This is a genomic window from Streptomyces sp. GDS52, from assembly GCF_052246875.1.
In the GTDB taxonomy this organism is placed as follows: domain Bacteria; phylum Actinomycetota; class Actinomycetes; order Streptomycetales; family Streptomycetaceae; genus Streptomyces; species Streptomyces cathayae.
The window spans coordinates 4,554,427-4,783,195 of the sequence record NZ_CM125966.1; the positions used below are offsets into that span (position 1 = coordinate 4,554,427).

183 protein-coding genes, 4 tRNA genes and 11 pseudogenes (3 of these 198 only partly in view) are annotated in these 228,769 nt (G+C 70.6%); 88 read left to right on the plus strand and 110 right to left on the minus strand.

Annotated features, from left to right (window positions below; translation table 11 throughout):
• The 5 genes from ACTWJ9_RS20855 to ACTWJ9_RS20875 form a co-directional block, all read left to right on the plus strand.
• Positions 1-150: the final stretch of an alpha/beta hydrolase gene (locus ACTWJ9_RS20855; RefSeq protein WP_443294574.1), read on the plus strand. 1,647 nt of this gene lie to the left of the window's left edge; the window shows 150 of its 1,797 coding nt (coding positions 1,648-1,797); the start codon falls outside the window, past its left edge; the stop codon is at positions 148-150.
• Positions 151-228: 78 nt separating this feature from the next.
• Positions 229-690 (plus strand): hypothetical protein, encoded by a 462-nt coding sequence (locus ACTWJ9_RS20860; RefSeq protein ID WP_443294575.1) that lies wholly within the window; start codon positions 229-231, stop codon positions 688-690.
• A 536-nt stretch (positions 691-1,226) separates the two neighbouring features.
• The gene (locus tag ACTWJ9_RS20865) at positions 1,227-1,832 is read left to right on the plus strand and encodes a hypothetical protein (protein WP_279335757.1); all 606 of its coding nucleotides are present in this window, start codon (positions 1,227-1,229) and stop codon (positions 1,830-1,832) included.
• A gap of 195 nt (positions 1,833-2,027) precedes the next feature.
• The gene (locus ACTWJ9_RS20870) at positions 2,028-2,513 is read left to right on the plus strand and encodes a hypothetical protein (protein ID WP_279335758.1); all 486 of its coding nucleotides are present in this window, start codon (positions 2,028-2,030) and stop codon (positions 2,511-2,513) included.
• A 38-nt stretch (positions 2,514-2,551) separates the two neighbouring features.
• Positions 2,552-3,547, plus strand: a complete 996-nt coding sequence (locus ACTWJ9_RS20875; protein WP_443295905.1) for a phosphotransferase — start codon at positions 2,552-2,554, stop codon at positions 3,545-3,547.
• A gap of 47 nt (positions 3,548-3,594) precedes the next feature.
• On the opposite strand, the gene ACTWJ9_RS20880 is transcribed toward ACTWJ9_RS20875, so the two are convergent.
• A complete protein-coding gene (locus ACTWJ9_RS20880) occupies positions 3,595-4,287 on the minus strand; it encodes a TOPRIM nucleotidyl transferase/hydrolase domain-containing protein (RefSeq protein WP_443294576.1) in 693 nt (230 codons plus the stop codon).
• Positions 4,288-4,451: 164 nt separating this feature from the next.
• On the opposite strand from ACTWJ9_RS20880, the gene bla reads away from it, so the two are divergent.
• Positions 4,452-5,423, plus strand: coding sequence for a class A beta-lactamase (bla, locus tag ACTWJ9_RS20885; RefSeq protein ID WP_443294577.1), 972 nt, complete (start codon positions 4,452-4,454; stop codon positions 5,421-5,423).
• A 118-nt stretch (positions 5,424-5,541) separates the two neighbouring features.
• Here the strand turns inward: bla and ACTWJ9_RS20890 are convergent, their stop codons facing one another.
• The 7 genes from ACTWJ9_RS20890 to ACTWJ9_RS20920 all read right to left on the minus strand — a co-directional run bounded on the left by ACTWJ9_RS20890 (position 5,542) and on the right by ACTWJ9_RS20920 (position 12,328).
• Entirely contained in the window at positions 5,542-7,716 is a 2,175-nt protein-coding gene (locus ACTWJ9_RS20890) for a hypothetical protein (RefSeq protein ID WP_443294578.1), read from the minus strand.
• Positions 7,717-7,781: 65 nt separating this feature from the next.
• A complete protein-coding gene (locus ACTWJ9_RS20895; protein ID WP_279335763.1) occupies positions 7,782-8,102 on the minus strand; it encodes a DUF6191 domain-containing protein in 321 nt (106 codons plus the stop codon).
• A gap of 395 nt (positions 8,103-8,497) precedes the next feature.
• The gene (locus ACTWJ9_RS20900) at positions 8,498-9,163 is read right to left on the minus strand and encodes a DUF4232 domain-containing protein (protein WP_443294579.1); all 666 of its coding nucleotides are present in this window, start codon (positions 9,161-9,163) and stop codon (positions 8,498-8,500) included.
• A 324-nt stretch (positions 9,164-9,487) separates the two neighbouring features.
• A complete protein-coding gene (locus tag ACTWJ9_RS20905) occupies positions 9,488-10,411 on the minus strand; it encodes a hypothetical protein (protein ID WP_443294580.1) in 924 nt (307 codons plus the stop codon).
• Positions 10,412-10,541: 130 nt separating this feature from the next.
• The gene (locus ACTWJ9_RS20910; protein WP_279335766.1) at positions 10,542-10,751 is read right to left on the minus strand and encodes a hypothetical protein; all 210 of its coding nucleotides are present in this window, start codon (positions 10,749-10,751) and stop codon (positions 10,542-10,544) included.
• 93 nt (positions 10,752-10,844) lie between these two features.
• Positions 10,845-11,783, minus strand: a complete 939-nt coding sequence (locus ACTWJ9_RS20915; protein WP_443294581.1) for a hypothetical protein — start codon at positions 11,781-11,783, stop codon at positions 10,845-10,847.
• Positions 11,780-12,328: a SigE family RNA polymerase sigma factor gene (locus ACTWJ9_RS20920; protein WP_388702383.1), complete on the minus strand. Its 549-nt coding sequence runs from the start codon at positions 12,326-12,328 to the stop codon at positions 11,780-11,782. Before ACTWJ9_RS20920 ends, ACTWJ9_RS20915 begins: the two co-directional genes overlap by 4 nt.
• 176 nt (positions 12,329-12,504) lie before the next feature.
• On the opposite strand from ACTWJ9_RS20920, the gene ACTWJ9_RS20925 reads away from it, so the two are divergent.
• Positions 12,505-12,840 (plus strand): MmpS family transport accessory protein, encoded by a 336-nt coding sequence (locus ACTWJ9_RS20925; protein WP_443295906.1) that lies wholly within the window; start codon positions 12,505-12,507, stop codon positions 12,838-12,840.
• A gap of 222 nt (positions 12,841-13,062) precedes the next feature.
• On the plus strand, positions 13,063-14,175 hold the full coding sequence (locus tag ACTWJ9_RS20930) for an XRE family transcriptional regulator (RefSeq protein WP_387039406.1): 1,113 nt from the start codon (positions 13,063-13,065) through the stop codon (positions 14,173-14,175).
• A gap of 335 nt (positions 14,176-14,510) precedes the next feature.
• On the opposite strand, the gene ACTWJ9_RS20935 is transcribed toward ACTWJ9_RS20930, so the two are convergent.
• The 3 genes from ACTWJ9_RS20935 to ACTWJ9_RS20945 all read right to left on the minus strand — a co-directional run bounded on the left by ACTWJ9_RS20935 (position 14,511) and on the right by ACTWJ9_RS20945 (position 16,220).
• Positions 14,511-14,855 carry a hypothetical protein gene (locus ACTWJ9_RS20935; protein ID WP_279335770.1) on the minus strand — a complete coding sequence of 115 codons (345 nt, stop codon included), beginning with the start codon at positions 14,853-14,855 and terminating at the stop codon, positions 14,511-14,513.
• Between the two features lie 309 nt (positions 14,856-15,164).
• Entirely contained in the window at positions 15,165-15,374 is a 210-nt protein-coding gene (locus ACTWJ9_RS20940) for a DUF397 domain-containing protein (RefSeq protein WP_443294582.1), read from the minus strand.
• Positions 15,375-16,220 carry a helix-turn-helix domain-containing protein gene (locus ACTWJ9_RS20945; protein ID WP_443294583.1) on the minus strand — a complete coding sequence of 282 codons (846 nt, stop codon included), beginning with the start codon at positions 16,218-16,220 and terminating at the stop codon, positions 15,375-15,377.
• A 217-nt stretch (positions 16,221-16,437) separates the two neighbouring features.
• Between ACTWJ9_RS20945 and ACTWJ9_RS20950 the strand changes: the two genes are divergently transcribed.
• Positions 16,438-17,064, plus strand: coding sequence for an ATP-binding protein (locus ACTWJ9_RS20950; RefSeq protein WP_443294584.1), 627 nt, complete (start codon positions 16,438-16,440; stop codon positions 17,062-17,064).
• Here the strand turns inward: ACTWJ9_RS20950 and ACTWJ9_RS20955 are convergent.
• Positions 17,061-17,810 (minus strand): HNH endonuclease, encoded by a 750-nt coding sequence (locus ACTWJ9_RS20955; RefSeq protein ID WP_443294585.1) that lies wholly within the window; start codon positions 17,808-17,810, stop codon positions 17,061-17,063. The genes ACTWJ9_RS20950 and ACTWJ9_RS20955 overlap by 4 nt on opposite strands.
• A gap of 160 nt (positions 17,811-17,970) precedes the next feature.
• Between ACTWJ9_RS20955 and ACTWJ9_RS20960 the strand changes: the two genes are divergently transcribed.
• Positions 17,971-19,188 carry a DNA cytosine methyltransferase gene (locus ACTWJ9_RS20960; protein ID WP_443294586.1) on the plus strand — a complete coding sequence of 406 codons (1,218 nt, stop codon included), beginning with the start codon at positions 17,971-17,973 and terminating at the stop codon, positions 19,186-19,188.
• Between the two features lie 8 nt (positions 19,189-19,196).
• On the opposite strand, the gene ACTWJ9_RS20965 is transcribed toward ACTWJ9_RS20960, so the two are convergent.
• From ACTWJ9_RS20965 to ACTWJ9_RS20995, 7 genes are all read right to left on the minus strand, one after another.
• The gene (locus tag ACTWJ9_RS20965) at positions 19,197-19,661 is read right to left on the minus strand and encodes a very short patch repair endonuclease (RefSeq protein WP_443294587.1); all 465 of its coding nucleotides are present in this window, start codon (positions 19,659-19,661) and stop codon (positions 19,197-19,199) included.
• Positions 19,662-19,697: 36 nt separating this feature from the next.
• Positions 19,698-20,651, minus strand: coding sequence for a NaeI family type II restriction endonuclease (locus tag ACTWJ9_RS20970; RefSeq protein WP_443294588.1), 954 nt, complete (start codon positions 20,649-20,651; stop codon positions 19,698-19,700).
• A 336-nt stretch (positions 20,652-20,987) separates the two neighbouring features.
• Complete coding sequence (locus ACTWJ9_RS20975; protein ID WP_443294589.1) at positions 20,988-23,978, minus strand: Z1 domain-containing protein; 2,991 nt, start codon at positions 23,976-23,978, stop codon at positions 20,988-20,990.
• Between the two features lie 55 nt (positions 23,979-24,033).
• Positions 24,034-25,587 carry an ATP-binding protein gene (locus ACTWJ9_RS20980; protein ID WP_443294590.1) on the minus strand — a complete coding sequence of 518 codons (1,554 nt, stop codon included), beginning with the start codon at positions 25,585-25,587 and terminating at the stop codon, positions 24,034-24,036.
• Between the two features lie 417 nt (positions 25,588-26,004).
• Positions 26,005-31,584 carry a DEAD/DEAH box helicase gene (locus ACTWJ9_RS20985; RefSeq protein ID WP_443294591.1) on the minus strand — a complete coding sequence of 1,860 codons (5,580 nt, stop codon included), beginning with the start codon at positions 31,582-31,584 and terminating at the stop codon, positions 26,005-26,007.
• Entirely contained in the window at positions 31,577-32,524 is a 948-nt protein-coding gene (locus ACTWJ9_RS20990; RefSeq protein ID WP_443294592.1) for a hypothetical protein, read from the minus strand. The genes ACTWJ9_RS20985 and ACTWJ9_RS20990 overlap by 8 nt, the downstream gene beginning before the upstream one ends.
• Positions 32,524-34,626, minus strand: coding sequence for a hypothetical protein (locus tag ACTWJ9_RS20995; protein ID WP_443294593.1), 2,103 nt, complete (start codon positions 34,624-34,626; stop codon positions 32,524-32,526). The genes ACTWJ9_RS20990 and ACTWJ9_RS20995 overlap by 1 nt, the downstream gene beginning before the upstream one ends.
• A 575-nt stretch (positions 34,627-35,201) precedes the next feature.
• On the opposite strand from ACTWJ9_RS20995, the gene ACTWJ9_RS21000 reads away from it, so the two are divergent.
• The 3 genes from ACTWJ9_RS21000 to ACTWJ9_RS21010 all read left to right on the plus strand — a co-directional run bounded on the left by ACTWJ9_RS21000 (position 35,202) and on the right by ACTWJ9_RS21010 (position 37,951).
• The gene (locus ACTWJ9_RS21000) at positions 35,202-35,690 is read left to right on the plus strand and encodes a hypothetical protein (protein WP_443295907.1); all 489 of its coding nucleotides are present in this window, start codon (positions 35,202-35,204) and stop codon (positions 35,688-35,690) included.
• Positions 35,691-36,091: 401 nt separating this feature from the next.
• Complete coding sequence (locus ACTWJ9_RS21005; protein WP_443294594.1) at positions 36,092-36,991, plus strand: GNAT family N-acetyltransferase; 900 nt, start codon at positions 36,092-36,094, stop codon at positions 36,989-36,991.
• A 222-nt stretch (positions 36,992-37,213) separates the two neighbouring features.
• Positions 37,214-37,951: a VOC family protein gene (locus tag ACTWJ9_RS21010; protein WP_443294595.1), complete on the plus strand. Its 738-nt coding sequence runs from the start codon at positions 37,214-37,216 to the stop codon at positions 37,949-37,951.
• 198 nt (positions 37,952-38,149) lie between these two features.
• On the opposite strand, the gene ACTWJ9_RS21015 is transcribed toward ACTWJ9_RS21010, so the two are convergent.
• Entirely contained in the window at positions 38,150-38,815 is a 666-nt protein-coding gene (locus ACTWJ9_RS21015) for a tetratricopeptide repeat protein (protein ID WP_387039388.1), read from the minus strand.
• Between the two features lie 413 nt (positions 38,816-39,228).
• Positions 39,229-39,519 (minus strand): hypothetical protein, encoded by a 291-nt coding sequence (locus ACTWJ9_RS21020; RefSeq protein ID WP_443294596.1) that lies wholly within the window; start codon positions 39,517-39,519, stop codon positions 39,229-39,231.
• 268 nt (positions 39,520-39,787) lie between these two features.
• Here ACTWJ9_RS21020 and ACTWJ9_RS21025 point away from each other — a divergent pair, with 268 nt between their 5' ends.
• Positions 39,788-41,944 (plus strand): glycoside hydrolase family 9 protein, encoded by a 2,157-nt coding sequence (locus ACTWJ9_RS21025; protein WP_443294597.1) that lies wholly within the window; start codon positions 39,788-39,790, stop codon positions 41,942-41,944.
• Between the two features lie 314 nt (positions 41,945-42,258).
• The gene (locus ACTWJ9_RS21030; RefSeq protein ID WP_279335793.1) at positions 42,259-43,596 is read left to right on the plus strand and encodes a jacalin-like lectin; all 1,338 of its coding nucleotides are present in this window, start codon (positions 42,259-42,261) and stop codon (positions 43,594-43,596) included.
• A gap of 419 nt (positions 43,597-44,015) precedes the next feature.
• On the opposite strand, the gene ACTWJ9_RS21035 is transcribed toward ACTWJ9_RS21030, so the two are convergent.
• Positions 44,016-45,374 (minus strand): S28 family serine protease, encoded by a 1,359-nt coding sequence (locus tag ACTWJ9_RS21035; protein ID WP_443294598.1) that lies wholly within the window; start codon positions 45,372-45,374, stop codon positions 44,016-44,018.
• 172 nt (positions 45,375-45,546) lie between these two features.
• On the opposite strand from ACTWJ9_RS21035, the pseudogene ACTWJ9_RS21040 reads away from it, so the two are divergent.
• A pseudogene (locus ACTWJ9_RS21040) lies at positions 45,547-45,840 on the plus strand (VOC family protein); the annotation flags it as partial.
• A gap of 137 nt (positions 45,841-45,977) precedes the next feature.
• A pseudogene (locus ACTWJ9_RS21045) lies at positions 45,978-46,148 on the plus strand (IS6 family transposase); the annotation flags it as partial.
• Here ACTWJ9_RS21045 and ACTWJ9_RS21050 read toward each other — a convergent pair.
• Positions 46,145-46,387, minus strand: a pseudogene (locus ACTWJ9_RS21050) (IS1634 family transposase); the annotation flags it as partial. The pseudogenes ACTWJ9_RS21045 and ACTWJ9_RS21050 sit on opposite strands and share 4 nt — an antisense overlap.
• Before the next feature lie 296 nt (positions 46,388-46,683).
• Between ACTWJ9_RS21050 and ACTWJ9_RS21055 the strand changes: the two are divergent.
• Entirely contained in the window at positions 46,684-47,280 is a 597-nt protein-coding gene (locus ACTWJ9_RS21055; protein WP_443294599.1) for a hypothetical protein, read from the plus strand.
• Positions 47,281-47,617: 337 nt separating this feature from the next.
• On the opposite strand, the gene ACTWJ9_RS21060 is transcribed toward ACTWJ9_RS21055, so the two are convergent.
• Positions 47,618-48,031: a hypothetical protein gene (locus ACTWJ9_RS21060; protein ID WP_443294600.1), complete on the minus strand. Its 414-nt coding sequence runs from the start codon at positions 48,029-48,031 to the stop codon at positions 47,618-47,620.
• Between the two features lie 324 nt (positions 48,032-48,355).
• Here ACTWJ9_RS21060 and ACTWJ9_RS21065 point away from each other — a divergent pair, with 324 nt between their 5' ends.
• Positions 48,356-48,757: a HEAT repeat domain-containing protein gene (locus tag ACTWJ9_RS21065; RefSeq protein ID WP_388702404.1), complete on the plus strand. Its 402-nt coding sequence runs from the start codon at positions 48,356-48,358 to the stop codon at positions 48,755-48,757.
• Positions 48,758-48,803: 46 nt separating this feature from the next.
• Here the strand turns inward: ACTWJ9_RS21065 and ACTWJ9_RS21070 are convergent, their stop codons facing one another.
• The 3 genes from ACTWJ9_RS21070 to ACTWJ9_RS21080 all read right to left on the minus strand — a co-directional run bounded on the left by ACTWJ9_RS21070 (position 48,804) and on the right by ACTWJ9_RS21080 (position 51,564).
• Positions 48,804-49,241 (minus strand): glutaredoxin domain-containing protein, encoded by a 438-nt coding sequence (locus ACTWJ9_RS21070; RefSeq protein WP_279335796.1) that lies wholly within the window; start codon positions 49,239-49,241, stop codon positions 48,804-48,806.
• Between the two features lie 322 nt (positions 49,242-49,563).
• Positions 49,564-50,142, minus strand: coding sequence for a nuclear transport factor 2 family protein (locus tag ACTWJ9_RS21075; protein WP_443294601.1), 579 nt, complete (start codon positions 50,140-50,142; stop codon positions 49,564-49,566).
• 78 nt (positions 50,143-50,220) lie between these two features.
• The gene (locus tag ACTWJ9_RS21080) at positions 50,221-51,564 is read right to left on the minus strand and encodes an MFS transporter (protein ID WP_387041365.1); all 1,344 of its coding nucleotides are present in this window, start codon (positions 51,562-51,564) and stop codon (positions 50,221-50,223) included.
• Between the two features lie 231 nt (positions 51,565-51,795).
• Here ACTWJ9_RS21080 and ACTWJ9_RS21085 point away from each other — a divergent pair, with 231 nt between their 5' ends.
• Positions 51,796-52,575 (plus strand): IclR family transcriptional regulator, encoded by a 780-nt coding sequence (locus tag ACTWJ9_RS21085; RefSeq protein ID WP_279335799.1) that lies wholly within the window; start codon positions 51,796-51,798, stop codon positions 52,573-52,575.
• Positions 52,576-52,880: 305 nt separating this feature from the next.
• Here ACTWJ9_RS21085 and ACTWJ9_RS21090 read toward each other — a convergent pair whose 3' ends face one another.
• Positions 52,881-56,393: an FG-GAP-like repeat-containing protein gene (locus ACTWJ9_RS21090; RefSeq protein ID WP_443294602.1), complete on the minus strand. Its 3,513-nt coding sequence runs from the start codon at positions 56,391-56,393 to the stop codon at positions 52,881-52,883.
• Between the two features lie 393 nt (positions 56,394-56,786).
• Here ACTWJ9_RS21090 and ACTWJ9_RS21095 point away from each other — a divergent pair, with 393 nt between their 5' ends.
• From ACTWJ9_RS21095 to ACTWJ9_RS21105, 3 genes are all read left to right on the plus strand, one after another.
• On the plus strand, positions 56,787-63,872 hold the full coding sequence (locus tag ACTWJ9_RS21095; RefSeq protein WP_443295908.1) for a ricin-type beta-trefoil lectin domain protein: 7,086 nt from the start codon (positions 56,787-56,789) through the stop codon (positions 63,870-63,872).
• A gap of 198 nt (positions 63,873-64,070) precedes the next feature.
• On the plus strand, positions 64,071-64,997 hold the full coding sequence (locus ACTWJ9_RS21100; protein WP_443294603.1) for a Hint domain-containing protein: 927 nt from the start codon (positions 64,071-64,073) through the stop codon (positions 64,995-64,997).
• Between the two features lie 44 nt (positions 64,998-65,041).
• Positions 65,042-65,257, plus strand: coding sequence for a hypothetical protein (locus ACTWJ9_RS21105; RefSeq protein WP_279335803.1), 216 nt, complete (start codon positions 65,042-65,044; stop codon positions 65,255-65,257).
• Positions 65,258-65,386: 129 nt separating this feature from the next.
• Here ACTWJ9_RS21105 and ACTWJ9_RS21110 read toward each other — a convergent pair.
• A pseudogene (locus tag ACTWJ9_RS21110) lies at positions 65,387-65,734 on the minus strand (tyrosine-type recombinase/integrase); the annotation flags it as partial.
• 468 nt (positions 65,735-66,202) lie between these two features.
• Entirely contained in the window at positions 66,203-67,222 is a 1,020-nt protein-coding gene (locus tag ACTWJ9_RS21115; RefSeq protein ID WP_443294604.1) for an SEC-C domain-containing protein, read from the minus strand.
• Positions 67,223-67,580: 358 nt separating this feature from the next.
• On the opposite strand from ACTWJ9_RS21115, the gene ACTWJ9_RS21120 reads away from it, so the two are divergent.
• From ACTWJ9_RS21120 to ACTWJ9_RS21135, 4 genes are all read left to right on the plus strand, one after another.
• Positions 67,581-70,802, plus strand: a complete 3,222-nt coding sequence (locus ACTWJ9_RS21120; RefSeq protein ID WP_443294605.1) for an alpha-L-rhamnosidase — start codon at positions 67,581-67,583, stop codon at positions 70,800-70,802.
• 298 nt (positions 70,803-71,100) lie between these two features.
• Complete coding sequence (locus ACTWJ9_RS21125) at positions 71,101-71,442, plus strand: DUF6412 domain-containing protein (RefSeq protein WP_443294606.1); 342 nt, start codon at positions 71,101-71,103, stop codon at positions 71,440-71,442.
• Between the two features lie 120 nt (positions 71,443-71,562).
• Positions 71,563-72,300, plus strand: coding sequence for a YidC/Oxa1 family membrane protein insertase (locus ACTWJ9_RS21130; RefSeq protein WP_279335807.1), 738 nt, complete (start codon positions 71,563-71,565; stop codon positions 72,298-72,300).
• A 226-nt stretch (positions 72,301-72,526) separates the two neighbouring features.
• Positions 72,527-73,081: a DUF2231 domain-containing protein gene (locus ACTWJ9_RS21135; RefSeq protein ID WP_279335808.1), complete on the plus strand. Its 555-nt coding sequence runs from the start codon at positions 72,527-72,529 to the stop codon at positions 73,079-73,081.
• 86 nt (positions 73,082-73,167) lie between these two features.
• Here the strand turns inward: ACTWJ9_RS21135 and ACTWJ9_RS21140 are convergent, their stop codons facing one another.
• The 3 genes from ACTWJ9_RS21140 to ACTWJ9_RS21150 form a co-directional block, all read right to left on the minus strand.
• A complete protein-coding gene (locus tag ACTWJ9_RS21140; RefSeq protein WP_279335809.1) occupies positions 73,168-74,139 on the minus strand; it encodes a ferritin family protein in 972 nt (323 codons plus the stop codon).
• A 593-nt stretch (positions 74,140-74,732) separates the two neighbouring features.
• Positions 74,733-75,227, minus strand: coding sequence for a heme-degrading domain-containing protein (locus ACTWJ9_RS21145; RefSeq protein WP_387039986.1), 495 nt, complete (start codon positions 75,225-75,227; stop codon positions 74,733-74,735).
• 38 nt (positions 75,228-75,265) lie between these two features.
• Positions 75,266-76,345: a Gfo/Idh/MocA family oxidoreductase gene (locus ACTWJ9_RS21150; protein WP_387039982.1), complete on the minus strand. Its 1,080-nt coding sequence runs from the start codon at positions 76,343-76,345 to the stop codon at positions 75,266-75,268.
• Positions 76,346-76,421: 76 nt separating this feature from the next.
• Between ACTWJ9_RS21150 and ACTWJ9_RS21155 the strand changes: the two genes are divergently transcribed.
• From ACTWJ9_RS21155 to ACTWJ9_RS21180, 6 genes are all read left to right on the plus strand, one after another.
• Entirely contained in the window at positions 76,422-77,597 is a 1,176-nt protein-coding gene (locus tag ACTWJ9_RS21155) for an ROK family transcriptional regulator (RefSeq protein ID WP_279338039.1), read from the plus strand.
• Positions 77,598-77,716: 119 nt separating this feature from the next.
• Positions 77,717-78,427 (plus strand): hypothetical protein, encoded by a 711-nt coding sequence (locus ACTWJ9_RS21160; protein WP_279335811.1) that lies wholly within the window; start codon positions 77,717-77,719, stop codon positions 78,425-78,427.
• Between the two features lie 150 nt (positions 78,428-78,577).
• Positions 78,578-79,357: an HAD-IIA family hydrolase gene (locus ACTWJ9_RS21165; protein ID WP_279335812.1), complete on the plus strand. Its 780-nt coding sequence runs from the start codon at positions 78,578-78,580 to the stop codon at positions 79,355-79,357.
• Between the two features lie 115 nt (positions 79,358-79,472).
• Positions 79,473-79,871 (plus strand): hypothetical protein, encoded by a 399-nt coding sequence (locus ACTWJ9_RS21170; RefSeq protein ID WP_388702408.1) that lies wholly within the window; start codon positions 79,473-79,475, stop codon positions 79,869-79,871.
• 8 nt (positions 79,872-79,879) lie between these two features.
• Positions 79,880-80,554: a class F sortase gene (locus tag ACTWJ9_RS21175; RefSeq protein WP_279335814.1), complete on the plus strand. Its 675-nt coding sequence runs from the start codon at positions 79,880-79,882 to the stop codon at positions 80,552-80,554.
• 153 nt (positions 80,555-80,707) lie between these two features.
• Positions 80,708-81,760 carry a glycoside hydrolase family 6 protein gene (locus ACTWJ9_RS21180; protein ID WP_279335815.1) on the plus strand — a complete coding sequence of 351 codons (1,053 nt, stop codon included), beginning with the start codon at positions 80,708-80,710 and terminating at the stop codon, positions 81,758-81,760.
• A 123-nt stretch (positions 81,761-81,883) separates the two neighbouring features.
• Here ACTWJ9_RS21180 and ACTWJ9_RS21185 read toward each other — a convergent pair whose 3' ends face one another.
• The 3 genes from ACTWJ9_RS21185 to ACTWJ9_RS21195 form a co-directional block, all read right to left on the minus strand.
• A complete protein-coding gene (locus tag ACTWJ9_RS21185; protein ID WP_387039978.1) occupies positions 81,884-83,824 on the minus strand; it encodes a galactose oxidase-like domain-containing protein in 1,941 nt (646 codons plus the stop codon).
• A complete protein-coding gene (locus ACTWJ9_RS21190; protein WP_387039977.1) occupies positions 83,821-85,857 on the minus strand; it encodes a glycosyltransferase family 2 protein in 2,037 nt (678 codons plus the stop codon). Before ACTWJ9_RS21190 ends, ACTWJ9_RS21185 begins: the two co-directional genes overlap by 4 nt.
• Positions 85,858-86,365: 508 nt before the next feature.
• Positions 86,366-86,439, minus strand: a tRNA-Lys gene (locus ACTWJ9_RS21195).
• A gap of 278 nt (positions 86,440-86,717) precedes the next feature.
• On the opposite strand from ACTWJ9_RS21195, the gene ACTWJ9_RS21200 reads away from it, so the two are divergent.
• The 3 genes from ACTWJ9_RS21200 to ACTWJ9_RS21210 all read left to right on the plus strand — a co-directional run bounded on the left by ACTWJ9_RS21200 (position 86,718) and on the right by ACTWJ9_RS21210 (position 90,133).
• Entirely contained in the window at positions 86,718-88,058 is a 1,341-nt protein-coding gene (locus ACTWJ9_RS21200; RefSeq protein WP_443294607.1) for a peptidoglycan-binding protein, read from the plus strand.
• A 98-nt stretch (positions 88,059-88,156) separates the two neighbouring features.
• The gene (locus tag ACTWJ9_RS21205; RefSeq protein WP_443294608.1) at positions 88,157-89,380 is read left to right on the plus strand and encodes an SPFH domain-containing protein; all 1,224 of its coding nucleotides are present in this window, start codon (positions 88,157-88,159) and stop codon (positions 89,378-89,380) included.
• Positions 89,381-89,527: 147 nt separating this feature from the next.
• Positions 89,528-90,133, plus strand: coding sequence for a lytic polysaccharide monooxygenase auxiliary activity family 9 protein (locus ACTWJ9_RS21210; protein WP_279335820.1), 606 nt, complete (start codon positions 89,528-89,530; stop codon positions 90,131-90,133).
• An 82-nt stretch (positions 90,134-90,215) separates the two neighbouring features.
• Here ACTWJ9_RS21210 and ACTWJ9_RS21215 read toward each other — a convergent pair.
• From ACTWJ9_RS21215 to ehuB, 6 genes are all read right to left on the minus strand, one after another.
• Positions 90,216-90,289 (minus strand) — tRNA-Lys (locus ACTWJ9_RS21215).
• Between the two features lie 126 nt (positions 90,290-90,415).
• Positions 90,416-91,180 carry an IclR family transcriptional regulator gene (locus tag ACTWJ9_RS21220; protein WP_279335821.1) on the minus strand — a complete coding sequence of 255 codons (765 nt, stop codon included), beginning with the start codon at positions 91,178-91,180 and terminating at the stop codon, positions 90,416-90,418.
• Positions 91,181-91,444: 264 nt separating this feature from the next.
• On the minus strand, positions 91,445-92,173 hold the full coding sequence (ehuA, locus tag ACTWJ9_RS21225; RefSeq protein ID WP_279338040.1) for an ectoine/hydroxyectoine ABC transporter ATP-binding protein EhuA: 729 nt from the start codon (positions 92,171-92,173) through the stop codon (positions 91,445-91,447).
• Positions 92,174-92,261: 88 nt separating this feature from the next.
• A complete protein-coding gene (ehuD, locus tag ACTWJ9_RS21230) occupies positions 92,262-92,912 on the minus strand; it encodes an ectoine/hydroxyectoine ABC transporter permease subunit EhuD (RefSeq protein WP_388702411.1) in 651 nt (216 codons plus the stop codon).
• Positions 92,912-93,625 carry an ectoine/hydroxyectoine ABC transporter permease subunit EhuC gene (gene ehuC, locus ACTWJ9_RS21235; RefSeq protein WP_279335823.1) on the minus strand — a complete coding sequence of 238 codons (714 nt, stop codon included), beginning with the start codon at positions 93,623-93,625 and terminating at the stop codon, positions 92,912-92,914. The genes ehuD and ehuC overlap by 1 nt, the downstream gene beginning before the upstream one ends.
• The gene (ehuB, locus tag ACTWJ9_RS21240; protein WP_443294609.1) at positions 93,622-94,548 is read right to left on the minus strand and encodes an ectoine/hydroxyectoine ABC transporter substrate-binding protein EhuB; all 927 of its coding nucleotides are present in this window, start codon (positions 94,546-94,548) and stop codon (positions 93,622-93,624) included. Before ehuB ends, ehuC begins: the two co-directional genes overlap by 4 nt.
• Positions 94,549-94,645: 97 nt before the next feature.
• On the opposite strand from ehuB, the gene ACTWJ9_RS21245 reads away from it, so the two are divergent.
• Entirely contained in the window at positions 94,646-95,140 is a 495-nt protein-coding gene (locus ACTWJ9_RS21245; RefSeq protein ID WP_279335825.1) for a DUF3830 family protein, read from the plus strand.
• On the opposite strand, the gene ACTWJ9_RS21250 is transcribed toward ACTWJ9_RS21245, so the two are convergent.
• Both ACTWJ9_RS21250 and ACTWJ9_RS21255 read right to left on the minus strand, forming a co-directional pair.
• Positions 95,121-96,557 (minus strand): amidase, encoded by a 1,437-nt coding sequence (locus ACTWJ9_RS21250; protein ID WP_443294610.1) that lies wholly within the window; start codon positions 96,555-96,557, stop codon positions 95,121-95,123. The two genes, ACTWJ9_RS21245 and ACTWJ9_RS21250, sit on opposite strands and share 20 nt — an antisense overlap.
• A gap of 16 nt (positions 96,558-96,573) precedes the next feature.
• Positions 96,574-97,581, minus strand: coding sequence for a D-2-hydroxyacid dehydrogenase (locus ACTWJ9_RS21255; RefSeq protein WP_279335827.1), 1,008 nt, complete (start codon positions 97,579-97,581; stop codon positions 96,574-96,576).
• A 138-nt stretch (positions 97,582-97,719) separates the two neighbouring features.
• Here ACTWJ9_RS21255 and ACTWJ9_RS21260 point away from each other — a divergent pair, with 138 nt between their 5' ends.
• From ACTWJ9_RS21260 to ACTWJ9_RS21270, 3 genes are all read left to right on the plus strand, one after another.
• Positions 97,720-98,688 (plus strand): maleate cis-trans isomerase family protein, encoded by a 969-nt coding sequence (locus tag ACTWJ9_RS21260; RefSeq protein ID WP_387041187.1) that lies wholly within the window; start codon positions 97,720-97,722, stop codon positions 98,686-98,688.
• On the plus strand, positions 98,685-99,416 hold the full coding sequence (locus ACTWJ9_RS21265) for a maleate cis-trans isomerase family protein (protein WP_387041185.1): 732 nt from the start codon (positions 98,685-98,687) through the stop codon (positions 99,414-99,416). Before ACTWJ9_RS21260 ends, ACTWJ9_RS21265 begins: the two co-directional genes overlap by 4 nt.
• A gap of 312 nt (positions 99,417-99,728) precedes the next feature.
• Complete coding sequence (locus ACTWJ9_RS21270; protein ID WP_279335830.1) at positions 99,729-100,838, plus strand: LLM class flavin-dependent oxidoreductase; 1,110 nt, start codon at positions 99,729-99,731, stop codon at positions 100,836-100,838.
• Here ACTWJ9_RS21270 and ACTWJ9_RS21275 read toward each other — a convergent pair.
• Positions 100,811-102,757 (minus strand): putative bifunctional diguanylate cyclase/phosphodiesterase, encoded by a 1,947-nt coding sequence (locus ACTWJ9_RS21275; protein WP_279335831.1) that lies wholly within the window; start codon positions 102,755-102,757, stop codon positions 100,811-100,813. The two genes, ACTWJ9_RS21270 and ACTWJ9_RS21275, sit on opposite strands and share 28 nt — an antisense overlap.
• 336 nt (positions 102,758-103,093) lie before the next feature.
• Here ACTWJ9_RS21275 and ACTWJ9_RS21280 point away from each other — a divergent pair, with 336 nt between their 5' ends.
• Positions 103,094-104,440, plus strand: coding sequence for a M6 family metalloprotease domain-containing protein (locus ACTWJ9_RS21280; protein WP_423836112.1), 1,347 nt, complete (start codon positions 103,094-103,096; stop codon positions 104,438-104,440).
• Positions 104,441-104,479: 39 nt separating this feature from the next.
• Here ACTWJ9_RS21280 and ACTWJ9_RS21285 read toward each other — a convergent pair.
• The 4 genes and pseudogenes from ACTWJ9_RS21285 to ACTWJ9_RS21300 all read right to left on the minus strand — a co-directional run.
• A tRNA-Lys gene (locus ACTWJ9_RS21285) sits at positions 104,480-104,553 on the minus strand.
• Positions 104,544-105,161 carry a bifunctional DNA primase/polymerase gene (locus ACTWJ9_RS21290; RefSeq protein ID WP_443294611.1) on the minus strand — a complete coding sequence of 206 codons (618 nt, stop codon included), beginning with the start codon at positions 105,159-105,161 and terminating at the stop codon, positions 104,544-104,546. Before ACTWJ9_RS21290 ends, ACTWJ9_RS21285 begins: the two co-directional genes overlap by 10 nt.
• A gap of 163 nt (positions 105,162-105,324) precedes the next feature.
• Entirely contained in the window at positions 105,325-105,690 is a 366-nt protein-coding gene (locus ACTWJ9_RS21295; RefSeq protein WP_279335834.1) for a hypothetical protein, read from the minus strand.
• Between the two features lie 133 nt (positions 105,691-105,823).
• A pseudogene (locus ACTWJ9_RS21300) lies at positions 105,824-106,099 on the minus strand (hypothetical protein); the annotation flags it as partial.
• A 569-nt stretch (positions 106,100-106,668) separates the two neighbouring features.
• Here ACTWJ9_RS21300 and ACTWJ9_RS21305 point away from each other — a divergent pair.
• Positions 106,669-107,556 carry a glycosyltransferase family 2 protein gene (locus ACTWJ9_RS21305; protein WP_443295909.1) on the plus strand — a complete coding sequence of 296 codons (888 nt, stop codon included), beginning with the start codon at positions 106,669-106,671 and terminating at the stop codon, positions 107,554-107,556.
• A 5-nt stretch (positions 107,557-107,561) separates the two neighbouring features.
• Here the strand turns inward: ACTWJ9_RS21305 and ACTWJ9_RS21310 are convergent.
• A pseudogene (locus tag ACTWJ9_RS21310) lies at positions 107,562-108,800 on the minus strand (NAD-dependent epimerase/dehydratase family protein).
• On the opposite strand from ACTWJ9_RS21310, the gene ACTWJ9_RS21315 reads away from it, so the two are divergent.
• Together ACTWJ9_RS21315 and ACTWJ9_RS21320 are read left to right on the plus strand one after the other, a co-directional pair.
• Positions 108,799-110,112: a hypothetical protein gene (locus tag ACTWJ9_RS21315; RefSeq protein WP_443294612.1), complete on the plus strand. Its 1,314-nt coding sequence runs from the start codon at positions 108,799-108,801 to the stop codon at positions 110,110-110,112. The pseudogene ACTWJ9_RS21310 and the gene ACTWJ9_RS21315 sit on opposite strands and share 2 nt — an antisense overlap.
• A 366-nt stretch (positions 110,113-110,478) precedes the next feature.
• Positions 110,479-110,826, plus strand: a pseudogene (locus ACTWJ9_RS21320) (Scr1 family TA system antitoxin-like transcriptional regulator); the annotation flags it as partial.
• A gap of 21 nt (positions 110,827-110,847) precedes the next feature.
• Here the strand turns inward: ACTWJ9_RS21320 and ACTWJ9_RS21325 are convergent.
• From ACTWJ9_RS21325 to ACTWJ9_RS21340, 4 genes are read right to left on the minus strand one after another with little or no spacing between them, the layout of a single operon-like run.
• Positions 110,848-112,221 carry an AAA family ATPase gene (locus tag ACTWJ9_RS21325; protein WP_387038623.1) on the minus strand — a complete coding sequence of 458 codons (1,374 nt, stop codon included), beginning with the start codon at positions 112,219-112,221 and terminating at the stop codon, positions 110,848-110,850.
• 11 nt (positions 112,222-112,232) lie between these two features.
• Entirely contained in the window at positions 112,233-113,885 is a 1,653-nt protein-coding gene (locus ACTWJ9_RS21330; protein WP_443294613.1) for a hypothetical protein, read from the minus strand.
• On the minus strand, positions 113,876-115,024 hold the full coding sequence (locus ACTWJ9_RS21335) for a hypothetical protein (RefSeq protein ID WP_387038611.1): 1,149 nt from the start codon (positions 115,022-115,024) through the stop codon (positions 113,876-113,878). The genes ACTWJ9_RS21330 and ACTWJ9_RS21335 overlap by 10 nt, the downstream gene beginning before the upstream one ends.
• Before the next feature lie 16 nt (positions 115,025-115,040).
• Positions 115,041-116,078 carry a phosphatase PAP2 family protein gene (locus ACTWJ9_RS21340; protein ID WP_387038609.1) on the minus strand — a complete coding sequence of 346 codons (1,038 nt, stop codon included), beginning with the start codon at positions 116,076-116,078 and terminating at the stop codon, positions 115,041-115,043.
• Positions 116,079-116,267: 189 nt separating this feature from the next.
• Between ACTWJ9_RS21340 and ACTWJ9_RS21345 the strand changes: the two genes are divergently transcribed.
• Positions 116,268-116,864 carry a histidine phosphatase family protein gene (locus ACTWJ9_RS21345; RefSeq protein ID WP_279335842.1) on the plus strand — a complete coding sequence of 199 codons (597 nt, stop codon included), beginning with the start codon at positions 116,268-116,270 and terminating at the stop codon, positions 116,862-116,864.
• Between the two features lie 143 nt (positions 116,865-117,007).
• Here ACTWJ9_RS21345 and ACTWJ9_RS21350 read toward each other — a convergent pair whose 3' ends face one another.
• Positions 117,008-118,459, minus strand: a complete 1,452-nt coding sequence (locus ACTWJ9_RS21350; RefSeq protein ID WP_279335843.1) for a hypothetical protein — start codon at positions 118,457-118,459, stop codon at positions 117,008-117,010.
• A 267-nt stretch (positions 118,460-118,726) separates the two neighbouring features.
• Between ACTWJ9_RS21350 and ACTWJ9_RS21355 the strand changes: the two genes are divergently transcribed.
• Complete coding sequence (locus tag ACTWJ9_RS21355; RefSeq protein ID WP_279335844.1) at positions 118,727-119,149, plus strand: hypothetical protein; 423 nt, start codon at positions 118,727-118,729, stop codon at positions 119,147-119,149.
• Positions 119,150-119,226: 77 nt separating this feature from the next.
• Complete coding sequence (locus tag ACTWJ9_RS21360) at positions 119,227-120,096, plus strand: spermidine synthase (RefSeq protein ID WP_387038604.1); 870 nt, start codon at positions 119,227-119,229, stop codon at positions 120,094-120,096.
• 57 nt (positions 120,097-120,153) lie between these two features.
• Here ACTWJ9_RS21360 and ACTWJ9_RS21365 read toward each other — a convergent pair whose 3' ends face one another.
• Positions 120,154-120,837 carry a hypothetical protein gene (locus ACTWJ9_RS21365; RefSeq protein ID WP_443294614.1) on the minus strand — a complete coding sequence of 228 codons (684 nt, stop codon included), beginning with the start codon at positions 120,835-120,837 and terminating at the stop codon, positions 120,154-120,156.
• 109 nt (positions 120,838-120,946) lie between these two features.
• Here ACTWJ9_RS21365 and ACTWJ9_RS21370 point away from each other — a divergent pair, with 109 nt between their 5' ends.
• Together ACTWJ9_RS21370 and ACTWJ9_RS21375 are read left to right on the plus strand one after the other, a co-directional pair.
• The gene (locus ACTWJ9_RS21370) at positions 120,947-121,684 is read left to right on the plus strand and encodes a response regulator transcription factor (protein ID WP_279335847.1); all 738 of its coding nucleotides are present in this window, start codon (positions 120,947-120,949) and stop codon (positions 121,682-121,684) included.
• Positions 121,681-123,078: a sensor histidine kinase gene (locus ACTWJ9_RS21375; RefSeq protein WP_443294615.1), complete on the plus strand. Its 1,398-nt coding sequence runs from the start codon at positions 121,681-121,683 to the stop codon at positions 123,076-123,078. The genes ACTWJ9_RS21370 and ACTWJ9_RS21375 overlap by 4 nt, the downstream gene beginning before the upstream one ends.
• A 149-nt stretch (positions 123,079-123,227) precedes the next feature.
• On the opposite strand, the gene ACTWJ9_RS21380 is transcribed toward ACTWJ9_RS21375, so the two are convergent.
• From ACTWJ9_RS21380 to ACTWJ9_RS21395, 4 genes are all read right to left on the minus strand, one after another.
• Positions 123,228-124,667 (minus strand): GH1 family beta-glucosidase, encoded by a 1,440-nt coding sequence (locus ACTWJ9_RS21380; RefSeq protein ID WP_279335849.1) that lies wholly within the window; start codon positions 124,665-124,667, stop codon positions 123,228-123,230.
• A 192-nt stretch (positions 124,668-124,859) separates the two neighbouring features.
• A complete protein-coding gene (locus tag ACTWJ9_RS21385) occupies positions 124,860-125,771 on the minus strand; it encodes a carbohydrate ABC transporter permease (protein WP_279335850.1) in 912 nt (303 codons plus the stop codon).
• A gap of 12 nt (positions 125,772-125,783) precedes the next feature.
• The gene (locus tag ACTWJ9_RS21390) at positions 125,784-126,806 is read right to left on the minus strand and encodes a carbohydrate ABC transporter permease (RefSeq protein ID WP_388702610.1); all 1,023 of its coding nucleotides are present in this window, start codon (positions 126,804-126,806) and stop codon (positions 125,784-125,786) included.
• Positions 126,807-126,811: 5 nt separating this feature from the next.
• Positions 126,812-128,170 carry an ABC transporter substrate-binding protein gene (locus tag ACTWJ9_RS21395; RefSeq protein WP_279335851.1) on the minus strand — a complete coding sequence of 453 codons (1,359 nt, stop codon included), beginning with the start codon at positions 128,168-128,170 and terminating at the stop codon, positions 126,812-126,814.
• A 351-nt stretch (positions 128,171-128,521) separates the two neighbouring features.
• Here ACTWJ9_RS21395 and ACTWJ9_RS21400 point away from each other — a divergent pair, with 351 nt between their 5' ends.
• Positions 128,522-129,577, plus strand: a complete 1,056-nt coding sequence (locus ACTWJ9_RS21400) for a LacI family DNA-binding transcriptional regulator (RefSeq protein ID WP_279335852.1) — start codon at positions 128,522-128,524, stop codon at positions 129,575-129,577.
• Positions 129,578-129,856: 279 nt separating this feature from the next.
• Positions 129,857-131,791 carry a heavy metal translocating P-type ATPase gene (locus ACTWJ9_RS21405; protein ID WP_443294616.1) on the plus strand — a complete coding sequence of 645 codons (1,935 nt, stop codon included), beginning with the start codon at positions 129,857-129,859 and terminating at the stop codon, positions 131,789-131,791.
• A 70-nt stretch (positions 131,792-131,861) separates the two neighbouring features.
• Here ACTWJ9_RS21405 and ACTWJ9_RS21410 read toward each other — a convergent pair.
• The 3 genes from ACTWJ9_RS21410 to ACTWJ9_RS21420 all read right to left on the minus strand — a co-directional run bounded on the left by ACTWJ9_RS21410 (position 131,862) and on the right by ACTWJ9_RS21420 (position 134,154).
• Positions 131,862-131,934: transfer RNA gene (locus tag ACTWJ9_RS21410), tRNA-His, on the minus strand.
• A 120-nt stretch (positions 131,935-132,054) separates the two neighbouring features.
• Positions 132,055-132,657, minus strand: coding sequence for an oligoribonuclease (gene orn, locus ACTWJ9_RS21415; protein ID WP_279335854.1), 603 nt, complete (start codon positions 132,655-132,657; stop codon positions 132,055-132,057).
• Between the two features lie 216 nt (positions 132,658-132,873).
• A complete protein-coding gene (locus tag ACTWJ9_RS21420) occupies positions 132,874-134,154 on the minus strand; it encodes a GlxA family transcriptional regulator (RefSeq protein ID WP_279335855.1) in 1,281 nt (426 codons plus the stop codon).
• A 970-nt stretch (positions 134,155-135,124) separates the two neighbouring features.
• Between ACTWJ9_RS21420 and ACTWJ9_RS21425 the strand changes: the two genes are divergently transcribed.
• Complete coding sequence (locus ACTWJ9_RS21425; RefSeq protein ID WP_279335856.1) at positions 135,125-135,667, plus strand: universal stress protein; 543 nt, start codon at positions 135,125-135,127, stop codon at positions 135,665-135,667.
• A gap of 33 nt (positions 135,668-135,700) precedes the next feature.
• On the opposite strand, the gene glmS is transcribed toward ACTWJ9_RS21425, so the two are convergent.
• From glmS to ACTWJ9_RS21485, 12 genes are all read right to left on the minus strand, one after another.
• Positions 135,701-137,518 carry a glutamine--fructose-6-phosphate transaminase (isomerizing) gene (gene glmS, locus ACTWJ9_RS21430; RefSeq protein ID WP_279335857.1) on the minus strand — a complete coding sequence of 606 codons (1,818 nt, stop codon included), beginning with the start codon at positions 137,516-137,518 and terminating at the stop codon, positions 135,701-135,703.
• A 12-nt stretch (positions 137,519-137,530) separates the two neighbouring features.
• A complete protein-coding gene (locus ACTWJ9_RS21435; RefSeq protein ID WP_030217181.1) occupies positions 137,531-137,788 on the minus strand; it encodes a hypothetical protein in 258 nt (85 codons plus the stop codon).
• A 130-nt stretch (positions 137,789-137,918) separates the two neighbouring features.
• A complete protein-coding gene (locus tag ACTWJ9_RS21440; protein WP_388702428.1) occupies positions 137,919-138,845 on the minus strand; it encodes a DUF4429 domain-containing protein in 927 nt (308 codons plus the stop codon).
• A 101-nt stretch (positions 138,846-138,946) separates the two neighbouring features.
• Positions 138,947-140,719 carry an IucA/IucC family protein gene (locus tag ACTWJ9_RS21445; RefSeq protein ID WP_443294617.1) on the minus strand — a complete coding sequence of 591 codons (1,773 nt, stop codon included), beginning with the start codon at positions 140,717-140,719 and terminating at the stop codon, positions 138,947-138,949.
• Positions 140,716-141,282 carry a GNAT family N-acetyltransferase gene (locus ACTWJ9_RS21450; RefSeq protein WP_279335860.1) on the minus strand — a complete coding sequence of 189 codons (567 nt, stop codon included), beginning with the start codon at positions 141,280-141,282 and terminating at the stop codon, positions 140,716-140,718. The genes ACTWJ9_RS21445 and ACTWJ9_RS21450 overlap by 4 nt, the downstream gene beginning before the upstream one ends.
• Positions 141,279-142,571 carry a lysine N(6)-hydroxylase/L-ornithine N(5)-oxygenase family protein gene (locus ACTWJ9_RS21455; protein WP_279335861.1) on the minus strand — a complete coding sequence of 431 codons (1,293 nt, stop codon included), beginning with the start codon at positions 142,569-142,571 and terminating at the stop codon, positions 141,279-141,281. Before ACTWJ9_RS21455 ends, ACTWJ9_RS21450 begins: the two co-directional genes overlap by 4 nt.
• On the minus strand, positions 142,555-143,997 hold the full coding sequence (gene desA, locus ACTWJ9_RS21460; protein WP_279335862.1) for a lysine decarboxylase DesA: 1,443 nt from the start codon (positions 143,995-143,997) through the stop codon (positions 142,555-142,557). The genes ACTWJ9_RS21455 and desA overlap by 17 nt, the downstream gene beginning before the upstream one ends.
• A gap of 360 nt (positions 143,998-144,357) precedes the next feature.
• On the minus strand, positions 144,358-145,407 hold the full coding sequence (locus ACTWJ9_RS21465; protein ID WP_388702430.1) for an ABC transporter substrate-binding protein: 1,050 nt from the start codon (positions 145,405-145,407) through the stop codon (positions 144,358-144,360).
• A 130-nt stretch (positions 145,408-145,537) separates the two neighbouring features.
• Positions 145,538-146,701 (minus strand): acyl-CoA dehydrogenase family protein, encoded by a 1,164-nt coding sequence (locus ACTWJ9_RS21470; protein ID WP_279335865.1) that lies wholly within the window; start codon positions 146,699-146,701, stop codon positions 145,538-145,540.
• 6 nt (positions 146,702-146,707) lie between these two features.
• Positions 146,708-147,655 (minus strand): hydroxymethylglutaryl-CoA lyase, encoded by a 948-nt coding sequence (locus ACTWJ9_RS21475; protein ID WP_279335866.1) that lies wholly within the window; start codon positions 147,653-147,655, stop codon positions 146,708-146,710.
• Complete coding sequence (locus ACTWJ9_RS21480) at positions 147,652-149,733, minus strand: acetyl/propionyl/methylcrotonyl-CoA carboxylase subunit alpha (protein ID WP_443295910.1); 2,082 nt, start codon at positions 149,731-149,733, stop codon at positions 147,652-147,654. The genes ACTWJ9_RS21475 and ACTWJ9_RS21480 overlap by 4 nt, the downstream gene beginning before the upstream one ends.
• 26 nt (positions 149,734-149,759) lie before the next feature.
• Complete coding sequence (locus ACTWJ9_RS21485) at positions 149,760-151,376, minus strand: carboxyl transferase domain-containing protein (protein ID WP_384204646.1); 1,617 nt, start codon at positions 151,374-151,376, stop codon at positions 149,760-149,762.
• 85 nt (positions 151,377-151,461) lie between these two features.
• Between ACTWJ9_RS21485 and ACTWJ9_RS21490 the strand changes: the two genes are divergently transcribed.
• The 3 genes from ACTWJ9_RS21490 to ACTWJ9_RS21500 all read left to right on the plus strand — a co-directional run bounded on the left by ACTWJ9_RS21490 (position 151,462) and on the right by ACTWJ9_RS21500 (position 154,363).
• The gene (locus tag ACTWJ9_RS21490) at positions 151,462-152,094 is read left to right on the plus strand and encodes an SACE_7040 family transcriptional regulator (protein ID WP_279335868.1); all 633 of its coding nucleotides are present in this window, start codon (positions 151,462-151,464) and stop codon (positions 152,092-152,094) included.
• Positions 152,095-152,303: 209 nt separating this feature from the next.
• Positions 152,304-153,461, plus strand: a complete 1,158-nt coding sequence (locus ACTWJ9_RS21495) for an acyl-CoA dehydrogenase family protein (protein ID WP_279338046.1) — start codon at positions 152,304-152,306, stop codon at positions 153,459-153,461.
• A gap of 35 nt (positions 153,462-153,496) precedes the next feature.
• Positions 153,497-154,363: an acyl-CoA thioesterase gene (locus ACTWJ9_RS21500; protein ID WP_279335869.1), complete on the plus strand. Its 867-nt coding sequence runs from the start codon at positions 153,497-153,499 to the stop codon at positions 154,361-154,363.
• On the opposite strand, the gene ACTWJ9_RS21505 is transcribed toward ACTWJ9_RS21500, so the two are convergent.
• Both ACTWJ9_RS21505 and ACTWJ9_RS21510 read right to left on the minus strand, forming a co-directional pair.
• Positions 154,364-155,164, minus strand: coding sequence for a phosphatase (locus ACTWJ9_RS21505; RefSeq protein ID WP_279335870.1), 801 nt, complete (start codon positions 155,162-155,164; stop codon positions 154,364-154,366).
• A gap of 129 nt (positions 155,165-155,293) precedes the next feature.
• Positions 155,294-156,841 (minus strand): PucR family transcriptional regulator ligand-binding domain-containing protein, encoded by a 1,548-nt coding sequence (locus ACTWJ9_RS21510; protein WP_443294618.1) that lies wholly within the window; start codon positions 156,839-156,841, stop codon positions 155,294-155,296.
• Positions 156,842-157,069: 228 nt separating this feature from the next.
• Here ACTWJ9_RS21510 and ACTWJ9_RS21515 point away from each other — a divergent pair, with 228 nt between their 5' ends.
• The 15 genes from ACTWJ9_RS21515 to ACTWJ9_RS21585 all read left to right on the plus strand — a co-directional run bounded on the left by ACTWJ9_RS21515 (position 157,070) and on the right by ACTWJ9_RS21585 (position 173,740).
• Positions 157,070-158,530 carry a sodium:solute symporter gene (locus ACTWJ9_RS21515; RefSeq protein WP_443294619.1) on the plus strand — a complete coding sequence of 487 codons (1,461 nt, stop codon included), beginning with the start codon at positions 157,070-157,072 and terminating at the stop codon, positions 158,528-158,530.
• A gap of 56 nt (positions 158,531-158,586) precedes the next feature.
• On the plus strand, positions 158,587-159,609 hold the full coding sequence (gene speB / locus ACTWJ9_RS21520) for an agmatinase (RefSeq protein ID WP_443294620.1): 1,023 nt from the start codon (positions 158,587-158,589) through the stop codon (positions 159,607-159,609).
• Positions 159,606-161,291: a thiamine pyrophosphate-binding protein gene (locus ACTWJ9_RS21525; protein WP_443294621.1), complete on the plus strand. Its 1,686-nt coding sequence runs from the start codon at positions 159,606-159,608 to the stop codon at positions 161,289-161,291. Before speB ends, ACTWJ9_RS21525 begins: the two co-directional genes overlap by 4 nt.
• 83 nt (positions 161,292-161,374) lie before the next feature.
• Positions 161,375-162,640: an MFS transporter gene (locus tag ACTWJ9_RS21530; RefSeq protein WP_387034672.1), complete on the plus strand. Its 1,266-nt coding sequence runs from the start codon at positions 161,375-161,377 to the stop codon at positions 162,638-162,640.
• Between the two features lie 124 nt (positions 162,641-162,764).
• The gene (locus ACTWJ9_RS21535; RefSeq protein ID WP_387034670.1) at positions 162,765-163,142 is read left to right on the plus strand and encodes a PadR family transcriptional regulator; all 378 of its coding nucleotides are present in this window, start codon (positions 162,765-162,767) and stop codon (positions 163,140-163,142) included.
• Positions 163,139-163,723, plus strand: coding sequence for a hypothetical protein (locus ACTWJ9_RS21540; RefSeq protein WP_387034668.1), 585 nt, complete (start codon positions 163,139-163,141; stop codon positions 163,721-163,723). The genes ACTWJ9_RS21535 and ACTWJ9_RS21540 overlap by 4 nt, the downstream gene beginning before the upstream one ends.
• 161 nt (positions 163,724-163,884) lie before the next feature.
• A complete protein-coding gene (locus tag ACTWJ9_RS21545; protein WP_388702436.1) occupies positions 163,885-164,616 on the plus strand; it encodes an alpha/beta fold hydrolase in 732 nt (243 codons plus the stop codon).
• Between the two features lie 168 nt (positions 164,617-164,784).
• The gene (locus ACTWJ9_RS21550) at positions 164,785-165,177 is read left to right on the plus strand and encodes a helix-turn-helix domain-containing protein (protein ID WP_388702437.1); all 393 of its coding nucleotides are present in this window, start codon (positions 164,785-164,787) and stop codon (positions 165,175-165,177) included.
• Between the two features lie 81 nt (positions 165,178-165,258).
• Positions 165,259-165,669, plus strand: coding sequence for a VOC family protein (locus tag ACTWJ9_RS21555; RefSeq protein ID WP_443294622.1), 411 nt, complete (start codon positions 165,259-165,261; stop codon positions 165,667-165,669).
• A 107-nt stretch (positions 165,670-165,776) separates the two neighbouring features.
• Positions 165,777-166,292, plus strand: a complete 516-nt coding sequence (locus tag ACTWJ9_RS21560) for a GNAT family N-acetyltransferase (protein ID WP_443294623.1) — start codon at positions 165,777-165,779, stop codon at positions 166,290-166,292.
• A 57-nt stretch (positions 166,293-166,349) separates the two neighbouring features.
• Positions 166,350-167,573 carry an RNA-guided endonuclease InsQ/TnpB family protein gene (locus ACTWJ9_RS21565; protein WP_443294624.1) on the plus strand — a complete coding sequence of 408 codons (1,224 nt, stop codon included), beginning with the start codon at positions 166,350-166,352 and terminating at the stop codon, positions 167,571-167,573.
• Positions 167,574-167,806: 233 nt separating this feature from the next.
• Positions 167,807-169,084: an AAA family ATPase gene (locus tag ACTWJ9_RS21570; protein ID WP_443294625.1), complete on the plus strand. Its 1,278-nt coding sequence runs from the start codon at positions 167,807-167,809 to the stop codon at positions 169,082-169,084.
• On the plus strand, positions 169,084-169,764 hold the full coding sequence (locus ACTWJ9_RS21575; protein ID WP_443294626.1) for an RloB family protein: 681 nt from the start codon (positions 169,084-169,086) through the stop codon (positions 169,762-169,764). The genes ACTWJ9_RS21570 and ACTWJ9_RS21575 overlap by 1 nt, the downstream gene beginning before the upstream one ends.
• A gap of 96 nt (positions 169,765-169,860) precedes the next feature.
• Positions 169,861-172,482 (plus strand): N-6 DNA methylase, encoded by a 2,622-nt coding sequence (locus ACTWJ9_RS21580; protein ID WP_443294627.1) that lies wholly within the window; start codon positions 169,861-169,863, stop codon positions 172,480-172,482.
• Positions 172,472-173,740, plus strand: a complete 1,269-nt coding sequence (locus ACTWJ9_RS21585; RefSeq protein ID WP_443294628.1) for a restriction endonuclease subunit S — start codon at positions 172,472-172,474, stop codon at positions 173,738-173,740. Before ACTWJ9_RS21580 ends, ACTWJ9_RS21585 begins: the two co-directional genes overlap by 11 nt.
• Positions 173,741-173,785: 45 nt before the next feature.
• Here ACTWJ9_RS21585 and ACTWJ9_RS21590 read toward each other — a convergent pair whose 3' ends face one another.
• Positions 173,786-174,010, minus strand: coding sequence for a DUF397 domain-containing protein (locus ACTWJ9_RS21590; protein ID WP_443294629.1), 225 nt, complete (start codon positions 174,008-174,010; stop codon positions 173,786-173,788).
• Positions 174,003-174,797, minus strand: coding sequence for a helix-turn-helix domain-containing protein (locus tag ACTWJ9_RS21595; RefSeq protein ID WP_443294630.1), 795 nt, complete (start codon positions 174,795-174,797; stop codon positions 174,003-174,005). The genes ACTWJ9_RS21590 and ACTWJ9_RS21595 overlap by 8 nt, the downstream gene beginning before the upstream one ends.
• Before the next feature lie 194 nt (positions 174,798-174,991).
• Between ACTWJ9_RS21595 and ACTWJ9_RS21600 the strand changes: the two genes are divergently transcribed.
• The 4 genes from ACTWJ9_RS21600 (at position 174,992) to ACTWJ9_RS21615 (ending at position 180,254) form a co-directional block, all read left to right on the plus strand.
• Complete coding sequence (locus tag ACTWJ9_RS21600) at positions 174,992-175,357, plus strand: hypothetical protein (RefSeq protein ID WP_443294631.1); 366 nt, start codon at positions 174,992-174,994, stop codon at positions 175,355-175,357.
• A complete protein-coding gene (locus ACTWJ9_RS21605) occupies positions 175,354-175,722 on the plus strand; it encodes a hypothetical protein (protein ID WP_443294632.1) in 369 nt (122 codons plus the stop codon). The genes ACTWJ9_RS21600 and ACTWJ9_RS21605 overlap by 4 nt, the downstream gene beginning before the upstream one ends.
• Positions 175,723-175,885: 163 nt before the next feature.
• The gene (locus ACTWJ9_RS21610; RefSeq protein ID WP_443294633.1) at positions 175,886-179,470 is read left to right on the plus strand and encodes a type I restriction endonuclease subunit R; all 3,585 of its coding nucleotides are present in this window, start codon (positions 175,886-175,888) and stop codon (positions 179,468-179,470) included.
• A 4-nt stretch (positions 179,471-179,474) separates the two neighbouring features.
• Positions 179,475-180,254, plus strand: a complete 780-nt coding sequence (locus tag ACTWJ9_RS21615; protein ID WP_443294634.1) for a M48 family metallopeptidase — start codon at positions 179,475-179,477, stop codon at positions 180,252-180,254.
• A 48-nt stretch (positions 180,255-180,302) separates the two neighbouring features.
• Here ACTWJ9_RS21615 and ACTWJ9_RS21620 read toward each other — a convergent pair whose 3' ends face one another.
• Entirely contained in the window at positions 180,303-181,151 is an 849-nt protein-coding gene (locus tag ACTWJ9_RS21620; RefSeq protein WP_443294635.1) for an endonuclease I family protein, read from the minus strand.
• Positions 181,152-181,391: 240 nt separating this feature from the next.
• On the opposite strand from ACTWJ9_RS21620, the gene ACTWJ9_RS21625 reads away from it, so the two are divergent.
• From ACTWJ9_RS21625 to ACTWJ9_RS21635, 3 genes are all read left to right on the plus strand, one after another.
• On the plus strand, positions 181,392-185,123 hold the full coding sequence (locus tag ACTWJ9_RS21625) for an ABC transporter ATP-binding protein (RefSeq protein ID WP_443294636.1): 3,732 nt from the start codon (positions 181,392-181,394) through the stop codon (positions 185,121-185,123).
• Positions 185,124-185,250: 127 nt separating this feature from the next.
• On the plus strand, positions 185,251-185,637 hold the full coding sequence (locus tag ACTWJ9_RS21630) for a hypothetical protein (protein WP_279335889.1): 387 nt from the start codon (positions 185,251-185,253) through the stop codon (positions 185,635-185,637).
• 175 nt (positions 185,638-185,812) lie between these two features.
• Positions 185,813-187,264, plus strand: a complete 1,452-nt coding sequence (locus tag ACTWJ9_RS21635; RefSeq protein ID WP_388702442.1) for a S28 family serine protease — start codon at positions 185,813-185,815, stop codon at positions 187,262-187,264.
• A gap of 31 nt (positions 187,265-187,295) precedes the next feature.
• Here ACTWJ9_RS21635 and ACTWJ9_RS21640 read toward each other — a convergent pair whose 3' ends face one another.
• From ACTWJ9_RS21640 to ACTWJ9_RS21650, 3 genes are all read right to left on the minus strand, one after another.
• Positions 187,296-187,940, minus strand: coding sequence for a hypothetical protein (locus ACTWJ9_RS21640; protein ID WP_388702443.1), 645 nt, complete (start codon positions 187,938-187,940; stop codon positions 187,296-187,298).
• Positions 187,941-188,146: 206 nt separating this feature from the next.
• On the minus strand, positions 188,147-190,030 hold the full coding sequence (locus ACTWJ9_RS21645) for a glycoside hydrolase family 3 protein (RefSeq protein WP_443294637.1): 1,884 nt from the start codon (positions 190,028-190,030) through the stop codon (positions 188,147-188,149).
• 322 nt (positions 190,031-190,352) lie between these two features.
• Entirely contained in the window at positions 190,353-191,321 is a 969-nt protein-coding gene (locus ACTWJ9_RS21650; RefSeq protein ID WP_388702445.1) for a LysR family transcriptional regulator, read from the minus strand.
• A gap of 144 nt (positions 191,322-191,465) precedes the next feature.
• Between ACTWJ9_RS21650 and ACTWJ9_RS21655 the strand changes: the two genes are divergently transcribed.
• Positions 191,466-192,437: an EamA family transporter gene (locus tag ACTWJ9_RS21655; RefSeq protein WP_443294638.1), complete on the plus strand. Its 972-nt coding sequence runs from the start codon at positions 191,466-191,468 to the stop codon at positions 192,435-192,437.
• On the opposite strand, the gene ACTWJ9_RS21660 is transcribed toward ACTWJ9_RS21655, so the two are convergent.
• The 3 genes from ACTWJ9_RS21660 to ACTWJ9_RS21670 form a co-directional block, all read right to left on the minus strand.
• Entirely contained in the window at positions 192,421-193,221 is an 801-nt protein-coding gene (locus ACTWJ9_RS21660; protein WP_388702447.1) for a sugar phosphate isomerase/epimerase family protein, read from the minus strand. The genes ACTWJ9_RS21655 and ACTWJ9_RS21660 overlap by 17 nt on opposite strands.
• A gap of 71 nt (positions 193,222-193,292) precedes the next feature.
• Entirely contained in the window at positions 193,293-193,889 is a 597-nt protein-coding gene (locus ACTWJ9_RS21665; protein ID WP_443294639.1) for a dihydrofolate reductase family protein, read from the minus strand.
• Between the two features lie 302 nt (positions 193,890-194,191).
• Positions 194,192-195,238, minus strand: a complete 1,047-nt coding sequence (locus ACTWJ9_RS21670; RefSeq protein ID WP_279335897.1) for a LacI family DNA-binding transcriptional regulator — start codon at positions 195,236-195,238, stop codon at positions 194,192-194,194.
• 299 nt (positions 195,239-195,537) lie between these two features.
• Here ACTWJ9_RS21670 and ACTWJ9_RS21675 point away from each other — a divergent pair, with 299 nt between their 5' ends.
• The 3 genes from ACTWJ9_RS21675 to ACTWJ9_RS21685 are packed head-to-tail and all read left to right on the plus strand — an operon-like array spanning position 195,538 to position 198,667.
• Positions 195,538-196,689 (plus strand): Gfo/Idh/MocA family protein, encoded by a 1,152-nt coding sequence (locus ACTWJ9_RS21675; protein WP_387038124.1) that lies wholly within the window; start codon positions 195,538-195,540, stop codon positions 196,687-196,689.
• Positions 196,686-197,837 (plus strand): dihydrodipicolinate synthase family protein, encoded by a 1,152-nt coding sequence (locus ACTWJ9_RS21680; RefSeq protein WP_443294640.1) that lies wholly within the window; start codon positions 196,686-196,688, stop codon positions 197,835-197,837. The genes ACTWJ9_RS21675 and ACTWJ9_RS21680 overlap by 4 nt, the downstream gene beginning before the upstream one ends.
• Complete coding sequence (locus tag ACTWJ9_RS21685; protein WP_443294641.1) at positions 197,834-198,667, plus strand: sugar phosphate isomerase/epimerase family protein; 834 nt, start codon at positions 197,834-197,836, stop codon at positions 198,665-198,667. The genes ACTWJ9_RS21680 and ACTWJ9_RS21685 overlap by 4 nt, the downstream gene beginning before the upstream one ends.
• A gap of 910 nt (positions 198,668-199,577) precedes the next feature.
• Here ACTWJ9_RS21685 and ACTWJ9_RS21690 read toward each other — a convergent pair.
• Positions 199,578-200,147: a TetR/AcrR family transcriptional regulator gene (locus ACTWJ9_RS21690; protein ID WP_387038118.1), complete on the minus strand. Its 570-nt coding sequence runs from the start codon at positions 200,145-200,147 to the stop codon at positions 199,578-199,580.
• Positions 200,148-200,250: 103 nt separating this feature from the next.
• Between ACTWJ9_RS21690 and ACTWJ9_RS21695 the strand changes: the two genes are divergently transcribed.
• Positions 200,251-201,159, plus strand: coding sequence for an alpha/beta hydrolase family protein (locus ACTWJ9_RS21695; RefSeq protein WP_443294642.1), 909 nt, complete (start codon positions 200,251-200,253; stop codon positions 201,157-201,159).
• Positions 201,160-201,275: 116 nt separating this feature from the next.
• Here the strand turns inward: ACTWJ9_RS21695 and ACTWJ9_RS21700 are convergent.
• Positions 201,276-201,794, minus strand: a pseudogene (locus tag ACTWJ9_RS21700) (Tn3 family transposase); the annotation flags it as partial.
• On the opposite strand from ACTWJ9_RS21700, the pseudogene ACTWJ9_RS21705 reads away from it, so the two are divergent.
• Positions 201,771-201,884, plus strand: a pseudogene (locus ACTWJ9_RS21705) (sugar phosphate isomerase/epimerase); the annotation flags it as partial. The pseudogenes ACTWJ9_RS21700 and ACTWJ9_RS21705 overlap by 24 nt on opposite strands.
• 53 nt (positions 201,885-201,937) lie before the next feature.
• Here ACTWJ9_RS21705 and ACTWJ9_RS21710 read toward each other — a convergent pair.
• From ACTWJ9_RS21710 to ACTWJ9_RS21740, 7 genes are all read right to left on the minus strand, one after another.
• Positions 201,938-203,350: a DUF6177 family protein gene (locus tag ACTWJ9_RS21710; RefSeq protein WP_443294643.1), complete on the minus strand. Its 1,413-nt coding sequence runs from the start codon at positions 203,348-203,350 to the stop codon at positions 201,938-201,940.
• Entirely contained in the window at positions 203,347-207,333 is a 3,987-nt protein-coding gene (eccCa, locus tag ACTWJ9_RS21715) for a type VII secretion protein EccCa (RefSeq protein ID WP_443294644.1), read from the minus strand. Before eccCa ends, ACTWJ9_RS21710 begins: the two co-directional genes overlap by 4 nt.
• Positions 207,334-207,418: 85 nt before the next feature.
• The gene (locus tag ACTWJ9_RS21720) at positions 207,419-208,672 is read right to left on the minus strand and encodes a hypothetical protein (RefSeq protein ID WP_443294645.1); all 1,254 of its coding nucleotides are present in this window, start codon (positions 208,670-208,672) and stop codon (positions 207,419-207,421) included.
• Between the two features lie 21 nt (positions 208,673-208,693).
• Positions 208,694-210,079, minus strand: a complete 1,386-nt coding sequence (gene eccD / locus ACTWJ9_RS21725) for a type VII secretion integral membrane protein EccD (RefSeq protein ID WP_443295911.1) — start codon at positions 210,077-210,079, stop codon at positions 208,694-208,696.
• 16 nt (positions 210,080-210,095) lie between these two features.
• Positions 210,096-210,365 carry a hypothetical protein gene (locus ACTWJ9_RS21730; RefSeq protein ID WP_361449515.1) on the minus strand — a complete coding sequence of 90 codons (270 nt, stop codon included), beginning with the start codon at positions 210,363-210,365 and terminating at the stop codon, positions 210,096-210,098.
• A 308-nt stretch (positions 210,366-210,673) separates the two neighbouring features.
• Positions 210,674-210,883: a DUF397 domain-containing protein gene (locus ACTWJ9_RS21735; RefSeq protein WP_443294646.1), complete on the minus strand. Its 210-nt coding sequence runs from the start codon at positions 210,881-210,883 to the stop codon at positions 210,674-210,676.
• Complete coding sequence (locus ACTWJ9_RS21740; protein WP_443294647.1) at positions 210,862-211,710, minus strand: helix-turn-helix domain-containing protein; 849 nt, start codon at positions 211,708-211,710, stop codon at positions 210,862-210,864. Before ACTWJ9_RS21740 ends, ACTWJ9_RS21735 begins: the two co-directional genes overlap by 22 nt.
• Before the next feature lie 202 nt (positions 211,711-211,912).
• Between ACTWJ9_RS21740 and ACTWJ9_RS21745 the strand changes: the two genes are divergently transcribed.
• Complete coding sequence (locus ACTWJ9_RS21745) at positions 211,913-212,239, plus strand: hypothetical protein (RefSeq protein WP_443294648.1); 327 nt, start codon at positions 211,913-211,915, stop codon at positions 212,237-212,239.
• Positions 212,240-212,537: 298 nt separating this feature from the next.
• On the opposite strand, the gene ACTWJ9_RS21750 is transcribed toward ACTWJ9_RS21745, so the two are convergent.
• The 10 genes from ACTWJ9_RS21750 to ACTWJ9_RS21795 form a co-directional block, all read right to left on the minus strand.
• Positions 212,538-213,380: an immunity 49 family protein gene (locus tag ACTWJ9_RS21750; protein WP_443294649.1), complete on the minus strand. Its 843-nt coding sequence runs from the start codon at positions 213,378-213,380 to the stop codon at positions 212,538-212,540.
• 38 nt (positions 213,381-213,418) lie between these two features.
• Positions 213,419-216,019 (minus strand): hypothetical protein, encoded by a 2,601-nt coding sequence (locus ACTWJ9_RS21755; RefSeq protein WP_443294650.1) that lies wholly within the window; start codon positions 216,017-216,019, stop codon positions 213,419-213,421.
• Entirely contained in the window at positions 216,016-216,405 is a 390-nt protein-coding gene (locus ACTWJ9_RS21760) for a DUF6507 family protein (RefSeq protein ID WP_279335920.1), read from the minus strand. The genes ACTWJ9_RS21755 and ACTWJ9_RS21760 overlap by 4 nt, the downstream gene beginning before the upstream one ends.
• 58 nt (positions 216,406-216,463) lie before the next feature.
• Positions 216,464-216,775: a pore-forming ESAT-6 family protein gene (locus ACTWJ9_RS21765; RefSeq protein ID WP_279335922.1), complete on the minus strand. Its 312-nt coding sequence runs from the start codon at positions 216,773-216,775 to the stop codon at positions 216,464-216,466.
• A gap of 45 nt (positions 216,776-216,820) precedes the next feature.
• The gene (locus ACTWJ9_RS21770) at positions 216,821-217,153 is read right to left on the minus strand and encodes a hypothetical protein (RefSeq protein WP_109382377.1); all 333 of its coding nucleotides are present in this window, start codon (positions 217,151-217,153) and stop codon (positions 216,821-216,823) included.
• A 319-nt stretch (positions 217,154-217,472) separates the two neighbouring features.
• Positions 217,473-217,862 carry a D-ribose pyranase gene (gene rbsD, locus ACTWJ9_RS21775; RefSeq protein ID WP_387038091.1) on the minus strand — a complete coding sequence of 130 codons (390 nt, stop codon included), beginning with the start codon at positions 217,860-217,862 and terminating at the stop codon, positions 217,473-217,475.
• A complete protein-coding gene (locus tag ACTWJ9_RS21780; RefSeq protein ID WP_443294651.1) occupies positions 217,859-218,764 on the minus strand; it encodes a ribokinase in 906 nt (301 codons plus the stop codon). Before ACTWJ9_RS21780 ends, rbsD begins: the two co-directional genes overlap by 4 nt.
• A 116-nt stretch (positions 218,765-218,880) precedes the next feature.
• Entirely contained in the window at positions 218,881-220,842 is a 1,962-nt protein-coding gene (locus tag ACTWJ9_RS21785; protein WP_443294652.1) for an ABC transporter permease/substrate-binding protein, read from the minus strand.
• Positions 220,832-222,448, minus strand: a complete 1,617-nt coding sequence (locus tag ACTWJ9_RS21790) for a sugar ABC transporter ATP-binding protein (RefSeq protein WP_443294653.1) — start codon at positions 222,446-222,448, stop codon at positions 220,832-220,834. Before ACTWJ9_RS21790 ends, ACTWJ9_RS21785 begins: the two co-directional genes overlap by 11 nt.
• Positions 222,445-223,548 carry a LacI family DNA-binding transcriptional regulator gene (locus ACTWJ9_RS21795; RefSeq protein WP_388702461.1) on the minus strand — a complete coding sequence of 368 codons (1,104 nt, stop codon included), beginning with the start codon at positions 223,546-223,548 and terminating at the stop codon, positions 222,445-222,447. Before ACTWJ9_RS21795 ends, ACTWJ9_RS21790 begins: the two co-directional genes overlap by 4 nt.
• 173 nt (positions 223,549-223,721) lie before the next feature.
• Between ACTWJ9_RS21795 and ACTWJ9_RS21800 the strand changes: the two genes are divergently transcribed.
• On the plus strand, positions 223,722-223,925 hold the full coding sequence (locus ACTWJ9_RS21800) for a hypothetical protein (RefSeq protein WP_387039593.1): 204 nt from the start codon (positions 223,722-223,724) through the stop codon (positions 223,923-223,925).
• A gap of 149 nt (positions 223,926-224,074) precedes the next feature.
• On the plus strand, positions 224,075-224,815 hold the full coding sequence (locus ACTWJ9_RS21805) for a class I SAM-dependent methyltransferase (RefSeq protein ID WP_387039591.1): 741 nt from the start codon (positions 224,075-224,077) through the stop codon (positions 224,813-224,815).
• Between the two features lie 44 nt (positions 224,816-224,859).
• On the opposite strand, the gene ACTWJ9_RS21810 is transcribed toward ACTWJ9_RS21805, so the two are convergent.
• The 3 genes and pseudogenes from ACTWJ9_RS21810 to ACTWJ9_RS21820 all read right to left on the minus strand — a co-directional run bounded on the left by ACTWJ9_RS21810 (position 224,860) and on the right by ACTWJ9_RS21820 (position 226,972).
• Positions 224,860-225,075: a hypothetical protein gene (locus ACTWJ9_RS21810; RefSeq protein ID WP_387039589.1), complete on the minus strand. Its 216-nt coding sequence runs from the start codon at positions 225,073-225,075 to the stop codon at positions 224,860-224,862.
• Positions 225,076-225,156: 81 nt separating this feature from the next.
• Positions 225,157-226,377 (minus strand): annotated as a pseudogene (locus ACTWJ9_RS21815) (RNA-guided endonuclease InsQ/TnpB family protein).
• A gap of 271 nt (positions 226,378-226,648) precedes the next feature.
• Positions 226,649-226,972, minus strand: coding sequence for a hypothetical protein (locus tag ACTWJ9_RS21820; RefSeq protein WP_443294654.1), 324 nt, complete (start codon positions 226,970-226,972; stop codon positions 226,649-226,651).
• Between the two features lie 74 nt (positions 226,973-227,046).
• Here ACTWJ9_RS21820 and ACTWJ9_RS21825 point away from each other — a divergent pair.
• Positions 227,047-227,283, plus strand: a pseudogene (locus tag ACTWJ9_RS21825) (Scr1 family TA system antitoxin-like transcriptional regulator); the annotation flags it as partial.
• 126 nt (positions 227,284-227,409) lie between these two features.
• Here ACTWJ9_RS21825 and ACTWJ9_RS21830 read toward each other — a convergent pair.
• The gene (locus tag ACTWJ9_RS21830; protein WP_443295940.1) at positions 227,410-227,709 is read right to left on the minus strand and encodes a hypothetical protein; all 300 of its coding nucleotides are present in this window, start codon (positions 227,707-227,709) and stop codon (positions 227,410-227,412) included.
• A gap of 766 nt (positions 227,710-228,475) precedes the next feature.
• Between ACTWJ9_RS21830 and ACTWJ9_RS21835 the strand changes: the two genes are divergently transcribed.
• Positions 228,476-228,769: the 5' portion of a transposase gene (locus ACTWJ9_RS21835; protein WP_443294655.1), read on the plus strand. 39 nt of this gene lie beyond the right edge of the window; only the first 294 of its 333 coding nucleotides appear in the window; the start codon lies at positions 228,476-228,478; the stop codon falls past the right edge of the window.
• Positions 228,699-228,769: the 3' portion of an aldo/keto reductase family oxidoreductase gene (locus ACTWJ9_RS21840; protein ID WP_443294656.1), read on the minus strand. Its footprint extends 808 nt past the window's final position; the window shows 71 of its 879 coding nt (coding positions 809-879); its start codon lies off the right edge, out of view; the stop codon is at positions 228,699-228,701. The genes ACTWJ9_RS21835 and ACTWJ9_RS21840 overlap by 110 nt on opposite strands.

Sequence of the window (228,769 nt, forward strand, 5' to 3'; positions counted from 1 at the left end):
GCCAATCAGGTGGCCACGGACACCGAAGGCCACAGTGATTACTGGAAGCCGGACACCGAGAGCCTGTTGAATCAAGCCCTGATCGTTGTCGGGAAGGGCGACGAAGTGGCGCTGAAGCCGCCGCCCGACCCATGGGCGCATTCCAGGTAGGAGCCGATAATGAATATTCGACCGAGCGCCCTCGCGCTTGCCGCTGCCGTTCTCCTCGTCACTCTTACTGGATGCAGCATGACTGAAGGCAACTCCGACAGCGTTCCGTTTTCCGGCACAAGTACATCATCCGATGCCGCCGATGCGACCGAAAGGGTGTCCAGTGGTATCTACGATTTGATCGGAGTCAAGGGAAGGGCGTCCGAAAGCTATTCGACGGTCATGGGGTGCTCAGGGAAGGACACAGGAAAATACTTCCAGATCCTCCATCCCTGGAGCTTCTATCCAGCCTCGGCGAGCGACCTTGACGTAGCCATGGAGCGCCTCAAGGAAGAGTTGCCGAAACGCGGATGGAAAATCGTCGACTATGGGCCAGACACCAGTAAGAACAAGAACATCAGAATGACCGCAGACAATGACGAGAAAAAGGTCAGTACGAGAATCATCAAAATGTCGAAGAACGATCCACCGAAGTTGAGCCTGGATGTCGTATCCGGCTGCTACAAGATCCCGGACGGCCAAGAGATCGAACGCTTCTGATGTACAAACAAGGCGCAGGGCGACACTCATTTCGGTGACTCCCTGACCCACATGGCGAGGATCGTGACTGGAAGAACTCCGTGAGGCAGTCCCAGGTGAAGTTTGATGACCGCGCTCACCGGATTCGTCGACCGGGAAAGGGCGAAGGGGTGGCGTCCATCAGTGTGACCTCGCCATGCTTCGCCGATGACGTCGGATCTTCACGGGGATCGCAGGTGGAGAATTTGCCGGCTTCGTCCTAGGCGGCGGAATGGGGAGGGGCCTGCGGGAGCTTTTGTGGGTAGGGGGCGCCGGGCGCGAGGCACAGAATACTCATGCTGGCCCAAATGAGATCTGACTCGGAACCGACCTGGCGGGCAAAGAGTTCGATGCTCGTCGCTTCCGGGTGGATGGCTGACCGAGGCCCTTCATCGACGGGCAAGGGCCGACACCTGCTCACTCAAATTACTTCAACCCGAAGAAGGGTGAGGGGTCATCAAAAATATTGCTTTGATAATTTCGGGAAATTCTAGTGGTATCCAGTTGGAGCGACCTCGATGAAGAAGTCGCGGAGAGCGCCTCTGATCGTTGCATCAGGTGTCATCACGCTGGTCGGCTGCGACGTAGCCTCTAACGCTGCAAAACAAGCTCCAGAAGAAAGTCATAGGGCGGTTATGGATATCACCATGCAGCAGGCTGGTGAGCGTGCAGATTCGATGCTTGATGCGACTTTGAGCGCAATCAAGCCTGAAGTTATATGGACTCATAGCGGGACTTCTGAAGGTAGTTGCGATGTTTCTCGCTCGCGTATGGTGATGACCATCATCTCCAAGGAGCGTCGAGGGGACTTTCTTGGAGTCGTGCAGCGTTTCTGGGAGAAGAGCGGGTACATGATCAAGTCTGTAAACAAGAGTGGGGAATTCCCGGCTATTTTCGCTCAATCGTCTGACGGGTTCGGCATCTCCCTTGCAGTCGGTGGCGCAGGGCAGGTCGCCTTCGAGGTTGATTCCCCATGTGTTAAGCCGTCCGAGGTTGACGATCCCGCAACTCCAGCCAACGGTCCCGACTACGATCACCCCATTCCTCGTCCCAACGTCCACTCTGACTTCTGGTCGTCAACCACGTCAATCTCTGCAGCATCACCAACAGTGCCTGCGGGCTGATGATGACTCAGGAAATCCGTCTCCATCCCCCTGCGCTGGCATGTGCAGGGGAATACCGTCAACCCCGCTCCAAGCGTGATGCGTGCTAACGCCGCGAGGCAGAGTTCCCGTTGGGCAGCCGCGGCGCTGGTTCTGATGCTTGCCGGATGTGGGTCGGCCGGTTCTGGATCCTCTGCCAAGAAGCGGGAGACGCGGATGAACATGCAGGAGGCCGCTGACAGAGCGGACAGCATTCTGGATGAGACGTTGGCGGCCATAAATCCCCCCGTTCAGTGGACGCACGCTTACTCCATGCCGGGTGATTGCTATGTGGATCGCGAGCGTTCCGTCATGACGATGATTTCGGAAGAGCGACGCGGCAGCTTTCTAGGTGTTTTGGAAGGCCACTGGAAGGACAGTGGTTACAGTTTCGTTGCGGCAAGTGAGAACGGATTTGCTGTCAACTTCAAAACGCAGGACGGCTTCCAACTGCAAGCCCTGGTCGGGTCCAACGGTCAGGCCCATATCGGCGTTACTACCCCTTGCGTGGAGAAGTCCGAGATTGCTTCGCCGGCCAGTAGTCCGAACGGCCCGGACTACTCGAAGCGGGAGCTTCCGGCTCCAAACGTCCGATCTGACTTCTGGTCGGCAACCAGCCCGATTTCCTCCGCTTCGCCAACGACACCGGCGAGCGAAGGGTGAACCGCAGCGGCGTACAGGCCACTGACATCTCCGTGGCCATCGCCACCGAGTCCGGACTCGGCGCCCCTGTGCTCCAGATCGTGCGCGAGGCGCTGGGGTCCGGGTTCCGTGTGGTCGGGGTGGACCGGTTGCGGGGTGGGAGCAAGAAGGGGGTCTACCGGGTCCGGGGCGACGGGCCGCGTGCGGTGAGTGTGATCGTCTACAGCTGGGCCGAGTCCGAGAACTTCTGGCCAGGTTCGGAAGGCGCCGACGCGGCCCACCCGTTCGCTCCCGCCTCCGGGCTGGTCCCCTTCCTCGCCGCTCAGCGGAGGCTGGACCGCCTCGGGGTCCGGGTTCCCGAGGTGCTCCTGGCCGACGACAGCCGCCGGCGGTACCCGGCGGACGTCGCGGTGGTCGAGGACGTGGCCGGTGGCACCCTCGAAGCGCTTCTGGCGGCGGACCCCGCCCGTGCGGCGGCTGCCCTGGGCGAGCTGGCCGCCATGCTCGACGTGATGCACCGGCAGCACAGTCGGCGGTACGGCAGGGTGGACGTGCTCGAGCGGGGCGACAGGGCGAGCGGTGTTTCGTGCGAGCAGCTGGTTCTCGAGCGGGCCCTCGAGGATCTGGCGGACGCGGCGGAACGGGACCCCAAGATCGGTTCAGCCGCGAGTCCTCTGCACGACCGCCTCCAGGAGCTGGCCGCAGTCGTCCCGCCTCGGACGAGCCACGGACTGATCCACGGCGAACTCGGTCCCGACCACGTCCTGGTCGACGCCTCCGGGCGTCCGGTCCTGATCGACATCGAGGGGCTGATGTTCTTCGACGTCGAGTGGGAGCACGTCTTCCTTCAGCTCCGCTTCGGTGAGCAGTACCCGGCCTTGTCCCGCCCCGGCCTCGATCCGGCACGGCTCGACCTCTACATGCTCGCCATGCGTCTCTCCCTGGTGGCCGGCCCTCTGCGCCTCCTCGACGGCGACTTCCCGCACCGGGCGGCGATGCGCGGGATCGCCGAACACAACGCGAAGGAGGCGTTGGCGCTCCTGCCATCGAGGTGACCGAGCGGACAGCCCTCCCCACGGCCCCACACCGCCCCGGGCCGAAGTCAGGCCGGCGGATGAGTCGAGGGACCGGCGAGCGGGTCGGTGAGCAGGGCGTCGAGCAAGGCGTCGAGCGGGGCGGGTACGCGGTCGGGTTCGAGGGCCTCGACGAGGACGCGACCGTAGCGGATCTTGCGCCCCTTCTTCGTGCCGAGGAAGCGCCGCAGCTGCTGTTGCGGGGTGCGGCCCTGCTGTGCGGGCTGGCGCAGGAAGGTCTGCAGGGCGCGCAGGTCGCCCTCGGCCCGGACGAGTTCCTCCACATGTGCCGCACCCAGCGCGCGGATCAGCTCGTCCTCCAGGTCCGCCGCGCAGACGAAGAACCGCTGCGGCTGTGCCGCCCCGGCCCCCACCTCCCCGGCGGTCCCCGTCTCCCCGGTCAGGGCACGGGCGTAGAAGCGACGTTCCCGCACGTCGCACAGTCCCGTGAGGCGCAGGCCCAGGCCGGGTGGCGGCCCGAGAAGCCGGGCGAAGCGCCCGACGCTCATCGCACCGCCCATCGGCAGCACGCACACCCCTTCGCCCTCCAGGTCCCGCCCGCGCCGCTCGGCCAGTGCGTCGACGGCCGCGGCGTCGCTCGGCCCTTCGAGCAGGACGACCGCCCGGACGGGCAACCGCGCCGCCAGCTCACGCGCGGGCTCGCCCGGCCCACCGGCGTCCCACGCGACGACTGCTTCCCGGAACGCCCCCATGTCGGCCATGCGGAAAGTCTCCGCCCTCTCCGGCCGGGACGGTACGGATTTTCTCCGCCGGAGCCCTGGCGATCTCCTCCTCGGCCCGAGGGCGCCTCTTCCCTCGGACGGAACCAGGTGATCCGGGCGGACGTTCTCGGCAGTGGAAACCCTGACCGAAGGAGAAGATGGTCATGGATATCGCGGGGAAGCCCTCGTCCCGGCGCACCGTGCTCGCCCTGGGAGCCGGAGCAGCACTGGCCATCGCCTTACCTACGAGCGGAAACGCCCACGCGTCGACCCCCGCGGGCAGCAGCGAGGTCGTGCGTCGGCTGAGGGATCTCGAACAGCGGCATTCCGCCCGGCTGGGGGTCTACGCCCGCGACGTCGCCACCGGCCGGACGGTGCGGTACCGCGCGCACGAGCGTTTCCCCGTCTGTTCGCTCTTCAAGACGCTGGCCGTCGCGGCCGTGCTGCGTGACCTCGACCGTGACGGGGAGTTCCTGGCCAGGCGCGTCCGGTACACCGGGAAGGACGTCACGGACTCCGGCTACGCGCCGATCACCGGTGAGCCGGAGAACCTCGCCGACGGCATGACGGTTGCGGAACTGTGCGCCGCCACGATCTGCTACAGCGACAACGCCGCGGGAAACCTCCTGCTCAGGGAGCTGGGAGGACCCACCGCGATCACCCGGTTCTGCCGCTCCGTCGGGGACGGGACGACGCGGCTCGACCGCTGGGAGCCCGAACTGAACTCCGCCGAACCGTGGCGCAGGACGGACACCACCACCCCGAGCGCCATCGCGGGGACCTACGCCCGTCTGGTCCTCGGCACCGCACTCGCGGCCGGCGACCGCGAACGGCTCACCGGCTGGCTGCTCGCCAACACCACGGGCGGCGCGAGACTGCGAGCCGGCCTGCCCTCCGACTGGACCGTCGCCGACAAGACGGGGGGCGGGATGTACGGGGCCAACCACGACGTGGGCATCACCTGGCCCCCGGGCCGCCGCTCACCCCTCGTCATGGCGGTCCTCACGACGAAACACGAGCCCGACGCCTCCCCCGACAACCCACTGATCGCCGAAACCGCCACCCTCCTGGCGGAAGCGCTCACCTGCCCCCTGGGACAGGGCCCGAAAACGGCTCGGGCGGTGCCCGCGCGGTGAGCGCGGGCACCGCCCGAGGCGATGTCGACGTGGAGGGCAAGGAGAGCGAAAGGGCTTTTTCAGGAAAGGAGTTGAGAAGGAAGCCCCTTCATGGCCTCGCCGTGGGCAACGCTAGCACTCAGCCCGGGATCACGTCGCGCAGGTTTTCGAGGGTGATGACCCGGGAGTCCGGGTGCAGTCCCTCGGGGCGTTCGAGACCGATGTACGTCACGGGCTCGTCCGGGACCGGCCCGCCGTCCCACAGGTCCACGGCCGTGGTGGTGCCGTCGGACATCAGGTCGACCAGGTACCGCACCGTCAGGTGCTCGCGCTCCGCGACGGCGCGCACCAGTTTGGACACCGACACCTGGTTCTGCTCGACCCGGTTGGCCGACGAGACGCCCTCCAGGTACAGGTGCAGCCACTTCGCGCGCCACCGGCCGCCGTCCTCGCGCCGGAACATCAGCGGCAGCGCCACCCGGCCCGCCCCGCGGAGGTCCGACTTCATGCGCACCGTGCGCGGCTCGAACGGCCGGCCCTTCTGTTCACCGTCGCGCAGCATGAAACCGAAGAACGACTCCTCGACCTCCTCGAAGCCCTCGCCGTCGTAGATGTTGACCTGCGGAACGATGAACGCGCCGCGTACCCGGCGCAGGGTCAGGTCGATGAACTCCGAGGCCCCGTCGGGTGCCTGGGTGACGTCGCCCGAGTGCCTGCCCCCGCCGCCCCTGAGGGAGGTGTAGGAGAGCCAGGAGCGGGTGGTGTAGTCCGCGTCGAGGAGCAGCGCCGAGAGGTCGTAGTCGGTCCGGTGTTCGGTCTGCTTCCAGTACACGAAGAAGCGCAGCCGTTCGCCGTCGACCGCCGAGAGGGAACCTCGCGGCAGTACGCCGAGCCCGGCCGCGGTCGCCCGGCCGCTGAGCGGGAGCGCCACGCCGAGGACGTCGGGGTCGAGCAGCAGCCGGCCCGGTGCGGGGAGCCTGCGGCGCAGCTCGGCGTCGAGGGCGGCGGTCAGCCGGTCGCGGTCGGCGGCGGGGACCGGCGGCCGGGTGTCGGGGGCGGCCCAGCCGCGGCCACGACGGTTGACGAAGAGCCGGGGCGCGCCGGTCGCCCGCTCCCGGTTCTGGAAGTGCTCGCGGACCGAGAGCACGACCCGGCCGGAGACCTCGGGGGCGACCCGCGCCGCGGCGGCCACCACCGCGTCCCGCTCGTCCTGGTCGGCGGCGCCGCGCAGCAGGAGGTCCAGGGCGCGGAACAGCTTGCCGGGAGCGGACTCCAGCAGCCGCACCGCACCGGGGACGTCGGACGCGCCGAGCAGTTCCTCGACACGGCTGTCGAAGGAGCGCGCCTCCCTCTCGCCCCGCGCCACGGCGAACACCTCGGCGGCGTGCGGCCAGCGCGGGTACTCGTGCGGGTGGAGACGCTCGCCGAGCCGCTTGAAGGGCTCGCGGTGCGCGTGCACGTCGGCCAGCTTGGCGGGGTTCGCCGCGACCACGGCGTCGAGGCCCGCGAGCAGCGCACGGCGGGCCGGCCGCGGGAGAGTGCGGAACCGGGTCGGCTCCTGCAGCGTGACGTCGCCGCCCGACAGCGCGCAGGCCAGCCGCAGCACGTCGGTGACGGTGTCCAGCAGGAGGTCCGTGCCGGCGGCGAGACGGGCCTCGTTGACGACCGCCCGGTTCTCCCGGACCGGGATCGACTCCGGCTGGGGGCCGAGCGCGCAGCACTCGGCGAGGGTCCTGAGGTCGCGCAGGTGCTCCTCGCCCAGCGGCGTCGTGCTGCCCGCCAGGGCCAGGTACAGGTCCGTGAGTTCGTCGTCCAGGCCCCGCCCGAGGTGCAGCACGGTCACCCGGTCGCCCGCTGAGGCGATCAGCTCGCCCTGCGCCGCGAGCATCTCCTCGTAGGTGTGCCGGTAGCGGCCGTACGCGGGGAGGCTGAGCAGATTCAGCACCCCGTGTGCCGGCTGCGTCAGCACGCTCTCGCGCGAGGTGTCGTCGCCGAGCGCCTCCGCCACGCACCGCATCCAGAACTCCTCGGTGTCCGGCACGTTCGCCGGGAAGTCGATGAAGTACGCGTTGTGCCGGACGTGGTCGCCCACCATCTCGCGCACGGTGCGCAGCGTCCGCTGGGCGGTGTGCAGGACCGCGGCCTCGGACAGCCCCGACAGCCGCTCCAGCAGCTCCGCCGAGAGCTTGAAGCCCACGGACGTCAGCGCCGCGTCGAACTGCCGCGCGGCGGCGGCTCCTTGACCTGCGGAACCCCTGGGGGAGGGGAGGCGGTGGGTGTGCCGGATGACCAGCGATTCGAGACTGTGCGCCATTCGAGGATGGTCGCAGAGGGGTGCGAGCCGACGCACAGGAGTTTTCGTCCGCGCTGCCGAAGGTCCTACCGGGCGGCCGACGGCATCCGGACGACCGCGGTCCCTCCGTCCAGATCCACCGTCGTCCGGTCCGGTGGCGCCCCGTCCTCCTCGTCGTCGCGCATCAGGAGGGCCGACCGGCGCTCCTTCAGTTCGTTCTGCTTGCCCGGCGAAAGGGTCGCGTGCAGTTGCTCGAACCCGGTCGCCGATATCTGGCCCTGACGTGCTCCGTTCCGCCACGGAAGGACGCCGGCCCGGCCCGCATGCAACAGAAGCTGATCGACGAAGGCCAGCGCGGTCAGCAGGATGACCAGTCCGGGCAGGGTCATGAAGACGAGGGATGCCATGGCCTCAGTATCCAGGCCGAGCCCGCCCGCGTCCCCGGCGGTTCAGCCGCCGACCACCTTGCTCACGAGGCACGCGGGCCGACGCGTCTGATCAGGCATCTGTGGCCGATGACACCTCGTACTCGGGCAGGCGGCCCGGGTCGTTCGCGCAGGAGCCTCGGAGGCTCCCACGCGCTCTCGGCCAGGCAGAACCGTTCCCCAGGTGGCGGAGGCGACCGTGCCCCGTCTCCATGTGGCCTGGTGGCCCGGGTTGCCGGGCCGCCCGCGTACGCCCGGTACGTGGGCGGCCCTCCGCCTTGCGATCACAGCGCACCGGACACCGCGAGCCCCGCCCTGCGGACAGGCGACGCCACTTCACGGACAGGGCCCGGGACGGATCGCGCACCACGATCCGTTCAGCTGAAGGGGACGGCATCCGCCGGGGCGGTGTGCCAGTTGGTGACCACCGGCTTGTCGACCGTGATGGTGCCGACCTTGAGGGAGACCGGGTTGGGGTCGTCATCACCGACAGCGACGATGATGGAGTCCAGTTCCTTGCCACTGTTGTCGTTGGTGGTCTTCGGGTTCACCCCGGCATACGCGGTCGTGCCGCCGCTCAGCTTGATCTGCTCGCCGACGGTCTGCTCCGCGGGCCCCGCCTGGGTGCCGTCGGAGCCGAACGCCACGGTCGGAAGCGCGGCGGGCAGGTAGCAGGTGATCCCCGACTTCGCCTTGGCCATGATCAGGATGTAGCCGCCGGCCTGGCTCTCGGACCTGGTGCTCCAGGAGATGTCGTTGGCGCCGCAGCTCTGCTCGACCGGCACCCGCGTGCCGTCGCCCGTGTCGGCGCCGGAACCGCCCGGCCCCTTGTCCTCCTCGACCGGTTGCCGCCCGCCGTCACCGGTGTCGGCGCCGGAACCGCCCGGCTCCCCGTTCTCCCCGCCCGTTGCGGAGGAACCGGGCGAGGTGGCCGCCGAGGAGTCCGGCGTGGGAGTGGCCCCGTCCTCGCAGGCGGTCATCAGCAGGGTGCCGCACACGGCGGCTGCGGAGAGGAGTAAAGCCTTGCGACGGTTGCTGGACATGAAATCCCCCTGAGTGTCAGGTAGTTGAGTCCGGAGCCGTGACGGCTTCCGGTGGTCGCTCGATCACTATGACGGGGCCACGGGCCAAAGGGATGCCGACGTCTCCGCTCCAGGACAACGCTGTCACCAACCGGTGACACGGCTACGGACAGCTGGAGAAGCCCGGACCGGTTCGCCGGGCGGAAGCTTTCCGCGGGAAGCAGTCGACGAGGAGTGGTGGGGGAGAGCGACAAGGCAAGACCCTGTCCGAGGGGTCCGGCGCGGGCACGGTTTCCGTGACCGGCCGCGTCGCCGTCCTGCCGATCGCCGACACCCCTCGGGTGTTCAGCGCCGCATCGGCCGCTCCAGCAGGCCGGCGAGCTCGGCGTCGGTCGCCGGCCTGAGCGTTGACAGAATGTGCCGGGCTGCGGACAGATCGGTGGGGGAGCCTTCCACGGTCACGGTGTGGACCAGGCCGTCGCGGCGCAGACGCAGTTCCTGGCGCTCGTAGCCGCCCTCGTAGGTCAGCAGCCGGCGGCCTCCGCCGTCGTCCGTGCAGTGGATCGGTTCGCCGAAGGGGACGGGGCAGCCGTGCGCGTCGACGCGCCGGGTGTCGTGTCCCACGCGTTTCACACCGAGGTGCAGTCGCGTGGAGCGGGGACGCTCGTATTCGGCGCCGAAGCCGTCCTCGCTCGCGCCCAGGACGTGCAGTGCGTAGCCCGGTGGCGGGTCGCCGACCCGTAGCAGGGTGTGGTCCACGCCGTTGGCGGTGAGCCACTCGTCGAGAGTGGGGGGCTGCGTGGCTGCCCAGGTGGCGTACACCCCGCCGACGGCGAGGACGGTCGCTGCCCCGAGAGCGCCCAGCCTGACGCGGGTGCCCGGAAGGAAGAGCGCGGCTGCGAGCGCGTAGCAGGTGCCTCCGGCCGGGTAGAGCAGAAGACCGTTCTCCAGGTGATTGATCTTGAAGTTCACCACGGCGGCCCCGAACGCGCCGACCGTGCCGAGCACGTAGACGCTGGCTGCCCATGCCCACAGCCCGCGCGCTCGGCGCATGAGCGGCACGAGCGTGCGGACGGCGGTTCCGAACCCCGCGAGCACGACTACCGACAGAAGAGCCACACCGACGAGAACGGCGGCGAACGGAGCCGCTCCGCCGGTGAAGAGGGTGGCGAGCGCCGCCATCAACTGCACGTAGGTCAGGGTGCATCCGACCAGCCAGACAGCCACCAGATGAGCGATTGCGCGCCCCGCGTTCTTTCCCTGCGTCATTCGTATGATCATGCCGGGTGATCGACTCCGGTTCCCTGACCGCAGCAGAGAGCGACACAGAACTCGCCCGACCTGCCCGAACAACCACACTGGCCGGCCGAAGCGCTCAGCGGCCGACTGAGACGCCCCTTCACAGCCGGGAGCGTGACACCCGGTGTCCGGTCGGCTGCTCCAGGTCGAACGCCGGGTGCCCCACATCGGTGAACTCCACCTTCAGGCCGCGGGCGCGGCGGCCGCCGTCGCGGAAGCAGACCTCGTCCAGGCCCTCGGCGGCGGTGTCGCGCAGCTGCTCACCGGCGCCGGCGCCCTGGGCCTTGAAGCGGCGGGTATGGATCGCCACATCCGCACCGGCGACCAGAAAGGCCCCCGTGCCGCACCGCTGACCGAGATCCGGGGGCGCCGTCCCCTGTGCGGCGCCCCCGGCCGGGTGGCGCTACGGCAGCCGCTTCTCGTAGCTCTCGTCCTCGTCGGAGTCGTAGACCAGCTTGCCGTCGGCGTCATAACCCTTGATGCGCGGGGCCACGGTGACCCGCCGGTCCAGGACGTCAGAGGCGACGAACCAGCCGTGGTCCAGGGCGGCCTGGCTGGTGGCGCCGCCGTAGGAGACGGTCACCCGGGCCACTGACGGCTCGACCGTGCCGATGACACCCCATCGGAACGGAAGCTTCCAGTTGCCGCGGTCGAGGACCGACTGCTGGTAGAGCTTGCCACCGTTGCTGTCGGCCGTCACGGGGCCGGCGCCCGGCACATCGTCGGAGCCCACGCTGGTGTTGAGGCCGCTTGCCTCGCCGTCCTTCACAGTGCAGATCAGCCGGGTCTGCTTCGGTCGCTCCTTCACCGCGACGACGTACCTGCCGTCGCCGGAAGCGTTGGAGTCGCCGGTGCTGTTCATCGCCAGGATGATCCGGTAGTCCTCGGCCGAGCCCAGGTCCGTGCGGAAGTCGGACGGGCCGCCTGCGTGCGACCGGTCGTATGCGAGGCACTTCTCCAGCCCGTCGACGGCCTGCCCGAAGGTGATCCCGTCGAGGAGCTGGTCCTTGGTGGCCGGCCGCGCGGGCCCCGCCGGCGGCGCGGACGGCGTCGCCGACGTCCGCGGCGGGGCGCTGACCGGCGGTGTCGATGCCACCGTGTTCCCGCCCGCATCCCCGTCGGCCAGCGCGTACGCCCCCACGGGCATCGCCGCCAGCGTCACCAGGGCCGCCCCGGCCGCCGCCACCCGGCGCCGCCGCTCGATCGTGCCCCGGCGGCGGATCGCCGGATACGCCACCGGCGCGGGCCGGATCGTGTTCGCGTCCTCGGCGAGCAGCTCGCGCAGCTGCTCCTCGAAGTCCCCGCTGGTTCCCGTCCCCCGCTGCTTCTGCTCCTCGTTCACTTCCTGCCTCCCTGCCCGGACGACACTCGGCCGCGGACAGATTCGTCCACGACCTGCGCGAGCCCCGGATGCGTACGCAACTTCGCCAGCGCCTTGGAGGCCTGGCTCTTGACCGTGCCGGGCGAGCAGCCGAGCACCTCGGCGACCTCGGCCTCGGACAGGTCCTCCCAGTAGCGCATGACGATCACCGCCCGCTGCTTCGGCGGCAGTCCGGCCAGCGCCGCGAGCAGGGCGCTGCGCTCGGCGGCCCACGAGACGGCCTCGTCGCGCCCGGCCACCTCCGGCGGCACCGCGGTCAGCGTCTCCGTGACCCGCCGCTTGCGGAACCGGTCGCTGTTGCAGTTGACCAGTATCCGCCGGACGTACGCCTCCGGCCTGTCGCTGCGCGAGACGCGCCGCCATGAGCGGTACACCTTGGCCAGCGCCGTCTGAGTCAGGTCTTCGGCGTGGTGCACGTCGCCCGTGAGCAGATACGCGGTCCGTACGAGATGGGACCACCGCGCTGTGACGAACTCCTGGAACTCGGCCTCTTGTTCGACCTGCATCAAGCACCCTCCCTCACCCTCCAGACCACGGTTTCGGCGGGTTCGGTTGCCCGGGATCCGGTGTCTCGTCGGCCAGGTGAACGGGGCCGCTGACAACAACCAGCGGGGACCGAAGTGTCGAACGTCCCCTGGGACGACGTCGTCACGTCGGCTGACCGGCCTGGGACGATGACGAGCTGGTCGAGGAAGTCGACAGGCAGCTCGACGAAGAGTACGAGGTCACCTATGAGGTGACCGGCGAGAAGGTCGACTCCATCGACTTCAACGCAGGGGGCGGGGACGCGGCCGACCCGAAGTTCGAGACGGTGGACAACCCCACGCTGCCGTGGAAGAAGACGGTGAGGCTGCGTGGCATCGAGGCACCCGTCGTCAGACCGGTGACCGTGGACGCCGACGGCTCGGGCGACCTCTCCTGCAAGATCCTCCACAAGGGCAGGACCCTGGCCGAGGAGTCCGACGCGGGCACGGTCTCCGTGACCGGCTGCGTCGCCGTCTCACCGATCGTCGGCTGAGCCGATGGCCGCCGCGGCCGGTCCACCCCCGTGGGTCCGGCCTGCGGCGACATCAACAGAGCCTGGGCCGCGGGATCTTGTCCGGCAACGGTTCGCGCTGTCCGGGACAAGGGCCGGGCTGTCCGGGCAGGTCGGAAGGCTGTCCGGAACGGCGGTAGCGGGATGCCCGACGTGGCCGGGACGGGGATTGCCGGGTGTGAGGCGCGTGGCGACAATGGCGGAATGGCGATCTTAGGCGGCTTGGAGCCCGGCGGGGCGCGGACTTCGGCCGAGTACGTCGGACTGCTGCGGCGGCTCAAGGAGCACAGCGGGCTGACCTACCGGCAGTTGGAGGAGCAGGCCGCGGAACGCGGCGACGTGCTCGCGCGCAGCACCCTGGCGGACGTCCTGCGCCGGGACGCACTGCCGCGGGCCGAGCTCGTCGCGGCGCTGGTACGGGCCTGCGGCCCGGGGGAGGACGTGGCCGAGTGGCTCGCCGCCCGGGAACGGCTCGCGGAGGACGAGCGCCTCGCGGATGCGGAGAAGCCGGAAGCCTCCGAGGCCGGCCATGCGCCGGAGTCCGATCGCGCCCTGGACGCCGACCGCGCTCCGGGGACGGGCCGCGCCCCGGAGGGCGAGGCCGTCGAGGGCGAGGCCGCCGGTGGCGGTCGTACGCGTACCGCCCTGCTCACCCCGCTCACCCCGCTCGTCGCGCTGGCCTCGCTCGGGACGGTCGTCCTGCTCGTCATCGCCGCGGTGGTTCTGCTGCCGGACGACGAACGGACGGGAGACTCCAAGGGCGCCGGCCCGGAGGCCTCCATGAGCCCGGCGGCCACCCCCGTGGCGGCCGGGCCGATTCCCGGGTGGTCGCGGTTACGGCCGGTCGGGTCGCCGACGTTGTGCCTGACCGACGGGGAGGCCCGGGTGGACGGCGACACCAAGACGGTCGCGGTGCAGCGGCCCTGCACGGAGGCGGTGCCACCGCGCACGTACCTCCAACGGGAGTCCGACGGCCTGTACCTCATCAAGTGGGACCACCCGGACCACGGCCCCGGCTGCCTCACCGTCCTCGACGGGGGACCGTTCCACGGGATGCTCGAACCCTGGCCCTGGAAGGCCTGCCGGGGCGGCAGCACCGCCCAACGGTTCCGCATCGAGCCCGCTCCCGGCGGCGGCACGGACCACTGGCGGTTCAGGCCGGCCCAGGACGCGGAACCCCTGTGCGTCGGCATCCGCGAGAGCGCCGAGGACCCCGACGGCTCCCAGGGCTCCGACAAGGCGGGCGCGGTGGCCGTGGCCCAGCGGTGCACCGTGCAGGACGCCAACGGCCAGGTGTTCATCATCGAGCCGGAATGACACACCGTTACCGGCCGCGCGCCCACCACCGAACCCGGCCCCACCCCTCGTCGTCCGGAAATCCGACCCGCCCATGAGGTGTCACCCGTACATCACCGGCTTCCCGGGGCCCTCCCGCCGGCGTACGAGCGTGAGACGTGCAGTCGAAAGGGGCGCCGGAAGCCATCTTCCGTGCCTTCGGGCGCCCCTCCTGTGAACACTCCCCCGTCAAGGGGACCTACGCCAGGCCTGCACCTCGGGTGTGCGGGCGAGGCCGTCACCGGAGTGACGACAAGCCGCCGTGCCGCCTGCCTGCGCGTCCGGCCCACTCCGGAGTCGGGGGGCTCCGGGAGTCATCAAGCCCTGACGGGTCCTCCCGTGCCCGGAACGACCCGCCAGTTGCTCCCGTGGGAAGTGCAGTAGGCGTACGACCAGCGGTTGTCGTTCGTCTGGACCCCCCTGGCGATCTTCGTGCTCTTGCCGTTCGTGCAGGTGACCTTGGCGTAGTAGGCGAAGGTCACGTCACAGCGAACCCCGTACGTCCTGCCGTCCTCATCCCACGGCTTACCGTTGGTGCACCACGAGGGGAGGGCCAGCGCGCCCTGCGGTGCTGCCTCGACGGCCTGTGCGGGAACGGCTACGGCACCGAGAGCGAGGACAGCTCCCCCGAGTCCGACACCAAGAGCGGAACGAATACGCACGATGTGCTCCTTCTCGTCTGCTTACGGATTCAGCCGGGGCGTCCCCGGCTGACGGCCTCAAGAATGGCAAGGACGAAGAAGGAGGAAAGCGGAGAAAGCTGTCCCGGACAGGGCATGGACTGTCCGGCCTGGCCAGGGCCCTGTCCGAGAAGAGTCCGGGACAGGTCCGCCGCAGCGAATGCCGGATTTACTGCGGCGGAGCCTCTGCGGTGATCACCGCGACCCGCGGCGGGCCGCCCCGGCCGCCGGGGCGGCCGGGCGAGGTGTACGCACCTCACCCGAAGGTGCGGCCCCACGGGAATCGTGGCTCTACCTGGGGGTGTCGAGGGCCAGGGACTGCACGAACGCGCTCCACGCACCAGCCCGCACATGAACCACCGGGCCCTCCGCCCGTTTCGAGTCACGTATGAGCGTGCCGTCGACGGAGCACGCGCATTCCACGCACTCGGTGGCATTGCCTCCGCTGTACGACGACTTGAACCACTTCGGCCTGAAGATGGGCTGGTGGGCGACGGACATCTACAGCTCCTTGCGCGCGCGATGGATCAGGGCAGAGGAAGCCTCCATGTCCAACGCTTGTGCGCGAAGGTACTCGAACGCAAGTCTGTATCGCTCCAGTTCCTCTTCCTGCTCCAGGAAGAGTGAGCCGGTGTGGAAGTCGACGTAGACCACGTCGAGAGCCGCCTCGGTTCCCCCGAGGATGACGAAGCTGCCGAGTGCTGCGGAGTGAGCTCCCTTGGAGAACGGCAGCACCTGAAGTGTGATGTGCGGGGATTCGTTCGCTTCGAGTAGCCGGCCGAGCTGCTCCTTCATGGTCTCCGGTGCCCCGACGACCCGGCGGATCACAGACTCGTCGAGGATCGCCCACAGGCGAGGCGGCTTCGGCCGGGTGAGGATCTCCTGCCGCTTCATGCGGATGTCCACCAGCCGCTCGATCTCGGCCGGCTCCAGAGGGATCTCGTTGGCCTTCTGCAGAGCGGTGCTGTAGGCGCGGGTCTGGAGAAGGCCGGGGACGTAGACACAAGAGAAGTGGTCCTCGCGTACTGCCTCGTCCTCCAGCGTGAGCAGCAGGTTCATGCTCTCTGGGATGGAGTCGGCGAACGAACTCCACCAGCCTTGCTGTTTGGCGTCTTTGGCCAGCCTTACGACGGCCTCCCGCTCGGCGTCCGCTGCTCCGTACTCGCGGCACAGTGCGTCGACGACGATCCACTTCACCGGACCCGCCTGGGTCTCATACCGGCTGACCGTTGCCTTCGATACGCCGACCAACTGCCCGGCTTCCTCCAGGGTCATCCCCTTGCGGGCGCGCAACTTGCGCAACATCGCGCCCAGTTGACGGCGGCGTGTGGTGGTCCTTACGGACATGGAACTCCTCTGCGCATAACCCCAGGCAGCTGCGCGGGGTTTGAACAGGCTAGGCAGCGCGGCAGTCGGCTCACTACGGGATTCACTCGATAGAGGTTGATGAGAAATTACATAGTGAGAGTTCTCTGTGCCATTCTCGTGCACAGACCGCTACGCAATGCAGCCGTACGGACACGGCAGGCGCAGCATGCGCGTGGCTCGGGAGGGAGGAATGCTCATGCCCGGTATCGACACCAGGGACCGCCAGCACCGCTGTGTTCTGCCTTTTGCGGCGCTGCCGGCAGAGGTGCGGCTGCTGCGGAGGGCTGCCGCCGCGCAGCTGGACCAGTGGGGTGTGCCGACAGCAGGTGATGAGACGGGGCTCCTCGTCACGGAACTGGCGACGAACGTGATCAAGCATGTGGGTGAGGGCGCGCTCGCGACGCTGATTCTGGAGTGGAAGCGCGAGAGGCTCCGCGTCGAGATGCATGACAAGAGCCGCACGCTCCCCGCCCTGCGCGGTGCCGACTGCGACGCGGAGTGCGGCCGTGGCCTGCACATGATCGCGGCCATGGCGGTGGACTGGGGGACTGCCGTTACGGCACTCGGCAAGGCGGTTTGGTGCGAGATCGAGCTGGGCTCCGAAGCCTCGTGCCGCCGGGTGAAGCGTGCCGTTGAGGCGCTGGAGAGCTACCAGGGGCATGGTGCCGTTCGTGAAGGGCGCCGGCGTGATGCCGTTCTGGAAGAGTCGGCGATTGAGCTGATCGTTGACCTGCTGCACTGGACCTCCGCGCGCGGCCTGGACCCGGATGATGTGCTGGACCGGGCCCAGATGCACTACGAGGCCGCAGCGGACGCTGCTTAGTGGGCGGCTGTCCCAGTGGAATCCCGTATCAGGTCCCGGAGGGCAGCCGGCGTACGCCAGGATTCACCGGGACGGGTCCTGTGACACATGCGGTGACAGTTAGCGCAGAGGCAGGCAAGGTCGTCCAAGGCGGTCTTCCGTGTCCCGGAGACGTGGAGAGGAGTGACGTGATGCACCTCGATGTACCCGTCGCCGAGATCTCCGTAGAAGCGGGCGAAGTCGAAGTGGCAGACCTCACACCGGAGTGGCTGGCCGCTTTGCCTGGCCCTCTGAATCCGGAGTTTCCGGAGCTTCGGGTCCCGCTCACGGGCGAGCGCCCGGCGGACGAGGAGCCGTCCTTCAATAGCGGTGAAGCCGTCTTCGTCGAGTTCGTCAGGCTGCTGAGGGAGGAGCTGCAGCTCACCCGAGCTGATGCCTTCTTCGATGGCTTGGGCGGCTTGGAGCATCTCAGCCTCGCGCTGGGTGAAAGCTTCGATCATCCGAAGCGTCGGCTGACCGCATCGAGTGCGAGCCCCTTGGTGAGGGCCGTAGTTCGTGGCGAAGTCTGCCGTTTTGCGGCTCACGCTGTCCGGCGACCGGAACTCAGGAAGAGCCTGGGCTTCTGGGGTATGCAAGGGCAACGAGCGCAGCAGTTCGGAGAGCTCCTGCACTTCCCGGTCACCGGTCCTCAGCTCCCGCCACCCGTTTTTTACGACCAGCGCGCCAGCCAGCACAAGCTCATCCTCAGTCCACACAGGGCTCCGCATGGGCAATATCGTATAAGTGTTCGGCGTAACGGAGGGTGTGTTCGGTGAGTGGCGAGGTGTACTGCACACTAGGTCGAGTCGCGTTGTCAGTGGGGTCTGTCACCCTCAGTGATGGTGGAGTACAAGATGTACCTGCCGCTGTACGGCTGCAAGGAGGGGCATGACCCACATGAAGGAAGCCAACGCTGATGCGGCGGTGCGAGAGCCGAAGTTCACTTCGGTTGAGATCTGCGCCGGGGCCGGCGGCCAGGCCATCGGCCTGCACCAGGCTGGCTTCGGGCATCTAGCGCTGGTTGAGATCGACGACTACGCGGTCGAGACGCTCAAGCTCAACATCGAGGAGCACGAGGTGTGGGCGTGGGAGCGGGAGAACTGTGATGTCCTCTCAGTCGACGTCAAGGAGTTTGAGCCATACCGGGATCTGGACAAGGGTGCCGAGCTGCTGAAGAAGCGCGGGCTCGACCTCCTTGCTGGTGGCGTACCGTGTCCCCCCTTCTCGCATGCTGGCAAGCAGCTCGGCAAGGATGACGAGCGAGACCTCTTTCCGCGCATGCTCGAGCTGGTCATGAAGCTCAGCCCGCGTGCTGTGATGATTGAGAACGTCCGGGGGATCATGGACCCGAAGTTCTCGGACTACCGTGACTGGATCGAGGCGCGCCTCCAAGGTGGCACGTATCGTGGTGATGACGGTGAGTTGACCCATGATGAGGGCCTTGGCTACACCGTCGCCCGTTGGAACGTCCTTGAGGCAAGTGACTTCGGTGTTCCCCAACTTCGTCCGCGTGCTGTTCTCGTAGCGTTCCGGGATGACGTCATCAAGGACCTCAAGTATGAGTGGCCGACGGCAACGCATGAAGAGCCAGTCAGCGTGGCTGAGAGCCTGGAAAATTCCATGAGTGAACGGTTCGAGCCGTACCTTGAAGGGGTGCATGCGGAGCAGGCAAATGCTGCTCTTGAGCGATGGCGAAAGAAGGCGCGAGAGCGTGACGCCGAACTTAAGGGAAAGGGCGGAGGTGTCGCCCCGACTCTTGTTGGCGGATCAAAGAAGCATGGCGGCGCAGACCTTGGGCCGAGCCGCGCTAAAGCGGCTTGGAAACTTCTCGGTGTCTCCGGTATGGGTGTTGCTAATGACATCGATACATGCAGGGAGAAGGGGACGGAGGAGCGTGATCTTTTCCGTCCTGATGGCCCGATGCTCACGGTGCGGCAAGCGGCCATCATCCAAGGATTTCCAGATTTCTGGGAATTTTCGGGCGGGAAGACTGCTCAGTATCGCCAGGTAGGAAATGCCTTTCCGCCGCCAGTAGCCGAGGCTGTCGGGAAATCGATCGCTGACGTTCTGAAGGCGGCGCAGGAGCGAGAGCAGAAGCAGGGCTGACCAGTCTCTTATTCCGCCTTGCGGAGTATTTTGAGACGTTGCCTGACCTCAGCAGCAATGCGCGTTGCGCATTGCTCTGACGGTTCGTGTTCCCAGAAGCGGAGAACCGTCCATCCTGCTTCTGTCAGAAGCTGGTCAGTTTCTCGGTCGCGGGCCATATTCCGGGTCACCTTGTCTGACCAGTAGCCAGAGTTTGTCTTCGGCGGTACGTAGTGTTCAGGGCATCCATGCCAGTAGCAGCCATCGATGAACACGGCCACCTTCGTCGGCCGGAAGACCATGTCAGCGGTCCGGCGAAGGTGGGGCAGTGGTCTGGCTGCCACCCGATAGCGCAATCCCTGAGCATGGACAAGGCGTCTGATAAGCCGCTCAGGAGTGGTGTCGCGGCTGCGGATTGCCTGCATGTTGCGTCGGCGGGCTGCCGATGAGGCCCAGGAGCCGGCCGGAGGTACCCAAATCTCGTTGCTGGCCATCTGCCTGCTCCACGCTCCGCTCGCTACCTGAGCTGATCAGACCTCGTCTTCACCTGTGACCCTGGGGAGGCGAGGTGCTGTTACGACGGGGTCGTCTGCTGTTGCGAGTACCCATGAGCGGCCCTCCAGTTCGACCCGCGGACGGTCGCCATGATGAGGCTTGGCTTCGGCTACCCGGAAGCTTACAAACTCACCTCTCTGTGGCACCTCTGCGCCGATCGCCTGGGCGATTGCCTGATGCCTGCTGTAAGGACCGACGATCACGATTCCCTCTTCACGCAGCACCGTTCGTGCTCGGTTCTTTCCTTCTCGCAGGCGAGCCATGTAGTCGAGTTGTTGTGCCGCAGTACGGACCGCTCCGCGTCCGATTCGACGATTCTGAACCCTCCGAAACAATTCAACAACCCTTCTCTGCCCCTGATAAGTCCCTTCCAGGAGGATCTCTTTTCGCGTGGGCTCAGGGAGCTGGAGGAGGACGTTCTCGGGTAGCTCTCTATCTCGCCAGAGCCAGAGCACCTTGTCTTTGCGATATTCAGCTTTCAGGGTTAGCTTTTTATCGCGATTTTTTCCCGTATTGAGCCACTCCTCGCGGACGCGGAACAGGCCAGCACTCCAGCGGCTCTGAGAGTCATCTGCCCATACCAGCAGGCACAAGTAGCCAATTGCCTCTGGTGGGATCATCCATCCACCGAAGTCCTGAGAGAACTTGCAGTCGACGTCTATGCCAAGAATCTGGTAGTCCATGGGATGTTTGCTCACGGTTCCCACGTCACCGCCGTCAGCAAACTTGAACTCTCGCTGCAAGTTAATCTCTACAAGAGTTCCCGCATGGGTTTTCTCGGTTTTGAAAAGCTGTTTCCATGAGTACCGTCCTGTTGCTTCACCGTTGAGTAGTTGGTCAATGGTGTCGCGCAGGACAGAGGCGAATCTTTGGCCTGTTGGGTCGAGTGAAAGGATGTGATCGCTGACCTTCTTCAGGTCAGGGTCCATCCTGAGTAGATCCTGATTTGCGAGCCAATGGGCGGCTCGCCTGTCTTCGTGCTCCTCGAATGGAAGCAATTTCCGCCCCTGTGTGCCTACATGATGGTGTGTCATGAAAATGCTGGATGGCAGGGTCTTGCGTTGTAGAAGTCCTGTGGTGACCACCCGTTGCTAACTGCGCCAGCGCAAGATGTTTTCGGCCGCACTGCCTCCACGGCCCCGCCCCAGCTGGCAGCAGAGTGCCCCTCCGCGGTGGTCAGACTACCGGCCGCCGTCGGGTCTGCATACGCGTTCCGAGCGCCTTTGCCTGACCACGAACTGGCCTCGTCAGACGGGAATGGCTGCTCACTTTTGCGGTGACGGGCTCACCGGGATGGTGGCTTCACCGAAGTGCCGCGAGTCCTTCGCACGGAAGCGCACCAGACGGCGGTCTGCGCTGGTGGCTGACCTCGGCGGAACAAGAGTGAAGGCCATCACGATCTTCGACGGGTCGGCGGTTCCGTTGCGGACGGCTGCCTGGACGCTGTCAGGGCTGCTTCCCTCCACCACTGGGTAGACCAGCGCGATGCCGGTCTTGGACCCGATCTGCGCCTGCGCAGGTGCTTCAGCGGCGGCGTCGTTGATGAGCCGCTGTGCTGCGGTGCGGTGCTCGACGCTGGCAATACGGCCGAAGGAGCTCTTGCCGTCCTGAATGCTCCGTCGGACCAGGGACAACGGGACCGAGCCGAGGACGCTGGCATCGATGCGGTTGTCCGAGGCGAGCCGGGGTGAGATGAGCAGCCAGTCATCGACCTGCGCAAGGGTGCCGTCAAGCTGGCGGAGATAGGTCAGGTGAGGGTCGAAGTACCGAGGGCGTTCCCATTCGAGCCCGGACAGCACACTGATGAGGTCGCTATGCGTAACGGTTCCAGTGAGCGCTGTAAAGGTTCGCGTGAGCGTGCTCGAGTTGTCCGGAGGGTTGCTGAACGACACCGGGGTCGTGCTCAGTGCTTGCAGCAGGGGTCGCCAGCGCTCGGTGTTGCGCTTGGTCACGGTGCTGTTCAGTGAGTAGGAAGCGGGCTCGATGGGCCGCCCTGGGGACCGGATTTCCACGAGTTCCGCGTTGAACATCTTGTTGCGGGCCGAGGGCTTGAGCCAGGGCAGGTGCTGTGCCACCAGAGGAGGGATCTGTACAGGGGTGACCTGAGGCTCTCCGTCGACCATCACGGAGTACTGGGCCAACTGCTCCCGGAAGGTTTCCTCATCACGGCAGACGGCTTCGTAGGCTTCGTAGAGGTCGACGAACTTGTTGCGGCCGAACGGCTCCTCCCGGCCGATGTACAGCCGGACCAGGTCCCGGTACCCGGAACGGAAGCCGAACCAGCGCCCCATCTGCATGAGCGTGTCAGCCTGCTGGGTGGTGCGGCGGTAGTAGGTAACGGTCAGGCCCTCGACGGTGAAACCGCGAGAAAGCTTCGTGCCGCCCACGAGGATCTTCCAGACGTTCGGTGTCCGGTCGAAATCCAGGTCGAGCTGGGCGAAATAGCTGTCGGTGTCCCCGTTCACGACGATGACCGGCTGGCCTCCGCTGCCGATGCGCTGCCGTGCGAGATTGACGTACGGTCGCAGCTCGTCGTAGGAGGCCGGCGAGGGAAGGTCGCTAGCGTGAGCCGCGCTCACCGGCGTGAAATCCGCCTCCCACAGTGCGGCAAGACGCTCGTGTCCCGCTGCCGAGCTGTAACCAGCCTGGTGCCACATGGAGTTGATGCGCAGCGCCAGATCGGCGTGGTCATCCTGACGTACCGATTCATGGGCGAGCATCGTGTGATGCCGGAAGTTGGCGTCGGGCACACCATGGTCAGCCCGGTAGAGCTTCAGGGCGCCAGACAGGACGAAGGCGTCCATGGCCTCCTGGAGCCTGTCGCCTGTGGAGTCATAGATTCCTCGCACGTGAGCCTTCTCCTGGGAGTTGGCGTACGTGCGTTCCCTCACCGGGACAGGCGAGTTCAGGTCGTGGAAATCCTGGACGCCCATGTAGCCGGCCGGGCGGGGAAGCGAGATCAGGAAGTCGCTGGGGAAGATGTCCATGTCGTCACCGGGATCGATGAAGACATTGGCGAAGGGTGTCGCGGTGTAGCCGATGTACTGGGCTCGTGGGAGCAGTCCCAGGAGTTTGGATATCAAGCCGTTGATGGCTGTGCGCTCGGTGCTTCCCCGTTCCCACTTCTTCGGGTCCGAGGTGTTCACGGAGGCCTGGTCGGACTCGTCGTCGATGATGAGGGTCGGCAGCTCCCCCAGGATCCCGTGGATCTGCTTGAGGTCTTTGACGAGCTTCGTGAGGACGGCCTTGTTCTTCTTCACCACGAGAATCCGCGCTGCGGTGTGGTGAAGGTTCGCCGAGTCATGCAGCGGCAGGGTGGGGGCGCGCTTCTCGAACTCTAGGGCCCGGATGCCCTGGGCCAGGCTCTTGTAGTCGTTGTCGCGTGTGGTCAGGCGCTCGATGTCGAACGCACCGAGCGTGGAGGGACGGCCGCCGTGCCGGACGAACTCCGGCCAGCCCTCGTCGTCACCCACGTAGTCCACACCCACCAGGGAGTCCACATCTGTGACATCCGCGCCCCGCAGGATGTTCTCCTGGCCGATCAGTTCCATGTCGAGACGCCTCTGAGTCTGGGCGCGCAGCAGGTTGAGGGTGCCCCCCAGGACGATGACGAGACGGTATCCGGCGTCGATGGCCTTGGCGGCCACGCCGGTGAAGTTCGCCGTCTTGCCGGACTGGACGTAGCCGACGACCAGTCCCTTCGCTTGGCGGGGCGCCGGCTGTTCGGGGTCGGCGAGGCGCTCGACGACTGCCAGGCTCGCCTGGTCGAGGCTCGCGATGGCGGCCTCGGACCAGCCCTTGTCGCGGAGCTTCCGCTCGTACGCCGTCCAGTAGAAGGATCTGGCCGCCGCGCGTTCAGGGGTATACCACGGGGTGAATTCCCGGGTGATCACCGTCGCGCCGGGCACCTTCGCCACAGGTACGGCCTCGTCCAGGACCTTGCACAGCTCACTTCCGAGCCGGAGCCGTTCGTAGACCACCGCGCGCCGTTCGTCGGTGCGCGGTGGGGAGCCCGCTCCCCACTGCGGGTTCTCCACGAAGTCCCAGGCGGTCAGGTGGCGGCCCCACAGAGCGGTCAGTGCGTCGTCACCACCGATGAGAAGGGAGCGGAACAACTCCTCGCCCAGGTCCGCGTCCGGGTGGGAGTCGTCCGCGGCGAGCGCTGCCCAGCGCTCGAAGTGACGTGGCATGCTGCCCATCCCCGCCAGCGCGGAGGTGTGGATGTCGAGGAGCACACCGGAGGAAGTGTCGGTCATCTCTTGTCCTCAGTCAGGGGCCGGAGCGGGCCAGGAGCGAGAGCGGTACTGGATATCAGGCGGTCGCCTGGTCACGGCGGTCGCGGTGCGCACCTGCCGCTGCCAGGAGGATGGTGTTCCAGTAGTCCACCCGGTCCTGGCGGCCACGCTCCCAGCGTCCGAGACCGAAGCAGTCCTCGAGCAGCAAGTACAACAAGGTCTTCGTGACGGGGGCGTCGTTGCTTCCGCCGCGACGGCCGTCGTTGAAGTCGCTGCGGAAAGCCTTGTTGAGGAGGACGGTGTTGTTCTCGCGGTCGAGGTCGAAGAACTTGTCAGAGGGAAGCGAGACCCAGGTGAACGAGATGGGCTCTTCCCCCGGCTTCTCGGGCAGCTCCTCCTTGACGACCCGCTTGATCTTCGGGTCCATCCCCTTACCCGGGAGCGTCACGGGCTTGCGGACGACCTCCGTGCGCTTCGCGCCCTCCCGGTAGGCGGCCTCGGCATCGCCGAGGTACCCGTGAAAGGTGTTTCCGGAGGCGTCCACGGCTTTCTCGACGCCGAGCGTGAAGGCAGGCGTGACGGTGACGTTCTCCTTTTTCACGTCGAGGCTCAGGACGCTGTTCTCGCGGGGCGGGAGGTCGACGGCCACGCGAGCGAGAGCGAGGTGTCCCTCAGGGTTGCGAAGACCGTTCCAGCCGCCGGCCTGGACGAGGCGGTCGTTGCGGTAGAAGTAGAAGCCCTGACGGTCGGCGAGGGGGCCGATCTGCCGGAACCCGGCCTGCTTCGACTTGGCGGGCCAGATGTGCGCGGTCAGTTCGACGTCCCCCAGGCCCTCCACGGGGGCCGTGAACGTACGGGGGTAGCGCGGTTTCCCTGGGACCTTGTAACCGAAGGGGTCCAGTGCCTCGACGGCGATGTGGTCGACTTCCTCGCCGAGTGCCCCTTCGCCACTGCTGACGTCCCACACGGCGATGTCGAGCTTGAGGCCGTTCTGGAGGAACCTGTGCAGGTAGAGCCCGAGGTGAGTTTCCAGGCGGGCGATCGCCTTGGACAGGTAGTGGTCGCTCTGGCCGACGGTCACCGTTTCGAAGGCCCGCACCTGGTCCCAGCGCACGATCGTGCCGTGCCACTCGATGACGCCGTCGTAGCGGTCCACGAGTTCCTGCGCGTAGCGCGGGTCGACGGTGTCGCAGCGGAAGCCGTCCTCGATGCCCTCGGCAGTGAGACGGCGTCCTGCGGTCCGGCTGCGCTTGGTCCGGCTGACCACGGTCAGGGATGCTGCGTGGGACAGTGAGGCGGCCTTCAGGCCCGTGCCGTACAGGCCGAGGGCGCTCTCGCCGTAGTCGCGGCGCCGTCCCACCGTCATGGCGGCGTCCAAGCCGGGATCGTCCATGCCCTTGCCGTTGTCGATGACCAGCAGGGTGAGGATGCGCTTGGCGTCCCGCAGGAAGTGCACAACGATCTTGTCAGCGCCGGCATCGATCGAGTTGTCGATCAGGTCGGCCACGGCGACCTCGAAGCCGTACCCCTGATTGGTCAGAGCCTTGCCGTAGCCGGCATCGGGTGGCAGGTGGGTGCTACTGGTCGTGGGGACCTCGTACTGCCAGACGGTGCCGGGCTCGTAAGGCATTGTGCGTCCTCGAATACACGGGTCCGGGCCTGCCTGGTGAGAGGCGGCCCTATGGGGTGGTGGGGTCCGTGTGACCGTACTGCAAAGGTCGGACATGCGGGCGGTTGGGTGGCGAAGTTAGGGGATTAGTTTCAAAACTGTTGATCGGTTACTGGTCCGTCTCACTCCTGGGACAGCGGAAGTCCCCAGAGCACACGAAGGTCCAGCACGTCGTGAGAGGCCCGTCACATGCTCTGGAGCGTTGCTGGCCGATCTGACCGTCAGCGCGCGGTGCGGGAGGGCACCTCGCGGAAGCGTGACCACTCGCCCGGAAAGTGGTCGCGCTTCCGCAGCTGGTGCCCTGGCCGAAGTCGATGTGCCGACCAGGGCACATGCTCGGTCCATCAGGCTCTGTACCTCGTAGCCGATGCGCAGCCGCTACAGCTCGTCAAAATCGAAGAGCAGTGCCGTGACCCGAGCGGGGGCCTTGTCGAGCAGGAAATCGTCGACGAAGACCACGTCTTGAACACCTGGGCTCTCCGCAGCGACGGCGGCACGAACGTCTCTGAGGCGTTTGGCTTCGATGCCTTCGTCCGCCGCTTCGAATGGGCTTTTAGCCGCTACCCACAGCCGTTCCTCAAAGAGGACCATGGGCCCCGCGCCTCCCAGGTCAGCTATGAATTCGGTGTCCTCGACATCGGAGGCCCAGTTCTCCAGCAGCCCAGCAGCTGCTCGGGGCCGGTGGCTGGGACCGGAGTCAGCAGGTCGCAGAATCGATAGCAAGTCGCCGGCGAGACGCCAGTCGAGCAGGCTGTGGTAGGCCATGTTCGTGTAGTCGCGAAGGCATTCGTAACAGGAGCCGCGGCACTCCCGACTGTGCGTGCCGGAAGCGTAGCCATCGATCAGATCCCGCGCGGTGCGCATGAGGTCGTTGAAGACAGCGGGCTCGGCGAGGTGGGTGCAGTAGCCGGCGCCGTTGTCCAGGGTGTCAGAGAGGAACGCGAAGGTCCGCGCTTCCTTGTGAGCTGACCCCGCCCCGTGGATACCGGATGAGATCTCGTTTGGCTGGACTTGCAGAAGCGAGCCTGCGGCTGACCGGAGAAGGGCAGCGAGTGAATACCAAGCGGCCCGTCGACCTGAGCGGTCGTCGGGGAAACCAGTCCGCTGTGGCACTGACGCGAGGTTCAGACGCAGTCCCTCGTGGCGCACTTCGCCGACCCGGGGGCCAAGGAGGAACAAGTCAGTGTGCTGAGAAGCGCCGATGGCGGTCGTGAGAGCTTCAGTCTCAGCGGAGATGTCCTTGGCGAGCCACGGGAACAGCTCTACGGCGCCTGCCTCCAGGTACGCACCTGACCAGGGCGCCGTCGCTTTTACCTTGGCGAAGCTGAAGAGCCGACCGCCGTTGTCATTGACGGCGTAGCGACGGCCCTTGCCGGCGTGGACGACCAGGCCCGGCTCTGTGATCCTTTCAGGCGCGCCTTGGTCGAGGTTCGCCGCTGTCCTCGGTGCCAGTGACCGGGCACGCCAGGCGAAGTTACCGTCGAAGTCACGTGCCTTGCCCGAGCAGAAGAAGCCCTTCGGCTCCCGGAGCCCGATCTCGCGGTACGAGCCGTCCGCGGCCCCGCAAGCCGGGCACGGCTGGGGCGGACCGACCTCTTCCTGGGGCGGCTGGGGCTGGATGCCCTCCGCCAAGTGGCCGCAGGCGCGGCAGATACCGATGAGAGTGTTCTGCCCCAGTGGGTTGTCGACGGCCCGGGGCCGGTGCCCGCCCGGCTCGAATGCTGCGACTCCCGTGGCGGTATGCACCTGGCCGTCCTTCACTGTCTCAGCGCCAGGGGCGAACTGCGAGACGGCGATGTCCAGCGAGCGGTCGACAACTCCCTTCGGTGGCCACGGATACGAGTTATAGGGACGCTTCGTGTACAGATACCGGGCTGACGTGGGGAACCCGAACATCGGGAGCAGGCCGGACTCGGCTAGCCGCTGGCTTAGTTCCTGGTGCCCGTGTGGTTCGTCCGCGATCTCCGTGACAAGGGAGGTGAGGGTGCCGGTGACCCAGGCCGTCATCTCGTCGGGGGACCACGCACCGCGAGTCTGCTGAGCGAGGGCCTCTGCGATTGCTCGGACCTCAGGCTCGCGAGATGTGATCCACGTACTTACCGCGTCACTGACGGCAGGCCAGTCTGAGCAGTATCCGAACTGGCCGTGCACGTTCCGGGTGGGGTCGAGTTCCGTGTCGGCACCTGACTCCGGGTGTACAGCGTCGAATGCCCGTCGCAGCACCTCCGCTGCCAGAACCCGCTGGTAAATGTCCTTCATGTCGGTGGACAGGTAGGGCGGTGGTGTCGCGTCGTTGGTGATGCGCTGCGGGTCCTGGAAGTAGTGCTCGTCGTGACTTCGGCCACGGCACACAGTCAGTGCGAGCGCCACGGGTGAGGTTCGTCGGCCTGCCCGGCCTACCCGCTGCTGATAGTTGAACCGGGTTGGCGGCATGTTGGCCATCAGCACTGCGGACAGAGGGCCGATGTCGACGCCTGCCTCCATCGTGGTGGTGACGGAGAGCACGTCGAGTGTGTCGGGCTTCTCGTGCTGTTTGCCGTCGAGCAGGATGCCCTGGAAGCGGGCCTGGCGCCCCTGGGCGTCGAGCCGGTCCGTCTGGCCGGTCAGTTCGGCTGTGCTCAGACGGAAGGCGCCGAGCTTCTTGCGGGCCATCCAGGCGTAGTAGTCGCTGTCAGTATTGTCGAACGCTACGGACTCGGCGGGGAGAGGGCCTCCGCATTTCGTGCAGAGGCCGATACCTGGGTGCAGGTGTCGGCGGCGGCATTTGGGACAGCTCCATGAGGCCGCACGGCCGTGTCGCAGCGCGACGTGTTCCGGCTGGATGAGGTAGTTGCGCACCGCGCTACCCCAGATCCGTTCCACCGCTGCACGGATGTCGTCTGTGTCCTGCTTCAGATGGCTGGCGGCTGCTTCCCAGAAGGTGACAAGCTTCCGCGGCGGATCGTCAGCGGAGCTGCGGAGCCCCGCAAAGCGGCGCATGTGGCCCAGGACACGAAGGCTGGCACGGGCCAGAGCCACGTGGGACGTACGGTCCGCATCTAGTGGAGCCTGGTCGGAGGCATGCGTGAGCCACCCCAGCCCGAGCGACTCGAAGTCACGTCCGGCGCTGCCGAACAGTCCGCTGAGAAGCTCCACACGGAGGGTCTCCTGAATGTCATAGCGCAACTGCTCCTGCCGTTCGCTCAGGTGCAGTCCTGGCATGTCTCGAACGAGGCCCTCGCCCTTGGGCCACTGGTACAGCGAGGTCCAGGACTGGGGGTCTGCCCCGCTAGGGCCATCTGCTGCCTGGAGGGACGCTTTGGGTCCGCCTGGATTAACACCCTCCTGAACAAGGCGCTCGGCGACAGAGGCGGTGTGGCTGTCGAGACTGGGCACGCGGCTCAGAAGGGCGTAAAGCTCAGCTTCCTCAGCCGCGTCTATTTCTTCATCATCCAGGTCGTCAAGCCCGCCATTTACACGGGACTTCTGGCACTTCTCCCATCTGTCATAGGTCTCTGGGTCCCGGTCCCGGAGGCGCTTGCGCGCGGCCTTGGCTTCTGTGGCTTCTGCCGGTTCACCTGCGGCCTTGCGGGAGTAGTAATCCGACACCGAGGCCAGGTCGGCGATAGGGTCGCCCTGGTGTGTGACCTCATCGGCCAGGAAAAGGCGGAGCAAGTCCTGGTAGTGGCGGAGACCCAGGCCGGCGGAGAGCTTGGCCGCGTCCTGCCGACTGTCTGAGAAGACCACGGCCTGACGGTGTGGAAGCAAAGAGAGCAGGCCAGTGGTGAGTACCTGGTTGACCTTCTCGAAACCAGTGCGCATGCTCCGGACGGGAGTACGCATCCGGCGTGTGTCGCTCAGGCTGAGATGCTCGCTGCCGAGCTGACGCACCTCCCAGTCGTCGCCGCACGAAGGGCATTGGGTCGGAGCCGCAGGCAGATTCTCCGGAGTGAGACGGTTGTTGCCTCGTTTGGACTGCGGAACGGTGACGTGGAAGGACCAGCCCGTGTAGTCGCGGTGGTTGCGGAGCATGCCGGTGCGTGGGTCGTACTTGCTGCGCTTGAACTCGAAGCCTGCGCTGAGGGCGCCCTTGTCTGAGGTCGGGGACCAGGAAAGGCTGTTTATCGCCGGGCTGTCCCGGCGCGGCCAGTAGACGATGTAGTTGGCCGCGCTGGGGCCCAGAGAGGCGGCATCCGGGAGCGAATCAAGGTCCGGCAGGTCAGCCAGCAAGCCGGCTTCGAACGCGCCCTTGGTCTTCTTGAAGGCTGACTCAGGCGCGTACCCGCCGAGGAACACGTCACCACAGTTCTGGCAGTAGAGCAGTTCTAGGACGCGTGCTCCGCAACCGCACCGTGAGGTGGGCCGGGAGTAGAGCTTGCCAACTGTTCTGTCCTGGCCCTCGGCGCGTTGGGCTTCCGGGCATTCAGGGTCCGAACAGGCCCAAACGCCCGGGATGTTCCGGAAGAAGAGGTGTCCGCGAAGTTTCGGTGTGGCAGGGTCCTGCGATGTGCGCAACGCGGCGAGGACACCGCGCAGCGCTTTGGTTCGAGTGGGAGGCTCAGCCTCGGGGAACAGCCGGTCGGCGACGTTCTTGTCGAAGTCCGCGATGAGCCGGTCGCCTTCGCGCAGCGCGTTGATGAAGGCATCTCGCGCCCCGCTCTCCGTGAGGAGTTTGTCGGCCGTCCAGGAATCAGGCTTCTCACAGAGGTTCGCGTAGTCGTCGGCGGAGGGAGAGAGGTCCGTACGCGTGTGGTTCGGCAGCACGAGCTGTCCGCCGAGAACGTCAAAGCGGTCGCGGTCCGTTCCGAAGAACTCCTGGAGGAAGTCCAGGTCACGGGGGGCTTCGAGGGAAGCAGAAGCCGCAAGGATCCGGAACTTCTCGGGTTTGTTGTCCAGACCCAGCCGGTGCCGGAGATTGCGCAGCAGGTATGCGATTTCAGTGCCCGCGGTACCGCGGTACATGTGCAGTTCGTCGACGACCAGGGTGAAACGGGCCTCAGGAACCTCCTCCAGCCAGCGCCGCGTCTTCTCGAAGATGCCTGCTTCACGTGAGCGCATGAGCATCACATTGAGCATGCTGTAGTTCGTGATCAAGATGTCCGGAGGAGCTTGGATCATGTCCCAGCGGCAGCGCATCTCCGCGCCGTCAAGCCTGGGGATGAAGAAGCGGCCGTCTCCGCCGGCCTTATGCGCCTGCTGTGAGAGCTCTTCGGTTCCAGCAAACTCCTTCCGCAGCGTCTTCACACCAGAAGGTGAACCGATGTCCCCAGGAACCGGTGTTGCTCCTGTGTAACGGCCGAAGTAAAAGCGGTGGCCGGGGCGTGTCCGGGCAAGCCAGCCCCTGACCTGGTCGCTGTCCAGCGCCTTGCGTAGACGCATCATCTGGTCGTCAACCAGAGCGTTCATGGGGTAGAGGACCAGCGCGCGGACAGCAGCGTGCCGTCCGTGCTCGCCAGCACGCTGCGGCTGATACCCGCCGTGGGGAGATGTCCACCAGCGGTTCACCGGCAGAGTGGCGCCCGGCCAGGCTGCGGACTCCTGAACCAGGTCGGCCAGGATGGGAAGCATGAAGGATTCCGTCTTACCGGAACCTGTTCCCGCGGTGACGACGACATCCCGCCTGTCGCGGACCGCTGAGACGAGGGCCTGGTGCTGGTGCTGGTAGAGCGATGGCACGCCTTGCAGCAAGCCAAGGCGTGCCAGTTCCGCCAGGTCAGGGTGAGCGCCTGCTTCGCGGACAGAGCCAGCGAGATCGGTGTCCACAGACGCGTACTGCGGGCGGATCTCCAGGAGCGGATCACGCCACGCTCCTCCGTCCACGTCGAAGAGCTTCTGCCGCTCCTTCTCAAGGTGTTCGTCAGCGAGGCCGAACGGAGTGTTGTAGTAGCGGAACAGTGCATCCTTGAGGTGCTCAAACGTCCCCAGGACATCGACTTCCCGGCCCGCACGGCCGGACTGTTCGGCGGTGGTGTCACTCATGGTTCCCCCCGAGACTCTGACCGAGCGATTCAGCGATTTTCATCGCTACGGACTTGGGCACATTGTCGTACGCCAGGTTCTGGGCTTTTTCGTTGATGTGCGGAGCGAGCCCAGAGCACATGACCGCTACACGCCGGTGTAGATCTGGCAGCGGGTAGCCCCAGTCGACGAACAGGGTTCCGAACCGTTTGCGACCACTGTCTTTCTCGGGCAGCCAGCGGAGCACATCCGCTTTTTGGTTCTGGGCCGCGACTACGGAATAGATCCCTGTCTCGTGGCTTGTTTCGTACCACTCGCCGTCCCGCCTGATCTGGCACACCTGCTTGCCCTCGCGTTGCTTGATCCGGTACAGGCCGTCGGTCTGAGAGTTGCTCACAAGTTGGTACTCACGCCTCTCCATGTCATACCGCTCCAGAGGCTTGCCGTACTCCGGTACGGAAGCTGGGGTGCCGAGCCGGAGAGGTGGCAGCAGGGCGGCAGCCTGAAGGGCGAAGCACGGTGTGTATGAGATGCCCAGGTCCGTCGCCCAGTCCTTGAGTCCAGACTCGTCACTGAACTGGACGATCAATGAGGCCGGCAGAGGAAGGTCCCGCGACGGCCGTGCACTGGGCACCCTGAAGAGTTCGACTGGGCCGTCTTCCAGCGCGTGCCCGAGCCGCCGCTCGAATGCGGCCGTTCTGCTGCCGGTCAGGACGGCCAGTCCATGAGCCTGTGGAAGCTGGGTCAGAACAGGGGGAGCCGCACACCAGCGCCGGTTACGCCAGTCAACGTCCATGAAGGCGAGGGACACTGCATCACGCAACCACCTCCCAGGCGCGCCGGGTTCGACCTCCGGGCAGCGGGTCCCAGCGAGCCACCACGCTCCCTGCTTGACCTCAGAGAGTGTGCCCGCCCCCTGCTCGCTCACCCAGCGCAGAAGCAGGTCACCTGGCTCGATCATCAGACGCCCCTCTTTCCGGCGATAGCCTCCGCCGTCGCGACATACTCCTGCCATATCGGAAGATGGGACCGCCCGGCCGCGCTGATAACGGCGTAGGCCCAGGCGTAGTCCTCCCCGGAGGGAGTGGGGGCAGGGATGTTCGCGGCGTCCTGCAAGGGACGAACTGACCACCGGGACGGCGTTCTGTAGACCAGCCACGCGTAGCCAGGGGGTACTTCGACTTCAAGACAAGGACCAGTAGTCGCTTCTGGCAGGCGGGACGTCATCCATGCGGGAGCCGGGTTCTGCCTGACTTTGTGTACGCTTCCGTCCGGTGAGATCAGCGCGGCTTCCAGAACTGTGCCGCGTACGAGTTCGATGCGCGGAAGCCTGATGCTGTCCGGCGCGTACGCGCCGCGGATAGCCGGATGGTCCTCATCATCAACCTCAAGGAGCTCACTGCGCGCGGTGCCATTGCAGGGGTATCCGAGCATCCCCGTTCGCGGAGGCAGCGCCTCATGCAGTCCATCGTGCACGGTGAAGGTCTGACTGCTGCCCGGAGTACCCACGGTGTGTGCGCCTTCTTCGAGCGGGACGACCCACAGAGGGAAGGGAACGCGTGGGTCGGCGCGAAGCTTCTGCGTGCGGCCGTCGAGTACGACTTCCACCTCATGGTCAGGGCCGTCGCCGGGAGGAAGGAGTAGATCCGGCACCCCGTGCCGCATGTAGTGGCCCGCGACTCCGGAGCCTGCCCGGTATTCGGAGGCTATACGGAGGCCTCCGGCGAGTTTGGTCTGCTGCCTGATCTGGGGCTCGAGAACATGGGTATGCCTTCCGCCCTGGTCCAGGGTCTGAGTGAAAGCGGACCCGCTGACAGCACGGACTCCCTTGAAAAGTTTCCATCCCGCCACAGGGGCTAGCACTTCCCGGATGGTTCGGCCGCCGAGGGACTCGACCATGGAACGTACTTCGCTCACGGCGGAGTCCGCCGCGAGGATCCAGTGCTGCTCGCCGGGTTCGAAGTACTCGGTACTCACCCAGTCGCCCAGGTGAGGGTGCTTGCGCAGCAGCACGACTTCCTGTGGTGTCCACTCAGCGACGAGGTCACTGCCTTCGAGACGTAGTCCTTGAGTGAGTTGCTGAGTGGAGGGGTGCAGCGTTTCCAGTCCGCTGTACGCTCCGCCATAGTCTTGGCGGAGCGTGAATCCCCGTCCGCCGGACAGGCTCACCGCCGTCTCCGGTAGTTCGTCGACGGTTTCCGCCAGCCATTCGAGACGCTTGCCACGGTCGGCGACTACGAGCCGGAGACCGAGGGCCCGGCGCCCGAACCCACGCTCCGGTTCATGGAGTTTCCCGTCCCAGTCATCGGCGAGTCTCCTGAGGAGGCTGACGATGAGAGTGTCGCTGCTGTCGCCCGCCTCTTTCAGTTCGTCCATGAGGCGAGGGGAGAAATGGCGGTCGCGACCCGCTGTCCATGCACGGAGCCGCCGAAGAAGCTCCCGGCCAGAAACCTCTGTGGGGTTGTTCGGCCGGAGGCGGGTGGCAGCGAAGAACCGAGTGAGGATCTGCCGGTCTGAACTGCGGACCAGCGCCTGGGAGATGGGATAGCCGATCTTTCGATGGTGCTCGCCCGTACTCACGGTGCTTGTACCGCAGAGCCCGCCCGTTTCGTCCAGCCAGCTACTGAGTTGCTCCCACAGCGTCGCGACGTCTTCGAACGCGTTCACCAGCTTCTTCGCACGGGGAGTGCCCACCTCCTCGCCGAAGAGGTGGGTCCAGCGGCCGTAGAAGTTACTCCTCAGCATGTCGCCCGAGGACTCCATGCGAGTGGCGGCCAACACGGACAGGGCGAGGAGAGGGAGGCTCGGGGGCGGCCCCGGACTTCCACGGCTCTTCCACAGGAAACAGGCACTCTCGATCCGATGGAGCAGTGCCTTGTGTGGATCGTCCCAGTTCAGCTCCTCGGCCACAGCTTGGGGGAGGCTGACTTCGATGCCGTGGTGTTCGGCTAGATGTTGCTGTACTTCGTCATTGACGTACAGGACAGTGCTGCGGAAAGCCTGGCTAGCTCCGAAGAACTCGTTGCCGAGAACCTCGTGCCAGTGCTGGTATGCCCCCCTCATCGGCCTGCGAGCCCCTCCTCTGCGAAACGCGTGCCCTGCTGTTGCTGGGCACGCTCACTGGGCGGGCACTTACCCCGGCTGGCACTGCCTAATGGGCGGGCAGCCGTTGTCCGCAACGCGGGGCAGGCGGAACGAACACACATGGTGTGTATGTGACGGAATCACACTACTCCCGGAGTCGGTGTCTAGAAAGTGCAGGAGGAAACTATTCCGCACAGGTGGTGTTCTGGCGTGACGTACCGGGCGGTCGGTTGATGGCCGCTGGGCTAGCCCGTACTGCGGCGCTTCGGCGGTGACTTGTTCTGTTCAAGTAGGTTTATAGCCTTTTTAGCGGCGATCCACTCGTTCGAGAGTGGGCGGAGGCGGGCGTGTGTCGGCCGGGCCCCGAGTGCTGGTGAGCGCTTCCTGGTACCGCCCCTGTCCGTTCAGGCTGCGTCCCAGGCCACAGTGCAGAGCCGCGACCGTGCTCCCTTCGGCGGCTGCCAGGCCCCGGGATACACTGCTCCGCCCCACCCCGACCGGAGGTCAACTCAGTTTTACCCGCACGGGTACTTGTCGGTGCCCCGTTGGTTCTGGTGATCCTCTCCCTGTCCGGCTGCTCTTTTCTCTGGAGCTGCACCGACACGACGGCGGAGCGCGGTGAGGCCGGTGTGAGGGTGCAGGTCGAGGGCACGTCGGGGCGGCCTCTCGGCGTCACCGCCGAGGTCGTTGGCTGGAGTCTTGAGCCCCACCCGCAAGTGCCCTCCGAAGGCGACCAGGTCCGCTTCCGCTTCCGCTTCGACGGCGCCGACGAATATTCCGGCCCTGCAGTGGACGTCTGCGCGGTCGACAAGGAGCGCGTGGTGTTGGGGTGTCAGACGGTTTACTCGTACCAGGCGTTTGGACCGGCCGACGATCCCCTCACGGGCGACGAATGGCTTGCCGTCGAGCACCCTGAGCAGGTTGCTGAAGTGCTGTTCATCCCCAACGACCAGTCCTACGACGGACGAACCTGCGAGCAGGACATCAAGGACGGTGGCGGGGAGCATCCTCCGGAACTACCCGGCATGGGAGACCAGTTGTAGGGAGGGCAAGGCGGTTGAGCGCGAGGTGCGGGTCTGCCGGCGCCCCGGTGTTCGCGCTGTCCGGTGGTCCGGTTGTGCGCGCATCGCCCCGGCTCGACCGGTCCCACCGGAGGCAAGCAGCCCGGACATGATCGAGCGGTTCGGTCGGCGAGTTCCGGCAGGTGCGACGCTCGGTGTGCGCTCTGCGTCGTCCCGCGGACCCGTCCCTCCCAGGGCCGCGGAAATCCATGGGCGGGCCCGGGGAAGAACGCGTACGGTGTGGCTCCACGCCCTGAGACGGATGGAAGGAGGCGAGTGCCGTGCGGTTCACACCTTTCCAGCGCTCCCTCTTCCGCTGTCCCGGCGTGGTTCGTCACTTCTGACCGGGAGCGCTCCGAGCAGCCTGTATCCCGGAGGAATCCATGACCGATCCGGTCATCCGCGCGCTCTCCGCGAGCGACGCCCGTCTCTTCGACCGACTCCCCGACCCGCTGGGCGCCCGTGAAGGCCACCGGCGCACCCGGTTCCGCCCCGACTGGATGCGCGTCGCCCTGCGCGACGGCGAGGTCGTCGCACGCGGCGCGTGGTGGGGCGGCCCCGACGACCCGGAGCCCCTCAACATCAACTGGTTCGACGTGGCCGAGGGCGAGGAGGAGGCGGGGGCCGAACTCCTGCGCTCCGCCCCCTGGCAGGTCGAACTCGAGATCAACCTGCCTGCCGGCTGGCGGGACGAGCCCGGCCTGCGCGCCGCCGCCGAGGCACGGTTCGCCGCCGCACGGGCCGCCGGGTACGAACTCCTGGTGGAACGCTTCCTGTACCGCTGGACCCCGGAACGAGGTCTGCCCGAGCGGCCCGGACGCCTGCGCTTCAGTGCCGAACCCGACGACACCGTGTTCTTCGACGCGTTGCGCCGCATCCACTCCGTCACCCTGGACGCCCACGCGCTCAGGGCCATCGAGGAGGGCGGCCTCGACCAGGCCGCCCAGGAGGAACTCGACTTCTTCCACTGGTGCCCCTCCCCACGGGAGTGGTGGCAGATCGCGTACACGCCGGAGGGCGACCTGGCCGGCATCCACGTCCCGGCTCACAACCCTTCCGGCCCGACCATCGGCTTCATCGGAGTCGTTCCGGAACAGCGTGGTCACGGCTATGCCTACGACCTCCTCGCGGAGTGCACCCACTTCCTCGTCGAACAGGGCGCGGAGTTCATCGGCGGAGGGACCGACCAGGGCAACTTCCCCATGGCTGCGAACTTCGCCAAGGCCGGCTTCCCCGTGGTCAGCGAACGCATCAACTTCCACCCGGCGCGCCGAGCGGTTTAGCGAGGAGCAGCACGCGGTGAGGGGTCCGGGTCCGAGGACGGGTCCGGATCCCTTGTCCGTGGCGTGTGGGACCTCTGCTGCGGTCGGCGGCCACCGTCTCGTCGTCGGTCCACACGTCCAAGGACTCGCACGGTCTCGACGGGGGTGACGATGGTCAGCGCCGGGCCGGGCACATGTCTGATCGCGGTGGTTCGGTCCGGTGGCGGCTTCTATGATCTGCACATGGCAACGAGACTCGTGCAGATCAACATGAAGGCCCGGGACGACTCCGTGCTCGGCCGGTTCTGGGCGGAGGTACTCGGGTGGGGTGTCGACAGCGAGGCGCCCGGTGTGACCAACCTCGAACCCGTGGGCTTCGCCTACCCCGACCCCGTGGCCGTCTGCATCGACATCGTCGCCCGCCCGGAACCCAAAACGATGAAGAACCGGGTGCACCTCGATCTGGCCACCACCTCGACCGCCCATCAGGCGGAGCTGGTCGAGCGTCTGAAGGGCCTCGGCGCGACGCTCGCCGACGTGGGTCAGGGCGACGTCCCCTGGACGGTCATGGCCGACCCGGAGGGCAACGAGTTCTGCGTCCTGGAGCCCCGCCCGGTCTACCGGGACACCGGGCCGATCGCCGCGGTGGTGGTCGACTGCACCGACCCGCGGGCGATGGCCCGTTTCTGGGGCGAGGCGATGGACTGGACGCCGCACGAGGTCACCGACGACCACGCGACCATGCGCTCCGCCCAGGGCGTCGGCCCCTACCTGGAGTTCCTCCGCACCCCCGACACCAAGAGCGGGTGGAACCGCGTCCACCTCGACGTCCGTCCCTACCCCGGTGACGACCCGGCAGCAGAGGAAGCGCGGCTGCGCGCCCTGGGCGCCACCGACCCCGGCATCGACCAGTCCGTGATCTCCTGGAGGATCCTGGTCGACCCGGAGGGCAACGAGTTCTGCCTCCTCACCCCTCGCTGACCTTGAGCAACGGCTCCGGCCGTTCGCGGGTCAGCCGGCCGGGAGCGGAGGCCGGCGCGTTCAGGGTGGCGGGCGTATGCCTCGTTAAGGGTGAGCGCCTGCTGGTCGCGGATTTCCTCGGCGGGCCGAAGTGGACGGAGGAAGCATGTGTCGGCCGGTCCTCGGGTGTCGGCGCGCATGGTTGGAATGCTGGAACGGTCAGCCGCGTGCGGTCTCTTCGGCTGTCGGCGCCGGTGGGTCGTCGGCGGTGATACGGGTCAGCAGCATGCGGGCTTCCCGGATACGAGGGTGGTCCGGATGCAGAGACCGCTCGCAGTCGGCCAGTGCCTCACGGGCCGCAGCTTCCGCCTCGCTCCGGTGCCCCAGGGCATGGAGGGCAACGGCCGTGCCCATCCCCAGACTCCCGCTCTGGCTCCGATACCCAGGCGGGGTGAGTCGGCGCGCCTCGGTGAGCGCTTCCCGGTACCGCCCCTGCCCGTTCAGGCTGCGTACCAGGCCGCAGTGCAGAGCAGCGACCATGCTCCCTTCGGCTCGGGGCAGATTCCCTCGGGCGATGGCCTCGGCCTCCTCGTAGCGGGCCTGCCCGCACAGGGCGTCGACCAGGTTGTCCAGCACGCACAATTCGATGCCCCACACCGGTACCAGATGCTTGAGGCGGGTCAGGTCGCGCAGTACTTCCAGCCCTTCGGCCTCCGCCTCTTCGTGGCGCCCCTCCTGGTTGAGAGCCATCATGTGGTTGCTCCGGACCATCAGCAGCAGCTCCCTTCCGGGACCGACCATTCCGTTCAGTTCTGCCGTGAGGGATTCCAGCTCGGCCAGCACCTGCGCCCCGCGCCCGTGGGCACAGGCCGCAGCCGTGGCCACGGCCCTGGCGTGCCATGCCACAGCAGTTCCCCGACCTCGCCTGCTCAGACGCCTCGATGCCGCCTCGAGCGCCCGGGCTCCGGCCTCGGCCTCCTCGTACTTGTCTTCCTGACATAGCTGACTGAGGCGTTCCAAGGCGGCCACTTCCCGTGAGCGGCCCCGTATCAACCGTGTGATCTTCACAGGCCGTGAGGTTACGGGAAGGCGTCCGACCAGACAGGTTCCGCTTGCGGCCGGCGGCCTTCTTTACCGTCGCCACTCCAGCCGAAGCACGCCGGCTGTCGATCCGGTGCAGACGGCGGATGCCGCGGAGGCGGAGCCAGCGGTTGGTGTTCGGCAGGGTCGGGGGCTGGAAACGGAGCAGCAGCCATCGCGCCGGTTCCCGACCCTGCTGACAGCCGGACACACCGCGTCTATGCCTGCAGCCAGCGCCTCAGTGACTCGATCGTGTCCTCCGGTGGCGTGTTGAAGCACAGCCGGATCCAGGGCGCCTCCTCGGTGAGGACGTTGACCAGACGCTCGAACAGCAGGGTGTTCTCCGGCAGCATCCGTATGCCACCGCCGATCATCGCCAAACCGAACGTGTGCTTCTGGAGTTGCTCCCGGACGATCGCCGCCGCGCAGTCCGGCTTCGCCCCCGGGCAGGATCCGGAGACCCCCGACCCCGCCGAGGCGGCCCAGGACACGCCGGTCGCGCGCCGCACCGAACCCCCGGACGCGGCTCACCGGAGGCCGCACCGCGCACCGGCCCCCGCTCGCGTCGAGGACGTGCCAGGGGCGAAGACGGATCCTCGGCACCACCGCCACCCGCGTCGACGGCTGGTGAGCGACACGGGACGGAGCGGCACGGCACACGGAGGGCGGGGGCGCGGCAGGCCCCCTTCTCCCGCTCTTGAACTCGCACCCCGGCAGGTCCACCATGGGAGCGCTCCCAGCATCCGGGAGCCCCCCGCAGTGACTCAGGAGCCGCTCATGCCCACCTCCGTGTCGTTACGCAGGCGCAGAACCCTCTCCGCAGTCCTACTGGCCAGTTCACTCCTCGTCGGCGGTCTGCTGACCGCGCCGGCCGCGGCGGGACTCCCCGCCGCCGCGGCGGCGACCACGGCCGTCCGCGTCAATCAGGTCGGTTATCTGCCGGACGGCCCCAAGCGCGCCACCGTCGTCACCACGTCGTCGCAGGCGCTCACCTGGCGGTTGCGCACCGCGTCCGGCACGCTGGTCGCCTCCGGTTCGACCGTCCCGCACGGCGCGGACCAGGCCTCCGGGCAGTCCGTCCAGGTGGCCGACTTCTCCTCGCACCGGGAAACGGGGTCGGGGTACGTCCTGACGGTGGACGGCAGCAACAGCGACCCGTTCGACATCCGCGCCGACCTCTACGACGGCCTGCGCTCGGACGCGATGGCGTTCTTCTACCACCAGCGCAGCGGCATCGCCATCGAATCCTCCCTGGTGGGCTCCGCCTACGCGCGCCCGGCCGGGCACCTCGGCGTGGCGCCGAACAAGGGCGACACCTCCGTCCCCTGCCAGTCCGGGGTCTGCGACTACACCCGGGACGTCAGGGGCGGCTGGTACGACGCGGGCGACCATGGCAAGTACGTGGTCAACGGGGGCATCTCCACCTGGCTCGTCGTCAGTTCCTTCGAGCGGGCCAGGCGTGCGGGCACCGACGCGGCGCTGGGCGACTCGACCCTGCGCGTCCCCGAGCGCGGCAACGGCGTGCCGGACGTCCTGGACGAGGCGCGCTGGGAGCTGGACTTCCTGATGCGGATGCAGGTGCCCGACGGCAAGCCGTACGCGGGCATGGCGTTCCACAAGGTGCACGACGCGGTCTGGACCGGAATACCGACCCGCCCCGAGCAGGACGACCAGGTCCGTGAGCTGCACCGCCCGTCCACGGCGGCGACCCTGAACCTCGCGGCGAGCGCCGCGCAGTGCGCCCGCGTCTACCGGCCGTACGACGCCGCGTTCGCCGACCGCTGCCTGGCGGCCGCCCGCAAGGCATGGACGGCGGCGCGGGCCGATCCGGCCCTCTACGCGCCGGATTCGGACAGCACGGGTGGCGGGGCCTACGGCGACACCCAGGTGAGCGACGAGTTCTACTGGGCGGCCGCCGAGTTGTACGCGACGACCGGCGAGAGCGCCTACCGGGACGCGGTCACCTCCTCGACCTGGCACACTTCCACCGGCGCCTTCACCCGGTACGGCTTCGGCTGGGCGGACACGGCCGCGCTCGGCCGGCTCACCCTGGCCACCGTGCCCAACGGGCTGCCCGCCGCCGACCTGACCCGCATCCGCTCCTCGGTGACCTCGGCCGCCGACAGCCACCTGTCCACGATGGCCGGACAGGGTTACGGGATGCCCATCCCCACGGACGGGTACTTCTGGGGCTCCAACAGCGAACTCGCCAACAACGCGATCGTCATGGCCGTCGCCGGTGAGCTGACCGGTGCCGGGCGCTACCGCGCCGGGGTGCTCGAGGCGATGGACTACCTGCTCGGCCGCAACGCCCTCGGGCAGTCCTACGTCACCGGCTACGGCGAGACGTCCTCGCGCAACCAGCATCACCGCTTCTGGGCGCACCAGGCGGACGCCTCGCTGCCCAACCCGCCGGCGGGTTCGCTCGCGGGCGGCCCGAACAGCGCCCTGCAGGACCCGGTGGCGGAGGAAAGGCTGGCCGGCTGCGCGCCCGCCGCGTGCTACGTCGATGACATCGGCTCGTACTCCACCAACGAGGTGGCGGTCAACTGGAACGCCCCGCTGGCCTGGCTCGCCGCCTACGTCGCCGAGCGGACGTCCACCGGCGAGGAACCCACCGCGGCCTGCGCGGTGACGTACACGGTGGACAACGCCTGGAGCGACGGGTTCACCGCGACGGTGACCGTCAAGAACACCGGCTCGGCCGCCGTGGACGGGTGGCAGCTGGGGTGGAGCTACGCGGGCGGCCAGCGCGTCACCAGCACCTGGAACGCGACCGTCACCCAGAGCGGCACCGCCGTCGTCGCCCGCAACGCGGACTGGAACCGGGTGATCGCGGCCGGGGGGACGGCGAGTTTCGGCGTCCAGGGGTCGCTCAGCGGAAGCAATCCCTCCCCCACGGCCTTCACCCTCAACGGAAGCGCCTGCGCCTGACCCTCGGCGCGAACGGACAGGGGGACGACGGCCGAACGGACGGACGCCGCCCGGACCACCGGACCACCGGCCCGCCGCGCGTGCGCGGCGGGCCGGTGGTCCCCGCGACCGGAGCCGGGGACGACGCTCAACTGCCCCGGTGGTCAGCCAAGTCGACGAACGGGCAAAGGGTCGGCCGAGAAGCCCGTGAATGGTGTCCAAGCGGTTCACAAGAGAGATGGGGACTCATGAGTCTTTGCCGCCACGTTTGACATGTACTCTGCGGCTCCGCATGCCCCCCACCTGCTGCACGCACCCCCAGGAGATGCTCCCCCATGCGAAGACTCCTCGCCTGTCTGGCGGCCGCCGCCACCCTCGGCGGGCTCACCGCCGCCGCACCCTCCGCGTCGGCCGCCGACTCGGGCACGTTCAGCGTGCTCAGCTACAACGTCGCCGGCCTGCCCGGGAGTCTCTCCAGCGCCCCGACGCCCCGTGGGTCCAGCACCCCGGAGATCGGCCGTCGGATCGCGCCGTACGACATCGTCCATGTGCAGGAGGACTTCAACTACCACGCCCACCTCTACGCGGCCGACACCGCGCACGCCCACCGCACCCCGACCAGCGGCGGTGCCGGTATCGGCAGCGGACTCAACACCCTGTCGAAGGTCTCCTACGACGTGGACGACTTCGAGCGGGTGCGCTGGAACTCCTGCCAGTTCGACTCGGGTGACTGCCTGACCCCCAAGGGCTTCACCTTCATGCGCGAGCGGCTTGCCGAGGGCGTCTACGTCGACTTCTACAACGTCCACACCAACGCCGGGACCAGCGACGGCGACCTCGCCTCCCGCGCGGACAACCTCAACCAGCTCACCGCCTTCATCAAGAGCCACTCCGCCGGCAACGCGGTCGTCGTCATGGGCGACACGAACACCCGCTACACCCGCTCCGGCGACACCATCGCCGAGTTCGCCTCCGCCAACGGCCTCACCGACGCGTGGGTCGAGCTGATCCGCGGCGGCACCCCTCCCGCCAAGGGCAGCGCCGCGCTCGTCTGCGACCAGAAGCAGCCCACCGTGCCCAACACGTGCGAGGTCGTCGACAAGATCCTCTACCGCGGCAGCAAGCTCGTGTCACTGAACGCCACCTCCTACGACAACGAGCACGCCGAGTTCCTCACCAGCGACGGGCTCATGCTCTCCGACCACGCCCCGATCGCGGTCGGGTTCTCCTGGTCGCGCACCGCCGGCTTCCGGCTCAGCGACCAGTTCGGCGGCCCGCACGGCACCTACTTCAACGACATCGACAGCGTCCCCGCGTCGGCCCGCGCCACCACCATCGCCCTGCGCGCCGGCTCCCGCGTCGACCGGATGAGCATCACCCTGGGCAACGGCACCACGCTCGCCCACGGCGGCTCCGGCGGCACCGCCTCCTCGCTGACGCTGGGCAGCACCGAGTACGTGACCACCGCGTACCTGTGCCAGGCCAAGAAGGACGGCCACACCCGGATCTTCCACGCCAAGTTCACGACGAACCTCGGCCGCACCCTGGCCGGCGGTTCGCCCACGTCCGACTGTGTCACCCGCACGGCGCCCTCCGGCTGGCGGATCGCCGGATTCCACGGCCGCTCCGGCGACGAGGTCGACAAGATCGGCTTCATCTACACCCAGCACTGACCCCCGCGGTCACGGCGGCGTCCCGGCCCGGGGAGCCGGGTGCACCGCGCGCCCGGCTCCGAGCCGCTTCCGGGAGCCGAGGGCCGCGCAGCATCGGCTCGCCGGGCGACTGCGCAAGCAGGTTTCAGCTGCCACCCGTGCGAGAGCGCCGACGGGAAGCCGCGGGTCTCTGCTGCGCGTGCGGTGACACCAGTCGTCTCCAGCTTCGCCCTCTGGGGTCGTGACACCAGCACGACTGCACGGTGCCGTCGGACCACGTCGAGCCGGCAGCACCTCATTTCGTCAGGAGTTCGAGCCGAGCAAGCCAGGTGGGCCGAGTGAGCAGCCGGGTTCCACAGCCGCGGGAGTCGACCCGCGGCTGTGGAACCCGCGTGTTGCAGGAGATCCCCCCGCTGGGGCCTCCAGTTCCTTCAGGGCCCTCAAGCGCGGCCGGCCCAGCGGGTGAGCATGGCGGTGGCCTCGGTGCGGTCCGCGGTGGGGAGGTCGGCGATGGTGGTGTGGTGGTTGGCGCCGGGGACCCACAGGACGCGGGAGTCGTGGCGGCCGGGCGGGAAGGGTTCGGCGGTCGAGGGGTCCTGCGTGCCGTTGACGAACAGCAGGCGGGTGCCGCTGCGGCGGACCCAGCGGTCGATGTCCGGCATCGCGTCCGGGTCGAAGCGCAGGGGGATGTCGCGGGGGACGAAGGAGCGCGGCTCGATGGCGCCCGGGTGGCGCAGCAGGCCGTCCAGGTGGGCGGTGGGGACGTCGAGATAGCCCATCTCGGTGCCGAGCTGATACCAGTACGGGATGTACACGCGGGCGATCGCGTCGGCGTAGAGGGCCAGGCCCGCCGTGTCGTCCAGCCAGGTGTACAGCTGGTCGGCGGTGGCGTCCGGGCCGGGGACGGCGGCGAGGTCCGCCGCGCTGCCGCCGTTCTGCCAGAACATGAAGGGGACGCGCAGGACGGCGATCTCGAACGCCTTGTCGGCGCTGCCGACGATGCGGAAGGTGTCCCCGGCGGCGGTCGTCCCGGCCTCGTAGCGGGCGACCAGTTCCGCGCGGTGCAGCAGGAGCCGGCGCTGGGCGGTCCTGATCGCCTCACGGTCGGCGGCCGTGCCCACGGTCTCCAGGAAGCGGAGGTAGGCGGAGTCGTCGCGGTCGTCGACGTTGTTCGGGGCCGCGTAGGCCACGGTGCCGTCCACGTCGTGGGGGTGGAAGCGGCGGTGGTACACGCTCGCCATGCCGCCCTTGCTGCCACCGGTGGAGATCCACGCGCCTCGGTAGAGCCGGCGGAAGGTGCGGACGATGCGGTGGTGGTCGTCGGCGGCCTGGCGGATGGTCAGGTGGGAGTAGTCGTGGGCGCTGGGGCGTGAGGTGCCGAAGTAGCGGTGCTCGACCTGGAGCTGGTTGCCGCCCAGGAGGACGGTCGGTTCGGTGAGCCGGGAGGTGAGCGAGGCTCCGTACCCGGTGGTGAACAGGACGGTGGGGCGTTCGGCGGACGTGTGGAGCAGGGTGAGGCGCTGCTCGAACGTGCCGGCCGAGGGGTCGGTGTGGTCGACCGGCTGGCGCAGTCCGAGCACGAAGAAGCGGTGTCCCGGTGCGGTGTCCGGCCGTTCCTCCACGATCCGTACCCCCGGCAGGGAGCCCAGACGGCGCACGATGTCGTCGTCGGTGGCGGCGGGTGCGGGAGGTGTCCCGGTCAGGGCGTGGGCCGGGGCGGACGCCATCGCGGCGAGGCCGGCCGCCGAGGCCGCCGAGGCGGTCGAGAGCAGTAGGCGTCGTCTCGTCCAGAGGTGCATCGGGTGTCCTTCTCTTGGCGTCGGGTGCCTCCAGTACAGCCGTCGGACGCGGTGGAAAGATCCCGTGTGCGGGGGAGCCGTCTCCCCCGTAGAGGGGAGGAGAGGGGAGGTGCGGTGTGCGGCAGGGAGGGCGGTGGCGCCGGGAAGCCGATGACCTCGCCCCCGGGGGACACTCGGGTGGGGTGTCGACAGTGAGGCGCCCGGTGTGACCAACCTCGAACCCGTGGGCTTCGCCTACCCCGACCCCGTGGCCGTCTGCATCGACATCGTCGCCCGCCCGGAACCCAAAACGATGAAGAACCGGGTGCACCTCGATCTGGCCACCACCTCGACCGCCCATCAGGCGGAGCTGGTCGAGCGTCTGAAGGGCCTCGGCGCGACGCTCGCCGACGTGGGTCAGGGCGACGTCCCCTGGACGGTCATGGCCGACCCGGAGGGCAACGAGTTCTGCGTCCTCACCCCTCGCTGACCCTGAGCAACGGCTCCGGCCGTTCGCGGGTCAGCCGGCCGGGAGCGGCGGCCGGAGCGTTCGGGGTGGCGGGCGTGTGCCGGCCGGTCCCCGAGTGCCGGTGCACATGGTCGGAGTGCTGGAACGGTCAGTCGCGTGAGGTCGAGGAACCGATGCTCGAGCGCGGTGCGCTCGTCTCCCACGAGACAGTGCGCCGCTGGTGTAAGAAGTTCGGGCAGCCCCATGCCGGCGCGCTGCACCGCCGGCGGTCCCGGCCCGGGGACACGTGGCACCTGGACGAGGTCTTCATCAAGATCAACGGAGAGCTGATCAGCGACAGATCCTGTGAGCCGGCCGCGGACAGCGCCGATGCCGGATCGAGGAGCCGGGAGAGCGCGGCGGCCGGCCGGCGCACCGCCTGGCGGTCGAGTTCGTCCTCCCGCCCGAAGGAGTGCAGCACCTTCGTACGCGAACGTCCCACGGCCGGGTCCCAGTCGTTGTGGGCCGGCTGCAGATACCGGACCGTCTGCCCGCCCTTGTTCCGCCGGGACGGGAACTGTTCCACTTCGAGAAGAACCGCACCGCATGAAACGGTCACGCACAGCCACCGACCGTTGCCGGCGGCAGCTCAGTGACCCGGCCCTTCACTTCACCTGGTCCCTCGGCCGACGCGAGGGCTGAGCACCACAGGCCCCGCGGCTCGGATCGGCGCGCCGGTATGCGGTGAATGCTGCGTTTTCCCCTGGCTGGCCCCATGGCGTCACACCTTGACCATGTCTGAAGTGCCAGCTATGAGGGTCTTCGTTACGTTCGTCGCAGGTCGGTCGCCCGGCCGACGTCCGTGCGACAGAGAGAAGTGACATGCCCACGCGCACATTTGCTGTGGCCGCTGCCGGAGTAGGCGCGGCGGTCCTTGCAGCCACCGGTATCACCTACGCCTCGACCTCCGGATCCGCCCCGGCGTCCCCGTCTGTCCACCAGGCGGCCGCGTCTGCCCAACGGGCGGCCGAACCTGTCCAACGAGCTGCCCCTGCCGCGGCTCCCGCGAACGGCGGCAGCGCAAGCGGAGAGAAGAAGGACGAGGGCCGCGACCGCGAGGGCGGCGACCGTGAGGGCGGCGACCGTGAGGGCGGCGACCGTGAGGGCGGCGGACGCGGCTACGGCCACAAGGAAGAGGGAAAGATCTACTTCAACGAACGTGTGTACTCCGCCTCCGCTGAGGGCTGCGTCACTGCGGCCAGCGGACTGGGCTCCAGCAGCTTCAATGTTTTCAATGACAGCCGAAGGACTGTCGAGGTCTTCCGCGGCCTCACCTGTGACAACGGCGCTCCGGTCGCCACCGTGGGTCCCCACGGCGCCACCAATGGCGTTGTGACCCGTACCGTCCACGGGAGCCTGTTCGGCGACGATGGCGTCGTGGGCAGTTTCCGGGTGCTCGGCGACTACGACGAGTGGTGACAGCGCCGCCCGGAGCACAGGGAAGGTCCCGGCCCGCCGTAATCGGGCCACGTTCCCGGCTTCGTGGATCTACGTGGGGCAACGGCGGGCACCTGCGTGGACTTGATCCGCTTTGACCGGCTGCTGATCGCGCTCGATGGAGCTCGACTCGCCCATTGAGGTTCTCTCACTGGAGATCACTTCGAGTGGTTGTCGAGGACAAGGGCGGCGCGGGTGATCTCGCCGATGCGGCTGAGGCTGACGTGCTTCAGCGCGCGCCGGCGTTCCTCGAGCTCGGCGGCGGTGCGGCGGCCACTGCGCCGGTCCCCGGCCCTGCTGACGGCCGGTCACCTCTCGTTTACGCCTGGATCCATCGCCGCAGTGCCTCGATCGTGTCCTCCGGCGTCGTGTTGAAGCACAGCCGGATCCAGGGCGCCTCCTCGGTGAGGACGTTGACCAGGCGCTCGAACAGCAGGGTGTTCTCCGGCAGCATCCGTACGCCACCGCCGATCATCGCCAAACCGAAGGTGTGCTTCCGGAGTTGCTCCCGGACGGTCTCCGCAGCGTGGTCCGGAGAAGCGTCGATCAGGCACGGAACGGCATCGAAGCCCGCCTCGCGCAACGCCGCGTTCGCCGCCCCGATCCGGGCAGTGAGTGCCGCCTCGTCGACACCCTCGGGCATCCGGCTGTAGTCGAGCGCACTCGGATGCAGACCGATGGCCAGTACCTTCGTGTCGCCCGGCAGCGGAGTCGAGGTCGTCGGTCGGCCCATGGACGGTGTCCTCTCTGCTTGCTTCACGGTGATTTTCCCGGTGTATCACGGGAGGTGGGCAGAGGGGCGGCTCGGTTCGAGATCGGCAGATGATCTCGGCCGGCTGCTCCGGTACTTCAGCGCCCACGGTTCGCTGAGATGCGAGCGGTTTCTGAACGCAGTTCAGGTCCACAGACCTCGACGATTGATCCGTCGTGCCTGGCGAGAAACGGGTGCGGCCGCTCGCTCGGCCTTGGGGGCATGCGGGAGTGGCCGACTGACTCGGGCTTCTGGTCGTTTCGGCCCGGGGTCCGACCTTCTTCGGGGGCGTGAGACTGTCTGGTCGTGCCGGAGAAGAAGAGTGGGTCGGCGGCGGCCTTGGCCGAGGCGTCGTCTCCTTCGTGGTCGCAGCGGGCTCGTGCCGGGCGTGAGCTTGCTTCCTTCGCTGATGTCCCTGAGGCTGCGGAGGCGTTGATGGGGCTGCTGCTGGACGCCGAGGACACGGCGGTGACCCGGCAGACGGCAGAGGCTCTGACCCGGGTGGGGACGGTGGCGGCCATAAGGCTGATCGTTCGCGCGGCTGCCGAGGCCGACGACAACCAGGCCGACTGGCTGCAGACCGGGGTGCATGACGCGCTCGTGGAACCGGACGGTGGGGCGGATCCTCCGGCTCGGATACGCGGGCTTCTTCGAGCGCTCGGGATGACTGAGTTCACGGGTGACAGAGAGCCCGACACCCCGGGCTGAGGATGCCCCACCGGGTGGTCGGCGGATTCCGGGGCGCCGTTGCCGGTCACGCGGGAGGGGAGAGCTGTTCGCGTACCCATGCGGGGTCGGGGTTGGTGTGCGGGCGGCCTGCCACGACGACGGTCGGTACGGTCTCGTTGCCGTCGTTGGCTTCCCGTACCGCCGCCGCTCCGGCCGGATCGCGCCAGATGTCGACCCAGTGCAGTCGACGGGCGCTGCGGCCCAAGCGGATGCGCAGGCGCAGACAGTACGTGCAGCCCGGGCGCCAGAAGACGATCGGTCGGCCGTCGGCCGCGCTGCGGCGTTGTGCCTCCAGCGCGCTGATCGACCTCGGGAAGATCAGGGGCGAGTTCAGACAGGCGAACAGTGCGAACAGCAGCAGGAGTGCTGCGGCTGTGCCGGGGCTCCCCTTGAAAAAAAGCCTGGTTGAGAGAACCGAGCCGCAGAGCACCAGCAGCACCGGCAGGATCCAAGCACGCGTCATGAGGACGCAGACTATCGATGAGGGGACGGGCTGTTCGAGCCGGCCGAGTAAGCAGCCGGGCTCCACGGCCGCGGAACAGCTCCCGTGGCTGTGGAGCCCGTGTGTCGCAAGGTGCCCGTCAGGCCCTTCGGGAACAGGCGGCCCAGCGGGTGGGCACGGCGGTGGCGCCGGGAAGCCGATGACCTCGCCCCCGGGGGAAAGGGCGAGGCCATCGGTGCTCATGGTGGTGGGGGTTCCCTCACGGGGCCCGTCCCGCGGTCGGCGGGGCGGTGGCCGGATGCGAGACCACCGGATACGGGGCCGCCGGACACGGGACCAGGGGTCACTCGGGCTGCAGTGGGCCGCGGCCGAACATCGAGAGCACCTGGTAGCTCTTGTCCTCGGGGCCGGGTGCGCTCATCTCCATGGCGAACCCACCGGTGAACAGGTCCCGGTCCACGGGGCGTTCGTGGATCCAGTCCCGGATCACCTCGCGGAAAGTGATCTTCCAGACGCCGTCGCGTTCCTCGTACCGGTTGAACGTGCGGCTGGCGGCGATCAGTTCGCGTGACGGGTCCCCGAACCGGTGGTACGAGAGGCGGTGGGTCTCGCCCTCGGCGGTCTTGCCGTCCACCTTGTACCACTCGTTCAGCAGGTAGTGGGTGGTGTTCTCGAAGCGGGGCTTGAACTCGTCGATGATCCAGTTCACCCACTCGTCCACCCCGCCCTCCTTCATGTCGCCCAGGCGGACGAAGGCGTCCTCGAAGTAGATCGATTTGAGCAGCTGGGCGTCACGCCGGTCGATCCCGCGGCAGTAGGCGACCTCGAGGTCGTGCAGCCGGTCCTTGACCTTCAGTTCCCGCAGGAGGCGGAGGTCCTCCTCGGTCACCAGGTCGGCGGGGCGCACTGCGTCGTCGGTCATTGTTTTTCTCCCTCAGGTGAGGATTCAGGCAGGTGGGGGGACGTAGGTGGGGGCGCGTACGACAGGGTGCGGTCCCCGTCACGCCTCGAGTCGCCGGCCGGTGCGGTCCGGGAGCAGGCGGATCGCCACGGTGGAGATCAGGATCGTGAGCAGGCCGTAGGCGGTGATCAGCAGGGTTCCGTTGTCCGAGATCTGCATCAGCCACGTCGCGAGCAGGGGCGCCGGTGCGGCGAACAGCATGTTTCCGCCGGTGAGTCCGAGGGCCGATCCGGTGTACCGGACGGGGGTCGGCAGCGCCTCGGCGTAGAAGGCCCCCTGGCATCCGGTCATGAACTGCACACCGCACAGCGCACCCGTGATGGTGAGCGCGGCCATCCACCAGTTGCCCGTGTCGAGGATCAGGAAGAACGGGACGAGGAAGGCCAGCAGCACGGCGAGACCCGTGTAGAGGACGCGCTTGCGGCCGATCCGGTCGCTGGACCAGCCGCCGAGCAGGCTGGCCCCGATGGAGATCGTGTTCGCGACGACCATCAACCCGAAGGTGGAGCTCTTGTCGAAGCCGAGCTGGCCCGTGAGGTAGCTGATGGCGAAGGTGACGGTGATGTAGTACAGCGCTCCCGGCGCGGCCCACGCGAGCACCAGCAGCATCACGGTCTTCCGGTGCTGCTTCAGCAGCCCGCGCGCCGGCTGCTCGCTCTTGCCCTCGTTGGCGAGGAAGGCCGGGGTCTCCTCGACGCGGTGCCGGATGTAGTAGCCGACGGCGATGAGCGCCACGCTCAGCAGGAAGGGGATCCGCCAGCCCCAGCCGGTGAACTGGTCCTCGGTGAGCCACGCGGCGAGTCCGGTCAGGGTGAGGGTGGCGAGCACCTGGCTGATCGGCGATCCCACCGACATCAGGGCACCCGCGAGACCGCGGCGCCGGCTCGCCGAGTGCTCCATCACCATGAGCTGCGACCCGGTGTGCTCGCCCCCCAGGGCGAAGCCCTGCAGGAACCGCAGTGTCACCAGCGCGAGCGGGGCCACCATTCCCACCGTGGCGTAGGTCGGCAGCAGACCGATCAGCACCGACGCCGCGCCCATGAGCAGCAGCGTGAACATGAGGACGTTCCGGCGGCCGAGCCGGTCGCCCAGCATGCCGAACACGAGGCCGCCCAGGGGCCGTGCCACCAGCCCGACCCCGAAGGTCGCGAACGACGCCAGCAGCGCGGTGCCCGGCGCGAGGTCGGGGAAGAACAGCTGGGGGAACACCGTGGCCGACAGCGCGCCGTACACGGAGAAGTCGAACCACTCCAGTGCGGAACCCAGCGCGCCGCTGACGACCGCGCGCCGGGCGGTGGGTGTCCCGCTCCCGGCCTCCGGGCCCTTTGGTGCCGTGTCCGGCTGGGTCGCTTCGGCCTGCCCGTCGAGTCCACTGACTCTCATTGCTTCACTCTCCTCGGTGTCCTCACTGCGCGGCACGTCACACGAGCCGACCGGCGGTTCACGCCTCAACGGTCACTTACGCCACGGGCAGGCAAGGGGGTGGTCTCGCGCCCAGGAGTCCGCGTCACGCAAAGCCACTCGTTCGAGTCTGCGTTCGCCTGCGGATATCGAGAGAATCCACTATCAGGGAGTGGCTAGTCAATCATTCCCTGTATGTGGGAACATCAGGGCGTGAACACTCTTCAAACTGTGGACAGGGCGCTTCGACTCCTCGCACTGGCGCAGCGGGAGCCGGTCGTCACCCTCGCCCGCGCCGCCGACGAACTGGGTGTGGGAACCTCCGTCGCCCACCGGCTGCTGGCCACCCTCGAGGCGAACGGCTTCATGCGGCGCTCACTCGACGGTCCCGGCTACCGCCTCGGCCCGGCCATGACCAGCGCCCGCCCCGCCCACGCCGACACGGACTTCACCCACCTCATCCAGGACGACCTGCTCGAGCTGCAGGCGGCCACCGGCGAGACCGTGGAGTTCGCGGTCCTCGAAGGGCAGGCGGTGCGCTACATCTACGGCATCGCCTCACAGCACCACATGCGCATCGAAGCCCGCGCGGGAACGATCCTCCCCGCGCACACCTCGGCCTGCGGACGGGCCCTCCTCGCCACCCTCACCACCGAGCAGCTCCGCCGGATCTACCCGAACGAACCCCTCCCGCAGGCGGTGAAGACCACCACCCCGACCCGCACGGCCCTCGAGGCCGAACTGGAGAACGTCAGGCGGCGCGGCTACGCGCGCAACGTCGAGGAGACCCAGCCCGGCATCGCGGCACTCGCGCAGACCCTCCCCACCCCGCAGGGATACCCGCCCATCGCCATCACCATCTCCGGGCCGCAGGCGCGCCTCTGCTTCACCCGCGAGGACCCCCGCACCCCGTCCGAGACGGCACTCACCCAAGCCCTGCACCAGGCGACCCAGAAGATGCAGGCGAAGCTCACCTCGAAGCTCCAGCACTAGCCTCACCGGCATGGGGAGCAGGCGTCATGGTGATCGAGGCCGTATCCCTCTGATCAGCGGAAACGGGATTCGGCGGCATCGTCCGACACCGCCCGGGGTGATCTCGCGGGCCCTCGTCAGGCGGAGGGCTCGGGTTCGAGTCCCGAAGGCGACTCCACCGAGTCCCGGTCCGGAGGCTTCAGGGCCGGCCGGGATTTTCTCGTGCCGTGGGCGGGACGCCCGAAGCGGTGGACGGACCGGAGGAGCCCCCTTCCCCGCCCGGGAGAGGGCGGGGAAGGGGGCTCCGGAGGGAAGCGGGCAGCGGGTCAGCCCATGCGCTTGACCGTGGCCCAGGAGCCCGACCGGAGGGTGGACGCGCTGCCGAGGGCGGTGCGGGTGCCGGTGTGGAGCTGGAGGTCGCCGGCGGCGTTGGTGGCGAAGACGTCGGGGATGCCGTCGCCGGTGACGTCGGGGCTGCCGTAGACCAGGGGATACGCGGCGTAGGTCCAGGTGCTGGAGGCGTAGACGCGGTCGCCGTCCAGGCTCGCGGCGGACGTGCCCAGGCTGGCGAGGACCGTGCCCTTGCCGTCGCTGTCCAGGATGCCCTTGCGGAGCTGGATGTTGCCCGCCGCGGTGCGGTACGTCAGATCGGCCGCCCCGTCGCCGTTGTAGTCGGCGATCGCCACGAAGTCCCGCTCCTTGTCGCCCCAGGCGGAGGAGGTCATCTTGGCCGCCTTGCTGAACGCGCCACCGCTGTAGCCGCTGAGGATCCACAGCTCGTTGCCGGCCGCTCCGCCGGCCACGAACAACTCCGGCCGGCCGTCCCCGGTGATGTCGCCCGCCGACTTGATCTCCGAGAAGGTGGAGGGGGCGGGGGCGTTCGCCGGGAGGCGTACCTCGACGCGCCTGGTGACGTCGATCGCGCCGTAGCCGTCGCCCGGGTAGATGAACAGGCGTCCCTCGGACGTGCGGACCACCCAGTCGGTGATGCCGTCGCCGTTGAGGAAGTCGCCGTTGTGCGTGATGAGGGAGTAGGTGCCGGTGCCGTCCCAGATGTGCGGGGCGGTGCGGCGGCCGCTGAGCAGAGTGCCCTTGTCGTGGGTGCCGTAGGCGTTGGACAGCCAGGTGCCCTTCTGCGACATCGAGTTGATCCAGAGGTTTCCGGCCTCGGTCACGTTGCCGAAGTCGGCTCCGCCGTCACCGTTGAGGTCGCCGGGGCCGTCGGCGGCCGTGCGCGGTGTGACGTAGAAGAAGTACTTGCGCGGATTGGGGGATATGTTGCCCGCCGCGTCGACGGACTTGACGTACAGGGTGTTGGGCCCGGCGGCCGGGGGCTTGATGCCGGTGATGGTGGCCTTCTTGACGGCCGTCGTGCAGGACTTGGTGAGACCGCCCGAGGTGCCCTGGGAGCCGCCGGCGCAGGCGTAGCCGGCGTAGTTGGTGGAGTTGATGGACCAGACGAACTTCACGATGTCGGTCTCGGAGGACGAGCCGACCTCGAAGGTGAAGCTGCCGGAGTTGCCGAAGGGCTTGACGGACCAGACGCCGGGTACGCCGTCGCCGTCGTTGTCACCGGGGAAGTCGGGGGAGACGACTTCCCCGGGGGAGTCGGGCAGAGCGGTGTCGTAGGTGAAGCGGCACACGCCGTCCCCGCCGGTGGGCGCCCAGCCGCTGCTGGCCTTGGCGTCCCAGGCCCGTACGCGCCACGAGTAGGTGATCCCGTTGGTCAGGTGCGACTTGATCGAGACCCCGCCGACCTCACCGTCGTCCACCGCCTTGGTGAAGGTCTTCTTCGTCTCGGACTTGCCGGTCTGCCAGAGCTCGAACTCCAGCTTGGCCAGGTCGCTGTCGGGGTCGGTCGCCTTGCCGCTGATGGTGATGGTGTCCGCCTTGCCGATCTTGATGTACGGCGAGGCGGAGGTGTCGCAGGAGCCGGGGCTCATGGTGACGGAGGTCGGCCGGTTCGGCTTCCGGTTGTAGGTGACGGTCAGCGTGGGGGAGCCGCTGCCCTCGGCCTTGAACTTCTTCCAGGAGTAGGTGTCCGTCTCCAGGCTGCTGGCGGAACCGGTCGGGGCGGAGGACGAGGTGGAGGCCACCAGGCCCAGGTTGAAGCTGGTCACGCCGTCGTCGGCGGCGTCCTGGAGCAGCGAGGTGACGGTGAAGTTGACGTAGGCGTCCGGGCAGGCGCTGTTGGACTTCCAGCCGTAGGCGAAGGACTTCGAGGTGATCTTCCGCTTCCAGGACGGCTGGCGGTTCCAGGTGGTCTTGGAGGTGAAGTCGCCCGTGCCCCACAGCTGCACCGTGCGCTTGCTGCACGACCAGGAGTGGGTCTCCAGGACCTTGAGGGTGGCGCTGGAGACGTCCGCGCCCGAGATGGCCTTCTTCAGCTTCATGCGGAAGAAGGAGCGGGCCGTGCCCCAGGTCTCCCGCTCGAAGCCGACGCGGGCCTCCTTGGTGTCCTCGTTGTAGTTCGCGCCGTCGTAGAAGCTGGAGCTGGGGTACCGCTTGTAGACCGTGGTCCAGTTGGCGCGGATACCGGTGGTGGAGGGGTCGAGGAAGAGCGGGTAGGTCAGGTCGTCGGTGTCCGCGAGGTAGCTGCTCGGCGGGGTGATCGTCAGCACGTCGTCGCCGAACCCGGCGGCGGCCGTGGCGGCGTGGGCGCCCTCGCCGGGGCCGTTCACGGCGGGCAGGGCGAAGGCGCCGGAGGCGGAGGCCCGTACGCCGCCGTGGGCGACGGGGTCGGCGTCGGCCCCGGCCCCGCCCGGGTTCTCGGCGGGGTTCTCGTCCGGTCTCTCGTTCGGGACCTCGTCGGCCGGTACGTCGTCGGGGTCCTCGCGCTCGGGGGCCTTCTCGACGGCCTCGGGGCCCTCGTTGGTGCCGGTCGCGGCCTCGGCTTCGGCGTCGGTCGCCGCGGGCTCGGTGGTGTGCGTCCCGGCGGAGTCCCACAGGAAGGGCGTCGGGGAGACGGCGATCTCGTTGCCCGAGCCGTCCTTCGCCGTCAGCACATGGGTGCCGGGGTCGAGGACGAAGGAGAGGTCGGGGGAGGTGACGCGGTAGCGCGGCGGGTCGGCGACGAGCCGCTCCGCGGCCTCGGGCGTGTGGACGACCAGGACGTGGGTGAAGCCGGTGTCCCGGGCGGACAGCATCAGGTCCACGCCGGGCAGGACGCCCTCGTACAGCGCGCGGTTGCCCTCGACCACCGGTTCGGGCAGCTCGCCCGGCCACTCGAACTCGATCTCGTGGTCCTCTGCGGTCATCGTCAGCAGTGGGATCCAGGAGGTCCCGGCGGTGTCGTCGATCTGTTCGGCGGAGGTGGTTCCGGTGCGGAAGACCGCCGGCCGCACGGCTGCACCGGATCGGCGGGCCGACGCCTTGCGGGCGCCGCTCTTCCCGTTTCCACCGGCTGAAAAAGTGACCGGATAAGGGCTGTTGACAGTGTGCCAGCCCTTGTCGCCCTTGCGCAGAGAGGTGTCGACCGGCGCCCATTCGCCCTGTGCGTTCCTGGCGCGCAGCGGTGCGACGGAGACCGTGTAGGTGAAAGTTCCGTCAGGATTCGCGTAGGTGGTCGAGAACTCGTCGGCCGACGCGGCGACTTCGACCCGCTTGCCGCTCGCGCGCGCCCGGTGCTGGGCCTCGTCCTCGCCGACCGGTCGCGCGGCCCGCGCGGCCCGCTCGGCCTGTTCGGACCGGGCGTCGGCGGCGGTGTCACCGTCGTCCCGCAGCGCGAACAGCGCGCCGCCGCCGGCCAGCACGGCCAGCGCCACAGCCGCGGCCACGGCGCGTCGAACGCGCCGCCGGCCAGGGGGAATCGGTTCCATGGCGGTGTCGAGGTCGCTCAAGGGGCCCTTCTCCACAACAGGCTGGACCGCGCTGCGGCGGTACGGCTCTTCCGGTGTGCCCTCATGTCCTGGTGACAAGCCGTGGCGAGCGCGCTACGCGTCGGATCGGGCGGTTGGAGTATGAACAGTTCCTCCACATCAGATCAACACCCTTCGATCGCAAAGGCGTTGGGTTTGACCGCCGGGTGGCGCCGCGGATGCGATCGGTGAAGATTTTTGATCTTGTTTGTCTGACTTTGGTGAGTGACATAGCTAACACGGGTTCGGTGAGTCTTGACGTGGATCTTCACGACGTCTTTATGTTCGTGCTCAACCTGTAAATCGATGTTCACCAACTGCCATCAATCCCAAGCTGCTTGATGGTCCGTCACGGGGGGAAGGGCCGACTTGGCCGTGCATAAGGGGCTGTCCTGGTGCGGCCGGGGTTCGCTGACGCGATCACCGCGTGAGCGCCTGATCCGCCGCAGAACGCGGGCCGGTGTCATCGCCGGGCTGGTCCTCGCCCTCAACGTCACCCTGCTGCCCGGTGCCTTCGCGTTCGGCCCCGACACCCCCCGTACGGCGGTCGAGCTGGAGGACCTGCAGAAGACGGACCCCGTTCCCCTCGACGAGGAACAGACCGACAAGCTCGAGGAACTCTCCGGCTCCGCCGCGACCGACCCGCAGAAGGCGTACGAGCCGGCCGCGGTCGCCGAGGTGCCCGAGGCCTCCGGCACCAAGACCGTCGACGACCTCACCGCGGGCGGCACGACCGAGGTCGCGAAGTCGGCCGACGGCACGATGTCCATCGGTGTCGGTGCCCCCAAGGGAGCCACCTCCGCCGAGGCCGACGCCCTCGAAGGCCAGTGGAGCGTCGCCGCCGCGCCCGAGGCGGACGTGGTCGCGAGCGGCGCCCAGGGTTTCCTGCTCGCGGTCGACGCGCCCGACACCGCGGCCGGTGACGCGGTCGTCTCCATCGACGCGACCAAGCTCGCCGAGAGTTACAGCGCCCAGTGGCTCGACCGGCTCTCCTTCACCCTGATGCCGTCCTGCTACGCGACCACCCCCGACCTGGAGGAGTGCTCCACCGGCGTCCCGGTGACCACCGAGGTCGAGCGCACCGGCGACACCGTGACCGTGCCGGTGGACGCCGGCGACTCCTCGGGCTCCGAGACGGACACCGGCGAGGACGAAGCGCCCGACGAGGTGGTGGGCGACACCGACACCACCGTCGACGTCCCCGAAACCCTGGTCAACATCACCCTCGACACCGCCGACCTGCAGCCGGTCACCATGCAGTCCACCGCGGACACCGCGGTGGGCAAGGGCGCCGGCAGCGTCGACTCCGCCGTCTCGCGCAAGGGCGCGTCCGGCGCCGTACGGCAGACCGCCGGCTCCTCCGGCGGCGGCCTCCTCGTCGGCAGCTCCTACGGCGCGGGCGCCGCCGGCGACTTCTCCGCGAGCCCGATCGTCTCGGCCGGCTCCTGGACGGCGGGAGGCTCCTCCGGCGCCTTCAGCTACTCCTACACGATGGCCGCCCCGCAGGTCCCGGCCGGCCCGACGCCCAACGTCACCCTCAGCTACAACTCGCAGACCTCGGACGGCCGTACGTCCTCCACCAACAACCAGGTCTCCTGGGTCGGCGAGGGCTGGGACTACAACCCCGGCTCCATCACCCGCACCTTCGTCGGCTGTGCCGCCGACACCGCGAACGCCAACAACGCCAAGCACTTCACCGGCGACCAGTGCTGGGGCTCGTACAACGCGGTGCTCTCCCTGAACGGGACCACCACCGAGCTGGTGCGCGACGACACCACCAAGCAGTGGAAGGGCGCGCGCGGCGAGAACATGCGCGTCGAGCTGCTGACCGCCGCCGACTACAAGAAGGTCATCGCCGACGCGACGGGCGTCGCGGCCTCGGACATCGGCCACAGCTCCGGCAACGGCGACGACGACGGCGAGTTCTGGCGGATCACCACCGACGACGGCACCCAGTACCACTTCGGCCTGAACCGCCTCCCGGGCTGGTCCTCCGGCAAGCCCGAGACCGGGTCGGTACTGAACGTGCCGGTCGCCGGCAACCACTCCGAGGACCCCTGCCACGCCGCGAAGTTCGCGGACTCCTTCTGCGACCAGGGCTGGCGCTTCCAGCTCGACTACGTCGTCGACACCTCCGGCAACGCGATGTCGCTGTGGTGGGAGAAGGAGAGGAACTCCTACGCGCGCAACATGAAGGAGAAGCCGGCCGCCCCGTACGACCGCGGCGGCTACCTCTCCCACATCGACTACGGCCAGCGCGCCACGACCCTCTTCTCCGAGGAGCCCCTCGGCCGGGTGAAGTTCAACGCCCGCGAGCGCTGCTTCGACGACCCCGCCCTCGACGTGGCCTGCTCGAACAGCAACTTCGACTCCAAGCAGTCCCACCGCACCCGCCCCTGGTTCGACACCCCCGCCGACCTCGCCTGCGCGACCAGCGGCAAGTGCACCACGTACGCCCCGACCTTCTGGTCCCGCAAACGGCTCGCCTCGGTCGACGTCTGCACCCAGCGCGAGCAGGGCGTGCGGCTGACCGAGTACAGAGTCGACGCCGACGGCAACGAGACCGGCCGGCGCAACGCCTGCGGCCTGGACGGCGACGCGGCCACCACCACCTTGCTGTCGAAGGTCGACTCCTGGAGCCTGAAGCAGTCCTTCCCGTGGAACCTGACGGGTGAGTACACGGCGCTCTGGCTGGAGGCCATCACCCGCACCGGCTACGCCGTGGACGGCTCCACCGCCCGCCTGAACCCGGTCTCCTTCGGCCACAACGAGAACGCACTGCCCAACCGGGTCAAGAACGGCTCCTCCGACACCAACCCGCTGTTCGCGCGGCTGCGCATCCAGGACGTCGTCTCCGAGTACGGCGGCCGCACCCACGTCGACTACAAGGCGCCCGAGGGCAAGTGCCTCACCGGCGCCGCCCGGCCGACGCCCGACAGGAACCGCTCCCTCTGCTACCCGGTGCACTGGCACGCCGACGGCGAGCTGGAGGACAAACGGATCTCCTGGTTCCACAAGCACGTCGTCGACAGGATCACCGAGTTCCCGCGCCTCGCCGACGCGCAGGACATCGTGACGACGTACGACTACGCCACCGACGGCGACGCCGTCGACGGCGCGCTCTGGGCCAAGAGCCAGTCGGAGTTCTCCCGCCCCAAGCAGCGCACCTGGGACGACTTCCGCGGCTACCCGGTCGTCACCACGACCACCGGCACCACGGACGCCGTGGGCGGCAGCGCCGCCTCCAAGTCCGTCACCCGCTACTTCCGGGGCATGGACGACGACGTCCTCGCCGACGACACCCCGGAGAAGTCGTCCGACGACGTCAAACGCTCCGTCGTGACGACCGACATCACCGGCGCGACCCTGGCCACCGACCGCAAGGCGTACGCCGGCATGGTCGCCGAGTCGCTCACCTACCCCGACGCGTCGGCCGACACCGCCACCGGCTGGGTCGCCCGCACGGTCAACATCCCCGACCCCCCGGTCCGCCTGGCCACCCGCGACCGCACCGACGGCCCGGACGTGACCTCCGAGCGGGTCACGCTCGGCAGGACGTCGACCATCTCCAAGGCCTCGGTCAAGGGCCCGGACGGCTCGTACCTGCGCACGGTGACCTCCGAGACCGAGTACGACGCCACGTACGGCCTGCCCACGAAGGTCAAGGACCACGGCGACACGGCCGTCTCCGGCGACGAGTCGTGCACCGCCACCTCGTACGTAAACAACACGTCCGGCACGAACCACCTGGTCGGCCTGGTCGCCCGGACCGTCACCACCACCGGGACCAGCACCTGCTCCACCGATCTGTCCAGCGCCACGGGCTCGAAGCTGGTCAGCGCCTCGCGCATGTACTACGACGGCGCGACCTCCTCCACCGCCACGCCCACCAAGGGCCTGGTGACGAAGACGGAGACACCGAACGGCGCCGGCACCGACTGGGAGACCGCCCACCCCGAGTCGCGCACCGAGTACGACTCCACCGGCCGCGTCACCAAGGTCACCGACCCGACCGGCGTGTACAACACCACGACGTACACGCCGGCCGGCGGTCAGGTCTACAAGATCGAGACGATCACCGGCAACAAGGTCGTCGACGGCGCCGAGGTCCCGGGCTTCAAGGACACCCTGCTCGTGGAGCCCGGCCGCGGGGTCACCGTCAAGTCGACCGACGCCAACAACCGCGTCGAGTCCTACGAGTACGACCCGCTCGGCCGCGCCGTGGCCGCCTGGGACGCCACCCAGTCCGCCACCGACGACCCGACGGTCACGTACGCGTACAACATCGACTTGAAGAAGCCGGTGTCGGTGGTGGTGCGGTCGCTCTCCGACAACCCGAGCACCGCCGCCGGCGACGGGACGTACGAGTCCTCCACCACGATCTACGACGGCCTCGGCCGTGAACGGCAGACCCAGACCCCGGCGGTCGGCGGCGGCCGGCTGATCACCGACACGCTCCACAACGGTGCCGGCCAGGTGCGCTACACGCGCAACGCGTACTACATGGAGAAGGACCCGGGCACCGAACTGGTCGTCCCCGCCTCCGAGTCACTGGTCCCCAACGCGACCTCGTACACGTACGACGGTCTGGGCCGCGTGCTCACGGTCACGCCGGTGCACCGTTCCTACCCGCAGACGGGCCAGTCGTTCGACAACGGCGGCAAGAAGGTGACCACCACCGACCGCCGCACCCGCTACGAGTACGGACTCGACCACACGGTGATCCGCCAGCCCAAGGGCACGCCCGCCTCCCGGGTGTGGACCGACGCGCTGGGCCGCACGACCCGCCAGGACACCTTCAGCGACACCGCCCTGTCCGAGGCCGGCGCGATCAGCACGACGTACGAGTACGACCTCCGCGGCGACATGGTGACCAGCACCGACGACGTCGGCAACACGCGGACCTGGACGTACGACGCGCTGGGCCGGGTCACCGACACCACCGACCCGGACACCGGGGCGACCCGCACCGACTACGACGCCTACGGCCGCGTGGCCAAGGCGACCGACGCCCGCGGCCAGGCCGTCTCCTACACCTACGACCGCCTGAACCGCGTCGAGCAGGTCAAGGTCACCCCGAAGGGGACCACGTCCTCCACCCTCGCGCAGACCTACGCCTACGACGGCGCGACCGGCGGCAAGGGCCTGCTCTCCTCGGCGACCCGCTACACCGACGGCAAGGCGTACACCACCACGATCGGCGGCTACACGGCCGACTACCAGCCCACGGACATGACCACGGCGCTGCCGCCCGGTTCCACCGCGGGCCTGACCGCCGACGGCTTCGCCACCCAGTACAAGTACACGTACAAGTACAACTCCGACGGCCAGCTGGAGACGTACACGACCCCCGCGGCCGGCGGCCTCGACGCCGAGGACGTGATCACCCGCTACAACAGGGCCGGTCTGCCGGTCTCGGTCTCCGGCAAGGACTGGTACGCCGCCGAGGCCGCGTACTCGCCCTACGGCCAGGTGCTCCGCTCCACCACCGGCGAGCAGGGCCACCGGCTGTGGCAGGAGAACACCTTCGACGAGTCCACCGGTGAGCTGCTGACCGGCAGGCTCGTCCGGGAGAACGCCACCGACCAGACCGTCGTCCCCGGCAGCGAGGTCAGCAAGCGCTCCTACGCCTACGACCCGTCGGGCAACGTCCTGTCCGTCGCGGACAGGATGGGCTCGGTCACCGACCAGCAGTGCTTCACGTACGACGTGCTCGGCCAGCTGAAGGAGGCGTGGACGACGCCGGGCGGCAGCGCCTGCACGGCCTCCGGCAAGACCACCGCCGAGCCGGTGTACTCCGACGGCAAGGTCAACGTCTCGTCCGCCAACAGCGGGTACTGGCAGTCGTACGACTACGACGCGCTCGGCAACCGCACCAGGAAGACGGTGCACAAGGCCGACCCGACCTTCACCTCCGGGGTGCGGGACACCAAGGGCGACGTCGTCAGCGACTACCTCTACGGCACCGGCGAGACCGAGAAGAACGACCAGCCGCACACGCTGACCTCGTACACCACGACGTCGAAGACGGCGACGAACGCCACGGTCACCACCCGTTCGACGCAGACCTACGACGCCGCGGGCCAGATGGAGTCGCGCTCCACCGGCGGCGACACGGCCCAGACGATGACCTGGACCTGGGACGGCAAGGTCGAGTCCGTCACCGGCTTCGGCACCGACGGCTCCGGCGCCTGGACCGGGGTCGGCGGCCTCTGCATGGACCTGTCGGGCGGGTCCACGACGGCCGGCACCGCCATCCAGATCTACGTGTGCAACGGCAACAAGTCGCAGCAGTTCCGCCTCAAGGCCACCGACACCGACGACAACGGCACGGTCGAGGACGCGACGATCGGCCAGCTCGTCGTGGGCGGGCAGTGCCTCCAGCCGAGCGGCGCCACCGCGGGTTCGGCCGTCCTGATCCAGGCGTGTGACAAGGCCGCGGCGACACAGCGCTGGCAGACCCTGAGCACCGGTCAGGTCAAGTACGTCACGGGCACCTCGACGAACCTGTGCCTGGCGGCCCCGGCGTCGACGGTCGGCACCGACCTCACGCTGGCGGCCTGCAACTCCACCGTCGCCGGCCAGATCTGGAAGCCCGCGTCGAAGACGACGTACGTCTACGACGCGATGGGCAACCGTCTGCTGGAACGCACGAGCGCCGGCGCGGTCCTGAACCTCCCCGACACCAAGGTCTCGCTGACCACGGCCGGCAAGGCCCGCTACGTCGAGCGCACGTACGCCGGCATCGGCGGCCCGTCGGTGACCCGGTTCCGCGAGGGCGCCAACAACACGGCCGGCGTCAGTGAGCACCTGTTCGCCCAGGCGACCGACCTCAACGGCACCCCGCTGGCGGAGGTCCGCCTGGACGGCGGGATGCAGGTCCGGGTGCAGAAGAGGGACCCGTGGGGCGAGGACCGCGCGGTGAGCATGCTCATGCGCACGCACACCGGCTTCCACACGGGTGACGACGACGCGGAGACGGGCCTGACCCACCTGGGCGCCCGCGAGTACGACCCGGCAACGGGCCGCTTCATCTCGGCGGACCCGGTCCTGGACGACAGCGATCCGCTCCAGGCCAACGGCTACTCGTACGCGAACAACAACCCGGTCACACACGCGGACCCGTCGGGTCTGACGTCCTCGGCCTCCAGCTTCGACGCCTCGATCGCGGCGCTGGACGCGAAGATCGCCGAGTACCAGAAGACCCTGAACCGCTCCATCGGCGACGTGATCCTCGCGACCGGCTGGGCCGTGTTCAAGGAGTTCGTCGGCTGGAACGACGTGGTCGGCTGCTTCACCCAGGGCGACCTGTGGGCCTGCGGAAGCCTCCTGATAGACGCCGTCCCAGCGACCAGCTTCTTCTCCAAGGGCAAGAAGATGTGGGGGGCCTTCAAGGCGACGAAGCGCGCGGTCGAAGCCTGGCGCACCGCGAAGAAGGCAGCCGAGATCGGCATGAAGTAGGCCAAGGCGGCCAGGGCGGCGCTGGTCAAGGCGAAGAAGGCGGCGGAGGCGGCCGCGGCGGAGGCCAAACGAAAGTCCAGGGAAGCCGCGAAACGCGCCGCCGAGGCGGCCAAGAAGAAGTCCCACACCGGTTCCAAGGGCGCCCGGGGCAACCCGGTCCAGGTCCAGGCCCGCACCACGGCCCAGTCCAAGGGGTCTGTGGGCGGCGGCAAAGTCGAGAACAAGTCCGGCGGGTCCCGGAACGGGTCGGGCAAGGAGGACTCGGGCGGGAGCTCGGGTGGAGGGGGCGGCGGCTGCACGAAGGACGACAACAGCTTCACCCCGGACACCAAGGTCCTGATGGCCGACGGCACCACCAAGGCGATCAAGGACGTCAAGGCCGGCGACAAGGTCCTGGCGACCGATCCGGAGACCGGCGAGACAACGGCGCAGACAGTCACCGCCGAGATCCTCGGCAAGGGCGTCAAGCACCTGGTCAAGGTCACCATCGACACCGACGGCAAGAAGGGTTCGAAGACCGCCGAGGTCACCGCGACCGACAAACACCCCTTCTGGGTCCCCGAACTCGACGACTGGATCGACGCCACCGACCTGAAGTCCGGCCAGTGGCTGCGCACCAGCGCCGGCACCCTGGTCCAGATCACGGCGGTCGAGCGCCGGACGGCACTGGACGCCACGGTCCACAACCTCACCGTCAGCATGCTGCACACGTACTATGTGCTGGCGGGCGCCGCTCCCATTCTCGTACATAATTGCGATAGTGAAGTTCACTGGGTTCCGGAGAACGCTCACATGAGCCCCCAGGCCCAGGCTTACGACAGCGGCGCAATGGGGTCGAGGCCTGGCGTTGCACCGGCGTTGCAGTACTACAAGCCGAACGGTAGCAAGCTGGCGCAGGTCAAGTTCGATGGCTTCGACTCTACGAACGGCGTGCTGATCGACCGAAAGCTCAGCGTGACGCATCGCAACAAGACGTACCAGCAAGCCCTCAATCAGTCCCAGGCACTGGAGCAAAATGGGTACTCAGGCAGGTGGGAAGTGCCCAACGCTACAGAAGCTAGACGGGCTCGCAAGCTACTCGGCGATCTCCTAATCACCAACATCAGAGTGAGGATTGTCCCCTAATGGAACTCGCCCACGTCCTGGCGCGTGCCTTCTCAAGTGTGGCCGTGTCCATCGACCTGGCCGACGATGACGACATTGATCCGGACATCGCTACGGACATCATCGAACCGGCTGCCGCGCTGTTCAAGGAGCTCTCAGAGGATGACCGCCGGGCGTTGGCCGCGATCATCGTCGAGGTCTCCGAGCTGGAGAGCGATCCGGTTCGAAAGAGGTCGATGCTGAACCTGCCGGAAGAGATCGGTCTCCTCGAAGAGGAGTGACTCCTGACGGCCCCCTTCAGCCCCCAGATCGGACTAGGGTTCAACCTCCGGTTAGCGACTGAAAAAAGCCTCGCCCACTGTCTGTGGGTGAGGCTTTTCTGCAGTCTGACGGCAACGGTGACAGCAACGTCAGCGGACGACCGGTGCGGTGGGTGGGTCTTCAGGGGCGTCGTTGTCCGGACCGAGAGCATCGCCCAGGGTATTGATGGCTTGGCGTTGGAGGCGGAGCCGTACGTGGGCGTAGACGTCGGCGGTGACGTCGATGTGGGCGTGACCCAATAGCTCCTTGATCACGACGAGTTTGACGCCCTGTTCCAGGAGCAGGGTGGCGGTCGAGTGGCGGAGGTCGTGGAAGCGGATGCGTCGGAGTCCGGCCCGATCGAGGAAGCTGCGGAAGCGGCGGGTGAGGTTGGCAGGGTCGAGAGGCCGTCCACTCGGCGTGGTGAAGACGATTCCGCTGTCTCTCGCTCCTTGCCCCAAAGTCTTTGCGTGAAGTGGATCGGTCCGGTTCGAGCGCCTCACCCGTGACGTGGCGTCATGTCCCGGCCGGGGTGGATGGCAGTGCAGGCGCGATGCCGGTGATCATGTGGTTGTCGAGACCCATGAGAACCGAGCGGGACCGTGCCTGCCCCTGCACTGTCTCCCACGCCTGCCATACTGGACCACCTGGCCCGTGCGGAAGTCGCCGTCCCCGTCGTGGACGCCGTGAAGCTGCACCACTGTCTGGCCCTCGTACCCGATGGGGCGGCTCCTGTTTCCGCCGACGGTCACGGTGGCGTTTCGTTGTCCGGTTTCCTCACGGACGGCCCGACGTGGCTCTCGGGACCGTCGTTTCACCGGCTCTTGTGCATCCCGCCGGAAACACCCGGCCCGAGCGGTCCTTCTCGTGACGGTCGTCGGGTTCTCCGTGGGGTGGGGCAGGGGGGTGTCCCGGCCGGTCGTCGGTCAGGCGCCGTGGCAATCCCCGTACGGGTGGTCCGAGCCGCACCAGCAGGGGGCCGACCGCTGCGGGGGCCAGGGTACGGCCCGGCCGCGGGCGGCCAGGGTGGTGGCGTACTGGGGGAGGAGGCCGGTGTCGTCGGGGGTGGTGGCCTCGGAGGCGGCGAAGGCCTCGTAGGAGGGGACGGTGCCGGTGACGACGCCCAGGTTGAGGGTGCCGGAGGCGGCGAGTTCGCGCAGGGCCGTCTCTATCGTGGCCAGGTGCTCCTGGTGGGAGGGGTACTCGGCGGTGAGGGAGGGGTACGCCTGAAGGAGCTCGGCCAGTTCCGGGGCCGGCCAGTGCAGGATCGCCACCGGGAAGGGTCGGGACAGGGCAGTGCGGTAGGCGCCCAGTTCCGCGCGGAGGCGGGAGATCTCCGCCTCCAGCTCCGCCGGGTTCTCCGAGCCCAGGGACCAGACGCGCTTCGGGTCGTGGAGTTCGTCCAGGGTGACGGGCAGGCTGTGGACGGTGTCGGCGAGGGCGTCCCACTCGTCGTGCGGGACGCCCAGCATGCGGCGGACCCGGTGGCGGCCGAAGAGGAGCGGGTGGGTGGGGGCCGGGGGCTCCGGGACGTCGGTCAGCAGGAGGCGGACCGCCTCCGTCAACGTCTCGTGCGCCGCCTCGAGTTCGTCGTGCGTCTCCAGGGACTCCGCGACGACCACCCAGGGGGCGGGGTCGCGCGGGGCCGCGGTGCGGATGCCGTCGATGATCGCGCGGGCCTCCGCCTCGTGGCCGTACTCCCACAGGTTCGAGGCCTTCAGGGCGCGGACCAGGTGCGGGTTCTCCAGCCCCGCCTCCCCGGTGCCGGAGGCCAGCAGGCGGTCGTAGAGGGCGGCCGCGGCAAAGCGGTCGCCGGAGAGTTCCAGATGGGCGGCGGCCCGCAGCAGCAGGCTTTCGGCGTCCTCGGGATACAGACCGGCGGTCCGCTCCAGGCGGGCCGCTTCGGCGGTGTGGTCGACGTTTTCGGCGGGCGTGTCGGGGCGCATGGGTGACACCGTACTGCCGACGGGTGACGGAGAAGAGACCGCCGCAGGTCGGCGACCTTCCCGAGGGGGGACCAGGACTCCTGTACGCAAGGCGTGGTGCGGAGGAGCGCGGGGCCGGTGCCCGTTCCGCTTCGGGAGGTCACGCCGCCACTTCTTTGATCGTTTTGAAAGGGTTCAATTCTTCTTCCCCTGGCCGGATAGGGCCTCCTGTAGCGCTTCCATCGTTTACTCGACGGGTGTAGGGAAAGGCCGTGCAGGCTTATTGACGAGTGTCTCGCGCCTCCTTTACGTTCGCATGAATCGATTCATCATCGATTGATCCTCTACGACTCACCCTCTCTCCCTCTATGGAGCCGCTGTGATCAGTAGAAGGAACATCCTCGCGGGCGCCGTGGCCACGGCGGGCGTCGTGGCCACGGGAGCGGCGCCGGCGGTGGCCGCGTCCTCCGCTGCGGGCAAGGGGGGAAGCGTGTTACGCGTGGCGTCCCCGACCGTCGAGTACGTGCGCCACCCCCTGGGGCTGGACGTGGCCCGGCCGCGCCTGAGCTGGCCGTTGACCGCGGCCGCCGCGGGGCAGCGGCAGAGCGCCTACCAGGTGCGCGTCGCGTCGAGCGCCGCCCGCCTGTCCCGTCCGGACGTGTGGGACAGCGGCAAGGTCGCCTCGGCCGAGTCCGTCCTCGTCCCCTACGACGGACCCCGGCTCGAGCCGCGTACGCGCTACCACTGGTCGGTGCGCGTCTGGGACGCCGAGGGAGCCGTCTCGCCGTGGAGCGCGCCGGCCTGGTGGGAGACCGGCCTGATGGACGAGGCCGAGTGGTCCGCGCGGTGGATATCCGCTCCGGCCTCCCTCACGGAAGCGCCCTCCCTGGAGGGCAGTTCGTGGATCTGGTTCCCCGAGGGCGAACCGACGCAGAGCGTCCCGGCTGAGACCCGGTGGTTCCGCCTCTCCGTCGACCTCCCGGACGCGGTCACCGCGGCCACGCTGGTGCTCAGTGCGGACGACCTCTACGTCGCCTCCGTCAACGGCACCGAGGTGGCGAGCACCGCCACGGACCAGGACGAGTCGAGATGGCGCCGCCCGGACGTCATCGACGTCCTCGCGCACCTACGCTCCGGCACGAACGTCCTGGCCGTCTCCGCGACCAACCGCACGGTCGGCCCCGCCGGCCTCATCGGCGTGCTCGCCCTCACCACGGCCTCCGGCGAGCGCAGGATCCTCACCGACGGCGCCTGGAAGACCACCGACCGGGAACCGGCCGACGGCTGGCGCGGACAGGACTTCGACGACACCGGCTGGCAGGCCGCCAAGGCGGCCGCCGCCTGGGGCGCCGGGCCGTGGGGCGAGATCGAGCCGGTGCTGTTCGCGGCCCACCAGCTCCGCCACGAGTTCAGGCTGCCGCGCAAGAAGGTCGCCCGCGCCCGCCTGTACGCCACGGCCCTCGGCGTGTACGAGGCCCACCTCAACGGCAGGCGGGTAGGGCGCGATGAGCTGGCCCCCGGCTGGACCGACTACGCCAAGCGCGTGCAGTACCAGACCTACGACGTCACCGACGCGCTCCGCCCGGGAGCCAACGCCCTCGGCGCCCACCTCGCCCCCGGCTGGTACGCGGGCAACATCTGCTGGTTCGGACCGCACCAGTACGGGAGACACCCGGCGCTGCTCGCGCAGTTGGAGGTCGAGTACGCCGACGGGACGAGCGAGCGCGTCACCACCGGACCGGACTGGCGTGCGGCCCCGGGGCCGATCGTCTCCGCCGACCTGCTGGCGGGCGAGACCTACGACGCCCGCAGGGAGACGGCCGGGTGGACCTCGCCCGGATTCGACGCCGGAACGTGGCTCCCGGTGCGTGACGCCAAGACCGATGCCGACACAGGCGCCGACGTCACCGTCCCGCCGCGGATCGTCGCGCAGGTGGACGGCCCCGTACGCGTCGAGCGGGAACTCCGCACCCGGAAGGTCACCGAACCCGAGCCGGGCGTCTTCCTCTTCGACCTGGGCCAGAACATGGTCGGCTCGGTACGGCTGCGCGTGTCGGGCGCGGCGGGGACCGCGGTGCGGCTGCGGCACGGCGAGGTCCTCAACCCCGACGGCACCCTCTACACCGCCAACCTGCGCTCGGCCGCGGCGACGGACACGTACATCCTCAAGGGGGCCGGCACGGAGGTCTACGAGCCGCGCTTCACCTTCCACGGCTTCCGCTACGTCGAGGTGACCGGATTCCCCGGCACACCGTCAGCGTCGGCCGTCACCGGGCGGGTCATGCACACCTCCGCACCCTTCACGCTCACCTTCGAGACCGACGTGCCGATGCTCGACCAGCTGCACCGCAACATCACCTGGGGCCAGCGCGGCAACTTCCTCTCCGTCCCCACCGACACACCGGCCCGCGACGAACGACTGGGCTGGACCGGCGACATCAACGTCTTCGCGCCCACCGCCACCTACACGATGGAGTCCGCCCGCTTCCTCACCAAGTGGCTGGTCGACCTGCGCGACGCACAGGCCGCCGACGGCGCGTTCACGGACGTGGCCCCGACCGTCGGCGACCTCGGCAAGGGCACCGCGGGCTGGGGGGACGCGGGGGTCACGGTCCCGTGGGCCCTGTACCGGACGTACGGCGACCGGCAGGTCCTCGAGGACGCCTGGCCGTCCGTCCGGGCCTGGCTGCGTCACCTGGAGCAGAACAGCACCGGCCTGCTGCGCCCGGCCGCGGGATACGGCGACTGGCTGAACGTGTCCGACGAGACGCCCAAGGACGTCATCGCCACCGCCTACTTCGCGCACAGCGCCGACCTCGCGGCCCGCATCGCGACGGAACTGGGGGAGGACCCCGCCCCCTACGCCGACCTCCACGCACGCGTCCGCACGGCGTTCCGGGCGGCGTACGTGAGCGCCGACGGCCGGGTGAAGGGCGACACCCAGACCGCCTACGTCCTCGCCCTGGCCATGCACCTGGTCCCGGACGCCCTGCGCGAGGCCGCCGCCGACCGGCTCGTCGCCCTCCTCGAAGCCAGGGACTGGCACCTGTCGACCGGATTCCTCGGCACCCCGCTCCTGCTGCCCGTCCTCACCGACACCGGCCACACCGAGGTCGCCTACCGGCTGCTGCACCGGCGCACCTACCCGAGCTGGGGTTTCCAGATGGACAAGGGAGCCACCACCATGTGGGAGCGCTGGGACTCCATCCGGCCCGACGGCGGCTTCCAGACCCCGGGCATGAACTCCTTCAACCACTACGCCTACGGCTCCGTGGGGGAGTGGATGTACGCCAACATCGCCGGCATCGCCCCGGGCCGGGCGGGCTACCGGCAGATCGTCATCCGCCCGCGCCCGGGCGGCGAGGTCACCTCCGCCCGGGCCACCTTCACCTCCCTCTACGGCCCGGTGTCCACCGCCTGGGAACAACGGTCCGGCCGCTTCCGGCTGTCGTGCGGCGTACCGGCCAACACCACCGCCGAGGTGTGGATCCCGACGGATCACCCCGACCGCGTCGCGCACACCCACGGAACCTTCGTGCGCGCGGAGAACGGCTTCGCCGTCTTCGAGGTGGGCTCGGGGAACCACCGGTTCACCGTGTGACGGCGGCGCGCACCCGCCCCTCCGGTCCCGCGAGGCGTCCCCCGGAGGGGCGGTGCGCGCCGGTCGCACCGCCACCCCGCCCCGTCGCGGTACCCGCACCGGTCGCACCGGTCGCGCGGCGAACGACACGCTCACCGGGGCGAGGACGTCCTCGCCGACGGCGGCGTCGCGCGGTGGCCCGTTCCGAGGGGGAACCGTCGCACCACCCCGGACGTTGAGAGGGTGCCGGGACCGGACCGGCGCGAGGCGGGGACGAGGGGAGGGGCGACCAGTGGTCCGTGGAGCGATCCGTGGGCGGGTGGACGTGCGTGTGGCCTTCGCCGTGCTGCTCCCTCTGCGCCCGCTGCTTCCTCTGCTCCAGGTCGTCCTGCTCGTGCTGCCGGCCGCCGGAGGGTTGTCCGGCCTGTCTGCGCTTTCCGGCACCGTCGCGCTCGCCGCGACCACCGTGGCCGCCGCCACGCTCATCGTGTGCGCCGTCGTCCTCGCGCGCTGCGCGCCGCCCATGCCGCCCACCCGGGTGCGTACGGCCCTGCGCGACCGGGACCGGCGTACCGCCTTCCTGCCGCAACGCGACCCCGACGCCCGGGGGCGCACCCGGCCCAGAGCACCCGGGCACGCCCTCCCGGCGACCGCCGCGTAGGGCACCGGCCTCCTCGGGTCCGGTTCAGGTTCTCCTCACCACGCGTGACCCTGCGCGGGTCGTCATGCCGCCGTTCAGTACTTCCGTCCCGGCACGACGAGACCCCCGGAGGGCTCACCCATGTCCGTCTTCGCCAGCCTGGTCGAGCAACTGGCCGACCTGCTCCAGCCGTTGTTCGGCCTCTCCGCGGCGGCCGCCGCGATCGTCCTGTTCACCGCGTTCGTACGGCTCCTCGTCCACCCGCTGTCCCGGGCCGCAGCGCGCGGCCAGCGGGCCAGGGCCGAACTCCAGCCGAGGATCGCCGAGTTGCGGCGCAAGCACGGTCGGAATCCGGAGAAACTGCAGAAGGCCGTACGGGACCTGCACGCGCGGGAGCGGGTCTCGCCGCTGTCCGGGTGCCTGCCGAGCCTGCTGCAGGTGCCGGCGTTCTTCCTGCTGTACCACCTGTTCTCGAGCGACACGGTCGGCGGGCGGCCCAACGGACTGCTCGGCCATGAGCTGTTCACCGCGCCGCTGGGCGGACGCTGGGCCGACGCGCTGGGCGACGGGGGCCCGTGGGGAGGGCCGGGGCTCGTGTACGCGGGACTGTTCGGCGTCGTCGCGGTCGTCGCCCTCTTCGGCTACCGGCTCACCAAGCGGTCGATGGCGGCGAACGCGGCGCTGTCCGGGGGCTTTGGCGCGTCGGGGACGGGCGGCGCGGTGGAGCAGCTGCCGGGGATGGGCGCGGTGACCAGGGTGATGCCGTTCATGTCGTTCTTCACCCTGGTCACCGTGGCCGTGGTACCACTGGCCGCCGCGCTGTACATCGCCACCAGTACGGCGTGGGGCGTGGTGGAGCGAGCCGTCCTGTACCGGTGACACGCCCCGACCCTGGTCAGGGCCGGGGCGCCAGGACGAGGAGCGGGTGTGGGCGGGCGGGAGGCTCCGGGACGTCGGCCGGTCGGCTGCCCATGAGGGCCGGCCGGGTGGCCGGGCGCTGCTCCATATGCGCCGCCCACCTCGCGCGGGGGCACGTCTTTCACACAATGGCTGAAACGATAGATTTTCGTGCGAATGTCCCTTGTTGCTCGTGAGAGGAGACCGTGTGGATGTCGGGCTGATCAACGGCCTCCCCAGCCATCCCCTCTTCGTTCACGGCGCAGCGGTGCTGGTCCCGTTGACGGCGTTGGCGCTCGTGGTCTGTGCGCTGTGGTTTTCGGCGGCGCGCAGGCTCAGCTGGGTGCTGCCGGTCATGGGGCTGGTCACTCTTGCCCTGGTGGTGCTGACCACCGAATCCGGCGAGTGGCTGGAGGAACGGGTGCGGGAGAGCGCGCTGGTGGAAGAGCACGCCGAGATGGGGTCCGGTCTCACTCCGTGGGCGATCGCCCTGTTCGTGCTGACGGTCGCCGTCTGGCTGCTCGGACGCGGCGGCCTCCGCCGGGAACGAGACCGCAGCGGGGAGGCCGGCAGTCCCGCCGGGGGCGGGGCGTCCGCCGTGGCACGGACGGCTTCTTCTGTTCCGGTGCGCGTCGTGGTGCTGGTGATCGCCCTGGTCGTGGCCGTCGGCGCGGTCATCCAGGTGTACCGGATCGGTGACTCGGGTGCGAAGGCGGCCTGGCAGGACCGTTTCTCGACGAGCCGGTCCGGCGCCGGGCGGTGACGCGCCGGAGGCGGTCCGGCCGGCCTGGGCGAGGCATCGGCCGGACCGCCTCGCGTCATGCGTGCGGCCCTCCGGGGGTGGGGCGGTCAGCGCAGCTGGTCGAGCGCCTTCTGGAAGGCGGCGGCGTGTCGGGCCTCGTCCGCGGCGGTGTCGCGGAAGAAGCGGGCGGCGGTGGTGTCACCGACGGCGGTGGCCCGCTCGGCGAACCCCGGGTACACCATGGTCGCCTCGTGGCGCTCCCCGGTGATGGCCTTGTCCAGGTTGTCCCTCGTCGCGCGGACCAGGCCGGCCAGCACCGCCTCGCCGGCGAGGTGCTCCCGCAGTTCGACCATGGCCGTGCCCTCCCACAGGCGGGCCAGCGCGGCGTTGCCGGACTGCTTGGCGTGGGCGGCGAAGAGCATGTACTTGGCGTGGGCGAGCGCCTCGCCGTGCAGGGCGGTGTCCAGGTTGGCCTTGGTGCGGGCGGCCTTCACCTTCGGCAGTCCGGCGGGCACCGACACCACGTCGGCCTTCATCGGTGCCGGGACGGCGCCGTGGCCGGTGGTCACGGCCGTCAGGGCCGTGCGGAAGGCGTCGCGATGGCGGCCCTCGTCCGCGGCGAGCTCGCGGAAGAGCTCCGCGGCCTTCAGGTCCCCGTCCTGCTGGGCCTGGTCGGCGAAGCGGCGGTACATGATCTCGTGCTCGTAGGTCTCGCCGTCGATGGCCTGGCGCAGGTTGGCGGCGTCGCTGCCGACCATGCCGAGGAGGGTGGCCGCCTCGTGCAGGTGTTCGTTCAGCTCGGTCTGCGCCGTGGTGCGGAAGAGGTGGGCGACGGCCGGGAGACCCTGGCGGTCGGCCTCGGCGGCGAAGAGGCTGTAGGCGGCGTGGGCGTAGGCCTCGCCCTGCATGGTGGTGGTCAGGTCGGCGATGGTCCGTGCCTGCAGGGCCCGGCCGGCGGTGTGCGGTGTCGGTTGCCCTCCGGTCGGGGCGGCCAGCGCCAGGGCCGGCGCCGTCGGCGCGGCGGTGGCGGCCAGCGCGCACAGACCCACTACGAGCGTACGTATCGAGCGATGGGACACGAGATGCTCCTTCCAGGACGCATCCTTCTGGGTGCGAACGCTCCTCATGTCACCCGCACATGCACCCCAGCGCCCCCTCACGTCACCCACCCGGGTGAATACACACAGTCACCATGCGCCTTTTCGTCGACGTGTTCCGCTCGTCTCAGCAGGCCGCTTTCCTGCCTTTTCCCCTGGACAACCGCGTCCGGCTGAACGACGAGGCGTACGGACAAAGCGGCGATGTCCTCGGGTGCACACCTCGTGTGCCCGAGGACAGTCAGCAGGGCCACGCCCAGCTCGCCGATGAGGGGGGCTTCCCGGACGGGACCCGCGTACTCCGGTGTCAGGGTGCGCAGGCCCTTCGCGGGCCGCTCGGGTGCGTCTGCGGGCACCGAGGCTCCTCGGGCGGACGGAGATCGACGGGACGCCGCGGGAGTACCAGGGCCTGTCCGGCGGATCACGTCGCAGGAAAGCGACGGCGCCCTCATCAGCGCCGGTGAGCGGGGGCGATGGGGGTGCCCCCACTCGAGCGAAGCCGAACGGGGGGCGTGACGACAACGCGGCAGATGTGCGTGCCGGACCCCGCGTCTGCGGCATGATCCGCCGGACGGCTAGTCGGCCAGGAAGTGTTCCAGTGCCTCCACCACGAGCTGGTGGTCATGGAGTTGGGGGAGGCCCGAGACGGTCACCGCGCCGATCACGCCGACGCCCTCGACGGTGATCGGGAACGAACCGCCGTGGGCCGCGTAGGTGTCGGGGTCCAGGCGCGAGGACTCCTCGAACGTCGTGCCCTTGGCCCGGTGCCGGGCGCCCACCAGGTACGACGCGGAACCGTACCGCTCGACGACCCGGCGCTTGCGGGCGATCCAGGCGTCGTTGTCGGGGGTGGAGCCGGGGAGGGCCGCGTGGAAGAGCTGCTGGCCCGCGCGGTGGATGTCGATGGCGACGGGGGCGTCGCGCACCCGGGCCAGGTCGACGAGGAACGAGCCCAGTTCCCAGGCGTCCTCGTGGCTGAACCGCTGGAAGACCAGGCGGCGTTCCTGCGCCTCCAGTTCCTCCAGGCTCGGCTCTTCGGTGATCGGCTCTTCCGTGTCGGGTGCTTCCACGGTCGGCTCCTCCTCGCCGGGGGTGGGTTCGGGCCGGGTCACAGGGTCACCGTCACTTTCTCGTCGGCCGAGCGCCGGGCCGCCTCCAGGACGTCCAGGGCGGCGGCGGCCTCGCGCGCGGTCACCGGGTGGGGGCCGCCCTCCCGGAGGGCCTTCGCCACGGCCGTGTAGTAGGCGGGGTAGTCGCCGGGCAGAGTCGGCTCGGGGCGCCCGCCGCCGGTCACCGGGGACTCCCCGGAACCGACGCGGCCCCACAGCTCCTCCGGCTCGGTGCCCCAGTCGGCACCGGCGTCGGTGCCGGGGCGCAGGCCGTCGCGCAGGGCGGCCTCCTGGGGGTCGAGGCCGTGCTTGACGTAGCCCGCCTTCGAGCCCAGGACGCGGAAGCGCGGGCCGAGCTGGGCCGTGGTCGCGGAGACGTAGAGGTGGGAGCGGACGCCGTTCGCGTGGGTGAGGGCGATGAAGGTGTCGTCGTCGGTGCGCGCGCCCTCGCGGCGGACGTCCACCTCGGCGTACACGGAGGCCACCGGGCCGAAGAGGACCAGCGCCTGGTCGACGACGTGGCTGCCGAGGTCGTAGAGCAGACCGCCGACCTCCGCGGGGTCGCCGGACTCGCGCCAGCCGCCCTTGAGCTGCGGACGCCAGCGCTCGAAGCGGGACTCGAACCGGTACACATCGCCGAGTGTGCCCTCGGACACCAGCTTGCGCAGGGTGAGGAAGTCGTTGTCCCAGCGGCGGTTCTGGAAGACGGACAGGAGCAGGCCGCTCTCCTCGGCGAGCGCCGCCAGCTCGCGGGCCTCGGCGGCCGTGCCGGCGACGGGCTTGTCGACGACGACCGGCAGACCCGCCTCCAGCGCGGTGGTGGCGAGCGGGACGTGCGTCCTGTTCGGCGACGCGACGACGATCAGGTCCAGCTCGGCGGCGCGCTCGAACAGCTCGTCCGGTGTCGCCGCGACGCGGACGTCCGGGAACTCGGCGCGGGCCTGCTGCTGCCGCTCGGGGTTCGAGGTGACCACCGTGTCGAGCGCGAGGCCCTCGGTCGCGGAGATCAGCGGGGCGTGGAACACGGAGCCCGCGAGGCCGTAGCCGACGAGGCCGACGCGGAGGGGAGTGCCAGTCATGCTCCTACTTTCGCAACGCTGTTGCCAAAGTGCAAGCACGGGAGAGAATGAGCGGGTGAACAGGACGTACGGCGGTATGCGGGACGGCAGGCGGGACGGGACGGGCGGGGTCAATCTGCTCGCCCTGCGCAGCCACAACACCGCGCTCGTGCTCGACCTGCTGCGGACCGCCGGGGCCGAGGGCATCAGCCGGCTGGAACTCGCCGAGCGGACCGGCCTCACCCCGCAGGCGGTCAGCAAGATCACCGCACGGCTGCGGGCGGAGGGGCTCGCGGCGGACGCGGGACGCCGGGCGTCCACCGGGGGCAAGCCCCGGACGGTGCTGCGGCTGGTGCCGGAGGCGGGGCACGCGGTGGGCGTGCACCTGGACCGGGACGAACTGCGGGCCGTCCTGGTCGACCTCGACGGGACGGTCGTGGGGGAGCGGAGCGCCCCCCTGGACCTGGGCGCGGGGGCGGAGGCGGTACTGGCGGGGGTGGCCGGAGTCGTCGAGGGGCTGTGGACCGCCGGGGGCGACGGGACCGGCGGGACCGGCGGGACCGGTGGGAACAGGGCCGCCGGGGACGGGACCGGCGTACGCGTGCCGTCCCGGCCCGCCCTGCTGGGTGTCGGGATCGCCCTGCCGGGGCCGCTCGACCACGCCCGGGGCGTGCTGCACCGGGTGACCGGGTTCCCCGAGTGGGACGGGTACCCCCTGCGGGACGCGCTGTCGGAACGGCTCGGCGTGCCGGTCGTCGTCGACAAGGACACCAACGCGGCGGCGCTGGGCCTGGCCGTCGACGGCGAGGGCGGCTCCTTCGCCTACCTGCACCTCGGTACGGGACTCGGGGCCGGGCTGGTGATCGGCGGCAGCGTGCACCGGGGACCGCGCACCGGGGCGGGGGAATTCGGACACCAGGTCGTCCAGTTGGACGGGCCGCGCTGCGGCTGCGGCGACCGCGGCTGCATCGAGGCGCTGTGCCTGGCCGCCGTGGCACGGGGCGACACGGACGAGGCGGCGCGGGTGCTGGGCGTCGGCGCGGCGAACCTGGTGGGCCTGCTCGACATCGACCGCGTCCTGCTCGGCGGCCGCACGATCGAGGCCGCCCCGGAGGCGTTCGCGCGGGGCGTACGCGCGGTGCTGGACACGCGGGCCCGGCGGACGGGCGACACGGCCGTGCCGGTACGGGTCGCCTCCGGCGGCGGGGGCGGGGTCGCCGAGGGGGCGGCCCAGTCGGTCCTGGCGCCGGTGTTCGGACGGGGCGACGGCTGACCGGAAAGCAGGGGGCGGGGCCGGTGCACTGCTCCGAGCGGGGGGAACCATGGGGCCGTGCGGGGGTGTTCGGGGATGTCGCCGTGCTGCCCGCCCGCCGACCGGCAAGGTCATACGGTATGCGAATCCGCACGCCCGCGTCCCTCTTCCTGGCGGTGCTGGCCGCCGTCCTTCCCACCGCGGCCCACGCCCGGACGGAAGCACCGCCGCCCGCCTGCGCCACCGAGAGCGACGTCGACTTCCCCCTCACCGCCCGTATCCGCGGCGGCCCGGACACCTACCCGGCCGGCGGTGGCTACGGCACCTGGTACCTGGAGCTGACCAACACCACCGACCGCTTCTGCGGCGGCATCCACCCGGTCGTCGTACTCGTCGACGACAAACGGGAGTTGCGGGCCTCGCAGCCGGTGCTGGAGTTCTACGCACCGGACCGGGAACAGCCGCACCCCGTCCACTTCGAGACCACCGACGAGGACGAACTCGTCGGTGCCTTCGTCGACGAGCAGGCGGGCTTCGAGGGGTTCGCCGTCGAGGCCGGCCGGACCCTCACCGTGAAGGTACGGCTCGCGCTCACGTCCGACGCCGCGGCGGGCGAGGTCGTCGCCCAGGCCGCCGTCGTCCAGCGGCAGGGGGACGACGGCGACTGGGTCGGGCAGTCGGACGACTACCGGTTCCGGATCGAGCCGGCGCCCGGCAAGGAAGCCGGTGACACCGACCCCGACGAGCTCGCCCGTACCGGTATCGACGCCACCGGAAAGCTCCTGACCGTCGCCGCGGTGGCACTGCTCACCGGGGGACTGACGGCAACGCAGGCCCGTCGTCGCCGCTGAGAGCTCCGAACGATCCGAACCGGCGGGCCGGGGAGCGGCGGAGCACCCCGGGTGTCCTCGAGCCGTGCCCCACCGGGCGTTCCCACAAGATCCGGGCATGTCTAGGCTGGGGCAGGCAGGAAGGACCACGTACGGCAGGAGAGCTCGCACATGGCAGACCGCAAGCCGATCGAATCGTGGCTCACCGACATGGACGGGGTGCTCATCCACGAGGGAGTGCCGATCCCGGGGGCCGACGCCTTCATCAAGAAGCTGCGTGAGTCCGGAAAACCCTTCCTGGTGCTCACCAACAACTCGATCTACACCCCGCGCGACCTGCACGCCCGGCTGCGCCGCATGGGCCTGGACGTTCCGATCGAGAACATCTGGACCTCGGCGCTCGCCACCGCCCAGTTCCTGGACGACCAGCGTCCCAGCGGCTCGGCGTACGTCCTCGGCGAGGCCGGTCTGACCACCGCGCTGCACGACATCGGCTACATCCTCACCGACCACGAACCCGACTACGTGGTCCTCGGGGAAACCCGGACCTACTCCTTCGAGGCCATGACGAAGGCGGTACGGCTGATCAACGACGGCGCCCGTTTCATCTGCACGAACCCCGACGAGACCGGCCCCTCCGCCGAGGGCCCGCTCCCGGCGACCGGCGCGGTGGCGGCGCTGATCACCAAGGCGACGGGCCGGCAGCCGTACTTCGCGGGCAAGCCGAACCCGCTGATGATGCGCACCGGACTGAACACCCTCGGCGCCCACTCCGAGACCAGCGCCATGATCGGCGACCGCATGGACACCGACGTACTGGCCGGCATGGAGGCCGGAATGAGGACGTTCCTGGTGCTCACCGGCCTGACCCGGCCCGAGCAGGTCGAGAACTTCCCGTACCGGCCGTCCCAGGTCCTGGACTCCATCGCGGACCTCGTCGACCTCGTCTGACTGACCCAGGCAAAACCCCGCAGGCCCCGATGTCACCCGTACGGCGCAGCACCGCATCCCTGCGGATGCGGTGCCCTGCCCGGCGGGGCACGCTCCCGGTGTCTGGAGGTGCACGATGGGTTCTGTGCGACTCGCTCTCTGTACCGGAGTCCTGGAGGCCGCCGCGCTCACCCCGGCGGCGTACGCCGCGGACGGGGTGTCGGCGACCCCGGCCCCCGGTACCGATGTCACCCTCGAGGTGGCCGAGTGTGCCGAGCGGACCGCGGCCGCGGTGTCCTCGGCGTTCGTCTCCGAGGTCCGGCTCACCGTCGCCCTCGCTTCTTCCCCCGCCGCCTCGCCCGTGGCCCCCGTGGACGCGGGCGGCGGGGGAGCCGCCCGGACCGTCGCCGCCGCCGACGAGTCCGGGGAGGGACCGGGCACGGTGCAGACGGTGGCCGGACTGTTCCTCGCCGCTGCCGCCGCGACGGCGGCCGTCGTACGCAGCCGCGTCCGGCGGGACCGCGGAACGCGCTGAGGCCGACGATGACCGATCACCATCAGAACCAGAGTCCGTCCGGTGTCGGGCGGCTGCTCCCCGGGGTGGCCTGGGTGGTCCTGCTGCTCGGCTTCTGGCTGTGGGGCCGCGAGGGAACCGACCTGCTCCCCGGCGTATCCGGACCCGCCACGGGTGACATGGCGGCGGTCGGCCGTCCGCCCCGGGCGGAGCTCCCGCCCACCCACCGGCCGCTGGGCGAGGCGCCGCCACGGCGCCTGGACATACCCGGCCTGGACGTGCGGGCGCCGGTGGTGGCCCGCGGCCTGGACGAGCGGGGCGCGCTCGACCCGCCGCCGTTCGACCGGCCGGGCACGGTCGGCTGGTACGCGGACGGGGTGACGCCCGGGGCGTCCGGCACCGCGCTGGTGGTGGGGCACATCGACACCGAGACCCGGCCCGCCGTGTTCTACGAGGTCAGTACGTTGCGGCCCGGCCAGAAGATCCGGGTGGTCCGCGCGGACGCCGAGGTCGCCGAGTTCACCGTCGAGGACGCGCAGGTCCTCCCCCGCGACGACTTCGACGCCCGGCAGGCCTACGGCCCCCGCCTCTCCGGCCGGGCCGCACTGCGCCTCGTCACCTGCGGCGGCCCCTACGACGCGGCACGCCACCGCTACGCGGCCAACGTGATCGTCTCGGCCTGCCTGACGGACACCACCACCTGACGCCGGCTCCCTCCCTGCCCGTCCGTCCGGCCGGCCGTACACCGGGCTGTAACGGGTCGCGGACAAGAAGGGCTCGGCCTCATGGGTGACGCGGGGTGTATGTCAGGATTGGGGCTCGGAAGGCTTGGAACAAGTGCACCCAAGGGGGGTTGGATGTACGGCAGCAGGGGGGTCGGGGCGTTCGCCGGGAGGCGGGCGTCGGCAGCGGTACTGGGGGCGGCGCTGCTGATCACGGGCTGTTCCTCCGGTGACGACGAGGGGGACGGGTCCGGCAAGGGGGCCGACGCGGCGATCACGCAGCAGCCGAAGGGCGCCAGCCCCTTCTGGGTCAACCCGGAGGGCAACGCCGCACAGCAGATGGCCGGCCTGGAACAGGACGGCAAGAAGGCGGAGGCCGAGCAGATCCGCAAGATCGCGGAGCAGCCCACCGCCGAATGGATCAGCCCGGAGAACCCGGAGGAGCAGACCCGCGGCTTCACCGAGGCCGCCGACAAGGCGGGCCGTACCGCGCTGCTCGTCCTCTACAACATCCCGCACCGGGACTGCGGCCAGTACTCGCAGGGCGGTGCCGCCGACGGCGACGCCTACCGCTCCTTCATCGACGGTGTGGCCAAGGGCATCGGGGACCGCGCGGCGACCGTGATCCTGGAGCCCGACGCGGTGCTCCACCTGGTCGACGGCTGCACGCCGGAGAAGTTCCACGAGGAGCGCTACGACGTACTCAACGGTGCCGTCGACAAGCTCAAGAGCCTGAAGAACACCACGGTGTACCTGGACGCGGGCAACGCCGGCTGGGGCGACCCTGACCAGATCTTCGAGCCGCTGAAGTGGGCGGGCATCGACCGGGCCGACGGCTTCTCGGTGAACGTCTCCAACTTCTACTCCACCGAGGACTCCATCGCCTACGGCAAGAAGCTCTCCGCCAAGGTCGGCGGCAAGCCCTTCGTGATCGACACCAGCCGCAACGGCAACGGCCCCTACACGCAGGGCGATGCGGACGAGCGCTGGTGCAACCCGCCCGGCCGCGCCCTCGGCGAGACCCCGACGACCGAGACCGCGGACCCGCTGGTGGACGCGTATCTGTGGGTGAAGCGGCCCGGCGAGTCGGACGGCGAGTGCAAGGGCGGTCCGAAGGCCGGTGCGTGGTGGGAGGACTACGCGGTGAAGCTCGCCGAGGCCGACGAGGGCAAGGGCGACGGCGACTGACCACGTCACGGCGTACGGAGCGACGCACCACGTAGCGACGGCCTGCGTGGCGACGACCAGGGACAGAAGGAAGAAGGGGCGTCCTCCGCCGTGGAGGACGCCCCTTCTCTCATCTGCCTGGCGTCAGGGCACCTGTACCCACTGCGCCTTGCTGGGGGTGCCGTCCGCGTTGGTGGCGAACAGCATGTACCAGCCCGCCTGGACCAGGTTCCGGCTCTTGGGGACCGTCACCTTCAGCTTGTCGCCGTCGGCCTCGAAGTCCAGGGCGATGGAGCGCTGGTCGATGTCGGTGACATGGGTCGAGGCGCTCGGCCGGATCAGCCGGACGTTCTTGATCGACCCGGCGTCCTTCGAGGTGAACGTGGCGGAGCCGCCGCGCTCGACGGTCTTCGGGCCGCCCGTCAGGTCGGGCTGCCCGGTCTCGCCGTACAGGTACGGCGGTGTGTAGATCTCGATGCGCTGTTCGAACGTGCCGGGCTTGGTGTTGGCCTTGTCGCCGTAGAGCGAGTCCGAGCCGAAGAACATCACGCGGCCGTCGGGCAGCAGGATCGAGCCGGCGTGGTAGTTGCGGCCCACCAGCGGATCGGCGACGCGCTTGAACTCGTTCTCCGCCGTGTCGTAGATCCGCGCCTCGAGGATGTTGGACTCGCTGCGGCCCCGGTAGTCCTCCGAGCCGCCCGAGACCAGGATGTTGTCGTCGGGCAGGATCGAGTACTGCGGGTAGCGGGTTCCCTTGTCCAGCGAGGGGCCGTCCACGAAGCGCGGTTCGTCGGCCTTGAGGTCGACGATCCGGGTCTTCTCACTGGCCAGCTTGGACTCGCCGACGCCGCCGCCGCCGATCACCATGTACTTCTCGTCCTGGGCCGGCGGCAGCAGCACCGTGCCGGACGTCTCCATCATGTCGGGGTCGCTCAGCCCGGGTATCTTGTCGAACTTGTTGGTCTCCACGTCCCAGATGCCCGGCTCACGGCCCTCGTCGGCCGGTCCGTACCCCGCGTTCGAACCCGAGTAGAAGACCTTGCTGTTCTGCATCAGGAACAGCGCCGGGTAGGTCGGGAACTGGCGGACCTTGTCCGTGTAGGTCCACTTCTTGGTCTCGGGGTCGTAGACCTCGTTCTTGCCCGGGACCAGCTGGCCGATGTCGTCGAGGCCGGAGACGCTGAGGATCTTGCCGTCGCTCAGGGTGGTGAGCGTCGGGTACCAGCGGGCCTCCTTCATCGGGTCGACCTTGATGTACTTCTCCGCCACCGGGTCGAACTCGAAGGCGTCGTCGATCCCCTGGAAGTCCTTCTTGTCCAGGGCGAGCTTCTCGGCGATGCCGTACGTGTTCTGCGCGTCCTCGCCGCTCAGACCCTGCACGGTGTAGTTGTCCTGGGTGCCGGTCTCGTACTTGGCACCCTCCTTCTGCGCCTCGACGTAGGTGCGGCCGTAGCCCGGGGTGTTGCCCAGGAACTCGCCGGTCGCCTTGTCGAAGTTCTTCTTGGCGCGCGGGACGAGCACCGGGTCCTTCGAGACGAAGGTCTTGCCGTTGTCCTTGCCGACGAACCTGGTGCCCGCCGGCAGGGTGATCGGCTTGTCCGGGTTCTCGTTGTGGACGACCATCAGGCCGCCCGCCTTCGTCACGTCACCCTTGAGCTTCTCGTACCGCTTGGTGCCGCCGGCGATCAGCAGGTTGCCGTTGGCGAGCTGGGTGTGGCCGGTGCAGAACAGGTCGCTCGGCGTCGGCACCTTCTTGATGGTCTTCTTGACCGGGTCCCAGATCCGCGTGTCGTACTTCTTGGCGTCGAAGTTGTCCTTGTTGTTGCCGGAGCCCGCGACGAGCAGCACCTTGCCGGTGTGCAGCAGCGCCGCGTGGATGGTGTTCTGGCGGTACTCCTCCGGGAACTCGACGATCTCCCAGCGGCCGTTCTCCGCCTTGTACTCCGGCTTGTTGATCTTGTACTGGTGGTATTTCTCGGTCCCGAAGCGGTACAGCCAGGGCCCGTTCATTCCGGCCAGCGCGAGCACCACCGTCGTGCCTATCGCGATCCGACGGGCGCGACGGCGGCCTGCACGGTCGTTCATTCCTTACGTCCCCCAAGTCCACCCAGGGCGATCTGCATCGTCTGGTCGTCACCGGGGTGAGAGCCCCCGGTACCTCCTGGTCCGCCCGGTCCCCCTGCTCCTCCCGGTCCGCCGTGGGCGCCGGCCCAGCCGGGCCGGTCCTGCGGGGCGTGGGGCGCGTGGTGCTGCTGCGGCAGCTGCTGCGTCCGGGGGTCCGGTGCGGAGTCCTGTGCCTGGCCCGCGGCGTGCGCGCCGGGCTTCTTCCTGTCCTGGCGCATGCCGTGGCGCCAGGCGAACATGGGCGCGGCCGTGATGAGCAGGGCGAACGTCGCCCAGATGATCATGGCCGGGTGCGAGTGTCCGTAGACGAATCCGGCGGTGATGGAGCCACCGAAGATCAGGATGAAGTACCAGTGGTACCGGAAGGTTCCGAACCAGGTGTCCGGGCTGGCCGAGTCGCCCTTCGGGGTGACCACGAACTTGCTCTTCCTGCGCAGCACGGAGTCGATCAGTGCCTTCGCGTAGAGCGGCGCCGACAGCGCGGACATCACCATGCCGGCCACACCGCCGGAGCCCTCCGGCTCGTGCGGGGAGACGTTGTGGCGGCGGTTCCAGATGTAGAGGCCGATCTGCAGCGCGGAGGCGTTGCCGTAGAGCATCAGCCAGACCGCGGGATCGATGTTCACACCCGAGGCGCCCAGGCCCAGGAACAGCGCACAGCTCAGCGCCGCCAAAATCCAGTTCAGAGCCGACATCGGGTAGAAGATGATCATCATGGTGTAGTTGAAGAGCTTGCTCGGCGGGAGCGAGTAGAAGCCCTTCCAGTACTGTCCGATGATCGTCTCGTACGTACCGCGCGACCAGCGCATCTGCTGGGTGAAGAAGTCCGTCCAGGCGTTGGGGCCCTCACCGACCGCGAGCACGTCCGGGGTGTAGACCGAGCGCCACTTCTTGCCCGTCGCCGGGTTCTTGTGGCGGTGCATCTCGAAGCCGGTCGCCATGTCCTCGGTGATCGAGTCGTACAGACCGCCGATCTGCTGGAGCGCCTTGATGCGTACGGCGTTGGAGGTGCCCACGAACATCGGTGAGCCGTAGCGGTTGCCGGCCCGCTGGATCAGCGCGTGGAAGAGGAACTGCTGCGACTCGGCGGCCTTGGTGACGAAGTTGTCGTAGTTGCCGTAGACCTGCGGGCCGATGACGAAACCGACGTCCGGGTCGCGGAAGAAGCCGAGCATCCGCTCCAGGTAGTTCGGCAGCGGGATGTGGTCGGTGTCCACCGAGGCGAAGTACTCGTAGTCGTCGCCGTGCGCGTCCAGCCAGGCGTTGTAGTTGCCGTGCTTGGTCTTGGCGCGGTGCGGGCCCTTCTTCTGGTTCCACTTCGCGACGCCCTTGCGGGAGAAGTGGTGCACACCGAGCCGGGCGCACACCTCTTTCACCTCGGGGTCGTCGCCCTCGTCGAGCAGCCAGACGTGCATGGTGCCCCGGTGGCGGATCTTCACCGCCGCCTCCAGGGTCTTCGTCACCATCTCCAGCGGCTCCTTGCCGGGCACGAAGGAGGTGAGGAAGGCGACCCGGGTGCCGGTCTCCGGCACCACCGGGATCGGGTCGCGGGCGACCAGCGTGGCGTGCGCGTTCGACAGCACGTTCATGCAGCGGAAGAGCTCGATCAGGCCGATCGAGACGAGCATCACCATGTCGAGGGCGGGCAGCCAGTCGAACGCCGGGTAGTCCCGCTCCGTCCAGTGCGCGGGCTGCAGCAGCCACACCAGCAGCACCACCGACAGCAGCGGGGCCGCGACCAGCATCAGCGCGATGCGGATGCGGTGCGGCTCCTGCGAGATCAGCGAGCGGTACTGGACTGTGTAGGGCTTGCTCGGATCAGGCTGGGTGAGGGGGCCCGAGAGCCGGCTGTAGTGCTCGTAGTCGTATCTCGGCAGCGTCTTCTTGATCCGTCGGAACGCGCCCGTGTTTCCGGTCCGGTGTGCAGGCACTCTGAGCTGGGTGGTCTGGGACGGATCGTTGTCCCCTTGGGCGCCCGTCGGCGTCGACGTCATGAATCATCCCCCCACACACGGCCTCGCCGTGTGTTTCGTCGCTTGCTGCCACCCGTGTCCGGTCCCCCTCGACCGTCCCAGGCGTGTCAGTGGTGTCAGAGGTGTCCCGCTGTCACCACGGCACCCACACCATATAGACACGGCGTGGCGTTCTTTCGGTTGCATGATGCCCTCGTCGGCGGTGCTCCGCGAAACGGGACCTCTCACCCCGTACCGTCCGTAACCGGTCTCCCGCCGCCCCAACAGCCGCGAATGCGCGGCATGATGAAGAACCCAGGTTGTACCGTGTCCATCATGATCGCAAGGTGTGAAAACGGGTGTTCGCCGGTCGTACGCGCCCATTGTGGCGTCTGAGGAGGTCCGGCGGGGGGCCTGTTCCCCCCGTGGTTCCAGGGGTTCCATACGTGTGGTGAGGGCGTTCTGTTCAAGACAGGCCCCTCGGCGGGCGCGAGAGGGGATCCGGCCAAAAGCGGCGGGCCCCTCGATCGCGAGGGGCCCGCCGTGTCGGTGCGCCGCCAGGGACTCGAACCCCGGACCCGCTGATTAAGAGTCAGCTGCTCTAACCAACTGAGCTAGCGGCGCTCACTGACGCGACAACTCTACCGGACCGGACGGGGTGCTCCCGACCTCCACCTCCGTCCCGGCGTGGTCCCGCGCGGTCCCGCGCGGCCTCGTCCCCGGGTCCGGGGCAGGCGAGGTCCGCCACCTGGGCCCATGGCGCGTCCATCTTTCGAGGCGTCAGAGTGCGCGCCCCGGGAGCAGTTGAGAAGCTGACCTTCGTGCACAGACGTGAGGTATTTCACCGGACGTGTGGCCGGATGTGTGACCGGTCGTGCGGCGGGACGTGTGAGGGGGATCGCATGGAACCCCCGGTGTTCGAGGAGTTCGAGCCCGCGGGCGACTGCGGCTGCCCCGGCTGTGTGCACCGGCGGCGCGTCCTCGCGTACGCGCCGGCCGGCGGCTCGGTCGGCCACCCGGCGGCGTTCCGCCCGCTCGTGGTGGCCGCCGCGGCCTCGGCGGTGGTCGCCGCGCAGGCCGCCCCCGCCCTGGCCGCACCCCACACCGCCGAGCGGCCCGGCACCGAGCGGCCCGGCGCCCCGGGGGTCCCGGGTGTCCCCGCAGGTGACGAGCCCGCCACCCCGCAGGGTCCGAGGGCTCCGCTGTACGGCCCCGCCGGCCTGCCCGCCGATCCCGCGGACCCCTCGGTCCCGACGGCCTCGCGCGCGATCAGCCGCACGGACATCATCGAACGGGCCAGGAGATGGGTCGACCGGAAAGTCCCGTACAGCGTGAGCGCGTTCTGGTCCGACGGATACCGGCAGGACTGTTCGGGCTATGTCTCGATGGCCTGGAACCTGCCCGGAAACGAATGGACCGGCAGCCTCGGGCAGTACGCGGAGAGGATCGGCAAGGACGAACTCCAGCCGGGGGACATGCTGCTCTTCCACAACGCGTCCGATCCCTACGGCGGCTCCCACGTCGTCCTCTTCGGCGGCTGGACGGACGGCGCGCGCACCACGTACGTGGCCTACGAGCAGACCCCCCCGAACACCCTCCGACGGACCACCCCGTACGCCTACTGGAACAACTCCGCGGGCTACGTCCCGTACCGGTACAAGGGCGTGACCGACGGTACGGCGAGGGCCGAGGGGGCGGGCGCGGCAGCGCAGGCCCGGACACCGTTTCCCGGAGTGGCCCACTTCGGCCCCGGCGCGGACAACCCGCACGTCACCGAGCTCGGCCGCCTGCTCGTCGAGCGCGGTGGCGCCCGTTTCTACGCCACCGGCCCCGGACCGCGCTGGACGGACACGGACCGCGCGGCGATCCGGGCGTTCCAGCAGGCGCAGGGCTGGCAGGGGGCCGCGGCGGACGGCCTGCCGGGGCCGCTGACCTGGGAACTGCTGCTGACCGGCGGGGGCAGGAACATCCCGGCCGCCGGGGACGCGCAGGACGCGCACGGGGTGCCGGGCTACCCGGGCCGGGCGGCGTTCCGGCCGGGCGCGGTCGGCGGCCAGGTCACCCGGCTGGGGCGGCAGCTGGTGCGGAAGGGGTTCGGCCGCCACTACGTCACGGGGCCGGGCCCGCGCTGGAGCGAGGCGGACCGGCGCAACGTCGAGGAGTTCCAGCGCGCCCAGGGCTGGCGCGGCGGTGCCGCGGACGGCCTGCCGGGGCCGGAGACCTGGCGGCGGCTCTTCTCGTAGTCCGAGGGTCGCTCGCCGCGACCCACCCCTGCGGGCTCCGTCACGGCCCGCAGGGTCCTTCCGAGGTGACGCATCTGGCGCGGAGGCTGGAGGCACGCATGACCACGATCACTCCCGACACCCCCGAATCACCCATCCCCGAATCGCCCACCTGCGAACTGCCCGTCCCTGGACCACCCACCTGCGAACTGCCCGTCGTCGAACCGCCCGCCCCCAGATCGCCTTCCTCCGAAGCCGGGGGCCCGGCGAAGGGCCGGCCCGGCCGGGTCATCCGCAACGAGACCACCACCGAGATCCCCGTCCATCTGCTCTTCCGCGACGGGCCCGACCCGGTGCCGGTGCGGCTGCGTCCCATGGTGGTGGGAAGCCGACAGGGGACGGGGGAGCGGCCGCGGCTCGGCCGCCCGGTCGCCGAACGGCCCCTGCCCCTGCCACCGGTCGACCCCGAGCTGGTGGAGCGGCCGGCCCGGGTGCTGCCCGGCGGCGCGGGGGTGCTCGCCGGGATGTGCGGGGCGGCCGGGTGCGTGGCCACGTCCTGGTGGGCGGGCGTACTGCCACCCCTGGTGGCCGTTGCCCTCGGACTCCCGGAGCACCCGGGAGCCACCGGGCTCGGGCCCGCCCAGTGGGCGGGGTACGCGGCTGCCGGGGCCCTCGGCCTGTTCGGGTTCGGCGGGCTGGCGCGCGGCCGGACCGGGCGGGCCTGGGTGCTCGGCCTGTTCGGCCGTTACCGGGGGAGCGTCCGGCGGACCGGTCTGCTGTGGGTGAACCCGCTGCTGCTGCGCCGCCGGGTCGATGTGCGGCTGAGGCACTGGCGCAGCGAGCCGATGCAGGCGGCCGACCACAGCGGGGTGGCGCTGCGGGTGGTGGTCCTGGTGGTGTGGCGGGTGCGGGACACCGTGCGGGCGACGCTGGGCGTGGAGGACCACGAGACCTATGTGCGCGAGTGCGTCGAGGCGGCGCTGCTCCGGGTCCCGATGGAGGCGCCGGGCGCGGTGCGGGGCTCGCCGGACACGGTGCAGGACGCGCTGACCCGGCTGGTGGCGGCGGACGCCGCGCCCGTCGGGATCGAGGTGTTCTCGGTGCGCCCGGTCCGGGTGGAGTACGCCCCCGAGGTGGCCGCCGTCATGCACCGGCGCCGGATCGCCACGCTGGACGCCCAGCACCGGGCGAGCGTGCTCACCTCGGTCGTGGACTCGGTGGAGGACACGGTGACCCGGCTGACCACGCGGGGGCTGGTGGAGCTGGACGACTACGAGCGCAAGATGCTGGTGAAGGACCTGACGGTGGCGTTCTGCGCGGGACGGGGGGAGGCGGGGCCGTAGGGCGGCGGACGGGCCGGTGGGCGGGGAGGCGGAATCGGTTCCGCTATTGGTATGGACATGCTCAATCCGCGGTCATAATCTGAGACTTGGTCTAGACCTACCTGCACAGCTCAGTGAAACTCCCCCACGTTCTCCAGGAGCGGCAGCATGCGCACACGGACCAAGCTGTACGCAGCCGCGGTAGGACTGGCCACGACCGGAGCGTTCGTGCTCTCCTCCGGCGGTGCCAGCAGCCACGGCTACACCGATCTGCCCATCAGCAGGCAGAAGCTCTGCCAGAACGGCAGTGTGACGAACTGCGGCGACATCCAGTGGGAGCCGCAGAGCGTCGAGGGCCCCAAGGGCTTCCCCGGCTCCGGCGCCGCGGACGGCCGGCTCTGTTCGGCCAACAACACGCGGTTCGCCCAGCTCGACAGCCCGAAGACGCCCTCGGGCGGCGCCTGGCCGACGACCAGGGTGACGGGCGGCCAGAACTACACCTTCCGGTGGCAGTTCACGGCCATGCACGCCACCAGCGACTTCTCGTACTACATCACCAAGCCGGGCTGGAACCAGAACCACAACCTGGCCCGGTCCGACCTCAACCTCACCCCGTTCCTGAAGGTGCCCTACAACGGGCAGCGCCCGCCGCAGACCCTCTCGCACAGCGGCACCCTGCCGTCCGGGCTGAGCGGGCGCCACGTCATCCTCGCGGTGTGGTCGGTCGCCGACACGGGCAACGCGTTCTACGCCTGCTCGGACGTCACCTTCTGACAGCACCTTCCGGGGTCGCCTCCCGGGGTGCGGCGCCGGACACGTCGAAGGGCCTCCCGCTGGTGCGAGAGGCCCTTCACCGTGCGCCGCCAGGGACTCGAACCCCGGACCCGCTGATTAAGAGTCAGCTGCTCTAACCAACTGAGCTAGCGGCGCATGACTCCCGCCGTCCGCTTCCCGCGACCGGCGACTCGAAAATAATACCCGGTCCCGGGGGGTGCTCCGGCCACGGCGGCGCCCGCCGTGGCCGGAGCACCCCCCGGGACCGCCGGACCGGAGACCTCAGATCGCCATCGACAGCAGGACCGGCGCCGCGTTGCGGTTGAGGGCGTCGGCGGCGTGGCGCAGACGGTGGGCGTGTTCGACGGGCAGGGACAGGGCCAGGCAGCCCACCGAGGAACCGGCGGTGATCGGGACGGCCGCGCAGACCGTGCCGATCGCGTACTCCTGGAGGTCCAGGACCGGCACCGTGGGCGGGTGCGCCGCCAGCTGGGAGAGCAGCAGCCGGTCGCTGGTGACGGTGCGCGAGGTGAGCCGGACCGTCCGGTGCCGGTCGAGGTGCTCGCGCCGGCCGTTGTGGTCGAGCTGGGACAGCAGGCTCTTGCCGAGCGCGGTGGCGTGCGCCGCGTCACGGAAGTCGACCCACTCGTTGACCTTCGGGGTGGCCGGCCCGTCGGCGTACTGGGTGACCTTGACCTCGCCGTCCACGTACCGGCTCATGTAGACGGCGGCTCCGACGGAGTCGCGGAGCCGGTCCAGGGTGCGCTGGAGCTTGTCGTGCAGGGCCTCCTCGTGTTCCTGTTCCTGGGCCGAGCAGAGGCGGGCGAACGCCTCCCCGGCGACGTACGCGCCGTCGGCGCCCTGTTCGACGTAGGCCTCGCGACACAGCATGGGCAGGAGCGTGGTCAGTCGCTCCCGGCCCAGGCCGCTCTCGCGGGCGAGTTGGGTGCCGGTGATCCCGGTGGTGTGCCGCGACACCGTGTCCAGGACGCGCAGGGCGTCCTGGACCGAGTGGTACGGAGCGGTCGGCTTGTGCTTCAGCGCCACGGTGTTTCCCCCTGCGCTCGCTTGTAGGTCCTGTCGTCACCTTCCCGCCCGCCCGGCGGGCGGGAAGGTGACGACAGGACCTGGGGCCGCAATCCGGTCAGCGAATCCCCTCCACGATAGCCGTCAAGCGGCTGTCCAGGAGCGAGTGTTGACGAGATCGCGGCCTTCCCAACTGCGGAACCGGTCCTCGGGCATATGCCAGAGGAATGCCCCGGTGCGTCCACCTCGGACGTTCCGGAGCCCTCCCCCGAACACGCCCCGTCATCACAGGACCGCGCTGAGGAACTCCCGGGTGCGGTCGTGCTCCGGCTCGCTGAAGATCTTCTCCGGGGCGCCGGCCTCGATGATCCGGCCCGAGTCGAACATCAGGACGCGGTCGGAGATGTCCCGGGCGAAGTTCATCTCGTGGGTGACGCAGAGCATGGTGATGTCGGTGGAGCGGGCGATGTCCCGCAGCACGTCCAGGACACCCGCGACCAGCTCCGGGTCCAGCGCCGAGGTCACCTCGTCCAGCAGCAGCACCTGCGGCCGCATGGCCAGCGCCCGCGCGATCGCCACCCGCTGCTGCTGACCGCCGGACAGCTGCGCGGGGTGCTTGTCGACGTGCTCGGTCAGCCCGACCATCTCCAGCAGCTCCCGCGCCCGCTCCTCGGCCTCGTCCTTCGACATGCCGAGCACGGTGACCGGGGCCTCGGTGATGTTCCGCAGCACCGTCATGTTCGGGAACAGGTTGAACTGCTGGAAGACCATGCCGATCTTCTTGCGGATCTCGCGGACCTGCTTCTCGGGTGCGGGGTACAGCTGGTCCCCGTCGACGGTGACCGTGCCCTCGTCGGGCTTCAGCAGGGTCATCAGCAGGCGCAGGATCGTGGTCTTGCCCGACCCGGACGGCCCGATCAGGGTGACGTGCTTGCCGGCGTCCACGGAGAAGTCCAGGTTGTCGAGGACCGTGTGGTGACCGAACCGCTTGGTGACCCGCTCCAGCCGGATCAGCTCGTTGCCGTTGGACCGGCCGACGCCCGCGGGGGTCTTCCCGGTGCTGACACCGGCACCGACACCGGTGTCGGACGTGGGGGTGTGTTCAGTGGACAAGGCGTCGCTCCAGGGCTCGCAGGGCAAGGGAGGCCAGGTAGGAGATGACGATGAAGGCGATGCCGATCACCGTCAGGGGCTCGGTGAACTGGAAGTGCTGCTGGGCGAAGAGGCGCGCCTCACCGAGCATCTCCAGCACGGTGATCGCCATCAGCAGGGGCGTGTCCTTCAGCATCGAGATGACGTAGTTGCCGAGCGCGGGCACGACCCTGCGCACGGCCTGCGGCAGGATCACCGCGGTCCACGTCCGACGCAGCGGCAGGTTCAGCGCCGTCGCCGCCTCCCACTGGCCCACCGGCACGGCCTCGATGCCCGCGCGGTAGACCTGCATCGTGTACGTCGAGTAGTGCAGACCGATGGCGAAGACACCCGTGGTCAGCGCCGAGAAGGTCAGGCCCCACTCGGGCAGCACGTAGAACAGGAAGAACAGCTGCACCAGCAGCGGGGTGTTGCGGACGAACTCCGTCACCGCGCCGACCGGCCAGGTCACCCAGCGGGACGGCACCCGCATCAGCAGGGCCCACACCAGGCCGAGGACGAACGAGATCAGTGAGCCGAACACCAGGATCTGCAGGGTGACCAGCAGACCGTCCCAGAAGTACGGCATGAACTCGGAGACCGCGTTCCAGTCCCACTTCATCAGACCGCACCTCCCGCGTTGGTGGTCTCGGCCCGCTTCAGCTCCACGTCCGGGTCGTGCTTCGGCGTCCTGCCGACCCCGGCCTTCAGCTTCTTCTCCAGACCGCGCATGACCCGGGTGAGCAGGAAGGCGATCACGAAGTAGATCACCAGGATGTACGTGTAGATCTCGGCGCTCTCCTGCAGCGCGAGGCGCACCAGGTTGCCGCTGAACGCCAGATCGCCCATCCCCATGATCGACACCAGGGCGGTGCCCTTGAGCAGCTCGATCAGCAGGTTGGAGAACGGCGGGATCATCTCCGGCACCGCCTGCGGCAGCAGGATCAGCCGCAGCCGCTGGGTGGGCGTGAAGCTGAGCGCGATGCCGCCCTCGCGCTGGGCGGGATCGACGGCGGCCAGCGCACCGCGCACGATCTCCGAACCGTAGGCACCGTAGGTCAGGCCCAGGGCCAGCGTGCCCGCCCACAGCGGCACCAGCTGCCAGCCGAAGGCCGGGGGCAGCACGAAGAACACCCAGAAGATCATCACCAGTGCCGAGGTACCGCGGAACACCTCGGTGTAGAAGCCCGCGAGGAAGCGGACGAACTTCAGCCGGTGGGTGCGCGCGACGCCCACCACGAAGGAGACCGCCGTCGCCAGCAGCGCGCTGAGGACCAGCAGCTGGATCGTGACCCAGACGCCCTTGAGTACGAGTTCCCAGAGTCCTGAGGTCATCCGCCGCACAGCTCCTTCGCGGTCAGATCCGTCATCTCGTCCTCGGTGAAACCGAACGGCCTGAGGATGCGCAGCAGCTCGCCGCTCTCCTTCAGTTTGCCCAGCTCGACGTTGAACGCGTCCCGCAGATTCGTCTCGGTCGGCCGGAAGGCGAACGCGCCGCCGTCGACGTGCGGCTTGCCGTCGACGATCGGCTTGAAGGGCTCCGTGACCTCGGCCTTGGCCGACTTCTTGACCACCTCGCGGGTGGTGAGCGCCGTACCGGCGAAGACGTCGACCCGCCCGGCCTCCACCGCGTTCAGCCCGGCGACCTGGTCGGGGACGATCAGGATGTCGCCCTCCGGATACCCGGCCTCGACCGCGTACGCGATCTCCGCGTACCCGGTGCCGGTGGCGAACTTCGCCTTCTTCTCGACGACGTCCCGGTAACTGGTCAGCCCCTTCGGGTTGCCCTTGCGCACGATGAACGAATCGAGCATCTGGTAGTCGGGGTCGGAGAATATGACCTGCTCGCAGCGGGCGGGGTTGACGTACATCCCGGCGGCCACGACGTCGAACTGCTGCGAGTTCAGCCCCGGGATCAGCGAGCCGAACTCGGTGGGCACGGGCTGGACCCGGTCCACCCCGAGCCGTTTGAAGATGACCTTGGCGAGTTCCGGTGCCTCGCCGGTCAGTCTGCCGTTCCTGTCGATGTAGCCGAAGGGGATCTCGCCGGCGATGCCCAGGCGGACCACGCCCGCCGCCTTGAGCCGGGACAGCAGGTCACCGCCGTTGGTACTCGCCTCGGTGGGCACGCGCGAGCAGCCCGCCGCGCCGAGTGCGCCGAGCGCCGCGACCCCCGCGAGCAGCGATCGGCGTGAGGGCCCGGTCGGGCCGAGGGTGTCTCTGCGTCGTCTCAGTGGTCTTCCCAGTGGTGGAGCCATGGCGGCGCGGCTACCCGGGAAGACACCGGTTATGCCCGCTGCTTTCGGCCCCGTTCGGCGGTCGGGCGGTCTTGACCGGTGCGGGACGATGGGTCTCATGATGGACCGATATGTCGAGGTCTCGCTGGCCAAACGCGGAATCACCTGTACGGCCCGGTTGCTCGACGACCGTGCGCCGATCACCTGCGCGGCCGTCTGGGACGCCCTGCCCCTGTCCGGCGACGTCTACCACGCCAAATACGCGCGCAACGAGGTCTACGCCCTGTTCCCGCCCTTCGCGAAGGCGGAACCGCCGCTGGAGAACCCGACCGTCACGCCCGTTCCGGGAGACCTCTGCTACTTCTCCTTCGCGGGCGCGGAACTGGGCACCAGGGCCTACGGCTACGACCGCGAGGTCGGCCCGGGTGCCACGGTCGTCGACCTGGCCCTGTTCTACGAGCGGAACAACCTGCTGCTGAACGGCGACGTGGGCTGGGTGCCCGGCATCGTCTGGGGCCAGGTCGTGGAGGGCCTGGCGGAGATGGCCGACGGGTGCAACGACCTGTGGCGCGGCGGCGCGCAGGGGGAGACGCTCAGCTTCCGGCGGGCGTGATCCCGGGCGGCCGGACGGCTTCGGCGGCTCCGCTCCCGTAGAGCGCGTGGGCCGCCCGCAGCACCAGCGCGTCGGCGTGGCGGGCGCCCACGAGCTGGACCCCGATCGGCAGACCGGCCGCGTCGGTGCCCACGGGGACGCTCGCCGCGGGCTGCTGGGTCAGGTTGAACGGATAGGTGAACGGGGTCCAGCCCGTCCAGCGTCGGTGGCCGGAACCTTTCGGTACCTCCACGCCCGCCTCGAACGCCGTCCGCGGCAGGGCCGGGGTGACGAGGAGGTCGTGGGTGTCGTGGAAGAGACCCATGCGCCGGCCCAGGTCCATCCGGACGTCCACCGCCGCCAGGTAGTCCAGCGCCGACCGGCGGGCGCCTTCGCCGCAGATCTCCCGCAGCCCGGGGTCCAGCAGTTCCCGCCGCTCCCGCGTGAGGTGCTGCACCACCCGGGCGGCCCCGGCGAACCACAGGGTGTGGAAGGCGTCCACCGGGTCGGTGAGGTCCGGGTCGGTCTCCTCCACGTACGCGCCGAGCGCGGCCAGTCGCTCCACCGTCCGCCGTACCGCCGCCGCCACTTCGGGCTCCACCGCCACCTGGCCGCCCAGCGACGGCGAGTACGCCACCCGCAGCCCCCGCACCCCGCCGTCCAGCCCCTCCCGGAAGGAGCCGGGGGCCGGCGCGAGCGCCGACCAGTCGCGGGAGTCCGGCCCGCCGATCACGTCCATCAGCAGCGCCGCGTCCGCCGCGTCCCGCGTCATCGGGCCGACGTGCGCCAGCGTGCCGAAGGCGCTCGCCGGATACAGCGGCACCCTCCCGTACGTCGGCTTCAGCGCGAAGATCCCGCAGAACGCCGCCGGGATGCGGACACTGCCGCCGCCGTCCGTCCCCAGGGCCAGCGGTCCCGCGCCCAGCGCCACCGCCGCCGCCGCGCCCCCGCTGGAACCGCCCGCGGTCCGCGCGGGGTCGTGCGGGTTGCGGGTGACACCGCTGAGCGGGGAGTCCGTCACCCCCTTCCAGCCGAACTCGGGGGTCGTCGTCTTGCCGAGGAAGACGGCGCCGTGCTCCCGCAGCCGCGCCACCGACGGGGCGTCCTCGTCCCAGCGGCCCGCCGGGTCGACGGAGCGCGAGCCGCGCAGCGTCGGGGCGCCGCGCAGCAGCAGGATGTCCTTCACCGTGACCGGCACCCCGTCCAGCAGCCCGCGCGGCTCACCGCGCCGCCACCGTTCCTCGGAGGCGGCGGCCCGCTCCAGAGCCTCCTCGGCGAACAGCCGGACGAACGCGTTCACCTCCGGCTGGACCGCCTCGGCCCGCTCCAGTGCCGCGCGGGTCACCGCCACGGGACCGAACTCGCCCCGGCGGTAACCGTCGAGGAGCCGCACGGCGGTCAGGTCGGTGAGCCCGGTGGGCTCGGTGGACTCGGACATCGGCTCTCCCGCCACATCAGTGCCCGGGTACGTACCCGCGCTGTTTGTCGACCACGTTCACCAGCGGCTTGCCCGCCTCCCAGAGCTCGTACAACTCCACGAACTGGGCGGCGAGTTCGTCGCGCCAGCCGATCGTGTCCCCGCTCATGTGCGGCGACACGATCAGCCCGGGGGCCCGCCACAGCGGGCTGTCCGGGGGGAGCGGCTCGGCCTCGAAGACGTCCAGGGCGGCGCCCGCGATCCGGTGTTGCCCGAGGGCCTCGGCGAGCGCCTCCTCGACGACCAGCGGCCCGCGCCCGACGTTGACGAAGTGGGCGGACGGCTGCATCACCCCGAAGCGGCGGGCGTCGAACATGCCCCGGGTCTGCTCGGTCAGCGGCGCGGCGGAGATCACCCAGTCCGCGCGGGCGATCAGCCGGTCCAGGTCCTCGGAGCCGTGCACCCCCGCGCGCGGGGTGCGGCCGACCAGCGCGGTGGTGACGCCGAGCGCCTCGAGCGTGCCGGCGATCGCCCGGCCGATCGGCCCCGACCCGACGACGCAGGCACGGGTCCCGGCGACCTTGCGCGACTCGCGGTGGAGCCAGGTCCGCTCCCGCTGGAACTCCAGCGTCCGCGGCAGGTCCTTCGCCAGCGCCAGCACGAGAGCGGCGACGTACTCGGCGATCGGCAGGTCGAAGACGCCCCGCGCGTTGGTGACCACCGTGTCGGAGGCGGCGAGTTCCGGACAGAGAAGGTGATCCACTCCGGCGCTCGCGGTGTGCACCCAGCGCGGCCGCGGCCCCCCGCCCGGCCAGGCGGAACGCACCGCGTGCGAGGTGAAGTCCCAGACCAGCAGCACGTCGGCGTGCGGGAGGCGCTCGGCGAGCGTCGAGGCGTCCGCGTGCTCGATCCGGACCCTGCCGGTCAGCCCGCCCAGCCGGGGCGGCGGGTCGGCGTCCAGGACGAGCAGCGTGGGGACGGCCCCCGGCGTGGGCGAAGAGGCGGTCGAGGCGGTGGTCGCGGGGGTGGGCGAGGGGGTGGACATGGGCCGCCGTTTCCCCGGATGACCGGAAGTCTGAGATGTACGGATTGACCACGCTGGCACCCCGAACCTACCGTCGTCAACACGGGCGTTTCGGCGAACCGTTGCGTGCTCGTCTCTCACCGTGAGGCCGGTGCTGACATGGACGTCTCCTTCATCGGCGGTCCCGGCCCGCAGCGCGGTGTCGGCGTGGTCGCCCCCTTCGACTTCGCGCTGGACCGCGAGCTCTGGCGCTGGACGCCGGACGACGTGTCCCTGCATCTCACCCGAACGCCGTACGTGCCGGTCGAGGTCAGCCTGGACCTCGCCCGGCTGATCAGCGAACACGAGACCCTCGGCAACGCGGTGAGCACGCTCACCGCGGTCGGTCCCGAGGTCGTCGCCTACGCCTGCACGTCCGGCAGTTTCGTCGGCGGGGTCCTGGGGGAGCGCGCCATGTGCGAGGCGATGAGTAGGACCGGCGCGGTCCCGGCGATCACCACCTCCGGCGCGCTGCTGGAGGCGCTGGTGGAACTGGACGTACGGCGGGTGGCGCTGGTGACGCCGTACACCGTGTCGGTGACCCGGTCGCTGGAGCAGTACGTGGCGCAGGCCGGGGTCACGGTCACCGGCTGTGCGTACATGGGTCTGACCCGGCAGATCTGGCGAGTCGCCTACCGGGAGGTGGTGGACATGGCCCGGCGGGCGACGGCGCGCGGCCGGCTCGGCGCGGCGGACGCGCTGTTCCTCTCCTGCACCAACCTGCCGACGTACGACGTGATCCCGCAGCTGGAGGCGGAACTGCGCATACCGGTCATCTCGGCCAACCAGGTGACCATGTGGGCGGCGTTGCGCCGATTGGGTACCCGGGCGGTGGGACCGTATCAGGCGCTGATCGACACGTCGGCGCGTGTCACGACCGGGCCCGGGAACGAGACCGGGACCGGCGCCGAGGCCGTACTGCCGGACCGGACGTCCGGCGCGGTGCTGCCGCGGAGCCCGGTGCCGCCACCCGCTCCGGTACTGCCGGACGGGCCCCGGGCGCCGGGCGTGCAAGGTGCTCAGGGCGTTCCGGGCGCGCAGGGTGTGTCGGGGGTGCCGGACGAGAAGCAGCAGGAAGGCTGGACATGACCGCACTGGGATTCCTCTATCCGGGACACGCCGCCGAGGACGACTATCCGCGCGCCGAGCAGCTGCTGGGCAGTGACATCCGGGTGGACCTGGTGCACACCGACATCGGTGAGGACGCGCACCGGGTCGACGCGCTGCTCGCGATGGGCGACGCCGACCGGCTCGCGGCCGGCGTCGGGGAGCTGCGGCGCGCGGGCGTCGACGCGGTGGTGTGGGCCTGCACCAGCGGCAGCTTCGTACGCGGCTGGGAGGGCGCGCAGGAGCAGGTGCGCGCCCTCGCCCGGACGGCGGGCACCCCGGCCTCCTCCACCTCGTTCGCCTTCGTGCACGCGGCCCGGGAGATCGGGGCGCGGCGGGTCGCCGTCGGCGCGACCTACCCGGACGACGTGGCCGCGCTCTTCACCGACTTCCTGGCCGCCGGCTCGGTGACGGTGACGGGGGTGACCAGTTCCGGGATCATCACGGCGGCGGAGGTCGGCACCTGGGGCGAGGCCGAGCTGTTCGCCCTGGCCCGCGCGGCCGACCACCCGGACGCCCGGGCGGTCCTCCTGCCCGACACGGCCCTGCACACGCTCGCCCACCTCCCGGCCCTGGAGAAGGAGCTCGGCAAACCGGTCCTCACCGCCAACCAGGTCACCGTCTGGGAGGCCCTGCGCCTGGCCGACCGCAGGGTGAACGCCCCCGCCCTGGGCGCCCTGTTCACCCGGGAGCCGATCGTGCAGGTGTGAACGGTGCGACGGCGTCCGCCAGGTGGTGCGGGGGATCACGACGTCGGAATCCGCGGGCCGGGGACGGCGGTCCCGCCGGTTCGGGTGTTCGACCCGCCTCCACGAAGACCGTCACGGGCCTTGTACCGGAACGCGAAGCGCTTGACTCCCGCACCACGCCGCGGGACACGACCAGCGGTTCGGGCGGACACGCACGGCCGCGGCGGCGGGGGCGGTGCGGCGGGGGCGGTGCGGCGAGGCGAGGGGAACAAACGGGGACACCTCCCTGTTGGTGGCCGGTGAGACGTCACCCGAAACAGGAGGCACCCCGCCGTGGCCGCAGACGACACCGCAGCCGACGAGATCCGAGGCACGGCACAGGGCACCGCCCCCGTGCCGCTGTCCGTCCTCGACCTGGTCACCGTGGGTGCCGGCCACACCGCCACCGAGGCGCTGCGCACGGGTGTCGACCTCGCCCGGCTCGCCGAGGCACGCGGCTTCCACCGGTTCTGGGTCGCCGAGCACCACTCCATGCCGGGTGTGGCGTCCTCGTCCCCGGCGGTGATCCTGGCCCACCTCGCCGCGCACACCGACCGCATCCGGCTCGGCTCGGGCGGGGTGATGCTGCCCAACCACGCCCCGCTCGTCATCGCCGAGCAGTTCGGCACGCTCGAGGCCATGGCCCCCGGCCGGATCGACCTCGGCCTCGGCCGCGCCCCCGGCACCGACGGCGCCACCGCCGCCGCCCTGCGCCGCACCGAGAGGCTGAACGAGGGCGCCGACGACTTCCCCCAGCAGCTCGCCGAGCTGACCCGCTTCCTGGACGACGACTTCCCCGACGGCCACCGCTACCGCCGCATCCACGCCGTCCCCGGCCCGGTCCAGGCGACCTCGCCCGGCGGGGTGCAGTCGACGCACCGGCCGCCGGTCTGGCTGCTCGGCTCCTCCGGCTTCAGCGCCCGGCTGGCCGGCCTGCTCGGCCTGCCGTTCGCCTTCGCCCACCACTTCTCCGCGCAGAACACCGTCCCCGCGCTGGACCTCTACCGCGAGTCGTTCACCCCGAGCGACGTCCTCGAGGCGCCCTACGCCCTGATCGGGGTCTCCGCGCTCGCGACCGACGACGAGAAGGAGGCCCGGCGCCAGGTCCTGGCCGCCGCGCTCAACATGGTCCGGCTGCGCACCGGCCGCCCCGGCCTGGTGCCCACCCCCGAGGAGGCGGAGGCGTACCCGTTCTCGCCGATGGAGCAGGACTTCGTCGAGTCCTGGAACGCCAACGTCGTGCACGGCACCCCGGACGAGGTCCGCGCCGGTCTGGACGACCTGCAGAAGCGCACCGGCGCCGACGAGCTGATGATCACGGCCAACGCGCACAGCGGTGACATACGCCTGCGTTCCTACGAACTCATCGCCGACGCCTACGGGTTGCCCACGACGTCCGCCTGAACCCCGGGCGTGCCCAGCAGTTCGGAGATGCGGTCCGGCGACACCGGACGGGAGTACAGCCAGCCCTGGCCGGTGTCGCACCCGATCCGGCGCAGCCGGGTGGCCTGCGCCGTGGTCTCCACGCACTCTGCGGTGACCGTCAGCCCCAGCCGGTGGGCGAGCTGCACCATCGCCTCGACGATGGCCTCGTCCGCCGGGCTGGGCGTCTGGTCCCGGTCCTCGTAGGGGAAGCCCCGGACGAAGGCGCCGTCCAGTTTCAGGACCGACACCGGCAGCCGGCTGAGGTAGGCCAGGTTCGAGTAGCCGGTGCCGAAGTCGTCGATGGCGATGCGCACGCCCATGTCGCTGAGCGCCTTCAGCGCCTGGAGGGGCCGGCCCGAGGAGCCCATCACCGCCGACTCGGTCAGCTCCAGCTGGAGGAGCTCCGGGGCGAGGCCCGTCTCCGTCAGGGTCTCGGCGACGTCCGCGACCAGATCGGAGTCCCAGACCTGCCGGACCGCCACATTGACGCTGACGAAGATCGGCGGCTCGGTGGGGTGCTCGACCTGCCAGTGGCGGGCCTGCCGGCAGGCGGTGCGCAGCACCCAGCGCCCGAGCTGGACGATCGAGCCGTCCTCCTCGGCGATGGAGATGAACCGATTCGGTGTCAGGGTGCCGAACTGCGGGTGGTTCCAGCGGACCAGGGCCTCCACACCGTGCACCCGGTCGTCCTCCATGCCGACCAGCGGCTGGTACTCCAGCGTGAACTCGCCCCGTTCGACGGCGGGGCGCAGCGTGGAGGCGAGGGCCTGGCGGGTCATGCGGTGCGCGTTGCGTTCCGGGTCGAACAGCGTCCAGCGGGACTTGCCGTCGGCCTTCGCCCAGTAGAGCGTCGTGTCGGCGGCCTGCATCAGCGCGGTGGGCGTGGTCCCGGCCGCGTGCCGTTCGACCACCCCGATGGACGCCGAGACCGACAGCCGCCGGCCGTCCACGTCGAAGGGGTCCTGGATCGCCCCGAGCACCGACTCGGCGAGGTCGGCGAGCTGTTCGGTGCCCGTGGAGTCCTCGACCAGCAGCGCGAACTCGTCCCCGCCGAGCCGGGCCACCAGCGGGGTGCCGGCCCTGGACCGGCCCGCCTCCTCGGCGCACAGCGTCAGCCGTTCGGCGACGGCGGCCAGCAGCCGGTCGCCGACGCGGTGGCCCAGGGCGTCGTTGATGGCCTTGAACCCGTCGAGGTCCAGGGAGCAGAGCCCGATCCGGCCGGTGCCGCTCTGCTCGTAGGACTCCGCCTCCAGGGCGGCCGTCAGCCGTTCGAAGAACAGGGTGCGGTTGGGCAGCCGGGTCACCGGGTCGTGCATCTGCAAGTAGTGGAGCCGGGACTGGAGTTCGCGGCGGGCGCTGACGTCGGCGACGGACAGCAGGACGCCGGGCGCCTCGGCCGCGGGGGGTGCGTCCCCCGCGTCCCCCGCCTCAGGGGGGAGTGGCGCGACCGACACCTGCACCCACAGCGAGTGCCCCTCGGGGTGCTTGAGCCGGCGGGTGCAGCGCAGCCGCGCCTGCCGGCCGCACAGCACCTCGCGGTAGGAGTGCCAGGCGCGCGCGTCGGAGGAGAGGTCCACCAGGTCGGCGGCGGCGGCCCCGACCAGGGTGTCCGGTGCGCGGCCCAGCAGGGTGGCGAGGGTGCTGTTGGCGCTGACCACCCTGCCCTCGCGGTCGACCACCGCCATGGCGAGCGGAGCGGCCGTGAAGACGGAGCGGTACGACGGAGGCGGCGCCAGGGGGGACGCCGGCAGGGGCGCCAGAGGCGAGGTCGGCGGGGGCGCCGGGGGTGAGGCCGGTTCTTCACGTTCGGCACGGGATGGGGCAGAGGTGTCACTCTCCGTGACGATCGGCCGGTTGAGGTCTGCTGCGGGCGTCGGCCCTTCGGACGTTCCGCTCACCGCTCGCTCCCGCCGTGCACTCGATCGCTGTCCGTGCCGGAAAGCCTCAGGAATGTCTCAGGAAAGTGTGCCGATCATAGAGGCCGACCCGGAGCCCTTCCAGTCACTGTCCAGTGTCCAGCACGGTCACGCATCTCTGCCAGATCGTTTCTGCTCGGAGGTGGACGGCTTCTTCAGGCCTGAGACCGGTTGTGACGTTCCGTAAGTGGTTCGAGGCGCCGAACGTGAACGGAAACCTCGGCCTCTCACCCGTCCGGTGTAGATAAACAGGGCGCAGTATGACAATCCATCTCATTCTGGGTGCGGTGTCCTGCGAACCGTCTCCCGGAGGTCCTAGTGCCGCGCCAGCTCCCCCTGAGACGACTCGGACATGAGGCTCTCAGGGGATTGGGCCGACAGGGTGGTGAGTACGGCCGCCCCCGGCTGCGCAGCGCGGCGGCCGTACTCACCACCCTGTCGGCGCTCGCGGCCACGTCCCTGGTGACAGGCATCTCCGACGCCGAGCCCTTCTCCGCGGACCCCTGCGCCCTGACCCGCACCGACACGCACCACTCGGAGGGCCTGGACACCTGGAACGCCGCCTACCCCCGGCCGACCGGCCGGCTGGACGCCGTCATGGTGTTCCTGTCCTTCCCGGACTCGCACCCCCTGACCACCCCCGACGACATCGCCGCCGACCACTTCCCCGCCACCAGCGACTTCTTCCACCGGGCCTCCTACGGCAGATTCACCCTGCGCCCGCACGTCCTGCGTGGCTGGATCCCGATGCCGCGCCCGTCCACCGCGTACGCCATACGGCGTGACTGGTCCCTGCGGGACCGGTCCGCCTACCTGCGCGACGCGCTCGCCGCCGTCGATCCGAAGGTCGACTTCTCGCGCTACGACGTCGTGTACTTCGTCGCCGACCCGGACGCGCCCGGGGTGGACTCCGACGCCACGAAGGTCGTCAACCTGGAGACCCCGCTGCGGGCGGACGGCACCGACATCCGCCGGGTCGTCACCGTGTTCGAGGACCATCCCCCGGACCGGCTGGTCCTCGCCCATGAGACCGGCCACGTCTTCGACCTCCCCGACCTCTACAACCGGCCTGTGGACGGCAAGAGCGACTGGGACACCCACGTCGGCGACTGGGACCTGATGGGCAGCCAGTTCGCCCTCGCCCCCGACCTGTTCGGCTGGCACAAGTGGAAGCTGGGCTGGCTGGCGCCCCGCCAGGTGCGGTGCGTGCAGGGCGCGGGGCCCGTGCGGCTGACGCTGGAACCGCTCGGGGCGGGGCCCGGCGTACCGGTGACCGGCGCGGCCGGGGCGCCCTCCTTCGGGCTGGGCCGGGGCACCAAGCTCGCCGTGGTGCGCACCGGCCCGGACAGCGTGCTCGCCTTCGAGGCGCGCGGTCCCGTCGGCGACGACGCGGGCGCCTGCCGGTCGGGGGTGCTGGTCTACAGGGTGCGCGGCACCACCCGGTCCGCTGAGGGGCCGATCGAGGTCGTCGACGCCCACCCGCACACGGAGGCCTGCTGGGGGGAGTCGGTCTACCCGCCCCTCGCGGACGCCCCGGTCGCCCTCGGCGAGAGCTTCACGGTGCCGGGGGAGGGCGTGCGGGTGCAAGTGCTGGGGCGTACGGATTCGGGGGCGTGGACGGTGCAGATCAGCATCGGGGCCGGAGAGGGGACCGAAGACGCGTAAAAGGCCCCTTGCTTTCGCAAGGAGCCTTCCACGTGTCTGTGCGCCGCCAGGGACTCGAACCCCGGACCCGCTGATTAAGAGTCAGCTGCTCTAACCAACTGAGCTAGCGGCGCCTGCTGACGTCGTAGACATTAGCACCCTGGTCGGCAGGAGGAAAAATCGATATCCGCACGGCCGCGCGCGCCGCCCGTACGGCCGCCCAGAGCAGCACCTCCGGGCCCGGCAGCCAGGGGTGACGCGTGTCCGGGGCGACCAGCCAGCGCGCGTCGGAGCGGTCCGCCCGCTCGCCCGGATCCGGCGCCGGAACGGTCACCGCGTCGCCGGTGCCGTGGCACAGCAGGGGCGGAACGGCGCCGGTGCGACCCGCCTCCCCGGCCTTCCTGCCGCGGGCGTCCCACTCCTCCCACTCCAGCAGCGCCGGCAGCCGCTGGGCGGTGCCGGGCGTCGAGAACAGCAGCATCCGGCCACGGAACTCGGCCACCGGACCGGAGCCCGGCCCCTCGTCCCACATCCGGTCCAGCATCCGGCGCCCGAAGGTCGTGGGGGCGCTCACCACGTCGAAGGCGGAACCGCAGGGCAGCACGACGGGAGCGTGCGGCCGCTCCTCCCAGAGCGAGAGGGTGCTGCGCGGATACGTTCCTGCGGAGGCGAGCCAGGCGGCGCCGTCCGGGGTGACACCGCTGACGTCGGATGCCTTGCGTGCACTGCGTGTGCTGCTCATGCGGTCTGTCTACCCGCGGTGAGGGAACGGTTTCCCAGGGTTGCGGGAATCCGGGACACCGGGGCGGGGAGGGAGGTATCTTGCCCACCTGGCATATGCCACGCCTGTTCGAGGGGGTGGCGGCCGACCTACCACGCAGAGCACACGACCGTGCCCACACCGCTCACACCGGGTCGGCGGACCCCCGGCCCTCACCCCCGTGCAGCAGCTCCCGACCGAACTCGATCATCTTCTTCGCGTAGTCCTCGGTCCACTCGGCCCGCTCGGCGATGGCGGCCGGCGTCAGCCGGTCGAAGCGCCGCGGATCGGCCAGCTGCGCCGCCGCCACCGCCTGGAACTCCACCGCCCGGTCCGTCGCCGCGCGGAACGCGAGCGTCAGCTCCGTCGCCCGCTCCAGCAGCGCGCGCGGATCGTCGATCGACTCCAGGTCGAAGAAGTGCTCCGGATCGGCGGCCGCCTCCGCGGGCTCGAACAGCAGGGGCGCGGGGCGTAGCCGCGGTCGGTCCCGGTGCGGCGTGGGCTCCGCCATGTCGTCTCCCTTATGCTCGTCCTTCTCGTCACACGCGCCGCACACACCTACACGTACGTCACGCCGGCCCGCGGGCAAGCGGACCACCGTCCATTGTCCCGCGCCCTGACAAGAGGGCCCGAGGCCCATGTCCTCAGGCACCGGCAGAATGGCTTCCCAGCCCTCCGGACCATATGCGTGTGCCGCTTATTCCCAGCCGGGGGGCCTTGAGAGCACCTGCCGAACCCGGGGCGCCTCCGTGTCTGTCAAGCACCTTCCGGACCGCTTCGGTCAGTGAAGCCGCCCGCGCGTCGTCGGAGCCGCTGACGATGTGGTTCATCACGTAGCCGAAGGCGATGCCGTGCTCGGGATCGGCGAGGGCGAGTGAGCCGCCACGGCCGGTGTGGCCGAAGGCGTTCGGCCCGGTCATGCCGCTGACCGCGGAGAACGCCAGACGCTTGTAGAGGCGGTTGTTCATCTCACCGACCTCTGCGAGTGCCTTCGTCTCGGTGCTGGTGGAGTGGAGCATCAGGTACTCCGACAGCACCTCGAAGTACACGTAGCCCAGGAACGGCAGATTCTGGACGGCAGCGGCGAGCTGGTCCACAAACGTGCCCGGCGCCGTCCGGCGTCCGGCAGCGCCTGCCAGGAGGGGCGGCCGTACGGATCTGATGCAGCGCTCTCCTGCGCAGCCGGAGGTCCTCGGCCTTGGTGAGGAAGCTGCGGTGATCCAGGTATGTGCCCAGGTGGACGCGGCCGAGCCGCAGGTAGTCGATGCCCCTGGCCGGCGTCGGGGCGGTGGGCTTGATCTCGATCATCAGAGTTTGAGTGTGCGACTTGGTCTGTAGCAGGTAGGCGCCGAGGTTGTGCGGGCGCAGGCCGTCGGGAGTCTCGGTCAGTGGTGCGCAGTACAGCGCGGCGAGCAGGCATCCGGAGGAGGAGTAGAGCTGGCCGCTGGCCCGGATGGCGTCCAGGGCTGTCGTGGTGTGCATCAGATGGATCGGGCGACCGCTGGTGAGCACCTGGATCATGGCGTTGTGGGCGGGCAGATGGCCGCCGGGGGTGTCGTGCTGTAGTCGGCGCCGCCAGTCGTCCTCGCTCTCGGCGCACCCGGCCGGGGCGGCGCGGACGGTGGTGGTGGCCAACGGGTGTGCGATGCCCGATCTGCCGCCGTGGGTCGAGACGGTGCAGCTGGCGGAGAACCTGGGGGTGACCGGCGGCCGCAACGCCGCCCTGGAGCACCTGTCGGACATGGACCTGGTGCTGGACCTGGACGACGACGGCCTGCTGGTTTCCGACGACGTCTTCGCCACGATCACCGCGCTGTACGCGGCGGATGTGCGGCTGGGGATCGTCGGCTTCCGTATCGCCGACGAGAGTGGAGTGACCCAGCGCCGCCACGTGCCCCGGCTGCGGGCCGGTGACTCGATGCGCGGCGGGGAGGTGACCGGCTTCCTCGGCGGAGCCCACGTCCTGTCCGTGAAGATGCTGCAGGAGGTCGGCCACTGGCCGGACACGTTCTTCTTCGCGCACGAAGAGACCGACATGGCCTGGCGGGCGATCGACGCCGGCTGGCGGGTGCGTTACGCGCCCCAGCTGCTGCTCCAGCACCCGCGGACCTCCCCGGCCCGGCACGCGTTCTTCTACCAGGTCAACGCCCGTAACCGGGTCTACCTGGCACGCCGTCACCTGCCCGCGCTGCTCGTCCCCGTCTACCTGGGGGTGTGGGTGGCCCTGACGCTGGCCCGCACCCGCAGCCTTTCCGGGCTGCGGGCCGGGTTCGGCGGCTTCGCTGAGGGCTGGCGCACCGAGTGCGGGCACCGGAAGCCGATGCGCTGGCGCACCGTGTTCCGACTGGCCCGCCTCGGCCGCCCCCCGGTGATCTGAGCGACTCACGCAGCGGCCTGGGCCTCGGTGTGCAGCCACGCCGGAATCGCCCGTGGGGTCCGCTCCAGCCACTTCAGGTAGCGGCTCACCCCGTCCTCGATGTCCACCTGCGGAGCCCAGTCCAGCACGCTGCGCATGCGGGTGATGTCGGCGCAGGCGCCGAGCGGATCGCCCTGTGGCCGCGGGGTCTCGATGATCCGCGCACCAGGGTGCCGGCGGCGCACCAGGTCGGCGACCTGCCGGATGGAGGTGGCGCGGCCGGTTCCGACGTTGAGCGTCGTACGGTCCGCGCGCTCAATCACCGCTGACAGCAGGGTCGCTTCCGCGATGTCGTCGACGTGCACGAAGTCCCGCACCTGGTGGCCCCCGCCGTTGAGGTGCAGCGGCAGACCGAGCGCGGCCCGCATGGCGAACCAGGCCACCACCCAGCTGTGACTGTTCTCCTTGACCACCTGCGGCTCCCCTTAGACGGAGAAGTACCGCACGATCGCGTACGAGTCGTCGGCGCCGCCCAAGGCCAGGGCGGTCTGATGCTCGCCCCACAGCTTGGTGTTGGCGTAGACCGACCCGGGCGTCAGTACGTCCTCCTCGCTGAAGCGGGCCCCCGCATCTGGCGAACCGTTGCCGACGCCGTAGACGCTGGCCGAGGAGACGAAGACCAGCCGCCTCAGCATGCCGCTGTGCCGGGCCGCGGCATCCAGCACGGTCTGGGTACCGCGGATATTGGCTTCCAGCGCCGCAGCCGGATTGCGGGTGCACTCCGCGACGTCGGCCAGCGCCGCGGCGTGGATGACGTAATCACTGCGCGAGATCAGGTCGTTCATCAGCGCGGCGTCGGTGATGTCGCCGGCGACGACGTCCGGGTCCCCGGGCGAGATGCCGAACACGGAGGAGCAGACGGAACTGCCGTAGGCGTCCAGTCGGCCCACGGCAAGCGGTTTGGCGCCCAGTGCGCGGAGTTTGTGCACGATGCGGCTGCCGACCAGTCCGAAGCCTCCGGTCACGGTGACGGTGGCGCCGGACAGATCAGCGAAGCGCTCCCTGGTGTTCACGCGAGGATCAGCCCTTCTCGACGGCGCCGCGCGGATACGCGGCGTCACGCCGTCGAGGACACCACCAGACCCCGCCGGGCTCCAGGGGACGACTGTGTGGCCGGTGTGTGCCCGGCCTCGGTGAAGCCTCCTCAACCCCCGTCCGAGTACGGCATGGTGGAGGGGTGGCGTCAGTATCGGAGGGGGCGACATGGATCTGGACCGTCATCCGCTGGCGCACCTGCGCCGCAGTCACCACTGGTCCGGAGAGGACCTCGCCCGTCTGCTCCGTGCGCAGGCCCGTAGGCGTGGCCTGCGCAGCGGTATCGACCGAAACCGGATCTGGCTCTGGGAGACAGGAACTACACCGAGCGAGGAGAGCCAGTTGCTGCTGGCAGAGGTCCTCGATGTTCCCACCGCCGCGATCGAACATCTCCGATGGCCCGACTGGCTGCCCGCCTTCGAACAGCCCGCCCCATTCAGCGCTTCGGGAAGCCGGGCCGCCCTGAGAGAGGTGCAGATCACCCGCATGGACCGACGATCCTTCCTGGTCCTCAGCAGCAGCACCCTCATCGAGGTCGCTGCCGACTGGGCCCGCATCGAGCCACAGCACCTGTCCCAGGCCCTGAGTGGACAACAGATCGACGAGGAACTCCTGAGGTGGTTGGAGCAGCGTTCCAGCGAACTGCGCACCCTTGCAACCGGGCCGCACCGGCAGGTCTCTGGCCTCATCGACGCCCATCTGAACACTGCGATCGACCTGATCACCCAGGACCGCTACAGGTCAGCAATCGGCCGCCGCCTCCACGCCGTGGCCGCCGACCTCGCGCACTGCGCCGCATGGCTGCGCTTCGATGCCGACCGGCACGCCGACGCCCAACGCCACTGGCAGGCCGCCGTCCACGCCGCGCATCAGGCCGGGGACCGCGATCTCGCCGCGGTCGCACTGTCCGACCTCGGTTACCAGGCAACCTGGTTGTCCAGGCCCGCCGACGCGATCGAAGTGCTGGAACATGCCCGCTCCCGGACCCGTACGCCGGCCGCCCGCTCCCTGCTCGACGTACGCCGCGCACGGGCTTGCGCCGTACTCCGAGACCACACTGGAACCGGGCGTGCCCTGACATCCGCCGAGGCCGAGCTGGACCGGATTCGCCCGCAGGAGACACCCCCCGTGGTGTCCTGGATGTCGATGGCAGATGTCAACGCCGACGCCGGACGCTGCTGGCTCGATCTCGGCGACCCCGGTCGTGCCGGCAACGCAATCGACTCCGGACTGGGCGAGCTCGATCCACGCCGGTCCCGTACCAGAGCGGTGTTCCTGACTTACCGGGCCGAGGGCTCGCTCCATGACCGCGACGCCTCAGCTGCCGCGGCCGATGCCCGCGCCGCTCTCGACACCGCCCTCGACTCCGGGGCCACTCGCTGCATCGACCTCGCTTCCGCACTCATCCGCCGCCTGGACGATCGGACCGAGCAACCGATGATCGAGCTGCGCGAGTACGCCCGGGAACGACTCGCGGGGTGATCCGACAGCGGCCGGGGGCTGGCCCTGAGTGTCGGCAAACGACGGCCAGTTCGTCCGGTGAGCGCACCAGGGCGATGCCGTCGAGTTCAGGTTCGCGGCCCTGGGCGCACTCGGCTGCCGCGGCAGCGGTGAAGTCCGCGCACAGCGTTGCCTCGGGGAGGGCCGGGGCGAGGTAGGTCAGACCGACACTGCCGTTCTCGCCGCGGGTGACGACCCACAGCTTCAGGTCCTCGGGGGCCGCGCAGGTCCCCGACGCCTCGACCAGTTCCCGCGCGGCCTGGCCGGCCAGTGCCGACTCGTCCAGCACCGCCCGGCCCTGGGGAGGCTCCAGGGACCCCCGGGCAGCGGCCCGGGGCGGCCGTAGATGCACGCCGGTTCTCGTTCGTGCTGGAGGAGTCGGTGTTGCGGTACCGGCTGTGCAGCGCGGAGACCATGGCGGCACAGCTTGGTCACCTGCTCGGGGTCATGGACCTCCAGAACGTTGCCGTGGGGCTCATCCCGTTCTCAGCTCAACGAGCCGTGTGGCCCATGCCCACCTTCACGATCTTCGACGACGCCAGGGTGCACGCCGACACCCTGGACGCTGCCGTCACCCTCACGCAGCCCGGCCAGGTGGAGCTGTACAGCCGAGCCTTCGAACGGTTGTCACAGGAAGCAGTGAGGGGAGCGGCTGCACGTGCTCTCATAGCGGGTGCGTTGGCATCCCTGGACTGACTGTCTGTGCGTTGTCGCAGCTCAGGGCCGCCACGCGACCCGGTGTTCCGCGAGGTGGGTCAGGACCGAGTGGTTGGCCTCCCAGCCGTCCGGGAACTTCACGAGGGTGCCCAGCTGGACCGGTTCCGTCGACGGATAGGCGTCCAGTAGGTCGCTCACACCCGCCCGGCACACCACGATGCAGGCGTGCCGGTGGCGGGAGGCCAGGACGCACAGTCTGCCGGTCTCCAGGTGGAAGGCGGTGGCGTCGGGGCGGCCGGAGAGGGGGTGGAGTACGACGGTGACGTCGTACTCGCGGCCCTGGAGCCGGTTCGCCGTGTCGACGACCACGTCCGTCACACCGAGTTCCGTGAGCGCCGACCGGACCGCCGCCGCCTGGTCGCGGTGGGCGGTGCCGACGGCGATGCGGTCGGCGGTGAGCGGGACGGGGTCGGGGGTGGGGCGCTCGGAGGTCGTGGCGCCTTCCCGGTCCAGCAGGCGGCGGACCACCAGGGCCACCGCCCGGACCGCCTCCGGATCGGTGCGCGGGGTGTGCCGGGCGGGCAGCTCCAGCAGGCCCCAGCCGGACTCGGCCGCCTCGTCGATCACCCGGTCCGGACCCGAGCCGTCCGACGGCACGGCGAGGGCGAGCCGCCGGTCGCCGGGGCCGGTGCCGCTGCGGAACGGCGTGTACGGGTAGAACGCGTCCGACACCAGGGGCGCCGCCGAGGCGGGCAGCCGCCACGACACCGGCAGGCGGTGCTGCGGCAGTTCGGGATTGTGGGCGAGCAGGGTCGTCACGGCGGACGCGGACGGGTCGTAGGACAGGCCCGCCCACTGCTCGCTACCCACGATCGAGAACGGGTCCAACTGCCCCGGATCGCCCACGAACAGCGCCCGCTCGAACAGCCCCGCCACGGCGAGCAGCGCGTCCGAGCGCATCTGGTACGCCTCGTCGACGATCGCGTGCGCCCATGGTTCGACGCCCTTGACGTGCGCCCACTTGGCGGCCGTGGAGATGACCACGTCGAGCCCGGCGAGATCGGCGGCCTTCGCCGACTTGCGGACGTTGTCCAGCCCGTCGAGCGCCTTGTCGTACGGGTCGGTGTCGCTGCTGTGCAGCCGGCCGACCGGCAGGTCCGGGCTCTTCTCGGCGAGCCGCAGGACCAGGTCGTCGACCTGGGCGTTGGTCTGCGCCACCACCATCAACGGGCGCCCCGCCTCGGCGAGTTCCAGCGCAGCGCGGACCACCAGCGTGGACTTGCCGGCGCCGGGCGGGGAGTCGACGACCACACCGCGCGCGGTGCCGTGCAGGGTGTCGCGCAGGATCGCGTCGGTGGCACGGGCGGCCGCCGCGCCGGGGTCGAAGCCCGCGTCGGCGGTTGCCGCCCCGGTGGTCACGGTCTCGGGGGGCATGGCCTCGGTGGTCACAGCAGGTCCTCCTCGGTCACCGGGTCGGCGGCCTCCGGTGTGGCGGCTGATGCGCCGGGCGGGCCGCCGTGGGTCCACGGGGTCTCCTCCAGGTCGGGGAGCTTCGCCCCGCCGCGCGGCTCGTGCTCGAACAGGGTGAAGCAGAGCCGGTCGCCCTTCTCCGGCACCGAACCCGCCTCGGGCTCCTTGCCGCGGCCCATCTTGTCCAGGATCCGCAGGACGAGCAGGGACCCGCCCGCTTCCGCAGCTTCCGCAGCCTCTACGGCTTCCCCGGCTTCCCCGGCTTCCGTGGCCTCCATGGCCACGAACTCGGCCGTCTGCGGCTTGCCGCCCAGGGAGCGGTACACCCTGGTCCGCTCGCCCAGGTACGGGCGGTCGTCCGTCCGGACGGTGACCAGCGGGCGGGGGCTCGGCCGCTTGCTCTCGCTGTACGCCATGACGACATCGACGACCTCGCCCGCGAACGCCTCCCCGGACAGCCGCCGGCCCGCCATCACCAGCGGGTCGTCCAGGGCCTCCTGGGCCTCCAGCCGGGCCTGCTCCCGCTCGCGCGTGGCGAGCTTGTTGGCCGCCGTCACCGCGTCGTCGCGGCGCGGCTGCGGCGGCTCACCGGCCAGTACCCGGTCCCGGTGACCGGTGAACGACCAGCGGTCGCGCGTCCACCGCTCCTCGACGCGCGCGCCCTCCGGCAGCGCGCGCAGCAGGTCCAGGCCCCGCCACACCGCGTCCCAGGTGGGCCGGGTACGGCTCTGGACCAGCGCGCGGATCTCCCGCTCGGCGGCGGCCAGCGCGCCGAGCCGGTCGTCGGCCTCCAGACCGTCCTCCGCGGCGGCGAGCGCGCTGCGGGCGCGGTCGTACCGCTCGACGGCCGGGGCGAGCAGCTTGTTGTCGAACGCGGGGTCGGTCGCCGGGCCCGCGGGCGGACAGAGCAACTGTCCGCCGGCGTCCCGCGCCAGCTCCGCCTCCTGCGCCGCCTCGGCCCCGGAGCGTCCCTCGGGCGGGTCGATCCAGGCGAGCAGTGCCCCCAGGTGCTGGTCCTCCAGTGTGGACTGGCCGGTCGCCCAGTGCCGGCCCAGCAGATCCGTCATGGCGGTCAGGAGCGACGAGCCGGGCACCCGGGCCCGCTCCCCGAAGTGGGTCAGCCACCGGCCCAGCAACGGCACCCGGGGCGGCGCCGGGAAGGGCGCTTCCGGGTCCTGCTCCGCGGTGCGCCGGAACCGGGTGGAACGGCCGAGGAGCCGCACGAGGTCCACACCGGCCCGGCTCGGCACGATCAGCTGCGGCGCGTCCGCGCACAGCTCGACCTCGACCTTGACCCGCTTTCCGGTCTCCGGATCGGTCTCGCTGCGTTCCGCGGCCTCCACCGCCTCGGCGCAGTCGTCCACGTACGGCAGGACCACGTCGGCCAGTTCGGCCAGGAACGCGAACCTGAGGTCCCGGTCGCGCGGCTGCGGCACGGCCAGCAGCCGCGGCGCGTCCCGGTCGGTGCCCACCAGCGCGCCGAGCGGGGCGCCCGCCTCACCGGCGGTGATCAGCGGCACGAACACCAGCGGCCGCGCGGACAGGTGCCGGTGCCGGACGGTGGCGGCGGGCTGGGCGCGGCCGGTGCTGACGGCCTCGAGGCGGGCCAGGGTGGCGATCAGCGACAAGGGGCCACCTCCGGGCGGCCGGTGAGGGCCGGCGCGTCGGCGGAAGCCCGCGCGCCGACGGGGGCCTGCGCGTCGACGGGGGCCTGTGCGCCGGCGAGGGCCTCCGCCCGCAGCGCCGCCGCCCGGCGCAGGGCGGCCACCGTCGGATCGTCGGGATCACCGATCTCACCGCGGGCCGCGGCCAGCACGTCCTCGACCGTCGTCAGGGAGCCCAGTTCGGCGCGGACCGGGCGGCCCAGGGAGGTCACCGCGCCCTGCGCGCGGGAACGGTCCCGGCAGTGGAAGGCCAGCTCGCACGCGGACAGGCACTCCGGCGCGTAGCTCGCCGGGACCGACTCCACGGCCTCCGTGAGCCGCTCGCGGGGCAGCCCGGGTGCGAAGCAGATGCCCTCGGGGAGCGCGCCGGCGATGTCCTCGATCCGGGTGAGCCGGGCCAGCTGGCGGGCGGTCACCGCGCGCTGCTTGCGCACGTCCACGGCGGACGCGGTCGGCAGGTTGGAGAAGTCCTTCGGGCACACCAGCAGGATCCTGTGCCGCACGCGGGGGGCCGGGACGGCGGTGAGGCGGGCGGCGACCTGCTCCAGCGCCAGCACGTACACCGCCGCCTGCCGGGCCGCCGCGCCGACCTTCGCCGGGTCCGCCGCCCCGTCCAGCAGGGGGAAGGACTTGATCTCCACGACCGTCCAGCTGCCGTCCGGGTGCACCACCACCGCGTCCGGTTCCAGGAAGGCCGGCGAGCCCGCGACGTCCAGCGCGAGCAGGGGGTGGTCGAGCAGGGACCACCTGCCCCGCGCCCGGGTGGCCTCCTCCAGCGCCAACTCGGTGCGCGCGGCGCGCCCCTGGGGGCCGGACGCGGTCAGGTCCGGCACCCGCGCGCCGGCGGGCGGTTCCGCGGAGCGGTCCAGCCTCTCGTGGACGAGCCGCAGCAGCTCCGTACCGCCGTCCGCCTTGACCCGGGCCTCGAACGCGTTGCCCCGGACGAACGCGAACTGGGACTGGCCGAAGACCGAGGGGGAGCCCAGCGCGCCCGCCAGTCTCGCCTTGTCCACGCCCGCGCCGTCGAGGATCGCGCGGCGCGCGCAGCCCGGGTTGGCGGCCAGGGCGGCCAGGGCGCGTGCGTCCAGCGCCTTCGCCGACACGTCCGGACCGCGCAGCTCAGCGAGTCGGTGCCGGAGCGGCCTGGGCTCCTTCCCCCCGGCCGGAGGGGGAAGCGCCGCCCGGCTCGGCTTCCGGGGCGGGCCCTGGCTCGAACTGCCGCTGCCGTGGCCGCTGTCGTGGAAAGTGCTCACCCGCGGAAGTCTGGCATCCGGCACTGACAATCGGGGAACCCGGGACGGGAGAGGCCACCGGGACCGGCGCCGGACGCGGCAGCAGACGGGCCCTCACCCGGTCCGAGTACCGCGTCACCACGGGGGCGAGCAGCAGTCCGGCGCCCATCACGGCGGCACCCGCGACCGCGTCCAGGAAGTAGTGGTTGGCGGTGCCCATCACCACGACGAGCGTCACCAGCGGGTAGACGACGGCGGCCGTCCTCGCCGCTCGCGCCGCCCACGTCGCTTGCGCTGTCTGTGCTGTCTGTGCCGTCTGTGCCGTTCGGGTTCTGCCGATCTGCCACAGGATCACACCGCACCACAGGGCCCAGCCCACATGCAGGCTCGGCATCGCCGCGTACTGGTTGGTCAGCCCGCCCAGGCCCCGCGGGGCGCTGGCCTCACCGGCCCACCAGCCGTAGGAGCTGTACTGGGCCATGGTGTCGACGAAGCCGTGGCTCGCGTCGAGCAGCCTGGGCGGGCAGGTGGGCAGCAGGGTGAAGCCGATCAGCCCGATGAAGGTGGACGTCATCAGCCAGGTGCGGGCGGCGCGGTAGCGCACCGCGTGGGAGCGGAACAGCCAGACCAGGAGCGCGGGCGTCACCAGGTAGTGCAGCGACGCGTACCAGAAGTCGGCCGGTACGCCCAGCCACGGTTCGCGCGTGAACAGCCGGTTGAGCGGGTGCTCGGCGTTGAGGTGGAGCGCCTGCTCGATGCGGAGGATCGCCAGTCCGTGGTCCACGGCGTCGGTGACGTCGCCCCGGACCAACAGGCGCCCCGCCGAGTAGCAGGCGTACACGAGGAGGATCAGCGGCAGCTCGGTCCACCAGCGCAGCCGGATCGCCGGGGCCCCTTCGGTACCCGGTGTCTCGGTGTGCGGCATCCGATCGCCCTCCCCCTTCACACTCACTCCCGCCCCCATGGCGATCCGGTCAGCCACTGTAGGCGTACTCGTGCCCCTCATGAGGTGCCTTCGGCCCTGATAGACGTTGAGATCGCCCCCCGGGTTGCCCGTCTTGGGGGTGCGCGATGATGGAGGGGCCCGTCCCCGATTTCTCCCGGAAGGTCTCTCATGGCACCGCGCATCCTGCTGGCCCGGCACGGACAGACCTCATGGTCGTTGTCCGGCAAGCACACCGGCAGGACCGACGTGCCGCTCCTGGACGAGGGCCGGCAGGGCGCCAAGCTGCTCGGCGAGCGCCTGCACCGGCCGCCGTACGACGGGATGCCGGGTGTCGAGGTGCGCACCAGCCCGCTGGTCCGCGCGCGGGAGACCTGCGAACTCGCCGGGTTCGGCGAGCGCGCGCAGACCTGGGACACCCTCATGGAGTGGCACTACGGGGCGTACGAGGGCATGACCCCCGACGAGATACGGGCGGACCGCCCCGGCTGGCTGATCTGGCGCGACGGCGTGCCCGAGGGGGAGACCCTCGCCGAGGTGACGGCCCGCGCGGACGAGGTGGTCGCCTGGGCGCGCTCCGCCGACCGGGACGTGCTGGTCTTCGCCCACGGGCACATCCTGCGCTCGATCGGCGCCCGCTGGCTGGGGCTGCCGCTCGACTTCGCGGCCCGCATCCGCCTCAACCCGACGTCCCTGTCGGTCCTGGGCTGGGCGTACGGGGAACCGGCCGTCGAGAGCTGGAACGACCTGGGGCACCTGGCGGGATGAGCCGACCCGGTGGCGGGCCCGAGGCCCGGGCCTGCCTCCGGCCCGGGGGCTGACGCCGGTCCGGACCCGATACCGGCCCAGGCCCGATATCGGCCCGGGGGGCGGTCACGTCATGTGGGGCCGGTCACGTCATGCGGGGCCGGTCACGTCATGCGGGGGAGGGAGTCGTGGCGGTCCAGGAAGGCCGACACGTCCGAGGCGCGGCGGTGTGGGAGGAGTACGCGGGCCGTGCCCGCCAGCATCGTGCGGACCCGGGACGACTGGACCTCGGGCAGCAGGTCCAGCACCCGCATCCCCGCGGCCGCCGCCTCGTCCGGGTACCCGCCGCGGGCCAGGTCGTCCGCCAGCTCCGCCGTGTACAGCGCGATGTTGCGGGTGAAGTGCGGGTCCTGGAGCTCGGCGGCCCGCCGCGCGTGCCGGGCCGCCCGCGGCCAGTCGCCCAGGGCCGACCAGCACTGTGCCTTCAGGCCCTCCAGTTCGGCCTCCCCGTAGAAGGTCATCCACTCGGGGTCGGCCGGTGCGGGACCGCGGTCGAAGTAGGCCTGCGCGCGGGCCAGCGCCTGCTCGCAGCCGGACCGGTCGGCGAGCCCGGCCCAGCCGCCCGCCTCGCGCAGCGCCAGCAGCGACATCAGCCGGGCGGAACCGAGCGGGCGCGCGGCCCGCTGCGCGGCCTGCGCCGCCCGCACCGCCTCCCGGGGGCGGCCCGAGTCCCGGGCGAGGAACGCCGTGTTGCAGAAGGCGTGCGCCTCCAGCCCCGGGTCCCCGGTCACCCGCGCGGTCGCCAGCGCCTCCGCGTAGTGCGAGCGGGCGTCGTCGAACCGGCCCGAGTCGTGCGCCAGCCAGCCCACCGAGATGGCCAGTTCACCGGCGCCCGCGTACAGCCGGTCCGCCGTCCGCTGCCGGGTCGCCCCGGCGTCGAGCAGGGCGTAGGCGGCGCGCAGCGGTGCCGCCGCCCTGCGGTAGAGGCCGTCGGCCCCGTGCCGGTCGTCGAGCAGCCTGATCCGGCGGACGGCGTCTTCCAGGGCACCCGCGTCGCTCGCTCCGGGGCGGCGCACGGCACGCTGTGCCGCCGAGGCGTCCGGGGCCAGGGCGAGCGGGCCCAGTGAGGCGGCGGCCACCGTGGCGCCCCCGCCGGTCATGAATGCGCGACGCAGCACGTCGCTCTCCTCGTAGTTGTGGTGCGTGTGGTACGGGTCGTACGGGTTCTGCTGGTCATACGGTTCGGGGGCCCCGCCGGTCTCACGCGTGACGAGTGCCGGGGCCGCGTCGGGCGCCGGGGGGGTGCCCCCGTCGTCCCGCGTCCGGCGCCCGCGGACCGACGCGCGGGGCGCGAAGCCCAGGTCGGTCAGCGTGCGGCCGGGGAACATGTGCAGGAAGACTCGTTCGTAGGCGTAGTTGGGGCAGCGGATCTCGCCTGCCTCCACCCGGTGCACGTACCGCGCGTCACAGCTGACCCGCTCGCCTATCTCGCGAGCGGCCCTGCGGACCGACGCGGCGAACTCGGCCGGCGAGCGCGTTCCGCGCAGTTGCCGGAAGACGAGATTCGGCCGGGGTGGCCGGTCGGGCTGGGACGAGGGCACCGTTGACGACGCCATGGCCGGGTCCTCTCTGCGAACCGTCGAACCATGCCGGAAGCAGAGCGGTCCATCCGTCGCGCCGCTCTGTTGCCGGCGGGCAAGAACGTACCTGCTGTGACGGAGTCGCCACGCAGAGTTTGGCAACAAACCGGATATCTCGTCCGTGATCCGCCATGAACTGCCATTCTGTGCTATTGGGTTTCGCCGTAGCCCAGGTCGGTCCGCCGCGTTGAACCCCGTGTGAGGAACGCCCGTGTGTGGTGGAGCCGGAACATGGAGGCGGGGATGGTGACCAGCCGGAGCAGTGAACCCCGAACGCCGTCGGGCGGACTGTCGGGCGGGCCGCCGGGCTGCTGCGACGTGGTGACGGTTCCGGCCCGGCAGGGCCTGGAGGCGGTGGACATCCTCCGGCGCGGCGCGGCCGGGGCGGGGGACGCGGTGGGGCCCGTACTGCACGGCGACGGCGGGAGCACCCTCGGGTTCCTGGTGCCGCCGGGGACGGCCGCCGCGTGGGACGTGCCGGGCAGCACCTGCACGGAGACCGACGGCCGCGGGCTGAGCCTGGCGCCCGAGGCGCCGCCGGTGGAGGGATCGGACTGGCTGCTGCCGCCCGAGGACGACACCGGCCTCGCCACCGATCCCGCGGTCCTGCGGGAGGCGCTGGACGAGGCGCGACGCCTGCTCGACGTGGCGGACGGCTGCCGCTGAGCCCGCCGGGTCGGGACAGGCGCTGCTCGGGACGACCGGGAGTGGGCCGGTCCGTGGCGGCTTGCGACAATGCCCTCATGGGAAGGTCCAGGAACTCCGGACGCGGGCGGTCCGCCGCCGAAGCCCTCGTCGAGAGCGTCGACGGAGGGCTCGCCCGGCTCGTCCCCGACCGGGAACGGCCGAGGGCCTGGACACTGCTGATCGACGACGCCCCGCAGTCGCACGTCGACCTGGACGATCCGGCGTACCTCTCCTTCGAGTACCAGCGGCGGATCGGACACGTCATCGACACCGCCGGGCCGGCCGGCCGCCCCGTGCAGGCGGTGCATCTCGGCGGCGGCGCGTTCACCCTCGCCCGGTACGTCGCCGCCACCCGGCCCCGCTCCACCCAGCAGGTCGTCGAGCGGGACGCGCGGCTGGTGCAACTGGTCCGCCGGGAGTTGCCGCCGGCCCCCGGGGCGCGGATCCGGGTGCGCTCGGCGGACGCCCGGGAGGGGCTCGCGAAGGTGCGGGACGGATGGGCCGGCCTCGTCGTCGCCGACGTGTTCAGCGGGGCCCGCACCCCCGCCCACCTGACCTCGACCGAGTTCCTGGACGACGTCCGCAGGGCCCTCGCCCCCGGCGGGGTCTACGTCGCCAACCTCGCGGACGGGCCGCCGCTGGCCCATCTGCGCGGCCAGATCGCCACCGCCGCCGCCCGGTTCGCCGAACTCGCGCTGATCGCCGACCCGGCGGTGCTGCGCGGCAGGCGCTTCGGCAACTCCGTGCTGGTCGCCTCCGACGCGCCCCTGCCGATCGCCGAGCTGACCCGCCGCGCCGCCTCCGACCCGCACCCCGGGCGCGTCCAGCACGGGCGGGAACTCAGGGACTTCACCGGCGGGGCCGCCCCGGTCGGCGACCTGGGGGCGGTCGACTCCCCGGCGCCACCACCGTCGGTGTTCCGGTGACGCCGACGTTCCGGTGACAGGGTGACAGGCGGGGCGGGAGGGGGCCGGGCCGCCCGGTCAGTAGGTGTTGATCTCCACGCGCGGCGGGCCGTCATGCCAGGTGCAGAAGACCGACACCCGGTCCGCGCCCGCCGCGAACTCCACCCGGATCCACGACTCCGTCTTCCACACCTGCATCGACCAGCCCGCCCCGGGCGTCGCCGACACCAGTGACGCGGAGCTCTCGCCGAGGTCGAAGACCGCCCGGCCGCCGTCGGTGTCGTACGCCTTGACCTCGCCGGAGGTGGCCGGGGCGGGGTCGGCCGGCGCGGGGGCGGCCCCGCCCGGGGCGGGATCGGGGGAGCCCCCGCCGGGCCCGCCCGCCGACTCCTGCTCCCGCGCGTCCCGCGCGCCACCCGCGTCCGCGGCTGTGTCGCCGGTGCCTCTGGAGTTCCCGGTGCCCCCGGAGTTCCGGGAACTCCCGGAGCCCTTGGGAGCCTCGGTCCCCTGACCGCCCTTCGAGCCCTCGGAGTCCGCCGCGTCGTCGGCGGTTTCCGGCGCTCCCGCGTCGGTCGGGCGCCGGGTCGAGGACGACACCGGCCGCGACTCCTGCGTCGTCGTGTCGGCCGCAGTGATGGGCAGCGCACGGGGCGGGTCGTAGGCCGTGCCCGCCATCACCGTGTCCACACCCCACCACGACAGCGTGACCGCCGCGCCCGTGGCGAGCAGCCAGGCCAGTACGTGTACGAGTCCTCTGCGCATCGTCGGCCCATCCTGCCTCACCCGCCCCGCACGTGTCGCGCCTGCGGCGGTGTCCGGAGTTGTCCACAGGCCCGCACCGGGTCGCCCGGCATGGCGTACGGTGCCGCCCATGGCACGTGTTCTCGTAGTCGAGGACGACCCCTTCGTACGCTCGGCGCTCATCCGGCAACTGACCGACGCCGCACACCTGGTGCGCAGCGTCGGGACGGCGCTGGAAGCGCTGCGCGAGGTCGCCCATTTCCGTTTCGACGTCGTCGTCCTGGACCTCGGACTGCCCGATCTCGACGGCTCCGAGGCGCTGAAGATGCTGCGCGGCATCACGGACGTGCCGGTGATCATCGCCACCGCGCGGGACGACGAGGCGGAGATCGTGCGGCTGTTGAACGCCGGCGCGGACGACTACCTGATCAAGCCCTTCTCGGTGGAGCACCTGTCGGCCCGGATGGCGGCCGTACTACGCCGGTCCCGTTCCCTCGCGGGAGAGCCGGCCGAGCCCCCGGTGCTCCGGGTCGGCGGGCTGACCGTCGACCCGCTGCGCCGCCAGGCCGAACTGGACGGCGCCCGACTGGACCTCACCCGGCGGGAGTTCGACCTGCTCGCCTTCCTGGCCGGGCGGCCCGGAGTCGTCGTGCCCCGCAGGGAACTCCTCGCCGAGGTGTGGCAGCAGTCCTACGGCGACGACCAGACCATAGACGTCCATCTGTCGTGGCTGCGGCGGAAGCTGGGCGAGACCGCCGCCCGGCCGCGCTATCTGCACACCCTGCGGGGCGTCGGCGTGAAGCTGGAACCCCCGGCCACGGAACTGCCCCCGGCCACGGGACCGCTCGCGGCGGAGCCACCGCGATGAGATGGGCCCTGGTGAAGGTGTCGGTGGCGGTGACCGCGATGGTCGTGATCGCCTTCGCGGTACCGCTCGGCCTCGTCATCCGCGAGATGGCCCGCGACCGCGCCTTCTCCAACGCCGAACGGGAAGCCGCGGCCGTCGCCCCCGCGCTGTCCATCACCACCGACCGCGACCAGCTCGAACGCGTCGTCGCCTCCGCCGGGTCCGACGCCGCGATGGCCGTGCACATACCCGTCGGCGCCGACGCCGAGCCCCTCGACATCGGGCGCCGCCGCGCCACCGCCGAGGACGTCGAGGCGGTACGGAGACTGGGGCGGGCCTCCACCTCCAAGGTGTCCGGCGGCTCGACGCTGCTCCAGCCGGTCGCGCTCAGCACCGGTGAGATCGCCGTGGTCGAGGTGTTCGTCCCCGAGTCCGAGGTCACCAACGGGGTGGGCACGGCCTGGGCGGTGCTCGCGGCGGTCGGCGTCGCCCTCATCCTCGGCTCGGTCGCGGTCGCCGACCGGCTGGGCGTGCGGATGGTGCGGCCCGCGCAGCGGCTGGTCGAGGGGGCGCACGAACTGGGGGAGGGCAAGCTGGGCGCGCGGGTGCCCGAGAAGGGGCCGACCGAACTGCGGCTGGCGGCCGTGGCGTTCAACTCCATGGCCGACCAGGTCGTCCAACTCCTCGCCAACGAGAGGGAACTGGCCGCCGACCTGTCCCACCGGCTGCGCACCCCGCTGACCGTGCTGCGGCTGAACGCCGCCTCCCTCGGCGACGGGCCGGCCGCCGAGCAGACCCGCGCGGCGGTCGAGCAGCTGGAGCGTGAGGTCGACACCATCATCCGCACCGCGCGGGACGCCAAACCGCAGACGGCGGCGGCCGGCCCCGGCGCCGGCTGCGACGCGGCCGAAGTGGTCCGGGAACGGATGGCGTTCTGGTCGGCGCTCGCCGAGGACGAGGGCCGCACATGGAGGGTGGCCGGAGCGGACGGCCCGGTCCGCATCCCCGTGGCCCGCGCCGACCTGGCCGCCGCCCTCGACGCCCTGCTCGGCAACGTGTTCCGGCACACCGCCGAGGGCACCGCCTTCGCCGTGGACCTGCACAACGGCGAGGACGCGGTGATCGTGCTCGTCTCCGACGCGGGCCCCGGCATACCCGACCCTAAGGCGGCGATGGCCCGCGGCCGGGGCTCCGGCAGCGACGGCTCCACCGGCCTCGGCCTGGACATCGTGCGCCGGCTCGCGGAGGCCACCGGCGGGGACGCACGGATCGGCTCGTCGGTGCTCGGCGGGACCGAGGTGCGCATCTGGATCCAGCTCGACGGCCGGGAGGGGGCGCCCCGGCGGCGGCGCGGGCACCGGGGGACCGTACGTCGGCGCGGGCCCGGCCGGCTGATACCGACCTTCAGGTCCTGATCTTCCTGGCCCCCTGGTCCCTCTGGTTCCCCTGGTCCTTTTGGCTCCCCCTGACCCACGGCGGACCGGCCGACGGGGCGCGGCCCTCCCCCAGAGCGCCGCGCCCCGCTTCCCCCGCCCCGTTCCCCCGTCCCCCGTTCTCGGGAGGGTCAGATGGCCTCCGGCCCCGGCAGGGCGCCCGACTTGGCCGCCCGGCTGTACCAGAGGGCGCTGGCCTTCGGGGTCCGCTCCTGGGACGCGTAGTCGACGTGGATCGCGCCGAAGCGCTTCTCGTAGCCGTACGCCCACTCGAAGTTGTCCAGCAGGGACCACAGGTAGTAGCCGCGCACGTCCGCGCCGTCGGTGATGGCCCGGCGGACCGCGGCGAGGTGGCCGTGCAGGTAGGCGATCCGCTCCGGGTCGTGCACCGCGCCGTCGGCGCCGGGCTTGTCGTCGTAGGCGGCGCCGTTCTCGGTGACGTAGAGCGGCAGGCCGGGCGCGTCCCGGGTGTACCGCATGATCAGCTCGTGCAGCCCGGTCGGGTCGACGGACCAGCCCATCTCGGTGCGCTCCCCGGGCACCTGATGGAAGGCCACGTCGTCCGCGGCCGGCCACGGCGAGTGCTCGCTCGCCCCGTGGCCGTCGGCCCGCGGTCCCTCCGCGTCCGGGTCCGCCGCCGACACCAGGGTGGGCGTGTAGTAGTTGAGGCCGAGCGCGTCCAGCGGCTGGTGGATCAGGTCCAGGTCGCCGTCCTGGATGCACGACCAGTCCGTCAGCGACGAGGTCGCCGTCAGCAGCGACTCGGGGTAGGCGCCTTTCAGGATCGGGCCGTGGAAGATACCGCTGGCCAGGTCGTCGATCTTGCGCGCCGCCGCCAGGTCCGCCGGGTCGTCGGGGGAGAGGGGCCGGACCGCCGCGGAGTTGAGGCTGATCGCGATCGAGTTGCGGGCGGGCATCACCGACCGCAGCGCCTTGGCACCCAGTCCGTGCGCCAGGTTCAGGTGGTGGGCGGCCCGCAGCGAGGCCGCCGGGTCGGTGCGGCCCGGCGCGTGCACACCGGAGGCGTAGCCCAGGAACGCGCTGCACCACGGCTCGTTGAGCGTGATCCACTGCTCCACCCGGTCGCCGAGCGCCTCACCGACGAGCTGCGCGTACTCGGCGAAGCGGTACGCGGTGTCACGCTCCGGCCAGCCGCCCGCGTCCTCCAGCTCCTGCGGCAGGTCCCAGTGGTACAGGGTGGCGGCCGGCTTGATGCCGTGGGCCAGCAGTTCGTCGACCAGCCGGCGGTAGAAGTCCAGGCCGCGCTGGACGGCCGGGCCGCGGCCGGTCGGCTGCACCCGGGGCCAGGCGATGGAGAAGCGGTAGGCGCCCAGGCCCAGTTCCGCCATCAGCGCCACGTCGTCGCGGTAGCGGTGGTAGTGGTCGACAGCGATGTCACCGGTGTCGCCACCGGCGGTCTTGCCCGGTGTGTGGCTGAAGGTGTCCCAGATGGACGGCGTACGACCGTCCTCCCGCACCGCGCCCTCGATCTGGTAGGCGGAGGTCGCGGCACCCCAGAGGAAGGCGGGGGGGAAGGCCGCCGGGGTCACCGGCGTGGTGGAGTCAGTCATGGAAGCGCTCCCATAGGCGGTCGTGGAGGAACCTGCGAGTCAGGGCCGGAGGTGAGAAGAGGGAGAAGGGGAGAGAAGAGGGGAGAAGAAGGCGAGAGGCGAGAGGGGGACAGCGAGGGGCGGCACGGGGACGAGCAGGGGCCGAGGCGTCGGTGACCCGGCCCCCTGGTGGGAGGTATCGGCGGACGGAGCTCAGCCCTTGACCGCGCCCTGCATGATGCCGCCCACGATCTGCTTGCCGAAGACCGCGAAGACCAGCAGCAGCGGCAGTGTGCCCAGCAGGGCACCCGCCATGATCAGGGACTGGTCCGGGGTGAATCCGCGGCCGAGGCCCGCGACCGCGACCTGCACGGTCGGATTGCCGGACTGGGTCAGGACGAGGAACGGCCACAGGAAGTCGTTCCAGGTCTGCACGAAGATCAGCATGCCCAGCACGGCCATCGCCGGCCGCGCCGCCGGGAACACCACGTGCCACACCACGCGCCAGCTGCTCGCGCCGTCGACCCGGGCGGCCTCGATGATCTCGTCGGGCAGCGCCTGGAGCAGGTACTGCCGCATGAAGAACACGCCGAAGGCGCTCACCAGCGACGGGAAGATGACCGCCTGCAGCTGGTCGGTCCAGTCCAGCTTGGCGACCATCATGTACAGCGGGATGATGCTCAGCTGCGGCGGGACCATCATGGTGCCGATCACGAGCAGCATCAGCGCGCCCCGGCCCCGGAAGCGCAGCTTGGCGAAGGCGAAACCGGCGATCGTCGACAGGATGACGACGGTCACCGCCGAAATGCCCGCCACGATCGTGGTGTTGAGGAACGCCTCCCCGAGGTTGGCTTCGGTCCAGGCGATCTCCAGGTTCTTGAACAGGTTCGAGCCGAACCAGAACGGCGGCGGGGTCTGTGCGAGACGCTGGGTGTCCCGGGAGGCGGCGATCGCGGTCCACACCAGTGGGAACAGCGAGACGATCGTGAACACGATCAGGATCGCGTACGCGATCGGGCCGCCGTGCAGGGTGCCGCCGGCCCGCGCGGACTTCGGCAGACGGGAGCGGACCTGCTCCTTGGCGGACGTGGTCTCGGGGGGCGGGGGCGTCACAGTCGTCGTCACGGCCACAACTCCTTAACTGCTGGCGCGCAGCCGGCGCGAGATGACGTAGTTGATGATGCCGATGACGATCAGGATCAGGAACATCATCCAGGCGATCGCCGAGGCGCGGCCCAGGTGCTGGTTGATCCAGCCCTGTTCGTACAGGTACAGGCCGAGCGTCTGGAACTGGTGCTCCGCACCGCCGGACGCGCCCTTGTTGGGGTCGAACAGCAGCGGCTCGCCGAAGACCTGGCTGGCGCCGATGGTGGAGACGACCACCGTGAACAGGATCGTCGGGCGCAGCGAGGGCAGCGTCACGTGCAGGAACTGCTGCCAGCGGTTGGCGCCGTCCAGCGCCGCCGACTCGTACAGGTCCTGCGGGATCGCCTGCATCGCGGCCAGGTAGATCAGCGCGTTGTAACCGGTCCAGCGCCAGATGATGATCGTCGAGACCGCGAACTGTCCGGGCCACTTGTCGTCCTGCCAGGCGACCGGGTCGATCCCGACGAGGTCCAGCGCCCAGTTGATCATCCCGTAGTCACGCCCGAAGAGCAGCACGAACACCAGGGAGGCGGCGGCGATCGAGGTGGCGTACGGGGCGAGCATCGCGACCCGGTAGAAGGTCGAGCCGCGCAGCTTGTAGTTGAGGATGTGGGCGATGCCCATCGCCATCAGCAGCTGCGGGACGGTCGAGATGATGCCGATGGTCAGGGTGTTCCGCGCCGCGTTCCAGAAGAAGTCGTCGTCGAAGATCCGGGTGTAGTTCTTCAGCCCGACCCAGTTCATGTCGGTCGGGGCGGTCAGCTCCACCTGGTGCAGCGAGGCCCAGCCGGTGTAGATCAGCGGGAACAGGCCGAAGGCGAGGAACAGCAGGAAGAACGGTGCGACGAAGGCGTACGGGCTCCAGCGCATGTCGCGCTGCCAGCGGCGGGACAGCTTCTTCCGGCGCCGCTCCTCCCTGTCCTTCGCGCTCGCGGACGCGGTGCCCCGGGGCGGGCGGCCCGGGGCCGCGCCCCCCTTGACGGGGGACGCGGCGGTGTCGTGACGGGTGGACATCCAGGTCACTTGTCCAGGTTGTTGTCGATGGTCTTGACGGCCGTCTCCCAGGCTTCCTTCGGCGACTTGCCCTTGGTCACGAGAATGACGCCGTTGTCGCCCAGGCCCTGCGAGATGATCTGGTCCTTCGGGCCGATGACCTGGACCGGGATCTGCTGGGCGGCCTCGGCGAAGACCTCACCGATCGGGGCGTCGCCGGTCATGTCGTTGACCGCGCCGGTCACTTCGGGGCTGTCGAAGATGCTCTGGGCGCTCGGGAAGCTGCCCTGCACCTTGAACAGCTTCGCCTGCTGTGCGGGTGCGGTCAGCCAGGCGACGAGCTTCTTGGCCTCCTCGGCGTTCTTGGCGCTCTTGGGCACGGCCAGGAAGGAGCCGCCCCAGTTGCCGGCCTTGGGGGGCAGGGCCACGTCCCACTTGCCCGCGGCGTCCGGCTGGGACTTGCCCTTGATGTAGCCGAGCATCCAGGGCGGGCAGGACATCGCGGCGAACTTGTTGTTGGCGATCGTCTGGTCCCACGAGGGCTGGAACTGCGTCTGGGCGCCGACCAGCCCGTCCTCGGCGGCCTTCGCGGTCATGTCGAAGGCCTTCTTGACGGCGGGGTTGGTCTTGTAGATCACCTCGCCGGAGGAGTCGTAGAACCGCTTCTCCTCACTGCTGAGGACGGCGCTCATCAGGCCGCCGGGGGAGTCGAAGAAGGTGGTGCCCTTGGGCGCCTTCTTCTGGTAGTCCTCACCGACCTCGATCAGCTTGGCCCAGTCGCCGGCCCACAGCTTGCCGAGCTCTTCGCGGTCGGTCGGCAGGCCCGCCTTCTCGAACAGGTCCTTGCGGTAGCAGATCGCCATCGGGCCGATGTCGGTGCCCAGGCCGACGGTCTGGCCGTCCTTGGTGGTGGCCTGCTCCCACTTCCACCCGAGCCAGTCGCTCTTGTTCACGCCCTCGACCTTGGAGAGGTCCTCGAGCTTGCCGGCCTGGGTCTCCACGATCTCGGCGATGTTGCCGACCTCGACGGCCTGGACGTCCTGCAGGCCGCTGTTGGTGGTGAGGTGGTTGAGCAGCGCCGGGTAGTAGTTCTCGTTGCGCTCGACGACGTTCTCGGCGATCTTGATGTCCGGGTTCAGCTTCTCGTACTCGGCGTAGAGCCCGGCCTCCTTGAAGCCGAAGGTGCCGAACAGACCCAGCGTGACCGTCGTCTTGCCCTTGCCGTCCGACGAGGAGTCGGAGTCCTTGTCTCCGCCGTCGTCGGCGCAGCCGGCCAGCAGCCCTGTGCCCAGCGACACCACGGCCGCGACGGCCAGTGCCTTGCGGGTGAAGAGCTTCCCCCCGTTCGTGCGCTGCCGGGAGAGGGGGAGGGTACGTGCTCGCATTGCGTCCTCCTGATTGCCCTGACGTACCGACCCCCGGCCAACGGCTTTGTCAGGCCTGGCTGTTGCGTGCTGCGGCTCGGGCGGGGAACGTGCGGGTTGTGTATGTGTCAGGTACCGTGGGAGCGCTCCCACAAGTGATGTGTTGAAGGGTCGCGGGTCCGGGCGGGGGTGTCAAGGGACCGAACGTGGAGAACTGCGTTCAGTTATCGGGCTGTTAGCCGGCCACCCGGCCCTCACCGGGGGTGCCCGGGGTCCGGACGGCGGTCCCGGCGGCGGTCGCCGCCGCTGGTGGGGCTGTTAGATTCCAGGCCAGCAGGCCTGGCGGGACACAGGACGGAAGGCGGGGCGCAGATGGCAAGCCACGGAGCGCGGGGCCGCAGCGGCGGCCGGCCCACCCTCGAAGAGGTGGCGGTGCGCGCCGGTGTCGGCCGGGGCACGGTCTCCCGGGTGATCAACGGGTCACCTCGGGTGAGCGACGCCACCCGGGCCGCCGTGGAGGCCGCCGTCGCCGAACTCGGTTACGTCCCGAACACGGCCGCCCGCGCGCTGGCCGCCAACCGCACCGACGCGATCGCGCTGGTCGTGCCCGAACCGGAGACCCGGTTCTTCGCCGAACCGTACTTCTCGGACATGCTGCGCGGGGTGGGGGCGGCGCTCTCCGACACCGAGATGCAGCTGCTGCTGATCTTCGCGGGCAGCGACCGGGAGCGGCAGCGGCTCGCCGACTATCTGGCCGCGCATCGCGTGGACGGGGTGCTGCTGGTCTCGGTGCACGCCGACGACCCGCTGCCCGACATGCTCGCCCGGCTGGAGATCCCGGCCGTGATCAGCGGCCCCCGGTCGGCCGCGGAGACCCTGACCTCGGTCGACTCGGACAACTACGGCGGCGCCCGGCAGGCCGTCGAGCACCTCCTCGGCCGGGGCCGGCGCCGTATCGCCCACATCACCGGCCGCCTCGACGTGTACGGCGCCCAGCGGCGCATCGACGGCTACCGTGACGCCCTGCGGGACGCGGGCCACGAGGTGGACGACCTGCTGGTCGAGGCGGGCGACTTCTCCGAGGAGGGCGGCCGGCACGCGATGGCGGCCCTGCTGGAACGCCGCCCCGACCTGGACGCGGTCTTCGCCGCCTCCGACGTGACCGCCGCCGGCGCCCGGCACGCGCTGCGCGAGGCGGGCCGCCGCATCCCCGACGACGTGGCCCTGGTCGGCTACGACGACTCCGCCATCGCCCGCCACATGGACCCGCCGCTGACCAGCGTGCGCCAGCCCATAGAGGAGATGGGGCACCGGATGATCGACCTCCTCCTCGCCGAGATCGCCGACCGCCGCCCGTCCGCCTCGCGCGGGCTGGAACGACGCCAGGTGGTCCTGGCCACGGAGCTGGTGGAGCGGACCTCCTCGTAGCCCCGCCCGGTGTGACCATGGGCGGGGGAGGGTACGGGGGTGGGTATGCGCCATGATCACCAGCACTTTTCGGACCCGGCCGAGGACACCCGGCCCACCGGTCACCACGACGGACCTGAGGGGAACGGGGAGCCCGCGGCGCACGGCGCTCACCACGGGCCGGCCGATCACGCCGGTCGTGCGGATCACGGTGGTCATGCGGATCACGCCGACCACGCCGGTCATGCCGACCACGCCGGTCATGCCGACCACGCCGGTCACGGTGACCACGGTGATCACGTGGAGCAGTTCCGGCGGCTGTTCTGGTTCATGCTCGTCCTGGCGGTCCCGGTGGTGGGGTTCAACGGGATGTTCGCCCACCTCGTCGGCTACGACCTGCCCGAGGCGGGGTGGGCGCGGTGGATCTCCCCGGTGCTGGGCACCGTGGTCTACGTCTGGGGCGGCCGGCCGTTCCTGACCGGAGCCGCCTCGGAGATCCGCTCCCGCGCGCCCGGCATGATGCTGCTCATCGGCCTGGCCATCACCGTCGCGTTCGTCGCCTCCTGGAGTGCGACCCTCCACCTGGTCGACGACGAACTGGACTTCTGGTGGGAGCTGGCCCTGCTGGTGGTCATCATGCTCCTGGGCCACTGGATCGAGATGCGCTCCCTGGCCCGGACCACGTCCGCGCTCGATTCCCTGGCCGCCCTGCTGCCCGACGAGGCCGAGCGGGTCGAGGGCGACGACGTCGTGACGGTCGCTCCGGCCGACCTGGCCGTCGGCGACGTCGTCCTGGTCCGGCCCGGCGCCTCGGTGCCCGCCGACGGGAAGATCGTCGACGGTTCGGCGAGCATGGACGAGTCCATGGTCACCGGTGAGTCCAGGCCGGTCCGCCGGGAGCCCGGTGAGCAGGTGGTCGCCGGCACCGTGGCCACCGACTCCGGGCTGCGCGTGGAGGTCACGGCCGTCGGTGAGGACACCGCTCTGGCCGGCATCCGGAAACTGGTCGCCGACGCCCAGTCGTCCTCCTCGCGCGCCCAGCGCGTCGCCGACACCGCGGCGGGGTGGCTGTTCTGGTTCGCGCTGGGCTCGGCCGCGCTCACCGCGGCCGTGTGGAGCCTCGTGGGCCTGCCCGACACCGCCGTCGTACGGACCATCTCCGTGCTGGTCATCGCCTGCCCCCACGCCCTGGGCCTGGCGATCCCGCTGGTGGTGTCCATCGCGACCGAGCGGGCCGCCCGCGCCGGCGTCCTGGTCAAGGACCGGCTGGCGCTGGAGTCGATGCGCACCGTCGACGCGGTCCTGTTCGACAAGACCGGCACCCTGACCAAGGGCGAGCCCACGGTGACCGGGATCGAACCCGCCGGCGGCCGTACCGAGGACGAGGTGCTGGCCCTGGCCGCCGCGGCGGAGAACTCCAGCGAGCACCCCCTGGCCACGGCCGTCGTCGGGGCGGCACGGACACGCGGGCTGGAGGTGCCCGGGTCCACCGACTTCTCCTCCTCCCCGGCCGTGGGGGTGCGGGCGGTGGTGGACGGCACCGTGATCGCCGTGGGCGGCCCCTACCTCCTCGAGGAGCACGGCCTCGACGAGCTGCCCGTCGCCGACACGTGGCGGAAGGAGGGCGCGATCATCCTGCACGTCCTCGCCGACGGCCGGGTGATCGGTGCGCTGCGGCTGGCCGACGAGATCCGGCCGGAGTCCCGCGAGGCGGTGGACGCTCTGCACGCGGCGGGCGCCCAGGTCGTGATGATCACCGGCGACGCCCGTGCGGTGGCCGCCACCGTCGCCGGGGAACTGGGCATCGACCGCGTGTTCGCCGGGGTGCGGCCCGAGGACAAGGCGGCCAAGGTCGCGGAGCTCCAGGCGGAGGGGCTGAAGGTCGCCATGGTCGGCGACGGGGTCAACGACGCCCCGGCCCTCGCCCAGGCCGACGTCGGTATCGCCATCGGCGCCGGCACCGATGTCGCGATCGGCTCGGCCGGGGTCGTCCTGGCCTCCTCCGATCCGCGCGCGGTGCTCTCGGTCGGGAAGCTGTCGCGGGCGAGCTACCACAAGATGAAGCAGAACCTGTGGTGGGCCGCCGGCTACAACCTCTTCTCGGTGCCCCTGGCCGCGGGTGTGCTCGCGCCGCTCGGGTTCGTCCTGCCCATGAGCGTCGGCGCGATCCTCATGTCCGCGTCCACCGTCGTGGTGGCCCTCAACGCCCAACTGCTGCGCCGACTGGAACTGTGAGGTGCGGCGCTCCACGGGAGGGGGCGCCTCGCACGCGAAAGAGGCCCCCGAGGGGGCCTCTTTCGATCAGGGTGAGTGACGGGACTTGAACCCGCGGCATCCTGGACCACAACCAGGTGCTCTACCAGCTGAGCTACACCCACCATGGCCGGTACCGGTGAAGATCGGTGTCTTCCCCGACCAGCCGAGAAAAAGTGTACCTGGTCCGAAGGGGTGCTCGCGCCAGGGTTTCGCGGCGCCCCTCGGACGGCGGCCTCACACGCCTACTGAGCAGGCAGGACGTGCTTGGCGGCGATCTTCTTCGCGGTGTCGGAGTCGGGGCCGGGCTGCGGTACGAAGACGGCCTCGCGGTAGTAGCGCAGCTCCGCGATGGACTCGCGGATGTCGGCCAGCGCGCGGTGGTTGCCGTTCTTCTCGGGGCTGTTGTAGTACGCCCTCGGGTACCAGCGGCGCGACAGCTCCTTGATGCTGGAGACGTCCACGATGCGGTAGTGCAGGTAGTCCTCCAGCGTCGGCATGTCCCGCAGCAGGAATCCGCGGTCCGTGCCGACGGAGTTGCCGCACAGGGGCGCCTTGCCGGGCTCCTTGACGTGCTCCTTCACATAGGCGAGGACGCGCCGCTCGGCGTCCTCGAGCGTCGTGCCGTCCGCCAGTTCGGCGAGCAGCCCGGACGCGGTGTGCATCTCCCGCACCACCTCCGGCATCGTCTCCAGGGCCCCTTCCGGGGGGCGGATGACGATGTCCACACCGTCGCCGAGCACGTTCAGCTCGGAGTCGGTGACGAGGGCGGCCACCTCGATGAGCGCGTCGTCGGACAGCGAGAGGCCGGTCATCTCGCAGTCGATCCACACCATGCGATCGTTCATGTGTCTCACCTTACGGCGCGCGGAAGGGTGGGTGACCCGTCGGGGACCGGGTGAGTGATGCGGGCGGGAAGCGGGCGGCGGGCGGGGGGAACCGGGCGGGGGGAACCGGGCGGAGAGCGGGCAGAGAAGCGGGCCGGGCCGGAGACGGAAGTCTCCGGCCCGGCCCGTCGGCCGATCCTTGTCGCGCGGCCCTGTCTCAGGTGCTCCAGGTCCGCCTCACGGCGCGCTGCGCTGCCCCGGCACGCCCGCCCGCGGGACGTACGCCTCGCGGCCCGGGTCCGCCGAGGCCGCCAGGGACGGCCCGCCCAGGGCGCTCGCGGCCGCCGCACGCCGGGACTGGTGCGGGACGGGGTTGTCCGGGTGCGGCGCGGTGGACGCCGGGCCGGCCTGCCCCGGGTGCCCGTACGGGTGCGCCGGGCCGGACGGGACGGCTCCCGGGGTGTTCGGGATGCCGTCGGCGCCCTGGTTCCGCTCGGTCTGGGGGCGTCGCGCGCGGTACGCGGCCCGGTAGGCGGCCGGGGACGAACCCAGCTGGCGCCGGAAGTGGCCCCGCAGCGCGACCGGTGAGCGGAAGCCGCAGCGGCCCGCGACCTCGTCCACCGAGTAGTCCGACGTCTCCAGCAGGCGCTGGGCCTGCAGCACCCGCTGCGTGATCAGCCACTGCAGCGGCGCGCTGCCGGTCAGCGAGCGGAAGCGGCGGTCGAACGTACGACGGCTCATGTACGCGCGTGCCGCCAGCGTCTCCACGTCGAACTGTTCGTGGAGGTGCTCCAGCGCCCAGGCGACGACCTCGGCGAGCGGGTCGGCGCCGATCTCCTCGGGTAAAGACCTGTCGAGATAGCGCTCCTGACCGCCCGTCCGGCGCGGCGGGACGACGAGGCGCCGGGCGAGTGCCCCCGCTGCCTCGTTGCCGTGATCCGCGCGCACGATGTGCAGGCACAGATCGATTCCGGCCGCCGTACCCGCCGATGTCAGCACGTCGCCGTCGTCCACGAAGAGTTCGCGCGGATCGACGTGGACCGACGGATAGCGTTTCGCCAGCGTCGGCGCGTACATCCAGTGGGTGGTCGCCGGACGGCCGTCCAGCAGGCCGGCCGCCGCGAGCACGAAGGCGCCGGTGCACAGGCCGACGATGCGGGCGCCCTCCTCGTGGGCACGGCGCAGCGCCTCGAGCGCGTCGTCCGGTGGCGGCGAGGTGATCGAACGCCAGGCGGGCACGACGACGGTGCCCGCGCGGGCGATCGCCTCCAGGCCGTGCGGCGCGGTGAGTTCGAGACCCCCCGTGGTCCGCAGCGGGCCCCCCTCGCCGGCACTCACCAGCAGTCGGTAGCGCGGTACGCCGGCGTCCTGGCGGTCAATCCCGAACACCGACAGCGGTATGGAACTCTCGAAGATGGGACCGCCGCTGAACAGCAGTACGGCGACGATCTCCTTGCGACGTCGCCCGGCGAGTTTCCGGGCCGCGATCTCCGGCGCGGCAGTGGAGTCGTGGCTCATACTGCTAAGCCCCCCTCGGTGGTCGCGGCGCCTCGATCCTTTCGGGTCTGTCGCTCCAACACGTTTCCCCTCGGTCCTGCACGAGTCCCCCGCCGTAAGACAGTCAAGATCGAATCTACTGTGTCCCGTCGCGTCCGGGTGGCCAGTTCGGCTCCGGCGCATTGTCGACTTGGCAACTTGGCGTGAAGCATTCGATCACGAAGGGTCGCACTCGTGGGCCGTGCAGGGAAGTGCGCCTCGTCGCGGTGGCCAATCCCCGTAGGGTGCGCGGGGGTCGCCGACCCCTTTTTGTGCAGGTCGAACGGGGGTTGGGGGGTGGCCACGGCAGGAGATGCACAGGTTGCGGAAGTTGGCTGAAAAGATACGCCCGTGGGCGCGGAAACCGGTCACGCGACCGGTGTATCCCGGCCGCCCCGCGCCGCCCGCCCGGAACCGCACCGGAACCGCACCGGAACCTCACCGGAACGGGGTGACCGGCGCCGGCGGGGACCCGGAGGCCGCCGGGCGGACCACGCCGGTGACCCGGCCCCGGGAGGACTCCCGGCGCGAAGGCCCCCCGGGGGCCCGGCGCACGGTCCGCCCCCGGCGGCGGGACGGGGCCCGGAGGCGAGGCGCTCCCTGTGGCGTGGCTCACGGGGGTCAACGCGCGGCAGGGGTGCCGGTCACTGCGGTTCCGGGACGGAACCCCGGATCAGGGGATCCCCGGGCCTTCGGAACCACGGCGTACGGCGACCCCCTCGCGGCTCGGTCCACCCCGCGCAAACCGTCTGTACAGCGCAGCGACCGTTGCGTGCCGGGTGCCCCCTCGGGCATGCTCCGGGAAACCCGTCGGCCCGCTCGGGCAGGGGTCTGGGCCGATAACGCGTACCGCCGTACCCTTGGGGGTATGGGGTGGGGAAGATGATTCCCGGACACAGCTCCGACGCACCCTGTCGTCACCCATCACAAGGATCACAACGCCGAGACAGCCATGGCCGGTCACGAATTCTTCGAACCCGCGGATCGTAAGCGCCCCCTCGCCGACCCCACGGCGGCCGAGTCGCTCGGGGCCGATCCCCTGGGCGCGGAAAAGTCGCGCCAACCGTGCGATCCCGCGTTCCGGCACGGTGTGGTCGTCGGCTTCGACGGCTCCACCTCCAGCGAGCGGGCCCTCGCCTACGCGATCGGCATGGCCCGCCGCTTCGGCTCCGCGCTGATCATCGTCCATGTCGCCAACCGGCTGCCCACCACCGTGTGGGCGGGCTGCGAGCCGCCGGTCTTCGTCGACGTCCCGGACCACCGCACCGAGGTCCTCGGCCTCGAACTGGCCTGCGCGGACCACCTCACCGAGGTGCCCTGGATCCTGGTCGAACGCGGCGGCGACATCTGCCACGAACTCGAGGAGGTCGGCCGGGAGTACGAGGCCGACGCGATCGTCGTCGGCTCCACCCACGGCCTGGTGGGCCGGCTCTTCGGCTCCGTCGCCGGCCGGCTCGCCAAGCGGGCCCAGCGCCCCGTGGTGGTCATCCCCTGAGGCGCCGGCCCGCCGGACGGCTTGGGCCCGTCGCTATTCGACCGTGACCGACTTGGCCAGGTTCCGCGGCTTGTCGATGTCCCGGCCCAGGGCCAGCGCCGTGTGGTAGGCGAGGAGTTGCAGCGGGATGCCCATCAGGATGGGGTCCAGCTCGTTCTCGTTCTTCGGGACGACGATCGTGTGGTCGGCCTTCTCCTGCTCCCGGTGGGCGACGGCCATGATCGGGCCGCTGCGGGCCTTGATCTCCTCCAGGGCCGCGCGGTTCTTCTCCAGCAGGTCGTCGTCGGGGACGATCGCCACCGTGGGCAGCGCGGGCTCGATCAGGGCCAGCGGGCCGTGCTTGAGCTCGGACGCCGGGTAGGCCTCCGCGTGGATGTAGGAGACCTCCTTGAGCTTCAGGGACGCCTCACGGGCCACCGGGTAGCCCCGGACCCGGCCGATGAAGAGCATCGAGCGGGCCTCCGCGTACTGCAGGGCCAGCTTCCTGATCTCCTCCTCCTGCTCCAGGATCTCGGTGATCTGCTCCGGCAGCCTGCGCAGCCCCTCGATGATCCGCTTGCCGTCGCTCACCGACAGGTCGCGGGTGCGGCCCAGGTGCAGGGCGAGGAGGGCGAAGGCGACCGTGGTGTTGGTGAAGCACTTCGTGGACACCACGCAGACCTCGGGACCGGCGTGCACGTACATGCCGCCGTCCGCCTCGCGGGCGATCGCCGAACCGACGACGTTCACCACGCCCAGCACCCGCGCGCCCTTGCGCTTCAGCTCCTGCACCGCCGCCAGCACGTCGTACGTCTCACCGGACTGGGACACCGCGATGTACAGCGCGTCGGGGTCGACGACCGCGTTGCGGTAGCGGAACTCGGAGGCCGGCTCGGCGTCGGCCGGGATGCGGGCCAGCTCCTCGATCATCTGGGCGCCGATCAGCCCCGCGTGGTACGAGGTGCCGCAGCCGAGGATCTTCACCCGGCGGATCCGGCGCGCCTCACGGGCGTCCAGGTTCAGGCCGCCCAGGCGCACTGTGGAGAACCGGTCGTCGATCCGGCCCCGCAGTACCCGGTCCACGGCCTCGGCCTGCTCGTGGATCTCCTTGTGCATGTAGGTGTCGTGGCCGCCCATGTCGTACGAGGCGGCCTCCCACTCCACGGTGGTCGGCTCGGCCGTCGTACGGGTGCCCTCGGTGGTGTAGGTGCGGAAGTCGTCGGCCTTGAGGGTGGCCATCTCGCCGTCGCCGAGGGTGACGACCTGTCGGGTGTGGGTGACCAGGGCGGCTATGTCCGAGGCGACGAACATCTCCTTCTCGCCGATGCCGAGCACGACGGGCGAACCGTTGCGGGCCACCACGATGCGGTCCGGGAAGTCGGCGTGCAGCACGGCGATGCCGTAGGTGCCCTCGACGACCCGCAGCGTCTCGCGGACCTTGTCCTCCAGCTTGACGGCCTGCGAGCGGGCGATCAGGTGGGTGAGGACCTCGGTGTCCGTCTCCGAGAGGAACTCGACGCCGTCCGCCTCCAGCTTGCGGCGCAGGTCGGCGGCGTTGTCGATGATGCCGTTGTGGACGACGGCGACCTTGCCCTCGGCGTCCAGGTGCGGGTGGGCGTTCACGTCGGACGGGGCGCCGTGGGTGGCCCAGCGGGTGTGGGCGATGCCCGTGGTGCCCTTGAAGCGGGCCGGGACCTTCGCCTCCAGCTCGCGCACCCGGCCCTTGGCCTTGACCGTCCTCAGTCCGGCGGCCTTCGGCGACGTGATGGCGATGCCCGCCGAGTCGTAGCCCCGGTACTCCAGGCGCTGCAGGCCTTCGAGCAGCAGAGGGGCGACGTCACGCCTGCCGATGTATCCGACGATTCCGCACATATGGGTGTGTTCCTAGCCGTAGACGATGCGCCGCAGCTGGCGGAGCGAGAGCTCCGGCGGGGCCACCGCGCGATAGCGGAGATCCGCCTCGATCCGTTCGAAGATCGTCGCGTTCACCAGGCCCTGGGCCTGGAGCTCGCGGTGGCGGCGACGGACGTACTCCTCGGTCGTCTCGTCGAAGTAGGCGAGCACGTCCTGGACCACGCGCAGCGCCTCGCCCCGGCTGAGGGGTGTGGACCGCGTCAGATGATCGACCAGTTCGTCGTGCACCCGATGATCCTGAGGTAACGGGGAGGCTCGCGCAAGAATCCTGCCCGATTTCGGGCAGGAAAGCGTACGGAGTGTCGGCAGTGGTGGACGGCGGTCGTAGACGGTCGACGGTAGACGGAGGCGGGGACGTTTACATGCGCTTCAGGACCGCCTGTTTGGCCAGGGTGAACTCCTCGTCCGTCAGGATGCCGGAGCGGTGCAGTTCGCCCAGCTCGCGCAGCCGGCGCAGCAGCGCGTCGTGCTCGTCCTCGGCGGTGGCGACGGAGGTACCGGGGGCGGCCTCCGGTACTGCCGGGTGTGCGTGCCCGGCGCGGTCCTGGGCGGTGTCGCCCCCGAGGGCGGGCACGGAGTCCCTGGCGGCGGGGTGGGGCAGACGGGCCTGGACGGCGGCGGCGACGAGCGCCATCAGGGGGTCCTTCTTGAAGCCCCACAGCTCCACCGCGTCGGGGTCGTACTTGGCCGGGGCCTTGGTGGGCGCGCTGTGCACGAGGAAACGGAGGTGGCCGTTCTCCAGTCCGGTCGCCGGCACCCACTCCACGGCGGCTATGTCGGTCAGCGCGAGGGTGCGGGCGCCGGCGGCGGACTTGGCCTCCTCCGTCTTCCAGTTCCACTCCAGGCGGATCCGCTCCCCGTCGAAGCTCACCGAACCGTCCCCGGCGGAGGCGGACAGCGGTACGGACGGACCGGGCAGCAGGTACTCCGGGACCGGGTCGGAGGGGACCTGGTCCAGCAGCAGGGCGTTGCGCACCTCGTCCGTGAAGTACTCGGCGACGCCGTACCGGTCGGGCTCCACGACCAGTTGGTACGGGTCGTGCGACTCGGCGAGCCGGCCGCCGGTCGCCTGCAACAGAGGGTCGGCGCCCTCGCGCAGCCGCAGCCTGAGCCGCCCTGTTTTCTTGCCCTGCTCGAACGAGACCCCCGCCAGCGCGCCGAGCGGGACCAGCAGTTCGCCCAGGGTCCTGCGGAGCAGCCCGACGTTCTTGTCCCGTCCGGGGGTCAGTCGCAGGGCGTTCCCGTCGAAGACCCAGGTTCCGTCCTTCTGGATGATTTCCGCCATGGGAGGGATTGTTTCACCCGATCGGGGGAGAACGGTCCGCCCCGGCCAGGCCCCCTGCCGCCGGCCGGGGCCACCCCGGGCGGCGGCCCCGGCCGGGCGGGTCAGAGGCCCGCGAGGGGGTTCTTCAGGGTGCCGACCAGCTGGAGCGCGCCGGACGGGTCCGCGAGGTCGACCATCTGCCGGTTGTCGCGCAGCTGGAGCCGGTTGAGGCAGGACAGCGCGAACTCGGGGGCGAACAGGTCGTACCGGGCGAACTTGTCGGCGAGTTCGGGCACCGACGCCTGGTACTCGCGGGTGATCTCCGCGACCGTCCGCCAGAAGTCGTCCTCGGCCAGGACGCCCGCGGAGGCCAGGTCGGAGGCGAGGAAGCGGAAGAAGCAGTCGAAGACGTCCGTGAAGACCGACAGCAGCTTCTGGTCCTCCGGCACCTCCACGCGGATGCGGGAGACCTCCGGCGGCAGCACCGCGTCCGGGTCCAGCACCGCGATCTCCTCGGCGATGTCCTTGTAGACCGCGCGCCGCACCACCCCGTCCTCCAGCACCAGGACCACGTTCTCGCCGTGCGGCATGAACACCAGGTCGTAGGCGTAGAAACTGTGCAGCAGCGGGGTGTAGTAGGCGCGCAGGTAGTGCCGCAGCCAGTCCGCCGGGGCCAGCCCGGACCGCTCGATCAGCGCGCCCGCGAAGGACGTCCCCTCGTGGTCCACATGGAGCAGGGAGGCCATGGTGGCGAGGGACTCGCCGCCCTGCAGCGAGGGCACCGGGCTCTCCCGCCACAGCGCGGCCAGCATCTTGCGGTACGGCGAGTAGCGGTCGGTGGCCTGCTCGTACTCCAGGTGCCGGTAGCCGACCGCCGCCCGCTCCCGGATGATCGTCAGCCCCGTCGAGCTCAGTACCGGGTCGTTCTCGATCAGCCGCGCCAGCCAGTCGTTGATCGCCGGAGTGGCCTCCATGTAGGCGGCCGAGAGGCCGCGCATGAAGCCCATGTTGAGGACGGACAGGGCCGTCTTCACGTAGTGCTTCCGGGGGGCCGTCCGGTTGAAGAAGGTCCGGACGGACTGCTGGGCCAGGTACTCGTCGTCGCCCTCGCCGAGGCACACCAGGTGGCGGCGGGCGACCTCGGCGGCGAAGGTGACGGTGAGCTTGTTCCACCACTGCCAGGGGTGGACGGGGATGAGGAGGTAGTCGGCCGGGTCGAGGCCCTGGCCGGTGAGCGTCCGGTGGAAGCGCTCGACGGTGTCCCCGCCCAGCTCCTGGCGCAGGAACGACTCGTACTCGATGCCCACGCCGGCCGTGAACGCCGCCCGTGAGCGGTGCGCGGCCAGCCACACCAGCCGGACCGGGTTCGCCGTCTCCGGCGCGTAGGCGCGGTACTCGTGGATGCCGAAGCCGAGCCGCCCGTTGTTGGCGACGAAGCAGGGGTGGCCCTCGGTCATGCCGGTCTCGACGGCCTGGAAGCCGGCGCCGACCAGCTCGGCCGAGGTGACCGGCGGCTTGGCGAGCTTGTAGCAGGTGCCGGAGAGGGTGGAGGAGATCTCCTCCAGGTACACCGGCAGGACCTCGTCGCCCAGCCCGAGCGACTTGTGCAGCTCGATGAAGAAGTCCAGGGCGGCCAGGGGGAGTTCGGTGCCGTCACGGTGCCGGCTGATGGAGTCGGCGGCCACCTGCCAGTGGTCCAGGGCGCGGCGGACGGCGGTGAAGCGGTACTCGGTCAGGCCGTCGTCGCCGCGGACGACGTAGCCGTCCCCGCCGGTCTCCTCGGGGTGGATCAGCCGCTCGTGCGCGAACTCGGCGAGCGCCTTGCGGATCAGCAGGCGGTTGGCCCTCTCCCAGCGTTCGGGGGTGAGGTGGTCCACGGCGTCGGCGGGGCTCATATGCCCACCCCCGTGGCCGCGGCGAACTGTTCGCGGGTGCAGAAGCTCAGCAACGCCTTTTTCTCCGGCTTGTCGATCTCGCGTACGGGGACGAAGCCCACGGCCTCGTTCAGGGCGTGCACCGCCTTGTTGGACACGTCCGGTTCGACGACGACGCGCCGGACCGCCGGGTCCCGGAAGAGGTGCGCCAGCACGGCGGTGATGACGGACCGGGTGAAACCGTGCACCGGGGTGTCGGTGGGCGCGACCAGGAAGTGCATGCCGACGTCCCCGGGCTCCGGCTCGTACAGTCCGGCCAGCTCGCGGTGGGCGGGGTCGTACGCCTCCATCAGGAAGGCGGGCCGGCCCTCGTGCAGCCCCAGGTGGGCGTGGTGGTGCTCGTCGGCCGCGATCCTCATGTACGCACGCTCGACGTCCTGGAGCCTCGCGTCCCGCATCATCCAGAACGCGGCCTTGGGGTCGGTGACCCAGGAGTGCAGCAGTTCGGCGTCCCGGAGCGGGTCGAGCGGCCGGACGGTGAAGGTGCCCAGTGCGCACCGGTAGCCGCTGTCGGTGATGCTCATACGGTGAACTCCTGGAAGGCGATGGACTTCTCCACGGGGTAGTACTCGGAGCCCAGCATCTCGCGGATGATGCAGCTGTTGCGGTACGGGCCCATGCCCAGGTCGGGGCTGGTGACGCTGTGCGTGTGGAGGCCGGCGTTCTGCAGGAACACGCCCCGGCCGGTCACGTCGACGGCGTAGTTGCGGGCCACGTCGAACCGGCCGTGGCCGTCGAAGCGGAGCCGGCCCTGGACCGGTTCGAGGAAGGCCGGCTGCTCGTAGTGGTAGCCGGTGGCCAGCACCAGGCCCTCGGTGCTCAGTTCGAAGTCCTTGCCCTGCTCGTCCTGGTGGAAGCCGAGGGTGTATCCGCCGTTCTCGTGGCGGGCGCTGACGAGCGAGGAGTTGGTGAGCAGCCGGGTGGGGACCGCGCGGTCGCCGCTCTCGATGTTCTTCTGGTAGAGCAGGTCGAAGATGGCGTCGACGAGGTCGGAGTTGATGCCCTTGTACAGGCCCTTCTGCTGCTTCTCCAGCCGGTAGCGGGTCTCCTCGGGCAGCGCGCGGAAGTAGTCGATGTAGTCCGGGGAGGTCATCTCCAGGGTCAGCTTGGTGTACTCCAGCGGGAAGAACCGCGGGGAGCGGGTGACCCAGTTGAGCGAGTAGCCGTGGACGTCGATCTCGGAGAGCAGCTCGTGGTAGATCTCGGCGGCGCTCTGCCCGCTGCCGACGATCGTGATCGACTTCTTCTGCCGCAGTTCCGCCTTGCGGTGCATGTACGCGGAGGTGTGCAGCAGGTCGCCGTCCAGGCCGCGGCACGGCTCGGGCACGGACGGCACGGTGCCGGTGCCGAGCACCAGCCGGCGGGCGCGGTAGGTGTCACCGGCCGCGGTCCGTACGGCGTACAGTTCGGTGCTCTCGTCGTACGTCACCTCGGTGACGGTCGCACCGAAGCGGATGCTGCTCAGCCGGCCGGCGGCCCAGCGGCAGTAGTCGTCGTACTCGACGCGCAGCGGGTAGAAGTTCTCCCGGATGTAGAACGAGTACAGACGGCCCTTCTCCTTCAGGTAGTTGAGGAAGGAGTAGGGGGAGGTCGGGTCGGCGAGGGTGACCAGGTCCGACATGAACGGCGTCTGGAGGTGGGCTCCGTCGAGGAACATCCCGGCGTGCCACTCGAAGTCCGGCTTGGACTCCAGGAAGACGCCGTCCAGGTCGTCGATGGGCTCGGTGAGGCAGGCGAGGCCGAGGTTGAAGGGGCCCAGCCCGATCCCCACGAAGTCGTGGGCGGTGTCAGGGGCTTCAGGAAGCGCGGTCAAGGGACTCTCCCAGGTACTGCTCGGCGTGGCCGGCGATCAGATCGAGGACGGCGGTGATGTCGGCGGTCGTGGTCTCGGGGTTCAGCAGGGTGAACTTCAGGTAGTGGCGGCCCGCCACCTTGGTGCCCGCGACGACCGCGTCACCGGAGGCGAACAGGGCTTTGCGGGCGTAGAGGTTGGCCCGGTCGATCTCGGCGGGGTCGGTGACGGCGGCCGGGACGTAGCGGAAGACGAGCGTGGACAGCGACGGTGCGACGACCACGTCGAAGCGCGGGTCGGCGGCCAGCAGCTCCCAGCCCTCGTGGGCCAGGTCGCAGACCTCGTCGAAGAGCCCGCCGATGCCGTCGGCGCCCATCACGCGCAGCGTCATCCACAGTTTCAGCGCGTCGAAGCGGCGGGTGGTCTGCAGGGACTTGTCGACCTGGTTGGGGATGCGCTCGGTCACCATGCGGCGCGGGTTGAGGTACTCCGCGTGGTAGGTGGCGTGCCGCAGCGTGGCCGCGTCGCGGACCAGTACGGCCGACGAACTCACCGGCTGGAAGAAGGACTTGTGGTAGTCGACGGTGACCGAGTCGGCGCGTTCGATGCCGTCGATCCGGTCCCGGTGCTTCAGCGAGGCGAGCAGTCCGCAGCCGTAGGCGGCGTCCACGTGCATCCAGACGCCGTACCGGGCGCACAGTTCGGCGATCTCGGGCAGCGGGTCGATGGAGCCGAAGTCGGTGCTTCCGGCGGTGGCGACGACGGCCATGGGGACGAGGCCGTCCTCGGCGCAGCGGGCCAGTTCGCGGGCGAGGGCGACGGTCTGCAGCCGCTTGTCGTGGTCGACGGGGAGCGGCACCACCGCGTCCGGGCCGAGGCCGAGCAGTTTCGCGGACTTCTGCACGCTGAAGTGGCTGACCTCGGAGGTGAGGACGCGCAGTGTCGCGAGGTCGCCGGTCTTGGCCTCCTCGCGGGCCAGCAGCAGCGCCTGGAGGTTGGACTGGGTGCCGCCGGAGGTGAACACCCCGTCGGCGGACGGCCCGAGGCCGATGCGGGCGGCCGTCCAGTCGATCAGTTTCCGCTCGATGAGGGTGCCGCCGGCCGACTGGTCCCAGGTGTCCAGGGAGGAGTTGACGGCACAGAGCACCGCCTCGCCGAGCACGGCCGGGATGACGACCGGGCAGTTGAGGTGGGCGAGGTAGCGGGGGTGGTGGAAGTAGACCGCGTCCCGGAGGTAGACCTCCTCCAGTTCGTCCAGCGCCGCGGTGGTGTCGTGCAGCGGCCGGTCGAGGTCGATCCGCTCGATGGCGGGGGCGAGGGCGTCGACCGTGACGCCGGTGAACGGGCGTTCGGTGGTGGCGAGTTTGGCTGCCACCCGCTCGACTCCTTCGGTCACGGAGCGGCGGTAGTGCTCCGCGGTGGTGTCGTTGAGCAGGTGCGAGCGCATGTGGGGGCCTCCGGTGGGGATGGTCCGGTGCGGGGAGGGAGCGGGGCGCGCGCCGCGGTGCGGCCCGCTTTTACTTAGGTGAGCCTAGCCTAAGTAGATCGGCTCTCTTCCTGCTCCGGCCGTGACCGTGATCACTCCGCCACGAGGTGTACGGGGCGCTCAACTGGCGTGATGGCCAACGCTGTTCGCGTAACCGCTCCGGTGCCGGGCTTCGGCGCCCCCGGCCCCGTCCGGGCCCGGGCGGGGCCGGAAACGGACCGAGCCGCCTCGTTCCGTCGGCCTGGAGGGAGGGGAAACGGAACGGGGCGGCTGCGGGGACGGTCACGTAGGACTCCCGGGGGAGGGTTCAGGCGGGGGCGGTCAGCTGACCTTCTTCGCCTTCTCGATGGCCTCGGCGAGGTTGTCGAGCAGCGGGGTGCACTTGTCGTAGGACAGGATCGGCTCGGCGGAACGCGCGATGACCTGACCGGCCTTGACCGCGGGGAGCTTCTTCCAGGTCGCCTCGGCGATGTCGGCGGGCTGGATGGCCGAGCTGCGGTCGTCCATGATGATGACGTCGGCCTGGTGCTTGTCGACGTTCTCCCAGCTGAGGCTCTCGAACCAGCCGCCGGTCGGCTTCTTGGCCTCCTCGGTCGGCTCGACGAAGTTCACGCCGAGCGCCTTGAAGTACTCCAGGTCGGCGGAGAGATTTGTGCCGGAGACGTAGAACAGCTCCGGGCTCGCCGAGCCGGCCATCACCTTGATGTCGGGGTGGGCCTTCGCGGCCTTGCGCAGCCGCTCGGACGCCGCCTCGAAGCGCTTCTTCGCGTCGACGACCGCGGCGGCCTTCATGTCGCCGCCCAGCGACTCGGCCAGCTCCCACATGCGCTCGAGCGGCGCGGTCAACTGGCGGTCGTAGACGGATACGGCGACACTCGGCGCGAGCTTGGCGATCTTGTCCTTGGACGCCTCGGGGACGTACCAGAGGGTGCCCGCGTCGTCGAAGGTGGTGGAGACGAGGACCTCGGGGGCGAGGGTGGCGTACTTCTCCACGTTGAACTGGTCCCAGACGTTGCCCAGGACGGTCACCTTGCTGACGTCCATGTCGCCGGCCTGGACGTCGGCCTTGCCGTCCTTGGTCCTCGTCGGGCCGAAGACGCCCTTGACCTGGACGCCGTAGTCGTACAGGGCCGCGGCGACACCGGTGAACGCGACGATGTTCGCGGGTACCTTGTCCAGCTTCACGGTGGTGCCGCGGTCGTCCTCGAAGGACCAGGGACCGGACTCGGGCCCGGCGGACCCCGGTGCGTCCGATCCACCGCTCTTCGCGTCCCCGTCGCCGCAGGCCGCGAGCGCGGCACCGAGTCCGAGAGCGCCACCGGCGGCGAGCAGGCCGCGACGGGAGAAACGGGCGGTTCTGGCGTTCGACATGACGGGGTCTGCTTTCGTGCGTGCGGAGCAGGTGGGTGCGGGCGGGCCCGCGGGCCCCTGGCTGGAGCCAGACTTAGGTTAGCCTAACCTCAGATTTTGTCCAGAGGTGCGGACCGCCCGCCCCGCGCCGTCAGCCCGCCGTCAGTCCCAACTCCCGGGCGATCAGCATCCGCTGGACCTCGCTCGTGCCCTCGCCGATCTCCAGGATCTTGGAGTCGCGCCACATACGGGCCACCGGATACTCGTTCATGAAGCCGTAGCCGCCGTGGATCTGGGTGGCTTCGCGGGCGTTGTCCACGGCGACCGTGGAGGAGTACAGCTTGGCCACCGCCGCCTCCTTCTTGAAGGGCTCACCGGCCACCAGCCGGCTCGCCGCGTCCCGCCACGCCAGACGGGCCGTGTGGGCCTTCATCTCCATGTCGGCGATCTTGAACTGGATGGCCTGGTTGGCGCCGATCGGACGGCCGAACGCGTGCCGCTCCCCGGCGTACTTCACCGACTCGTCCACACAGCCCTGCGCCAGCCCCGTGCCCAGCGCCGCGATGGCGATCCGGCCCTCGTCGAGGATGCGCAGGAACTGGGCGTAGCCCCGGCCCTCCTCACCCAGCAGGTTCGCCGCCGGGACGCGGACGTCGGCGAACGACAGCTCCCGGGTGTCCGACGCGTTCCAGCCGACCTTCGAGTACGGGGCCGCCACCGTGAAGCCCGGGGTGCCGGACGGGACGATGATCGCCGAGATCAGCGGCTTGCCGTCGGGCTTCCGGCCGGTGACCGCCGTGACCGTGACCAACCCGGTGATGTCCGTGCCCGAGTTGGTGATGAAGCACTTGGTGCCGTTGATCACCCACTCGTCCGTCGACTCGTCCAGCCGGGCCGTGGTGCGGGTCGCGCCCGCGTCGCTGCCGCCGTCCGGCTCCGTCAGCCCGAACGCGCCCAGGATCTCGCCCGAGCACAGCCGGGGCAGCCACGCGCGCTTCTGCTCCTCGGTGCCGAAGAGGTGGATCGGCATCGCGCCCAGCGAGACACCGGCCTCGAGCGTGATCGCCACCGACGAGTCCACCCGGGCCAGTTCCTCCAGGACCAGGCCCAGCGCCAGGTAGTCGCCGCCCATCCCGCCGTACTCCTCCGGGAAGGGCAGGCCGAACAGGCCCATGCGGCCCATCTCCCGGACGATCTCGTACGGGAACTCGTGCCGCTCGTAGAAGTCGCCGATCTTCGGCGCGACGACGTCGTGCGCGAACTCCTCGACCGTGCGGCGGAGTTCTTCCAGTTCGGGGGAGAGCTTGTGGTCCATGGTCGTTCACGACTCCTGGTGGGAGAGGGCTCGGACGGTGCGGGACGGGCTCTGTCGGCCCAGGTGGGCGGCCATCCAGACGCTTGTGGCGACCAGACGGCCGAGATCGACACCGGTCTCGATGCCGAGACCCCGCAGCATCCATACGAGGTCTTCGGTGGCGAGGTTGCCGGTGGCGGACTTCGCGTACGGGCAGCCGCCCAGCCCGCCGGCGGAGGCGTCGACCGTGGTGACGCCCTGCTGGAGCGCGGCCAGTGTGTTGGACAGGGCCTGGCCGTAGGTGTCGTGGAAGTGGACGCCCAGGGCGGACACGGGGACGTCCGCCTCGGTGAGCGCGGTGAGCAGGGCCGTCACATGGCCCGGGGTGGCCACCCCGATGGTGTCGCCCAGGCTCAGTTCGTCGCAGCCCAGGTCGAGCAGGGCCCGGCAGACCCGCACCACCTGCGGGACGGGGACGGCGCCCTCCCAGGGGTCGCCGAAGCACATCGACAGATAGCCGCGGACGTGGACGCCCTCGGCCTTCGCCCGGCCCACCACCGGCGCGAACATCGCCAGCGCCTCGTCCACCGTGCGGTTGAGGTTGGCCTGGGCGAAGGACTCCGTGGCACTGGCGAACACCGCCACCCGGCGGGCGCCCAGCGCCAGCGCGCGGTCGAGGCCCCGCTCGTTCGGCACCAGGACCGGCAGCGACACCGGCAGGTCGGCCACCGCCGGGAACAGCTCCTCGGCGTCCGCCAGCTGGGGCACCCACCCGGGGTGGACGAAGCTCGTCGCCTCGATCGTGGTCAGGCCCGTGCCGGCCAGGCGGCGGATGAACTCCGCCTTCACCACCGCCGGGACGGTCGCCTTCTCGTTCTGCAGTCCGTCGCGCGCGCCGACCTCGTGGATCCGCACGCGGGCGGGCAGCCCTTCGGCCGGTACGACCATGGGCAGGACCGGTTCCGGGGCGTTCATGCCGTCTCCTTCTGCACGGGTGACTCCACAGGCGACTCCGCGGGTGTCTTTGCGGACGGCTCCACAGCTGTCTCCGCGGGCGCGATGACCGCCAGTACCTGGTCCATCGCGACCGTCGTGCCCGGGGACACGTCCAGCTCGGTGACCGTGCCGGCGTGCGGGGCGGAGATGACGTGCTCCATCTTCATCGCCTCCACCACCAGCAGACTCTGGCCCGCGCTCACCTCGTCGCCGACGGCGACCTTCACCACTGTCACCGTGCCGGGCATCGGCGCGGTCAGCGAGTCGGCGCCCGCCTGGCCCGCCCGGGTGAGGGACGCGGCCACCGGGTCGTGGTCGCGCACGTGCCAGGCGTCGCCGTCCCGGCCGAGCCAGGTGCCGTCCGGCAGGGCGGCGAAGGTGTGGGCGACGCCGTCGAGCGCGAAGGTGAACCGGTGCCCGTCCACCGGGCCCGCGGACCCCCGCAGCGGGATGTCCGCCCCGGGAAGCAGCAGTTCCGTGCCCCCGTCCGGGGTGCTGCGCACGCGCACGGTCACCGGGTCGTGGCCCGACACGTGCAGGTGGTGCGCCGTCCACGCCCGCTCACCGCCCATGCGCCAGCCGTCGGCGGCGGCGAACGGATCGGCCCAGCCGGAGCCGTCGGCGGGCGCGAGGGAGGCCTGGCGCAGCAGCGCCGCCGCCGCGTACGTCTCCGCGGGCACCCCGTCCGGTACGAGACCGTCCACCTCACGCTCGACCAGTCCCGTGTCCAGCTCGCCCGACACCACCGCCGGGTGCGCGAGCAGCCGCCGCAGGAACCCGGCGTTGGTCTGCACGCCCAGCGTCACCGTCTGAGCCAGCGCCGCCCGGAGCCTGCGCAGCGCGGTCGCGCGGTCGGGGCCGTGGGCGATCACCTTGGACAGCATCGGGTCGTAGAGGCTGCCGACCTCCGTGCCCTCGGTGAGGCCGGAGTCCGTGCGGACGCCCCCGCCCTGCGGTTCGCGCAGGTCCAGCACCGTGCCGCCGGAGGGGAGGAAGCCGCGCGCGCCCTCTTTCACAGATACGGTCTCCGCGCAGATGCGGGCCTCCACCGCGTGCCCGGTGAGCCGCACGTCCTCCTGCCCGAACGCCAGCCGCTCGCCCGCCGCCACCCGCAGCTGCCACTCCACCAGGTCCAGTCCCGTGATCAGCTCGGTGACCGGGTGCTCCACCTGGAGGCGGGTGTTCATCTCCATGAAGTAGTACGAGGCCGGGTCGTTGCCCGGGACGATGAACTCCACCGTGCCCGCGCCCCGGTAGCCGCAGGAGCGGGCCGCCTGCACGGCCGCCTCGCCCATCGCGGCCCGGGTCGCCTCGTCGAGGAGCACACTGGGCGCCTCCTCGATGATCTTCTGGTGGCGGCGCTGGAGGGAGCACTCGCGCTCGCCCAGATGGACGACACCCCCGTGGCCGTCGGCCAGGACCTGGATCTCGATGTGCCGGGGGCGGTCGATCCACCGCTCGACCAGCAGCGTGTCGTCGCCGAAGGAGGCGCGGGCCTCGCGCCGCGCGGCGGCGATCTCGTCGGCCAGCACCGAGGCGTCCCGCACCAGCCGCATGCCCTTGCCGCCACCGCCCGCCGACGGCTTCAGCAGCACCGGCATGCCGATCCCGCGGGCGGCCTCGGCGAGCTGCTCGTCGGTGAGGCCGCTGCCGCTCGAACCCGGGACCACCGGGACCCCGGCCGCCCGCACCGTCTCCTTCGCGCGGATCTTGTCGCCCATCAGGGCGATCGCGTCGGCGCCCGGCCCGACGAAGACCAGCCCCGCCTCCGCGCACGCCCGCGCGAACCCCGCGTTCTCGGCGAGGAACCCGTACCCGGGGTGGACGGCCCGGGCGCCGGTGCGGGCGGCGGCCGCCAGCAGCCGCTCCACCGACAGGTAGCTCTCCGCGGCGGCCGCCGGTCCGATCCGTACCGCCGTGTCGGCCTCCCGGACGTGCCGGGCGTCGGCGTCCGCGTCGGAGTACACGGCCACCGAGCGCACGCCCATCGACCGCAGGGTGCGGATGACCCGGACGGCGATCTCGCCCCGGTTGGCCACCAGCACCGTCTCGAACATCTGATCAGTCATCGTCAGGGGTCCCCTCACATCCGGAAGACGCCGAACTGGGGGTCACCCAGGGGCGCGTTGGCGCACGCGGTCAGGGCCAGGCCCAGGACCTGCCGGGTGTCCATCGGGTCGATCACGCCGTCGTCCCAGAGACGGGCCGTCGCGTAGTAGGCGTTCCCCTGGTGCTCGTACTGCGCGCGGATCGGGGCCTTGAAGGCGTCCTCGTCCTCGGCCGGCCACTGCTCCCCGCGCCCCTCCAGCTGGTCCCGCTTGACGGTGGCGAGGACGGAGGCGGCCTGCTCACCGCCCATCACCGAGATCTTCGCGCCCGGCCACATCCACAGGAAGCGGGGCGAGTACGCCCGCCCGCACATCGAGTAGTTGCCCGCCCCGTACGACCCGCCGACCACCACCGTCAGCTTCGGCACGCGGGTGCAGGCCACCGCCGTCACCATCTTGGCGCCGTGCTTGGCGATGCCGCCCGCCTCGTAGTCCTTGCCGACCATGAAGCCGGAGATGTTCTGCAGGAAGACCAGCGGGATGCCGCGCTGGTCGCACAGCTCGATGAAGTGGGCGCCCTTCTGGGCGGACTCGGAGAACAGGATGCCGTTGTTGGCGACGATCCCCACCGGGTGGCCGTGGATCCGGGCGAAGCCGGTGACCAGGGTCTGCCCGAACTCCGACTTGAACTCGGCGAACCGGGAGCCGTCCACGACCCGCGCGATGACCTCGCGGACGTCGTAGGGCGTGCGGGAGTCCACCGGCACCGCGCCGTACAGCCCCGCCGGGTCCACCTTGGGCTCGACGGCCTGCTCCACCCGCCAGGGGAACTCGCCCCGCGCGGGGAGCGTGGAGACGATGGTGCGGACGATCCTGAGCGCGTGCGCGTCGTCCTCGGCGAGGTGGTCGGTGACGCCCGACACCCGCGAGTGGACCTCGCCGCCGCCCAGCTCCTCCGCCGTGACCACCTCGCCGGTGGCCGCCTTCACCAGGGGCGGGCCGCCGAGGAAGATCGTGCCCTGGCCGCGGACGATCACCGCCTCGTCGCTCATCGCCGGGACGTACGCCCCGCCCGCCGTGCAGGAGCCGAGCACGGCCGCGATCTGCGGGATGCCGGCACCGGACATCCGGGCCTGGTTGTAGAAGATCCGCCCGAAGTGGTCCCGGTCCGGGAACACCTCGTCCTGCATCGGCAGGAACGCCCCGCCGGAGTCCACCAGGTAGACACAGGGCAGGCGGTTGTCCAGGGCCACCTCCTGCGCGCGCAGGTGCTTCTTCACCGTCATCGGGTAGTACGTGCCGCCCTTGACGGTGGCGTCGTTGGCGACGACCACGCACTCGCGCCCGCCGACCCGCCCGATCCCGGCGATCACACCGGCCGCCGGGGCCTGCCCCTCGTACATCCCGTCGGCCGCCAGCGGGGCCAGCTCCAGGAAGGGCGAACCGGGGTCGAGGAGCGTGTCCACGCGCTCGCGCGGGAGCAGCTTCCCGCGCGCCGTGTGCCTGGCCCGCGCCCGCTCGCCGCCGCCGAGCGCGGCCGCGGCCAGCTTGGCGCGCAGCTCCTCGACGAGGGCGCGGTGCGCCTCCTCGTTGGCCCGAAAGGACTCCGACGCGGGATCGGCCGCGCTGTGAAGCTCCGGTGCCTCGTGCATCCTGCGGTCCCCTCACTGGTTAATGAGCGTTAACGCGTTCCCCTCAGGTTAACGAGCGCTAACCCCGCTGTCTAGAATCGTCTCCATGGCCACCAGAACCGACGCCCCGACCCGCCGCGAGCAGATCCTCAAGGAGGCCGCGCGGCTCTTCGCCGAGCGCGGGTTCCACGGCGTCGGGGTCGACGAGATAGGCGCCGCGGTCGGCATCAGCGGGCCCGGCCTGTACCGGCACTTCCCGGGCAAGGACGCGATGCTCGCGGAACTGCTGGTGGGGATCAGCGGCCAGTTGCTGACCGGTGCGAAGCGGCGGCTCCAGGAATTCGGCGAGGTCGGCGGGGCCGACGGGGGCGGCGGGGTCGGCGGGGCGGATCCCGAGGCGGTCCTGGACTCGCTGATCGAGGGCCACATCGACTTCGCGCTCGACGACCGCCCCCTCATCACCCTGCACGACCGTGAACTGGACCGCCTGCGGGACACCGACCGCAAACTGGTGCGGCAGCTGCAGCGGCAGTATGTCGAGCTGTGGGTCGGGGTGGTGCGCGAGCTCTACCCGGAGCTGGCCGAACCGGCCGCCCGCTCGGCCGTGCACTCGGTGTTCGGCCTGCTCAACTCCACCCCGCACCTCGGCCGCCCCGGCGCCCTGCCCGGCCGCGCCACCACGGCCGTCCTGCTGCACCGGATGGCCCGCGGCGCCTTCGCGGCGGCGGGCACCCCCTGAGAGCTCCGGCGGGCACCCCCCGACTCCGGCGGAGTGACGAGCGTTACGGGGCCTCCACTCTGGACGACTGTGGCTACCCGCCGGTATCTTCACTGTCTGAGCAAGCGCTTAGCCACGTGGGCCGCAACCATCCATTGAGAAACCCCCACGGCGAGCAACCACATACGCGAGAGCGGCGCCGGTTTAGGCGCAAAGAAGGGATGGCGACGGTGCGCCGTACGGTGTTCAACGAGGACCACGAGGCTTTCCGGGAGACCATCCGCGACTTCATCGAGGCCGAGGTCGTCCCGGTCTACGACGAGTGGTTCGCGGCGGGCCAGGCGCCCCGCGACTTCTACTACAAGCTCGGTGAGCTGGGCATCTTCGGCATCAACGTGCCCGAGGAGTTCGGCGGCGCGGGCATGGAGAGCTACAAGTTCGAGGCCGTCCTCTACGAGGAGACCGCTCGCGCGGGCGTCCAGTTCGGCGGCTCCGGCGTGCACGTGCTGCTCGCCCTGCCCTACATCAAGATGCTCGCCACCGACGAGCAGAAGAAGCGTTTCCTGCCGAAGTTCACCACCGGCGAGGAGATGTGGGCCATCGCGATGACCGAGCCGGGCACCGGCTCCGACCTCGCGGGCATGAAGACCACCGCCAAGCTGAGCGAGGACGGCACCCACTACGTCCTCAACGGCGCCAAGACCTTCATCACCGGCGGCGTCCACGCCGACAAGGTCATCGTCTGCGCCCGGACCGCCGCCCCGACCGCGGAGGACCGCCGCTTCGGCATCTCCCTCTTCGCCGTCGACACCAAGTCCGAGGGCTACTCCGTCGGCCGCAAGCTGGACAAGCTCGGCCTGAGGACCTCCGACACCGCCGAGCTGGCGTTCGTCGACGTCAAGGTCCCCGTCGAGGACCTGCTCGGCGAGGAGAACAAGGGCTTCTCCTACCTCGGGCACAACCTGGCCTCCGAGCGCTGGGGCATCGCCTTCGGCGCCTACGCGCAGGCCAAGGCGGCCGTCCGGTTCGCCAAGAGTTACGTGCAGGAGCGCACCGTCTTCGGCAAGCCGGTCGCCCACTTCCAGAACACCAAGTTCGAACTGGCCGCCTGCCAGGCCGAGGTGGACGCCGCCGAGGCGGTCGCCGACCGCGCCACGGAGGCCCTGGACGCCGGCGAGCTGACCCCCGCCGAGGCCGCCTCCGCCAAGCTGTTCTGCACCGAGGTCGCGCACCGCGTCATCGACCGCTGCCTCCAGCTGCACGGCGGCTACGGCTACATGAACGAGTACCCGATCGCCCGCCTGTACGCGGACAACCGCGTCAACCGCATCTACGGCGGCACCAGCGAGATCATGAAGTCGATCATCGCCAAGGACATGGGTCTGTAGAACACCCGGAATCCCCGACGCATACAACTGACCCCATGAGTCAGGCACTACAGGAACTCCTCGATCTGCTCGACCTCGAGCAGATCGAGGAGAACATCTTCCGTGGCCGGTCCCGCTCCGTCGTCGTCCCCCGCGTCTTCGGCGGGCAGGTCGCCGCGCAGGCCGTGGTCGCCGCCGGGCGGACCGTCCCCGCGGACCGGCCCGCGCACTCCCTGCACGCGTACTTCCTGCGCCCCGGCGACCCGGGCGCGCCCATCGTCTACACCGTCGACCGGATCCGCGACGGCCGCTCCTTCACCACCCGCCGGGTCGTCGCGGTCCAGCACGGCCAGCCGATCTTCCACCTCTCCGCGTCCTTCCAGACGTACGAGGAGGGCCTGGACCACCAGGATCCGATGCCGCCCGCGCCGGACCCGGCCGCGCTGCCCACCTCCGAGGAACGGCTCCGCGACTACGACCACCTCGACCCCGACGTCGTGGAGCGCTTCCTGGAGGCCCGCGCCGCGGTCGACCTGCGCTACGTCGACGAGCCGCCCTACGGCCGCTTCGGAGAGCCCCGCGAACCCCACTCCCAGGTGTGGTTCCGCACCAACGGCAAACTGACCGACGACCCCCTGCTGCACGTCGTCCTCGCCACGTACGTCTCCGACATGACGCTCCTGGACTCGGTGCTGCTCGCCCACGGCCGGGGCGGCTGGGCGGTGGGCGACGTGGTCGGGGCCTCCCTCGACCACGCCATGTGGTTCCACCGCCCGTTCCGCGCCGACGAGTGGCTGCTGTACGACCAGCACTCCCCGTCGGCGCACGGCGGCCGCGGCCTCGGCCAGGCCGGCATATACACCCAGGACGGCCGCCTCGCGATCTCGGTCATCCAGGAGGGCGTGGTCCGCGTCCCCCGGTGATCAGCGGGCGTTCTGCTCCAGCCCCGCCTCCGCCAGCAGGTACGCCGTCATCGGGTCGTAGTGGCGGGGGCTGACCACGTGGTCGTCGAGGGGCACCGTCACCTGGACGGTGCCCTCCGCCTCCGCGAGGAACAGCGCCGGGTCGTTGCAGTCGGCGTAGCCGACGGAGTCGACGCCGTGCTGTCCCGCGTACCCCGCCCAGCCGTGGTCGGCGACCACCAGGTCGGGCAGCGGGCGGCCCTCCCGCTCCAGGGCGGTGAGGATGGCCTTCATCGGCTCCCCGGAGTGGGTGTGCCACAGCGTGGCGCCGTGCTCCAGCACCGCCACGTCCGCGAACTGCATCACGTACCCCTCCTCCGTGGCCAGCCCGTCCGGGATCACCACGATCTCGCAGCCGGCGGCCCGCAGCGCGGCGGCCGTGGCACGGTGCACGTCGAGCAGGCCGCCGGGGTGGCCGGTGGCGAACAGCACCCGCTGCCGCCCGTCCGCCGCCTTGCGCAGCCGCCTTGCCATCCGCTCCAGGGCGGCCACGGTCAGCTCCGGGTCGATGGTGTCCTGGCCGTACCGGTGTTCGGCGTCGTCGCTGACCCCGACCCGTTCCGCCATCACCGCGAGCACGTCCTGCTCGTCGCTCCAGCGGTCGCCGAGCTCCAGGCCGAGCCAGAAGTGGCGGTCGCCGTTCGCCAGTTTGCGGTAGTGGGAGAGGTTGTTCTCACGCGGTGTGGCGACCTCGCCCGCGATGCGCGTGGCGGTGAGGTGGCGGAGGAGTTCGGCGCGGCTGGGGGTCCCGGGTATCGGCATGCCCCCATTGTGGAGCAGAGCCCTGTGGGCGTCCCCCGGCGTATCGCCTCCTGGGACGTGCGTCACCTACTCGGAACGCCTCCGTACGGATACTCAGTGGGCCCGGCCCGGGGCGGTGGTGCCGGGTACTCAGGTGCGGCGCAGGGCGAACCACAGCTCCATGCGTACGTCCGGGTCGTCCAGGTCCGTCTCCAGCAGGGCCGCGCACCGTGCGATCCGCTGCCGCACGGTGTTGCGGTGCACGGCCAGGGCCACCGCGGTGCGGTCCCAACTGCCGTGCAGGGAGAGCCAGGTGCGCAGGGTGTCCACGAGGGCGGGGGAGCCTTCGACGGGGGCGAGCAGCAGACGGGCGTGGGCGTCCGCGTCCGCCGGGGCGACCAGGTCGTCCAGCGCGGGGCGGGTGCCGTGCACGACGAGCGGCACCCGGGTGGCGCGGGCCCGGGCCAGGGCGCGGGCCGCCTGGGTGTCGGCCGCGGGCCAGTCCTGCGGGGCGACGGCGGCACTGACCCCCAGGGTCCAGCCGGGCGGCGCCTGGGGCTCCCGCCCGGCGGGGACGAGCACCCGCACGACCCCGCCCGCCGGATCCACCAGCGCCGACCCGAGCGCGGCACCGAGCGCGGAGGCCGCCAGGGCGTCGGGGGCCTGCGCGTTCGGGGTCTGCGCGTTCGAGGCCGGTGTGTCCGGGCCCCGCGCGTCCGGCCGCGCGTGCACGACCCGCCACCGCTCCCCGCCGAGCAGCGGCGCCACCTCCTCCGGCTCGCCCCCCAGCAGCAGCCGCACGAGCGCGGCGGAGCGGGCCGCGCCGGTGCCGCTCTGCTGCTCACCGGTGAGCAGGGCGAGCAGGACGGCGGCCACCGACGCGATGGCGTGGTCCCCGGAGTCCGAGCGCGGAGCCGCGACGCCGAGCACGAACCCGTGACCGGCACCGAGCGCGTACGCGGTCAGCCGGACCCCGGCGAGCGTGTCGGCGGCGGAGGCGGGCGCGGGACGGCCGGGGCCGTCGCCGGGTGCCGGGGCCGGCCGGTGGCCGGTACCCGCCGGCCGTACCACCCGGGCCAGCCGCGCCAGCGCCGCCCCGCTCTCCGCACCCGGGTCACGGCCCGCCGTGGCGAGTTCCGTGCCCTCCGGGCCGAACAGCACGGCCCGGCCGCCCAGCCGGCGGGAGAGCTGGTGCAGCACGGCCGGCACCGGGTTCGGGCGGGCGGCGGCGGACGCGAGGCTCTGGTGGGCCTCCGTCACCCGGCGCAGCTCCGCCAGCCGGGCCTGCGCCATCAGCTGCCACACCGCGCGGGCCACCCCGGAGAACGTGGTCCGCGGCGGCACCTCCAGCAGCGGCAGCCCGTGGAGCTCGCAGGCGGCGGCCAGCGCCTCCGGCACCGTGTCGTGCACCGGCGCCAGACCGAAGCCCAGGGCCACCCCGCCCGCCGCCACGATCCGGGAGGCGTACGCGTCGAAGTACCCCGGGCCCGCCCCGTCCGGGATGTGCACGCCCGCCGACAGCAGCAGCTCCCCGCCCAGCAGGTACGGGTACGGGTCCGCCATCTCCGAGGTGTGCACCCAGTGCACGACGATGTCCGGGCCCGACGGCCCGGCGACCCGGCGCAGCCCCAGATCCTCCCGCGCCAGGAGGGCGTCCAGGGGCACCGGGGGCGTGGGCGGGACCATGGGATCCGACATGGTGGACGTTTCCTCCATCCCGTTCGCTCTCAATGGATGAAACGTACACTTCGCAGTCGCTTTCCGGCCACCTAGTGTCAGGTCCGACCGGCAGCCCTCGGGTGCGGGCGGACCTCTTCGCGACGCAGTACGCGGACCCCCGCCGCACCCCGCGACGAGCCACCGGACAACTTCCAGCTGCACGACACCCCGACGACACCCCGACGACAGTGCGCGAAGGAGGCCGACATGGCCGTCGACTACCTGGTCATCGTCTTCTACATGGCCGCCATGCTGGCCATGGGCTGGTGGGGCATGCGCCGTGCCAAGTCCAAGAGCGAGTTCCTGGTGGCGGGCCGCCGCCTGGGCCCCGCCATGTACTCGGGCACCATGGCCGCCATCGTCCTCGGCGGCGCCTCCACCATCGGAGGCGTGGGCCTCGGCTACAAGCACGGCCTCTCCGGAGCCTGGATGGTCTTCGCCATCGGCCTCGGCCTGCTGGCGCTCTCCGTCTTCTTCTCCGCCCGCATCGCCCGCCTGAAGGTCTACACCGTCTCCGAGATGCTCGACCTGCGCTACGGCGGCCGGGCCGGCATCATCTCCGGCGTCGTCATGTGGGCGTACACCCTGATGCTCGCGGTCACCTCGACCATCGCCTACGCCACGATCTTCGACGTCCTGTTCGACATGAACCGCACCCTCGCGATCATCCTCGGCGGTTCCGTCGTGGTCGCCTACTCGACGCTCGGCGGCATGTGGTCGATCACCCTGACCGACATGGTGCAGTTCGTCGTCAAGACGATCGGCGTGCTGCTCCTGCTGCTGCCGATCGCGGTGGTCAAGGCCGGCGGCTTCAGCGAGATGAAGGCGCAGCTGCCCACCGGGTACTTCGACCCGCTGGGCATCGGCGGCGAGACCATCTTCACCTACGTGCTGATCTACACGTTCGGCATGCTGATCGGCCAGGACATCTGGCAGCGCGTGTTCACCGCCCGCAGCGACAGCACCGCCAAGTGGGGCGGCACCGTGGCCGGCACCTACTGCCTCGCCTACGCCCTCGCCGGCGCCGTCATCGGCACCGCGGCCAAGGTGCTCTACCCCGACCTCGGCAGCGCCGACGACGCCTTCGCCACCATCGTCAAGAACGAACTCCCCATGGGAGTGCGCGGACTGGTGCTGGCCGCCGCGCTCGCCGCCGTGATGTCGACCTCCTCCGGCGCGCTGATCGCCTGCGCCACCGTCGCCAACAACGACATCTGGGCGCGACTGCGCGGACTCACCTCGGCCCCGGGCACCGACCGCGACGAGGTCAGGGGCAACCGCGTCTTCATCCTCCTCATGGGCCTCGCCGTGATCGGCACGGCGATCGCGCTGAACAACGTCGTCGAGGCGCTCACCGTGGCGTACAACCTGCTCGTCGGCGGCCTCCTGGTGTCCATCCTCGGCGGACTGCTGTGGAAGCGCGGCACCGCGCAGGGCGCCCTCGCCTCCGTCACCGTCGGCGGTCTCGCGGTCATCGGCCTGATGGCGACCTACGGCATCCTGGCCAACGAGCCCATCCTCTACGGCCTGTTGTCCTCGCTCGCGGTCTACGTCGTCGTCTCCCTGGCGACCAAGCCCACCGACGAGGCCGTCCTCGCCGCCTGGCGGGAACGCCTGGCCGGCCGCACCCCCGAACCCGTGTCCGAAGAGGCCACTGTCGCCCAGTAGAGTCACAGGGCAGGCAGGAACATACGCGACGAAACGCAGGAAAGAAGGCAGTCCCCATGAGCAGCAACGAGACGCCCCGCGGGCCCGTCGACTCCTCCCGCGTCCCCCGGTACGCGGGCCCCGCGACCTTCGCCCGGCTGCCCCGCCTGGACGAGGTCGGCCGCACCGACGTCGCCGTGGTGGGCGTGCCGTTCGACTCGGGCGTCTCCTACCGGCCGGGCGCCCGCTTCGGCGGCAACGCCATCCGCGAGGCGTCCCGGCTGCTGCGCCCCTACAACCCCGCGCAGGACGCCTCCCCCTTCGCCCTCGCCCAGGTCGCGGACGGCGGCGACATCGCCGTCAACCCGTTCAACATCAACGAGGCCGTGGAGACCGTCGAGGCCGCCGCCGACGACCTCCTCGGCACCGGCGCCCGCCTGATGACCCTGGGCGGCGACCACACCATCGCCCTGCCGCTGCTCCGCTCGGTCGCCAAGAAGCACGGCCCGGTCGCCCTGCTCCACTTCGACGCCCACCTGGACACCTGGGACACCTACTTCGGCGCCGAGTACACCCACGGCACCCCCTTCCGCCGGGCCGTGGAGGAGGGCATCCTCGACACCTCCGCCCTCTCCCACGTCGGCATCCGCGGCCCGCTCTACGGCAAGCAGGACCTCACCGACGACGAGAAGATGGGCTTCGGCATCGTCACCTCCGCGGACGTCTACCGCCGGGGCGCCGACGAGGTCGCCGACCAGCTGCGCCAGCGCATCGGCGACCGCCCGCTGTACATCTCCATCGACATCGACTGCCTGGACCCGGCCCACGCCCCCGGCACCGGCACCCCCGAGGCCGGCGGGCTGACCTCCCGCGAACTCCTGGAGATCCTGCGCGGACTGGCCTCCTGCAACCTGGTCTCGGCGGACCTCGTCGAGGTGGCCCCCGCCTACGACCACGCCGAGATCACCTCGATCGCCGCCTCCCACACGGCGTACGAGCTGACCACGATCATGTCCCGCCAGATCGCCGCGGCGCGCGCCGACATCACCGGCAACGCCAGCAACACCGACAACGCCGACAAGGAGGGCACGGCCAAGTGACCCACGACCACGACCTGGTGCTGCGCCCGACGCCGGCCCAGACGGAGGCCGCGCTCAACCCTCCCCCCGGCCGCAACGGCGGCGACCTGGTCGTGGAGACCCTGGCCGGGCTCGGCGCGACCACCGTCTTCGGCCTGCCCGGCCAGCACGCCCTCGGCATGTTCGACGCCCTGCGCCGCTCCGACCTGAGGTACGTCGGCCTGCGGGTGGAGAACAACGCCGGTTTCGCGGCGGACGCGTACGGCCGGATCACCGGCGAGGCGGCGCCCCTGCTGCTCTCGACCGGCCCGGGCGCGCTGACCTCGCTGCCCGCGCTCCAGGAGGCGGCGGCCGCCTCCGCCCCCGTCCTGGCGATCAGCAGCCAGATCCCGACGGCCGGGCTGGGCGGCGGCCGCCACGGCTACCTGCACGAACTGCCCGACCAGTCGGCCTCGTTCCGGGGTGTGGTCAAGTCCGTCCACACGGTGCGGACCGCGTCCCAGATCCCGTCGGCGATCACTGAGGCCTGGAAGTCGGCCCTGACGGTGCCGCACGGTCCGGTGTGGGTGGAGATCCCGCAGGACGTCCTGCTCGCCCAGACCACCCTGCCGCAGGTGACGGCCATGGACGCCACCCCCGACGAACTGCCCCCGCGCCCCGAACTGACCGCGGTGGCCGCCCACCTGCTGTCCACCGCCACCCGCCCGGCGATCATCGCGGGCGGGGGAGTGGTCCGCGCGGACGCCTCCGGCAAGCTGCGGCAGCTCGCCGAGCTGATCCAGGCACCCGTGGTCACCACCCCCGGCGGCAAGGGCGCCTTCCCCTGGACCCACCCGCTGTCCCTCCAGTCCTGGCTGGAGGACCGCCACACGACGGACTTCCTGGAGGACGCCGACGTCCTCCTGGTCGTGGGCTCCGGACTGGGCGAACTCTCCTCCAACTACCACACGTTCACACCGCGCGGCCGGATCGTCCAGATCGAGGCCGACCTCGGCAAGCTGGAGTCCAACCACCCGGCGCTCGGCATCCACGCGGACGCCCGCCTCGCCCTCCAGGCCCTGCTGGAGACGGCGGAGCCGCGCGAGGACAGCACGGCCCCGGAACGCGTCCGCACCCTGCTGTCGAAGGTCACCGACCGCATCGACGCTCAGGAACTGGCCTTGGAGCAGCAGGTGTTGACGGCCGTCCGCCGAGCCCTGCCCGCCACCTCGCCCTCCTTCTGGGACATGACGATCCTGGCCTACTGGGCCTGGTCCGCCTTCGACGCCCAGGGCCCCAACCACCTGCACTCCGCCCAGGGCGCCGGCGGCCTCGGCTACGGCTTCCCGGCCGCCCTCGGGGCCGCGGTCGCCGACCCCACCCGTCCGGTCCTGGCGGTCTCCGGTGACGGCGGCGCCCTGTACTCCATCGCCGAACTGGCCACCGCCCGCCAGTACGACCTCGACGTCACCTGGCTGATCGTCGACGACGGCGGCTACGGCATCCTGCGCGAGTACATGACCGACACCTTCGGCGAGCCCACGGCCACCGAGCTGACCCGCCCGGACTACGTCGCCCTCGCCGAGTCCTTCGCCGTCCCGGCCGTACGCACCACCCCCGAAACCCTGGAACACGACCTGACCCAGGCCCTGTCGACCCCGGGCCCGTCGGTGGTCGTCCTCCCGGCCGTCCTGCGCATGTTCGCCCCGACCCACCTGGACTGAACGGCCGCCGACCGAACCCCCTGTTAAAATAGGCGAATTGGCCTCCGGTGTCCCCTCAGTGGGCGCGTCCGGAGGCTTTTTTCATGCCTTCCGACAGCACGTCCGCATCCCCGTCCCCCTCCACTGCGACCCCCACCCCCGGCTACCGTGCCCTGCTCCGCAACCGTGAGTTCACCGGCCTGTACGTCAGCTTCACGCTGGCGGTCGCCGCGAGCACCCTGTCCGGCTTCGCACTCGGCACACTGGTCGACGACCGGACCGGGTCCCCGTTCCTGACGGCCATGAGCATGTACGGCGCCACGTTCGCCACGGTGCTCGGCGCACTGACACTGATGTCGGTCGCGGACGGGAAACGTCCTCGCCGGACCCTTGTCGCGCTCCAGTGCGTCTCCCTGGCGGGCGTCGCGGCGCAGGCGGTTCCGGGGCTGCCCCTGGCCGCCCGGTTCGGGCTCCTCCTGGTCCTGGGGTTCTTCCAGTCCCTCGGCGCCGGGGCGCGGATGGGGCTGCTCGCCGAAGTCGTACCGGCCTCCGCGTACGTGCTCGCGCGGTCGCTGATGAACATCACCTCGGGCGGCACGGCCGTTCTCGGGTTCGCCGTCGGCGCCCTCCTGCTCCGCCACCTGAGCCCGCACGCGGTCTTCGCCGTCGCCGCCGCCCTGACCGGACTCGGGCTGGTCGCCGTGGCGACGACCGTCCGGGAGCACTCGACCCGCCGCCCGGCCGATCCGGGCCGTCCCGGCCCTCACCCCCGCTCCGGACTGCGCCGGACCTGGACGACCAACGTCGAACTCTTCTCCCACCCCGGCAGACGTGCCCTGCTGCTGAACCTGTGGGTGCCCAACGGCCTGATCGTCGGCTGCGAGGCGCTGTTCCTCTCCTACGACCCGGAGCAGGCCGGCGTCCTCCTGGCCGCAGGCTCGGCCGGCATGCTCCTCGGAGACCTGACGGTCGGGCGACTGCTCACCGCCGACCGGCGACGCCGCTGCGCGTTCGCCCTGCGGCTGCTGCTCGCCGTGCCGTACCTGCTGTTCGCCGCCCACCCGCCCCTGGCGGTGGCGGCGGCCGCGGTGTTCGTGGCCAGTGCGGGGTTCGCCGCCACCCTGCCGCTCCAGGAACAGCTCCTCGCGCTGACCCCGGAGCCGGTCCGCGGCCAGGTCCAGGGCGTGGAGTCCGCCGGTCGGATGACCTGGCAGGGCATCGGAGCCGCACTCGCCGGCGGCGTCGCCCTGCACCTCGACCCCGGCACCACGATCACCGTCCTGGCCGGCCTGTCCGCCGCCGTCACCGTCCTCTCCCGCCCCTCCGTGCTCCGCGCCCGGCCGTCCCGGACCAAGGTGCCGATCAAGTAGGACTCCTCCGGCCGATCATGCTGGAGTCAGACCTGTTGCGGGTACCTGCACCGTCGGAGTCGCTCATTGCCATGCGCCGCAAGTATCTTGCGGCGCATGGCAATGGCTGACTATCTTGTACCGCATGACAAAGGGGCTGCCCGCTACCGGTGACCAGCGTCGCAGTCAGCTGCTGCGCGGAGTGCTCGACCTGTGCCTGCTGTCGCTGATCGCCGAACGACCGCGCTACGGCTTCGAGTTCGTGGCGGCACTCGCCGACAACGGGCTCGATCTCGTGAGTGAGGGCAGCATCTACCCGCTGCTCGCCCGACTGGAGCGGGAGGAACTCATCTCCTCGTACCGCGCCCCGTCGGCCAGCGGGGGCGCCCCACGCAAGTACTACCGCCTGACCGAAGCGGGACGTGCCGAACTGGCGAGCGGCCGGGCCGTGTGGCACGCCTTCAGCGGGCGTGTGGGGCGGATCCTGACCGCCACCGAACCCACGGGGGGAAGCACACCATGACGGACCAGCGCACCATGACCAACCAGCAGATACTCGCGGTCTGCCGCAGCAACTGGGAGTACCGGGGCCTCGACGACACATCCGTCCGGGAGATGCTCGACGAGCTCTCCGCTCATTTAGAGGACGCGGTGGCCGCGGGCCGCACACCTCAGGACGTCGTGGGCGACGACGTCAAGAAGTTCGCCGCTTCCTGGGCGCGGGCCCGCGCTCCGTTCACCCACCGGCTGCTGCGCACGGCGGCGATGGTCTGCGTCGTGATCGGTTCGCTGATCCTGGCCACGAGTCTGGTCCGGTGGACCACCGAACGGGTCGTGAGCGTCGACGATGTCGCCTTCTGGGCCGTCGTCGCAGCGGTCACGGTCGCCTGGGAGCTGCGGCGCGGCAGCCTGGGGCTCGGCAGGAGCCTGACGGTCGCCCTTGTCGCCGGCTCGGCCGCAGTGCTGCTCTCCCGGTGGCTGGGCGGCGACGGGGTGCTGTTCACCTTGCCGCTGTGGGTGGCCCCGGTGCTGCTCCTTCCCGGACTGCCGTACGCCGTCGCTGATGCGCGGAGCAGGAAGAGCACCGCACCCGGCGTCGACTAGGTCCTGCCCATCGGTCGTGCGACCAGGGGCGCCGGATCCGATCCGGAGCTACGGGGGTGGGGCCGGCCATGCCAGGGGGTACTCCTGTCTCGCCCTTCCAGCCCGACCCGGCAAAGCGGGCGGTCTCGATCGAGGCTGTCAGAAAGGACTTTGGGAGATCGATGACGGCAGCAGATGCAGTGCCCATGGTCTTCGTCCACGGGACGCGCTTCAGCGCGGGACAGTGGAGCGTGCAGCTTGCCGCACTCCGGGACGAATTCCCGGTGGTCGCCGTCGACCTGCCCGGTCACGGGGAGCGCTCGGCTCAGCCGTGGAGCCTGGGCACCGCGACGGAGATCATCGCTTCCGCGGTCGACTCGCTCGGCCGCGGACCGGCTCTGGTCGTCGGGCACTCGCTCGGCGGATACGCCGCGCTGGAGTTCGCGCGGTGCCGTCCGGAACGACTGCGCGGGCTGATCCTCGCGGGAGCCAGCGCCTCCACCCGCGGCCTCGGCACAGTGCCGTACCGGTGGGTCGCCGGACTGGTCCCCCGTATACCGGCGGATCGGCTGGCCCGGTGGAACGACCGGTTGCTGCGGCGGCTCTATCCGCCGGAGGTGGTGGAGGCGACCATCCGTTCCGGTTACGCCTTCCATGCCCTGCCGGCAGCCTGGGGCGAGGTGCTCGGACGTTTCGACGCGGATGCGATGCGTCATGTGAAGTCTCCGGTCCTCATCCTGAATGGCGAGAAGGACGTCGTCTTCCGGTCCGGCGAGGCGGACTTCGCCCGCGCGCATCCCCACGCTCGCGTCGAGTTGATCCCGCGGGCAAGGCATCTCGCGAACTTCGACGATCCGGATGCCTTCACCGACGCGGTCCGCCGCTTCGCTCAACAGCTCCCGGCCGTCAGCTGATCGCGACAGCACCAGGTCCACCCGGCGTCCCCGGACACCCACCAGCCGATTGTGGTGCTCAGCCACAGCTCGCCGGGTGGATCACGGAACCGCCCTGGAGCACCGGCAGGGGCCTGGAGACCAGTGCGCGGTCGCCCCGGATGCGGTGGGCCGTGATGGGATGGCGGAGTGAGCCGTGCCACCGAAGAGACCAATCGCCGCATGCTCCGGGCGCGGGACGCGATGGACCGCGACTACGCCCAGCCGATGGACGTCCCCGCCCTGGCGCGCATCGCGCATGTGTCACCGGCGCACTTCACGCGGACCTTCCGGGCCACGTTCGGCGAGACACCGCACCGCTACCTCCAGCGCCGCCGGGTGGAACGGGCGATGTTCCTGCTGCGGGAGACCGACCGCAGCGTGACGGCCATCGGCTTCGAGGTCGGCTTCAACAGCCCGGGTACCTTCAGCCGCACGTTCCGCGACATCGTCGGCCGGTCACCGCGCACGTACCGCAAGGAGGCGACGGCCGCGAGCGTGCCGACGTGCTTCACGATGGCGTGGACCCGGCCGAGTGCCTGACCTTCCGGCAGGCGTCCGGCGCCCGGAAACCGAGCAGTTTCGGATAAGTTTTCTCCCCGCCGACTGGATAGCGTGAGCGTCATGTTCAACGCCATCACACACTCACAGATGTACGTCCTCGACCAGGACGAGGCCCTCGACTTCTACGTCGGCAAGCTCGGTCTGGAGGTCACCGCGGACATCGACATGGGCTTCATGCGCTGGCTGACCGTCGGCGTCCCCGGCCACCCCGAGCGGCAGATCCTGCTGGAGAAGCCAGGCGCTCCGGCGATGTCGGAGGAGACGGCGGAGCAGGTGCGCGACCTGGTGACCAAGGGGGCCATGGGCGGCTGGTTCATCCTCACCACCGACGACTGCCGCAAGACCTACGAGAGGCTGCTGGAGAAGGGCGTGGAGTTCACCCAGGAACCCACCGAGCGCCCGTACGGAATCGACTGCGGCCTGCGCGACCCCTTCGGCAACCACCTCCGCTTCACCCAGCCGAAGGCCTGAGGCGGGGTGAGCGGACGCCGGACGGGGCGGGGCCGGAGCCCGTGGAGGAAGCCGTCTGTCGAGGAATGCGCTGGTCGCGGACGGTCGGGCCGTTTTTCCCTGCAGCGGTGAAGAGCGAGAGCGCGCCCGGCACGGACGTGTCCCCGACCACCTGGCCCCTGAGCACCCAGCAGCGGATCGATCGTGACCTCGGTGACTGCGCAAGGGTGCTGAGGGAGGTTCACGAACACGACGGTTATCCGGTGAACTGGCCCGGCCTCCCGGAGGCGTGGCTGACGACGCCCTCGCTCGTCGCCTCGTGGGTGGCGGAACTGCACGGCCGGGTCGCCGGTCATGTCGTCCTGTCCCGGAGCGCCGCGGGAGACGCGGCCCCCGGGCTGTGGAGCGCTCGTACGGGGACGGGCGCCACCGCCGTGGTCAGCCGGCTGTTCGTCGCCCCGTGGGCTCGCGGCCACGGGATCGGCGCGCTGCTGATGGCGCGGGCCGTCACGGAGGCGAAGGACCGCGGCCTGCACCCGGTGCTCGACGTGGTGGCCTCCGACACCGCGGCGGCTGCCCTGTACGAACGGCTCGGCTGGCGGCTCCTGGCCACGGCCGAACGGCAGTGCGGTCACCGAGGGTGAGGCGGGGAACGGATGTTCCCGGCGACATCCGGTGTGGATCGTTCGTACGCTCCTCGTATGCAGCTTCGGTACGCCTTCAGGTTGTACCCGCAGCCCGGTCAGCGCGCCGCGTTGGCGAAGGCGTTCGGGTGCGCCCGCGTCGTGTTCAACGATGTGGTGCGTGCCCGCGAGGACGCCCGTGGGGCCGGGCAGCCGTTCCCGAAGGCGGCCGAGCTGTCCCGGAAGCTGATCACCGAGGCCAAGCGGACAGCGGAACGGTCCTGGCTGGGTGAGGTCTCCGCGGTGGTGCTGCAGCAGTCCCTGCGGGACGCCGAGAGGGCGTACCGCAACTTCTTCGCCTCCCTCAACGGCACCCGCAAGGGCCCCAGGATCGGCCCGCCGCGCTTCAAGTCCCGCAAGGACGCCCGGCAGTCGATCCGGTTCACCGCCAACGCCCGCTGGAAGATCACTGATGGCGGTCGGCTGGACCTGCCGAAGATCGGTGCGGTGAAGGTGAAGTGGTCCCGCACGCTGCCCACCACCCCCACCTCCGTCACCGTCATCAAGGACGCGGCCGGAAGGTACTTCGCCTCCTTCGTCATCGACACCGACCCCGCCGCCGATGCGGCCCGGATGCCCGACACCGACCGCACCATCGGCATCGATCTCGGCCTGACCCACTTCGCCGTGCTGTCCGACGGCACGGCGATCGACTCCCCGCGCTTTTTGCGCCGCGCGGAGAAGAAGCTGAAGAAGGCCCAGCGGGAGCTGTCCCGCAAGCAGAGGGGAAGCAGGAACCGGGCCAAGGCCCGCCTGAAGGTCGCCCGCGCCCATGCCGGGGTCGCCGACGCGCGCCGCGAGTTCCACCACCGGCTCTCCACCAGGCTGATCTCCGAGAACCAAGGGATCGCCGTGGAGGACCTGTCGGTGGCGGGACTGGCCCGCACCAGGCTGGCCAAGTCGGTGCACGACGCCGGATGGTCCTCGTTCATCGGCATGCTGGAATACAAAGCGGAGCGGTACGGCCGCATCTTTGTGAGGGTGGGACGGTTCGAGCCCACCAGCCAGACGTGCTCCGCCTGCGGGCACCGCGACGGGCCCAAACCCCTGCACGTGCGGGAGTGGACCTGTCGCGCCTGCGGCACGCTCCACGACCGGGACCACAATGCCGCGATCAACGTGAAGACGGCCGCCGGACTGGCGGTATCGGCCTGCGGAGCGCCGGTAAGACCGGGAGCGATCCCGGCACGGCGCGAAGAAACAGGAAGCCGTGGAAGCCCGCCCGACGCCCGTGCCGCGTAGCGGCACAGCACCGGGCGAGCAGGCCAGAATCTCCCTCCCTCGGGAGAGAGAGCAAGTCAACAGATCGCCTCGACCCACTCCGGGTGGTCGTCCTTCCGATGTCTACAAAATGTTGATCACTCGATCGGCTGCGGAGGCGATCCGGTGGACGATATGTTCTCCGGGGTCACAGGCTTCCCCGTCAGGCCGTTACCGGAGGCCACGACTACCCTGAGCGCGGAGAGGAGGACGGCTTGCTACTGAGATTCCGCGTCGCGAACGTGCGGTCCCTGCGTGACGAGCAGGAGCTGTCCTTCGTCGCGCCGGGCGACGAACAGGGCGGATCGGCGAACCCGGTGGATCTCGCGGGCGGCGGATCCCTCTCCGTACTCCCGCTGATCGGCATCTTCGGGGCCAACGCCTCCGGTAAGTCGAACGTCCTGAGCGCGATGACGGACATGCGTAACGCGGTCCTCAACTCCTACGCGCAATGGGCCTCTTACGACGGAATCCCGCGCCAGGTCTTCTCCCTGGACCCCAAGAGCGAGAGCGAACCCTCCTTCTTCGAGGTCGACGTCGTCATCGACGCGGTCCGCTGGACGTACGGCTTCGAACTCGGAGCCACCCGTGTCGAGTCCGAATGGCTGCACAGCTACCCGCACGGCCGCCGTCAGGAATGGCTCGACCGCGACGCCTCCCGGCCGGACGTCTTCAAGTGGCCCGGCGCACGGGTCAGGGACCGGGCCCAGCTCGTACGGCGTACGCGGCCCAACGCCCTGCTGCTCTCCACGGCCGGCACGGACAACCATCCGCAGCTCTCCCCGCTGTTCCACTGGTTCCGCCGCAACTTCTGGATGATCAGTCCGGAGGTCGAGCGCGACGAGCGCGCGCGGTACACCACGAAGGAACTGTCCGGTCCCAGGGCCACCAGGATCCAGGAGCTGTTGAGGGTCGCCGACCTCGGCATCACCGGAGCGACGGTCGTCAAGGACGGCCCGGGCCGGGACACGGTGAAACTGACCCACCACTCGGCTGCCGGGGACGTGCCCTTCGACTGGCAGGAGGAGTCCTACGGCACCCGGTCCTGGTTCGCCCTCCTCGGCCCTCTCCTCCTCGCCCTCGACGAGGGCGCGGTCCTGCTCGTCGACGAACTCGACGCCAGCCTGCACTCCCGTTTCGCGGCCGAGGTCGTCCGGCTCTTCCACGACCCGTACGCGAACCCCAAGGGTGCCCAGCTGGTCTTCACGTCGCACGACGCGACCGTGCTCACCACCCCGAGCGGCGAGCGGCTCCTCGACCCGGCGCAGGTGTGGCTGACGGAGAAGGACAAGGACGGGGCGACCGAGCTGTATCCGCTCACCGACGCGGAGCCGGGCGACGACGAGGACCTCACGCAGTCCTATCTCGCGGGGACCTTCGGCGGGGTTCCGGCCCTCCTGGAGGGGCAGATCGCGCGGCGGCTGCTGGTGGCGCGTGAGGCCGGCACGTACGACGGGACAGGCGAGCGAGCGGACGAGGCGGGGCGCGACTGATGGGGCGGGGGCAGAAGGGCAGGGACTCGTGGGAGCGTCCGGCCCGACGGGGCGGGCAGCGCAAGCGTCAGGTCTTCGTCTTCACCGAGGGCAAGGTGACGGAGCCCTCGTACTTAGACATCCTCAAGGACCAGGGCGTCCCACTCGCCGACGAGATCCCGGTGGAGATGCACATCGCCAACCGCAGAGCGGACAGCGGGCGCAAGCCACTCGACCTCGTCGAGCAGGCGATCAGGCTGAAGCGCGAAGAGGACCGCAAGGCGAAGCGGGCCAAGCTGGAGGAGAAGTACCTGCCCCAGGTCTGGTGCCTCTTCGACCACGACAACTACGCGTACGTCCGCGACGCACTGGACGAGGCGAAGGCGGCGGGCATCGGCGTCGCCTTCTCGCACCCGTGCTTCGAGGTGTGGCGCCTCGCGCACTACAAGCCGGTCAGCGGCTCGTTCGCCGGGGTGTGCGGAGGGGCGGCCGACCGGCTCCCGTTCCAGCGGGGCTCCCAGGACGCCAAGACCCCCAAGGTAGTCCTGCCGCACCAGGTCCTGGGCCGCTACAAGACGGCCCGGAAGAACGCCGAGCGGATGAACGGCCAGCACGCGGCGCATGTGGGCAAGTGGGACAGGGACCCTTACACGGACGTGCACGAGTTCGTGGAGAAGGCGCTGCACATCGACAGCTACTGACCCCTCTCGGCCATGATCACGCGCTGATTTCGGTATGGCCCCGGCGGGGTCATAGGGTCTCTCCGTCATCTCAGGTCGGGTCGTAGGGAGTCGTACGTGGCCAAGCTCACGCTCGCCCAGCTGGAACGGCATCTGTGGGCCGCCGCGGACATCCTGCGCGGCACGATGGACGCCTCCGAGTACAAGGACTACATCTTCGGACTGCTCTTCCTGAAGCGGGCCAACGACGAGTTCGAGGCGGCCAGGGACAGGCTCCGGCAGTACGCGGTCGAGGAGCTGAAGCTCAGCGACGAGGACCTGCCCGGCTACCTGGAGGGGCCGGGCGCCTACCGCAAGCGCGATGTGCTGTACGTGCCGGAGGAGGCGCGTTGGGCCGAGGTCTCCGCCGCCACCCACAACATCAACGAGATGACCCTGCGTCCCGCCCTCCAAGCGCTTGAGGGGCAGAACAGCAAGCTCAAGGGCCTCTTCGACCACCTGGACTTCAACCGCATCGGCGGATCGGGCGCCGCGTCCGGCGCGGCCAAGCTCGCCGACCAGCGCCTGAAGCTCCTCATCGCGCACTTCGGGCGGATCCGGCTGCGCACGGAGGACTTCGAGTTCCCGGACCTGATCGGTGCCGCGTACGAGTACCTGATCAAGGAGTTCGCGGACACGGCCGGACGCAAGGGCGGCGAGTTCTACACCCCGCGCGCCGTGGTCCGCATGATGGTCGAGCTCCTCGCCCCCACCGAGGACATGAGGATCTACGACCCGTGCGTCGGCTCGGGCGGCATGCTCATCCACGCGGCGGAGTACGTGGAGGAGCACGGCGGCGACACGTCGTCGATGTTCTTCGCCGGACAGGACGCCAACTCCGGCTCCTGGATCATGTCGACGATGAACATGGTCCTGCACGGGGTGCGCCGCTTCGACCTGGCCACCGGGGACACGCTCTCGCAGCCGGCGCACGTTCCGCGCTCGGACGAAGACCGGTTCGACGGGGTGCTCAGCAACCCGCCGTTCTCCCTGGACTACACCCTCGCGGACCTGGCGCACCCGGCCGAGCGTGCCAAGTACGGGGCGACGAGTGAGCGCGGCAAGGCCGACCTGATGTTCCTCCAGCACATGCTGTGGGAGGCCAAGCGGGAGAGCCCCCGCGGCGGCATGGTGATCACGGTCATGCCGCACGGGGTGCTGTTCCGTGGCGGCGGTGAACAGGCCATTCGCACGGAGCTGCTGGAGAAGGACGCCATCGAGGCGGTCATCGGCCTCGCCCCGAACCTCTTCTATGGCACCGGCATCCCGGCCTGCATCCTGGTGCTCCGCCCGCCGGGCCGGAAGGACCGGGCGCGGGAGGGCAAGGTGCTGTTCATCAACGCCGACCGCGAGTTCCACGCGGAGCGGGCGCAGAATATCCTGCTGCCCGAGCACGCCGAGAAGATCGTCTCGACGTTCCACGCGTACGAGGAGGTACCCGGCTTCTCGCGGATCGTCACCCGTGAGGAACTTGCCACCAACGACGACAACCTCAACATCCGCCGGTACGTTGACAACACGCCGCCGCCCGAGCCGCAGGACGTGCGGGCGCACCTGGTGGGCGGGATGCCGCGCGCGGAGATCGAGGCGAAGAAGCCGCTGCTCGACTCGTACGGGATCGGGGTGACCGATCTGTTCGTGGAGCGGGAGCCGACGGACCCGGCGTACGTCGACTTCCGGGACGAGGCGGCGGGTGGCCGTCCCGAGCTGGGCGAGCTGGCCCGGCCCCGGGAGGAGGCGTTGCGGGTGGAGTTCGGCAAGTGGTGGGAGGAGGAGGCCGCCCTGCGGCTGGAGGCGGTGGCGGCCACCCCCGAAGCACTCGCCTCGTCCACCTCCTCCGAGCGCAAGGCCGCTTTGATGGCGGTGCGGGGGCAGCTGATGGAGTCGTTCGGGGAACGGCTGGGCCGGGTCGGGCTGCTGGACCGGTATGCGCTGGCGGGGGCGGTCGCGGGCTGGTGGTACGACGCCAAGTACGACCTGCTCGCACTGTCGGAGAACGGGTTCGGGGGCGTTGTCGACGGGTGGGTCGAGAACGTCGACACGATGCTCTCGCCCGAACAGGACGCGCGGACGAAGAAGCTGCGGACGAGGACGGCAGCGGAGCGACGTCAGGCGTACGACCACAAGGTGGTCGCCGCGATCGCTCCGCGGTTCCTGGAGGAGCTGGCGGAGGCGGACGCGCGCAAGGCGGAGGCGGACGCGCGGTTCAAGGAGCTGAGTGCGCGGCTTTCGGGGGGCGGGGAGGAAGCGGAGGGCGACGGGGAGCCGGCCGACGGTGAGGCCGACTCGGAGGAAGTTGCTCTGAGCGTGGAGGAGTTGGCTGAGCTGACGGCTGAGCTGGCGCGGGTGAAGAAGGCACGCACGAAGGCGGGCGCGGACATCAAGCGCCTTGAGGCGGACTTCCACCGGTATCCGTACCCGAGCGACTCGCCCACGCTAGGGGAGGAGCCGCCACGGTTGTTCCGGGCGCGGGAGAAACTGGACGCGGAGGGGGAGCGCCGGGTGGTGCTGGACCTGCTGCGGGACGACCTGGCGGCGAAGCTGGACGGGCATGTGGTGCGGTGGCAGCGGGAGCTGGCGGCTTCCTATGAGACGTGGGAGCAGAAGTACGCCGTTTCATTGAGGGAGATTCGGGCGGGGCGGGAGCGGGCGGCCGGAGAGCTGGATGGGTTCCTGAAGGAGCTAGGTTATGTGGGATAGCGCCGAAATCCAGTGGACCGAAGTTCGGAACGTTGGTGACGTCCGCATGGGGAAGCAGCTCTCGCCAACAGCCCGGGATGCACCTGGGCAGTTTCCGTATCTGCGCGTGGCGAATGTTCATCTGGGGCGGATTGACTACGCGGATGTGAACACGATGGGGTTCACTAGTGCGGAGCGTGAGGCGTATGGGCTCAAGCCCGGTGACATTCTGCTAAACGAGGGGCAGAGCCTGGAACTCGTTGGGCGTAGCGCGATTTACGACGGAATGGAAGGAAAGTTCTGCTTCCAGAACACTTTGATCCGCTTCCGGCCGGGTGTTGATGTTCTTCCTGCGTATGCCCAGTTGGTTTTCGAGCGCTGGCTAGCAACCGGGGTCTTCGCGGCGATCGCCAAAAAGACGACCAGCATTGCTCATCTGGGGGGCGACCGGTTCGGGGCGCTGTTGTTCCCCTTGATTCCGGTGGCTGCGCAGCGGCGGATCGTTGAGGTGATCGAAAGTTCCACCGCACTGGAGCGTGGCATTGAGGCCACCATCGCTAAGCTGCGCAGTGTGCGGCAGGGGGTGTTGGTGGAGCTGGCTTCCCTCTCGCTGGCAGGGCAGAGCGCGGAAGGTCATGGTACTTCTGCCGAATCCTTTTCGTCATTGGGCAATGTCTTGGAGCGGATCGAAGTCGGTGTTGCGTCGGCCGGACCCGAGGCAGCACCCGCCCCTGGAGAATGGGGAGTGATCCGGCTCGGAGCGGTTACCTCTGGGAGATTTGATTCCGCGCAGGTCAAGAAATTGCCTACTTCTGTGAAACCTCGCCGGCAGCTGGAGATTACGTCTGGAGACCTCCTCATGGTCCGGGTCAACGGTTCTGCAAGTCTTGTCGGGTCAGCGGTTGTCGTTGATAAACCATCACCTCGTTTGCTCCTGTCTGATTTGGTCATGCGCCTAGTGCCTAAGTTTGGGGTGCTAGATTTGAATTTCCTCGGAGCTGTATTGTCTGCGCCCTTCGTGCGACGACAGGTAGTGGCCCGTTTTCGCGGCACAAGCGGGCAATTTCAGATTCCGCAGAGTGAACTCAAATCTGTTACCATTCCCCTCCCGGATCTGCCCAAGCAGCGGGAGGCTGTAGCCACGCTCAAAGCATTTGATGAACAGGTCAGCCGAGAATCTGGTGAGCTTAGCAAGCTGCGGCGTCTCAGGCAGGGGCTGGTGGATGACTTGCTTTCCGGCAGGTTGACGGACCCGGTGGGCGGCAGAATTTTGAGGTGACTCGCCCCCGCCCCAGATGGCGGGGGCCAGCCATTTGAGGCGGAGTCAAGCTGGGAAGCTTCCGTCCTTGACCGTTGCGACGAACGATGTCCAGACGGTTGACGGGAAGACCAACGCGGGCCCCTGAGGGGCCGCCTTGGAGTCGCGGACCGGGACGCCGGTCGGGTAGCCGTCCAGGATCTCGATGCAGCTGCCGCCTTCGTTGCCGCTGTACGTCGACTTGCGCCAGCCGTGCAGGGAGGAGGCGTTGGGGATGGTGGGTTCATTCACGGTGTTCGTAGTCCTTTGCTGTCGCCCTCATCAGGGTCAGTGACTCCTTGAGCGGCATTGCGTCGCCTAGCGCGAGATCGTAGGTGCCTTCAAGGCGGTCGACCATGGCGGGGGAGTCGTGAATCTTGCCCACCTGGATACCTTCGGAGTACGCCACCGGCGGCTGATCCTCGAACTTGAGCAGGGTGAGCATGCTCTGCATGAGGGCGTGGACCCCCAGTCCGAAGGGCAACACGTGGACGCGTACGCGTCCTGATTCCACCAGCTTCACGATGTGGCGGAGTTGTCCTGCCATGACCTCCGGCCCGCCCACCACCCGCCGCAGTACAGCCTCGTCAAGCAGCGCCCACACTACGGGTGTCACCGGGTCCTCAAGGATCTTCGCCCGCTCAAGGCGTGTGACAACGAGCCTGTCACATTCCGCTTCACCCACCGGAGGGAACGACGTGCTCAGAACCGCACGTGCGTACCTTTCCGTCTGGAGGATGCCGGGGATGAAAGACAGAGCGAACTCCCGGATCATCGTTGCCTGTTGTTCGAGCTGAAGGGCCGACTCGAAGTATCCCGCGACAGCGGTGTCGTCGTCCGGCAGGAAGCTGCTGAGCACATCGCCCGTGTTCAGCGCCCTGTCGAGGCGTCTCGCGTCCTCCTTGGACGGGGTGCGCCGGCCCGCCTCGATGTGCGAGATGTGCGAACGCGTCATGACGGCGGCCGTCGCCAGTTCCTGCTGCGTCAGCCCGGCCGCTTCGCGCTGCGCCTTCAACCACTCCCCATAGATGTTGCTCATCGTCAACTCCCATGTGACAGATGCCTTGTCACCTCTGACCCCCTGGCGAGCCTAGCCCGGCCCGTCTCACTCTGTGAGTGGATCGCTACACAGCGATGTCCATGCACGTCGACCTGCCCTCAGGCACGGAAGACCCCCGCGACCGCTACCGACGGCCCGGGGGCATGGCCCTCAACCGCACTGGAGTTGAAGACGTGTTGCACCGTATCGCCTGCCTTCTTGAGCCGCTGCTGCGGCTCCTGTGGCCCGCCTCCGGGCGCCATCGGCACCGGAACCGGCACCGCGCCGGGGAAGCAGCCCGGCCCACCCCCGCGCCGGCCGCCCCCGTCGCACCCGGCCGTCGCCCCTCCCCGCACGAGGCCCTCCTCCCCGGCGAGGACTCCCGGCTCGTCCGCCCCTACCTCCTCGCCCACGAACGACGCGCGCAGGCCAGGCAGCAGCGCGCCCGCCGCCGAACCCTCTGGCTCGCTGTGCACGGCATCGACGTAGGGCCACGGCACATCCACGGTGTCGATGTCCGCTCGCGCCGGATCCGGGGGAACGAGGTGGCCGCCGCATGATCTACAAGAGCCACGACACCGCCGCCCCCACGGCCGGCCGACCCCGCCTCCTCCCCTGGTCCAACCTCGACGGCAACCCCTGCTACCTCGTCACCGACGACACCGGTACCGGCCGTCTCGCCCGCCTCGCCGACGACCTCGAAGCCGTCCAGCTCGGCATGGCCGACGACCTTCTCGGCCACGCCGTCGACCTCCTGGGCGACACCAAGGCCACCGCGCCCCAACTCCGTTACCTTGCGGCTTGCTTGGCCGAGGCGCTCCACGACGTGCACCGCATCGCCCGCAGCAGGGGAGAGCGTCTCCCCGTGCCCCACGGCGACGAGAAGAGCCCCGACCCAGTCCCGGAAGAGGGCCCCGGCACCTGACCCGCCCGCCTTCGTGGCCGACCGTGCGGGTGTACTGGCTTGAAACCCCCGTACCTTCGCACGATCGGACCTGTCCTCTCCCCGTATCCCTTCCCTTCACCCCGCCGCCCGGGCCCAGAATGGATCTCCGGGGAACGGCGGGACGTACGGAGGGGCGCGGGCTGTGGTGGTGCACGTCGAGCGGGACGAGGTGGAGCGGCCGCTGGTGGCCCAGTTGGAGGCCATGGGGTGGACGTACGTCCCGGGCGTGGAGCTGGACATGCTCGACGCGGCCGAGCCGCTGCTCGTCGACCAGCTCGGGCCCGCGCTGCGGCGGATCAACCTTAGGGGCGGTGACGGTCAGCCCTGGATGGGCGAGGACGACATCCGGCGGGCGGTCGGCGAGTTGGCCTCCCTCTCCCTCGGCAAGGGTGTCGTGCAGGCGAACCTCGCCGCCACCGACATGCTGCTGCACGGCTGGACGCTGCCCTCGCCCTCCGCCGCGCACGGTGGTCCGTCCGCCACCGTCCAGTACGTCGAGTGGCATCCGGACCTCGTCACGCGCAACACCTTCACCGTCGTCGACCAGCTCCGCGTGCGCAGCCGCTCCGGGGAGCTGTCGATACTCGACCTCGTCCTCTTCGTGAACGGCATCCCGCTCGTCGCCGTCGAGTGCAAGAGCCCCGATCTCGCCGAGCCCGTCCGCAGTGCGGTGCTCGAGCTCCGGCACTACGCCGGGAACCCCGTACTGGACCTCGACGCCACCGATACCCCGGCCCCCGCCGGTGTGCCGGAACTGTTCCGGACCGTCCAGCTCCTCGTCGCCGCGACCGGCGAGACCGCCCACCTGGGCACCGTCACCTCCGAGCCCGAGCACTTCCACCCGTGGCGCAGCGTCGAGCCAGAGGAGGAGGGCACGCTGCGGCGGGAGTTGCGTACCGCCGGGCTGCTCGTGGACGGCGACGGCGACGGCGCCGATCCGGCCGCGCCCGCGCCGCTCGGCGAGCAGCAGAAGCTCGTCGGTGTGGTCCTGCGGCCGGCCGCCCTGCTCAACGTCGTACGGCACTACGTGATCCCGATGGCCGTCGAGTCGGACGCGGACGGCGGGGCCGTGCGGACCGTGAAGGCCGTCGCCCGGCACCAGCAGTACCGGGCCGCCGAGAAGGCCGTACGCAGACTGCTGACCGGGCGGGCTCGTGCCGGGCGGGACACCGAGGACGAGCGCGGCGGTGTCATCTGGCACACGCAGGGCTCCGGCAAGTCGCTGACCATGACGTTCCTGGTGCGGCGCGTGCATCTGCACCCTCGGCTCAGCGAGTTCACGGTGGTCGTGGTCACCGACCGCACCCAGTTGCAGACCCAGCTCTCACGGACGCTGAAACTCAGCGAGTCCGACGTCGAGACGGCGCAGACCCGGACACAGATGGAGGGGCTGCTGCGCGACGGCGGGCGGCGCGTCGTCTTCGGCATGATCCAGAAGTACGGGACCGGCTTCACCTTCGCCGGGGACGCGGAAGGCAGCGCGGACGACCGGAATCTGACGGGAGAGGAGACGGGCCGGAGCGAGGACGAAAGCCCCGGCCCCGTACCGGACTTCCCCGAGTGCAACACCTCGCCCGACATCCTCGTCCTCGTCGACGAGGCGCACCGCTCCCACACCAGCGTCCTGCACGCCGCCCTGCGCAAGGCGATCCCGAACGCCGCCAAGATCGGGTTCACGGGTACGCCGATCATCACCGGGCGCGAGGAGGACACGCGCCGGATCTTCGGGCGGGGCGACTCGCCGCGGGGCTTCCTCGACGAGTACCGGATGGAGGACGCCCAGCACGACGGCGTCGTCGTCCGCATCCGCTACGAGGGGCGGACCGGGGAGGGCGAGGTCCGTGACGGAGAGGTCCTCGACAAGGGGTTCGACGACCTCGTCCGGGACCGCACCCCCGAGGAGCGGGCCGCGCTCCTCAAGCGGTGGCCCACCGAACGGGACGTCGCCGAGTCCGTTCCCATGATCGAGGCGAAGGCCGAGGACATGCTGGAGCACTGGGTGACCACCGTGCTTCCCGGCGGCTTCAAGGCACAGGTCGCGGCGGTCAGCCGAAAGGCGGCCGTGCGGTACCACCACGCCCTGCGCAAGGCCCGTGACGAACTGCTGGACCGGTTGGCCGAGTTCGACCCGGAGTCGGTGACGGGGACCCCGCTGGAGAAGCTGTCCGCCAGACAGCGCTATCTCCACCAGGCCTACCGGTTCCGGGCGCTGCTGCGGCGGATCGACTTCGTTCCCGTCATCTCCCCGGGTTCCGGGCACAAGCGCGGGGAATGGCGGGAGTGGACCGACGCCGGCCGCCAGGAGGCGTACACCGAGCGCTTCCAGAAGGCGTTCCCCGAGCTGGCGCCCGATCCCGAGTGGGTCGCGGTGACCCCCTTCAATCCACCGCAGGCCCCGACCCCTCCCACCGGTCCCGCCGGCGGTATGGACACCCCGTGGTCCGATGCCGCGAACAGCGGGCCGCAGCCGCTCCCCACCTCGGTGCCCGACCCCGTGCACCCCGACAGCCCCGTCGCGTTCCTGATCGTGAAGTCCATGCTGCTCACGGGATTCGACGCCCCGCGCGAACAGGTGCTCTACCTGGACCGGCCGATCCGGGACGCCGAACTGCTCCAGGCCGTCGCGCGCGTCAACCGCACCTCGCCCGGCAAGGAGGTCGGTTACGTCGTCGACTACTACGGCGTCTTCGAGCACCTCTCCAGCGCACTCGCCGGGTACCGGAACGCCGACGTCACCGACACCATGCGCGATCTGTCCTACGAGGTGGAAAAACTCGGCCCCGCCGCCCGGAAGGTCCGCGACTTCCTGCGGCGCAACGGCATCGACGACGCGCAACTCGACCAGCTCGCCAAGCTGGGGCCCGCGGCCCTCGCCCTGCAGCCCGACGACCTGCGGTTCGACTTCGACGAAGTGCTGCACGAGTTCCTCGCCACCCTCGAACGCGTCCTTCCGCACGAGGACGCCCTGGACTACGTGGCGGACGCCCGGCGCTGGAGCCTGCTCCAGAAGCGGGTGCGGCGACTGTGCCGGGACGCCGAGGGTGGCACGTTCACCCTGCGCCGGTACGGACGCAAGGTCCGGGCGATGATCGCCGACCACCTCGAAGGGCCGGAGATCGACCAGGTCATCCCGCCGGTCTCGCTCACCGCCCTCACCTTCGACGACGCCGTGCGGCGGCTGCCGCCGCAGGAGGCGGCGGCGGAGATGGGCCACGCGCTCCGCTTCCACTTGGAGGAGCGGACGAAGCGGGAGGACCCCGCGAAGTACGAGCGGCTCTCCAAGCGCCTGGAAGAGATCCTGCGCACGATGCCGGGGCGCTTCGAGGAGCAGATCGAGGAGTTCGGCCCGCTGATCGAGGAGGCCAGGCAGGAACAGGAGGAGTCCCCGGAGCTCGCCGGTCTCACGCCGCTCGAACAGCGGGCGTACCGGCTCGTGGAGCAGATCCTGGAGGACACACCCGGGATCAGCCTCGCCGACGGCGGCGACATCAGGCGGCTCACGGACAAGGTGTGCGCCATGGCCACCCGGACCATGGCCAGGGCGTCGTACCAGGGGCAGCACCAGGACATCAGCGCGCTGGCCGGAGACCTCCAGGACGTCCTGCTCAGTGGCCATGTCCGGCCTGTGAAGGGGGACTGGGCGGCGTTGGAGAACGCGGCCGAGCGCCTGGCGTCCTTCGCGCAGGACAACCTCCGGCAGTTCCGGAACAGGGCGAGGGGAGAATAGGCGCGTGACCGCGCCGGCCGACCCCTCGACGTACCCCGCCCCCGAAGCCCTCCTCACCGTGGAGGGGCTGTCTCTGCGGGTGCGTGCCAGCGCCCGAAGGAAGCGGTTCGCGCTGACCGTCGAGAGCGACGCGACCCTCACCCTGCACACCCCGGCCGGGCGTTCGACGGCCGAGGCGGAACAGTTCGTCCGCGCACACCGGGACTGGCTGGTGACCAAGCGGCGGGAGCGGGAGCGCACACGCCCGCTCAGCCCCGTCAAACAGCTCGTCGACGGAGAGGTCTTCCGTTATCTGGGGAGGACGTACCGGCTGGCCGTGTCCGGTGAGGAGGGGGCGGGCGGAGGAGTCCGGCTGATCGCGGGGCGCCTCGTCATGGGTCCGGATCTGGCGGCGGAACCCCGGGCGGGTCGGGCGGCGCTGGTCGACTGGTACTGCCGGGCCGGCCGGAACTGGACGGGACAGCGGCTTCAGCCCTGGGCGGCCCGCATGGGGGTGACCGAGCCGGAACTCGACGTGCGGGACCTGGGGGACCGATGGGGTTCGTACCGGCCGCCGCAGGCCGGGACGGGCACCCAGGGGCTGATGAGTCTCGGGTGGCCGCTCTTCCAGCTGCCCATGCATCTGATCGACTACGTCATCGCCCACGAACTGGCCCACGTGAAGGTGCCCGGGCACGGGGAGGACTTCTGGCGGCTGCTGCGGATCGCACTGCCCGAGTACGAGGAGCGGCGGGCGGACCTCGACGAGCTGGGACGGCGGCTCTGGATGGGCGATGTCCGGTAAGCCGGGCCGAACTCCCTCTTGATCAAGGGAGTTCAGCCACGGCGAGGCCTACCAGATCGACTCGACCCACTCCGGGTGGTCGATGAACGGGTTGCGGTTGCGCTGGTAGGAGTCGTAGATGACCTGGTTGCGGCGCTTCTCGAAGGCGTCCGGCGGGTCCTGCTCGTTCCACGCCTTCAGTACGGAGAGCCTGCCCATGTACGGGTTGCTGCCGTTGTTGACGTTGTTGTTGGGCTCCAGGTCGGCCCAGCCGTCGCCGCCCTCGTAGCGGACCGCCATGTAGAGGATCATGCGGGCCACGTCGCCCTTGACGGCGTTGCGCGGCTCGAAGGAGTCGGAGTCGGTGAGGCTGCCGCCGCCGTTCGCGACGGCGCTGCCGCCGTTGTCGAAGTCCTTGTTGCCGCGGATGCTGTTGACCTGGACGTCCGTCGGGCGCAGGTGGTGGATGTCGGTGCCGGGGCCGGTGGAGGTGCCGAAGTCTCCGTGGGACTTGGCCCACACGTGCTCGCGATTCCAGTTGCCCACGTTCCCGCCGTTGAGGGACTTGGCGCGGGAGACCCCCGAGTACAGCAGGATCACGTTGTTGCTGTTGTTCGGGTCCTGGTCGGTGGCCTTCAGGGCGTCCCAGACGGCCGAGTAGGACAGCTTCGTCTGGCTGCTGATGATCGTGTGCAGCGAGGACTTCAGGGCGGGGCCCGTCTTGCCGACCGCGTTCTTGTAGTACGTCGAGTCGTAGTCCGTGGTCGAGCCGGCCGTGACCGTCGCCACGGCCGGTTCGGCGGTCGTCGCCGTGGCCGGGGTGGCGGCCAGGGCGGGGGCGGCGAGGGCCGTGAGGACGGCGGCCGTGGCGAACGCCACCGCTTTCCGGCGCCGGGTGCGCATGCGTATCGCGAGCATATGGGGGTGTCCGATCTACGCGGGTTGAGTGAGGGTCTCCGCATCGTGACATGGACATGAGATCACGGGAATGTACATGACGTGTCGATTGCGTGACGTCCTCCGGGAGGAACGCCCCCGTCCGGGTACCGGCCGCCCCGCCCGAATGGTGCGGAGGGATGAAAATCGGCTCCGTGGGCGTTGGAGCCTTCCGGAAGATCAGGACGATCGGATCGCAGGTCCGGACCGGAGGGCACCCGCGTGACACCACAACAGGGATGGGCACGACGACTGACCGGATACGCCTGGCGCTATCCCAAGGACGTCGTCCTGGCCCTGGGCGCCTCCCTCGGGGGCATGGCCGTGATGGCGCTGGTCCCGCTGATCACCAAGGTGATCATCGACGACGTGATCGGCGACCACAGCCGCGCCATGATGCCCTGGGCGGGCGCCCTGATCGGCGCCGCGCTCCTCGTCTACGTCCTCACCTACATCCGCCGCTACTACGGCGGCCGGCTCGCCCTCGACGTGCAGCACGACCTGCGCACCGAGATGTACCGGTCGATCACCTGGCTCGACGGCCGCCGCCAGGACGAGCTGTCCACCGGGCAGGTCGTCGGGCGGGCGACCAGCGACCTCCAGCTGATCCAGGGCCTGCTCTTCATGCTGCCGATGACCATCGGCAACATCCTGCTGTTCCTGATCTCCCTGGGGATCATGGCGTCGCTGTCGCTGCCGCTCACGGGCGTCGCCCTCGCCGTCGCGCCCGCCCTGTGGTGGATCGCCAGACGCAGCCGCACCCGGCTGCACCCCTCCACCTGGTACGCCCAGGCCCAGGCCGCCGCCGTCGCCGGCGTGGTCGACGGCGCCGTCGGCGGTGTCCGCGTGGTGAAGGGCTTCGGCCAGGAGGAGCAGGAGACGGGGAAGCTGCGCGAGGTCGGCCGGCGGCTGTTCGCCGGGCGGCTGCGCACCATCCGCCTGAACTCCCGGTACACCCCGGCCCTCCAGGCCGTCCCCGCCCTCGGCCAGGTGGCGATGCTCGCGCTCGGCGGCTGGCTGGCCGTGCGCGGCAGCATCACCCTGGGCACGTTCGTCGCGTTCTCCACCTACCTCGCCCAGCTCGTCGGCCCGGTCAGGATGCTCGCCGTGGTCCTCACCGTCGGGCAGCAGGCCCGCGCCGGCACCGAACGCGTCCTGGAGCTGATCGACACCGAGCCGTCCCTGACCGACGGCACCAAGGAGCTGCCCGCCGACGCCCCCGCGACCGTCGAGTTCGACGACGTCTCCTTCGGCTACGAGCCCGGACACCCCGTCCTCGACGGCCTCTCCTTCGAGATCCGTCCCGGCGAGACCCTCGCCGTCGTCGGCGCCTCCGGCTCCGGCAAGTCCACCGTCTCCCTGCTCCTGCCACGCTTCTACGACGTCACCGGCGGTGCCGTCCTCGTCGGCGGGCACGACGTGCGGGAGCTGACCACCGAGTCGCTGCGGGCCGCCATCGGACTGGTACCGGAGGACTCCTTCCTCTTCTCCGACACCGTCCGCGCCAACATCGCCTACGGCCGCCCCGACGCGACCGAGGAGCAGATCGTGGCCGCCGCCCGCGCGGCCCAGGCCGACCGGTTCATCACGGAACTGCCCGACGGCTACGACACCACGGTCGGCGAGCACGGCCTGACCCTCTCCGGCGGCCAGCGCCAGCGCGTCGCGCTCGCCCGCGCGATCCTCACCGACCCGCGCCTGCTGGTCCTCGACGACGCCACCTCCGCCGTGGATGCCCGCGTCGAGCACGAGATCCACGAGGCGCTGGCGGAGGTCATGCGGGGCCGTACGACCCTGCTGATCGCCCACCGCCGCTCCACCCTCAACCTCGCCGACCGCATCGCCGTCCTCGACGCCGGCCGGCTCGCCGACATCGGCACCCACGACGAGCTCCAGGGGCGCTCCTCCCTCTACCGCAGGCTGCTCACCGACCCCGACGAGCTGGGCGGCGTCTCCCCGGGCCACACCCCGCCCGCCGCGCCCCAGGAGGCCCACCCGGAGGACACCTCGGTCCGCGCGGAGCTGGACGCCGAGTTCGACGCCGAACGCGGGGTCACCCCCCGCCTGTGGACCGGCGACCGCGAACCCAAGGACACCGCCCTGGCCGACAGCCCGGCCACCCCCGAGCTGCTCGCCCAGGTCGCGGCCCTGCCCCCGGCGAACGACGTCCCCGACGTCGACGAGAGCCGGGCCGTCCGGCGGGAGGAGTCCTACGGCCTGCGCCGCCTGCTGCGCGGCTTCGGCCTGCCCCTGCTGATCAGCCTCGGACTGGTCGCCGTGGACGCGGGCATGGGCCTGCTGCTGCCGGTGCTGATCCGGCACGGCATCGACGACGGCGTCACCCGGGCCGCCCTCGGCGCGGTCTGGGCGGCCGCCCTGCTCGGCCTGCTCGCCGTGGTCGCCCAGTGGGCCGCGCAGATCGGCGAGATCCGGATGACCGGACGCACCGGCGAACGCGTGCTGTACTCGCTGCGGCTGAAGATCTTCGCCCAGCTCCAGCGGCTCGGCCTCGACTACTACGAGCGCGAGCTGACCGGCCGGATCATGACCCGGATGACCACCGACATCGACGCCCTGTCGACGTTCCTGCAGACGGGCCTGGTCACCGCGTTCGTCTCGGTGGTCACCTTCTTCGGCATCATGGGCGTCCTGCTGGCGATCGACCTCCAGCTCGCCCTGGTCGTCTTCGTCACCCTGCCCCCGCTGATCGTCGCCACGTTCTTCTTCCGCCGGGCCAGCGTGAAGGCGTACGAACTGGCCCGGGAACGGGTGTCGACGGTCAACGCCGACCTCCAGGAGTCGGTGTCCGGGCTGCGGATCGTGCAGGCCTTCGGGCGCGAGGGGCACGGCAACCGGCGGTTCACCGAGCGCAGCGCCGACTACCGTGCCGCCCGGATCCGGGGCCAGTGGCTGATCTCGGTGTACTTCCCGTTCGTGCAGTTCCTGGCCTCGTCGGCCGCGGCGGTGGTGCTGATCGTGGGCGGGGCCAGGGTCGACAACGGGACGCTGGCGATCGGCACGCTGGTGGCGTACCTGCTCTACATCGACCTGTTCTTCGCCCCGGTGCAGCAGCTCTCCCAGGTCTTCGACGGCTACCAGCAGGCGACCGTCTCCCTGGGCCGCATCCAGGAACTGCTCCGGGAGCCGACGTCCACCGAGGACGCCGCGGAACCCCTCGACGTGCCCTCCCTGCGCGGGCAGATCGCCTTCGAGGACGTGCACTTCGCCTACGGGGACGAGGAGGAGGCGCTCAGCGGCATCGACCTGCGCATCCCCGCCGGGCAGACCGTCGCGTTCGTCGGCGAGACCGGCGCCGGGAAGTCCACCCTGGTCAAACTGGTGGCCCGGTTCTACGACCCCACCGGGGGCAGGGTCACCGTCGACGGCACCGACCTCAGGGACCTCGACCTCACCGCCTACCGGCACCGGCTCGGCGTGGTCCCGCAGGAGGCCTACCTCTTCCCGGGCACGATCCGCGACGCCATCGCCTACGGCCGCCCGGACGCCGGCGACGCCGAGGTCGAGGCGGCGGCCCGCGCGGTCGGGGCGCACGAGATGATCGCCACCCTGGAGGGCGGCTATCTGCACGAGGTCGCCGAACGCGGCCGCAACCTCTCCGCCGGACAGCGCCAGCTGATCGCCCTGGCCCGCGCCGAACTGGTCGACCCGGACGTCCTGCTGCTCGACGAGGCCACCGCCGCGCTCGACCTGGCCACCGAGGCGCAGGTCAACCAGGCGACGGACCGGCTGGCGGGGCGGCGGACCACGCTGGTCGTCGCCCACCGGCTGACCACCGCCGCCCGCGCCGACCGGGTCGTCGTCATGGACCGCGGCCGGATCGCGGAGGACGGCACCCACGAGGAACTGCTGGCCCGCGACGGGCGGTACGCCGAGCTGTGGCGGACCTTCATCGGGCAGGCCGAACCGGAGGAGCCGGTCGGCGCCGGACGCTGACCACGCAACCGTCCGCGGTACGCCGGGCGTCCGTATCCGCGTACGCCGTTGTGCGCGGCGGATGCGGCAGGTGCGGCGAGTGCGTCAGGTACGGCAGGTGCGGGTCCGGTCCGGGGGAGGAACGGCAGTGGGCGGTGGAGCGATACGTCGGCGGCTCGCGCTGGGACTGGCGGTGCTGACCGCGGCGGGGCTGCTCGTCGCCGCCGCACCGGGCGAGGCGCAGGCCGCGGGGCACTGCGCGGGGCGCAAGGTGCGCAGCCTGCCGTTCTCCACCGGCACCGTGGTCGTCCACAAGCGCGGCGGCTACCTCTGCGCCGTCACCCTCGCCAAGAAGCCCGGCACCCGGCGGACGATGTCGGTGAGCATCCGGGCGCGCGGCGGCCGGCCGGTCGTCGACGAGGGCCGCTACACGCGCTACGCCGGCCCGGTCACCGTGCACGCCGGCCGCCGCTGCGTCTGGGTGAAGGGACGGGTGGGCGGCGGCTCGGTCAGCTCCGGCTGGATCCTGTGCTGAGCCCGAGCCCGAGACCGAGACCGAGGTCCGGCCCTCATCCGCTCGCACCCCCAACTCCCTGTCCTCCGTAGGGTTTTTGTCCCCTCCGTGCACAGGGTTTCCCCCATGTCCCCTGGTGCTCGGGCGAGTCGGTCCGCTACCTTCCGGCGCACATCTGTCTCACAGGGGAGTGCGCATGCGCAAGGCGCTCAGATGGCTGCTGGCGCTCACGGTGCTCATAGGCACACTGAGTACGGCCGGGGCGGCCACCGCCGCCGAGCCGGAGGCCACCGGCACCATCGGCACCACCGGCACCACCGACATCAAGGAGAGGCTGCTCTCCGTACCGGGCATGAGCCTGGTCGAGGAGAAGCCGTACACCGGTTACCGCTTCTTCGTCCTCACCTACACCCAGCCGGTCGACCACCGCAGGCCCTCCCGGGGCACGTTCCAGCAGCGGATCACCGTGCTGCACAAGGACGTCGCACGGCCGACCGTCTTCTTCACCGGCGGCTACCACGTCTCGACCACGCCCCGCCGCAGCGAGCCCACCCAGATCGTGGACGGCAACCAGGTCTCCCTGGAGTACCGCTTCTTCACCCCGTCCCGTCCCGAGCCGGCCGACTGGTCCAAGCTGGACATCCGGCAGGCCGCCGACGACCAGCACCGCGTCTTCACGGCGCTGAAGGGGATCTACTCCAAGAAGTGGATCTCCACCGGCGGCTCCAAGGGCGGCATGACCGCCACCTACTACGAGCGTTTCCACCCGCACGACATGGACGGTGTCGTCGCCTACGTCGCCCCCAACGACGTGGTGAACAAGGAGGATTCCGCCTACGACCGCTTCTTCGCGAAGGTCGGCACCAAGGAGTGCCGCGACCGGCTGAACGCGGTGCAGCGTGAGGCGCTGGTGCGCCGGGCACCGCTGGTGAAGAGGTACGCGGCCCTCGCCGCCGAGGACGGCTACACCTTCGACACCGTCGGCAGCCTGGACCGCGCCTACGAGGCGGTCGTCCTCGACTACGTCTGGGGCTTCTGGCAGTACGGCACGGTGGCGGACTGCGAGCAGATCCCGGCGGACGCGAAGAACGCCACCGACGACGAGATCTGGACCTCGGTCGACACGATCTCCGGCTTCTCGTTCTACACCGACCAGGGCCTCAGCCCGTACACGCCGTACTACTACCAGGCCGGTACGCAGCTCGGCGCGCCGACCGTCAACTTCCCGCACATCGAGAAGAAGTACGTCCGTTACGGCTACCAGCCGCCCCGCAGCTTCGTCCCCCGCTCGATCCCGATGAAGTTCGAGCACCGGGCCATGCGGGACGTCGACACCTGGGTGCGGCACCACGCCCGGCAGATGCTGTTCGTCTACGGCGAGAACGACCCGTGGGGCGCCGAGCCGTTCCGGCTCGGGCACGGCGCGCGCGACTCCTACGTGCTGACCGCCCCCGGCATGAACCACGGCGCCAACGTGGCCGGTCTGGCCGGGGAGGAGAAGGCGCTGGCGACGGCCCGCATCCTCGACTGGGCGGGCGTCGCGCCGGCCGCGGTCCGGGAGAACCCGGCCGAGGCGAAGCCGCTGGCGGCGTTCGACGCCGAGCTGGACCGGCGGGACGTCGAACGCGAGCCGGCCCTGCGCCCGTAGGGGCGCGGCCGGTAGGGACGCGCCAGGCGGCTCACACCGGGCGGGCGCAGCCCACCGGTGTGGAGCCGCCGAGCCGGACGAAGAGGGCCGTGGACGCCGGGCACCGTGACTTGGCGTCCACGGCCTCGGTCACCTTGTACTCCGGCTTGTGCTCCCCCTCGCCGTCACAGGCCGTCTCGCGGACCTTCCCGTCGGGCAGCCCGTAGACGCAGTCGCCGACGACGGTGCGCGGTCCGCCCCCGCCGCCGGGATCGCCCGGGTGCGGCGGCTGGAGGTTGCGCATGCAGGCGTAGCCGCGCGGCACCACCCCGTCGCCGTCCTCGTCGAAGGAGGGGTGCTGCTCGCTGATGTGCAGCACGAAGTCCGTGGTGGCCGGGCAGCGCGGCCCGTCGCGCACGGTCCCGTCGTGGCGGGCGACGACCCGGGCCGCCGCCCGTTCACCGTCGCAGGACACCTCGGTGAAACTGGTCCGGCCGAACGAACTGCACTCGTCGACGTCGAGGAACACCGCCCCGAACCCCGAGGTCCGGGCGGGCGTGGGCGGTACCGGGGAGGACGTCCGAGGTTCGCCCGGGCGGCCGTCCTCCCCGGTACCGCCGAGCGCGCTCTGACATCCGGTCGACAGCGCCGTGACAAGGGCGGCGAGCACGCACACCGCTCCCAGGGAACTCCTCATGTGCGACACCATCCCCCGAAAATCCCCGTCCAGCGTGACCGGCCGGGGCGGGTCACGCCAGACATACGGGATGGTTTGCGCATGTCGGTGACGGTGTGTCGGGTGTGTGGCGTACGGGCGCTACGTCCGCGCGCCCGTACGCGTCCGTACGCCTCCGTACGGGGGCCGAGCCCGTACGGGTCGGCCGCTCCGTACGGGTCGGCCGGTCAGTACGTCAGGCCGTGCCCGACGGGGTACAGCACCGTCGACGGGTCGTCCGCGCGCTGCACCGGCACCGGCAGCTTCCCGCGCGGCTCCACCTTGCCCGCGATCACCCGGGCCGCCGCCCGCAGTTCGACGTCGGTCCAGGAGTACGTCGCCAGGTACGCCGGTACGGCGGGCAGGTGGGCCACGTCGTACGGGTTGCGGACCGCCACCGCGACCACCGGCCGGCCGGTCGCCAGGAGTTGCTCGACCAGGGTCCGCTGGCTGCTGCCCGCCGAGACGTTGTACGTCCCGACGACCACGGCGTCCGCGTCCCGCGCGGCGGCCACGGCCCCGGCGATCGTCGCCGCGGACGGTGCCGTCCCGGTGGACAGGGCGGTGGCCGTGAAGCCCAGCTCGGTCAGCGCCCGGGCGAGCACCCCGGTCGGCGGACCCGTCGTACCGGACGGGGAGGCCGGGTCGGCGCCGACCACCAGCAGCTTCGGCTGCCTGCGCCGGGACAGCGGCAGCAGGCTCTTCTCGTTGACCAGCAGGGTGGTGGTCCGTTCGGCGATCCGGTCGGCCGCGGCCAGGTGCGCCCGGGTGCCGACCGTGCGGTCGACACCCGCCCGGCTGACGTACGGGTCCTCGAACAGGCCCAGCTTCGCCTTCAGCCGCAGCACCCGCAGGATCGATGCGTCGAGCCGCTCCTCGGTGAGCTCGCCGTCCCGGACGGCCTTCAGGACGGCGTTCCACGCCACGTCCAGGGAGGGCGGGTTGAGCAGCTGGTCCACGCCCGCCTTCAGCGCCAGCACCGGCACCCGGTCGTCGCCGTACTTGGTCCGTACGCCCTCCATGCCGAGGGAGTCGGTGACCACGACCCCGTCGTAGCCCAGTTCCTCGCGCAGGATGCCGGTGAGGATGGGGCGGGAGAGGGTGGCGGGGTCCTCGGAGCCGTCGAGCGCGGGGACCATCAGATGGGCCGTCATGATCGAGTCGATGCCCGCGGCGATCGCCGCCCGGAACGGCGGCGCGTCCAGCCGCTCCCACTGCTCACGGCTGTGGGTGATCACCGGGAAGCCGGTGTGGCTGTCGACGGCGGTGTCGCCGTGCCCGGGGAAGTGCTTGGCGGTCGCCGCGACCCCCGACCGCTGGAACCCGGAGACCTCGGCCGCGACCATCGCCGCCACCGCGTCCGGCTCGGAGCCGAAGGACCGTACGCCGATGACCGGGTTGGCCGGGTTGACGTTCACGTCGGCCACCGGGGCGTAGTCCTGGCGGATGCCCAGGGCGCGCAGTTCCCGCCCGGCGATCCGGCCCAGGGTGCGCGCGTCGGAGCGGGAACCGCCCGCGCCGATCGCCATCGCCCCGGGGAACAGGGTCGCCGGCTCGCCGACGCGGGCGACGATGCCGTGCTCCTGGTCGGTGGAGATGAGCACCGGCAGCCCGCGCGGCAGGCCGAGGGACGCCTTCTGGATGCCGTTGGAGAGCCCGGCGATCTGGTGCGGATCGCGGGTGTTGTGCGCCCAGGCGAAGTAGATGATGCCGCCGACCCGGTACCTCTCGAGCAGCTCGGCGGCCGTGCGCACGCCGATCTCCTCGAGGTTGGCGTCGATGTCCGCCTGGTCGGGGTCGGTGGCGGAGTGACCGTAGACGCGCATCACGAACAGCTGGCCGACCTTCTCCTCCAGGGTCATCCGGGAGACGAGGGCGCGGAGCTTTCTGTCGTCGGGGGAGCCCGGGGAGCCGGCGGGCGCGCCGGCCGCGTGCGCGGTGCCGCCGGCCGCGAGGGCGGTGGTGACGCCCGCGGTCGCGGCGAGGACGGTACGTCTGGACGGACGGGCGGTGCCTGCCGTGCTTTCCGTGCCTGCTGTGTTTCCCGTGTTTCCCGTGCTGCTGTCGGGCACGTGCGCTCCTTTGGGAGGTGGTACGCGGCGGAATCTGCTGAAGGAAACTTCCAGGACGCCACCAATATCCGGGAAGTTTCTGCCAGTCAAGGGAGTGCGCGGCACGGGTGAGCGGACGACACGGGGGAGGGGCCGCCACCGGCGCGCTGGGAGGGGGCGCGCGCCGATGACGGCGGTGCTGCCGGCCGCGGTGCGGCGGAGAGGGTGGGTCGGCGATCGCAGCCGGCAGCGAGGGCCGACACCGCACCACGGAGACTCGTCCGGCAGTCCGGGCATTGGACGGGACGGAGCGGTCGGGGGTTCCGGGGTGCGGGCGGGAATCTCAGGTCGGGGCGGACGGTGTGCGAGCGGCCGCCGGGGACGGAGGGGACGCGGGGGGCCGGTGGGCCGCGATGCCGGGCCAGTGGGCGCGCAGGGTGCGCACCGTCTCCGCGATCGCCGGACGGCGGGCCGCGCCGGTGCGCCACAGCGCGTACACGTGCCGCACCGGCATCGGGTCGAGCGGCACCTCCACCACCCCGTCGGGCAGCGGACCACGTCCGAGCCGGGGGATCAGCGCGATCCCGAGCCCGGCGGCGACCAGGGCGACCAGGGTCGGGTTCTCGTCCGCCTGGTGCACGATCTCCGGCTCGTGCCCGGCGGTCCGGAGGGTGCGCACCAGCCACTCGTGACAGACCCGCCCCGGCGGCTGGCAGATCCACCGCTCGCCGCCCAGCTCCTCCCGCCGTACCGCCGTGCCGCGCTCCGCGAACGGATGCCCGCTCGGCACCAGCAGATCGCACAGGTCGTCCCCGACGACCACCTGCTCCACGCCGGCCGGGGCGGGCAGCGGTGCGATGTCCCAGTCGTGCGCGACGACGAGGTCGACCGCCCCCTTGGCCACCAGGTCCACGGACAGGTGCGGGTCGACCTCGGTCAGCCGGGCGTCGAGCGCGGGATGGCGCACGGCCAGATCGGCCAGTACGGACGGCATCAGTCCGCGCGCCGCCGACGGGAAGGCCGCGACGGTCAGCCGCCCGGACGGCACTCCGCGCCGCTCCTCCAGCTCGGTCTCCGCCCGCTCCACGATCGCCAGCAGCTCCTGTGCGGTGGCGACGAGGTGGTGGGCCGCGTCGGTCAGGCGCACGCCCCGGCCCTCCCGCTCCAGCAGCACGGTCCTGGTCTCCCGCTCCAGCTTGGCGATCTGCTGGGAGACGGCCGAGGAGGTGTACCCGAGCGCCACGGCGGCGGCTCCGACGGTGCCGTGGACGGAGACGGCGTGCAGGGCGCGCAGGCGCTGGAGGTCGAGCATGACGGCTTCCTGACCGGTGGGCGGGACGGGCGGCGGGCGGTGGGCGGGACGGGCGGCGGACGGTGCGATCGGTAAGCGGTGCTTCATCCCACCATGCAGGAATCGTCGCTGGTACTGAAGGGTTCCGCCGGTGATCCTCGACGTATGCGACCTTCCCACGTCCTGCTCGCCGTTCTCGTCACCGCCGTCTGGGGCGTGAACTTCGTCGTCATCGAGATCGGCCTCGACCACTTCCCGCCGCTGCTCTTCTCCGCCCTGCGCTTCCTCGCGGCGGCCCTGTCGGCCGTGTTCTTCGTCGGGCGCCCCCGGGTGGCGTGGAAGTGGATCGTGGGGGTGGGGCTGGCCCTCGGGGTGGCCAAGTTCGGGCTGCTGTTCGTCGGCATGGACGCGGGCATGCCGGCCGGGCTGTCCTCCCTGGTGCTGCAGATCCAGGCGGTGTTCACCGCTGTCATCGCCTTCCTGGTGCTCGGCGAACGGCCCGCGGGGGTCCGGCTGGTGGGCATGGCGGTGGCCCTGGCCGGGATCGGCGTCGCCGCCGTCGACGAGGGCGCCTCGGGACCCCTGGGCGCGTTCGCCCTGGTCGTCGCGGCGGCGGCCTGCTGGGGCGTCTCGAACGTGCTGACCCGCAGGGCCGCGCCCGACGACGCCCTGAACTTCATGGTCTGGGTGAGCACGGTGCCGGTGCTGCCGCTGCTGGCGTTGTCGCTGCTGCTGGAGGGCCCCTCGCGGGACCTGGCGGCGCTGGCCTCACTGGACCGGCGGGGGGCGGGCGCGCTGCTGTTCGTGGCCTGGGGCGCCACCGTGTTCGGCTTCGGGGCCTGGGGGTGGCTGCTGCGCCGTCACCCCGCGTCGACGGTGGCGCCGTTCTCGCTGCTGGTGCCGGTCTTCGGGATGTCGTCGGCGGCCCTGTTCCTCGGCGAGCCGGTGACACCGCTGCGGTGGTGCGCGGCGGCGCTGCTGGTGGGGGGCGTGGCGCTCGCGTCGGTCACCTGGCCGGGGCGGGGCACGGAGCGGAGGCCGGAGCGGGACGCGGTGGCACCGGGCGGCCGGCGGGAGGAATCCGCCGGCCGGGGGAGCGGGTCCGCCGGCCGGGAGCCGGTCAGGCCGATTCGTTGAGGAGGCGGGAGAGGTGGGCGTGGCCGGGGCCGAGCAGGCCGGGAAGGTCGGCGGCCCGCTGGTACCAGCGCTTCTCGTACTCCCAGCAGAGCCAGCCGTCCCAGCCGTGGCGGGAGAGGACCTCCACGCAGTCGGCCAGCGGCAGGATGCCCTCGCCGAGGGGGAGCGGGGTGGTGTCCTCGGCGGAGGCGATGTCCTTGACCTGGACGTAGCCGAGGTGGGGGGAGAGGGCCGCGAAGCTCTCCACGGGCTGCTCGCCGCCCAGCCAGGTGTGCATCACGTCCCAGAGGGCGCCCACCTGCCGGTGGCCCACGAGGCCGAGGATCCTTATCGCGTCGGCGCCGGTGCGGTGGGAGTCGTGGGTCTCCAGCAGGATGCGGACGCCGACGTCACCGGCGTACCGGGCGGCCGTGCCCAGGCGCCGGGCGGCCGCCCGGTCGGCCTCCTCGGGGGTCTGCTCGGGGGTGCCGCCGGGGAAGACCCGGATGTAGGGGGCGCCCAGGTCGCGGGCGAGGCCGAGGAGGGCGCGGATCTCGTCGACGACGGGGCCGTCCTCGCCCGGCGCGGCGACTCTGACGTATCCCGCGACGCTCAGGACCTCGACGCCGGCCGCCTTGAACCGGGCGGCGACCTCGACCCGTTCCTCGGGGGTGAGGCCGGGGTGGACCGGTTCCTCGGGGTGGGCGCGCAGTTCGACGCCGTGGTAGCCGTGCGCGGTCGCGAGGCGGAGCACGTCGGTCACGGGCAGACCGGGGACACCGAGGGTGGAGAACGCCAGCTTCATGTCCACGGACCTACCCGCGACATCCGTTGGCGACTCCCCCTCGTCCCCCCGATCCCCCGCGCGGGTCCGTGTCAGGCCCCGCCGGCCCTGTGGTAGACGCACACCTGGGCACCCGACTTCGCGGTGGTCGCCCGCACCAGCTCGAACGGGCGCTTCGCGCCGTCGACGGGGAAGATCGACTTGCCGCCGCCCAGGATCACCGGCATGACGACGAGCTGCAGCTCGTCCACCAGGTCCTCACTCAGCAGGGTGCGGACGAGGGTGGGGCTGCCCATCGTCGCGAGGTCGCCGCCCTCGGCGGCGCGCAGCTCCCGGATGCGGGCGACGGCCTCCCTGCCGGGGACGAGCCGGCTGTTGTTCCAGGTCAGGTCGGACTCGGTCAGGGTGTCGGAGACGACGTACTTCGGCAGGCCGTTGATCCGGTCGGCGAAGGGGTCCCCGGCCCGCTCGGGCCACGCCGCGGCCATCGTCTGCCAGGTGCGGCGCCCGTACAGCAGCGCGTCGGCCTTCTCCAGCGTGGCGTCGAAGACGCCGCCGAGGACCTCCGGGTCGAAGTACGCGTGCGACCAGCCGCCGTGCCGGAAGCCGCCGTCGGTGTCCTCCTCGGGTCCGCCGGGGGCCTGCACGACACCGTCGAGACTGATGAACTCGGTGATCACGATACGCATGGCTGGTGCCACTCCTCCTGCGCGTCCTGCGCGCCTGTTCGCCGGGGCGATGACGGAAGGACAGACCGGCCCCACCGGCGGAACTCATCGCTCCCCCGGAAACACCGCCGACACACCCGACGAGCCCCGCGCACCCGACGGGTCCCGCACACTCGACGGGCCCCGTACACATGATGGGTCCCGCATACTCGACGGGCCCCGTACACACGATGGGTCCCGCACACTCGACGGGCCCTGCACACTCGACGGGCCCCGTGCACCCGACGCATCCCGTACACGCGGCGGGACCCGCGTGCCCCCGCTCACCCCCTGGGCGGCCCGGAGGACCCCCGTACCATCAGCTCGCCCCGGATGGACGCGATGTCCCCGGGCGGCGGCTCCTCGCGGCCCATCGCGATCCGGCCGGCCCGGGCCCCCGCCTCGGCGAGCGGCAGCCGTACCGTCGTCAGGGCGGGCACCGCGTCGATGCTGAACGGCAGGTCGTCGAAACCGGCGACCGAGACGTCGTCGGGGATCGTCCGGCCGGAGTCCCGCAGCGCCGCGCACGCGCCCAGCGCGACGGAGTCGTTCGCGGCGACCACGGCGGTCAGCGCGGGGTCCCTGCGCAGGAGTTCGAGGGCGGCCTCGTAGCCGGACCGGCGGTCGTAGCGGCCGTGGACGGTCCAGCGGGGGTCCTCCTCGATACCGTGCGCGGCGAGCGCGGCCCGGTGCCCCTCGAGGCGGTGGCGCGTGGTGGTGCGCTCCCGCGGGCCGGCGATGTAGCCGAGGCGGCGGTGGCCGAGCCCGATCAGGTGCTCGGTGAGCTCCCGGCCGCCGCCGCGGTTGTCGAAGGTCAGCGCGATCGCCCCGGTGTCCGGCGCCGGCGGCCGGCCGCACAGCACCACCCGGGTCCCGGCGTCCGCCAGCTTGCGCAGCTTCGCGTCCATGGCCGCCCGGTGCGGGGCGTCCTCGATGGCGCCGCCGGTCAGCACCACCGCCGCGGCCCGCTGCCGCTGCAGCAGCGTCAGGTACGTCAGCTCGCGCTCCGGGGTGCCGCCCGTGTTGCACACGACCGCGAGTCTCTCCCCGCCCGCACGCCCGCCCGGACCCCCGATCTCGGACTGGATCGCGCTCGCCATGATCCCGAAGAACGGGTCGGCGATGTCGTTCACCAGGATGCCCACCAGGTCGGAGGTGGCGGCGGCCAGGGAGCTCGCGGGGCCGTTGAGCACGTAGTCCAGGTCGTCCACGGCCTTCAGCACCCGCTCGCGGGTGGAGGCGGCCACGGGATAGTTCCCGTTCAGCACGCGCGACACCGTCGCGGGGGAGACCTGCGCGCGGGCCGCCACGTCCGCCAGGGTCACCGTCATGTCTCGTCCTCCGGTCGCGCAGGTCGTCTCGTCGTCGTCCACGCCGGGCCCCTCGCCGTGGTTCCCGGGGCGCCCGTCGAGCAGACCCTATGGCCCCACGCTCCGTTGTTCGCCCCCTCGAACAAGTCGGGTTCTCCGTGCTCTTGTCCGGACCGCCGTTCAGAGGCTAGCTTCTAGCTACATAGAAAGCGCTTGCTGTGGCGTTCACCAGTCCCCGCGCCCCCGGCCGCCGATCGCCGGCCGGTGCGTGACGGGTGGGGCGTGCGCGGCGCGCGGGGACCGCGTACGAAGGGAACGACGTGACACGCAAGACGGTGCGTATCGCCATGAACGGTGTGACGGGGCGGATGGGCTACCGGCAGCACCTCGTCCGCTCCATCCTGACCCTGCGCGAGCAGGGCGGCCTCGACCTCGGTGACGGCACCGTGCTGTGGCCGGAACCGATCCTGGTCGGCCGCCGCGAGCACGCGCTGCGCGCACTGGCCGAACGGCACGGCCTGGAGCACGTCTCCACCGACCTGGACGCCGTGCTCGCCGACGAGAGCGTCGACATCTACTTCGACGCCCAGGTCACCTCCGCCCGCGAGGAGGCCCTCAGGAAGGCGATCGCGGCCGGCAAGCACCTCTACACCGAGAAGCCGACCGCCACCGGCCTCGACGGCGCCCTGGAACTGGCCCGGCTGGCGAACGCGGCCGGCGTCAAGCACGGCGTCGTCCAGGACAAGCTCTTCCTCCCCGGCCTGCTCAAGCTGAAGCGCCTGATCGACGGCGGCTTCTTCGGCCGGATCCTGTCCGTGCGCGGCGAGTTCGGCTACTGGGTCTTCGAGGGCGACTGGCAGGACGCCCAGCGCCCCTCCTGGAACTACCGTGCCGAGGACGGCGGCGGCATCGTCGTCGACATGTTCCCGCACTGGGAGTACGTCCTGCACGAGCTGTTCGGCCGGGTGAAGTCCGTCCAGGCCCTCACCGCCACCCACGTCCCGCAGCGCTGGGACGAGAACGGCAAGCCCTACGACGCCACCGCCGACGACGCCGCCTACGGCGTCTTCGAGCTCGACGGCGGCGCGATCGCCCAGATCAACTCCTCCTGGGCGGTCCGCGTCCACCGCGACGAACTCGTCGAGTTCCAGGTCGACGGCACCGAGGGCTCCGCGGTCGCCGGGCTGCGGGGCTGCCGCGTCCAGCACCGCTCCGCCACCCCGAAGCCCGTGTGGAACCCGGACATCCCCGCCACCGAGACCTTCCGCGACCAGTGGCAGGAGGTCCCGGACAACGGCGAGTTCGACAACGGCTTCAAGGCCCAGTGGGAGCTGTTCCTCAAGCACGTCTACGCCGACGCCCCCTACCACTGGGACCTGCTGGCCGGCGCCCGCGGCGTCCAGCTCGCCGAGCTGGGCCTGAGGTCCTCGGCCGAGGGCCGCCGCCTCGACGTACCGGAGATCATGCTGTGAGCATCCGACTCCCCGCACCGGACGGGTCGTTGCGCACGTACGAACCTCGCACCGACCCCCTCGCCCTCACCTCCGGAGCCCCCTTCAGCTCCCGTACGGTCTTCTCCGCGGCGCACGTCGTCGCCGACCCGTACGCCGACACCACCCCCGACTCGCCCGCCGCCGTCGACTGGGACGCCACCCTCGCCTTCCGCCGCCACCTGTGGTCGCACGGGCTGGGCGTCGCCGAGGCGATGGACACCGCCCAGCGCGGCATGGGCCTGGACTGGGCGGGCGCGGCCGAACTGATCCGCCGCTCCGCCGCCGAGGCGAAGGCCGTCGGCGGGCTCATCGCCTGCGGCGTCGGCACCGACCAGCTCGCCTCCGGCACCCTCGCCGAGGTGCGGGCGGCCTACGAGGAACAGCTCGCGCTCGTCGAGGAGTCCGGCGCGCAGGCCATCCTGATGGCCTCCCGCGCCCTGGCCGCCGCCGCCCGCGGCCCCGAGGACTACCTGGAGGTGTACGGCCACCTGCTGCGCCAGGCCGCCGAACCGGTGATCCTGCACTGGCTCGGCCCCATGTTCGACCCGGCACTGGAGGGCTACTGGGGCTCGTCCGACCTCGACGCGGCCACCGACACCTTCCTGGAGGTCATCGCCGCCCACCCCGACAAGGTCGACGGCATCAAGGTCTCGCTGCTCGACGCCCAGCGCGAGATCGACCTGCGCCGCCGCCTCCCGCAGGGCGTGCGCTGCTACACCGGCGACGACTTCCACTACCCCGAGCTGATCGCGGGCGACGACCAGGGCTTCAGCCACGCCCTGCTCGGCATCTTCGACCCGCTGGGCCCGCTGGCGGCGGAGGCGGTGCGTGTCCTCGACACGGGGAACACGCAGGGCTTCCACGCCCTCCTCGACCCCACCGTCGAACTCTCCCGCCACCTCTTCCAGGCCCCCACCCGCTTCTACAAGACGGGCGTGGTCTTCCTGGCCTGGCTGGCGGGCCACCAGAGCCACTTCACCATGGTCGGCGGCCTGCAGTCGGCCCGCTCCCTGCCGCACTTCGCCCACGCCTACGAACTCGCCGACACCCTCGGCCTGTTCCCCGACCCCAAGCTCGCCGAGGAACGGATGAGGACCCTGCTGCACCTGTACGGAGTGACCCCATGACAGCCGACCTCGCGCGTTTCAGCATCAACCAGATGACGGTCAAGCAGCTGTCCCTGCCGGAACTCGTCGACGCCTGCCGGAACCTGGGCGTCCCCGGCGTCGGCCTGTGGCGCGAGCCCGTCCAGGCGTACGGGCTCGACGCGGCCGCGAAACTGGTCCGGGACGCGGGCCTGACGGTGACGACCCTGTGCCGGGGCGGCTTCCTCACCGCCCTCGACCCCACCGAGCGGGCCGCCGCCCTCGCCGACAACCGCCGCGCCGTCGACGAGGCGGCCACGCTCGGCACCGACACCCTGGTCCTGGTCTCCGGCGGACTCCCGGCCGGCTCCAGGGACCTGCGCGGCGCCCGCGAACGCATCGCGGACGCCCTCGCCGAACTCGGCCCCCACGCCGAGGAACACGGGGTGAGACTGGCCATCGAACCCCTCCACCCCATGTACGCCTCCGACCGCTGCGTGGTCTCCACCCTCGCCCAGGCCCTCGACCTCGCCGAACGGTTCCCGGCCCGGCAGGTCGGCGTCACCGTCGACACGTACCACGTCTGGTGGGACGACACGGCGCCCGCGCAGATCGCCCGCGCCGGCGCGCAAGATCGCATCCACACCTTCCAGCTCGCCGACTGGACCACCCCGTTGCCCGAGGGCGTCCTCAACGGCCGCGGCCAGATCGGCGACGGCGCGATCGACATGCGCGAGTGGCAGGGGTACGTGGAGACGGCCGGCTACACCGGTCCGATCGAGGTGGAACTCTTCAACGACGCCCTGTGGGCCCGCGACGGACGGGAGGTACTGGCGGAGACGGCGACCCGCTTCGCCGAGCACACCGCCTGACGCCGTGGTGGGGGCGCGTACGCCCCCAGGCCCGATACGGACCTGCCCTCAGGAGGTCGCACTCTCCTGGGGGCCGGGCCCATACCCGGCAGGTGGGGCGCCCGGACGCTCGGCCACCAGCGCCAGCCACCCGTCCGTACCGTACGGTGCCGGCGGGTCGACCAGTGGGTCTGCGTGGCGAACGGTGGAACCCGGTCGGATTCCTTCAGCGGCGTACGGCGGTGGTCCGGCCGTCGAAGGTGATGTCGAAAGCTTGGAGTGCGGCATTCCGGCCCTCACGTCCGGTGCTGGTCGGGTCCCGACTCATGACGACCAGGTGCGACCTCTCGCCTTCGCGTCAGTACGCGACCCCTCTCTCGCAGCCTTGACCGAGACGCCCGCTTTGCCGGGTCAGGCTGGAAGGGCGGGACAGGAGTACACCCGGCATGGCCGGCACCGCCCCCCGTAGCTCCGGACCGGATCCGGCGCCCCGTCCGAAGCGGCGGACGTTCTCCGCGGAGTACAAGCTGCGGACCGTCGCCGAGTACGACGCCGCCCCGACCGGGAGAAGGGCGCGATCCTGCGGCGTGAGCGGCTGTACCACGCTCATCGTCGGACTGCTGAGTGATGCTCTGGAGCAGTGGTATCAGGGTTCCTGCGACGGTCGACAAGGTGCTCTGCGGCATCCGCCGGGCTGCCGAGACCGAGTTGACGCGGTGATGATTCGGCAGCGGCAGGATCTCGGAGGCCTGGCGGGTGCCGCGGACGCGGTGGAGCAGTGGTGTGACGGGACAGGACGCGCGCGGGCGCCCTCCAGGGCGCCGCTACCAGTCGGTGGGCAGTGGACGCAGCCGTGGTCCACGCCGCGACTTTGCGCAGTGGACGGAGACCGGCGTGGCGGGTGCGGGCGGCACGGGCGCCGGGCCTGTTGTCATGCCGTGTTGCGACATCCGGTGAGGAGGAGGGCGACCATGCGCTTGGCGTCGGCCTGATCGTAGTCGGGGCCGGTGATGCAGAGGTTTCCGATGGCGCGCATGAGCGTGTAGGCGGGGACACCGGGGCGAAGTTCGCCGTCGGCGGCGCAGGCGTCCAGCAGCGTCGCGCAGGCCGGGACCAGGGTGTCGAGCATGAGGACGTGGAGGTTCTCCAGCCCCGGATCTTCGGACCCCAGCGCCGCGCCGAGGCCGTGCTTGGTCACCAGGAAGTCCACGAACGCGTCCGTCCACAGGGTCAGTGCGGTGAACGGCGAGGCGGACTCCTCGAGGAGCCGGGGCGCGAGAGCAGCGCAGGCGTCGATCTGGTGCCGATAGGCGGCGGTGACGAGGTCCGCGCGGGTCGGGAAGTTCCGGTAGACCGTGCCGACACCGACGCCGGCGCGTTCGGCGATGTCGCGGACCGGCGCCTGGACGCCCTGCTCGACGAAGACCGCCGCAGCAGCCTTCAGTACGCCGCTGCGGGTGCGCTGCGCCTGTGCTTGGCGTACCCCGACCGACTTCGGCACGGATGACTCCCTTTACTCGCGGAACAATGTTCCGCTAAGTTGGCGGAACGTCGCTCCGCCAAAGTATGGCAGAGCTGCTCCGCAGAGAAAGCACAGGTCTCTCATGTCCTCCCGCCCCCTCGGCCACCAGATCGTCTCGGTCAAGCCCATCCCCGTTCCCGCGCCTGGCCGCGGCATCGACCTGCAGGTGAAGGTCACCGCTCCCCGGTCGGGCCAGAACCTGCCCGTGATCGTTTTCTCCCATGGCAACGGGTGGTCCCTGGACGGGTACGAGCCCCTCGTCGACCGGTGGGCCGCCGCCGGATTCGTCGTGGTGCAGCCCACCCACCTGGACTCCCGCCGCAACGCCATCGGCTGGGACGACCCGCGCTTCGCCACCATCTGGCGCGTGCGGATAGCCGATCTCCACGCGATCCTCGACAACCTCGGCGACATTCTGGCCGAGGCGGGCCTGGGGATCCGCGTCGACCGTGAGCGTATCGCCGTGGTCGGCCACTCCTGGGGCGCCCAGACCGCGGGCGCCATCCTCGGTGCCCGCGTACTCGACGCCGACGGCGTTCCCGGCGAGGACTTCTCCCACTCCGCGGTGTCGGCCGGCGCGCTGATCGCCGCGACCGGAACCGGCGACACCCTCACCCCGTTCGCCGCCGAGAACCTCCCGTTCATGAAGCCGGACTTCTCCACCATGGCCACCCCTGCCCTGGTCATCGCGGGCGGCAAGGACCAGTCGCAGCTCTCCACCCGGGGGCCGGAGTGGTTCACCGACGCCTACCACCTCAGCCCGGCCCCCAAGAGCCTGCTCACCTTCGCCGAGGCCGAGCACACCATGGGCGGCATCGCCGGCGAAAGCCTCGCCGAGACCACCGACGAGGACCCCGCCCGCGTCGTCCTCCTCGCCGACGCGATCTCCGGCTACCTCCGCGCGGCCCTCGGCTTCGACGACGCCGAGTGGACCGTCCTCGGCAGCACCGCCGAGGACGGCGACGGTACGTGGAGCATCGCCGGCAAGTAAGCCCAGCCCTGCAGTCGGAGGGCGCCCGGCGCCGAACAGTCGAGTAGAAGAACGCCCCGGTCCGACCGGCGAGGGGGCGGCGGTGCTCGAAGCCCCTCCCTCGCCTCTGCTGACACCTCGGTCCGCTCCGGGTCGCGCAGCGGCCGCAGTCCGCCGGGCAGCTCGGGCAGGAGGAACGAGTACCGGCCGAGCATGCCGACGTGGTGCCGCACAAACGGGGAGAGCCGGGCGACGTCCTCGTCCCGGACCTCGTGGCCGTCGGCACGGAGCTGGGTGACGGGGGCGTCCATGTACCGGGTGTTGAACAGGACCAGGGCGTTGAGGACGAGTCCGAGGGCGCCGATCTGGTCCTCCCTGCCGTCCTGGTAGCGCTGGTGGAGCTGTCCGGCGCGGCCGTGGAAGATCTTCCGGGCGAGCGCGTGGCGGCCTTCCTGGAGGTTGGCCTGCACCTTGATCTGCCTTCGGTGGCCGGGCTCGTCGGCCAGGCGCAGGATGTGCAGGGTCTTCGCGACCCGCCCGTAGTGCGCGATCGCGTCGCCGAGCGGGGTCGGGCGCCCGTCGCGAGAGAGCATCCGGATCACGTCGTACGCGCGGACGGCCCCGGTGTGGATGGAGCCGATGATCCGCTCGAGGTCGAGCTGTTCAACGAGGTGCTGTGGGCCCGCGACGGACGCGAGGTCCTGGCGGAGACGGCCCGGAGGTTCACGGAGCACGTCGAGCCGTGAGCCGTGAGCGGCGCCCCGGGCCCCGGGTGCCGTGGCCCGGGTCCCGCGCGCCGTCAGGTTTCCGTCCCCGTTCCCTCTCCCGGCACACCGGTCCGCAGGTGCGCCGCCAGGCGGTGCAGCGTGCCGAGGGCGCCGGCGTCCGACCCGTCCCCCAGCGGATAGTGCAGGGCCGGCTCGGAGGCGGGCCCCAGGGCGACGGGCCGTACCGCGACGGGCGGGCGGCGGGCGTGGGTGAGTCCGATGCCCCGCACGTCGCGCGCGCCCAGGGTGAAGGCGACCGGGACGGTCGGCGCCTGGAGCACGGGTGCCGTGGTGAGGTCGCGGGGGGCCCGCCGCAGCGAGGTCAGCATCGTCGTCAGGCCGTGTTCGGCGACGAGGGTTCCGGCGAGGGGCGTGATCGCCTCCAGGGGCGGTTCCTCGTCCTCCCCGTACCCGAGGGTGAGCGTCACGTCCTGTTCGACCCCGGCGGTCGTGCGCGTCACCCGGATCCACGCCAGTGCGGGCCGGCCGGGGTGCCCCGTCACGAGCAGATGGGTGGGCTCGGGGGCCCGGTCGCGGGCCAGATCGGTCAGCCGGCGCGGCGACCAGGGCAGGTTGACGGGTTCCGCGGTACCCCAGCCGGCCGGGGCGGAACCCGTGAGCGCCCGCCAGGCCGTCTCGAGCGCCTTGCCCAGGACGATGTCCTCGTGCGCGGGGAGCGTCGTACGGAACGCCACGACGAGCTGCCGGTCGCTCGACGGGGACGTCCGGCCGAACGCCTCGGCGACCGGAGCCGTGCCGTCCGCCCCGAGCGCGGGCGCGAACGTGCCGTCCCGCCAGCGCAGCACCGCCCCGGACAGTCCGTCGTAGTAGCCCTGTGCCGGGTCCTGGACGACCCAGCGGCCCGGCACCTGGAGGAGGGTGGCGCGGGCCGGGGCACTGAGCCGGACGTGCGGCGGGGTGACGATCTGCAGGGCCCGGCCCGACTCGGACGTGCCGCGCAGCACCTCGGAGAGCCAGGTGGTCAGGGCCAGGACGGGCCGGTCGGACAGGACGACGGACGTGGTGTCGGTGAGGACGTCCACGACCGGCTGCCCGTCGTCCGGCGCGACGGCCGCGCGCACGTCCACGACCTCGGTGCCCGCCGTCCCGGGCCAGGTGCTGCCGCCCAGCAGCAGGGCGAGCCGCCCGCACACCGATCCCGCCAGCCGCTCGGCCCCGGGCACGGCGCCGGAGGCCCGGGCCTCGGTCCACCAGAACGGCACGGGCACCTCCCGCCCGAGCAGCCGTTCGGCCTCCCCGGGGACCTGGACCAGCAGCGGGGCCTCCACCGACACGAGGGGCCTGCCGTCCGGGGCGCACAGCCGCAGCACGGCGCCCCCGGAACCGGCGGTGACGCCCGCCTCGGGGCCGGCCGCGTACAGGCCGGCCAGCAGGGCCCAGGTGTCCGGCATCCTCGGGGTGAGGGCGATGACGTCCTTGGTCATGACGCTCCCTCCTCCCCGGCCCCGGCCAGCGCGGTCTGGACGAGCTGGTGGCGCCGGCCGCGGCGGACCAGGGTGCCGCGGCCGGGCGGTTGCGGGGAGGCGTACAGGCCGGGGAAGAGCTGCCCCTCGGTGCGGTCGCCGTCCATCACCAGGGCGGTGGTGCCCGTCTCGCGCAGGGTGGTCAGCAGCGGCTCGTACAGCGCGCGGGAGGCCCCCGCGGTACGGCGCGCCAGGACGAAGTGCAGGCCGATGTCCTGCGCGGAGGAGACGTACGGCAGGAAGGGCGCGAGGGGCTGCTGTCCGGCGGTGGTGAGGATGTCGTAGTCGTCGACGAGGATGACGATCCGCGGGCCCCGGAACGCGGGTTCGCCGGTCTCGGGTGCGTCCGGGTCGGCGGTCTCCGGCAGCCGCTTGTCGAGTTCGGCGGCGATGCCCGTGGAGAGGGCGGCGGCGAGGGTGGCGTTGTGGGCGTAGCCGCCCCGGTACGGCTCCGGGACGACGCCGCGCAGGCCGCGGCGCGGGTCGAAGACACCGAAGACCAGCTCGTCGTCGGAGTACCGCTCGACGAGCCCGGCGACGACCAGCTTCAGCAGGTTCGTCCTGCCGCACTCGTTGTCGCCGAGGACCAGCAGGTGCTGGTCACCGCCGAAGAGGTCGAGCAGCACGGGGGCGAGGGCGTCCTGGTCGAGGCCGAGGGGGATCCGCCGCGGTTCGGCGGCCGGTGAGGGCAGCCGGGACGCCGGCAGCCGGGCCGGCAGCACCCGCACCGGGGCGGCGGGTTCGCCGTGCCAGGTGGCGCGGACGGTCCGGGCCGCCTCGTCCAGGGCCGGGCCCAGGTCGCCGGTCGTGGGCGAGCCGTCGATGCGGGGCAGGGCGGCCTGCGCGAACAGCTTGCCGTCGGTGAGCACCCGGCCGGGCACGTCCGGCGCGAGGGTCCCGGAGAGCTTGCGGTCGACGGAGGAGTCGGCGGGGTCGTTCAGGCGCAGTTCGACGCGGGTGCCGAAGAGCGACTGGGTGGCGATGCGGACGTCGTTCCAGCGCAGCATGCCCGCCACCACGTGGATGCCGTAGCCGCCGCCCCGCTTCAGCAGGTCGGCGACCGGCTCGTCGAGGTCGGCGAAGTCGTCGCGCAGCGCGCCGAAACCGTCGACGACGAGGACGACGTCGGTGGAGCCGAGCTGCTCCAGCCGGCCCTGGGCGCGGAGCCGGCGGAGCTGGTCGACGGAGTCGATGCCGTGCTCACGGAAGACCGCCTCGCGCTCGTCGAGCATGGCGCGCACCTCGGCCACCGTACGGGCCGCGCGCTCCCGGTCGGCCCGCCCGGCGATCCCGCCGACGTGCGGCAGGGCGGCCAGCGCCGACAGACCGCCGCCGACCAGGTCCAGCCCGTACACGGCGACCTCGCGGGGCGTGTGGGTGACCGCCAGGGACAGCACGAGGGTCCGCAGAAGTGTGGTCTTGCCGGACTGGGGGCCGCCGATCACGGCCGCGTGACCGCCGGCCGTGGTCAGGTCCAGCTCCCACCGGCCCTGCCACTGCCGGGCCGGGTCGTCGAGCACACCGAGCGGCACCCGCATCCCGCCCGTGGCGCGCGCCAGGTGCAGCCCGCGCTCGGAGACCCGGACCGGTCCCGCGGCCGCGTCCAGGGTGACGGCGTCCGGCAGCGGGGGCAGCCAGATGCGGCGCACGGCGGGCGCTGCGCCGGCAAGCCCGCCGACCATGAGGGACAGGACGGTCGGGCCGGTCTCGCGGCGGGTGGCGGAGGGTTCCTCCTCCGGCTCCTCGTCCCGCTCCGCGGTGTTGTACGCCGGGTAGGGCAGGGCGAGCGGCTCCTCTTCGCGCCGCTCGCGCGCCGCCGGGCCGCGGTGGGCGCCGGAGACGTACCCGGCCTTGAACCGTTCGTAGGTGGAGGTGTCGACCTTGAGGTAGCCGAAGCCGGGCAGCGGCGGCAGGTGGAAGGCGTCGGTGGTGTCGAGGACCGTGCGGGACTCGTCGGCGGAGAAGGTCCGCAGCCCCAGCCGGTACGACAGGTAGGTGTCCAGGCCCTTGAGCTTGCCGCCCTCGATGCGCTGGCTGGACAGCAGCAGGTGGACGCCGATGGAGCGGCCGATGCGCCCGATGGACAGGAACAGGTCGATGAAGTCCGGCTTGGCGGTGAGGAGTTCGCCGAACTCGTCGATGACGACGAACAGGTGCGGGAGCGGTTCGAGGTCCGGCCGCTCCGTGGCGCGCAGCACCGCGTAGTGCCCGATGTCGGCGACGTTGCCGGCGTCCTTCAGGACCTGCTGGCGGCGCTTGACCTCGCCGGCGAGGCTGGTGTGGACGCGTTCGACGAGCCCTGCCTGGTTCTCCAGGTTGGTGATCATCCCGGCGGTGTGCGGGAGTTCGGCGAAGGGGGCGAAGGTGGCGCCGCCCTTGTAGTCGACCAGGACGAGTGCCAGCTCCTCCGGGGAGTGGGTGGCGGCCAGGGCGAGGACGAGGGTGCGCAGCAGCTCGCTCTTGCCGGAACCGGTGGCCCCCACGCACAGTCCGTGCGGGCCCATGCCGAGCTGGGAGGACTCCTTCAGGTCCAGCAGAACCGGTTCGTGACGGGCCGTCAGGCCGATGGGCACGCGGAGGAATTCACGTTCGCCGCGGGGCTGCCACAGGGTGGACAGGTCGAGGTCGGCGGGGTCGGCGATGCCGAGGAGCGCGGGGAAGTCGACCGGACCGGTGACGGGGCTTCCCTCGGCGACGGACTCCGGCGACAGCCGCAGCGGGGCCAGCAGCCGGGCGACGCCCTCCACCCCGGCCGCGGTGACCGGGTCGACGGCGCCCTCGGCGGCGGAGGAACCGCGCACGTCCTCGACGGCCACCTGCTCGCCCCGGACGGTGAGGCGCACGCTCACCTCGTCCGGCTCGTGCACCTGCTCCTGGAGGAGGTGCACCACGGTGACCCCCATGTCCGCCAGCCCGACCGCCGAGTCCGGGCGGGGGAGCTCGGCGGCCGGCTCACCGTGGGCGTCGACGACCACCAGCAGCCGGCCCGCCAGCCGCAGCGCGCTCCGGTCGGCCAGCCCGCGCCGCACCTCCGCCGCGTACGCGGACCGCCGGCCCAGCTCGTGCCGGAGCCCTTCGGCAAGCTGCCGGACATCGGGCGCGATACGGCGGGCGGCCACCGGACCGTCGTGCGCCTGCGGATCCAGCACGTGGGGCAGCCACTTCGCCCACTCCCACTCGGCGAGCCGCTCGCCGGGCACGGCCAGGGCGAGCGCGACGTCGTCGGGAGCGTGCGTCACCGCCGTCTGCGCCAGCAGGGCCCGGACGACCCGCAGGACGTCCTCCCGGTCGCCGACGACGCTGACGTTCCCCGCCCGGTCCAACGGCACCGTCAAGGGCACGTCGGCGGCCGTCGCGAACCGGCGCTGCAGGGCGCGCGCCTCGTTGAGCATGAACGGGTCCGGCGGCGTCAGCACCCCGCCGGCGCCGCTCTGCTGGATCTCCGGCTCCTGAGCCGGTACGTCACCGAGACCGACCCGTACCCGCAGGAAGTCGGCGTCCCGGCGGCGCCGCTCCCATAGCCGGGCGGGGTCCCGCACCAGGTCGTACAGCGCGTCCGGCGGCGGGTTCAGCTCCTGCTCCGCATCCCGCAGCCGGCGCTCCGCGACGCCGAGTTCCTCCCGCAGTTCCTCCAGGTACTCCAGGTAGCGCTCACGCTGGGTGCGCCGGGTGCGCTGCGCCTTGCCCCGCTGCGACAGGAACAGCGCCACCGCGCCCAGCAGCGCGAAGACCAGCACGACCGCGCCCACCACCGCGAACCGGCTGTTGCGGATCACGGTCATCATGACCACGGAGCCCATGACGCCGGCCATCGGCAGCAGCGCGGTGGCCGCGTTGCCGATCTTCCCCTCGGGAAGGTTCGGCGGGGGCTCGATCGTGCGGGGCCGGGCGGGTTCCGGGGGGCGGGTGCTGCGGGCGGGCCGATGGACGATCTGCAGGGTCACGGGCGGACTTCTCCGAAGCGAGTCGTGACGGAAGAGACGGAAGAGGGGTAGGGCGGACACGAGTTGGAGCGCACCGACCGGGCGCTCATCGCACCCTCACCGCGCGCCCCATCACCTCGGCGGCCAGCCGCAGCACGGCCTGCTGCGTGGTATGCGCCAGGAGGTCGGTGCGGATGGGACCCCCACCGGCCAGATGCCGGTCGTACGGCACGGAGACGACGGTGACCCCGGCCTCCTTGAGGTGCCCCGCGGCCGTCTTGTCGTCGAGGAGCATGTCGGGGGTGCCCGACACCAGCGCCACGACCGTCGTGGCCAGGGCGGAGTGCGGCAACCGGGCCAGCCAGTCCAGCACCTGACGGGTGGCGTTCACCCCCTCCGCGGTGGCCGGCGAGACCACCACCCGGGCGTGCGCGGTGTCCATGGCGGTGCGGGCCACCTCGCCGGGGAGCGTCTCGCAGTCGACCACGGTCACGGCGAAGTAGCGGCGCAGCGCCAGCGTCACCTTGCGGTACGCCGTCATGTCGAGCGGCGGACCGACCTGGCCCCGGCTCGCGGGAAGCAGCCAGCCGCCGTCCGACACCGGCACCAAGTAGCCGGTCACGTCCGTCAGTTGCATGGACGGATGGAGGATCGACGCGAGATCGGCGCACGTCCAGCGCACCGCCTCCGCACCCATGCGTACCGGCAGGGTGCCCAGCGCGGCATCCGCCTCCAGGGTCAGCACCGGGTCGTGCCGGTAGTGGTTGAGGGTGCGCCCGAGCAACGCCGAGACGGTGGACTTTCCGACACCGCCGCGGATGGAAGTGACGGCCACCACCCGGCCCGTGGTGACGGGCTGCTGCAACTCCCGGGCGATCCGGGTCTGTTCGGCGACGTCCTGGGCCACGGACGAGGTGAGCTTGCGCAGCGCCCTCCCCGTGCGCCGGGTCACGGAGTCGCCGTGCAGGGGGCGGCCCAGGGCGAGGAGGAGACGGGGGTCGAGGGTGGGGGAGGACTCGGGAGCGGGGGCAGCCGGGAGGTGGGGGGCACGGGTGGGGACGGGGGCGGCGGGCGCCGCGGGCCGCTCCGGGACCGGCTCGTCGGCGGCCCGGACGGCCGGTACGGGGGAGGGGGACACCGGGCCGTCCGGAGCGGCGGGCATATCACCTTCCGCGCCCGCCCCCGCTTCCGCGCCCGCCCCCGCTTCCGCACCGGTGTGCGTCCCCGCATCCGAGGAGCCGCTTCCCCCGCCGCCCAACTCCCGCAGCACGTCCCGCTGCCAGTCACCGCCACCACCGCCGTCGCCGCCGTCACCGTCGTGCGCCGACGGCTGCTCCCGCCCCTGCTCCCCGCTCGTCATGCCACCGCGCCCCTCAAGCCCTCAAGCGAAGGTGTCGAGCAGTCGCCCGTACACACCGAACACGCCGACGAGCAGCGGAAGCAGCGCGATGACCCCCACCGACTCGAGCAGGTCACCGGCCCGCCGCAGCCGGACCCGTACGTGCTCGGCCGGCTGCACGGCGAGCACGAGGAGCGGCAGGACCGCCAGCACCACGAGGACGGCCAGCGGTGCCGCAGCCGAGGACCGCTCCGCCCACACCGCCAGCAACCGCACGGCGACGCCCGCCGCGGCGACCAGCAGCACGACCACCTCGGCGACCAGCGGAAACGCCCGGGCCCGCAGCGCCAGCACCACCGCGACGACCGCGGCCAGCGGCACCGTCCACCCGGAGGGATCCCGCAGCGCCAGTACGGCGGCCACGGCGGCCGACCCCGCCAGAGTGACCGTGGCGAGGACCAGCCCGCGGTGGGCGGCGGCCAGGGCGACGGACACCTGGTGACGGCTGACGGAGACCCTGCCGGCCCGGCGGTCGTCGAGCCCGGAGAGCCCGGACGCCATCAGCGCGAGCCGCGGCAGCACGCCGAGCACCACCACCGAGACCACGCCGACAACGGCCCCGACACGGGCCTGCTGCTCCGCCGTCCCGGCGCCGGACTGCACGGCGACGACGACCTCCCAGCCGACGACGGTCAGAGCCACGGCCCCGGCACCCACGAGCCCGCCCCGCCCCAACGGCGTGAACAACCCCAGCAGGACGAGGACCAGCACACTCACGGCGGCCACCCCGGCGAGCCGCAGAGCACCCGCCGACGACCCACAGACTACATCGACCAGGCTCCACACACCCAGCACACCGAGCGCGCCACCGGAACACAGGAGGGTCGCGGCGAGCCCGTGCCTGCGCACCCGCCCCAGAACCGCACCCGCGACCGCCGCCGCACCGGCGGCGGCGAGCAGCGCGGCGGCGACGACCGAGCCGTCGTACCGCGCACGCGCGAACAGCGCGGCGACGACCACCCAGCCCACGCTCGCGACCCCCGCCGTGACCCGCCGCGCGGCCGGCCCCCACACCCATGCCCGGTGGCCGAGATCCTCCGCCACCTCGTCGGTGACGTCGTGCACGACGGGGGCGGGCGGGGCGTCCTCCGCGCGGACGAGACGCAGGACGGCACCGTCGCGGATGCCCGCCGTCTCCAGCGTGCTGTCGTGGTCGAGCGCGGAGCCGTCCACCGTGACGAGGTGACGCGAGGAGGGCCGCCCCGCCACACGGTCGTCCAGCAACCGCATGATCTCGGGCAGCAGCAACCCGACCGGCTCCCGCGCCGGAAGCACCAGGTCGACGCGGCGCCGCTCACCGACGAGCGTGACCCGGCTCAACACCGTCGGCCCACCGGCCGTTTCCCTGCTCAAGGCCCCCGGAGACATCACGCTCGCGAACCTATCACCGGCCTGTAGGACTATTAGAGGGCGTGGAAACGCCTGGGGAGTACGGACTGTTGCCCTGCCCCATCAGCCGATGCGACACGAACGACCACCCCACACACCCCGCGCACAGCACGGCCGCGATCACCATTCCGGCGATCACCTTCCCCACCCGCTCGTCCACGGCCCGCCGTTGCCGCTGCGCCCCGAACAACAGGGCGTCCCGCAACCGCCGCCGCCGCACGGAGACGGATTCGAGAAGCTGGCTGTCGTAGTCCTGGGCGGACATGCTGCTCATTCACCTCGTGTCGGGTCAGGTGGGAAATGCGCCGAGCCGGCTGCGCTTGAGCAGATTCACGGGCAGGTGCTCCGACTCGACCTCGATCCTCCCGGAGCCACTCCCCGAGACGCATCGCGGCCGCGGCCCGACGGTCGGGAATCTGCTCAGGGCGCCTGCGAGCGGTCGTCGAGACGCCGGCTTCTGATCGGTCGGCCGTCCTCGTCCCACCGGTATTCCTCTTGGACTGTGAGACCGCCGTAGTCCTTGTTCCGGAACGGGTCCTGGAACATCACCAGGGCTCGTTCCGCGTAACCGCCCTACAGGGAGCCGTCCTTGACGCCGGTGACGAACGGCTGCCAGGCCGCCCCGCCCAGCATCAGGACAGGGCCGGCCGTGTCCTTGCTGTCGCGGACGGGGACGGTGCCAGGGAAGTCGTCGGAGACTTCGACGCAAGCGCCGCCCTGCTGGCCGTCACTGTAGGAGGACTTGCGCCAGCGGGCGGTGCTCAGGTCCCGGGTGACTCGCATGGCTCGTATTTCTCCAACATCGTCTCGATCAGCGCTGCGGACTCCAGCGGCGAGAGGGCACAGGCTTTCTTCAGATCGTACTCTCGCACATGCCGTGTGACAGCCTCCCTGTCGTCGATGCTTTCCCCGTACCCGGCGCCCTCCTGGTACATGGTGATCGAGTTGTCCGGGAGGGTCAGCAGGATGAGGGTGCCGCTCATCAGGGCGCACGCGTCCGCCTCGAACGGGCTTACCTGGATGGTGGTACGACCTGTGTTCACCAGTGGCAACAGCGCCGCGAGTTGTCCGCTCATTACCGTTGGCCCGCCTACGGCCTGTCGTAGCGCCGCTTCCCCGATGATCCACCAAAAATCCGGCGGGCAGTCCCGCCGCAGGATCTCCTGGCGGCCCAGGCGGTCCGCCACCAGGCCGTCGATCTCCCGGGAGTTCAGCCCTGGTTCCCCCGCGGTGAACAGTGCGCGCATGTACGCCTCTGTCTGGAGCAGTCCAGGAATGAGACTCGCGCCGAACTCCTGAATCCGCACCGCCCTCGCCTCCAACTCCAGACAATGATCGAACCGCCGAGGCGTGTACTCCCGCTTCACCGCCCCCCACAATCCCTGGAACAATTCCCCCGTCCCGAAAGCCACATCCAACTTCTCCGAGAGCGGCGGCAGCGGAAGCCGTTCCCCCGTCTCCACCCCGTGCAGATGCGTCTTGCTGTAGTTGACGATGTCCGACATCCGGTCCAGCGACAGCCCGATGAGCCGGCGCTGACGGCGCAGCTCGACGCCGTACAGGTCGCGGGCGGAGTGGACGGGTTCGAGGTCCCGGGAGGGCTGGGTCATGGCGGTCGGTGCTCCCTTGCCGTGTGTCGTGTCGGCATTCCGTCCCGTGTTCCCGAGGGAACGGGCATCCACCGACGGTAGTCGCTACCGGTGACATTTTGAGCGCAAAAAGTGAGGGTGCCCAGGTGGCAACCGTTCCGGAGCCCGGTTCGGAACACCGTCACCCTGGCCGGCCACCCTTGTCCGCCGCGACGCTGAGAGCGTGAACAGTGAGAAGCGGCAGGAGGCCGCACCCTTGCCCTCCCGCGGACGTAAGACGACCGACACGACGCCCCGCCCAGGCCGCCCCGAACGGGAGGCGAGTCGGCTCCCGGTCGGTGAACTCGCCCTTGACGTACGGCAGGAGAAGCGCGGGATCGTCATGGACCACCAGGACGGGTTCGTATGGCTGCGCCCGGAGAGCGGCGGCACGGAGTGGACGGCACTGCCCGGCGACGTGCAGCCGTTGAACGTCCGTGAACGGGCCGAGGAACCGATGTGGACGCGGGTGGCCAGGGCCAACGCCCGCAGCAGAGGGGAGGTTCTCTGAGGTGGGAGACGCGGAACAGGCGTGCGAGGACCTGCGCGAGGCGCTCCGGGCGGCGGGGGTGACGTTGCCGTCCCTCGGGCTCGATGTCGCTTCGTACGCCGGGTCCACTCCGCTCGCGCTGATCGACCTGGGGCGCTGCAACGTGGCCACGGCCCGTGCACTCACCTCCGCGCTCCGGCCCGACCGGGGGCGGCACGGTGAGGCTCGGCGAGAATCACGGGCAGGCGTGTTGGCGCGTCACTGCCGCGAACCATCAAGTGGTACATCGCGATTAAAGCGGTCATTCCGACCACCTGTCTCAGGTCGGGAATTCGCCCAGCCAGCTGCGCTTGAGCAGGTGCTCGGGCAGGTACTCCGATTCGACCTCGATGGGCCGCCCGGCGTCATGGGCGAGACAGGTGAGGGCCAGAATCGCAAGGGGAATGTCACCCTCGCCGGATTCCTCGCGGTCGGGGTCGGCGTTCCAGTATTCCTTGTGCAGTTGGAGTGCCTGGATCAGGGCTCCGTTGAACTGGTCGGGGTCCTGGCCGATGAAGCGATAGAAGAGGTTGATCGGCGGATACAGGACCTTGAGCGTCGTCTCGCGGTCGAGGAACCGCAGCCGGTCCGGGTCGGTTCCGTCGAACGCGGCGACGAGTTTGTCCCCGAGTCCGGGCCGCTCCAGCCAGTACGTCTGGAGTGCATCCACCCAGTGATAGATGTACTCCTCGAACACGGCACCGGAGGCCCGCAGTGTCTCGATCGGCACCTGGCACAGCTGTGTCATCCGCGCCTGGTCCCGGCAGACGACCGCTAGCCAGAAGGCTTCCAGCCAGGTACCGGCGTCCACGAAGTGCGTGATCCCCACGGCGGGGATCGTCCGCATCTTATGGCCGATCATGCACTCGACGGTGGAGCCCTCCGGAGCGGTCGCCGAGGCGAACAGCGCGGACCCGACCTGCATGGCCATGACCCATGCTTCCCACGTCTCTAGCTTGGCGGCAGTGGGATCATCGAGGGTCTGCAGCTTAGCTGTACTCAGTGCGCTGCTGAAGGTCAACCCGAAACTATCCGGGTAATTTTCGAGGTTCTCGACCTTCGCAAGCGTGCGAGTGTTCAATTTTTCGCGGAATGCGTCCGGAATCGGGTTGCTGCCCTCCATTTCGGGACGTGAAATATTCGCTACCACGTGCAATTTCCTCATTTCTTTATGTTGAACTGTAGCATTTCATATCCGGCGTACTTGGCGCCGTCGGGCTTGGCTTTTACGAGGACGTAGTCCACTTGTTCTTTTTCGAGTGCCTTATTTAGGTCGTCGGCTAGCTTGCGTTCCGCCTCTGCTGATTTTAGTAGATCCGCATCTCCGGATTTCACCCCCTTTCTTTCGTTTCTGTTAGCCCTCTTTTCCATTTCCTTCAAGATTGTTTCAAAGTACTCCTTCGTCCCCTGCGTCACCAGTCGATTGCTGTGCCCCTTGCGTACTCCGAGAGGGGCCGTCGTCGACCCTTTCGCCTCGACGACGACGTACCGGCCGTCCGTCGTCCGGTACACCTGGTCGAACCGATTGTTGCCGAACGCTCCGTCGTCCAGACGCGCCGCACCCTTGTAGTGCTCCGGTATCGCGTGGCGCTCGGCCGCGTACTCACCGAGCAGTTCGGCCTGCCGGTTCGCGTCGCCGTGGAGCGGTGAGTGTGTCTCGTCGGCGAGATCCCTCGCGGCGGCCAGTTCGTCCGTGGGGTTGGCGGCGTAGGCCTTCTCCGCGTCCTTGAGGACGTCCTCCGCCGCCTTGTCGGCCTTGACCGCCGTGTCCCGTTTGGCGGCCTGTTCGTCCAGGTAGTCCCGGGTCGTGCCGGGGAGATCCGCCGGCTTGCCCTCGATGGGATCCGGACGCACATAGCTTTCCTTGATCGCCGGAGGCATGTCACTGGCCGCGATCCATTTGGGCGGCGCGAACGGGTTGAGCGTGATCTGGGGTACGGCCTGGCCGTATCCGCCCTCTGCGGTCGTGTCGCGCCGGTATCCGTTCTCCCGGTAGTGATCCTTGAACCATTGGGGGTCGTTGTTGGCCCGTTCGACCTGCCGGCGCATGACCTCGCGTTCGAGGTCCAGCGGATCGCGGCTGCTGGACGGCGACCCGCCCGAGCCGTCCCCGCCCGCGCGCCCGCCCCCGGTCCCAGCATGCTGGGCGGGAATCGCGCCACCGTCGGTCCCACCGTCGCCCGCGTGCCCGTCCCCGCCCGCCGCGTGCCCGCCTGTGTCGCGTGCGGGCACCGTGTCCGTGCCGCGCGCCCCGGCGTGCTCGCCGACGTGTGCGGTCGCCGCCGTGTTCCCGCCGGCCCGCCCCGTCGCGTCGCCGCCGACGTGGGCCGCCGTGCCCCCGGCGGAGTGCGCGCCCGCCCGGTCGCCCGCCCCGACCAGCGCGCCCTCCTCGTGCGGCAGGCTCCGCTCCAGCAGCTCCCGGTCCGCCGCCGACAGTTCCACCTTCGCCGGGGCCGCCGTCCCGTCCGCGCGGACGACCGAGCCGTCGTCCAGGTTCAGGCGGGTGCCGTCGGGCCACTCCACGACGTTGTCGCGGATGACCGGCGTGTCGTCGGCGACCCGGACCACGCTGCCGTCGGGCTGGACGCGCCCCGCGCCGGCGAGGACATTGTCGTAGGCGCCCGCGTGCACGCCTCGCAGGCCGGCGAACAGGTCGGTGACCTTGACCGTGCCGAACGTCGCGGCCTTGCCCAGGTACGTCATGGGATCGACCAGCCGGGCCGTCCTGCCGAGCGCGCCGACCGTGCGGGCCACCGCGCCGCTCTTCGCGGCTGCTCCGGCGCCTCCGGTGAACACAGTGGTCAGGACGTTGAAGGTGACCGCGCCGCCCGCCCGTGCGGGGTTCTCGCCCCACTGGTCCCAGGCGACCAGCGCCTTGCCCGTCTCCTTGACCGCGTTGCGGGAGTCGCGCAGGTAGGAGGGCAGTTTGTCCTCGGGCATCGCCCAGTAGGCGGCGCCGACGACGGGCACCGCGGTGATGAGCACGCCGGTCGCGAGCTTGCCGAGCCCTTTCCATGCCTCGCCCGCCGCGTCCCAGCCGTCGAAGCCGACGAGGGTGCCCAGGCCCTGGATCGTGCCCCACACCCCGTCGACGACGAATCCCTTGCCGAACTCCCACACCTGGTGGCCCAGCCAGTCGAGCCCGTGCCGCTCCTTCTCCACGATGTTGCCCCAGGGCAGTTCCTCGGACTGGTTCAGCAGCTCGGCGGTGAAGCCGTAGGTGCGGGTGCCGCGCTCCACCAGGCGCTTGTCCGCGCCGTCCTCGAGGATCAGCTTCGAGCCGCCCACCAGCGCGGTGATCGTGTCGTGGCAGGTGATCTCCGCCAGCCAGAAGGCCTCCGTGGTGGCGTTGACGTCGTACACCAGGTCGTTGTTGAGCTGGACGTTGTCGTCGTCCTCGCGCCAGTCGTCGTCTCCCGCTATCTGCTGCCGGAAGGTTTCCGCACGCCGCTTGAGGCTCTTCAGCCTGGCCACCAGCGGCTGGATCTCCGTCTCGTACGCGCTGAGGGCCGCCGCGACCTTCTCCAGATCGTCGGCGAACTCGTCCGCCTTGGCCGCCACCGGCGCGGTCGTGGCGAACAACTGCTCCGCCTCCGGTGCCGTGTAGCACGCCGACAGCCCCTGGAAGCGGGTGTGCACGTCGGATCCCGACTGGCGGAAGGCGAGGGCCTCCCCCGTCAGCAGCATGTGATCCGTGCCCAGTTGCTCCAGGTCGCCGGTGAACTGCGGGATCTTCTGCGGGTCGATCAGGTCCGTGCTCACGTGCCCCCCTGCGCCCCGCCCGCCCCCGGCAGGTCGATCTTCGGCTCCTTCAGCGCGTTCGCCTGGGCCTGCGCGGCCATCTTCAGATCGCCCTTGACGTACTCGTTGGTCGCGGTGGCCGCCCCGTTGAGGGAGTTCGACGTGCGCACCGCGACGTACATCAGCTTCTCCTGGTAGGCGGTGAAGAACTCGCCCAGCGCCGCCGCGACCGGCCCCTGGACCCCGCTCTTCTCCACGCCGCCCTGCTGGACCGTGCCGGCGGACTTCGCCGCACTCGGCAGCGTCTCCTGCAGGGCCTTCCCGGTGTCCGAGAGGCCCTCGGCCGCCTCCGCCGTCTTCGTGAGAACGCGCTGTACGCCGGACGGCGAGATGTCCCACCCCGTCATGTGGATTCCCCGTAACTCCCGTGCGCCGTCATTCCAGCCGTGCGCCGACGCGACCGCGTCAGCCGATGTTGTCGACCGCCGCCCGCGCCTTCGCCATCGTCGCCTGGGCCGTCCCGTCGTTGTCCTCGAGGGTGGTGCGCACCAGTTGGATGATGCTGCGTACCTCGTTGGCCGCGCGGTTCCAGCGCACTTCCTTGCCGTGGTACTCCTCGGAGACCCCGTCGGCCTGGAAGTCGGCCATGGCGGCCTTCACGGCCTTGTCGCGGTCGGCCAGTACGCGCTCCAACTGGCCGACGATGCCCTGCAGGCCGCCCTGCACCTCGCTCGACGCGCCGGTGTCGTAGGAGCGGCGGTCCAGATTCTGGCCCATCGTCAAAACCCCCTGTGGTTGTCGGTCTCTGCCCCGGCTGCGGGTCTAGCGCGCACCGAAGCGGGCCGCGTCGAAGTTCGCCGCCCCCATGTTCTTCTGGGCGTTGTCCTGCTGTTCCACGTCACCGGTGCCGAACGCGGTGTCCATACCGCCCTGGCCTTCGAGGATCGCGCCGAGCGACTGGTTCAGCGCGGCGGTGATCTCGTCCGCCCGTGTCTTGAACGAGTCGAAGGCGACCTTTCCGGATCCGTTGAACTTGCCCTCCAGCGGCTCGGCCGCCTGGATGAGCATGCGGATCAGCGTGCCCAGGTCGGTGCTCGAACCGACCGTGTTCTTGCCCAGATCCGACAGGGTCGTGGACCCCATGTCGAACTTCACGTGTGTCACCCCCGTGCGTCACGTACACATCACAAACCTGTTCGAACATGCTGTCGCACAACCCGTCGCGGATGCAACGCCGTTGAGCATGATGTGACGTGATCCGGACATGTCGGGGACGACGGCCCACGGCTCGCCGGGAAATTTTTTCCGCGAAGGCGTACAACCCTCCCCGCACCCCGCGGGTCGTACGTGCTGTCAGGACTTCTGTGGGGGGACCCGGGGGGGATCCGAGAGGTTCTGACGGGGGAGGGAACAGGGGGAGGGAGCCGAGGGGGCCCGGTCGACGGACCGGGCCCCCTCGAAGCGTGCGGGACGTTCAGAAGAAGACCCCGCACCGCAGCAGCACGTTCGCGTACGGTCGGGCCTCGCCGGTGCGGACGACGAGGCGGGCGCCGGCGGTCAGTTCCTTGAGGTGCTCGTGGGGGACCAGGTCGAGGGCGGGGAAGTGGCCCGCCAGCAGCTCCGCGGCGGCCGGGTTGGCCTGCCGGATCTCGGTGGCGGCCGTCGCGCCCTCGATGACCAGCTCGGCCAGCAGTCCCTCCAGCACCTCCGCGAAGGACGGCACCCCGGCCCGGAAGGCCAGGTCCACCACGCGCGGCCCGTCCGGGATCGGCATGCCCGCGTCGCACACCAGCACCCGGTCCGTGTGGCCCAGTTCGGCCAGCGCGCCGCACAGGTGCCGGTTCAGGATCCCGCCCCTCCTCACAGCGCCGCGACCTCCTCGGCCGTCGGGAAGGACACCTGCGCGCCCTCCCGGGTGACCGTCACCGCGCCCACCCGGGCCGCGTACGCCGCCGCGTCGGCCAGGGACTCGCCCAGGCCCAGCCGCCAGGCCAGCGCGGCGGTGAAGGAGTCGCCCGCACCCGTGGTGTCCACGGCCCGCACCTTCACCGGGGGGATGCGGGAAACCCCGCCGGACGAGGCCACCAGCGAGCCCTCGCCGCCCAGCGTCACCACCACCGAGCGGGGGCCCTTCGCGAGCAGCAGCCGCGCCCAGTCCTCGGGCTCCTCGCCGGGACGTGCTCCCTCGCCGAGGATCACCTTCGCCTCGTGCTCGTTGACGATCAGCGGGTCGCAGACCGCCAGCACCTCGTCCGGCAGGGGCTGCGGCGGCGACGGGTTCAGCACGAACCTGCTGTCCGGCGCCAGCGAACGCGCCACCTCCACCACCGTCTCCAGCGGGATCTCCAGCTGGGTGGAGACCACCCTGGCGGCGCGGAGGAGGTCCCCGGCGGCCCGTACGTCACCGGGGGTGAGCCGGCCGTTGGCGCCCGGGGAGACGACGATGCTGTTGTCCCCGGACGGGTCCACCGTGATCAGCGCGACGCCGGTCGGCGCCCCGCCCACCAGCACGCCCGCCGTGTCCACCCCGGCCTCCCGCTGCGAGTCCAGCAGCAGCCGTCCGTGCGCGTCGTCGCCGACCCGGGCCAGCAGGGCCGTCCGGGCGCCGAGCCGGGCGGCGGCGACCGCCTGGTTGGCGCCCTTGCCGCCCGGGTGGACGACCAGGTCGGAGCCGAGCACCGTCTCCCCGGCGTCCGGCCGGCGCTCGACGCCGATCACCAGGTCGGCGTTGGCCGACCCCACGACCAGCAGGTCGTAGTCGTACATGGAATGGCTCCCCACATGGTCGTCGTACGGTCGTCACACGGTTGTCTGCGGCACGGTCGTCCGGGGGCGGCCGGTCGTGACGACCGACCGCCCCCGGTCCTGATCGCTCGTCGGTGTCAGCCGCTGAACTCGGCCACGTTCTCCTTCGTGACCACCTTCACCGGAACCATCACCGTCTCGTCGATCTTCTTGCCCTCGGCGGCGCGCAGCGCGTTGTCCACCGCGATCCTGCCCAGTTCGCGCGGCTGCTGCGCGACGGACGCGTACAGCGTGCCCTGCTCGACCGCCTTGAGGCCGTCCGGCGTGCCGTCGAAGCCGACGACCTGGACGGACTTTCCGGCCTTGGAGCCGAGTGCCTTGATCGCGCCGAGCGCCATCTCGTCGTTCTCGGCGAACACGCCGTCGATGTCGGGGTGGGCCTGGAGCAGGTTCGTCATCACGTCGAGGCCCTTGGTGCGGTCGAAGTCCGCGGGCTGCTTGGCGACGACCTTGATGCCCGGGTACTCCTTCAGCCCCTCGGCGAAGCCGGAGCCGCGCTCGCGGCTGGCGGAGGTGCCCGCCTGGCCCTGGAGGATCACGATGGTGCCCTCGCCGCCCAGCTTCTCGGCGAGCGCCTCGGCGCCCTGCCGGCCGCCGGCCACGTTGTCGGAGGCGACCAGCGCGGACGTCTCGGCCTTGTTGACGCCGCGGTCCACGGCGATGACGGGGATGTCCGACTTGTTGGCGGAGCGCACCGCGGGTCCCGCAGCGTCCGAGTCCACCGGGTTGACGATGATCGCGTCGAGGCCGCCGCTGGTGAAGTTCTGCAGCTGGTTGGCCTGCTGCGAGGCGTCGTTCTGCGCGTCGGTGACGGTCAGGTCCAGGCCCTGCTTCCTCGCCTCCGCCTGCGCGCCCTCACGGATCTGCACGAAGAACGGGTTGTTGAGGGTCGACACGGACAGGCCGACCTTCTGCGCCTTCGCCTCCGAGGAGCCGTTGTGCAGGAAGGACAGCGCGCCGACGATCGCCGCCGCGACCACCGCGGCGAGCAGATAGGTCGCCGCCTGCTTCTTCCGGTCGCCTCCGCCCCCGCCCGGCGCACCGGACGCGGTCGGGGTCGCCCCCGCCTTGCGGCGCAGCGTGTCCAGGAGCACGGCCAGCGCGATGACCACGCCGATCACGACCTGCTGCCAGAACGCCGACACCGACAGGAGGTTGAGGCCGTTGCGCAGCACCGCCAGGATCAGCGCGCCGATCAGGGTTCCGGACGCCTTGCCGGTGCCGCCCGCGAGGGAGGCGCCGCCGATGACGACGGCGGCGATCGCGTCGAGTTCGTAGCCCTGCGCGGCCTGCGCCTGCGCGGAGGACAGCCGGGCGGCGAGCACGATGCCCGCGGCGGCGGCGAACAGGCCGGACAGCGCGTAGATGACGAGCTTCTGCCGCTTCACCCGCAGCCCGGACAGCCGGGCCGCCTCCTCGTTGCCGCCGATGGCGTACATGGAGCGGCCGATGTACGTGCGGCCGAGGACGAACGCCGTGATCAGGCCCATGACGATCATCACGAGCACCGGCACCGGCAGCCAGCCGCCGAGGGTGTCACCGAGGTGCGAGACGGAGTCGGGGAACGGGATCGGGGAGCCCTGGGAGATCACCAGGGACAGACCACGGGCCACCGACAGCATGGCGAGCGTCGCGATGAACGACGGCAGCCTGCCGTACGACACGAGGATGCCGTTGACCAGACCGCACGCGATGCCGGTGGCGATCGCCAGGAGCACCGCCAGCACCACGGGAACGCCCGCGGAGGTGGCGCTCCAGGCGAGGACGGTGGCCGACAGTGCGGCGACCGAACCGACCGACAGGTCGATGCCCGCGGAGACGATCACGAAGGTGACGCCGAAGGCGAGGATCGCGACGACCGCCGCCTGGACGCCGATGTTGAGCAGGTTGTCGGCCGTCAGGAAGTCGCCGGACAGCGCCGACATGGCGATGACGAGGACGATGAGCGCGGTGAGCGCCCCGTTGTCGAGCAGGAGGCGGCGCAGGCCGCCCGAGGCGGAGCCCCTGCCCCCCGTGCTCTTGAGTGTGTCAGTGGCCACGGGGGCCCTCCTTGCCGTTCTGGTCGGTGGTGCCATCGTTCTTGGTGCCGGTGCCGGTGCCGGTGCCGGTGCCGGTGCCGGTGCCGGTGTCCGCGCCGGGGTCCGCGCCGGGGTCCGTGCCGGCGCCGACCGCGAGGGCCATCACGGCGTCCTGCGTGGCGCCCTCGGCCGGCAGTTCGCCCGCGATGCGGCCCTGGGCCATCACCAGCACCCGGTCGCTCATGCCGAGCACCTCGGGCAGGTCGCTGGAGATCATCAGGACGGCGGCGCCGGCCGCGGTGAGTTCGTTGATCAGCTGGTAGATCTCGACCTTGGCGCCGACGTCGATCCCGCGCGTCGGCTCGTCGAGGATCAGCACCCTGGTGTCGGCGAGCAGCCACTTGCCGATGACGACCTTCTGTTGGTTGCCGCCGGAGAGGGTGCGCACGTGCTGGCCGAGGCCCGCCATCCGCACCCCGAGCTGCTCGGCGATCCGGGCCGCCGCGGTGTGCTGGCCCTTGAGGTCGACGAGGCCCGCGCGGGTGGCCGAACGCAGCGTCACCAGACCCAGGTTCTCCTCGACCGAGGCGTCCAGGACGAGACCCTGGCCCTTGCGGTCCTCGGGGACGAGCCCCACCCCGGCCGTCATCGCCGCGTTGACGTCGTGCGCGCGCAGCGTACTGCCCGAGACCGTCACGGTCCCGCTGTCGTACGGGTCGGCGCCGAACACCGCGCGGACCACCTCGGTCCGCCCGGCGCCCACGAGACCCGCGATGCCGACGACCTCACCGGCGTGCACCTCGAAGCTCACGTCGTGGAAGACGCCGTCGCGGGTGAGGCCCTCGACCCGGAGCAGGGTGTCCCCGGCGTCGGGCCGACGGCGCGGGTACTGCTGCTCGATGGACCGGCCCACCATGAGGCGGACCAGTTCGTCCTCGGGCGTGGCGGCCGGGACCTGGCCGACGCTGCGGCCGTCCCGCAGGACGGTGACCCGGTCGCCCAGGGCGGCGATCTCCTCCAGGTGGTGCGTGATGAACACGATGCCCACGCCGTCCTCGCGCAGCCTGCGCACGATGGAGAAGAGCCGGTCGACCTCCTCGGAGGTCAGCACCGCGGTCGGCTCGTCCATGATCAGCACGCGCGTGTCCAGGCTCAGCGCCTTCGCGATCTCGACCATCTGCAGCCGTGCGATGCCGAGTTCGCGGACCCGCGCGGTGGGCGACACGCGGACGCCGACCCGCTCCAGGAGGACGGCGGCGTCGGCCTCCATCCGCTTGCGGTCGATCATCCCGAAGCGGCGCGGCTGCCGCCCCAGGAAGATGTTCTCGGCGACCGTCAGATCGGGTACGAGGTTGAACTCCTGGTAGATGGTGGCGATCCCGAGGCGCTCGGAGTCCTGCGCACCGTGGATGCGCACCTCCTCGCCGCCGACCAGGATGCGGCCCTCGTCGGGGGTGTAGGCGCCGGACAGCATCTTGATGAGGGTGCTCTTGCCCGCGCCGTTCTCACCGAGCAGCACGTGCACCTCGCCGCGGCGCAGGTCGAAGTCGACGCTGTCGAGGGCGACCACGCCCGGGAAGGTCTTGCGGATGCCCTCGATGCGCAGCAACTCGTCCGGGTTGCTCACGACGTACTCCTTTGTACGGGGGACTGGTGTACGGGGGACTGGATGGGTGCCGGAGGTTCGGACAGCGGCGGTTCGGACGCCGAGGGCCGGGGGGCCGGGGGGCGTGGGGCCGGTTCGCCGCACGAGCGGCGTACGACGAGCCGGGCGGGGAGGGTGACGGACTCACCGGGCCGCCCCTCGATCCGGTCGACCAGCGCGCGCACGGCGGCCCGCCCGAGGTCGCCCGTGGGCTGGGCGATCGCGGTGACCGGAGGATCGGTGTGCACGAACCAGGGGATGTCGTCGAACGCGGCGAGCCCGACGTCCTCGGGAACCCGCAGCCCGCGCGCCCGGACGGCGTCCAGCGCGCCGAGCGCCATCAGGTTGTCGGCCGCGAACACGACCTCGGGCGGCTCGGGCAGGGCGAGGAACCCCTCGGTGACCCGGCGGCCGCTGTCGGCCTGGAAGTCGCCCTGGCCGATGTAGGCGGCGGGCAGGGGGAGCCCGTACGCGCCGAGCGCCTCGCGGAAGGCGTCGACGCGCTCGCGTCCGGTCGTGGTGGCGGCCGGCCCCGCGATGATCGCGAGCCGCCGGTGCCCGAGCCCGTACAGGTGCGCCACGAGGTCCCGCACGGCCGTCCGCCCGTCCGACCGCACCACGGGCACGTCCACGCCCGGGATCCAACGGTCGACGAACACCATGGGCGTCCCCGCACGGGCGGCCTCCAGCATCCGCGGCGAGCCGCCGTCGGTGGGGGAGACCAGCAGGCCGTCGATCCGGCGGTCCAGCAGGGTCGTGACGTGGTGGTCCTGGAGGTCGGGCCGCTCGTCGGCGTTGCCGATGATCACGCTGTAGCCCAGCGCGCGGGCCTCCTCCTCGACGGAGCGGGCCAGCTCGGTGAAGTACGGGTTCATGACGTCGCTGATCACCAGGCCGAGGGTGCGCGTCTGGTGGGTGCGCAGCGACCGGGCGACGGCGTTAGGTCGGTAGCCCAGCGACCGGACGGCGGCCAGCACGCGGGTACGGGCGTGTGCGCTGACCGACGGGTGATCGTTCAGGACACGCGACACCGTGGCGACCGAAACGCCCGCCTCGGCGGCGACGTCCTTGATGCTCGCCATCGCCTCCACCTCCTTGTGGAATCGATTACACGCACTGTGTACCGAGGATTGGAATCGATTACATGGGGGGAGGCAAGGGGGCGAAGGCGGCCGAAACCAAATCGTGACCGGAGCGTGGAGTGCCGCGTGCAGCCGACGCGTGCATAGGGAACTGATCACCGACTGCCACCGTCATGGTGTTCATGGTGTTCATGGCGCAGGGCGGGAGCACGATGGGCGAGGAGCCGGCGGGAGCGGAGCTGCTGCTGACGCTCCTCCTCATGGCAGCGGTCCCCACCCTCGTCGGAGGGGCGCTGCTCCTGTCCCTCTTCGGGCTGACGATGTGGGCGACGGCACCACTACGGCGACGCAGACGGGCCCGTGCCGAAGAGGTCTAGGTTTTCTGTGGGTCAGCGGGTGGCAGCGCCCGTCGGCGGGCAGGCGCACCCGCTGCGCGCCTGCCGACGGCACGACCGGACCGAGGCGAGGGCCGGCCGGTGCCCTCATCGTGTTGACCGCCCCCGGCAGGCAGTGCTGGAGTCGGCACGTGGACAGCATCCCCGCCAACCGGCGGCTCTGGAACCAGATCAGCAGCGCCTACCAGCACGAGCACGACCCGCGAATCGGCGCCACACCCCGGCTGTGGGGCATGTACTCCATCCCCGACGCGCACCTGCACGCCCTGGGCGACGTCGCCGGCAAGCGCGTCCTCGAACTCGGCTGCGGCGCCGGCCAGTGGTCCAGGGCACTCGCCGCCGAGGGCGCCACCGTGGTCGGGATCGACCTGTCCGAAGCCCAACTCGCCGCAGCGGCCCGCGCGATGGGAACGACCCGCTACCCGCTGGTGCAAGGCGCCGCTGAACAACTCCCCTTCGCCGCCGATAGCTTCGACCTGGTGTTCTGCGACTTCGGTGGGCTCAGCTGGGCGCCCCCGCACCTGGCCGTCCCGCAGGCCGCACGCGTCTTGGACCGAGGCGGGCGCCTGGTGTTCAACGTCGCCAGCCCATGGTTCGAAGCTTGCTACGACGAAGCCGCCAGCCGCGTGACCACGACGCTGCAGCAGGACTACTTCGGGCTGAACACCATCGCCGAAGACGACGGCGCGACCAGCTATCAGCTCACCTACGGCGACTGGGTCAAGGTCCTGCGCGGCGCGGGTCTCATCATCGACGACCTCATCGAGCCGCGGCCCGCACTCGGAGCACCCAACGGCTACAACGAAACCGATCCACCCGACTGGGCACACCGCTGGCCGGCGGAACTGCTCTGGGTAACCCACAAACCGTAAGTTCCACTGCGCCGAGACGTGAAGTCATCCCCTCGCCGGGCAGGCTAGCCGTGCCGGGTGAAGACGTCGCGGACGCCGGACAGGTCCGCTTCCTTCTCCTTCTCGTCCTCGTACTGACCGTTCTCGTCCCGGATCGCCACGACGGTCTCCGGGGTGAGGTCCTGACCGAAGCGGTAGACGGCCAGGCAGTAGTCGAAGCCGGACTCGCCGAAGAGGTCCGCGTCCTCGCTGCGGCAGTACTCCGCCAGGCCGTCGGACACGTGCCAGCGCGTGCCGTCGCACCAGAAGACACCGCCTGCGTATTGAATCCTCCCCTCCCTGAGGGGGAGGGGATTCCTGGCTCAGGCGGCCTCCCGGAGCAGCGCTCCGGGAGGTCTTGTGCCGTCGGCACCAGCCGGGTGGAGACCAGCCCGGACGAGCATGACGCGTGCGGAGTTCTTGTCTCTGGGGGACACGCTTCCGCAGGCGGTGCAGGTGTAGGTGCGCTCACCCAGCGGCAGTGCGTGCTTGGCTCTCGCAGCGCAGTGCGCGCAGTCCATCGTGGTGTGCGCGGGATGGACGAGACGGATGTCCCGCCCGTGTTTGCGGCCCATCTCGATCAGGGCCGTCTTGCTGGCGCCGATGGCGGCGTCGGCCGCCTTGCGGGCCATGGTGGTCCTGGCCAGGAACTTCGGGCGGAAGTTTTCGACCGCGATGACGTCGTGGTCGCGGACCACTTTCTTGGCCCACTTGCGTCCGGTGTCCGCCCGCTGCCGGGCGATCTTCTTGTGGGTCTTCGCCCGCAGTTTCCGCGCCGTGCGGTAGCCCCTCGATGCGGGCTCGCCCCTCTTCGGCCTGCGGCGGGCCATCATCCGGTCGTACCGGGCCAGCTTGGTTCGGGCCTTCCTGCCGTGCTCGGCGTGCGGCAGGTCGTGCGCGTCGGACGTGGTGGTCGCGGTCTCCTTCACGTCCCAGTCGATGCCCAGGACACGGCTGGTCTTCGGCAGGGGCTGGAGTTGGGCGGGGACGACGAACGAGCAGTACCAGTGTCCGAGGCTGTCCCGGTACAGGCGTACCGAGGACGGTTCGGCCGGCAGTTCCCGCGACCAGACCACCGTCACGGCGAGGCCGCCCGCCAGGTGCAGCCGGCCGTCCTTCAGCCGGAACCCGCGCCGGGTGTAGTTGAGGGTCGCCAGTGCCTCGCGTCTGGTCTTCCACTGCGGCATCCCGGCCCGGCGCGCTGTGGGCAGGCGTTCCCTGATGTCCTTGTGCGCCTTGGCGCGGGAGCGGCCGAAGTCGCGGATGACCTGCTGCTGGGGCACCGAGGAGCCCGCCCGCAGCCACGGCGTACGGGCGCGGGCCTCGGTCAGCATCCTGTCGAGCCGAGCCGGGCCGCACGCGGCCTTCTGCCCGGTGGCTCTGTTGTGCAGGTGCACGGCCCGGGACTTGGCGACGCATTCGTTTCACACCCAGCGGCACCGGTCCCACTCCGCCGCCAGGACGGCGCGGGCAGCGGACGACACGCGCAACCGGTAGGTGTACCGGGCAAGCCCGGCCCCCGCATCCGCCCCCACCTGCGCCACCTCGCCCCCCCCGCACGGCCCCGCCCGGAACACTCCGCCGTCCCGGGCCCTTTGAAGGACCATACGTACGACAGCCGCACAGACGCCCCCCGATCCCACAGTCACCACCCCCACCGGCGACCACGGGCACACGCGTTCGCATCACCCCGGCGACAGCGGTACGGGCGCTCCGCGTCCTGGACACCCGGATGCGATTCCTTCCTGGCGTCAACGCCGGGGCCCCTCACAGGAAACAGGTGAATCGTCCGGCCCGTCGCGGAGTTCGTGAGGTTCAGCGACTCGTAGTTCTCGGGACGGTCGCGGACCAGGGCGACGAGCGAATCGGGGACGCCCTCGCAGAGGGACTCCTGAGGGCGAAATCGCCCTCGGCGTACAGGTTCAGCTCCGACTCGTGGTCGAACGTCAGCAGCAGCACGCGGCCGTCCTCCGCGAAGTACCAGACCGCTGACTGGCCGCCGCCGTCGTTCCAGGCCAGACGGCGTGCACCGGTCACCGTCACCGGTTCGACCCCGGCGAGGTCGTCCACGACGGCCGCGCGGCGCCGTACTTCCGGGAGGGGTGTCGCTACCAGGGCATCCCACATCGCGTCACTCATTCCCACAAGCTATCCACCACCTACGACAAGGCCGCCGCAGCCCACCACGCCGTAGTCCTCACCTGGCCGGCAGGGTGATCCGGAAGAAACGCCCTGGGCGGTTCCGGAGAAGGCCCCCAGCTCGCACCAGTGCGAGGCCTTGCCCCGAACTCACGCGAGAGGAGCTTGAGCCGCGCGTCCGGCACAGGCTGACGCGTCACAGCAGAGCCACTTTCCCCCACGAGGCCGTGTTCCACGAGTCGGCCCTCCGTACCAGGGTCGGCGACCGCGCCGCCATGAGAACTCAACTCGCATATCTTCTGGAGGCTTCCGAAAAGACCTCCACCCGAGCCACCCTCACCTTCCCCACCACTGTCTTCGCCTCCTTCCTCGACGCCCTGAAGGAGTCGGCGAAGGCGCTGGGACGTGTACGCGGGGCCGTTGTGCCGATGCGGGGCTCAGGAGGGCGTCGGCAGCGCCTGCGGACGCGCTTCGTAGCCGGCGAGGTGGAGCCTCAGGCGGGTGAGGTCCTCGGCCTCGACGAACACCTGCTGCCCCCAGTACGCGGTGAGAGACAGAAGCAGAGGACGTTTTGACTTCAGTTCGGATGCGGCAACGGCGGCCTGTCCTGGCGTGAGGTCGAGCCCATGATTCGCCAGGCGCTGGGCACCATCTCCGGAGTCGAGGTCCGGGTGTGGGAGCCGGCCGACGCACCGAACGCCACCTCCATGACGAACGCCACCGAAGCGCCCCTTCATGAACCGCGAGCATGAGGCTTTCCTTATCGGTGGTGCTGCTCGGTGGGACGGTCGGCTGTTCGTGCGGGCGGTTTTCCTCGTCCGTCTGCGGGGTGCGGTCTCGATGTGTGCGAGGCCGGGATGCCCGTCCGCGCCCCGGGGAGGACACACCCTCCCGAAGTCGTGAGCACTTCGGCCACTCCTGTCCCGATGCCGCTCGTTTGAGCGCTTGAGTGACACATTCCCGCCGACTGCTCACGGTTTCCGGCACGGCACCCGTCTCCGGCCCCTCGGAGCCGGGGCCACGGAGAATCCCTGCACCGACCGAGGGGACACCATCTGGAGCTCAGGCGATCCTGGAACCCGACAAGGGCTGTGTGGATGAAGCCGAGCGGTTTCTCGACCGTGTCCGCGGACGGAACGGGCGCAAGCGGCGCCCGTGCGCACAGGCTCATGTGCGCACGGGCGTGGCAGCGCCTGTCCGAGACGGACCTCCTGTCCTCCACGAACCCGGCCCACCCCTGTGAGGGAGCGGGACCTGATCCACGCCACCCGCGCCACCCGTGCCGGCCATGCATCCGGCCGGGGGGCGATTTTCCGTGAGGGCCATGACGAGGGCGCCGTGGCCGAGGCCGGGCTCTTGCCGCCGGTCGGCACCCGGGTGGGCACGGCCACCCCCTTCCACTCCGCGGCGCCGAGTGGTGTGCCCGGCCGGGTATCGCCCATGACCGCGACGGCGTAGGGCAGAGCGCGGGCCGGCTCGGTGAGGCTCGCCCATGTTTTCGGCATGAGCCTCGTGCAGGGGACGCGGATCGAGCCGTTGCTCCCGGGCCGGACGCCGAGACGGGGTGGTCGGCGGCGTGACCACCGAGAGGTGATCGACGCGATCGCCTTCGAGTTCCGCACCGGGACGCAACGGGTCCACTCGCCGGAGGAGTACGGCGACTCACGGCGCCACCGGCACGCGGCCGGAGCCCGGAGAAGAGGGCCCCGGCCGGCGCACCGGCCGGTCATGCACGGCCGACGCCGTCCAGTTCGGCCACGTCCTCGTCGGAGAGGCAGAGCCCGGCGCCCGCGATGT

Bases quoted from the DNA above. Each gene is read 5' to 3' on its own strand.
- ACTWJ9_RS20890 (WP_443294578.1), bottom strand. From the start codon at position 7,716: ATGGCGCACAGTCTCGAATCGCTGGTCATCCGGCACACCCACCGCCTC.
- ACTWJ9_RS21175 (WP_279335814.1), top strand. From the start codon at position 79,880: ATGACCGATCACCATCAGAACCAGAGTCCGTCCGGTGTCGGGCGGCTG.
- ACTWJ9_RS21130 (WP_279335807.1), top strand. From the start codon at position 71,563: ATGTCCGTCTTCGCCAGCCTGGTCGAGCAACTGGCCGACCTGCTCCAG.
- ACTWJ9_RS21425 (WP_279335856.1), top strand. From the start codon at position 135,125: ATGGCCGGTCACGAATTCTTCGAACCCGCGGATCGTAAGCGCCCCCTC.
- ACTWJ9_RS21830 (WP_443295940.1), bottom strand. From the start codon at position 227,709: ATGAAGGGGCGCTTCGGTGGCGTTCGTCATGGAGGTGGCGTTCGGTGC.
- ACTWJ9_RS21465 (WP_388702430.1), bottom strand. From the start codon at position 145,407: ATGTCGAACGCCAGAACCGCCCGTTTCTCCCGTCGCGGCCTGCTCGCC.
- ACTWJ9_RS20870 (WP_279335758.1), top strand. From the start codon at position 2,028: ATGAACATGCAGGAGGCCGCTGACAGAGCGGACAGCATTCTGGATGAG.
- ACTWJ9_RS20900 (WP_443294579.1), bottom strand. From the start codon at position 9,163: ATGTCCAGCAACCGTCGCAAGGCTTTACTCCTCTCCGCAGCCGCCGTG.
- ACTWJ9_RS21585 (WP_443294628.1), top strand. From the start codon at position 172,472: ATGTGGGATAGCGCCGAAATCCAGTGGACCGAAGTTCGGAACGTTGGT.
- ACTWJ9_RS20895 (WP_279335763.1), bottom strand. From the start codon at position 8,102: ATGGCATCCCTCGTCTTCATGACCCTGCCCGGACTGGTCATCCTGCTG.
- ACTWJ9_RS21255 (WP_279335827.1), bottom strand. From the start codon at position 97,581: ATGTCCACCCCCTCGCCCACCCCCGCGACCACCGCCTCGACCGCCTCT.
- ACTWJ9_RS21440 (WP_388702428.1), bottom strand. From the start codon at position 138,845: ATGGCGGAAATCATCCAGAAGGACGGAACCTGGGTCTTCGACGGGAAC.
- ACTWJ9_RS21160 (WP_279335811.1), top strand. From the start codon at position 77,717: ATGCGAATCCGCACGCCCGCGTCCCTCTTCCTGGCGGTGCTGGCCGCC.
- ACTWJ9_RS21030 (WP_279335793.1), top strand. From the start codon at position 42,259: ATGCGAAGACTCCTCGCCTGTCTGGCGGCCGCCGCCACCCTCGGCGGG.
- ACTWJ9_RS21505 (WP_279335870.1), bottom strand. From the start codon at position 155,164: ATGCCGATACCCGGGACCCCCAGCCGCGCCGAACTCCTCCGCCACCTC.
- ACTWJ9_RS21535 (WP_387034670.1), top strand. From the start codon at position 162,765: ATGACAAAGGGGCTGCCCGCTACCGGTGACCAGCGTCGCAGTCAGCTG.
- ACTWJ9_RS21510 (WP_443294618.1), bottom strand. From the start codon at position 156,841: ATGTCGGATCCCATGGTCCCGCCCACGCCCCCGGTGCCCCTGGACGCC.
- ACTWJ9_RS21720 (WP_443294645.1), bottom strand. From the start codon at position 208,672: ATGACGAGCGGGGAGCAGGGGCGGGAGCAGCCGTCGGCGCACGACGGT.
- ACTWJ9_RS20965 (WP_443294587.1), bottom strand. From the start codon at position 19,661: ATGGCCAGCAACGAGATTTGGGTACCTCCGGCCGGCTCCTGGGCCTCA.
- ehuB (WP_443294609.1), bottom strand. From the start codon at position 94,548: ATGGCTCCACCACTGGGAAGACCACTGAGACGACGCAGAGACACCCTC.
- ACTWJ9_RS21660 (WP_388702447.1), bottom strand. From the start codon at position 193,221: ATGAAGCTGGCGTTCTCCACCCTCGGTGTCCCCGGTCTGCCCGTGACC.
- ACTWJ9_RS21370 (WP_279335847.1), top strand. From the start codon at position 120,947: ATGGCACGTGTTCTCGTAGTCGAGGACGACCCCTTCGTACGCTCGGCG.
- ACTWJ9_RS21025 (WP_443294597.1), top strand. From the start codon at position 39,788: ATGCCCACCTCCGTGTCGTTACGCAGGCGCAGAACCCTCTCCGCAGTC.
- ACTWJ9_RS21360 (WP_387038604.1), top strand. From the start codon at position 119,227: ATGGGAAGGTCCAGGAACTCCGGACGCGGGCGGTCCGCCGCCGAAGCC.
- ACTWJ9_RS21670 (WP_279335897.1), bottom strand. From the start codon at position 195,238: ATGACGGTGACCCTGGCGGACGTGGCGGCCCGCGCGCAGGTCTCCCCC.
- ACTWJ9_RS21735 (WP_443294646.1), bottom strand. From the start codon at position 210,883: ATGCGAGTCACCCGGGACCTGAGCACCGCCCGCTGGCGCAAGTCCTCC.
- ACTWJ9_RS21545 (WP_388702436.1), top strand. From the start codon at position 163,885: ATGACGGCAGCAGATGCAGTGCCCATGGTCTTCGTCCACGGGACGCGC.
- ACTWJ9_RS21070 (WP_279335796.1), bottom strand. From the start codon at position 49,241: ATGACGCGTGCTTGGATCCTGCCGGTGCTGCTGGTGCTCTGCGGCTCG.
- ACTWJ9_RS21350 (WP_279335843.1), bottom strand. From the start codon at position 118,459: ATGGCGTCGTCAACGGTGCCCTCGTCCCAGCCCGACCGGCCACCCCGG.
- ACTWJ9_RS21795 (WP_388702461.1), bottom strand. From the start codon at position 223,548: ATGGCGAGCATCAAGGACGTCGCCGCCGAGGCGGGCGTTTCGGTCGCC.
- ACTWJ9_RS20940 (WP_443294582.1), bottom strand. From the start codon at position 15,374: ATGTCCGTCGCCCACCAGCCCATCTTCAGGCCGAAGTGGTTCAAGTCG.
- ACTWJ9_RS21315 (WP_443294612.1), top strand. From the start codon at position 108,799: ATGGATCTGGACCGTCATCCGCTGGCGCACCTGCGCCGCAGTCACCAC.
- ACTWJ9_RS21540 (WP_387034668.1), top strand. From the start codon at position 163,139: ATGACGGACCAGCGCACCATGACCAACCAGCAGATACTCGCGGTCTGC.
- ACTWJ9_RS21490 (WP_279335868.1), top strand. From the start codon at position 151,462: ATGGCCACCAGAACCGACGCCCCGACCCGCCGCGAGCAGATCCTCAAG.
- ACTWJ9_RS21530 (WP_387034672.1), top strand. From the start codon at position 161,375: ATGCCTTCCGACAGCACGTCCGCATCCCCGTCCCCCTCCACTGCGACC.
- orn (WP_279335854.1), bottom strand. From the start codon at position 132,657: ATGAACGATCGCATGGTGTGGATCGACTGCGAGATGACCGGCCTCTCG.
- ACTWJ9_RS21655 (WP_443294638.1), top strand. From the start codon at position 191,466: ATGCGACCTTCCCACGTCCTGCTCGCCGTTCTCGTCACCGCCGTCTGG.
- ACTWJ9_RS21400 (WP_279335852.1), top strand. From the start codon at position 128,522: ATGGCAAGCCACGGAGCGCGGGGCCGCAGCGGCGGCCGGCCCACCCTC.
- ACTWJ9_RS21005 (WP_443294594.1), top strand. From the start codon at position 36,092: ATGACCGATCCGGTCATCCGCGCGCTCTCCGCGAGCGACGCCCGTCTC.
- ACTWJ9_RS21665 (WP_443294639.1), bottom strand. From the start codon at position 193,889: ATGCGTATCGTGATCACCGAGTTCATCAGTCTCGACGGTGTCGTGCAG.
- ACTWJ9_RS20985 (WP_443294591.1), bottom strand. From the start codon at position 31,584: ATGAGTGACACCACCGCCGAACAGTCCGGCCGTGCGGGCCGGGAAGTC.
- ACTWJ9_RS21450 (WP_279335860.1), bottom strand. From the start codon at position 141,282: ATGAGCATCACCGACAGCGGCTACCGGTGCGCACTGGGCACCTTCACC.
- ACTWJ9_RS21010 (WP_443294595.1), top strand. From the start codon at position 37,214: ATGGCAACGAGACTCGTGCAGATCAACATGAAGGCCCGGGACGACTCC.
- ACTWJ9_RS21375 (WP_443294615.1), top strand. From the start codon at position 121,681: ATGAGATGGGCCCTGGTGAAGGTGTCGGTGGCGGTGACCGCGATGGTC.
- ACTWJ9_RS20975 (WP_443294589.1), bottom strand. From the start codon at position 23,978: ATGACCGACACTTCCTCCGGTGTGCTCCTCGACATCCACACCTCCGCG.
- ACTWJ9_RS21765 (WP_279335922.1), bottom strand. From the start codon at position 216,775: ATGGGCCAGAATCTGGACCGCCGCTCCTACGACACCGGCGCGTCGAGC.
- ACTWJ9_RS21445 (WP_443294617.1), bottom strand. From the start codon at position 140,719: ATGAGCCCCGCCGACGCCGTGGACCACCTCACCCCCGAACGCTGGGAG.
- ACTWJ9_RS21780 (WP_443294651.1), bottom strand. From the start codon at position 218,764: ATGTACGACTACGACCTGCTGGTCGTGGGGTCGGCCAACGCCGACCTG.
- ACTWJ9_RS21075 (WP_443294601.1), bottom strand. From the start codon at position 50,142: ATGACCGACGACGCAGTGCGCCCCGCCGACCTGGTGACCGAGGAGGAC.
- ACTWJ9_RS21205 (WP_443294608.1), top strand. From the start codon at position 88,157: ATGACCACGATCACTCCCGACACCCCCGAATCACCCATCCCCGAATCG.
- bla (WP_443294577.1), top strand. From the start codon at position 4,452: ATGGATATCGCGGGGAAGCCCTCGTCCCGGCGCACCGTGCTCGCCCTG.
- ACTWJ9_RS21620 (WP_443294635.1), bottom strand. From the start codon at position 181,151: ATGCTCGCGATACGCATGCGCACCCGGCGCCGGAAAGCGGTGGCGTTC.
- ACTWJ9_RS21165 (WP_279335812.1), top strand. From the start codon at position 78,578: ATGGCAGACCGCAAGCCGATCGAATCGTGGCTCACCGACATGGACGGG.
- ACTWJ9_RS21395 (WP_279335851.1), bottom strand. From the start codon at position 128,170: ATGCGAGCACGTACCCTCCCCCTCTCCCGGCAGCGCACGAACGGGGGG.
- ACTWJ9_RS21595 (WP_443294630.1), bottom strand. From the start codon at position 174,797: ATGAGCAACATCTATGGGGAGTGGTTGAAGGCGCAGCGCGAAGCGGCC.
- ACTWJ9_RS21265 (WP_387041185.1), top strand. From the start codon at position 98,685: ATGACCGCACTGGGATTCCTCTATCCGGGACACGCCGCCGAGGACGAC.
- ACTWJ9_RS21760 (WP_279335920.1), bottom strand. From the start codon at position 216,405: ATGACGGGGTGGGACATCTCGCCGTCCGGCGTACAGCGCGTTCTCACG.
- ACTWJ9_RS21340 (WP_387038609.1), bottom strand. From the start codon at position 116,078: ATGCCGCACACCGAGACACCGGGTACCGAAGGGGCCCCGGCGATCCGG.
- ACTWJ9_RS21200 (WP_443294607.1), top strand. From the start codon at position 86,718: ATGGAACCCCCGGTGTTCGAGGAGTTCGAGCCCGCGGGCGACTGCGGC.
- ACTWJ9_RS21080 (WP_387041365.1), bottom strand. From the start codon at position 51,564: ATGAGAGTCAGTGGACTCGACGGGCAGGCCGAAGCGACCCAGCCGGAC.
- ACTWJ9_RS21290 (WP_443294611.1), bottom strand. From the start codon at position 105,161: ATGAGCAGCACACGCAGTGCACGCAAGGCATCCGACGTCAGCGGTGTC.
- ehuC (WP_279335823.1), bottom strand. From the start codon at position 93,625: ATGACCTCAGGACTCTGGGAACTCGTACTCAAGGGCGTCTGGGTCACG.
- ACTWJ9_RS20930 (WP_387039406.1), top strand. From the start codon at position 13,063: ATGGCGATCTTAGGCGGCTTGGAGCCCGGCGGGGCGCGGACTTCGGCC.
- ACTWJ9_RS21485 (WP_384204646.1), bottom strand. From the start codon at position 151,376: ATGCACGAGGCACCGGAGCTTCACAGCGCGGCCGATCCCGCGTCGGAG.
- ACTWJ9_RS20960 (WP_443294586.1), top strand. From the start codon at position 17,971: ATGACCCACATGAAGGAAGCCAACGCTGATGCGGCGGTGCGAGAGCCG.
- ACTWJ9_RS21380 (WP_279335849.1), bottom strand. From the start codon at position 124,667: ATGACTGACTCCACCACGCCGGTGACCCCGGCGGCCTTCCCCCCCGCC.
- ACTWJ9_RS21500 (WP_279335869.1), top strand. From the start codon at position 153,497: ATGAGTCAGGCACTACAGGAACTCCTCGATCTGCTCGACCTCGAGCAG.
- ACTWJ9_RS20970 (WP_443294588.1), bottom strand. From the start codon at position 20,651: ATGGACCCTGACCTGAAGAAGGTCAGCGATCACATCCTTTCACTCGAC.
- ACTWJ9_RS21800 (WP_387039593.1), top strand. From the start codon at position 223,722: ATGGTGTTCATGGTGTTCATGGCGCAGGGCGGGAGCACGATGGGCGAG.
- ACTWJ9_RS21695 (WP_443294642.1), top strand. From the start codon at position 200,251: ATGTCCTCCCGCCCCCTCGGCCACCAGATCGTCTCGGTCAAGCCCATC.
- ACTWJ9_RS21295 (WP_279335834.1), bottom strand. From the start codon at position 105,690: ATGGCGGAGCCCACGCCGCACCGGGACCGACCGCGGCTACGCCCCGCG.
- ACTWJ9_RS21575 (WP_443294626.1), top strand. From the start codon at position 169,084: ATGGGGCGGGGGCAGAAGGGCAGGGACTCGTGGGAGCGTCCGGCCCGA.
- ACTWJ9_RS20920 (WP_388702383.1), bottom strand. From the start codon at position 12,328: ATGCAGGTCGAACAAGAGGCCGAGTTCCAGGAGTTCGTCACAGCGCGG.
- ACTWJ9_RS21820 (WP_443294654.1), bottom strand. From the start codon at position 226,972: ATGAGTGACGCGATGTGGGATGCCCTGGTAGCGACACCCCTCCCGGAA.
- ACTWJ9_RS21345 (WP_279335842.1), top strand. From the start codon at position 116,268: ATGGCACCGCGCATCCTGCTGGCCCGGCACGGACAGACCTCATGGTCG.
- ACTWJ9_RS21245 (WP_279335825.1), top strand. From the start codon at position 94,646: ATGATGGACCGATATGTCGAGGTCTCGCTGGCCAAACGCGGAATCACC.
- ACTWJ9_RS21740 (WP_443294647.1), bottom strand. From the start codon at position 211,710: ATGACCCAGCCCTCCCGGGACCTCGAACCCGTCCACTCCGCCCGCGAC.
- ACTWJ9_RS21515 (WP_443294619.1), top strand. From the start codon at position 157,070: ATGGCCGTCGACTACCTGGTCATCGTCTTCTACATGGCCGCCATGCTG.
- ACTWJ9_RS21150 (WP_387039982.1), bottom strand. From the start codon at position 76,345: ATGACTGGCACTCCCCTCCGCGTCGGCCTCGTCGGCTACGGCCTCGCG.
- ACTWJ9_RS21250 (WP_443294610.1), bottom strand. From the start codon at position 96,557: ATGTCCGAGTCCACCGAGCCCACCGGGCTCACCGACCTGACCGCCGTG.
- ACTWJ9_RS21480 (WP_443295910.1), bottom strand. From the start codon at position 149,733: ATGTTCGAGACGGTGCTGGTGGCCAACCGGGGCGAGATCGCCGTCCGG.
- ACTWJ9_RS21325 (WP_387038623.1), bottom strand. From the start codon at position 112,221: ATGCCCCCCGAGACCGTGACCACCGGGGCGGCAACCGCCGACGCGGGC.
- ACTWJ9_RS20990 (WP_443294592.1), bottom strand. From the start codon at position 32,524: ATGATCGAGCCAGGTGACCTGCTTCTGCGCTGGGTGAGCGAGCAGGGG.
- ACTWJ9_RS20880 (WP_443294576.1), bottom strand. From the start codon at position 4,287: ATGGCCGACATGGGGGCGTTCCGGGAAGCAGTCGTCGCGTGGGACGCC.
- ACTWJ9_RS21060 (WP_443294600.1), bottom strand. From the start codon at position 48,031: ATGGGCCGACCGACGACCTCGACTCCGCTGCCGGGCGACACGAAGGTA.
- speB (WP_443294620.1), top strand. From the start codon at position 158,587: ATGAGCAGCAACGAGACGCCCCGCGGGCCCGTCGACTCCTCCCGCGTC.
- ACTWJ9_RS21685 (WP_443294641.1), top strand. From the start codon at position 197,834: ATGACAGCCGACCTCGCGCGTTTCAGCATCAACCAGATGACGGTCAAG.
- ACTWJ9_RS20955 (WP_443294585.1), bottom strand. From the start codon at position 17,810: ATGCGGAGCCCTGTGTGGACTGAGGATGAGCTTGTGCTGGCTGGCGCG.
- ACTWJ9_RS21055 (WP_443294599.1), top strand. From the start codon at position 46,684: ATGCCCACGCGCACATTTGCTGTGGCCGCTGCCGGAGTAGGCGCGGCG.
- ACTWJ9_RS21390 (WP_388702610.1), bottom strand. From the start codon at position 126,806: ATGTCCACCCGTCACGACACCGCCGCGTCCCCCGTCAAGGGGGGCGCG.
- ACTWJ9_RS20860 (WP_443294575.1), top strand. From the start codon at position 229: ATGACTGAAGGCAACTCCGACAGCGTTCCGTTTTCCGGCACAAGTACA.
- ACTWJ9_RS21750 (WP_443294649.1), bottom strand. From the start codon at position 213,380: ATGGAGGGCAGCAACCCGATTCCGGACGCATTCCGCGAAAAATTGAAC.
- ACTWJ9_RS21170 (WP_388702408.1), top strand. From the start codon at position 79,473: ATGGGTTCTGTGCGACTCGCTCTCTGTACCGGAGTCCTGGAGGCCGCC.
- ACTWJ9_RS20945 (WP_443294583.1), bottom strand. From the start codon at position 16,220: ATGTCCGTAAGGACCACCACACGCCGCCGTCAACTGGGCGCGATGTTG.
- ACTWJ9_RS20995 (WP_443294593.1), bottom strand. From the start codon at position 34,626: ATGAGGGGGGCATACCAGCACTGGCACGAGGTTCTCGGCAACGAGTTC.
- ACTWJ9_RS21470 (WP_279335865.1), bottom strand. From the start codon at position 146,701: ATGGACCACAAGCTCTCCCCCGAACTGGAAGAACTCCGCCGCACGGTC.
- ACTWJ9_RS21475 (WP_279335866.1), bottom strand. From the start codon at position 147,655: ATGAACGCCCCGGAACCGGTCCTGCCCATGGTCGTACCGGCCGAAGGG.
- ACTWJ9_RS21565 (WP_443294624.1), top strand. From the start codon at position 166,350: ATGCAGCTTCGGTACGCCTTCAGGTTGTACCCGCAGCCCGGTCAGCGC.
- ACTWJ9_RS21155 (WP_279338039.1), top strand. From the start codon at position 76,422: ATGCGGGACGGCAGGCGGGACGGGACGGGCGGGGTCAATCTGCTCGCC.
- ACTWJ9_RS21730 (WP_361449515.1), bottom strand. From the start codon at position 210,365: ATGTCCGCCCAGGACTACGACAGCCAGCTTCTCGAATCCGTCTCCGTG.
- ACTWJ9_RS21210 (WP_279335820.1), top strand. From the start codon at position 89,528: ATGCGCACACGGACCAAGCTGTACGCAGCCGCGGTAGGACTGGCCACG.
- ACTWJ9_RS21710 (WP_443294643.1), bottom strand. From the start codon at position 203,350: ATGACCAAGGACGTCATCGCCCTCACCCCGAGGATGCCGGACACCTGG.
- ACTWJ9_RS20950 (WP_443294584.1), top strand. From the start codon at position 16,438: ATGCCCGGTATCGACACCAGGGACCGCCAGCACCGCTGTGTTCTGCCT.
- ACTWJ9_RS21260 (WP_387041187.1), top strand. From the start codon at position 97,720: ATGGACGTCTCCTTCATCGGCGGTCCCGGCCCGCAGCGCGGTGTCGGC.
- ACTWJ9_RS20865 (WP_279335757.1), top strand. From the start codon at position 1,227: ATGAAGAAGTCGCGGAGAGCGCCTCTGATCGTTGCATCAGGTGTCATC.
- ACTWJ9_RS20980 (WP_443294590.1), bottom strand. From the start codon at position 25,587: ATGCCTTACGAGCCCGGCACCGTCTGGCAGTACGAGGTCCCCACGACC.
- ACTWJ9_RS21355 (WP_279335844.1), top strand. From the start codon at position 118,727: ATGGTGACCAGCCGGAGCAGTGAACCCCGAACGCCGTCGGGCGGACTG.
- ACTWJ9_RS21635 (WP_388702442.1), top strand. From the start codon at position 185,813: ATGCGCAAGGCGCTCAGATGGCTGCTGGCGCTCACGGTGCTCATAGGC.
- ACTWJ9_RS20905 (WP_443294580.1), bottom strand. From the start codon at position 10,411: ATGACGCAGGGAAAGAACGCGGGGCGCGCAATCGCTCATCTGGTGGCT.
- glmS (WP_279335857.1), bottom strand. From the start codon at position 137,518: ATGTGCGGAATCGTCGGATACATCGGCAGGCGTGACGTCGCCCCTCTG.
- desA (WP_279335862.1), bottom strand. From the start codon at position 143,997: ATGCGCTCGCACCTGCTCAACGACACCACCGCGGAGCACTACCGCCGC.
- eccD (WP_443295911.1), bottom strand. From the start codon at position 210,079: ATGTCTCCGGGGGCCTTGAGCAGGGAAACGGCCGGTGGGCCGACGGTG.
- ACTWJ9_RS21190 (WP_387039977.1), bottom strand. From the start codon at position 85,857: ATGACGTCGACGCCGACGGGCGCCCAAGGGGACAACGATCCGTCCCAG.
- ACTWJ9_RS21365 (WP_443294614.1), bottom strand. From the start codon at position 120,837: ATGCGCAGAGGACTCGTACACGTACTGGCCTGGCTGCTCGCCACGGGC.
- ACTWJ9_RS21555 (WP_443294622.1), top strand. From the start codon at position 165,259: ATGTTCAACGCCATCACACACTCACAGATGTACGTCCTCGACCAGGAC.
- ehuD (WP_388702411.1), bottom strand. From the start codon at position 92,912: ATGAAGTGGGACTGGAACGCGGTCTCCGAGTTCATGCCGTACTTCTGG.
- ACTWJ9_RS21650 (WP_388702445.1), bottom strand. From the start codon at position 191,321: ATGCTCGACCTCCAGCGCCTGCGCGCCCTGCACGCCGTCTCCGTCCAC.
- ACTWJ9_RS21180 (WP_279335815.1), top strand. From the start codon at position 80,708: ATGTACGGCAGCAGGGGGGTCGGGGCGTTCGCCGGGAGGCGGGCGTCG.
- ACTWJ9_RS21035 (WP_443294598.1), bottom strand. From the start codon at position 45,374: ATGCACCTCTGGACGAGACGACGCCTACTGCTCTCGACCGCCTCGGCG.
- ACTWJ9_RS21420 (WP_279335855.1), bottom strand. From the start codon at position 134,154: ATGAGCCACGACTCCACTGCCGCGCCGGAGATCGCGGCCCGGAAACTC.
- ACTWJ9_RS21115 (WP_443294604.1), bottom strand. From the start codon at position 67,222: ATGCGCCCCGACACGCCCGCCGAAAACGTCGACCACACCGCCGAAGCG.
- ACTWJ9_RS21185 (WP_387039978.1), bottom strand. From the start codon at position 83,824: ATGAACGACCGTGCAGGCCGCCGTCGCGCCCGTCGGATCGCGATAGGC.
- ACTWJ9_RS21640 (WP_388702443.1), bottom strand. From the start codon at position 187,940: ATGAGGAGTTCCCTGGGAGCGGTGTGCGTGCTCGCCGCCCTTGTCACG.
- ACTWJ9_RS21605 (WP_443294632.1), top strand. From the start codon at position 175,354: ATGATCTACAAGAGCCACGACACCGCCGCCCCCACGGCCGGCCGACCC.